Genomic DNA, 179,532 nt, shown 5'->3' on the forward strand with positions numbered 1-179,532 from the left:
GAATTGGTAGACGCACCAGATTTAGGTTCTGGCGCCGCAAGGTGTGAGAGTTCAAGTCTCTCCTTCCGCACCATTATCGGAAAACCCAGCATGACTTTGCTGGGTTTTTTCTTTTTTTGGTTCTGGACTCGGGAAATCATTAGATTTGCCGAATTAAAAAAGCGAGCTCATGGCTCGCTTTTTTTCTATCTGTGATTTGAGTAGCTTACTACATACCTAACGCGTATTTCAGTACTTGAGCCTTAATTGGCCCTGAGTTTTCAGCAAGCTTCAATGCAGCATTACGTACGAACTTCAATGGCCCTAGATCGTTGCTAAAACCTTTATAGAAAAAGTCCATGCCCGTCTGCATGAGTAAGTTGTCAGGTCGACGTGCGCGTTCGTATTTCGCGAGTAAGGTATCTTCCAGCTTTTCTTGTTGTTCTGTTACCGAAAGGAGAACGTCTACATCTTTGAAGCCTAAGTTTACCCCTTGCCCTGCAAGCGGGTTGATCGTATGGGCAGAGTCACCCACTAATACGCAATTTTTGCTTGAGTAGCTTTGCGCATGACGACGAGTGAGTGGGAATGAGCCAAACTGTAAAACTTCAATATCGCCTAATTCTGCAGGGAAATGACGTAAGATTTCTTCCCTTAGTTGAGGTTTACCCATCGCACACAGTTGTTTAATACGTTTAGGCGAGTCATACCAAACCAAAGAACCTTGGCCTACTATTTGACCATCGTCGTTACTCAAAGAGCACAGAGGTAAAAATGAACGTGGGCCTGAAGGTGTAAATTGTTGCCAAGTAATATCTTGCTGAGGCAATTCTGTTTTCACGTTAATCAACATGCAGTGTTGTCGGTAATCCCACGCAGTTACACCAATTCCAGCCAATTGACGAACTTTAGAGTTTGCACCATCAGCACCAATCACCCAGTTAGCTTCAAACTGCGCCCCACTTTCTAGTGTCACAAGATTTACATCTGCAAACTCAATGGCTTTTAATCGCTCAGGACACATCACGGTTAGATTTTCATACTTAGAGAAGACTTGCCAAAGACCTAATTGGATTAGGCGATTTTCAACGATGTAACCTAGCTGATCCAATGACAATTCATCAGAGTGAAAACGAGTACGGCACTCTGGGTGCTCCCAAGTTTCTAAGCGCCGATAAGGACAAACTCGCATGCTCTTGATCTCTGACCATGCTCCGAGTGAATCAAGTAACTCCACCGACTGGTGCGAGATTGCAGATACACGAATATCCATCGCCTGAGCGGCATCAAAAACTTTAGGTTTTGTACCTTCGACCAAGACAACGCTTCTGCCCTGCTTGGCAAATCCAACAGCGACGGCTGCCCCGACCATACCGCCACCGATCACGGCGATGTCATACTTGTTCATTTTTCACTCTTCATCGTGCTGATTAATTGGCGTTTTTTATTGTACTTTCCATGGCTACTTTTACAAAATTGTTTAACAAAAAACCTTGTTCAGCATAGGGCGAAAAACTAGATTTCATCAGGCTTTGCAGAGAATTAGCTAGATCACTAGTCAGGTGCTTTTTAAAGCAGTACAATACGCCGCTTACCGCCGTGATGGCGGCTATAATTTGAGCAATAGCTCTCCGATTTAAGTACAACTGAACGAGCGAAAGTGAGATGAGTAAGAAACTGCTAATTAAAACCTGGGGCTGCCAGATGAACGAATACGATTCATCAAAAATGGCCGACCTGCTTAATGCTGCAAACGGCTACGAGCTGACGGAAGAGCCAGAGGAAGCAGACGTACTTCTACTTAACACCTGTTCGATCCGTGAAAAAGCGCAAGAGAAAGTTTTCCACCAGCTAGGCCGCTGGAAAACACTAAAAGATAAAAAACCTGGCGTAGTTATCGGTGTAGGTGGTTGTGTAGCAACGCAAGAAGGTGACCATATTCGTGAACGTGCACCATACGTTGACGTTATTTTTGGCCCACAAACTTTGCACCGCCTACCTGAGATGATCAAACAATCTCAGTCCGATGATGCACCAGTTATGGACATTTCGTTCCCAGAGATCGAAAAATTCGACCGCCTACCTGAACCTCGCGCTGAAGGTGCGACAGCATTCGTTTCTATTATGGAAGGCTGCTCTAAGTACTGTACTTACTGTGTCGTACCGTACACTCGTGGTGAAGAAGTAAGCCGTCCAATGGATGACGTACTGTTCGAAATCGCCCAACTTGCTGAACAAGGCGTACGTGAAGTAAACCTTCTGGGTCAAAACGTAAACGCGTACCGTGGTCCTATGCACGATGGTGAGATCTGTTCATTTGCAGAACTGCTTCGTTTGGTTGCGTCTATCGATGGTATCGACCGTATTCGTTTCACGACGAGCCACCCGTTAGAATTCACAGACGACATCATCGCAGTATACGAAGATACGCCAGAACTTGTGAGCTTCCTGCACTTACCTGTGCAAAGTGGTAGTGACCGTATCCTAACGATGATGAAACGCCCTCACACCGCTATCGAATACAAATCGATCATCCGTAAACTGCGTAAAGCTCGTCCTGATATCCAAATCAGTTCAGACTTTATTGTTGGTTTCCCTGGTGAGACAGACAAAGACTTCCAAGACACCATGAAGCTAATCAAAGATGTAGACTTTGACATGAGCTTCAGCTTTATTTTCTCTCCACGTCCAGGTACGCCAGCAGCGGATTACCCTTGTGATGTGTCAGAACAAGTGAAGAAAGAGCGCCTTTACGAACTACAGCAAACTATCAATGCTCAAGCGATGCGTTACTCTCGCTTAATGCTTGGCACAGAACAACGTGTTCTAGTTGAAGGTCCTTCGAAGAAAAACCTAATGGAACTACGCGCTCGTACAGAAAACAACCGTGTAGTAAACTTTGAAGGTAGTGCAGACCTAATTGGTCAGTTCGTTGATGTGAAGATCGTAGACGTATTTGCAAACTCACTGCGTGGTGAGCTAGTACGTACTGAAAAAGACATGGATCTTCGTAGTGTGATTTCCCCAACGCAGATGATGGCGAAAACACGTCGCGAAGATGAGCTGGGTGTAGCTACTTTTACGCCGTAAGCTCGTATAAATAGCCATAGAGAGCCTGGTCGTTATCAGGCTCTCACTAAGTGGCAAAAAATGAGAGGCAACATTGAGCAATAAAATCGTAACTCTAGAAATTAACCTAGAACCTTCAGACAACCGCCGACTAGCTAGCCTGTGCGGTCCATTCGATGACAACATCAAGCATTTAGAACGTCGTCTAGGCGTTGAAATTAACCACCGTAGTGACCACTTTACGATTGTCGGTAAACCTCATACCGCATCAGCTGCGCTGGATATCCTGAAAACTCTATATGTTGATACCGCACCTGTACGAGGTGAGATCCCAGATATTGAGCCTGAGCAAATCCATCTAGCGATCAAAGAGTCTGGTGTTCTTGAGCAGAATACTGAGTCTAACATCGAGCATGGTAAAGAAGTCTTCGTCAAAACCAAGAAAGGTGTGATCAAACCACGTACGCCAAACCAAGCGCAGTACTTGGTTAACATGGTCACGCATGATATTTCTTTTGGTATTGGCCCGGCTGGTACAGGTAAAACCTACCTTGCTGTAGCAGCAGCTGTTGACGCACTAGAGCGCCAAGAGATCCGCCGTATTCTACTTACTCGTCCAGCGGTTGAAGCTGGTGAGAAATTGGGCTTCCTGCCTGGTGATTTAAGCCAGAAAGTCGACCCATACCTACGTCCGCTATACGACGCCCTATTTGAAATGCTGGGCTTTGAGCGCGTAGAGAAGCTGATTGAACGTAACGTGATTGAGGTTGCTCCTCTTGCTTACATGCGTGGTCGTACTCTAAACGACGCCTTCATCATTCTTGATGAGAGTCAGAACACCACTGTTGAGCAGATGAAGATGTTCCTAACGCGTATTGGTTTTAACTCTCGCGCGGTTATCACTGGTGATGTCACGCAGATTGACTTACCTCGTGGTGCGAAATCGGGTCTTCGTCATGCTATTGAAGTACTAAGCGAAGTTGACGACATCAGCTTTAACTTCTTCTTAGCCGACGACGTTGTACGTCACCCTGTGGTTGCTCGTATCGTTAACGCGTACGAGAAGTGGGAAGCACAAGACCAGAAAGAGCGTAAAGAGTTCGAGAAACGCCGTCGTGAAGAACGCGATGCGAAGTTACTAGAAGCAGCAAAAGCCGAACTGAATGCACAAGTTGCTTCAACTAAGGAATAATCATGGCGATTGAACTTGATCTGCAACTGGCAGTCGAAAATGAAGAAGGTCTGCCTTCGCAGCAAGATTTCCAATTGTGGCTAGATAAGACAATTCCTCTCTTCCAGCCACAAGCCGAAGTCACCATTCGTATTGTTGATGAACAAGAAAGTCATACGCTCAACCATGAGTATCGCGGCAAAGATAAACCAACTAATGTGTTGTCGTTTCCATTTGAAGCACCTCCTGGTATGGAAATAGATTTACTTGGTGATTTGATTATTTGCCGCCAAGTTGTTGAAAAAGAGGCGGTTGAACAGAGCAAGCCTCTGCTAGCACATTGGGCGCATATGGTTGTACATGGCAGCTTGCATCTGCTAGGTTATGATCATATAGAGGATGACGAAGCCGAAGAGATGGAGTCCCTCGAAACCGAAATCATGCAAGGTATGGGTTATGAAGATCCTTACATTGCTGAAAAAGAGTAGCTATTGGCCACTCGACAGGGAAAGGCGAACCACCTAAATGACTCTCGTGTTCGCCTCTCTATGTGTGCTATCACACTTCTGATAGCGTTACTTAATTGAGAAACAATGAACGAAGATAATTCTCCCTCTTCTAACGAAGATAAGAAAGAAAAGGCAGAAGGTCCGAGTAGAAAGTCCTTCTTTGAACGTCTAGGTCAACTATTTCAGGGCGAACCAAAAGATCGCCAAGAGCTTGTGGATGTTATCCGCGACTCTGAAGTTAACGACCTGATTGACCATGACACTCGCGATATGCTCGAAGGTGTTATGGAAATCTCCGAAATGCGTGTGCGTGACATTATGATCCCGCGTTCGCAAATGGTTACCGTTGAGCGTACTCACGACCTTGATACCTTGGTTGCTTTGATTACCGATGCTCAACACTCTCGCTACCCTGTGATCAGCGAAGATAAAGACCATGTGGAAGGCATACTTCTAGCGAAGGACTTACTTAAATACTTAGGCTCAGGCAGTAATCCATTTGATATCGAAGAAGTCATTCGACCAGCGGTTGTAGTACCGGAAAGTAAACGCGTTGATCGACTGCTGAAAGAATTCCGTGAAGAACGTTATCATATGGCCATTGTTGTCGATGAATTCGGTGGTGTTTCTGGTCTTGTGACCATTGAAGATATCCTTGAGGAAATCGTCGGGGATATTGAAGATGAATTCGATGAAAGTGAAGAGACGGACATTCGTAAGCTGAGCAAGCATACGTTTGCTGTCAGAGCGCTGACAACCATCGAAGAGTTTAATGAGACATTCGGAACCAACTTCAGCGATGAGGAAGTTGATACCGTTGGTGGTATGGTCATGACTGCCTTTGGTCACTTACCTTCTCGTGGTGAACTGGTTGAAATTGAAGGCTACAACTTCAAAGTCACCGCTGCCGATAACCGTCGTGTCATTCAACTCCAAGTGACGATCCCAGACGAAGAAACCCTGGTTGAAGCCACTCAAGAGTAACGCGATACCCATTGGGAATCTCAGAAAATTACAATGATGAATGAACTCTTTCATCGCCTTAAGCGGCCCTTAGTGGCCGCTTTTGTTGGCGCCTCTACTACACTCGCTTTCGCTCCTTACCAGCTGTGGCCTATTGCCATTCTTAGCCCAGCAATTCTACTGATTCTTCTTGCTAACCAAACTCCGAAACGCGCACTATGGATTGGTTATGCTTGGGGGTTAGGTCAATTTGCAACTGGCGTTAGCTGGGTTTACGTCAGTATCTCCGGTTTTGGCGGTATGCCGCTCATTGCCAATTTATTTTTAATGGGCTTGCTTGTTGCCTACTTGGCTGTTTATTCAGGCTTATTTGCTTGGCTCAACAACAAGCTGTTTCCTCAATTTACGCTCACAAAAGCACTTCTCGCTGCACCTGCTTTATGGCTGATCAGTGATTGGTTACGTGGTTGGGTGATGACTGGCTTCCCTTGGTTATGGCTAGGCTATAGCCAGATAGATGCTCCACTCGCAAGCTTTGCACCAGTTGGCGGCGTAGAACTGCTTACTCTATTTATCCTTATCAGCGCAGGGGCGTTAGCCTATGCATGGATTCATAAGCAGTGGCTGATGGTGATTATCCCTGCGGTGCTACTCAGTACTGGCTTTGGGATTCGCAACTACGATTGGGTAACACCCCGACCAGAAGACACGACTAAGCTCGCGCTGATTCAAGGTAACGTAGACCAAAACCTAAAGTGGCTACCAAGTCAACGCTGGCCAACCATCATGAAGTACGCTGACTTAACTCGTGAAAACTGGGATGCTGACATTATCGTTTGGCCAGAAGCAGCAATTCCCGCTTTTGAAATTGAAGTGCCTTCATTTTTGAGCAATATCGACAGCGCTGCAAAAATGAATAACAGCGCAATCATCACCGGTGTCGTCAACCAAGCTGAAGATCGACAGTTCTACAACAGTATTCTGTCCCTCGGCATCACACCATACGGTGACTACAGCTTCGATTTAAGCGAACGTTACCATAAGCATCACCTACTACCGTTTGGTGAGTTTGTACCATTTGAAGATATTTTGCGCCCATTAGCGCCATTCTTTAACCTACCGATGTCGTCGTTTAGCCGTGGGGCTTTTGTGCAGCCAAACATCGTTGCGAATGGCATGCACATGGCACCAGCGCTTTGCTATGAGATCATCTTTAATGAGCAAGTGCGTCAAAATGTGACTGACGAAACAGACTTCATTCTAACGCTTTCAAATGATGCATGGTTTGGTCACTCTATCGGTCCTCTTCAGCATATGGAGATCGCCCGTATGCGTGCCTTAGAGTTAGGTAAACCGCTCATCCGCTCGACTAACAACGGATTAACAGCGGTAACCGATCACAAAGGTAAAATCGTTGAGCAAGTACCGCAGTTTGAAACTGCAGTACTGCGCGCAGAGCTCACCCCAACCAATGGACAAACGCCATATCGAATCGTTGGTACTTGGCCATTGTATATTTGGGTTGGGTTAAGTTTAGCGCTGGCGCTCGGCTTAAGAAGAAAACAGAGCTGATAACAGCTTGAAAGTAGAAAAGACAAAAAAGAGGCGACTAAGCCTCTTTTTTATTCATAGCATTATACTGTCGTTACGCGCCATTTATGGCTTTAATGACTGACGAGTAAAGCCTTTGTGACCACATTTAATACACGGAATGATTACAGTTGGGTGGTTATACGTTGTCTTGTGACCACATTCATCACAGACTAAAGTGCCTAAGCCTATCACCTCTCCTGCTTCATATAGCCCTTGATGCTCTAAGTCATCGAACAACTCAACCCACTCAACTTTAGTTCGGTCAGTAATCTCTAACAGCCCTTGCCATATCGAGTCCGCAATCGTTAAGTAAAACGGGCCGCTTTTGCTATCCTCGTAACTCTCTGAAAACTCTTTTAAGTCTGCTTTAAGGTACGCTTTGATTAAAGCCAATTCATCTTTGGTCAAGTCATTAGCAGCATCCACCACTTTGCCCGACGTCTCAATCGCTTTGTTAACTTCTTCCGGACTGTGCTTCAAGGTTTCAATCACATCCTCGAGCATTTCCTCATAACCTGTTTTACGTTTAGGCATAACTGACCTCCATCTTTCTCCTACCTGCGTCACTTAAGGGCGCATGGGTACAGATTGGCTATTGTTGTGATCCCTAGCTTTAGGTATTCTATGACGATCTATTTAAGTCTGTTCTAACCGAACTCACAAATTCCAAGATAACGGATACCATCGATGCAAGAACAATACAACCCACAAGATATTGAACAAAAAGTTCAAAAGCACTGGGATGACAACAAAACCTTTGTTGTAAGTGAAGACCCAAATAAAGAAAAATTCTACTGTCTGTCCATGTTCCCATACCCAAGTGGTCGACTGCACATGGGTCACGTGCGCAACTACACTATCGGTGATGTAGTATCTCGTTTCCAACGCCTACAAGGCAAAAACGTGATGCAACCAATCGGTTGGGACGCATTCGGTCTACCTGCAGAAAACGCAGCAGTAAAAAACAAAACTGCGCCAGCACCTTGGACTTACGAAAACATCGAATACATGAAGAACCAACTTAAGCTTCTAGGCTTTGGTTACGATTGGAACCGTGAATTCGCAACATGTACACCGGAGTACTACCGCTGGGAACAAGAGTTCTTCACTAAACTTTACGAGAAAGGTTTAGTTTACAAAAAGACTTCTTCTGTTAACTGGTGTCCTAACGACCAAACTGTTCTTGCAAACGAGCAGGTTGAAGACGGTTGTTGCTGGCGTTGTGATACGCCTGTAGAGCAAAAAGAAATCCCTCAATGGTTCATCAAAATCACTGAGTACGCTCAAGAGCTACTAGACGACCTAGATAAGCTTGAAGGTTGGCCTGAAATGGTAAAAACCATGCAGCGCAACTGGATTGGTCGTTCTGAAGGTGTTGAACTGAAGTTTAAAGTTAAGGGTCAACAAGACCTAGAAGTTTACACAACACGTCCAGATACGCTAATGGGTGTGACTTACGTGGGTATCGCAGCCGGTCACCCTCTTGCAGCTCTTGCAGCAGAGAACAATCCAGAGCTTGCAGCGTTTATCGACGAATGTAAGAACAACAAGGTTGCAGAAGCTGAGCTAGCGACAATGGAGAAGAAAGGTATGGCAACAGGCCTTACTGCTATTCACCCATTGAACGGCCGTGAAGTTCCTGTTTACGTAGCAAACTTCGTATTGATGGACTACGGTACAGGCGCTGTAATGGCAGTACCTGCACACGACCAACGTGACTTCGAATTCGCAACTAAGTACGGTCTAGATATCGTGCCTGTTATCAAGCCAGTTGATGGCAGCGAGCTAGACGTTTCTGAAGCGGCATACACAGAGAAAGGTGTACTGTTCGATTCAGGTGAATTTGACGGTCTAGAATTCCAAGCGGCATTCGATGCAATCGCAGCGAAACTAGAAGCAGAAGGCAAAGGCACGAAGACAGTAAACTTCCGTCTACGTGACTGGGGTGTATCTCGTCAACGTTACTGGGGTGCACCAATCCCAATGGTAACCACTGAAGACGGTGAAGTTCACCCAGTACCCGCTGACCAACTACCAGTCATTCTTCCAGAAGACGTGGTAATGGATGGCGTAACAAGCCCAATCAAAGCAGACAAAGAATGGGCGAAGACAACCTTCAACGGCGAACCAGCTCTACGTGAGACAGATACGTTCGATACGTTCATGGAATCGTCTTGGTACTACGCACGTTACTGTTCACCACAAGCTGACGACATTCTAGATCCAGAAAAAGCAAACTACTGGCTACCAGTAGATCAGTACATCGGTGGTATCGAGCACGCTTGTATGCACCTATTGTACTCTCGCTTCTTCCACAAACTACTGCGCGATGCGGGTTACGTAACTTCTGACGAACCGTTCAAGCAACTACTGTGTCAAGGCATGGTACTGGCTGATGCGTTCTACTTCGAGAACGAGAAAGGCGGCAAAGAGTGGGTAGCTCCAACAGACGTAGCCGTTGAACGTGATGGTAAAGGCCGCATTACTTCTGCTAGAGACACTGAAGGTCGTGATGTAACGCACTCAGGCATGATCAAGATGTCTAAGTCTAAGAACAACGGTATCGACCCTCAAGAAATGGTAGACAAGTACGGCGCTGACACAGTACGTCTATTCATGATGTTCGCGTCTCCAGCGGACATGACACTTGAATGGCAAGAGTCTGGCGTAGAAGGTGCGAACCGCTTCCTAAAACGTGTTTGGAAACTAGTGAAAGAGCACACAGCGAAAGGCGCAGCAGAAGCAGTAGATACCGCAGCGCTTTCTGGTGTTCAAAAAGCACTTCGCCGTGACGTTCACAAGACTATCGCGAAAGTGACGGACGATATCGCTCGTCGTCAAACATTCAACACCGCGATCGCAGCGATCATGGAGCTGATGAACAAACTAGCGAAAGCGCCTCAAGAATCTGCGCAAGATCGTGCAATCCTTGACGAGGCACTGAAAGCTATTGTTGTCATGCTTTACCCTATCACTCCGCATATCTCATACGAGCTATGGGCAGCACTAGGTGAAACAGACATTGATAACGCGGCATGGCCGACGTTTGACGAAAAAGCGCTAGTTGAAGACGAAAAAACTATCGTTGTTCAAGTTAACGGTAAGCTACGTGCGAAGCTAACAGTCCCAGCTGATATCTCTAAAGACGATATCGAACAGCTTGGTCTAAACGACGAAAACGTGGTTAAGTTCACTGATGGCCTGACTATTCGTAAAGTTATTTACGTTCCAGGTAAACTGCTGAACATCGTTGCAAACTAATCGCAGCTGTCAATTTGTCTCTGTTTAGCGAACTTATTTGTTAACCAAGAGTCATTAAACAGGGTAGTTTTCTACCCTGTTTATTTACCTTAAACCATTCACATGAGTGGTTTAAGGTAAATAACCCCTTCAATTTAGGATGAATACAATCAATGCGCTTTTTCTCTTTGATTAAACTACCAGTGGTATTGGTATTAGCGGGGCTTCTTTCTGCCTGTGGTTTTCACCTTCGCGGCGAGTATTCCGTACCGGAAGAGCTGCACACTATGTCTTTCTCCAGCTACGATGAATACAGTGAATTAACTCGCTATGTTCGCTCTCAACTCGAACTGAACAAAGTTGAACTTGTTCAACCATCATCGACGGTACCCAACCTTCATTTGACGGAAGCGACAATCGATGAGCGTACACTATCGCTTTATCAAAATAGCCGTGCAGCAGAAAAAGAGCTGACATACGTAGTAAAATACCGTGTGACAATTCCTGGCTATGGTTCTAAAAACTTTACGACAACAGTAAACCGCAACTACCTAGACAACCCGTTGACCGCACTTGCAAAATCTGTTGAGCGTGACGTAATTGAAGACGAGATGCGCTTGCAAGCTGCAAAACAGATGATGCGCCAGTTGGGCCGTATTCGTGCCGAATATGAAGCAGGACAAATCTCTGAGCCAGCGAACAAAAACTCTTAGTCACTATGCGAATTTATGCCGATAAGCTAACGGATCATTTAACTAAACAAGTTAAACAGGTTTACTTAATCTTTGGTAATGAGCCGTTACTGATTCAAGAAAGCCGCCAAGCAATCCAAAAGGCAGCGTTTCAGCAAGGTTTTGAGGAAAAACACCGTTTTGCGGTGGATGCTAGCATCGACTGGAACCAAGTTTACGACTGTTTCCAAGCGATGAGCCTGTTTTCAAACCGTCAATTGATCGAGCTTGAAATTCCAGAAAGTGGCGTGACAACAGCCGTCAGCAAAGAGCTGCAAACACTGTGTGATATGCTTCATGATGACATCATGCTCGTCATTGTTGGTAGCAAACTGACCAAAGCCCAAGAAAATGCGAAATGGTTCAAAGCATTAAGCTCAAAAGGCGATTGGGTAAGCTGCTTGTCGCCAGACCTTCAACGCCTACCTATGTTCATTCAGACACGTTGCCGCACGTTGGGACTAAAGCCCGATCAGCAATCACTGCAAATGTTGGCTCAATGGCATGAAGGTAACCTATTTGCATTGTCACAAAGCTTAGAGAAATTGGCCCTACTCTACCCGGATGGTGAGCTGACTATCATACGTTTAGAGGAAGCCCTAAGTCGCCATAATCACTTTACTACGTTTAACTGGATCGACGCCTTACTGGCAGGTAAAGCAAACCGTGCACAACGTATTCTTCGCCAACTTGAGGCGGAAGGGGTCGAGACCGTGATCTTGATTCGAAGTGTACAAAAAGAGTTGAGCCAACTTTTAAATATGCATCAAGACTTAACTCAAATGGGAATGAACCAGGTATTTGAGAAATATCGAGTTTGGCAAAACAAGCGTCCACTCTATAACGCAGCACTGACCCGCTTATCGGCGAGTCGTATTTGTGCATTGCTCTCCTTGTTGGCTCAAGCAGAGATAAAAGCCAAAACTCAATATGACGAGTCTGTATGGCCAACTATTCATCAGTTGAGCTTAGAAACCTGCTCTCCTGATATTAAGCTGGCAATTTAAAAATCAAAGCGTGATATAGTGCGCGACCTGTTTTGCAAGCAAGAATGTAAAACACTGTAGAGATAAGAGACAAACCGAGGAAAACCGAGTGCTTCGCGAAGAACTGAAAGACTTTTTAGCTGATAAAGCCGACGACATGAAAGCGGAAGACATTATCGTCCTAAATGTGGAAGATAAATCAAGCGTGACAGATTACATGATCATCTGTACTGGTACATCCAAACGCCACGTTTCATCCATCGCTGACCATGTTGCAACAGAAGTGAAAAAAGCCGGTCTTGAGCCACTAGGAATGGAAGGTGAAAACGAAGGTGAATGGGTAGTCCTAGATATGGGCGACGCCATGCTTCACGTGATGCAAGAAGAGCACCGCGAACTCTACCAGCTAGAAAAACTCTGGGGTTAATCTTTTGAAAATTCAACTAATTGCTGTTGGCACAAAAATGCCAAAATGGGTTGAGGAAGGCTTTCAAGAATATCGTCGCCGTTTCCCGCATGATATGCCGTTGGAGTTGATTGAAATCTCTGCTGGCAAGCGTGGTAAGAATGCCGATATCGCTCGCATCCTGCAAAAAGAAGGAGAAGCGATGCTCGCGGCGGTACCAAAAGGCAACCGTATCGTCACGTTAGATATCCCAGGTAAAAAATGGGACACTCCTCAACTCGCTGAGCAGTTAGAAGCTTGGAAATTAGATGGCCGTGATGTATCAATATTAATCGGCGGTCCCGAAGGACTCGCTCCTGCATGCAAAGCTGCTGCAGACCAAAGCTGGTCATTATCTGCCTTAACGCTACCCCACCCTCTAGTGCGTATCGTAATGGCAGAAAGCTTATACCGAGCGTGGAGCATCACCGCTAACCACCCTTATCATCGCGAATAATCGTTGTTTAACTTTAGAGCCAAGCGTTAATGATTCGTAAACGCCGCAGTCAAATCCGAGATTATCAAGCCGAAGCGCGTCTGTTTGCCAGCCGCGCTATTGTTGCTTTTATCGGCATTGTTGTCTTGATGGGAGCTCTGGTTGCCAACATGTACAACATTCAGGTGAACCAGTTTCAAGACTATCAAACCCGCTCGAACGATAACCGCATCAAAGTAGTGCCTATCGCGCCTAACCGAGGTCTAATTTATGACCGAAATGGCGTTTTACTGGCAGAGAACCGTCCCGTCTTTAACTTAGAACTGACCCCAGAAAAAATTAAAGACATTGATGCAACCATCCAAGAATTACAAACTATTCTGGAAATTACACCAGACCAGATTGAACGTTTCCACCACGAGCGTAAACGGACTCGTCGATTTAAATCGGTCCCACTGCTTACCCAACTGAACGAAAAACAAGTAGCGGTATTCTCCGTCAATCAGTACCGCTTTCCAGGTGTGGAAATAAGTGCGACCTTAAAGCGCTACTACCCTTTCAGCGAAGTCTTAACCCACGTGATTGGGTATGTTTCTCGAATTAATGATCGCGACATGCAACGCCTGATCCGAGAAGAAAAAGACGCAAACTATCAAGCCACTCGCGACATTGGTAAGCTGGGTATTGAAAAATACTACGAAGACCTCTTACACGGTACAGCCGGATATCAAGAAGTCGAGGTAAACAGCCGCGGCCGAGTAATTCGTACCTTAAAGTACGTTCCACCTGTACCCGGAAAAGACATCGTTTTAAACCTTGATATCAACTTGCAGTTGTACGTACACCAATTGTTGGACGGCCGCCGAGGCAGTGCTGTAGTAATCGATCCTAGAGACAACGGCGTACTGGCTATGGTTTCAAGCCCTAGCTACGATCCTAACTCGTTCGTGCACGGAATCTCAGGTAAAGATTATCGCGCCCTTTTGAACGATAAAAACCGTCCTTTGGTCAACCGCACTACACTTGGCATTTACCCTCCTGCGTCTACCATCAAACCATTTATGGCGGTAGCCGCGCTGCAAGAAGGTGTCGTCACACCTAACACCACACGAAATGACCCTGGTTATTGGCGCATACCAAACTCCAACACACGCCCGTTTCGTGACTGGTTGCGTTGGGGGCACGGGCGCGTCGATATCATTAAGTCGATCGAAGAGTCTGTTGATACCTTCTACTATCAAATCGCTTATGACATGGGTATTGACCGTATTTCGAATTGGATGATGATGTTCGGTTTTGGTGATTACACTGGCATTGATATCTACGAAGAAAGTAAGGCGAATATGCCGACTCGTGACTGGAAAATGTCTCGCCATAAAACCCCATGGTATAAAGGTGATACGATCCCTGTGGGTATCGGCCAAGGATATTGGACAGCAACACCAATGCAAATCGCCAAAGCAACCTCCGTATTAGTAAACGAGGGAGAAGTGATCGCACCTCACTTGCTCAAAGCGACGATAGAAAATGGTAACGACTTCGAAGAGCAGCAAACGACAGAATACGTGACTTACCCACCAATCAAGAATGTGCCTAAAAAGTACTGGGATATGGCGAAAGAAGGCATGCGTCGGGTAAACCATGGCACGCGCGGAACAGCTCGCCGCTCATTCTACAAAATGAATTATGAAACAGCGGGTAAATCAGGTACTGCACAGGTCTTCGGTCTGGGTGAAAACGAAGAATACAACGCCGATGAGATCGCCGAGCACTTACGTGACCATGCGTTATTTACTGGCTTTGCACCATTTGATGATCCTAAAGTGGTCGTCACTGTAGTACTAGAAAATGCCGGTGGTGGTTCTAGTAACGGTGCCCCAGTAGTAAGGAAAATTTTTGACCGAGTCGTTCTTGGTCCAGAAGAAATTGAGCCTGAAAACAATGCGAAGAAAGAGGTAAAACAGTAATGAAGATGGATCCCTCTACAGGTAAAAATCGCGCCCTGTTTGAACGCTTCCATATCGACTTACCACTCCTACTTGGCATACTGGCCCTGATGGGGTTTGGCCTGGTGATCATGTACAGCGCCAGTGGCCAAAGTTTACTGATGATGGATCGCCAAGCCATGCGAATGGTGCTTTCACTCGTTGTGATGCTCGTCCTTGCACAGCTTTCTCCACGAACTTACGAAAGCTTGGCACCTTTGATGTTCGTTGGTGGCGTTATACTGCTTTTCGGCGTGCTGTTTTTCGGTGAAGCATCGAAAGGCGCGCAGCGTTGGCTTAACCTCGGTTTTGTGCGCTTTCAACCGTCAGAGCTATTGAAGCTCGCGGTGCCATTAATGGTGGCTCGCTATGTCGGTAGACAGCCCCTTCCACCAACGCTAAAAACACTCATTGTTGCACTGATTATGGTCTGCTTACCAACCATTCTCATTGCAAAGCAGCCTGACTTAGGTACCTCTATCCTGATCGCCGCTTCCGGTATTTTTGTTATCTTCCTCGCCGGCATTAGCTGGAAAATCATCGCTGGTGCTGCGATTGCATTAGGTGGTTTCATTCCAATTCTGTGGTTTTTCTTGATGCGAGAGTATCAAAAAGTGCGAGTTCGTACTCTATTTAACCCGGAATCTGATCCGCTAGGAGCGGGCTACCACATTATTCAGAGTAAAATTGCGATTGGCTCCGGTGGTATTTCCGGCAAAGGTTGGTTGCAAGGTACGCAGTCACAACTAGAATTTCTTCCAGAACGACACACTGACTTTATCTTTGCAGTAATTGCTGAAGAATGGGGTATGATTGGCTTCCTTTGCCTTTTAGCCATCTATCTATTTATTATTGGACGAGGTTTATATCTCGCCAGCCAAGCGCAAACCGCATTTGGACGAATGATGGCAGGCAGTATTGTACTCAGCTTCTTCGTGTATATTTTTGTAAATATTGGCATGGTAAGTGGCATCCTACCTGTTGTAGGTGTACCGTTGCCACTCATCAGTTATGGCGGCACATCAATGGTAACCTTGATGGCTGGTTTTGGTATTCTGATGTCGATTCATACGCACCGAAAAGCATTCTCTAAGGCGACCTAGACATGCAAAAACGCGCTTTATATTCCTTGGTTTTCTCTGCTCTTATTTTGGCAGGCTGTTCATCAACTAGCCAAAAAGAACAAGAAGGCCGTTACGAACTCGAATCCGATGTTGCACCGGATACACCGCTTTCAGTCGAACACATCGAGGATGCGCATCCTAAATATGAACCGTACAGCCTAGGTGGGAACAAAGATTACCACTTGCGTGGCAAAGACTACAAAATAGTTCGCAATGCGAAAGGCTTTAAAGAAAAAGGCCGCGCATCTTGGTATGGGAAAAAATTCCAAGGTCATTTGACTTCTAATGGCGAAATCTATGACATGTATTCAATGACGGCAGCGCATAAAACGCTACCGTTACCAAGTTACGTAAAAGTTACCAATACTGACAACGGCAAAACCACCGTAGTACGAGTTAATGACCGAGGTCCTTTTCACGATGGTCGTATCATTGATTTAAGCTATGCCGCCGCGCACAAGTTAGATGTCATAAAAACAGGCACCGCGAACGTGGAAATTGAAGTGATCAGTATCAATCAGCCCACGGACAAAAAGTCATTAGAAGCGCACCCTAGGTACGTTATTCAAGTGGCATCATCAAAAAATGAAGAACGCGCGCGAACTTTAGGTACCGAGCTTGGTCAAAAATTGGATACAGAAACTTTCCTAGAGAGTGCGAAAGAGTCTTATCGCTTGTTGTTAGGGCCATTTACTGACTATTCCCTGACGCAAGCCACATTAGATAAAGTAAAGTTGCTCGGCTATTCGTCTGCATTTATTAAAAAACACAACACTGCCAAATGACCTCGTGTCATGAATTTCTCTTTGATCCCCCTCTTACATAACTAGGGATTCTGATAAGATGTCTGCAGTTAACCCAAAAATTTGAATTACCATGAATAAAAATAAGTTTGTGAAATCTATTCTCGTTTCTTCGGTTGCCCTTTCTGCAACTTTCGCTCAATCTGCTCTTGCATCACCTATCGTTGTTCCAGATGCCCCTCAAATCGCGGCGAAGGGCTACGTGCTGATGGATTACCATTCAGGTAAAGTACTGGCAGAGAAAGAGATGAACACAAAATTGTCTCCAGCTAGTCTGACTAAGATGATGACCAGCTATGTAATCGGCCAAGAGCTAGCGCGTGGTAATATCTCAGAAGATGATGATGTCACCATCAGTAAAAATGCGTGGGCGAAAAACTTCCCTGATTCATCAAAGATGTTCATTGAAGTAGGCACAACAGTTAAAGTACGTGACCTGAACCGAGGTATCATCGTCCAGTCAGGTAACGATGCCTGTGTTGCGATGGCAGAACATATTGCAGGTTCAGAAGATGCGTTTGTTGACCTAATGAACGCTTGGGCCAACACATTGGGTATGACTAACTCGCACTTTGCCAACGTTCATGGCTTAGATAACGCAGAGTTGTACTCAACACCATACGACATGGCTCTGCTGGGTAAAGCACTTATCCGTGACGTACCAAATGAGTACCGAGTGTACTCAGAGAAGAAATTTACTTACAACGGCATCACCCAATACAACCGTAACGGTCTACTTTGGGATAAGAGCATGAACGTTGACGGTATCAAAACGGGTCACACAAGTAATGCGGGTTACAGCCTAGTAAGTTCAGCAACTGAAGGTCAAATGCGCTTGGTTGCGGTCGTTATGGGTACTAAAGATGCCAATGCTCGTAAGTCAGAAAGTAAAAAGCTGCTAAGCTACGGCTTCCGTTTCTTCGAAACAGTGGCACCGCACAAAGCAGGTGAAACGTTCGTAGAAGAAAAAGTGTGGATGGGTAACAAAGACACCGTAGCACTGGGTCTTGACCAAGATACTTACGTAACACTACCGCGTGGTGAAGCGAAAAACCTAAAAGCAAGCTTCGTCCTTGAAAAAGAGCTAGAAGCCCCAATTAATAAAGGTGATGTAGTTGGTAAGCTATACTATCAGATCGATGGTGAAGATATTGCCGAATACCCACTAATGGCACTAGAAACCGTAGAGCAAGGTAGTCTATTTAGCCGCATGTGGGATTACATCGTATTGTTATTCAAGAGCTTCTTCTAAAAAGAACATTAGAGTAGCAAACTTATTCGCAAAGCCGCCTGAATGGGCGGCTTTTTAAGTTTGAGCTCCTCGTCTTGAGTTCCCCCTAATTTGACTGTACTATTTCGCACCGCAACGAATATCTACTGGAGTTATCGATATGCTAACCATCAACTCTGATGCAAAATTAAAAGACCTGCTTGAGTTCCCTTGTTCATTTACTTACAAGGTAATGGGTCATGCAAAGCCTGAACTTCCAGAGCTTGTTCTTGAAGTTATTCAGCGCCATGCTCCAGGTGACTACAGCCCGACCGTTAAACCAAGTGCTAAGGGCAACTACCACTCTGTGTCAATCAACATTACTGCAACCTCTATCGAGCAGGTTGAGACACTGTACAAAGAGTTAGGTGAAATTGACATCGTACGCATGGTTCTATAATTTTTTGATATATTAAATTTTTTTTGAAAGCAGCCTTGGCTGCTTTCTTTTTATTTATCAAAGAGATAACGAGGCTTTACATCACTTTCAGTTAAAAATCTGTTACGCAGCGGTAGAGCATCAGGGTTATCCGGTTTATAATCCAAAAACTTTATATATTAGCAACAGGAATTCCCATGCAACACCAACTTGTTGTAAAACGACTTGGCCGCCAAGACTATGAGCCTGTATGGAAGGCGATGCATGAGTTCACCGACCAACGCACAGAAGAAACCCGTGATGAAGTCTGGTTGGTAGAACATAACCCAGTATTTACGCAAGGACAGGCAGGTAAAGCTGAGCACTTGATTAACACTGGCGATATTCCTGTTGTACAAAGTGATCGCGGAGGCCAGGTTACGTATCATGGCCCTGGTCAGTTGGTCGCCTACTTCTTGATCAACCTACGCCGTAAAAAATTAGGTGTACGAGATCTCGTTACCACAATCGAGAACCTCGTGATCAACACGCTAAAAGCATACAATATTGACTCAGCCGCACGACCTGACGCACCAGGTGTCTACGTTGCCGGTAAGAAAATATGCTCTCTCGGTTTACGCATTCGTAAAGGATGCTCGTTTCATGGTTTAGCCTTGAACGTAAATATGGATTTAACACCGTTTCTGCGTATTAACCCTTGTGGTTATGAAGGTATGGAAATGGTTCAGGTCAGCCAATTTGGCGGCCCAGACAATGTAGAAGCCGTAGAAAAACAATTAATAGAAGAACTCGTTACTTTGCTCGATTATGAGCAAGTAGAATTCAGCACAGAAGCACCTTCTCAAGGTAATAAAGCATGAGCAAACCAATCCAGATGGAAAAAGGCGTTAAATATCGTGACGCCGATAAAATGGCATTGATTCCCGTAAAGAACATGCCTACAGAGCAGAAAGAAGTGCTACGTAAGCCTGATTGGATGAAGATCAAGCTACCAGCCGACAGCCAACGAATTCAAGACATCAAAGCGGCGATGCGTAAGAATAAACTTCACTCCGTATGTGAAGAAGCATCTTGCCCGAACCTAGCGGAATGTTTTAACCACGGTACAGCAACCTTCATGATCTTAGGTGCTATTTGTACTCGTCGTTGTCCTTTCTGTGACGTTGCTCATGGCCGCCCATTACCACCGGAAGCAGAAGAGCCTCAAAAACTGGCGAAAACCATTGCCGATATGAAGCTGAAATACGTAGTAATCACTTCTGTTGACCGTGACGATCTGCGTGACGGCGGTGCACAACACTTTGCCGATTGTAACCGCGAGATCCGTGCGTTAAACCCGCATATTAAGATTGAAACACTGGTTCCTGACTTCCGTGGTCGCATGGATGTAGCGCTTGATCTAATGAAAGACAATCCGCCAGATGTCTTCAACCACAACTTAGAAACAGCGCCACGTCTTTACCGTAAAGCTCGCCCAGGTGCGAACTATAAATGGTCACTTGAGCTTCTTAAGAAGTTCAAAGAGCAGCATCCCGATGTACCGACCAAGTCTGGTTTGATGATGGGTCTTGGTGAAACCAAAGAAGAAATCATCGAAGTACTGAAAGATCTACGCGCACACGGCGTAACGATGCTGACTCTAGGCCAGTATTTAGCGCCAAGCCGTCACCACTTGCCAGTAGAACGTTACGTTCCACCATCTGAGTTTGACGAGCTAAAAGAAGTTGCACTAGAACTTGGCTTCACGCATGCAGCGTGTGGTCCATTTGTGCGCTCTTCTTACCATGCCGATATGCAAGCTCAAGGTATCGAGATTAAATAAGCTCTCGCTTGTTTTGAAAAGCTTGTTTTGAAGAGAAAAGGTTGGCTCAGTGCCAACCTTTTTTGTATCTGGCAAATGATGATAAAAAGCCATTCTACCACTGTCATTCTGAACAGCGAGGAACGAGCGTGATTCAGAATCAGTTTTCAGAGTACTGATGATTTTTAGGGAAACTCTGAGTAAAAGAGTGTGCCTCAACAAGATTCCTGATCTCGCCTCGGCTCGTCGGAATGACGTGGTTTGGATATATTGAAAAGGGACAGTGTTGGTAGCCATCCCCTTATCACACACTCTCGCTATATCTCATTCCAAACGCCAGACAAACAAAAAGGCCCTCAAATGAGGGCCTTTAGTATATCAATGTTCAAAATAGACGAGTCGAGTTCTAGGAGAACACACGGAGTTTGCGCGAGCAAATGAGTATGTTCGACACCGAAATCGACTCATTCTATGAAGACCGGTTAGGCATAAACCGGTAGACGCTTACAAATTTCTAGCACTTTCTGTTTTGTCGCTTCGATAACTTCTTCGTTGCCGATGTTATCTAGAACGTCACACATCCAGTTTGCTAGCTCTTTTGCATCTTCTTCAGTGAAGCCACGGCGAGTGATCGCTGGCGTACCTACACGAATACCAGACGTTACGAATGGGCTGCGTGGGTCATTTGGTACTGAGTTCTTGTTTACAGTGATGTTTGCTGCACCTAGTGCCGCGTCTGCGTCTTTACCAGTGATATCTTTGTCGATTAGGTCAACAAGGAACAAGTGGTTTTCTGTACCGTTAGATACGATTTTGTAGCCACGCTCTTGGAACTGACCAACCATTGCTTTTGCGTTTTTCACTACGCGAGCTTGATAAGCTTTGAACTCTGGCTCCATCGCTTCTTTGAACGCTACTGCTTTACCAGCGATAACGTGCATTAGAGGGCCACCTTGACCACCAGGGAACACTGCTGAGTTCAATTTCTTGTACATATCTTCGCCAGCATTTGACAAGATAAGACCACCGCGAGGACCTGCTAGTGTTTTGTGCGTCGTTGTTGTTACCACGTGAGCATGCGGTACTGGTGTTGGGTATTCACCGGCAGCGATAAGACCAGCTACGTGCGCCATATCAACAAATAAGTAAGCACCTGCTTTGTCAGCGATTTCACGCATGCGTTTCCAATCAACGATTTGCGAGTAAGCAGAGAAACCACCGATGATCATCTTAGGTTTGTGTTCAAGTGCTAGCTGTTCCATCTCATCGTAGTTGATTTGACCAGCTTCATCGATACCGTAAGGGATAACGTTGTAGTGCTTACCAGAGAAGTTTACTGGTGAACCGTGAGTTAGGTGACCACCGTGTGCTAGGCTCATGCCTAAAACTGTATCGCCTGGGTTAAGAAGCGCCATGTAAACTGCGCTGTTTGCTTGAGAACCTGAGTGAGGCTGTACGTTAGCGTACTCACAACCAAATAGTTGGCATGCACGCTCAATTGCTAGTGCTTCAGCTTTATCTACGTACTCACAACCGCCGTAGTAACGCTTACCTGGGTAGCCTTCAGCGTATTTGTTCGTTAGCTGAGAACCTTGCGCTTCCATTACACGTGGGCTTGTGTAGTTTTCAGAAGCGATAAGTTCAATGTGTTCTTCCTGGCGAAGAGTTTCTTCCTGGATAGCTGCGAACAGTTCCGCATCGTAATCTGCGATGTTCATATCACGCTTAAGCATCTGTATCTCCTGACTCAGATTAGTACTGAAAGTTGCAAAAAAACTGTTGAATGACCCGACGCAAACGTTTTCGTCACCCTAATGGCGCGCATTCTACATAATTTGATTTAGGTCATAAAGAGAAATTTACAATTTTCTCATGCAGTTTTTTCATGATGACAAGCAATGTTTATCATGCCAGCATTGCAATCGCATAACGACAATCTATTGCCTGTCAAATTTGTGCTTTACACCCTGTAAAACAGCAATTACATAGGTTTACCGTAAATTTTACCCTCTAGCTACCGAAAAGATCATCTTTTTACTACTATGCACGCCTTATTTATCACTAATGACTGCAACATTGATGGAAAAACACTCATTAAAAGAAGACTGGATAGCGATTCTCACGGGTACCTTTTTAGTAGCTCAAGGCGTTTTCTTTCTCCAATCCGCTAACCTTCTAACGGGAGGCACGACTGGATTGGCTCTGCTTATTAGCCAATTTACACCTTTTACCTTTGGTGTGCTGTACTTTTTAGCAAACAGTCCTTTTTACTTACTAGCATGGAAACGCTTCGGCCGTCATTTCGCCATTAATAGTGCCATTTCTGGCGCGTTGGTTTCTATCTTTGCCGATCATCTTTATTTGCTAATCTCGCTCGAATCGGTAAATGAAGTTTATTGCGCCGTCGCAGGCGGGCTTTTAATGGGGCTCGGTATGCTGATCCTATTCCGACATCGCTCCAGCTTAGGTGGCTTTAACGTGCTGTGTTTGTTTATCCAAGACAAATTTGGCATTTCAGTTGGCAAAAGCCAAATGGCAATCGATGCATGTATCCTGTTTTCTTCATTCTTCTTTGTTACACCAGAAGTGATTGGCCTTTCAATTTTGGGGGCGTTTGCACTCAATGTCGTGTTAGCGATGAACCACAAACCGCACCGCTATTCCGTGACCTACGGTTCATAAATTTTTGATAGTGATTGAAGCGCGATTTATAAGATTTCGCGCTCCAATCGCTATATAATACTTCGCGATTTCCAAATAGATCGGTACGGTATGCGCGACTTTCTGCAACAAGCTAAACAGACTCACAGTTGTATTGCGATTGGAGAGCTGATCTATAACCCGAAGACACAGACCCTTCATCAAGATGCTATCGCGATTGATCTTGAACCTCGCACCATTGAATTATTAGAACTGCTGTTAACAAGCGTTGGCCACCCACTCTCTGCTGACACCATTATTGAAACCATTTGGCAGAGCAAGTTCATCTCTAAGAATGTGCTCACGAACCGCATTAGCACCTTACGTGCCCTGCTACAGCAGTACTTACCCGAATACGATGCCGCTAAGCTCTTGGTCACTTACCCCCGCAAAGGCTACTTTCTTAACCCTGCCAATATTCGTTTAGTGCCACCAGCGAAAAACCATCGGCGCGTTATCTCAACCCAGGTGGCGAGTAATAAGAACTTCAAGCTGATTTTTGCTTACAGCTTATGTGCCATACTTGCGGTATGTAGCATGACACTCGCAAGCTTGTTATGGCAACGCCAAGAAATCTCAACACAACAAACACGTCATCAACTACTGATTCCCAAAGTCGAGCTACTACTCAACCGTGTCGATTCAATCGGCTCCCAGGCGCGAAAATACCGCATACTGGTCAAAGCCATCTTGCTGCAACAACAGGTCGAATATCCATACACCGACATCGCCAACCAAGATGCTCCTAGTTACTTTCTTGATCCTATCGGTCAAACGCCATATTTCCCTGGCGCACGAAACATGCAGACCAGCGACTACGAGCTCAATATCGAGTTAAAAGACGGCACAAAACAGGGCATCTTGAAAGCGCAGATGAACCTTATTTATCCTGCGACGGGCAAGCTGGCGTTTCGCAATGAGTACACACTGCGTTTATCTGCCTTACAATCGGATATTTTCCAAATGCACTCGGATGTCGCGCAATACTTCAATCTGCCTGCACCTTCGGCAAGTTCGTGGCAGCTTTCGGATATTCACAAAAAAATGTTATTCGAGAATGCCTTTTCTAGCCAACCTCTCCGACAATCTGATGAATTTGCGGCTATAACAACGGCAAGACATCTCGCCTTATACGAGCACGAACATCAAAAGCTGGAAGCGTATTTAACTCAAGTACAATCGTCGTTTGATGTTTTGCCAGATGAGCTGAGCCTCTGGTTAGGTCTATTGCATTTCAAATTAGGTAACTTAGACAGGGCAAAAGCTCTGTTAACGACACCAGATGGCGACTCACGTATCCAAAACGCACTGATTTATACCTTTGTGTCTCACATTGCTTATAAGCAGAACAAACTTGAACAGTTCCGTCTCAACTACATGGAATCACTGGTGGCGCTGCTGCGCGTTTTACCTTCCGAAACCTTGTTTGAGCGTCTTTCTCAATCTGAATCAAAAGAGACTTGCCTCCAACCGTGGAAAACGTTGCATGTTAGTGTGACCGATCAAGAAATCATAAGCCGATGGAAAGCGCTCATTAACGAGTATTGCACTAACGTAGCCAACGAAATAACCCCAAACAAAACAAAGACTTAAATATAAAATTAAGCTTTCATTAACCCCTGTTAGCTTTTGTTTTTTGCCCTTTTTCTCTCACTGAACTTAGCATGCTCGCATTCAAGCAACGGCCCAACATGAAACGGCCTTATCAATCAGGAATGTAAACCATGCTAAACAAAATGACGCTTATCGCAGCAGCAACTCTGGCTCTTTACGGCTGTGGCGGAGGTTCGTCTTCTGGCAGTGCGAATCCAAACAAAATGCCTCAAGAAAGTTTCGACGTCTCGATTCACAACTCAATCTTCGCTCCTGTACCAAACACACAATTGAGCTATTCGTTTAGCTTGGATGGCCAACCAGAGGGCGACATGAAACTGAGCTTCCAAGCGATGGATAGCGAGCAAATATTGGCAGCATTGGCACAAATCCCAAACAGCGAGGCAATGGTCCAGTTGGTTAATGACTTGGTGAACTACGGCGCCGAACAGTTCTACTATTCAGACGAGCAGTACAACGACGACGAAGAGAGCAATACGCTTTACTTTGCAGGATCAGATGGTGCACTCCATGAAATCACTGACGCTTATTTCATTGGTCATCAGTTTATTGCCATGCTTATGCACAGCAGTCCGATTTTCCGCCTAAACGGTGACGACGTAAAAGAGAAAAGCCCGAATATTGACATCGGTGAAGAAACTATGTCTCTGCAAACCACTCTTACAGGCTACGCAGTTCACAACCTTCTAGACCGTTTTGAAGATCATGAGTGGGTACAAAACCTTCCTATGACAGCATCTTGCCAAGTGGTTTGGCAACAGCAAATCCGAGAGACTGGTGTGCGTAAAGCGTTCTCGATCTCAGGCAAGAAAATTGAAGCGGCATACCTGATGGAAGAGAACATCTACAACCTAAACTGTGATGATATGGACTCAATGGAGTTCGCCACTTCGGCAGAACGTTGGTTTAATCCGAGCTTAGGTCTGATTGAACAAATTGAACTGCTGAAAGTACAACAAGTACAAATCAACGAAGAGAAAGTGCAGCTAACAGCGATTGAAACAAAATAAGCTCGCATTTTTTAGAGATATCTCAATAAAAGAAGGCTTTGGGGAGCACACCAAAGCCTTCATCTCGAACATCAATCTTAGGGGTGATGACACCCGAGTTTATTCTTCTATCAATAAAATACGAGTTTCGTAAGGTCGTAACACTTGATGGTTTGACGCGACTGCGCTCGCTGAGTTTTGATAGTTAGATAGCAAGTTTTTCGCTTTACTCATATCAAAACGTTCTGGCAGAACGCATTCCACCTCTTCAGCATAGTAGTTATTGATACACAGCAGCGTTTGCTTATCGTTCTGACGAGCGTAAGCGAAAATACGTTTGTGCTCTGGCAGCAGGTCCTCGTAACGACCATCGGTGATCACTGGAACCTGTTTACGCAGTTCAATCAGACGCTTGTAAAAGTAGAACACCGAGTTTAAATCGGCAACCGCAGCTTCAGCATTGATTTCAGTGTAATTCTTCGCCACTTCAAGCCAAGGCGTGCCCTCAGTAAAGCCCGCGTGTTTTGCACTGTTCCATTGCATTGGTGTACGTGAGTTATCACGCGACTTCTGTGCCAAGATCGCCATCATATCGTCATGAGATACACCATCACGGTTGACCATGATGTCGTACATGTTAGTACTTTCAACATCACGATATTGGCTGATTTCGGTATAACCCGGGTTGGTCATGCCGATCTCTTCCCCCTGGTAAACATAAGGTGTGCCTTGCATCATGTGCACTGATGCCGCAAGCATCTTGGCAGATTCAACACGGTATTGCTCTTCGTTACCTAATCGGCTCACAACGCGTGGCTGGTCGTGGTTACACCAGAACAACGCCCCCCACCCTTTGCCATTTAAGCCCGTTTGCCAATGATTGAAGATCTGTTTTAACTGAATGAAATCAAACGGCGCTTTGGTCCATTTTTCACCATTTGGATAATCGACTTTCAGATGATGGAAGTTGAACACCATGGATAGCTCTTTGCCGTCTAGCGAAGAATATTGCTGGCAGTGCTCTAGCGTAGTGGAAGACATTTCACCCACCGTCACGCTGCCGTATTTTTGAAACACAGATTCGCTAATCTCTTGAAGGTATTCGTGCACACGTGGACCATCCGTGTAGAAACGACGACCATCACCAATATCGTCACTTGGAAAATCTTGCTGCTTGGAAATCAGGTTGATAACGTCGAGACGGAAACCATCCACTCCTTTTTCTGCCCAGAAGCTGATGACTTCTTTCACTTCTTCACGCACTACTGGGTTTTCCCAGTTTAAGTCCGCTTGCTCTTTAGCAAAAAGGTGCAAATAGTACTGGCCTGTTTTTTCATCCAGCGCCCAAGCGTTACCACCAAACTTAGATTGCCAGTTGTTTGGTTCTACACCATCTACCGGATCTTTCCAAATGTAGTAATCACGGTATGGGCTGTTTTTATCACCCAGTGCGGATTGGAACCACTTGTGTTCTGTCGACGTGTGGTTCACTACAATGTCCATGATAATACGAATGCCCAACTGATGCGCTTCTGCTAGCAAAGTATCGAAATCTTCCATAGTGCCGAACTCAGGGTTGATCGAGTAGTAATCGGATATGTCATAACCGTTGTCGATCATTGGTGATTGGTAAACCGGCGTCAGCCAAATCGCATCCACACCAAGATGCTTAAGATAATCCAGCTTAGAAATGATCCCTTTGATGTCGCCCGTGCCTTTACTGCCACTGTCACAAAAGCTTTTTGGGTAAATTTGATAGATGGTTGCGGTTTTCCACCAGCTCTCATCATGCTTGGTCATAGCCATTTCTAACACTCACTTACCAGTAATCGGAAACTTAAAATTTGAAAAGAAAAATAGGAGGAGGCAGCCAAGTCACTGCCTCAAATAGAATTACGCGTTTGCAGGCTCAAGCTCACCTTTGGCTTGTGCACGCTTATAAAGAATTAACGTTAATGCAGCAGGTACTAGCATTGCGACTAACATAGCCAAAGCAAAAATGCCCCAGAACTGCGGTTGGATAGACAAGATGCCCGGCAAACCGCCCACACCGATACCGTTCGCCATTACGCCCGCACTACCACAAATAGCAGCAGCACACGCACTACCGATCATCGCGCTCAGCATTGGGAACTTGTATTTCAAGTTGATGCCGTACATCGCCGGCTCGGTCACACCAAGGTAAGCAGAGATAGCCGCAGGTACTGAGATATCACGCTCGCCATGTTTTTTACTGATGATAATGATGCCGACGACCGCAGACGCTTGAGCAATATTTGAAAGCGCAATCAGAGGCCAAATTGGCGTGCCGCCTAGCTCTTGCATTAATTGAAGGTCAACCGCGTTGGTGGTGTGGTGAATACCAGTAATGACCAATGGCGCGTATAGGAAGCCGAAGATGGTTGAGCCAATCATTGCGAAGTCACCTGTCATGGCTGCTTTTGCTGCGAAAGCAACACCATCACCCAACATACGACCGAATGGGCCAATGATAGAGTGCGCAAGAATCACAGACACAATGATAGAGACAAACGGCACAACCACTAGGTAAAGGTAAGACGGAATGATGCGTTTTAAGTTGGTTTCAATAAACGCCAGTGCCATACCAGCGAGCATTGCCGGAATCACTTGCGCTTGGTAGCCCACTTTCTCGATGGCGAATAAGCCAAAATCCCACACTTCGGGTACTTGCTTACCAATTAGGTAGGCGTTCATTAACTGTGGCGAAACCAGCGTGACACCCAATGTGATACCCAAAATCGGAGTACCGCCGAGTTTTTTCACTGTCGACCAACACACGCCAACTGGTAGGAAGAAGAAGATTGCTTCACCAATTAGCCATAGGAAAGAGTGTACCGTTGCCCAAAACTGGCTGATTTCCGTTAGCGTTTGACCATCAAACATCTTGATGTCGCCAATCACGTTACGGAAGCCAAGAATCAGACCACCGGTGATGATCGCAGGTAGCAGTGGTACAAAGATTTCAGCAAGGTGGGAAATACCACGCTCAACGATGTTCATGTTTTGACGAGCAGCGTTCTTAGATTCATCTTTGCTCGATTCACTTTTGCCGCTTAGCTCGATCAGTACTTTGTAAACTTCATCAACTTCAGTGCCGATGACGACCTGAAATTGACCTGCGTTGGTAAAGCAGCCCTTCACCATAGGCAGTGCATCTAACTGTTTTGTATCGGCTTTGTCAGTGTCATTCAACACGAAACGCAAGCGAGTTAAGCAGTGGCTTACACTGGCAATATTGTCCGATCCCCCGACCAGCTCAATAAGACGCTGTACATCTTGACGCGCAATCTTACTCATAACTTTGTCCACCCTGTATTGGATACATTCGATTCATCATTTTGTTTTTATAAATGGGAACATTCCCATTTCTTAATTTTAATATTGCCATTCGAAGACAAAAAACAAAATGGGAACAGTCCCATTAATTGAGAATGATCACAGTATAATTTTAGAGCAGATCGTTTTAGTGTGGATTAACAAACGATAGGCTGTTGAGTAAAGTGAACCACTTCCTCATCGCCATTTAATTGATTGATCAGCATGTTAGCGGACTTCTCACCTGCAAGGGTATAACCTGGGTCGACACTAAATACTTTAGGGAAAAGGAAAGAGAGCAATTCATTACCACCAACACCTGTCACAACCACGTCTTCACGTCCTAACTCTTGAAGACGCTTAATCACGCCCAACGCGATAGTGTCACTGGCGCACACGATGGCCTGAGTATCAGATTGAAGGACTTTGTCTACCAACTGATAAGCACTTTCATGGCTCAACTTACCCGTTTGGAAACAAGGTGCAATTTGCTTGCGTTGACACCAAGCTTTATAAGCATTTAGACGAGCTAAGCCAGTGGTTTTGTCTTCAGGATCAACACCAATATAAGCAATGCGAGATAAAGATTGCTGCTCAAGGTGAGACAAAGCCATGTCTATCACACCTTGGTTATCGTAGTTGATCGAGGAAACCATTTGCGTGTCCATCGCGATCACGACGATACGATTCCCCCACTCCGCCAATGCTCGCTCATCACATCCAGTAAAGCCAAACACGATCACCCCATCGACGTTGCGACGTTTAAGCACATCCAAATGCTCATTGGTTTTATCGCGATCGAATTGGCTTTCCATGATCACCGCATCATAACCAGCGGAATACAAAGCATTGAGCATGGTACCAACGGCGCGATTTTCTGATGGTGAGTCTAAACGGGAGATGATAACCCCAATGACTTTTTGGCTGCCACCACGCATCGACTGCGCCGACTTTGATGGGACGTAGCCTGATTCACGAATGATTTGCTCTACCTTCTCACGCGTTTGCGGTTTTACCTTGGGATCGTTAGTAAGCACACGGCTTACTGTTGATTTGCCCACGCCTGCCAATTTTGCGATATCAAGAATGGTGAGTTTTTTGCTCATAAGTGTTCAGATTAAAAGAAGGAATCAAACAAAAGGGAAGCAGTGGCTTCCCTTATCTCAGTCAGTAATGAAGATTACTTGTTTAAGTACGCAGGCACATCTGCAATGCTATCTAATACTACCGTTGCAATGGCTTCGCCCTGTTCCGTTACTGGCTTACCAGTGCGAACCAAAATCTTAGTGCCAACGCCTGCCGCTTCTGCTGCCATCATGTCTTCAGCTTTATCGCCGATCATCACAGATTTCTCCATGTCGATCTTCAAGAAGTCACGCGCAGAAATGAACATGCCTGGTTTTGGCTTACGGCACTCACAATCTTGCTTGTACTCGCCAATGCCATGTTCTGGATGATGTGGACAGTAATAGATACCATCGAACTCAACACCTTTATCAGCAAAGTTCCAATCCATCCATTGAGTCAGAGACAAGAAACGGTCTTCACTGAATTTACCGCGTGCGATGCCCGATTGATTCGTCACTAACACTAGAAGGTAGCCTTTATCTTTTAGCGCTTTCGTCGCTTCAAATACACCATCAATGTACTCAAAATCATGTTCGTCATGAACGTAGCCGTGGTCAACGTTTATCACGCCATCACGATCGATAAAAACAGCAGGTTTTGCCAAAACGTATTTCTCTATTAACTCGGTTTAATCAGATTATTACATACCTTATAAACTTCAACACTATCTAATTCATTCTAGGCCTCGACAAAACGGTTGATTTGTTGGGCAAGAATCGGTAAATCTGAGGGTGCCCCGCCGTCTACCTCCTGCTTGTTATCTATACATCTTCGTTTCAAAACAGAACATCCATACATTTAGACGTCTAGACGTAAAAATATCTATTGACTTCATTCTGCTTAACCCATAGCATCAACTGAAAATTGAGATAAAGCTCAACATTAAGTTCTGTCAAAGGCCGTTTTTGACAGCGAAGTTCCCCGTATCTTTGGGCAGGTTGAAACATGATAGAAATAAAAAACGTCAATAAAGTGTTCTACCAAGGCAGTAAGGAAATCCTTGCCCTGAAAGACATTAACCTACACATCGACAAAGGCACCATCTTTGGTGTTATCGGTTCATCAGGTGCTGGTAAAAGTACGCTGATCCGCTGTGTCAACATGCTAGAAGCACCGACCTCTGGTTCCATCATCGTTGATGGTGTGGATCTAACCAAACTCAGTAAAAAACAACTAGTCGAAACACGCCGTAACATTGGCATGATCTTCCAGCACTTTAACCTGCTTTCGTCTCGTACTGTGTTTGATAATGTGGCATTACCCCTAGAACTGGCAGGTAAAGACAAATCGCAAATCACAACAAAAGTAACTGAGTTGCTAAAGCTTGTAGGCTTAGCCGACAAACACGAGAGCTACCCATCTAACTTAAGTGGCGGACAAAAACAGCGTGTGGCAATTGCTCGTGCATTGGCATCCGATCCTAGCGTGCTGCTTTGTGATGAGGCCACTAGCGCACTAGATCCAGCAACAACTCAATCTATCCTTGAGTTATTGAAAGAGATCAACCGCAAACTCAACATCACGATTTTACTTATCACTCACGAAATGGAAGTCGTAAAAAGCATCTGTCACGAAGTAGCAATCATCGGTGGTGGTGAGCTGGTGGAAAAAGGCACCGTTGGCGATATTTTTGCGCACCCTAAAACAGAGCTAGCACACCAATTCATTCGCTCAACGCTGGATCTTTCCATTCCTGAAGATTACCAAGCACGTCTGCAAGCAGAGCGTGTTGATGGCAGCTACCCGTTGGTTCGCTTAGAGTTTACTGGCGCAACCGTCGATGCACCGTTAATGTCGCAAATTTCTCGTAAATACAATATTGATGTGAGTATTTTGAGTTCCGACCTTGATTACGCTGGTGGCGTGAAATTCGGCATGATGGTCGCAGAGCTATTTGGTAACGAAGAAGATGACAACGCAGCTCTTGAATACCTGCGTAAGCACAACGTAAAAGTAGAGGTACTTGGTTATGTCCTTTAATACGATTTCTGAATGGCTGAGTTTAAACAGCAAACTACTTTTAGGTGCAACGTGGGAAACGCTTTACATGGTTGCGGTTGCCGGATTAGTCGGCTTTGCTGTGGGTATTCCATTAGGCGTAATCCTCCATATTACTAAGAAAGGCGGCCTACTTGAAAACACCAGCCTAAATAGCGGCTTAGGCGCTATCGTTAACATTGGTCGTTCTGTGCCATTCCTCGTACTGATGGTTGCGATTATTCCAGTGACAAAAATGCTGGTTGGAACCTTTATCGGTACAACCGCAGCAATCGTCCCACTGACTATTGGCGCCATTCCTTTTGTCGCTCGTCTTATTGAAGGTGCTTTATTAGAAGTACCGACAGGCTTGGTGGAAGCAGCGCAGTCAATGGGGGCGACACCAACACAGATCATCACAAAAGTTCTACTACCTGAAGCAATGCCGACTATTGTTAACTCAGTAACGATTACCTTGGTCACTCTCGTTAGCTACTCAGCTATGGCGGGTACGGTAGGCGGCGGCGGCCTAGGCGACGTAGCCATCCGTTACGGTTTCCACCGCTACGATGTAACTATCATGGCCGTGACTGTCGTGATGTTGATTGTTCTAGTACAGATTATTCAGTCTATCGGCGACGCAGTGGTGCGCCGTGTAGACCACAGATAAGCATCAAAAATACAAATTATAAGGAGATAAAGATGAAATTTAGCCTTAAAGGTCTTTTGACTGTAGCAACGGCCGCCTCTGCTCTTGCTCTAGCGGGTTGCGGCGACAAAGAAGTAGACGTAAACAAAGTAAAAGTTGGCGTTATTGCTGGTGCTGAAGCACAAGTAGCCGAAGTTGCCGCTAAAGTAGCAAAAGAGAAATACAACCTAGACGTTGAGCTAGTAACATTTACCGATTACGTAACACCAAACGCCGCTCTGGATGATGGTTCAGTAGACGCGAATGCGTTCCAGCACAAACCATACCTAGACCAACAAGTGAAAGACCGCGGCTACAAACTGGCTATCGCGGGTAACTCATTCGTTTACCCTATTGCTGGTTACTCAAAGCAAGTAAAATCAATTGATGAAATTCAAGATGGCGCACGCATCGCAGTACCAAACGACCCAACGAACCTAGGTCGCTCACTACTGCTTCTTGAGCAACAAGGTTTGATTACGCTACGTGATGGCGTTGGTCTACTCGCTACAGTACGTGACATCGTAGGCAACCCTAAAAATATCGAAATCATTGAACTAGAAGCCCCACAGCTTCCACGTTCACTGGATGACGTAACGCTATCTATCATCAACACCACTTACGCAAGCTCTATCGACCTATCGCCAGAGCGTGACGGCGTGTTCGTTGAAGATAAAGACTCACCATACGTAAACCTAATTGTCGCTCGCGAAGAAAATGTTAATGCGCAAAACGTACAAAACTTCGTAAAAGCTTACCAAACGGAAGAAGTTTACGAAGCGGCAAAAGAGCTGTTCAAAGGCGGTGTTGTGAAAGGTTGGTAATCCCACTTTTCAAAACATGACCGAAAACAACGTTCTAAACATAAACGTTCTAAACCTAAAAGGGCTGATGTGAAAACATCAGCCCTTTCTATTTGTCTATCCGCCCATTTAAGTAACTTCAATTCGCTACTTAAGGTGGTCCCAAGAGATGTTGGAAACGATTCGGCAGTCATCACACTTAAAATGAAATATGTCATGTAGTGGCTCATCGAGTAGCCACTCGCCATCGCATTTTGGACACTTGCGCGCTTTCTCGCTCTCCAGCGACTGACCTCCGACACGATACTGGTAATAGTACGTAGGGATCTTCGTGATGTATTCGATACGGCCACGTAAGTCCCAACCTCGGCGAAACAGCACACTATCCACATCGCAAATTTCGTGCAGCGCCGCATGTTCCGCTCGGCAACCCCCTGCCATTTGGATTTCATCACACGCTTGCCACTCAGTCTGCCACTTAATGACGGCTTTATGGTCTCCATTAAGTGTTGGCTCATTACGATACAAAGGAATTGGCAACAGGGTTTCACCACTTCGCAAAGGCGAACACGTATGAACATAAGTCGTGTACAACACTTGCCAGCTAGGTGTCTCTTCTTCGGCTGCTTGTTCTGAATTCAAATCACGCCCCAGCATACGCATTTTCGGAGCAAGCAAAGACGCATCCGACAAACGGTTCATGCACACTTTGACGAAATCTGAGTGATAACGTGGATGCAAGCTGTCTTGTTCTGGGCAAACAACACGAACGAAAAATTCACCTTCTCCCATCACTATCGGGAATTCACGACCTAATACTTGGCCGTTGTAACGCAGAGCATCCATCAAGCCATTAATGGCTTTGTCTACCGCGCTGACGGTGGTGTTATCAAAACACTCAAACTGCAACTCAACAACATACATACTTAGACGGCAGCCTCTAACTTATTCAAGAACTCAACCAATGAATCTGCCAATACATCACGTTTAGAGGTGCCCAAACGCTCTAGAATCACATTGCCAGTGAGGTTACAAATAGAAATCACATCCATTTCCTCATCTGTCGCTGCGATAAATACTGTTGGTTTAAGTTTCAAGCGGCGCTGAGTCACCAAATGACCAAGAATATTTTCTTGTAGACGCACGAAATCGTCATCGCTCCACACTTGCAGCAGCGTCAACGAATTACCTTGCCAAGTTGCCTCCATATCGGCGCAGTATTGAGAACCATAAAAGGCTTTAACATCATCTTGTAGTGACAACTCAATCGCATTTTCCACATTGGTGAAATCGGCCATTTCATCACGTGCGACCGCTTTCCAAAGCACCTCTCCATCACGCTTCTCTTCGACACAAGGAGAAACAAGATCTGCAAGCTCTTCACTGCTTGGCAACTCATTGTGCTTAGCTTGCCAAGCTTGTTGGTAGCGCAGGCTGAACTCTTGTAGCGCCTGAGTAACGTTTTGGGTCATGAAGGTCTCCTCATTCCTTATTTATCAGATAGCCGTACTTGCCGGATGGCAATTGACCAGCGGATTCAGTAAAATTCTCGCCATTCTAATCGAAAACGACCACAAAGTATGAGCAAATATTCTGACGCTAAAGAGCTTGCTGGCCTAACACTAGGTAAAACGACCGAGTATGCGAACCAGTATGACCCAAGCTTGCTGCAACCAGTCCCTCGCAGCCTGAACCGAGATGACCTTCAGTTAGGCGATACTCTGCCTTTCATGGGGCACGACATTTGGACGCTGTATGAACTGTCTTGGTTAAATAGTAAAGGTTTACCACAAGTGGCCGTTGGCGAAGTATACATTCCAGCCACCAGCGCAAACTTGATTGAATCGAAGTCTTTCAAACTGTACTTAAACAGCTACAACCAAACCCGCTTTGCAAGCTGGGAAGAAGTGACTGAGCGTTTAACACAAGACCTTTCTGAATGCGCAGGTGAAAAGGTGCTGGTTGAGGTGAATCCAGTGACCCACTATACCAATCAACCTATCGTAACAATGGACGGTGAATGTATTGATGACCAAGACATTAACATCACCAGTTACGATTTCGATGCCGATTTGCTTGAAGGTGCAGCAGGTGAAGTACAAGTTGAAGAGGTGCTACATAGCCACCTATTGAAATCAAACTGTTTGATCACTAACCAACCCGACTGGGGCAGTGTAGAAATTCGCTACCAAGGCGCAAAAATAGATCGTGAGAAGCTGTTACGTTACTTAGTGTCTTTCCGCGAGCACAATGAGTTCCACGAACAGTGTGTAGAGCGTATTTTTACGGATCTAATGAAATACTGCCAACCAAGCAAACTGACCGTATTTGCCCGCTATACGCGCCGTGGAGGCTTGGATATCAACCCTTACCGCTCAACGGAACAAGATAAGCCAGCTCACAATCACCGTATGGCTCGTCAGTAAGCGCATAGGCAACAGAAATAAGTTCGGCAATCTAAAGGGTTGCCGGACGTTTTTATTGTCCAAGCATGTTACTATATCAAATGGCTTCAACCCGCATTTAAACGGCTAATTGAGGCTTTTCGCCGTTATCGCCATATCTAAAAACAGTTCGAGGGAACGAAAGGATGTTTTGGGACAGTTCGCGTCTATTCAAGTTGATTGGCTTTCTTTGCTTGCTGTTTGTACAGCCACTTCATGCAACCATTTTATCGTCCGCGTTACTCAACGAAGCACAACAATTGGCGGAAATAGAGCCATCACAAGCAAAACAAGCGGCAACCAACTATTTGTCACAGCGTGAGCTAACAGAACGCAAAGAAAGTGACAGCCCTTCAGCCATGTCTCGCGACGAAACAGATCGTAGCGTTCGCACACCAAGCAGCACCATCGAAGCGCACAAGATTATCGCTCAGGCAGATTACGCCATGGGTAATGTTCGTTCGGCTATCGAGCACCTAAATAAAGCGGAACGCTTAGCGCAAGAATATCAATTGCCGTACATGGACTTAGATCTACAGCTGATGCGCAACCAAATGATTTGGATGTACGACGAAAACTACTCAAAAGCGGAAGACACGCTTAACCAAATTGAACAACAGCTCGATGAAGCCGATGCCGTATTACAACGCACCGACAGCGTTCGCTACCGACTAGTGATGCAAAGAGCACTCCTCGCTTCACATAGTGGCGATATCATTAAAGCGGAAAACTTGTACTCTGAAGCAAAGACCATGCTTGACGATAGCCGCTCTGAGTTAGCCTTGATCGACTACTACACTGCCGTCGGCGAGTTTTACCTCAATAGCAAGAAGTACAATTTGGCTTTGTCAGAACTGCTATACGGTTATTGGCAATCTATTGAAAGTAACAGTGGTGCAAGATTAGCAAAAGTGAATCGCCTTTTGGCTAGGCTCTTCCAGGAGCGACGAGTGTACGACAAAGCGATCGAATACTTATCTCAAGCCGCAGATTTTTATGACTCCTACCCTAGCTCTCCGATCCTAGCGGACGTCCTAGAGCAAATGGGCGACATCTACTTTTATCAGGGTAAGTTTAACCTTGCGTTAGTGCATTACTTCAACGTGCTTGACCATGAAAGTACCAGTAAGAACATCAATAGAATCATTAAGATTCGCTTAAGCTTGGCGGCTACCTACCTACAACTCTATAACTACGCGCTAGCAGAGCAGTACTTAGACCGCTCTAAAGAGCTTTTAGAATACACCAATATTCCTAAGCTTGAAGCAAAGGCTGCCCTGCTTCAGTCAGGTCTGGCTTATCATCAAAATGACAGTAAAGACGTCATTACTAATGCAAAGCTGGCGTTAGCGCTTGCTGAAAAGTCACCTGAAAATAACAACTTCATTAAGCAGCAGTCATACCGTTTACTTGGGTTGGGTTACGAGCAGGCAGGCGAATACAAACTTTCTCTGCAAGCTTATAAAAAATACACCAACCTCGTTCGTCTAGAACAAAAGCAGCTTAACCAAATCAGTGAAGATGCGTTCCGTCAGCAAAAAGAATTTGCCGAACAAACCATCCATTACATCGGTCAATCAGAACGCTTAGAGCAAGTGGAAAGAGAGCATCGTAAATTCCAGAAAATCTCATTTGCATTGTTTATTACTGTATTGGTCATGTTTTTGTTCATTATGCGCCGCGGTGTCATTATGCAGCGCCAAGCAAGTGAAATCGAAAAACTGCGTAACGACCTCTTCACCCACTCTCGCTCTCGTTTACGTAACTTGCGTATGCTGAACGTTAAGCTGTCTCGCTCATTGAAAAAGTCGAGCGAAACTTTCGAGCAATGGCAAATGGGTGAATTGATCCACGAACCACTTAATGATCGCCTACGCTTTGTTATGATCGATTTGCCATTCTTACGAAGCATGTACGTCCATAACGGCTATAAGGCAGGTCTAGAACTAGAACGTGCATTTGGCGACTTCCTTGCGGAAAAAATAGAAAAACCGTCGCGTCTTTACCATTTCTCAGATGCGAACTTACTCTACATAGAACCGAACGCTGACCGTGATGCTTCTGCCGAAGTCATGTTCGAAAAATTCCAGACTTGGGTGGATGAGTTCGCACAGCAGCACAACGTCAATCGTATTATTCGTATGGGCATCAGTGATTATCCGTTCTTACCCCGAGCCTACACTGCAATTAACGATGAGGAATTACTCGATCTGTTGTTGCTTGCGACTCACATAGCACGAGAAGTCAGCTTGAAGGATAAGCAAAGCCACTGGGTGTTCTTAAAAGCCATCGATAATGCGCCTGCTGCTAGCTTTGCAACAGGTAACATAAGAACTGCCTGTCAACATGCCATTAGCCAAGGCCTGATCAAGATCCATTCGTCCTACAAGAATGAGGACGACATCAAGAAAATATTAAAAAATGGATAATTAAACGCCTGTTGAACGTAATAACTAATGACGCTATAAAGTTTTTTGTTATTATCAGATAATTGTCAGTAGTACATGGACTTAACCGTAGTCACTTCATGGGAATCTTGGAATCCGATATTCAGTCGCAGCTGCATCAGCTGAGTTGTCAACTTGACCAACTCAGACTGACTCATCGTGATACTTCACTCAAATTCAAACGTGAACAACAAGTTCTTAAACGCGTTGTGGCATCATTGTCTTCAGCTTGCCAGGGTTCGAATACTCAGGTATCCAACTACCTATTTGAAATCCAACAAGAGCTGCAACATCAAAAAGATATCAGCACTCTTATCCCGCGTTTAGCGGTATTAGAGAGGATGCTCAAACAGCAGTCGAAGACGATGGATAAACAGAACGGTTACCTTGACGAACAAATCAAGCACAGTGGTGAAACACTGCAACGTGTCACGGGCTTACCTGCGCAGTTAAAACGTGAACTACGGAACCTGATGAGTTTCTCTGAAGTTCACGCCAGCAATAAAGCTGATCAAGCCACTAAGCTACTGAGTATTTACGAACGCGCTCTGAAAATCATCACGTCTAATTCACGTCTACATCTTAGTGAATTTGAAAACAATCCCGACAGATCTCAGCTTGAGTGCTTAGCCAGCGACCTCCAACATACTATTACAGAGCTGGATTTCGAGGGAGAATCAGGCGATAGATTGCTGGATATTCGCGCTAAGTTGCTCCTTGGCGTGAGTGCCGAGTCTCTCATTGAGCTTACGCTCTCAACGCTGAAATTGGTTGTCGAAGCAACAAAGTTCGAGCGCGAGGCGTCTAGCCAATTCCTTGATCAGCTGAACACTTCTCTCGCAAGTAACCTAAAAACCGTTCATCAGAACGTCGACCAGCATCATACCTACTTTGAACACCGCCAAGAGCTCAACACAGAAATGAACAGCTTGGTTGAATTAAGCCAAAAGTCACTTAATCAAGCTCAAGATATCGCGGTTGTGAAAAAAGAAATCACGCCTCTTCTCGAAAAAATGGCGTCGCTGACAGAGCGACTGAAAATGACGGAAGAGCGAGAGCAAGCGCTGCAAGAACGGTTAAGTTACAGTAAGAACCAACTCGAAGCGGTATTTGAAACTACGCAAGATTATCGTCGACGCTTAGATGACCAAGCTCAGCGTATGTTGCTCGACCCGCTGACTAAAGTTTATAACCGCACTGCATTTAACGATCGACTAGAGCTAGAGTATCGCCGTTGGATTCGCTCTCAGCAAAACCTTCGTGTTGTGCTGTTTGATGTAGACAATTTCAAAGCGGTGAATGATAGCTATGGTTATACGGCTGGCGATAAAGCGCTGAAGATTATCGCTCGTACTATTAACAAGCGCGTATCAGAAACGGAAACAGTGGCTCGCTTTGGTGGCGAGGAGTTCATTCTACTCGTCCCGGAACAATCTGAAGAATACACACTGGATCTGATTAAGCATATCCAGCGTGATATTAGCCAATTACCCTTTAAGTTCCGTGAGCAAAATATCATGATTACCTTAGCTGCTGTATCGACGTCTTTCAAAGAGTCCGATACGCCAGAGTATGTGCTCGATCGTCTTGGCAAGATGCTTGCGGACGCTAAAAAACGTGGAACAAACCAGCTTAACTGGAGCTAGAATTCGTACAAAAAGCGAGCAAACAAACCAAATTTGGTGCAATCTACGCTTTATAACCACCCATTTTCAACGAGTTATCACATTTCTTCCCTTTTAGTCTGCTAAGCTGTAAAAACCCAAGTCACTTCAAGATGATGTATTTATAAAAGGCAAATGTATCATCTTGAGGTTGCTTGGGAGTTGATAACCATAAAACCAAATCGGCCAACTACCTTTCATCAAACCATACGTATAACACCAAAAAGGTAAGTTGGTACTTTCCCTCAAATTAATGCAACACAAGGAGGCGTTATGATTACCCATATAAGCCCCGCTGGTAGCATGGACTTGCTATCTCAACTAGAAGTAGAGCGCTTAAAGAACACAGCCTCGAGTGAACTTTATCAGCTGTACCGTAATTGCACATTAGCGGTGTTGAACTCCGGTAGCCATACCGATAACTCGAAAGAACTGCTCGATAAATACCAATCGTTTGATGTCAACGTCGTGCGTCGTGAGCGTGGTATTAAGCTTGAGCTGACTAATCCGCCAGAGCACGCTTTTGTTGACGGCGAAATAATTAAAGGTATCCAAGAGCATCTGTTCTCCGTATTGCGTGATATCGTTTACGTAAACATGCATTTGGCAGACGCCCAACGGCTCAACCTTACTAACCCAATTCACATTACGAACCTCGTATTCGGCATTCTTCGTAATGCAAGAGCATTAACTCCAGGTATCGCACCGAATCTTGTCGTATGTTGGGGTGGTCACTCTATCAATGGAGTGGAGTATCAGTACACACGTGAAGTGGGTAACGAACTGGGCCTGCGTGAACTTAACATCTGTACAGGTTGCGGCCCTGGCGCAATGGAAGGGCCGATGAAAGGTGCAGCGATTGGGCACGCAAAGCAACGTTATACTCAGCAACGTTATCTTGGTTTAACCGAGCCCTCGATTATTGCGGCCGAGCCACCAAACCCAATAGTAAATGAACTGGTCATCATGCCCGACATCGAAAAGCGCTTGGAAGCCTTCGTCCGTATGGCTCATGGTATCGTTATTTTCCCAGGTGGCCCGGGCACAGCGGAAGAGCTACTGTACATTCTTGGCATCATGATGCACCCGGATAACGCCGATCAGCCAATGCCTATCGTATTAACAGGACCAAAAGAGAGTGAAGAGTACTTCCGCTCTATTGATGAGTTCATTCGCGACACACTTGGTGAGGAAGGGCAAAAGCACTACGAGATCATCATTGACGACCCGGCAGAAGTCGCTCGTATTATGAAACGCTCCATGGACTCGGTACGCCTTCACCGAAAAGAGAAAGGCGATGCGTACAGCTTTAACTGGTCATTGAAAATTGAGCCAAACTTCCAACTGCCATTCGAGCCTACTCATGAGTCGATGGAACAATTGGATTTAAGCCTAGATCAAGAACCGCAAGTTTTAGCGGCCAACTTGCGTCAAGCCTTCTCTGGCATAGTGGCAGGTAACGTAAAGGCTGAAGGTATTCGAGAAATAGAACGTAGAGGGCCTTTCACCATTCATGGAGACGCAGTCCTCATGAAAAAACTCGATAAGTTGCTAAAAGACTTTGTCGAACAGCACCGAATGAAATTACCTGGCGGTTCAGACTACGAACCGTGTTATCGAATCGCTCACCCGGAAATTGGTGGTCGATAGTCAGGCTAGCATTCGTTACACTAGGGGCATTACGCCCCTTTTTTATTGCTAAGTCATTATGTCTATTCATCTTGTTATCATTGATGCCCTAAACCTGATCCGCCGAGTGCACTCAGCACAACCAGATCCAACCGACATAGCAAGAACCATAACCACAACGCAAAGAACCCTCACTCGCATTCTGTCAGAGGCCAACCCGACACACATCATCGCAGTTTTTGATCACCACGAACAAGACAGAGGTTGGCGCGCTGAAATTCTCCCTGACTATAAGCAAAACCGAAAACCAATGCCTCTGCCACTACTGCAAGGGTTAGATGCGATTCAACAAGCGTGGTGGGAGCAAGGTATTGATTCATTGCTGTCTGAAGGCGATGAAGCAGATGATTTGGTTGCTACACTCGCAACGAAAGTGGCCAGCCATGGTGAAAAAGTCACCATCGTTTCGACTGACAAAGGTTACTGCCAGCTACTTTCCCCTACCCTACAAATCCGTGATTATTTCCAACATCGTTGGTTAGATGAACCATTTATCGAAAAAGAGTTCGGCGTAAAACCAAGTCAACTAGCGGATTACTGGGGATTGACAGGGATAAGCTCTAGCCAGGTTCCGGGCGTACCTGGAATTGGCCCGAAAGCAGCGAAAGAGATTCTCACTCAGTTTGAGAGTATTGAAGCTGCCTACGCTAGTGAAGATCTCGTACCGAAATACCGTAAAAAATTGGATGAGCACATTGAGTCTGCTCGTTTATGTAAACGCGTCGCCGCTTTAAAGTGCGATATCGAACTAGGCTTTAACTTGCAAGATATTCGCTTTTTAGGGCCAAACAAAGCGGAGTAGTGCCCGATGGTAGTTTCACACCATGAAACCCTCAGATATTAAAAAAGCGCCATTTGAAGGCGCTTTTTCTATTCTAATCACTATCCCCAAAAGACTCAGGGAATAAAGTTAGTAAGGTGAAATATTCGACAGACATTGGATATGAATCGTGATTTCTTCACGATCATGATACAAATGTTTAGCTTGTAGCTTGAACTTTACCTTATTATCAATGAGGAACTGCTTCAGATTTTCAAGGTCTTGCAGCACTTCGTCATAACGCCCTTTCATTGGCAGCTTAAGGTTAAAGATAGCCTCTTTTGCCCAACCTTTTAACAGCCACTGTCCCATCAGGTGAGCAACACGAGCTGGCTTTTCCACCATGTCACAAACAATCCATGTTACGTTCTTGCGGTCTGGTTCGAACTTAAAGCCATCCACCATATGGTGTTTGATCTGGCCAGTTTCCATCAAACTGTCTGCCATCATGCCGTTATCAACGCAGTGAACGAACATTGAGCGCTTCACTAATTGGTACGTCCAACCGCCTGGACATGCACCTAAATCCACACCCCACATACCTGGTGCTAAACGCTCATCCCACTCTTCACGTGGAATAAAGACATGAAATGCTTCTTCCAGTTTAAGTGTTGAACGACTTGGAGCGTCTGCTGGGAATTTAAGGCGAGGGATACCCATGAAGAACTGTGAGTTGTTGTCAGTGTAAGAGTAACCAACGTAACAGTGGCCAGGCTCAACAAAGCAAATGTGCAGTACTGGTTTTTTCGCGTTATCTTTGTTCAGCATTAAGCCTTTGCCGCGCAACGCTTGACGCATTGGGACGGTAAACTTACGGCAGAATTTCAGTAGCTCTTTCGCTTCATTTGTATCTGGCGTTTCAATTCTCAAATCACCACAACGAGGGAATGCTTCGATGTCTGCTAGTTCATTCAAAATTGGACTAATTCGGTCATCACTTGGCAACGATTGAAACTCAGCTGCTACCGCAAACATTTGTCGAGCAAAAATTAAAGACTTAAAGTCTAAACCTCTCGCAAGTTTGTCGGCATCTCCATCTTGGTAACACTCGAAGACAACATAACCTGAGTTTCTCTTCACACGAGGGAAGCCATACACTTCCAACTGTGTCGCTTTGTCCTGAATTTCACCAGCACACTCTTTCTCAAAGCCAGAACGGCAATAGAGCATTAGTTGTTTCACTTGGAGACCTCTTTGATATTGAACGCAGCAAAAAAGAACAGACACCAACCAATCATGAACAGTAATCCTCCCACAGGAGTAATTGGCCCAAACCACTTAATGCCCGTCAGCGCCAGCGCGTAAAGACTGCCGCTAAAACAAAAGATGCCGATAATAAAGCAAATCGCCGCAATGAAAAAATATTTTTGTGCTTTTTGTCCCAAATTGAGCAGAAGCAGAATGGCACAAAACACAATCGCCAACGTGTGAATAAATTGATACAGAACTCCGGTCTCAAATACACCGAGCAAATAAGGGGCCAGTGTCGCTTTTAGCCCATGAGCAGCAAATGCTCCAAGAGCGACCGAAAGCAGCCCAGACAGACCAGAGAATGAGAGTAACCACTTACTTTTCACTGTACACCTCTTTTATAAACGCCGATAACTGCTCTATCGCGAGTGCAATGTTACCCACTTCAGTATGACCTGAGCTCTTGCGCGGTTTGAAGCTGTGATCACCATCAGGTAAAAAGCTCACCGTTACTTGTGACGAAAGGACGAAATCATCGAATTCCTCACGCTTACCAAAGGTGTCTCGTTCCCCTTGCAGAATCAGCGTAGGTTTCTCAATGGTTGCTAAGTGCTCGCCTTTGTATTTCTCTGGCTTTCCTGGCGGGTGAAATGGAAACCCTAAACAGGCAATGCCCGACACCAGCTCATTTTCAGCCAACAAGCTCGACATACGACCGCCCATTGACTTACCACCAATAACCACGGGAGAAGAAGTAAAGTGAGCGATCACTTCGCTGTATGCTTCGAGCAACTTTGGCGCGCGATCGGGCGGACGCTTTTTGCCATCTTCCGAACGTTTCACCATGTAAGGGAAATTAAAACGCACTACACGAATACCTTGCTCCACTAATCCTTTGGCGACCGCTGTCATGAAATCATGCTCCATCCCCGCACCTGCGCCGTGAGCAAAAATAAACAGCGGTCCGTTTTCAGGTCCCTCAGCTATCCAGTGATTCATCCAATACTTCCTCTTGTTCTTTTCTCGCGGTTGCTAACATCCAGTCTCTAAACGTTGCGATTCGGCCCATATCTGCCTGCTGTTCATGACACACCACATAGAATGCATTCTTAGATATCAACACCTCGTCGAATGGTGCAATGAGTCGTCCGGCTTCCATTTCAGGTTTGGCGAGTACGTTGTTACCGAGCGCGACCCCCTGACCGTGCGCAGCAGCCTGTAGCACCATCGTTGAGTGACTAAAAATAGGACCGTGGTTTACGTTGATGCCTTCAATGTTGTAATGACGAGCAAACTGCTTCCAGTCTTTACGCGAAGTATCGTGTAACAAAGTATGTAATTTGAGGTCACTTAAAGATTCTAATGGTTTGTTACCCAAAAGTAATGAAGGTGAACAAAGTGGGATCAAAAACTCTTGGTACAATTTATCTGCTCGCAAACCTGGCCAGTTCCCACGGCCATAGTAGATCGCCACATCAACATCATCAGTCAGTGAGCCTTCATCCATATCTACGGCTTTAATACGTACATCGATATCGGGCTCTTGAGCATTAAAATCGGCCAAACGAGGTACAAGCCATTGGATAGCAAAACTCGGCGGTAGGCTAATCGTCAATGCCCCTTTTTCGCTACGTTCCAACACCTTATCTGTCGCTTCCGCAATCGAGGTGAAAATATCTTTGATATCGAGAAAGTAACTTTGGCCTTCTTCTGTTAACAACAAAGAACGATTACGTCGACGGAAGAGCTTCAATGATAAGAACTCTTCAAGCGCTTTAATCTGGTGACTGACCGCGGCTTGAGTAACAAATAACTCTTCTGCTGCTCGTGTAAAACTGAGATGACGAGCAGCCGCTTCGAAGACTCGAAGCGAATTTAATGGAGGCAATCTGCGAGACATATGGGACCTCTAATAGGATTAGTTTTTTTAATCTGAAACATTATAAAATGTCCGTTGTCGAACAGCCAGATAAATTCTATATTTCACCCCGCAACACGGGCCTGAACGGCTTGATTTCTTTGGAAATCAATTGGCTTCGTTGTTGCGATGTTGTGTTTGCAAACTCGTATTTCGAGTTAGGTAGATTTCTACCATAATGTTTTGTCCACACTCCCTGTGACAAAACATATACTTCCTGTATTTATTTTTGACCTGTCTGTCAAATTTGTTACACCGCCTAAGTTAGGCGGTGTTTTTTTATCTATCAAAAATCTCATCCGCATATCTGGCAGCAATATCACTTTATTACTCTTCTTTCGGATTAATTATCGTTATATCAACACAAAGTGTATGGCTTTGCGATAAGCCTCAACATTATGCTAAGTAATGGTTGTCTGTAACGCGATCAAAAACAAAAAAGGCGCAAATTGATGTCTCAATTTGCGCCTTTTAACGTATTTTAACAGTCAGCTATGGACGGTAAACTTTTACGTTGCTGAAGCCTTGCTCTTGCAAGTAAAGCGCTTGCAGACGGCTCATCACACCGCGGTCACAGTAAAGTAGGTATGTCTTAGACTGGTCTAAGTCACCAAACTGTGTACCCAGCTTGTAGAAAGGGATATGTTTCACATCCACACCTTCGATTTCAAGTGGGTTATCGTCTTCCTCTTCAGGACTACGAATATCTAGCACAACCGCGTGCTCTTCTATCGCTTGAACTTGCTCTACTTCTGGTGCGGCTTGCTCAGACTCTTTCGCAATATCACGAATGTCCATCATGCGAGCTTCTTGAACCACTTGCTCAAGGATACTAAAGTCGAATTTCTCTTCTTCAGCTTCTAGCTTGCCTTTCACCGCTTTCACGGTTGGCTTCTTAGAGATAACACCACAATATTCTGGCATTGTCTTCGCGAAATCTTCTGTGCCGATTTCACGTGCTAGATTGATGATGTCTTCTTTATCCCAGTTGATAAGTGGACGCAGAATCAGCGTGTCAGTTACGTTATCGATGTGGCGTAGATTGGTTAGCGTTTGGCTCGATACTTGACCTAGCGCTTCACCTGTTACCAATGCTTCGATCTTCATCTTCTGAGCGATCATGCCTGCTGCACGCATAAACATACGCTTCAAGATCACGCCCATTTGGCCGTCATCGACTTTCTCTAGGATTTCCGCAACCACAGGCTCGAAATCAACTGAGATAAAACGTACTTTTGCTGAAGAACCGTATTTGTTCCATAGGTAGTGAGAAACCTGCTTAACGCCGATTTCGTGTGCTGGACCACCTAAGTTAAAGAAGCAGTAATGTACTTTTGAACCACGCTTGATATGAAGATAGCTTGAAACACCAGAGTCGAAACCACCCGAGATCAGGCTTAACACGTCTTCTTGCGTACCCAGTGGGAAACCACCTAGGCCTTTATGACGAGACAATACTTGGTTTAGCTTGTCGTTCGAGACTTCTACCTTGATCGTCACGTCTGGGTTTCGTAGCTTAACACTAGCGCTTTCAATCGCTTGATTTAAACCACCGCCTACATAACGCTCTAGTTCAATAGAGGTAAAGTCATGCTTGCCACGACGCTTCGCACGTACAACAAAGGTTTTATTTTCGAGTGCAGCACGGTTGAGTTCTAGTACTTGCTCGAAGATATCGTGCAAGTCTTTAAATTCAGTTTGCTTCACTTCCAGTACGTGGTGAATGCCTGGTGTATGAGTCAAAACCTCAAGAACTTCAGCGTGGAATTCGTTACTCTCAGAGGTCACTTCAATGTGATCACGACGGTTAAATACCGCGACAGACTCCGTGCGGCTCTTAATGATGTTACGAATGTTGCACTCTAAAATCTTTGTGAAGCGCTTACGCACAGATTCACTTTTTACAAAAATTTCTGGATGGGGCTTTACAATAAATTTCATAGTCTAATTCGCAGGTTAGTTTCGCAATCAACAAAGAGTGACACTCAACTTCAATACTTCATACGCAGTAAAACCGCGTTTCAGTCACAAAAAGTAGTCTGAGCTCACTTTTAAGGCGCAAGATTATACACCCAAGCGGATTGGAAAAACAAAAAAAGCGAGCAATCTGCTCGCTTTCTTATCTCTTTACTGACTTAAAACTAAAGCCTAGTTATTGAATTACCGGCACTTCTTCACTGTAGAGAGGCTCGCCTTGCATAATGCTGATTTCAACCCGTCGGTTAAGCGCGCGATTTTCATCAGAATCATTCGGTAACAAGGGTTCCGTATCCGCCATGCCTCGTACTCTTAAACGTTGATGAGAGAAGCCTCTCACTTTCTCCATCTCTTGCGCGACTGATACTGCACGCTGAGAAGAGAGATCCCAGTTAGAACGATAAAGTTCCGAGTCTAGCGGTCGATTGTCTGTATGGCCAGATACTCGCACAATGCCTGGCACGTCTTTTACTAGCTCTGCAATCTGACGAACTAAAGGACGAAACTTAGGCTGCAAGAAGGCCGAACCTTCTGGGAATGCACCTTTTTCACGCATACGTATAACAATCTGCTGACCGAGGTTTTCAACTTCAATGGCGCCTTGTTCAATCTCTCGCTCTAAGGCTTTCTTGATGCTTTCCATCAAGGTTTCCATCTCTTGCGACATCTCTTTAGATTGCTGTTGTTGCATGTCCGCTTCGGCAGAATCATTGTTTTGAGTTGACGTTTCTGGCGATTGCCCACCCGTTAACTTGCCTTCATCACGTTTTGTGCCACCAGCTCGATCAGACTCCCCTTCATGAAATTCGAGCGTCTGCTGAGTGATGTCCATGGTTTGCTGCATGATGACATCAATCGGAGTTGGTTCCGGCCGACCCGGTCGAAACTCTTGGGCAATAATGCTAGTACCTTTGGGAATGTCTTTCACTTCAAGCTGATTTTGCACACCGAAGGCAAATTTCATTGATCCTGCAATTTGTTTGAACTTCAGTACATCCATCTCAGAAAACGAGAGCAGAAGAACAAAGAAACACATCAGTAGCGACATCAAATCTGCGAATGTCCCCATCCATAACGGGAGGCCAGGTGGCGGACAATCGCATTTGTTATCTTCATCATCCATCACGACTCTCCAAGTTACTCGTCAATCTCAAGGGCACGTTTACCTTCATTGAGGTAGTTCTTCAAGTAACTATCGATCACTCGCGGGTTTTGGCCATCTTGAATCGCTAATACGCCATCCATGATCAAACGGCGATTTAGCGTTTCTTGGTCACGGCGAAGAGAAAGCTTATCCGCAATAGGGAAAAACACCATATTGGACAGGATCGCGCCATACAATGTGGTCAAGAGTGCAACGGCCATTGCTGGTCCAATCGCTTTAGGGTCATCCATGTTTGAAAGCATCGCAACAAGACCAACCAAGGTGCCAATCATTCCCATCGCAGGAGCAACGTCGCCAAAGGCGCGAAATACGCCAGTACCTTGCGTATGTCGTTCATCCGTAAGCGCGATGTCTTTTTTGAGTGCCGCTCTCACAACGTCGGCATCATGGCCATCAACCAGTAGATCAATGCCTTTCTGCATGAATGTGTTGTTTATTTCCATCTCTTCAAGAGCAAGAAAACCACCTTTACGCGCCGCATCGGCCATTTCCACAATTTTTGCGATCAGGTCTTCGGGTTCATCCGCTTTAAACATGAAAGCTTTGCCTGCAATCTTTGTCGCACCAAAAAACTGTCCCATTGTGAACTTCATCAACACGACGAATATTGAGCCACCAACGACAATAAGGATCGACGTGACATCGACAAACATGCCGATGCTGCCACCAAGCACCATCGCCATAATGACGAATGCAAAACCACCAATCAAACCTAATAGGGTTGCTAAATCCACAAAGCACTCCTCACGCTATACTCAAATACTGCCATTGGGCGGATTATTACCTGTATCGACAACTCGCGCAGAATTTTTAGAAAAATCTTAGCTAATGGATCACAAATTACACCTAACAACCTCAACCAAAATATGGGGTTTCACCGCTTAGACTCGTTGAACGCTAATTTTGTGACAATTATATAAGGTTAAATTTGACCAAGTTACTAGGCTAAGGTAACTTTCGTGCATCTTACCCGAGGCTTGATTAAGGCAGAAAAAAGATGGCGGTCAAGAAACCAGAAAACATGACCTTTGAAGCAACCATTGAAGAGCTTGATAGCTTGGTTGATCAATTAGAAAATGGCGATCTTGCTCTAGATGATGCCCTGCGTAAGTTTGAACGAGGCATTGCCTTAGCTCGTGCAGGCCAAACTAAATTAAGCGACGCCGAACAGCGCGTGAGCATTCTTCTTAATAAAGATGATGAAGCACCACTGAGTGACTTCAAACCAGATTCAGAATAACAATCAGTAGTGAGCAATGTGATGCAACAGACATTGACGTCTTTTCAACAAAGAAACAATCAGCAATTGAATTTGTGGCTCGATCAGCTTCCATATCAAGAGCAGCCATTGATTCAAGCAATGAAATACGGCCTTTTGCTAGGTGGAAAACGCGTTCGCCCTTTTCTTGTTTACATCACAGGTCAAATGCTCGGCTGTAAACCTGAAGACTTAGACACCCCCGCCGCTGCTATCGAATGTATACATGCCTACTCACTCATTCATGATGATCTGCCAGCCATGGACGATGATGAACTGCGTCGAGGTCAACCAACTTGTCATATTAAGTTTGATGAAGCAACCGCAATACTGACAGGTGACGCACTACAAACTCTTGCCTTCACTATTATTGCTGATGGTCAATTAAGCCCGGCGGCTGAAGCTCAACGCATCAGCATGATCAAAGCCTTAGCGCATTCCTCTGGTGCCAGCGGCATGTGTGTAGGGCAAGCCTTAGATTTAGGCGCGGAAAATCGCCAAGTTTCTCTTGAAGAAATGGAAGAGATACACCGTAAAAAAACCGGAGCTCTGATTGATTGTGCGGTAAAATTAGGTGCATTAGCTGCTGGTGAGAAAGGTATCGAGGTTCTACCTCAATTGGAGCGCTACTCAAAAGCAATTGGTTTGGCGTTTCAGGTTCAAGACGATATTCTTGATATCATCAGTGACACAGAAACACTGGGTAAGCCTCAAGGTTCCGACCAAGGTCTGAATAAGAGCACTTATCCTTCCCTGCTGGGTTTAGAGGGAGCCATAGAGAAAGCTCACACTCTGTTACAGGAAGCACTTCAAGCATTGGAAGCTATCCCATACAATACTCAGTTACTCGAAGAGTTCGCCCGATATGTCATCGAGCGCAAAAATTAACACTATAAGCGCGCATTTATATGACTCTTGATATTTCAAAGTACCCAACACTGGCGTTAGCAAATACACCGGAAGAATTACGTCTTCTTCCGAAAGAAACATTACCAAATCTGTGTGATGAACTGCGAACGTATCTGCTAAATTCAGTGAGCCAATCTAGCGGACACTTAGCGTCTGGCTTAGGCACCGTAGAGCTAACTGTCGCTCTGCATTATGTTTACAACACCCCTATCGACAAATTGATTTGGGATGTTGGTCATCAGGCTTACCCGCACAAAATCCTCACCGGACGTCGCGATAAAATGCCAACAATTCGCCAAAAGGATGGTCTACACCCTTTCCCCTGGCGTGAAGAAAGTGAATATGACACGTTGTCTGTCGGTCACTCTTCGACATCTATCAGTGCAGGTCTTGGCTTGGCCATCAGCGCACAAAAAGAAGGCAAAGGCCGTAAAATTGTCAGTGTGATTGGCGATGGCGCAATTACAGCAGGCATGGCATTCGAAGCCATGAACCACGCTGGCGACGTTCATCCTGATATGTTGGTGATTTTGAACGACAACGAAATGTCGATTTCAGAAAACGTCGGCGCCCTGAATAACCACCTTGCAAAGGTACTTTCTGGTAGCTTATACACTTCTATCCGTGAAGGCGGCAAGAAAGTGCTGTCTGGTGTTCCACCTATTAAAGAGTTGGTTCGCCGTACGGAAGAGCACCTAAAAGGCATGGTAGTGCCTGGTACTCTATTCGAAGAATTCGGCTTTAATTACATTGGCCCGATTGATGGGCACGACGTCAATGAACTCGTCAAAACGCTAAAAAACATGCGTGAGCTCAAAGGTCCTCAGTTCTTACACATCATGACCAAGAAAGGCAAAGGTTATGAGCCTGCCGAGAAAGATCCTATCGGCTACCATGGTGTTCCTAAATTCGATCCAACGCATAACTGTCTACCGAAAAGCAGTGGCGGTAAGCCAACTTACTCAAAGATCTTTGGTGACTTTTTATGTGACATGGCGGCCCAAGATCCTAAGCTAATGGCAATTACGCCAGCAATGCGCGAAGGATCAGGTATGGTGCGTTTCTCAAAAGAGTACCCAGACCAATACTTTGATGTGGCGATTGCTGAGCAGCACGCGGTGACACTGGCAACAGGCATGGCAATTGCGGGCGATCATCCAATCGTTGCTATCTATTCGACTTTCTTGCAACGTGGTTATGACCAATTGATCCACGACATCGCGATCATGGACTTACCAGTGATGTTTGCGATCGACCGCGCAGGTCTCGTTGGCGCAGATGGTCAAACTCACCAAGGTGCGTTCGATTTGAGCTTTATGCGCTGTATTCCGAACATGGTGATCATGGCGCCAAGCGACGAAAACGAGTGCCGACAAATGCTTTACACTGGCCATAAGCATTCTGGCCCGAGTGCGGTTCGATACCCTCGTGGTAGCGGCATGGGCGTAGAAATCGAAACTGAGTTTACGGCGTTAGAAATCGGTAAAGGGCGCATGGTTCGCCAAGGTGAAAAAGTTGCTATTCTGAACTTTGGTACTTTCTTGGGCAACGCGCTAGAAGCGGCAGAATACCTTAACGCCACTGTTGCTGATATGCGCTTTGTGAAGCCGCTCGATGAGGCATTGATTCGTCAACTAGCCGCAGATCATGACGTGCTCGTGACGTTAGAAGAAAATGTTATCGCGGGTGGTGCTGGCGCTGGTGTCGTTGAGTTCATGATGAAAGATAAAATCATTAAACCTGTGTTGAACCTAGGTTTACCAGATGAGTTTATTCATCAGGGAACACAAGATGAACTGCATGAAGAGCTTGGTCTCGATGCAAAAGGAATTGAAAAATCCATCTTGGATTATTTAGCAAAATAGAATGTAAAAAGGGATGTTCATAGCATCCCTTTTTTACGTTCAGTGTTTAGTTCATCCAGCCCGCATATTTTGCGACTAGAAACAGGGCAACACCGGCCATAACTCCCGCCACGATATCATCAACCATAATACCCAGCCCACCGTGAACTCGCTTATCTAGCCACCCAATTGGCCAAGGTTTTACCATATCGAAAAAACGAAATAAGATGAAGCCAGTGATCAACCACTTCCATTCAGTGAGTGGAATATTCAGTGCAGGTACAATGCTCATCGTAATCCAAAAGCCTGCAAACTCATCCCATACGATTGAACCATGATCATGCACCTTCATGTCTGCAGACGTCACTTGGCATATTTGAATGCCGATCACACACGAAATCAGAACAACAATGACATACGCCGTAAATGGTAATTGTGCCAACAACAAAAAGAAAGGCACGGCCGCCAGTGTGCCCATTGTTCCAGGGATAAACGGGGATAATCCACTGCCAAAACCCGTCGCCAATAGATGCCACGGGTTCTTTAATGAAATCAGAGAAAGAGGGTTGGTCATATCCTTAAACCTATACTGCTAGTTTGGTTTCAATCGTCATGCCTGTGAGTTGCTCAATAGTAACAGGCTCTTGGCTAGAGCTTAGCTCAGATCATTTAAAGTGGTCGAAGCCACTTAAGTCCCAATCAAGTGGTTGATTGTTATCATGCAGCTCGAAGGTTCCATTTGGTCGGATTTGACCAATACATGTGACCTTACAGCCAGTATGAGATAAAGCGCTTTGTAACGAGCCTCGATTTTGCTCCGGCACGGTAAAACACAACTCGTATTCTTCGCCACTTGCTAAAGCATACTGCTGCGCGCTGATCTTATCATCTAAAAACTGGACTAATTCTGAAGAGATCGGTAGCTGAGAGACATCAATACTCACTCCAACCTGAGATCGCTGTAAAATGTGCTTAATATCAGAGATTAAACCATCTGAAATATCTATCGCCGAAGAGGCTAAGCCAACAAGAGCTTGTCCAGCAAGCACACGCGGAGAACTAAGGTAATGAGCTCGCTCTAGTGCTTCCGCGCCGGCTCTACTGCGCAGAGAGTCATCTAGAATCACATCCAAGCCAGCTTTTGCATCGCCAAGGTTTCCCGTTACGTATACCCAATCCCCAGGCTTGGCGCCGGATCGCGTGAGCGCTTTGTCTTCAGGTACAAAACCTTGCACCGTCAGTGTCAGACACAATGGGCCTTTGGTGGTATCACCGCCTATTAACTGAATACCATAGTAATCAGCCAGTTCGAAAAATGCATCACAGAAAGGTGCAAGCCATTCTTCATCTGGCTCAGGCATCGTTAATGCAAAGCTCACCCACGCAGGCGTTGCGCCCATCGCCGCCAAATCACTGATGTTAGAAGCCAATGCTTTGTGTGCGACCCATGCTGGGTTCGCGTCGGCTAAGAAATGCGTTCCAGCTACCAATGTATCCGTGCTAATCGCAATCTGAACATTAGCTGGCGCTTTGACCAAAGCGCAATCATCACCAGCGGCTAGATGGACATCTTTACGTTGGCTCTGACGACCGACGAAGTATTTGTCTATCAGATTAAATTCACCAGACATAATTCACTTACTTTTTGATGTAAAAGCTTTTGATACAAAAAAGGTCAGCATGTGCTGACCTTTTCATTGAAGAAATCGTTATTTCTTACGAATGTGAGGTGCTGCTTTATCAAGTACACCATTCACAAACTTGTGGCTATCTTCTGCTGCGAAAACTTTTGCAAGTTCAATCGCTTCATTGATAACAACTTTGTAAGGAACATCTTCGCGACGAGTCATCTCGTACATAGCAAGGCGAAGAAGAGCAAGTTCCATCATATCTAAATCCTGCATAGGACGAGAGATGTATGGACGAATTTTGCTATCTAGCTCAGCGTGGCTAAGTACAACACCGCTTAATAGTTCACGGAAGTAAGCTACGTCTGTCTCTGGAGCAGCAAGCGCTGGCTCAGATGCATGAAGTTCTTCTTCATCGTATTTGTCGCCAGACAAAAACTGTTCTTCAATCTTGGCAACATTCTCTTTAGTAATTTGCCATGAGTAGATCGCCTGTAGAGCGAATTGACGTGCGTTACGACGTGCGGCTGGTTTCACACTGGCCCCCATTAGGAATCAATTTCAGATAGTACATTAATCATTTCAAGTGCGCTTAGTGCAGCCTCTGCACCTTTATTACCAGCCTTGGTTCCTGCGCGTTCAATCGCTTGATCGATCGTATCAACAGTCAAAACACCAAATGCTACTGGAATGCTGAATTCCATAGACACTTGTGCTAGACCTTTGTTCATTTCACTACAAACATAGTCAAAGTGAGGCGTTCCACCGCGAATAACAGACCCTAGAGAAACAATAGCGTCGAATTTGCCAGTTTTAGCAACACGCTGAGCTACTAGAGGTAGTTCTACGGCACCTGGACAACGCACAACCGTGATGTTGTCTTCGCTTACTTGTCCGTGACGCTTTAGTGTATCGATCGCACCAGAAAGTAGGCTTTCGTTAATAAAACTGTTGAAACGAGAAATAACGATAGCAATTTTTGCATTTGGCGCTGGGAAGCCACCCTCGATCACTTTCATAAGCTTTCCTTTAACTCTATTTATAAGTGAAATATGTTCATCAAGTGAGAATCGCCGGATTCTAGCACAAATTTGTGAGCAATATCTAATGGAAATTGGAGGCAAATCACTGGCTCCTAGCCATTGACGAGTTAAGCACGTCAAAGACTAGGAACTTATTGTTCGGTTGTTACTCGCAGACGTACTCAACAACGTTCAGACCAAAACCACCTAACGCGTGGTACTTTTTGTTGGTCGATGACAGAAGACGCATATCATGTACACCGAGATCCGCAAGAATCTGTGAACCAACGCCAACACGGCGAGACGTGCCTTGTTTTTTAGCAAGCGTTGGTGCTTCACCTTTGTCTTGCGCTTCGAACATCTTCACGCGATGAATAAGTAGATCGGGCGATTCTTCATGGCCAAGAACAACCAGTACACCGCCCTCTTCACCAATGCGTTTCATTGCCTTATCTAGTGTCCAGCTGCGTTCTGCATTACGATCGCTACGTAGTAAGTCGGTAAAAACGTCTTGAAGATGAACGCGAACCAGTGGCGCTTTTTCTTTCAAATCGCCCTTGCACATTGCGTAGTGCACTTGGTTATCAATGGTGTCTTTGTACGTGACTAACGTGAACTCGCCAAACTCTGTCGGTAACTTGCACTCTGCCACACGTTCAATCGTTGTCTCAGTGTTATTGCGGTACTCAATTAGGTCGGCAATAGTGCCCAATTTAATACCGTGCTTCTCTGCAAAGATCTCTAGATCTGGGCGACGAGCCATCGTGCCGTCGTCATTTAAGATCTCAACAATCACCGATGCTGGCTCTAAACCAGCAAGACGAGCCAAATCACAGCCAGCTTCAGTGTGACCTGCGCGAGTCAGTACACCGCCGTCTTGAGCTGCGAGAGGGAAGATGTGACCAGGCTGCACCAAATCCGCAGCTTTAGCGTTTGGCGCGACTGCTGCTTGAACGGTACGTGCGCGATCTGCGGCTGAAATACCAGTCGTTACCCCTTCTGCTGCCTCAATCGAAACAGTAAAGTTGGTGGTGTATTGCGCATTATTGTCTTGCACCATTGGTGGCAGACCTAGACTTTCGCAACGATCTTTGGTCATGGTTAAACAAATCAGGCCACGGCCATAGGTTGCCATAAAGTTGATGGCTTCCGGCGTAATATGCTCGGCAGCCATGATCAAGTCACCTTCATTCTCGCGGTCTTCATCATCCATTAGGATGACCATTTTGCCTGCGCGAATATCATCAATAATTTCTTGTGGCGTACTGATTGGCATAGTCTGTTATCCCGTTATTCTAAATTTGTTATTGCGACAGCAATGAAAAATTACGTTGCAGTGAATGCTAGTTAGGTCAATAGTTTGAGCTTTGCATTAAGCAAGTCAATGAATCTCGCGGTGTTCTGTGAGTCTGCTCTTTATCGCATGCCTCACGCAGCCACTCCCAAGACTTATGCAAAACCGTTTTGCTGTAAAAAGTCCATCGTGATACGAGACTCGGCCTTATCTTCTTGTTGTCCTTGCAGTAAACGCTCCATATAACGCGCAAGTACATCAACTTCTAAGTTGACTTTGCGCCCCACTTGAAACTGGTCAATCGTAGTTTCTTCACTCGTATGAGGAACGATCGTCAGCTTAAAAGCATTTTTACGTAAGTCGTTGACGGTTAGGCTAATACCATCAACAGTAATCGAGCCTTTCTCTGCAACGTACTTGCTAATTTCCGCAGGCATTGCAACCCAAAACTCTATCGCACGGCCAACTGAATTGCGTTCGACAATTTCACCAACCCCATCGACATGGCCAGAAACGATATGTCCACCCAATCGCGTTGTTGGCAACATGGCTTTTTCTAGATTCACCTTATCGCCTACTTGGTATTCAGCAAACCCAGTTTTCTTCAAGGTTTCTAATGACAGATCAGCACTGTAATAGTGGCTTCCGAAGTCAACTACCGTTAAGCAAACACCATTGGTCGCAATGCTATCGCCTAACTTAACGTCTGACATATCAAGCGTACCAGTTTCAACCGTGACGGTGATATCTTCGCCCTTCGGCGTAATCGCAGCTAACTTGCCAACTGCTTCTACTATTCCTGTAAACATACTATTTCTTATCTAAGTTCATTACGTTTGATGGTGGCGGTGATGCGAATGTCTACCCCGACCATACGAACGTCTGTAATGTTTAAATCAATGACGTCAGCCATAGCGCTTAACCCTAAATCACCGATAAGCCCCCGACCATCGCTGCCCATGAGTTTTGGCGCAAGGTAAACAATGAGCTCATCTACAAGATTAGCCTTTATCATCGCACTCGCTAGCGTAGCTCCAGCTTCAACCCATAAGTGATTGATGTGGTGCTCATCCGAGATACGTTTTAATGTCGTTGATAAGTCAATTTGGTCAGCGCTGTCCAATAGAGGGATACAGTCTCCATCAGAGCGAACAATAACTCGTTCTCCATCGGTATGGAACAGCTTGAGCGCATCAGTTAAATGGTTCTGACGGTCTAAGATTACACGTACTGGTTGACGAAGCTCTTCTTGTAAATACTGCGCTTGAACACTATTAGGTAAGTCATCCCAGCGCACATTGAGTGATGCATTATCATCAATCACCGTTTTGCTAGTAGAAAGAATGCCACCACTTATCGCTCGATAACGCTGCACATCTTGGCGGGCCGCTGGGGAGGTGATCCATTGGCTCTGACCATTACTGAGTGCGCTTTGCCCATCCAAACTGGCTGCCATTTTTAATTGAACAAACGGCATGCCTGTACGCATGTACTTTATAAAACCAGGGTTAAGGGCAAGGGCATCTTGCTCTAACAAGCCGATTTGTACTTCAATTCCGGCATCACGTAACATCTGGATGCCGCGACCTGCAACTTTCGGGTTTGGGTCTACCATGGCGCAAACCACACGTGCCACTTTGGCTTTAATCAGCCCTTCGGCACATGGCGGTGTACGGCCGTAATGAGAGCAAGGTTCTAGCGTCACATAAGCGGTTGCACCAACTGCTTTTTCACCCGCCATGCGCATCGCGTGCACCTCGGCATGCGGCTCACCAGCACGATGGTGATAACCTTCACCGACAATTTCTTCATCACGAACGATGACACACCCTACATTTGGATTAGGGGCGGTGGTATAAATGCCACGTTTCGCTAACTTAATAGCTCGTGACATCATGGCGAAATCTAAATCAGAAAACGCTCTTTCAAGAGTGTGTTGAGTCATGAGCTACTCAGTCTTCTAGGCGGGCAATCTCTTCGCCAAACTCGCGAATATCTTCAAAGCTGCGGTAAACGGAAGCGAAACGAATGTAAGCCACCTTATCGAGCTCTTTGAGCTGGTCCATGACTAAATTACCAATCATTTCACTCGGAACCTCTCGCTCACCCGTCGCACGCAGTTGTGATTTGATCATACTGATCGCTAACTCTATAGAATCGGCACTCACTGGGCGTTTCTCTAAAGCGCGTTGAATACCGCCAACCATTTTATCTTCATCAAATGGTTCACGGTTGCCATTCGATTTGATCACTTTAGGCATCACTAACTCTGCGCTTTCAAACGTAGTGAAACGCTCGCTACACGCCAAGCACTGACGGCGACGTCGAACTTGATGGCCATCAGCCACTAAGCGGGAATCAATAACTTTGGTATCGTTCTCGGAACAAAAAGGACAATGCATATCACCTCCATATCTATACCAAAATAACCTCATGAGCAATCACGGATAACCACGCGTTCATGGTTATACGGACTCTATTAAAGCTATTTGGGTATAACGCTTTCAAACCGAAATAAAAGCTCATGTAGTGTAGCGGAATTGGTATGTTAGACAAAACAAAAAGGGGCGCAAAGGCCCCTTTTTCACTCAAGATCTCGTCGAATGTGTTAACTGCGTGCTAAGTAGTTCGCTTTACCAACCCACTTGTAGCTAGTTAGCTCTTCTAAGCCCATCGGACCGCGTGCATGTAGCTTTTGCGTAGATACTGCGACTTCTGCGCCAAGGCCAAATTGCGCACCGTCTGTAAAGCGCGTTGAAGCATTCACATAAACCGCCGCCGAACCGACAGAATTGATGAACAGCTCTGAGTTTTCCAAGCTATTGGTCATGATCGCATCTGAGTGGCTCGCGTTATGGACACGCATATGATCAATGGCATCTTTCACATCAGACACAACTTTTACACCAAGAGTGTAGCTCAACCATTCCGTATCAAAGTCACCTTCAACAGCATCGCGAATTTGTGTTGCTTGAGGCATCAGTGCTTTTGCCTTAGGCTCTGTCACGAAGGTCACTTTATCGTTCATGCGCTCTACGATCATTGGTAGGAATTGCGCTGCAATTTTTTCATGCACGAGCAGCGTATCTAATGAGTTACACGCAGATGGACGTTGAACTTTAGAGTTCTCAACCACATTCAGGGATTTCTCTAGATCAGCGGATTCGTCGACAAAGATATGGCTGATACCAAAGCCACCAATAATCACCGGAATCGTGCTGTTTTCTTTACACATTTTGTGTAGGCCAGCACCACCGCGTGGAATGATCATGTCGACGTAATCGTCCAACTTAAGCAATTGAGAAACAAGCTCACGATCTGGTTTTTCAATGTACTGCACAGAAGCGGCTGGAAGGTTCGCCTTTGCGAGCGCAGACTGAATAACCTTCACTAATTCCATATTCGAGAAAAAGGTCTCTTTGCCACCACGTAAAATGCTTGCGTTGCCGGTTTTCAAGCACAACGCTGCGATATCAATGGTTACGTTTGGACGCGCTTCATAAATTACGCCCACGACACCAAGCGGCACGCGACGACGAGACAGTGACATCCCATTTTCCAGTACCTTACTGTCTATTTCGCTGCCTACAGGATCGTTCAAGCTAATGACGTTGCGAACATCATTCGCAATTGCAGTCAATCGTTCTTCATTAAGCAAAAGGCGATCGAGCAGCGCATCGGTTAAACCCGCTTCACGGCCAAGTTCGATGTCTTTAGCGTTTGCCGCCAAAATAGCAGCAGAGTTTGCTTCTAGCTCATCAGCAATGATGGCTAATGCTTGGTTTTTTTGCGCAGTTGACGCTGTCGCTAATTCGAAAGCTGCATCTTTAGCAGCTTTACCCATATTCGTTAAATCCACTTTGCTTCCCTCTAATTCTATTCCTGAATGACGACCAAATCATCGCGGTGAATCACCTCAGAGCCATAATCATGACCCAAAATAGAGATGATATCTTTACTGTGCTTACCCGTAATTTTAGTTAGGTCATCACTTGAGTAGGCGCTGATGCCACGAGCCACCAACTTACCGTGAGCGTTTGTTACACGCGCCACTTCGCCTCGTGCGAAGTCACCACTAACTTTGATGACCCCTTTAGCAAGTAGGCTACTGCCCTTGCCGACCACAGCATTGACTGCACCATCATCAATAACGATGTCGCCCGATGCCGCAGGTCCCGCTAGAATCCAGCGTTTACGGTTCTCTAAGGCTTCAGCGCAAGGTAGGAAGCGCGTGCCCTGAGGTTCAGCACTTAAAGAGTCAAAGATAACATTCGGCGCACTACCAGCAGCAATAATAACCTCGATACCTGCGCGGCGAGCGATGTCTGCGGCTTGCAGCTTCGTTGCCATACCACCAGTACCCAATGTTGTACCGCTTCCACCTGCGATTTTACGCAGCGTATCGTCGATGGTTTTTACTTCCTTGATAAGCTCTGCGTTCGGATCTTTACGAGGGTCAGCAGTAAACAGACCTTTTTGGTCCGTTAAAAGCAAGAGCTTATCTGCACCACATAAAATGCCTACCAAAGCGGAAAGGTTGTCGTTATCGCCAACTTTAATCTCGCTAGTCGCAACGGCATCATTTTCGTTTACGATAGGAACAATATCGTTCGCAACGAGCGCATTAATAGTGTCACGCGCGTTAAGGAATCGCTCACGATCTTCTAAATCGGCACGGGTTAGTAGCATTTGGCCGATCTTGATACCATAAATACCAAACAAAGACTCCCATGTTTGAATCAAGCGACTCTGCCCCACCGCGGCAAGTAACTGCTTACTCGCCATCTCGTTGGGCAATGCGGGGTAACCAAGATGCTCACGGCCTGCTGCAATCGCACCAGACGAAACCATTACGATTGAATGGCCTTGTTTTTTAAGCTCAGCACACTGGCGTGCTAACTCAACCATGTGTGCACGGTCGAGTGCCAAAGTGCCGCCTGTCAGCACACTTGTACCCAGTTTCACAACGACAGTTTGTGGTTGTGAAACAACTGCATTTTGTTGATTCGTTGTCATGATGTCTTCTGAAGTGAAAAACAAATAAAGAGAGGATGTTTTAACAATCAAATAGGGAATTAACAAGAGAAAAGGTGCGTTTTCGCACCTTTTTGTTTGGTATTAAATGAAAACAACCAAATTAAGCGAAATCGAAAGACTCCGTGTGATATTCGACTTCTAATTTGAAGTGTTCTTCTAAAGTATCAACCAGCTTTTGATGGAATGTGCTCTGCGTGAGATACACTTCCTCTACCACTTTTTTGGGAAGGGCTTCAGATACCCATTGCCCTTCTTTGTTGTACTTGCCAATATGATATTTAGCAGTAAAGCCTCCCTCGATGGATTCCAAATCCATCCACCAGCCCCAAAATTCACGCTTCTCAGGCGATTTTTTGTCGTCTACACATACAGATAAACAATCAAAATAATAGCGCCCTTCTTGCGATTGTGGTTCGCGCAGGTAAGGCCCTATCGCCTTCAACTTAGACATCAAGCGAAAGTGAGTCGGGCCCTGAGTCGTCTCTGACATATGAATCTCCGTTTTCATAGTTAAAAGTAAACACCCAAGAATGATTATTATTTTTAATTATCATGAGCTTATTTTTTGCTCAGATATATCACTCTTAACTAATTTAGGAGAATTGTCACCCTAATAATTCATCTTCTAGCCACTTTATGGCTAAATCGAGGGATTGCTCATATCCTTTTGTAATTGTTTTGGAACTGATTTTTTTCGCTCTACCATACTGGCTAAATAGAGCAACAAGTTGATTATCACTGTGTGGCGACACTGGATCGCCTTCAAGACTCAAAGCCAAAATAGGCACTTTGGTTTTTCGACTGCTCAGGAAGCCCTGAACCTTCAATGACCACGCCATCATCTGACCAGCCATGCTATTAATATCAACCGCATTTTTCCCCAAACGGGAAGCCAAAAGATCTAAGTACATCTTCGGCATTTTTTGCAACTTCTGAGGGGAAGTAAAAATATCATGTACGGGTGCGCCTAGAGCGACACAAGCTTTGATCTTTTCTTGCTCGACAAAAGAGAGTCTGATCATGGCATTACCACCAAAACGAAACCCAACTAACCCCACTTTGTGATGATCAACCCAAGGTAGCGAGTAAAGCTCATTCAATACCGCTTGATGTAGGCAACTTGAATTCTCGGTCAAGGGCCAATGAGAGCTATGCCCTACCGAAGGCATGTCCACGGTTAACATCGCAATATCTCGCGGTGCAAGACGATTACGGAACAAACGCCACATGTCGGTTTGTAGGGTATCCAAACCAGCGCTCACCATTACCACAGGCAACTGTTTATCCGTTCTTGGTAAATGGAGGTTCGCGATGATTTTGCGATTTTGGTAAGGCACTTCAATTTGCTTGATGGTGTACTTAGTTTTTTCTGCGCCGTCAGAATACGCTTTGTTTGCCAGAACTTGAGCTTGCGATGCCAAGTTGTCATTTTTTAAATGTGGGTAGCCTGCAATACTAAAACACAAAGAAGCAGTGAAGAGTTCATCCGCTGCCTCTTCTCCTTGCATTTCATTTGCTCGCTTCTGATGATCCATACCAAGCTTGATCCACTCAAATGTCCAGTTACCACTGTGATAACCCATTACAGTGTCTAACCAATCATCATTGGTTCGCGAGTGAGAAGATGAAGCAATTTTGGACAGTACGCCTTCCATTTCGATCGGAGACAATCCTTGCCAAGCCCATTGCAAGCGACGCAAATGACGATACCAAGCACGCTCACCTTGCGCTTCTCGTTCATCAAGTATTTTTTTACTGGTCGGCATGTACTGGGTAAGCGCGGAGGTTTCTTTTGCTTGCTTATGTTTCACGAACAAAGTTTCGGAAAGATTTTTACTGACGTCTTCAGACATAGGAAGAACCCTAGGCTATTAGCATGATTTAATATCATAATAAAAAAAATGCCCCTATAAAGGGGCATTTCTCAATATTCTTTAACCGCGCTTATTTTTGCTTGCGGTTTACTGGCTCAGCATACTGGATTGACATATCCCAAGGCTGCTCGATCCAAGTGTCTTGAGCAATATCTACAACGTAATCATCCAGCAGCTCTTTGCCTGATGGTTTCGCACACACAGCGATCATTTTCGCTTTTGGATACATCTCACGTAGTTTGCGCGCTGTATCACCACTGTCTACTAGGTCTTCAACGATTAGGTAACCTTCGCCATCACCTTCAGGTGCTTTTAGTACCGTCATATCGCGCTGATGATCATGGTCGTAGCTTGAAATACAGATTGTATCAACGTAACGAATACCCAGTTCACGAGCCAAAATAGCGCCAGGAACCAAACCGCCGCGGCTTACCGCCCAAATTCCTTTCCATTGCTCAGCTGGCATTTGTTTCTCAGCCAGTTCACGGCAGTAAGTCTGCATTGCATCCCAAGTGATAATGAATTTTTTACTCATTGTAATAACCTAATAATTTGAAAATATGCATCCTCAAAATCTAGCGAAGTCACTCAAAAGCGGAATGCTCACTAACTTCTCCAAAATGTTTGGAGACGAGGATTTCAAGCTGCGCAAACGATTATTCTACCGAAACACACCGCTAATACCAACGGTGATATCAAAATTCTCTGCCTATTCCGCAGAAAAACCGTCTTCTGTGAACAACGTAAAAAAAGAAAAAGCCAGCGTGAATAAATCCACACTGGCTTTTTGCTCGAGAAATTAACCGACGAGGTATTTAACGATGAAGATGGCTGACATCACCCATACACTCATCGACACTTCACGGCCCTTACCGCTGAATAACTTGATCGCCGCGTATGCGATAAAGCCTAACGTGATACCTTCTGCAATCGAGAATGTTAGCGGCATAACTAAACAAGTCACAACAACTGGGGACGCTTCAGTTAGGTCACGCCAATCAATGCTTACTAGCCCAGACAGCATCAAGATCGCCACATAGAATAGCGCACCTGACGTTGCATAAGCAGGGATCATACCCGCAAGTGGTGAGAACAATAGAGCAAGTAGGAAGAGTACACCAACAACCACGGCTGTTAGACCAGTACGCCCACCCGCAGCCACACCAGAAACGCTTTCAATATAAGATGTCGTGTTGGAGGTACCAAGTAATGCACCTACTGACGTTGCTGTTGAGTCTGCAAGTAACGCTTTGTTTAAACGAGGGATGTTGCCATTCTCATCAGTTAGACCTGCTTTTTGAGAAACGCCAACGAGCGTACCTGCGGTGTCAAATAAATCGACAAATAGGAAAGCAAATACGACGGAAATCATGCCTACTTCAAACAAACCAGAGAAATCCAGTTGCATGAAAGTTGGCGCAATGCTTGGTGGCGTTGACATAATACCGCCCCACTGCACATCACCAAATAGAAGACCGAGCGCTGTAACGCCAAGAATGGCGATCATCACCGCACCTTTCACACCACGGTGAACCAGTGCAATCGTAAGAAAGAAGCCAATCGCGGCCAATACAGATGGCAATGATGTGATCTCTCCCATAGAAACTAATGTTGCTGGGTTATCAACGACGATACCTGCATTTTTTAATGCGATAAACGCTAAGAAAAGACCAATACCAGCTGAAATACCTGTTCGTAGAGAATGCGGGATCGAGTTAATAATCCACTCACGGATCTTAAATACGCTTAAAAGAATGAACAGAAGGCCAGAAACAAATACAGCCGCTAACGCAACTTGCCACGTATAACCCATTCCCAATACAACAGAGTAAGTGAAAAATGCGTTCAGGCCCATTCCTGGTGCCTGTGCGATTGGGTAATTCGCAACAAATCCCATAATAAAACAGCCGATTGCGGCAGCAAGACAAGTCGCGACAAAAATGGCACCACGGTCCATACCGGTATCCGACAGGATCGCTGGGTTTACAAAAATAATGTAAGCCATAGTTAGGAAGGTCGTAACACCTGCAATGATCTCAGTACGCACATTTGTGCCATTTTCACTGAGTTTAAAAAGCCTCTCGAGCATGATCGAATCCTGTAAAGGTAAAAAAGTAAACGGTTGCGTAATCGATTGGCAGGAATTATAAAGTTATCAAATAGCAAATTCTAGATAGAATCTTCACTCTAATGCGTTTTTTTTCTTTGGATATGAAACACATTCTCTAACCTATCAAAGTAGGCAAAGGAATATATTCTTACAAAACAATAGGTAACCTAGATAACACAGTTCCCTAAAAGAGAATAAAAACTGAGCAATGTACTAAACTTTCAGGTGAAAAAGACCCATTTTTAACATGGTATCTAACAGATTTGATGGAAAAGTCGATAAAACCGAAGAATGGGGAATAGAAGAAGGCTTTGATGGCAATAAGTGAGTCAGGAAGAGAAAATAGAGATAAAAAAACGCCACCCAATTTGGGTGGCGGTGAATCATGTCAGCACTATCACTGAAAAAAAATTCCAATTTATAGGGGTGAACAAACTGTTCGAGTCACATGCGTTGACTTCACTTAGTAGCCAAAGCTTGTTGGGTATACAAAGTTACCGGTGTAAACAGACTTGCTATTCCAGAACATTGTACTTGGTAAACCTTTCATAACTATCACCTTTTAAATCAATTAAACATTCGTTGATTTCTCGGTTCCTTGGAGGCGATAAAACGGACTCATCCTTTGAGCATTTCATTCTTCTCTCAGAAGCTGGTTACAAATATACCACCAAGAAATTTAATTACAAGCATTTTAGTGATTGGAATCACAAAAAATACATAAATTGACCTTTATCAAAGTTTATATGTAATTAAATTACAATTTTATGAATTAAAAAATAAAGCCACTTTCAGAATGTATGATAGAGAACACATAGTGCTTGTTATTGTATTCACAAACTGTGACAGTTCTGAGAGAAATCCTTGTGATCGCGACTACTCGTACTCCTTATCTGGTGGTATGCTAACGGCAATTTGAAGGCCAAATCGTCTAGCATTTAATGCTACCTTGACAACATTTTTACGGTATATATTTGGCAAAGCACATCAAAAGGAGTCCTCCGTGTCTGAGTTCCATTCTGAGATCAGTACCTTATCACCTGCTCCACTTTGGCAGTTTTTCGATAAGATTTGTTCTATCCCTCATCCATCGAAACATGAAGAAGCATTAGCACAGTACATTATCAACTGGGCAACAGAGCAAGGCTTTGACGTTCGCCGTGATCCAACCGGTAACGTGTTCATCAAAAAGCCCGCGACACCAGGAATGGAAAATAAGAAGGCTGTTGTACTTCAAGCACACATCGACATGGTGCCGCAGAAAAACGAAGACACTGAACACGACTTCACCAAAGATCCAATCCAACCTTACATCGATGGCGAATGGGTAACTGCGAAAGGCACGACGCTTGGTGCAGATAACGGTATTGGTATGGCTTCTTGCCTTGCTGTATTGGCATCTAAAGATATTAAGCACGGTCCACTCGAAGTTCTGCTGACGATTGATGAAGAAGCAGGCATGACTGGCGCATTTGGCCTTGAAGCTGGTTGGTTAGAGGGTGAGATTCTTCTAAATACAGACTCTGAGCAAGAAGGCGAAGTCTACATGGGTTGTGCAGGTGGCGTTGATGGCACCATGACTTTCGATATTTCTCGAGAATCAACGCCTGCAGGTTTTGTAACACGCCAACTGACGCTGAAAGGCCTAAAAGGTGGTCACTCAGGTTGTGACATTCACACAGGTCGCGGTAATGCCAACAAATTACTTGGTCGTTTCCTTGCCGGTCATGCTCAAGAGCTTGATTTACGTTTAGTCGAATTCCGTGGCGGTAGCTTACGTAATGCAATCCCTCGCGAAGCGTTTGTTACTGTCGCGCTTCCTGTCGAAAACCAAGACAAGCTTGCTGAGCTGTTCAACCGCTACACTGAGCTGCTTAAAACTGAATTGGGTAAAATCGAAACAGGTATCGTAACCTTTAATGAAGTGATCACGACTGACGCGCAAGTATTTTCAATCGCCGATCAGCAACGATTCATTGCGGCACTTAACGCTTGTCCAAACGGCGTAATCCGTATGAGTGATGAGGTGGAAGGCGTTGTTGAAACTTCTCTAAACGTTGGTGTGATCAGCACAGAAGAAAATAAAGTCACCGTGCTTTGCTTGATTCGTTCTCTCATTGACTCTGGCCGTAGCCAAGTGGAAAGCATGCTGCGCTCGATTACTGAGCTAGCAGGCGCACAAATTCAGTTCTCAGGCGCTTACCCTGGCTGGAAGCCAGATGCAGATTCCGAGATCATGGCAATTTTCCGTGATATGTATGAAGGCATTTACGGTCATAAGCCGAACATCATGGTCATCCATGCTGGTCTTGAGTGTGGCCTATTTAAAGAACCATACCCACATATGGATATGGTTTCTTTCGGTCCAACAATAAAATTCCCTCACTCACCAGATGAGAAAGTGAAGATTGATACTGTTCAGTTGTACTGGGAGCAGATGGTCGCGCTTTTAGAAGCGATTCCAGAGAAAGCATAATTCAATCACGAAAAACGACAAAGGGTGCCATACGGCACCCTTTTTTTGGTTTAGTTGAACCCAACTACACACGGTTTTGCGCGTAAGCGGCTAATTCATCCATCGAGGTTTGTGCAACAACTTCACCATCAATGTAGTAAGTAACAAACTCACCATCGCGTACACCCATGAGTGTCGCCTTTTCACCGTTACTGTAAGTAATATCCATTTGAACAGTGTTCTCATCGATTTGCTGCATTCGCCCCCGCTCAATGACACGGTTATCCGCTAATGGTGCGATTGGTGCCGTCGTTAACGACTTATCTAACTGGTGATTGACATCAATGTAAGTATCTACCTTTGTATCGAAGATATGTGGCTTACCATTTAACGGGTTCTTACCCGTCCAAAATTCTAGAGAGTTAAACACGATATAATCCGCTGCGATCGCGACACCATAAACAGGCGCCAAAAGCATATTTAGGCCACCTCGAGCGTAACGGTTGTCAACAGCTTTCAAGTTAAATCCCATGACATAACCTGTCACGGCATTACTACCTACGCAACCTGAAAGTGAAACTGCTACCGCAGTCAATGCACCAATTTTAGCAATTGCCTTTTTCATCAAAACCTCTAGTTATAAAGTGTGAAACCTCAAATTCGGCGCGGATATTATCGGATAAAAAGTAGGGTTAAAAGTCCGTTTTTTTGTCCTCCATGAACAGTATTATTTTTAATACTGTCACATTTTTTAAGGCTATTATTGCGCTCTCTTCTCTATGGCTTGTTATGTATTAAACTGATAGAAAAGATCATATTGAAAACAAAAACTTCACACATAACAAAATTTCACGCATGACGATTAAAGTAATTTGTCGTGTCCTTAATGAGAATGATTAGTGCGATTTTGCAGCAATTGTTACATTGCTGATGACGCATTTGACAGAGATGGTTTATGGCCAGAAGTAAAAAAAGCAAAGTGTTTGAGCTCTTAGGACATCAAATACAACCAGGACAACGATTAGAGATCGAATTTGAAGCAGCGAAGCTATATACACATTCGCCTTTATCTATTCCTGTGGAAATCATCCATGGGAAACAAGAAGGACCAGTGTTAATGGTGAATGCGGCTATCCATGGTGATGAGCTTAATGGCGTAGAAATCGTTCGTCAGATCATTAACCAACTGGATCCACAAAAACTGAAAGGCACTGTCATTGCAGTACCTATCGTTAACGTTTTTGGTTTCATCCATAAATCTCGTTACTTGCCCGACCGACGAGATCTCAACCGTTGCTTTCCTGGCAGTGAAAAAGGCGCACTTGCATCTCGTATGGCACACGGGTTCTTTAACAACATTGCCAAGCGTTGTGACTACATTTTGGATCTACACACAGGGGCCATTCATCGCACGAACTTGCCACAGATCCGCGCAAACTTAAGCAACCCAGAAACTCTACGTATTGCTCAAGCATTTGCGACGCCAGTGATTGTTGATTCAGCATTGCGTGATGGCTCTTTACGCAGTGAAGCAGAAAAATGTGATATCCCCGTGCTAACCTACGAAGCTGGCGAAGCATTGCGTTTTGATCCACTTTCGATCAGCGCTGGTGTACTCGGGGTTCGGCGCGTAATGCAAGCCATTGGTATGTTGCGTGCGAGCAGGAAAAAGCTGCCTGAGCCTATCATAGCGAAGTCCACCAGCTGGGTTCGCGCGTCAGGTAACGGCATTTTGCGTACTGTCGTTAATCTGGGAGACAAAGTAGAACAGGGGGAAACGCTCGCTTATATTAGCTCTCCTCTTGGTCATGATGAGATAGAACTAAAAGCCCCGAAGCGTGGTTTAGTTATCGGTCAACAAACATTACCATTGGTGAACGAAGGCGATGCAATTTTCCACCTTGCCTATTTTAACCAAGGTGATAATGCTTTAGAGCAAGCAGTCGAAAGCTATATTGAAGGCCTCACTGAATTCGATGCCGAGCCGCTGACAACCGGACAGATACCGTTAGAAACTCAGTAATTCCTATCAAGTAGGCGCCTGATTAGCTCAAAAGGAGCAACAGTGCTCGCACTATCTTGTTTAAAGCCAATAAGCTCAGCGTCCATGATGTTGGGCTTTTTGTTTTATGTACGCTAACGATACTTATCGTAGTTTCCACGAATGGATAAAAAACTTTACAATCCGTCGCAAAAACACATTTGATAATTAATCTCATTATCATTTATTAATCGTAATAATGTTCTTATAATCCCAGCTTCATAAAAACACTATAAATCATCAATATGAAACGATTAAAAAGTCATCCATTCAAAGTAAATCTCATTTCACTGGCTTTGCTCTTCCCTCTTTATTCATATGCCGAGACAGCGCCAAATGAAGAGCTTGAAGTCATAGGCGTTCGTTATGCCAAACCTATTACCATTGCTGAGCCTGCGCAAACCACCATTAATTGGTCAGAGATTGAAGAGCAACAGTACTCTAATTTTGCCTCAATGATCGATGCCGTTCCCGGTGCATCAATAGATGGTGGCGGTCGTTCTGGTGGCGAACGTATTAACATTCGTGGTTTTGATGATCCAAGCGATATCGCCGTCTTTGTCGATGGCGCTCCAATTGGCTTTCAACAATACCGCTACGGTACCTTCTTTTTTGATCCGTTCTTAATTGGCGAAGCAGAAATTATCAAGGGCGCGCACGACTATCGAGCACTCAACGGGAAGTTTGGTGGCTCCATTCGCATTAAAACCAAAAGTGTCGATGATCTCCTGTACGGCGAAAGAAACTTTGGTGCTCGCATCTCAAGTGCATACAACACCAACGGCGATGAGAACGCCTACACGCTAACACTCTATGGTAAAAACGATACTGGTTTTTATTTTCTAGCGAATGGCTCGGTAAAAGATTCTGATGACATTAAAGTCGGAGGTGGTGAAACGCTAGATTACTCAGGTTATGAGCAAGAAAACATGCTCGTAAAGGTCGGTTATGAAAATAACGATCACGAGTTTGAAATTAGCCATACTCGCTACAAAGATGAAGGTCGTAAACCTTGGGCTAACCGCCGCGGAAAAATGCCTAACATCACCGAATACAATATCAAGAAATACGGCTCATTAGAAAAAGCCCAATACGCTTACACCGTCGATAACAAATACACGGACAACACCACAACCATCTCTTACCACTACATGCCGACTAACCCGTATATTGATTTCAATATCAAAATGGCACGTTCCGAAAACGATCGTCATTGGGTTCGCCCTGACGTAGCATTCGAGAAAATGTTCGTTTCTGTTGGCAGTTACGGTCATGAGTCATGGCTGAGTTACGAGCGTGACTACGTTGATGTGTTTAACCAAGCGCAATTCGGAGACCACACTCTAGTCACTGGGCTTCAATATCAAAAAACCGATAGAGACTCGTTGGTATTCAACGCATCATACGACAGTAATGAAGCGAAAAACTACGGTTGGTACACCCCTTACTACGAACCATCTGGCACGCAGTCAATTTATGCCGCTTACATTGCTGATCACTATCAAGCAACAGACCGCCTAACAATCACACCTTCTCTGCGTTACGAATACATCAAGAGTGAAGGAAAAGGGAACGCAGCGCCGGATTATAATGATCCAGCTGCCGGACATAACTACGGTGAAACGACGCATAAAGGCTTTAGCCCACGTTTGGATATCGACTTTGATGCAAGCAATAATACGCGTTTAAACGCCTCCTACGCCTACGCTTTAAAAGCACCAACCGTTGATAACATCTACTCAGTGCAATATGCGCGAGCTACCGCTACGGCTACTGCTTTGAATCTGGACGTGTCTCGTATCCATGCTTATCAAGCAAGCGTTATCAACTTAACGGAAGGGCTGGTGAACTCTCTCGATAACCTCGCAACAGAGTTAACTATGTTCTATAACGATGTTAGCGACACAGTTGATATACGAACGGGCGAAAACCTCGACAAAAATACTACTGAGTTACAAAGCTGGAATACAAACCTAGATGGCTTTAAAAACTATGGCTTTGAGCTAATTTCACAATACCGGATTGAAGATTTCTACAGTAATTTCTCAGCAAGTTACATTCGCGGCAAAAACAAAGGTAGCCTATCTGACTCTACAGGTTCAGATGATGATCATCCTGATGTACCGCCATTAAACATTAATCTGGGTTTAGGTTACGAATGGATTCCCGGTTTACGTACGGGCTGGGAAGTCCGTTGGTATGATGCGCAAACCAAAACCAAGGCAAGCGGTAATAATTTAAAAGTGAAATCGCCAAGTGAGCAATACACGCTACAAAACGCTTACGTGGTTTGGGAAATACAACAAGTCGAAGGCTTGAGCGTTGGCGCGGTTGTGAAAAACTTAACCGATCGTTACTACGAAGCATACCTATCTAATGGCGTGCCTTCGCCTGGTCGCGAAGTCAAACTGCACCTCACTTATCAATACTAACCATACCTAAAAGATGCAGGGCAGACATTAACTGCCCTGTTATATCGTATCCAATGGCCATAATTGCACGCCGTTTTATTTATCAGTATTATCATTTCCTTTTGCTTGCATACACATTATGAACAATCTAAAAACACGGCTTCTTCTGATTTGCTTCTTCCCTGTAGGTAGCCTAGCGCAAGCTTCTGAGAACATTGCAGACTACTTACAAGAACAAAGCAAGCACCAAGTTTCAGAAGATTTTTACGCACAGCCAACAGCAAATAACCTGAATCTAGATGCAAAAACTAACTCTTTAACTTGGCACGAAGATGGTAAGCCGGATCACTGTCGTTACGCCAAGCAGCCCAAAGACGTCGCAACACATTTCGACTACGGTGAAGCAAACGATCTATCTGACGGCTTACAACACTTTGATTTACCGGAAAGACATTCTGCAAAGGTCAAATCGACACATCGCACTTATGCTAATAACCCTCACCTTCTTCCTGGCAATAAACAATTTGCAGCCCCTGAAGACGGCACGTTTAGCCTGTCCGTATCATCGGATTGTTTTTAGCCGATATAAATAAAAAATGCCCTGAGACAAAACTCAGGGCATTTTCACTATTTGTTTGATGGGTAACGTCACCATCTCACCGATTTAAACTTATTCTTCGTCAGTGTCTACTTCGGTTTCACGTGCTTTGCGGGCTTCTTCTTTACGAACTTTTGCCGCTAGTTGTTCTGCTTCACGCTCTTGACGTTGCGCTGCTTTACGCTCGTTACGAACCACTTGGTTTTGGATAAATCCAGCCAGTTCTTGTTCAGCCCAAGCTTGTGCTTTCTCTTCGCTGTCAAAGCCTGTTTCACGCTTTGATACTACAGTCTTACGAGATGTCACTTGGCGAGTGATTTCTGCGCTCCAGCCGTTACGTTTTTCAGTGACGCGGATAGCAAATTTTGGATTCTTAGACATTTCTTTCATTTCCTAAGGGATTTAGGGATCAATCAGGGATTCGGTCAACTTGATAACTCCATCTAAGCTGAGCTGTTTAACACCATCCCTTGGTAAGCGCGGTATTAGAGCATAAAAGTAATCTAAACGCTGCAAGTTTTTTACGCTAGATAATAGATGACAAAGAAGAGGCAGAACAAAGCAACGTTTCGCCAAGTCACTAGAAAGAGCGACGAAGAAAAAAGAGTGATAAGAAAAAAGAAAGCGCTGGTCTCTCAACCAACGCTTCACTTAAGCTAGATTAACTTTTGGTTAATTAACCGATATTCTTACGAGCATTTTGGAACATACGCATCCAAGCGCCATTTTCACCCCAACCTTCCGGAGCCCAAGAATTTGCAACTGTGCGGAATACGCGCTCTGGGTGAGGCATCATGATAGTTACGCGACCATCTGCTGTTGTTAAACCGGTAATCGCGTTTGGCGAACCATTCGGGTTGTTCGGGTATTGTTGTGTTGGGTTACCGAGGTTATCCACGTAACGAACCGCAACCGTACCTGATGCTTCAATCGCTGCTAGGTGCTCTGCATCACGTACTTCTACACGCCCTTCTCCGTGGGAAACCGCGATTGGCATACGCGAACCAACCATGCCGTCGAAGAATACAGAATCAGATTTCTGAACTTCAACTAGACTAAAGCGCGCTTCAAAACGCTCAGATTCGTTGCGCACAAAACGTGGCCACAAGTCTGCACCTGGGATCAGCTCTTTCAGGTTTGATAGCATCTGACAACCGTTACATACACCTAAAGAGAACGTCTCTTCACGGTTGAAGAAGGCTTGGAACTGTTCACGAGCTTGTGCGTTAAACAGGATAGACTTAGCCCAACCTTCACCCGCACCTAGTACGTCGCCGTAAGAGAAGCCACCACAAGCTACTAGGCCATGGTATTCATCCAGTACCGCTTGGCCTGTTAGGATATCGCTCATATGGATGTCGGTTGCTTCAAAACCAGCTCGGTCAAACGCTGCTGCCATTTCGACGTGGGAGTTAACGCCCTGCTCACGTAGAATTGCCATCTTAGGTTTAGCACCTTTCGCAATGTACGGTGCTGCTACGTCTTCATTTACGTCGAAGCTGAGCTTAACGTTTAGACCAGGGTCAGAGTTGTCTTTCTTAGCTTCGTGCTCTTGGTCTGCACACGCTGGGTTATCACGTAGACCTTGCATCTTATGCGTTGTTTCAGCCCAGATAACGCGTAGTTCGGTACGTGAACGTTCAAGTACAACTGCATCACCAGAAGTGATAACAAAGTCGTCTGAAGCTTCAACAGAACCAATCACATGTGAGCATGCCTCTAAGCCGTTTGCCGCCAGAGTAGATAGAACTGAATCTAGATCATCATTCTTAACTTGAACAACCGCACCTAGCTCTTCGTTAAATAGAACGGCTAGCGCATCATCACCCAGCTCTGCGATGTTCGCTTTTACGCCACAGTGACCCGCGAACGCCATCTCAGCCAGTGTAACAAAAAGACCGCCGTCGCCTTTATCGTGGTAAGCCACTAGCTTGTCATCACGTACTAACGCTTGCATTGCATCAAAGAAGCCTTTTAGCTGCTCTGCATTATCTACGTCAGCAGGTTTGTCACCCAGCTGTTTGTATACTTGTGCCAATGCTGTCGCACCTAAGCGGTTTTTGCCGTTACCCAAGTCAACAAGAACTAGAGAAGTCTTTCCTTTGTCAGTGCGTAGTTGTGGAGTCACGGTCTTACGTACGTCTTCCACACGACCAAATGCCGTGATAACTAACGACAGTGGAGAAGTGACTTCTTTGCTCTCGCCGTTTTCTTCCCACTTGGTTTTCATCGACATGGAGTCTTTACCAACTGGGATAGTCAAACCTAACGCAGGACACAATTCTTCACCAACCGCTTTCACTGCTTCGTAAAGACCCGCATCTTCACCTGGGTGACCCGCTGGAGACATCCAGTTCGCAGACAGTTTAATGTGTTTAATATCACCGATGTCTGTTGCCGCAATGTTCGTTAGTGACTCACCAACGGCTAGGCGAGCCGATGCTCCAAAGTCTAGTAATGCCACTGGCGTGCGCTCACCCATCGACATTGCTTCGCCATGGTAAGTGTCGTAGCTTGCCGCTGTTACTGCGCAGTTTGCTACTGGTACCTGCCAAGGACCAACCATTTGATCACGAGCAACCAGACCCGTTACTGTTCGGTCACCGATAGTAATTAGGAATGTTTTTTCTGCAACAGCAGGAAGACGAAGTACGCGATCCACCGCTTCATTAAGCTCAATACCATCACGAACAATGGCAGGGCTTTCCACTTTTAGTGTGGTTGCGTCACGGTGCATCTTCGGTGGCTTACCAAGCAGGATATCCATTGGCATATCGATTGGCGTATTGTCGAAGTGAGAATCTTCTAGCGTTAGATGACGCTCTTCTGTCGCCACACCCACCACTGCATACGGTGCGCGTTCACGCTTACAGATGGCGTCGAATGCTTCCATGTTTTCTGGCGCTACCGCTAGAACGTAACGTTCCTGTGATTCGTTACACCAGATTTCCAGTGGGCTCATGCCCGGCTCATCGTTTGGTACATAGCGTAATTGGAACTTACCGCCACGCTCACCGTCGTCGACAAGTTCAGGCAATGCGTTAGAGATACCGCCTGCACCCACATCGTGGATAAATGCGATTGGGTTATCGTCGCCTAACTGCCAACAACGGTCGATCACTTCCTGACAGCGACGTTCCATCTCTGGGTTTTCACGCTGTACCGAAGCGAAGTCCAGATCTTCTGCTGACTGACCAGATGCCATGGAAGATGCCGCACCACCACCAAGACCGATGTTCATTGCCGGACCACCAAGTACGATTAGGCTCGCACCTACAGGGATCTCTTTCTTCTGTACGTGTTCATCGCGGATGTTACCCATACCACCAGCAATCATGATTGGTTTGTGGTAACCACGAATTTCTTCACCCGCATGAGAAGTGACTTTTTCTTCGTAAGTACGGAAGTAACCCAATAGATTTGGACGACCAAATTCGTTGTTGAATGCCGCGCCGCCAAGAGGGCCTTCAAGCATGATGTCTAACGCATTCACAATACGACCCGGCTTGCCGAAGTCGGTTTCCCATGGCTGTTCAAAACCAGGAATACGTAAGTTAGAGGTTGTAAAGCCAACCAGACCCGCTTTTGGCTTACCGCCGATACCCGTCGCGCCTTCGTCACGGATTTCACCGCCTGAGCCAGTCGATGCGCCCGGCCATGGAGAGATTGCCGTTGGGTGGTTGTGCGTTTCTACCTTCATCAAGATGTGCGTATCTTCATGGTGGTACGTGTATTGACGAGATTTAGGGTCAGGGAAGAAACGCCCCGCTTTAGAACCTGTCATAACGGCTGCGTTGTCTTTGTATGCAGACAGTACATAGTCAGGTGTCGTTTCAAAAGTGTTTTTGATCATTTTGAACAAAGACTTAGGTTGATCTACCCCGTCGATAGTCCAATCTGCGTTAAAAATTTTGTGGCGACAATGCTCTGAGTTCGCCTGAGCAAACATCATCAATTCAATGTCGTTTGGGTTACGCCCAAGCTTAGTAAAGTTCTCGACCAAGTAATCAATTTCATCTTCTGCGAGTGCCAAGCCAAGGGAAACGTTTGCCTCTTCAAGCGCAAGACGACCGCCAGCTAAGATATCAACATGTGCGACAGGCTTAGGCTCTGCAACAGTAAATAATGCTGATGCGGCTTCAAATTCTGTGAATACTGTTTCCATCATACGGTCGTGAATTAACGCTTTAACAGCGTCAGCTTGAGCTTCTGATAGAACAACTGAAGATTCGACATAATAAGCCGTACCACGCTCTAGACGTTTCACTTTATCCAGACCACAGTTAACAGCGATATCGGTAGATTTAGAAGACCAAGGCGAGATAGTGCCAGGACGAGGCGTGACAAGAAGTAGAAGACCTTCAGGCTCATGCTCTTCGATGGTTGGGCCGTAAGTTAGTAACTTTTCAAGTTTTTCTAACTCTTGGTCATCAAGGTCTGACTTTAGATCGGCAAAGTGCATAAACTCGGCATAAATGCCAGTTACAGGCAGATCTTGTTCACGACAAAGTTCCAGTAGTTTATTAACACGAAACTCAGAAAGAGCTGGGGAGCCACGCAAAATTCTCATGTGCTTAGGTCTCTTATGCAATTGATTAAGGTGATATTGGAATAAATTCAGACACTTAAAATAAGCCCTGTCGAACCTATGCCGATTCCACCTCGTCATTGCGAGCGCATTATATAGTAATTGTTTTTGTGATGTAACACCAAAAGCAACCGTTTGCGTCATTTTTTTTGTCAAATTTGAATTACAACTAAAATGTCGATAAAACACACAATGTCACGTTATAAGTGTGTGATTCACTTTGCCCCATGAGCTCGCTTTGATATAAAGGCAAATAGAAATTTTCCAAGATGTACCTATTAATGCAAATAAGTCACTTCAACCGGCTCAAGCGCAGTGCTCTAATTTTAGTTTCTGTTCTTTTACTCTCTGCTTGCCAGATTGAGTCGGAGCCCAAAAGTGAATTTGAAAAAATTCAAGAACGTGGTGTGCTTCGTGTTGGCACGCTAAACAATCAGCTTTCCTACTACATAGGTCCCGATGGTCCCGCAGGGTTGGATTACGAATTGGCGCGTCAGTTTGCGGAGCAGCTCGGCGTCAAACTCGAGATTAAACCAGCCTTTCGCCAGGCTGAGCTTTTTCCTGCTCTTAAGAAAGGAGATATCGATATCATCGCTACGGGTTTAAATCAAACGTCACAAGCAGTCAAACGATTTAGACCAGGCCCTGCCTATTATTATGTAAGCCAACAAGTGGTATATAAAAAAGGGCAACTTCGACCACGTGATATCGAACAACTCATTGAATACCAAGCCTCGAAAGACGACGAGTCCGACGAAGATACAAATGCAGGCGCTCAAACATTAAAGATCGTTGAACAATCGCAATATGTTCCGACCCTAACAGCGTTAAAGAAGCAGTATCCAGAACTTCAGTTTGAAATTGTTGGTGATGCTGACACGAGAGACTTACTCAAATACGTATCGACGGGTGAGTTACGTTTTACTGTGACTGATTCGGTGGAACTTTCCCTTGCTCAACGCCTTTACCCCGATCTTGCGCTCGCGTTTGAACTTACAGAAGATCAACCAGTATCTTGGTTTACTCGACGCTCTGAAGACGAAAGTTTGTATGCGATGCTGATAGAGTTTTTCGGTAACATCAAACAATCAGGAGAACTGTCCACCCTCGAAGAAAAGTACATTGGTCATATTGAAGCATTTGACTACGTTGATACTCGCGCATTCATTCGAGCTCTGGATGACAAATTGCCTAAATGGGCACCTTTATTCCAAAAATACAGCGAAGAGTTCGACTGGCGCTTAATTGCAGCATTGGCTTATCAAGAGTCACATTGGAAACCAACAGCAAAATCGCCAACGGGTGTTAGGGGGATGATGATGCTTACTCTGCCAACAGCGAAAAGCGTCGGGGTAACAAACCGTTTAGACCCTGAGCAATCTGTTCGTGGTGGTGTCGAGTACTTACGTCGCATTGTAGGTCGCGTGCCTGATAGCATCAACGAGCATGAAAAAATATGGTTTGCGTTAGCTTCATACAATATTGGTTACGGCCACATGATGGACGCACGACGACTCACCAAAGCACAAGGTGGCGATCCGAACGCTTGGGCCGATGTAAAAGATAGGCTGCCTTTACTGCGTCAGAAGCGCTATTACAGCCAAACTCGCTATGGGTACGCCAGAGGCGATGAAGCGCGTAATTACGTAGAAAATATTCGACGTTACTACCAATCCATCATTGGTCATGTCAGCCAACAGCCAGCGATTGATGAGAATAGCGATGACTTGCAAGTGATTCCGCCGCTCAACCCCGACATTTTGATATCGGGCGCAGTAGAGACCGTCGTAGAACAAGTCTCTGGCGCTTCTGACGTCACGGTTGAAGAAGACACCGAACAAGAAAGCATTGAAGAATAAACCCGCGGTAAACTAAAAAATGACGAGCCTATGAAGCTCGTCATTTTTGTTGAGTCCTAACGAAAACTTATCTAGACTCCAATATTCTGAGTGACACCAACCACACTCAACCATTCCTTTGGTTGGTCGCCTTTTCTTCATCGTTAGTAAAACTGATTGCTTTGTAACAGATTACTTTACAACCACATGGTTTAGCTCACTTGATGAAGCGGCGCTTTCGGCTACACTCTGCCGAAATAACGTCACTCCTATTATTAAGCATCGTATTGAAATTGTTTGCTGGCTCTGTGCAATGCAGAAGTCAAATGAAGAACGTTTAAACCATACAATGTTTAGTGCGATTATCGAGCCTATTGCCAAGCATCGATGAGCCGCACTTTACTGGTAAAAGTCTTGTCTGCAGGAGGTTTTGAATATGAGAAGACGTAGAGTGCAGTCAAAGCGTTTAAATAACACAGTAGCTGCTATCCGACGTAAACGTAAACTGACATGTATGAAAAAGAAAGTAAGTTCACGTAATCGTGTTTTTGTACATTTAGTCAATCACTAGTGCGTCCAAGCAAACATCTACCACGTTGTAGGTGTTTGCTAGCCCTCACTACTCCTACTACCTTGTTCGCTCTCTCCATTTTCTAATGCTTTTTGTGCTTGCTTCTTCGCTTTAATTTCCTTTCGGCGGCGCTTAAAAAACGCTTGTAGCTGAGTACGGCACTCATCTTCTAGCAGCCCCTTTTCAATTAAGGCGTAATGGTAAGCGGCTTGACTTTCAAACAAATTAAGCACTGTTCCTGCTGCTCCAGCTTTTAAATCTGGCGCTCCAAAAACAACCCGCTTAACGCGGCTATGCAATAAGGCTCCGGCACACATTGGGCATGGCTCAAGTGTTACATATAACGTCGTATCCAGAAGGCGGTAATTTTCTAGCTTTTGGCCTGCTTTACGCAGCGTTTGGATCTCAGCATGTGCGGTAGCGTCATTAGTACCAATAGAGCGATTCCACCCCTCAGCGATAATTTCACCATCTTTGACAAGCACTGCGCCAACAGGTACTTCCCCCTCAGCTTCTGCTTGCTCAGCAAGCTCCATCGCTCTGCGCATAAACAATTCATCTTGAGGGGAAAACGGATGGTTAGACAAAGGAGGCTCCAAAGAAACAAAAAACGATTGAAGTCAGGAATTTTATCACCAACTTCGGTTTCACTACAGCAACACATCACGGGACAAAGTCTGCAACTCCAAAAAACTAGTTACAAGACCTATCGATGTTCGTTTTACGAGAACAAAAAAACGCAGATCGAAGACCTGCGCTTTTTGGCTGCCAATTAGCGGCTTTCACACCCTACACGTTTTTACATTGTGTAAGTGTAAGGAGCTTGAATGCCTAGCGGGATACCTACCATCCAATAAGCAACTAGGAAGATAGACCAACCGATCAGCATTGCGATCGAGAATGGCATCATTAGTGACGCAAGCGTACCGATACCAGCCGACTTCACATAACGCTGACAGTAAACCACAACAAGAGGGAAAAATACCATTAGAGGCGAAATGATGTTCGATACAGAGTCACCCACACGGTAAGCCGCCTGAGACAGCTCAGGCGAGATACCAACCGCCATTAGCATTGGCACTAGGATTGGACCAATTAAAGCCCATTTTGCCGATGCCGAACCAATAAGTAGGTTTACAGACGCGGTTAGAAGGATCATACCGATGATGGTCACTTCACCTGGTAGGTTCATCGCTTTTAAGCCTTCTGCGCCATACAACGCTAGCATCGTACCGATGTTTGACTGAGCAAATGCAGATAGGAACTGAGCACAGAAGAACGACATAACAATGTATGCGCCCATGGTTGACATAGTATCAGCCATCGCTTTGATAATGTCGTTGCTGGTCTTGAACGTTCCAGACACTTTACCGTAAACGTAACCAGGAATGATAAACAGAATAAAGATCAACGGCACGATAGACTTCATTATCGGTGCTGAGAAGGCAGTAATTTCACCTTCAGGCGAGCGAAGTGCTGATGTTTCTGGAATTAACGCTGCAACAAGTAAAGCAATACCCGCCATCATTGCCCAACCTGCATAACGGAATGCTTTTGATTCCAGTTCAGTAAATGAACCTAGGTTTGGCGCGGTTTCCGCATCATCATCAATTGGCATTTTTGATAAACGAGGCTCGATGATTTTCTCTGTCACGTACCAACCAATCCCCACAATAATGATAGAGGATAGGCCAGTGAAGAAGATGTTCGCTAATGGGTTAACCACATATTCAGGATCAAGAACCTGCGCCGCAGTTTGCGTAAAGCCAGCCAATAGCGGATCGATACCTGAAGGGATAAAGTTTGCAGAGAAGCCACCAGATACACCTGCAAATGCTGCCGCAATACCTGCTAAAGGGTGACGACCTGCCGCATGGAAGATAATACCGCCAAGAGGAATAACCAGAACATAGCCTGCATCTGCCGCAGTATGCGATACAATGGCAACCAAAATAAGCATTGGAGTAAGAAGCTTAGCTGGCGTGAAGTTCAGCATCTTCTTAAGACCCGTCGTAATAAAGCCCGAAGAATCTGCAACACCCACACCTAGCATTGCGACAAGTACGATACCCAGTGGCGCAAAGCCAGTAAACGTCGTCACCATGTTAGCAAGGAAACTTGCTAGCGCTTCGCCCGTAAGTAAGTTGGTGATACTAAGAGCTTCGCCCGTTCGAGGGTTTGGAAGATCGAATGATACATTCGACAAAAGTGCTGACGCCGCCCAAGTAATGATCAATGCCCAGAAGAACAAAATCGCAGGATCAGGAATTTTGTTACCTGTCCTCTCGATAAAGTTTAAAAAGCGCTCCATCCCGCTCGGCTTCGATGATGGTGCCTTATTTACAGCTTGGTTACTCATGGTAACTCCATAGTGAATGATGTTGGTGCCAAGGCCTATTTGAATAATTATAACGACCTACTATCCAACGAGTATTCTAGTAAACACTAATGGAGAAAGCACAAGGTTCTAGATTTTTTTTCATAATTGGAGACATATTTTGCAAAAACACCACTTCAATTAAACATAATAAAAACAGTAGCACATCAACTCAATTAACAGTTCAAAAACTATTTATTAACCGTGACAAATCCGGTATTAAACAGGAATTACACCCGCATTTGTCCCAGCCCATGTATGCAATTGAACTTAGTTTTCGAATTCACTGTATTGTGAGATCATCGTTTTAAGCTGCACTGATCGCGTCTCGCCAATTCTATCCTTCCAGCTAGAGGTAATGGTGATAGTTTTCAGTGTTCCTGAAACCGTGGCAGCTGGAACTTCCCACTCGACGACATAAGATCCAGTAACAGAAGAGCCTGTTGCAATAGAAGCAAAATTTGCAGGTGTGATGGTAGACATCGCCGCAGAAGCACCACGCGTCCGGAACCATTCGAGCTGGTTTTCTGCTAGACGAAGTGCTTCAATACTTTTTATGGCATATTCGGATTCGCGTTCTAAATACACGTTTAGCTTAGTTAAACCTAGTGCCCCAACACCTATAAGTAGAAAAGAAATTAGAACTTCAAGAAGGTTAAAACCTTTTTGTTTAGAGATCATTCCAGGAGCCTTTTTTCCATCTAGGAATTGCATGCGCATTCCTTGAATTGTCTATCACATCTTTATTGTATCTAAAGTCCAAAGAATCGAAGAAAACCGCTGCCTGATCTTCACTATCAAAATATTGACCACCAGATACCGTAAAAGAACCATGCTGATAATAAGAAGCTATTGTCCTGTATGAGTCTTCAACAACACTTGGCACATGATTTAGGTGAGCATTGGCTTCGAACCCAACCCAATCCGCTGTTGTCGGGGTATAATCATGATTGAAATGAAACAAGACCCCTTTAAACTTATTTGATGTAGCGCCGGAGCTCGGTGGTCCCATCACGGAGAAAAGACCATCATGAATGAGCACTGTTACGCCATTGGTCGATGATGTAGCATTCACTAAATCATTGTATTCCGATTGCTTGATTTCACAGCTCCCTTCCACCCATAAATGATGCTTCCCTGACTGAATTTCTGCTGTTAAAGCAGCACCACAATTAGGTATACCATCAGCCACTGAGCCCGTCATAACATGAAATACACCATTATCTCGGACATCGTTATGCTCTTCAGCCTTTACTCCAAAGAAGGATTCAAATGGCTTTAAATCTGTATCTTGAGTAAAATCATCACCAGCATCAACCCCGCCAACACTAGATGAGAGATGACGGTTTGCCGTCGTGTTTGCACAATCTTTATTTGTAGGGTTGTTAAAATCGGCATAGGGAGACTCTCCATGAATTACGCCTTTATTATCAACTGAAGAGGAGTAAAAGCGCTTTTTATACCTTAACGCAATACACTCCCACCCATCGCTGCTCAATTCCCCTGGGTCTGGAGTAGAGAACGTTGCACTAGAATGAAAATAAATGTCTGCACTAGACTGCATTGCACCATAACTCAAGTTACCTCCCAAAATAATCTCCTTACTAATGCTTGTAAATCCAACATTAGAAGTAACCAAATACCCATTGGAAGTACTCGTAAAACTCGGAATCGTCCAAAGCCCTGAGCCACAATCTGTTATTACGGCTGGTACAATATTATTAACTCTAAATTGCGCCCATGCACATTCAACACCTCCTTCCGCTAACCAATGTGCTTGTCGAGATTTTATTTCGTTTTGCGCAACTTTTATTTGAAAAAATACACCTTTGGATGATGCTAATGATGCAATTAAAGCAAGTAATAAAAGTATAGAAGTCACAAGCAAAGTGGTATAACCGGAATAGCTATATTTAGATGTCATTGCCAATTCCTTTGTTTGATAGAAAACTCCGCAACTTCACTAAAGGCTCCATCAATCGTTTTCAAACCTAACTTAACGCTCGTGACCGAACTTACATTTCCTCCATTAGTCACTGTTTCTGAACTAACGGTGAATTGGGTAACTTGGAAAATATCATCATCAAATAGAGAACGACAAAAATCTATACCATCAAAAGATAATATTTGTGTTTGAGACACAACACCTTTTTCACATATAAAAAACCGAGTATCTCTCTTCTCATACTTAATATTTCGATAGTCTTCATTGGCAGCTGAGTCCTCTTTAAAATACACAAGCCCTACAGAAGAGGCGCCGCTCAGCATTATGGTTCCTGTAGCTCCGGATAATTTGAGTGAACTACCGTTCCCACCATCATAACCTGCTCTTTGAATATCTTCTTTCATAACAGATAAAGTGATATTCAGACCTTGCAATAAATTTAGCCCTAAGCTTTTTTCCTTTGCTGTTTTTTGTAAACTCAAGAATATAGAGCCCACTACACTAAGGACAATTAACCCAATTAAAGAACTAATCATCAATTCGATTAAAGAGCTACCTATTTGATAGCGTTTGTTAGCACTGACGGTAATCATATAACTTAGCTCCAGAGTTACTACAAATTTTTATCCTTCCGGGAGGGTTGGAGAGCTTTGCTTGTAGTTTTATGTTTTGAGCATTAGTTGGGAAAAACTCTATATTTCCTCCTTGGGGTCGTCCACGGACCTCATCGAAGCTTATTTTTTGATTCTCGTAGCTGTGCTTCAAAGATAATTCAGAGTAGGCAGAGCCGGAAAGGCTTAAAATTACGCCCCCAGAGCCGCTAGACGAGTTAGTTAACTGTAGAGACCATGCACCTTGACTGACAACGACGTTTTTAGCCATAGAGAAATGAATATATAATTTTTGATTTCTCATTACCGCCTCGGACTTACTTTGGCTTAGAAAACCAGCTAATTCAGTTGCTAATCGCTGCATTTGCACAGTTTGTGAAACACGGCTAAAGCTTGGAGCTGCAAACGCCAATATAATACTCAGTACAGCAACAGTAATAAGAAGCTCCAACAACGTAAACCCGCGAGGCATTTCCCAAATTCCTATGTAAACGGCAAAAGGGCCGTAATTCATCTTGCACAGATGCTATCACCTGCCAAAAATAGGCGGAAAAGTGAAAAGGAAACTACTCGTGATGATTCGAATTTCTCGTTGTAACGGCTACAAAAAAGGATTGAGAGGGATGACATTGATCGAATTACTGGTAGCTGTAGTGATTGTCGGGATCATTGCTGCAGTCGCATACCCCTCTTACACTAATCATGTAATCAAGTCTCATAGGACGGTTGCCTTGAGCGATCTTAGTCGAATTCAGCTAGAGCTAGAGACATCTTATGATGGTGGGTACGACTGGAGTCATATTCTCTCTGGAGGCACATGCACTCTATGTGACTCAGACACAAATAGATTTTCTTTCGATATTGCGAGCTCTGCAAGTACGGCCTATACCATTACAGCAACAGCAAAATCGGCTCTGGGACAAGACGACGACGAGTGCTTGACTGGTTCTAAAACGATTACTTTAACGTCAACAAATGTCGAAGAACCAAGTGATTGCTGGAATTAGGAAGAACACCGAGATGCAAAAAGGCCTGCATTTTAGCAGGCCTTTGTATTTGTGCTTTTCACTAACGTCTTAGCTGGTTAAATCATCAAAGAACTTTTTCACACCGTTGAAAAAGCCTTCTGATTTAGGCTTGTGCTTTGTCGCCGCTTCACCACCACAAGACTCTTCAAACTCTTTGAGCAGTTCTTTTTGGCGTGAGCTTAGGTTTACTGGTGTTTCAACAACCAACTTAACAATAAGATCACCAACACCGCCACCGCGAACGCCTTTCACACCTTTACCACGCATACGGAACATACGACCTGTTTGCGTTTCTGAAGGCACTTTTAGGCTTACGCGACCATCTAGGGTTGGTACTTCAACTTCACCACCTAGAGCTGCCATCGCAAAGCTTACTGGCACTTCACAGTATAGGTTGTTGCCATCACGCTCGAAGATATGGTGCTCTTTCACGTGCACTTGTACATACAAGTCACCCGCTGGTGCTCCCATTTCTCCCGCTTCACCTTCGCCAGATAGACGAATACGGTCGCCAGTATCAACACCTGCTGGGATCTTAACGTTAAGTGTTTTTGTTTTCTGCTTACGACCTTGACCATGACACTCATTACAAGGGTCTTTAATGATTTTACCTTTGCCGTGACAGGTAGGACAGGTTTGTTGCACTGCGAAGAAGCCCTGGCGCATCTGTACTTGACCATGACCATGACAGGTACCACATGTTTCAGCAGATGAACCTTTCTTCGCGCCACTACCATCACAGGTATCACAGTGTACTAGTGTCGGTACTTCGATCTCTTTCGTTACACCACGAACCGCTTCTTCTAGCGTCAATTCCATGTTGTAACGTAGGTCAGCACCTCGCTGGGCACGGTGGCCACCACCGCCACGACGACCACCACCAAAGATGTCACCGAATACATCGCCAAAGATGTCGCCGAAATCAGCACCGCCGCCGCCAAAGCCGCCGCCACCGAAACCACCGCCGCCTTGTTCAAAAGCTGCATGACCGTATTGGTCGTACGCCGCTTTCTTTTGAGGGTCGGTCAGAACTTCGTACGCTTCTTTTACTTCTTTAAACTTGTCCGCCGCAGAATCATCACCCTGGTTTCGGTCTGGGTGGAATTTCATCGCTAGACGCTTATACGCCTTTTTGATATCGCGCTCTGAGGCATCACGGCTTACGCCTAATACTTCGTAAAAATCACGTTTTGACATGTTCTTCGTCACCAGTTAATTACTACAAACGGCATCGATTCACCGCTTGGTGTTTGTATCGTTCTAGGTAAGTGCACTTGTCTGCAACATACTTAACTAGAAAGACAGCGTTTACAAACAGACGGGCGTAAGAGTTGCCCCAAACGCCCGCACACGAAGTCTTATCGACCCCAGATGGCTATGCAGCCATCTGGTTAAGAAATATTATTTCTTGTCGTCTTTAACTTCTTCGAACTCAGCATCTACAACGTCGTCTTCTTTAGACTGTGCACCTGCGTCAGCACCTTGTGCTTGCTGCGCTTGAGCTTGTTGTTGAGCGATTTCCATCAGCTTTTGAGAAGCAGTCATTAGTGCTTGAACTTTAGCATCGATAGCTTCTTTGTCTTCGCCTTTACGTGCTGTTTCTAGCTCAGAAATTGCTGCTTCAATCTTCTCTTTCTCTTCTGCAGGTAGCGCTTCACCAGCTTCTTCTACTTGCTTACGAGTACCGTGAATCATTTGGTCAGCTTGGTTACGTGCAGTCGCTAGCTCTTCGAACTTCTTGTCCGCTTCTTTGTTAGCTTCTGCTTCTTGAACCATTTTCTCGATGTCTTCATCGCTTAGACCGCCAGAAGCTTGAATAGTGATCTTCTGCTCTTTACCAGTCTGCTTGTCTTTCGCAGACACGTGTAGGATACCATCCGCATCAAGGTCAAACGTAACCTCGATTTGTGGCATACCACGTGGTGCAGGCTGGATGCCTTCTAGGTTAAATTGGCCTAGAGACTTGTTGTACATCGCTTGCTTACGCTCACCTTGTAGAACGTGGATAGTTACCGCGCTCTGGTTGTCTTCCGCTGTAGAGAAAACTTGGTTCGCTTTAGTTGGGATAGTTGTGTTCTTCTCAACTAACTTAGTCATCACGCCACCCATTGTCTCGATACCTAGAGACAGTGGAGTTACGTCTAGTAGTAGTACGTCTTTAACGTCACCAGCAAGTACACCACCTTGAACTGCAGCACCCATTGCTACTGCTTCGTCAGGGTTTACGTCACGGCGCGCTTCTTTACCAAAGAACTCAGCAACTTTCGCTTGAACCATTGGCATACGAGTCTGACCACCAACTAGGATTACGTCAGTGATGTCGTTTACTGATAGGTCAGCGTCAGCTAGAGCTACTTTTAATGGCTCAAGAGAGCGTTGTACTAGGTCTTCAACTAGAGATTCTAGTTTTGCACGAGTCACTTTAATGTTCATGTGCTTAGGACCAGTTGCATCTGCAGTAACGTAAGGTAGGTTTACGTCTGTTTGAGAAGTAGAAGAAAGCTCGATTTTCGCTTTCTCTGCTGCTTCTTTAACACGCTGCATTGCTAGTGGGTCGTTTTTAAGGTTGATGCCTTGCTCTTTGTTGAACTCATCAACCAAGTAGTTGATTAGACGGTTATCAAAGTCTTCACCACCTAGGTGAGTATCACCGTTAGTTGCTAGAACTTCGAATGTTTTCTCGCCTTCAACTTCATCGATTTCGATGATTGAAATATCGAATGTACCACCACCAAGGTCGTATACCGCGATAGTGCGATCGCCGCCTTTCTTATCAAGACCGTAAGCTAGCGCAGCTGCTGTTGGTTCGTTGATGATACGTTTAACTTCTAGACCTGCGATACGGCCAGCATCTTTTGTCGCTTGACGCTGAGCATCGTTAAAGTAAGCAGGTACTGTGATAACTGCGCCAGTTACTTCCTCACCAAGGAAGTCTTCAGCAGTTTTCTTCATTTTCTTAAGAACTTCAGCAGAAACCTGAGGAGCTGCCATTTTTTGGCCTTTCGCTTCTACCCAAGCATCACCGTTGTCAGCCTTAACGATTTTGTAAGGCATGATTTCGATGTCACGCTGAACTTCTTCGTCTTCAAAACGACGACCGATTAGACGCTTAATTGCAAATAGCGTGTTTTCTGGGTTAGTTACTGCTTGACGTTTCGCTGGTTGACCTACTAGCGTCTCACCGTCAGTGTAAGCAATAACCGATGCAGTAGTACGTTCGCCCTCTGCGTTTTCAATTACACGTGGTTTGTCGCCGTCTAATACAGCAACACATGAGTTAGTAGTACCTAAGTCAATACCAATGATTTTACCCATCTGGCTATCTCCGAATAAATTCTATTTTCGTTTGGTTATAACCCCAATGTGGGGGGAGGAGAATCGGGTTTCAACCCTTGCTCACAAACAAAAATAATCAATGTTTGCTTCTCTATGCCACATAGATAAGGGCGGCAAAATGCTTTTCAAGGGCAGAATTAAAAAAAAGCGTCTTTTTTCGAAATTTATGTGTTTCTTTCTGATTAGTTGGGAACTCGTCACACTGCTGTAGCGCAACAAAACGTCATTTCCCAGATAAATTTATTTATGTCCGACTCTTCCTAAATAAAAAACGAGCTCATAAGAGCTCGCTTCAATATTAGGGTTAAAATAAATGATTCAAGGTATTAGGCGTTCGCTTGAGCAGGCTCAGCATCAACACCTTCTTCTTTACCTATCTCACCTTCTGTTTTTGCAACAATGGTGTTCACTGCCGTGTCGCCGACAACGTTAGATGATGTACAGAACATATCATTAATACGGTCGACCGCTGCAATGATTGCTAAACCTTCAGGTGGTAAACCCAGTTGGTGAAGCAAAACGCCTACCATTACCACGCCGCCCCCAGGAACGCCGCCAGCACCAATAGATAACAGAAGAATAGTTAAGCCAAGTGTGAAGATGTCTGCGGTGTTAATTGGCTGGCCAAAAGCGTTCGCAACAAACATCGTTGCTAGAGCAATATAGATAGACACACCAGACATATTCATCGTTGCGCCCAGTGGTACACCGAAGCCAGCAACCGATTTAGAGACCTGAAGCTTTTCTGTCAGTGTGCGCATCGTTACCGGGATAGTCGCGTTTGAGCTCGCGGTAGATAGAGAAAAAAGAATCTGCTCACGAGTTGCACGTAGGAAAGTCTTTGGAGAAGTTCCTGTCGCAATACTCACTGCCATTGGGTAGAAGAAGAAGATCCAAAACACCAACATCGCAACCACCAAAGCCACGTAACCGGCAACGGACATTAATGTATTGGCGTTTAGCGTTGCACCTAGTTGAATCATTAGTGCGAACACACCATATGGTGCAAGACTCATCACTAATCCAACCAATTTCATCATGATTTCATTTGCCATTTTGAATGTGCGAATAGCTGGGCCACCACGAGAATCCAAAGCTTGAATTGCAAGCCCCGTCAAAATTGCCATAAAGATGATTTGCAGCATGTCGCCGCTAGCAAACGCTTGTACAGGATTGCTAGGAACAATGTTAACAACTAAAGAGAAAATGTCCGGCGTCTCTGTCGTTGTCAGCTGTACAGCCTCAGATACCGTTCCTGCTAGATTAGCGCCCGCTCCTGGCTGGAAGATCAAGCCGACAGTCAAAGCCGCCGTAATCGCAATGATGGTGTTAAGAATGTAAAGGGTAAAAGTTTTTCCACCAAGACGACCAAATGCACTGATATCTTTCAAGTCAACAATGCCGCATACGATTGAAACGTAAACTAAAGGAACAACAAGCAATTTGATCAGTGAGACGAACATGCCGCCAACACCTTCTGCTGCTCCAAGTAGGTATGTATCAAAAATCGCAATACCGCTAAATAAGTACTGAATTGCTGTCCCCAGCACAAGGCCGGCAAACAAGCCTATAAAAATCTTACTAGAAAGCGATTTATCCATTATAAATCTCCGATATGCTGTGTTTACTATTTACATTTTTGTAGTTATATATGCTTACTTTTAAAGCATTAGTCGCAAATCATACACACCGAAGTTACAAAATAAAGTGATAATTTACATTTTTGTTAACGAAATTGTTTTAGAAAAAATGACTATATTTACATTCCTATGCAGAACAAACATTCACACAGCGAATGATTACAATCACTTATAGCCCTTTCCGTTAATAAACACGCAGCGAGATGAGAGAAAATCTCCTATAGGAAAATAATTAACCAATAGGAAAAAATATGAAGGGGATCAAATTTTCATTTATCGATATACAACGAAGTTCGATGCAGTCATTTATGTTTAAAACAAAAAAGCGCCCATCAAAAATGATGGGCGCTTTTATATTTAAAAAACAGGGAGTTAAAGTTACTTAGCAACCATTACCATTGCCGGACGAATCACACGACCGTTTAGTTCGTAACCTTTTTGCATAACAAACATAACAGTGTTTGATTCATGATCAGGGCTCTCCTGAATCGACATCGCTTGATGGAACTCTGGATTGAATGCTTCACCTTCAGGGTTGATTGCTTTCAAGCCAAATTTCGCGACAACGTCTACAAACGTTTTATGGGTTAGTTCAACGCCTTCTAGGAACGGCTTCACAGTTTCATTCTCTGTATCTGCCGCTTGAATTGCACGCTCTAGGTTATCAATAACAGGAAGCAGCTCTTCTGCAAACTTGTTCAACGCAAACTTACGTGCTTTATCGATCTCTTGCTCAGTGCGACGACGCATGTTTTCTACTTCAGCTTTAGAACGCAACACCGCATCTTGTTGCTCTTTTACTTTTGCCTCGCTAGACAATAGTGCCGCTTCTAGTTGAGCAATCTTAGCGTCTGTCTCATCACCAAGCTCTTCAAGCTCAGCTTCAACTTCTTGTGCTTCAGCTTCTACTTTTTCAGCCTCTTCGATGATTTGATCAAGCTCTTCTTCTGTAACTTTGTTTTCTTCGTTGCTCATGATATCTCCAGAATTCAACATAATGCCCTTAAAGCCATGCGCGTTTTTGCGGGCTTTAACCACATAAAAATTCGCATATTTAGGTGACTTGCCATTATTATGGGGATGAAGATTCCTGATTCAAGCCTCTTTAATGCGGAAATGCTATGAAAAATCCATGTAACGTGATCGCGATTATCGGAAAACCAAGAGATCAACAAGCAATTCAAACTCATAAAGAGTTGTACCAATGGTTGACCTCTGAGGGCTATAAAGTATTCATTGACGATCGCCTTGCCGCAATACTGGATGATATCCCACAGAGTCAGTTTGCTAGCTTAGTTGAACTAGGAAAAAATGCCGATCTAGCCATTGTGGTTGGTGGCGATGGCAACATGCTAGGTGCAGCAAGAATTTTATCCCGATTTGATGTACCAGTTATAGGCGTGAACCGCGGAAATTTGGGCTTCTTAACTGACTTGAACCCAGACGACTTCCAAGCGTCTCTGCAAGCGGTACTCGACGGTGAGTACATTGAAGAGGAGCGTTTTCTTTTAGAGGCGGAAGTACACCGCCACGGACAAATAAAGAGCCATAACGCTGCGCTAAACGAAGCCGTACTTCACCCAGGGCAAATTGCTCATATGATTGAATTTGAAGTGTATATTGATGAAAGCTTCGCCTTCTCTTTACGGGCCGACGGTTTGATTGTCTCCACTCCGACTGGCTCGACGGCATATTCACTTTCTGGCGGCGGCCCAATTCTTTCTCCTAGCTTGAATGCCATTTCACTCGTGCCAATGTTCCCTCATACATTGTCGAGTCGACCTTTGGTGGTTGATGGAAAACGTCGAATTAAATTGGTGGTATCACCAGAAAACCGTGGAACACAAGAAGTTAGCTGTGATGGACAAGTCTCACTTCCAGTTACCCCTGGCGACGAAATTCACATCTATCAAAGTCCAAATGTACTAAAGCTCATCCATCCAAAAGACTACAGCTACTATCACGTCTTACGGAATAAGCTTGGCTGGTCTAGTAAATTGTTCTAACACTTGTTACTCAGGGTAATAACTTCAATAAAAAAGCCAGCAGCTCAATTGCTACTGGCTTTTGGCTTTCTTAGACAAGAAATAGACACAAAGTAGTGAGGCGACACGATATTTGTCATCATTAAAGAGAAGCTTATAAATTTTGATCCTGTGGGCAAACTTTACACAAAAGATAGAAAAGCAAATTCAATGATCTATGTCCGGTGATATTCTCACCATGAATAGAGTATTAACTCTATTTCATACAATCAATAAAGGACATATTATGAAGAAAACCATCATTCTGTCTGTTCTCAGTACATTAGCACTTATTGGCTGCCAATCAGAGGAAACGCAAGTCAACAGTGTGTCCAACGCAAAAGCGGAAGATATCACTAAGACGAAACGGGCCCTAGCTCAACAATTGAGTGAGAATTATGCTGCCATTGAACCCATGCTGAGAAGAGATATTACTCCGCAACAGACTAACGTTTCTGTATCAGCATTTGTTAAGCAAAACCCTAACTCAGAGTTCAGCCGCCAGCTTGTACAAGCTGACACTCAAATTCGTAGCTGGAAAGGTATTTCTGAATACTCAGATCAGTTGTTAGAAGTTCGCTTGGCAAATGAAGCCATGATAACAGCATGGCAAAGTGGCGAGGTCGAGCCATTATTTGCATTTGAACCAAGTGGTGATGATGAGAATTGGCAATACATCGAAGCATTTGATGTTTATGGCAACATCCATCAACTCGATGTTTACCAGCTCCCTGAGGTACCTGTGCTTGTCGTTGATAACAATAGCTCTGCAGAGCTAAAAGCAGGCTTGCAAGCTATGCAAGCTGAGATGAAAAAACTCGGTCAACCAGCTTTAGTTCAACCATATATTGCTGATGAACAACGCCAAAATACACCGCTATTGTCAAATAGCGAAGCGGCTCCAATTCAAACCACGCAGTTGAAAAAGATCCGTCTAGCCGATGACAAAGAACCTTGGATCTCTGGCAAGGCAGAAATCTACGCTATCGTAACGGGCGTCAATCCAAGTCGTGATGAACCTACTCTCGATTTGGTGGAGCTTCCATACTTAGACTACGATAACCAAGATTACTATCCGAATCAGATCATTATTCACTGGTCTCGTTACCGCTGGGGTGCGGCAGACATTGTGCTCATGGAGCAAGATGACGGCACAGACTATAAACAATTGGCAAAACTCCTTGTTCAAGTTGCCGAAGAAGTATTGAAAGCGATTCCAGATCCAGAAGTTCAGGCTTACGCGATTATTCCGCAAATCACGAACAAGATCATCGACACTATCCCCGATGGTGTACTCACGAATGATGATGACTTCGTCGACGTTTACTACACTCTAATGCAAGATACTTCATACGTAGATCACCCAGGTGCAGGTGTGAATGCAGTCGTCACACTAGAACCACTAACGATTAACCCAACTCGTCCGTAACCTGTTCAATTTTAATGAGTCGTTGTAATCACATCGGCTCATTTTTCCCACTTCATCACAAAAAAACAGCCTACAAAGAAAATTTTCCTTACCTGACTTTACTGTATAAAGAAACAGTATATACTGTTCTCTTATACAGTATTGTTCAGTTATACAGGTAAATAAAATGCTGGCTCATCTAAGTGTTAATAATTTTGCGATTGTTAAGTCTTTACAACTCGAGCTTTCTAAGGGCATGACCACCATTACAGGTGAAACAGGCGCGGGTAAATCCATTGCTATCGATGCTTTAGGGCTCTGCTTAGGCGGACGAGCCGATGCCGGCATGGTGCGACAAGGTGAAGAGAAAACCGAAGTTAGCGCCGCTTTTTTATTGGACAACAACTTACATGCAACACGTTGGTTAGAAGATAACGATCTGCTAGATGGCAGTGAGTGTATTTTGCGTCGTATTATCACAAAAGAAGGCCGCTCAAGAGCCTTCATTAATGGCAGCCCTGTTCCACTATCACAACTCAAATCTCTAGGGCAGCTACTTATCAATATCCATGGGCAGCACGCTCATCATCAATTGATGAAAAGTGAGCACCAAATGGCCATGCTCGACCAATATGCTGGGCATTTAAACCTACTAAAAAGCACACGAAGTGCTTACCAGCATTGGCGTCAGGCGGATAATAACCTCAAGCAGCTAAAAGAAAATAGCCAGCAAAACCAGGCGCAAAAACAGTTGCTTGAATACCAAATCAAAGAACTGAATGAGTTATCGCTAGGTGAAGAAGAATTTGCAGAGCTCGAGCAAGAGCATAAACGACTATCCAACAGTGGTGAACTCGCCACTACCTGTCAGCAAGCCATCGAACTTATTTACGAAGGTGAAGAAGTCAATGCGCTTGGTATTTTGCAATCGGCCAATCACTCCCTAATTCAATTAGCCGAATTAGATGAAAAGCTATCTGAGCTACCTAACATGCTGTCAGAAGCGATGATTCAACTTGAAGAAACGAAGAATGAATTACGCAGCTACTTAGATGGCATCGATGTTGATCCTGCTCGTATGGCTTATGTAGAAGAACGTTTTTCTAAAGTGATGTCTGTAGCTCGTAAACACCACGTAATGCCAGAAGAACTATACCAACATCATCAAGATCTTCTGGCCCAAGTAGAAGCGTTAGATTGCTCCGATGAACGTTTAGATGAGCTTGCTCAAGAAGTAGAACACAAGTACCAAAGCTTTCTAACACAAGCAGAAAAACTGCACAAATCACGCAGCCGTTACGCAAAAGAACTGAACAAACTGATCACACAAAGCATGCACGAATTGAGCATGGAGAAAGCAGTATTCAGTATCGAAGTTAGCAATGACAACACGCACCCATCGCCGCTTGGCATGGACAGCGTGTGCTTCTTAGTATCGACCAACCCGGGACAACCATTGCAACCTATAGCAAAAGTTGCGTCAGGCGGTGAGCTATCACGTATCTCTCTAGCGATCCAAGTGATCACCGCTCAGAAAGTAGATACACCAAGTTTAATCTTCGATGAAGTGGATGTAGGTATTAGTGGCCCAACAGCTGCCGTAGTGGGCAAAATGCTACGCAAGCTTGGCGAATCTACTCAAGTATTGTGTGTCACTCACCTCCCTCAAGTTGCCGGATGCGGCCATCAACAAATGTTTGTTGCTAAGCAAACCAAAGCAGGCCAAACCGAAACCCAAATGCACGCATTAGATGAACAACAACGTGTGGCAGAATTAGCTCGCTTACTTGGTGGTAGTCAAATAACCGACTCAACGTTGGCAAACGCAAAAGAACTGCTTATCGCCGCTTAATAAATCGACAAGGGATGAGATATGGATATCAGAGCAATACACAAAACCAACTGCTTAGATCTCATCCCTATTTTTATTGAGTTAGAACATTACTACTTCAAAGAAAAAGCTTCATCAAAACACGATCTGGTCCATTATCTAAAGAGCCAAGTCTTCTCTGAACATTCTGGTGTTAATATCATTGCGGTTTACGATAATGATGACGTCGTAGGCTTTGCATCTTATACCGTCATGTTCCCTGCCCCAAAACTCTCAGGGCAGATGTACTTAAAAGATCTGTTCGTATCTTCGAAGGTTCGAGGAAAAGGGGTTGGTCTCAAGTTAATGAAGTATCTGGCATCTTTGGCGATCAAGTGTGGATGCCAAAGGTTGGACTGGACAGCTGAAAGTAGTAACCCTACCGCAGGTCAGTTTTACCGCTCAATTGGTGCAACACTAATTCATGAAAAAGAGTATTATCGTTTTTCAGGTGATACATTACGCGAATTCGCCAAAACCGACTAACGAGTCACTAGGCTTGGCTCACCGCTGAAAGCGTCCATCACCCTACCTCCGATTGAAATGTGCTCTTCGTCACCTAACTAATACGTCATGTGGTGACATTTACCGCCTAATATCGGTGAATAAATGCAACTCAACTCAAAATTCGTTGTCAGATTGTCTACCATACGACGCATAGCTTTTTACATCTGCGTCGAGCTTGTTTATTATCAGCGCAGTATTTTAAAGGTTACTAAGAAATTATTATGCAATTAAAGAAGTGGTTAGTTGCCGTACCATTAGCAATGACATTGCTGACAGGATGTTCGGTATTGGAAAGACTGGTTTATCGTATTGATATCAACCAAGGCAACTATGTAGAACAAAGTGCGGTTGATAAATTAAAGTTTGGGATGACTAAAGCACAGGTTCGCTTCGTATTAGGGTCGCCAATGCTTATTGAAAACGGCTATCCAAACACTTGGTATTACATCTATCATCATACTCCTGGCCATGGCGAACCAGTACAGAAAGATCTGATTGTAAACTTTAATGACCAAGGCACACTCGCAGACATCAGTGGTGACTTTCCAAAAAGTGACGCATTTTACGAGCAAATTCAGTAAACTGACTTTTGCAAAAAAACCTCCCGTTTGGGAGGTTTTTTATTATATAGAAATCACGTTAGTCAAACTTTGAGTAACTCACATGAGCTATTGGGTTTATATTAATCCTGCTTATTTTTACGTACAGAACTAGGCTTGCCACCGGTGACTGGGTCTGCACTTCCCTCGGCTTTAGCCTGCTCCGCCCTTTTACGGCGAATCTCTTTCGGATCGGCGAGTAACGGACGATAAATCTCTATTCGGTCTCGATCTCGAACGGTCGCATCCAACTTCACGTTACGACTAAACACACCCACTTTGTTCTTGGACAAATCAATTTCAGGGTACAACTCCAATACACCGGATTGTCGAATGATCTCTTCTACCGTTGCGTGATTATTTACCACTAAGTTAAATACACGCTGTTCATGAGGAAGAGCATAGACAACCTCAACGTGAATCATATCTGACTCAATACTCATAACACTCGTAGACCTGTTTTGCGCGTTTAGTAAATGCATTTACCATATTACTAGTAAGCTCGTTAAAAATCTTACCGAAGGCCATCTCAATCATTTTACTTGAGAATTCAAACTCAAGCTTTAGTTCAACCTTGCAAGCTTGCTCATCTAGCGCGGTAAAAATCCAACCACCACGCAACGTCTTAAACGGGCCATCCACCAAGTTCATCATAATTGCCTGACCTGGGATCAACTCATTTGAAGTCGTAAACGTTTTGCTGATTCCAGCCTTCGCCACATCGACAGAAGCCACCATACCATTCCCCGAAGACTCAATGATTCTAGAGCCCGAGCAACCAGGCAGAAATTCAGGGTATTTAGCAACATCATTAACCAGATTGAACATCTGTTCGGCGCTAAAAGACACAAGCGCAGAACGGCTGACTTGCTTCATACATACTCCTATCGATACATGTACAGATTTAAAGCTACTCGCCAATTTTACTTTTATTCCACGATTGCGCAAATAAAAGGATTTCCTATCCGATATCCAACCCGTATAATGACGCTATTATGGCAAAGAAAAAAACGAAACAAAAAGCGGGTAGCAATACTATCGCGCTGAATAAAAAAGCTCGCCACGAGTATTTCATCGATGATGAAATCGAAGCTGGCTTGGAGCTCCAAGGTTGGGAAGTGAAAGCCCTTCGCCAAGGTAAAGCCAATATTTCTGAAAGTTACGTATTTATGCGTGACGGTGAAGCCTTTGTGAGTGGCATGACAATCACTCCTTTAAATCAGGCATCGACACACGTTGTGGCGAATCCTACACGTGTGCGTAAACTACTAATGAGTCGTCGTGAGCTGGATAATCTATTCGGACGTGTAAACCGTGAAGGTATGACATTAACGGCCCTCTCACTGTACTGGTCTCGCTCTTGGGTGAAACTAAAAATTGGCGTAGCAAAAGGTAAAAAGCTGCACGATAAACGTACGGATCTAAAAGAAAAAGACTGGGCAAGAGAAAAAGCACGCGTAATGAAGAGCGCGCTGCGTTAATCTTGACCACTTAAACGCATAGTACTGGACAGCCAATGCTTTTCTGTTACTATGCGAATATTACCTGGGGCTGATTTAGGATTCGACGGGAATTCAGAAGTCTGAGGTGCATGCCGAGGTGCGGTAGGCCTCGTTAACAAACCGCAAAAAAATAGTCGCAAACGACGAAAACTACGCACTAGCAGCTTAATAACCTGCTAAGAGCTCTCTCGCCCTAGCTTCCGCACGTAAGACGGGGATCAACGAGGGATCAAACCCAAACGCGCTAGCCCGGATTCTCCCGCCTGAGAGATGAACGGCGAATTTTAATTCAGGCTAGTCATTCATTAGCGTGTCGGTTCGCAGGTGGGTGGCGAAATTAAAGATCGACTAAGCATGTAGTACCAATGATGAACGGTTTTCGGACGCGGGTTCAACTCCCGCCAGCTCCACCAAACATTTGGAAAAGGCCACCCTCGGGTGGCCTTTTTTGTATCAACAACCCACTATCCACTATCCACATTGTCTTCTTTTCTCACGCACTCATGCTACCTGATAACTTTTCACGAGCATTACTGCATAACTCTGAACGTACGCCGATTTAAAAACTCGTTGAGTATTAAGTAACAGACGATACGCTCATAAATACACCACCAAAACTACACGGAAGTTCAGAAGAACTCATCCAAGGAAAAAAGTGTGTCTATATGTTCTTCGATTTAAAGTGTTCTAAGTTTTTGAGTTATCAACAACTACGAGTGCTAAATCTAAGTTATAGAATTATGATGGGTTAAAGTAGAACAATTTGGGTTTATCACTAACCATCAAAAGATACTAAATAAGCCTTTTCTTTTGCTCTTGGTTATCACAATTGGCGGAAAAATAAATTATCAAGTCAATCTAGCATTACGATGTAAAGCAATAAAAATACCTCTTGACAAAGCGAATAATTAACTATTTTCAATACGATTTCATTGTCTGAAACCTAGTATTTATAGAGTTTTTATCATTCGGTAGCTCTCGTTTATTTTTCTTTCACATTACCTGATGAAAGCCTCAAAAATCCAATACAATATAACTACCTAAGATTAGCGCAGACTGAGTGTTCCAGATTTAAACTTTATTAATGCTAATAAAAATCGGTCAAATAGATAAACATAAATCTAAAAATGTAATTTTCAAATTCACAAGTTACAGAGCAATGCAATATGAATCACATAGTTAAAATTAAATATTGTAAAAACACACAATACATATAGATTTATAGATTTTTAAAATGAAAAAAGTCGATGTGAGAAATTACTTATTTGGATTTATTACAATCATATTGTTGAGCATTAATATGAGTTTTGGAGAGAGTATATTGAATAACGATAAAGTTAACCAATACACACCACAAATCAATGGTGTGATAACAAAAAAAGGGAAGCCGATTAATAACCAAAAGGTTAGTCTTAATATTGGTTTAAGCGCTTCAGGAAAATCAATAGACTTATCAACATTTACTGACAGCAATGGTCGGTTTGAATTTTCTCCTGTGTATGAGAACAAAGAGAGCGTTAAGATCCCGCTTATTGAACATTATGTAACTATTGTTTTAACCACAGAACTAGATATTGATGAAAGCGTTATTATTTGGGAAGGTTCGTTCGATGGCTATGAAATAGAGGATTACGTAAAAAACAATATGGCTAATCTAGTCTGTGATGCAGCAAACCCTCTTAAGTACTTTGCTTTTTCAATTGATGATGACGAAAACGATGACTACTACGTAAATAGTCAATGTGATTTATTTGGATATATTGACTCTGACTTATATGGAAATTAAAGAATGCAATCACTCTCACCAAAACTATCATCTAGAATCGCAGAAATTCCCTATTCTGTATTCGCAACTAATGTTCGTAACGTTAGTGGTTATATAGCAAAGTTTTTTACATTTGATCTAAGGAATGATGTCAAAAAAGGAACGACAAGTGGCTTTATGGGATTTGGTGGAATGACATCAGATTTTGTAGCGATAGGTCGAGGTAAGGGCGAGTTTGCCGATACTTTGGTATTTTCCTTCCGTGGCACTCAAGTAAACATCGGCGACATTATGACCGATGGAAACATTGGGATATCAGGTACCTCATCCGGTTACAGGGTACATGCAGGTTTTGTAAATCTCTTCAATACGATAAAGCCACAACTTGCAGCATACATCGCTGGTTATTCGAAAAAGAACATGAAAGCACCGAAGGCAATACACTGTGTAGGTCATAGTTTAGGTGGTGCTCTTGCTTCATTAGCGGCAGATTGGGTGAAGAGTCAGTACGGCTATAGCGTACACCTATATACTTTTGGCGCACCAAAAGTTGGCTTTAAACCATACGCAAGAAGGGAGTTAGATTCTTCCTATCGCTGCACTCATGGCGCAGATCCAGTTCCTATGTCTCCTCTTTGGCCATTTACTCACGGTGGTATTGAGTATCGGCTAGATGGAAGTTCTGGCATCTACTTCTGCGCTCATGGACTAGGAAAAAAATCTGTTCCGGGTTATGTCAATACCGCTACAAGTAATGAGTGGTCGGCACTACAACCCAAATCTCAAGCTTACCTAGAACGCAACGTATTTCTTGACTTCAACAATAGATATAATGCTCGGATGACTGATGGTTGGGTAAGTAAAATAGTCTCTTCAATTTTGACCTTATTAAGAATTTCAGGTCTGGGTCATATAATACAACAAATAGCAACTGTAGGCCTTACTGCTTGGGATCAACTAGCTAAAGCTATGGCGTACATCTCAAAACTAAAAAATGAGTATACAGAACACGTTCGCGGTATTTTAGGTCACATGAATGTAATGTCAGGTAGCGCAGCGATCGACCTATCGAGTATTACTTATAGAGTGATAAAACTTTGTTTTTCGAGACTAGTAAGAAGGTTAGATAGTCATGTTAGAAATGCTCTAAATATAGTAGAGTGACAGTAAAAGGCACGAACAATTATTCTAAAAAACGCTCTATTATCCTCAACTAGATTGAGTTCAGAAAAAGCGAAGCTATTTAGGCTTCGCTTTTTATTAGGGCTTAGAGTTGTTAACAATATTAAAATCTATATTCCACACCTAGTGATGCTTGGTTAAAGTCTGTTTCCGTGTTTGCACCGTTCGCGACATTCTCCGCATTGAGTTCTACGTCGTACCACATATATTCTGCGTTAACTAAGAAGTTATCAGTAACTTTAAAACCGACACCAGCACCAGCGAATACACCTTCATCATCTTTGTTGCCTTGGAAGCCCGCAACGTTGTAATCCGTCGAGTACCACATTTGACCGCCTTTTGCGTAAAGGTCGACACGATCAGCAATGGGAGCGGTAACTTTTATAGCCGCTGTATAGCCGTCTGTTTCGGCATTTGCTAGGTTATTACCATAGCTACCGAAATCAATGTAACCACCTTCCAACGCTAAGTAAGGATTAAAACGGTAACCAACTAAACCTTGAATAACATCGCTGTCATCATCAAAGTCATCTTGTCCATCAACTTTTAAGTAACCGTAGTTGGCGCCAACATATACACCATGATCGTTGGAGTCCGCAGCATGTGATAAAGTACTAAACGTTGCTAAAGAAAAAAGGCTAATCAAAGTAACAACATTGCTTTTCATTTCGTTCTCCTAATATAAGTTCCATTGAAGGTTCGAATAGTAAAGAGCAAATGCAATGCCAACTTTAAATTAATGAAAAATATATTTAATTTTATAGAATACTGACAATCCTCTAAAGATCGCCGAACAAAAATAGAAAAAAAGAGCTGTCTGTTTACTTTATATAAACAATACTAAATTGGGGTTAATCGCTGATGTGAAAAAGATTCTTGTTAATTTGTAGATTTTTCAAAGAAATTAAATAAACATCTAAAATACTCTTGTAGATTAATCCGTCAAAAAACGCTTAGCTAGTTTTTATAAGAAAGGAAGCTAATCACACATACGTTGCATCTTACTTTGCTTCAAGCCGTGAATATTCTACTCTTTGCCTAAGCAGAGTTTAATGGAACAGAAGTATGTTAAAAGGCAGTGAATACCCTTCTATTCGAGCATTAAGGACGTTTGTCGCGGTCTCTAATTACCTCAGTTTCTCTAAAGCAGCGGATGCCCTATGTATTACGCAAAGCGCAGTAAGCAAACAAATCGCATCGCTGGAGCAATTGGTGGGTTTACCTTTAATACAAAGAGGGGCGAGTGGTATTGAGTTAACCGAAGAGGGCAAGCGTTATCTGCCGCAAGTCACAGAAGCTTTGGAGCTTATTCAGCATGCAACTGCCAACTTAATCCAGTCAGATTCAAAGCAAGAATTACTCACCGTGGACGTAACCCCTTCTTTTGCCAGCCTTTGGTTGATACCTAATATTGATGACTTCCACCAGCAACATCCTAACATCCGAGTAAGAGTCTGTACCGGGGATGGGAACGTCAAAGATTCGAGCAACGAAAGTGACTTACATATTCGCTGCCTTCCATTATCCACACATTATGAATACAGCAACTTACTGTGCGAAGAAACATTGTTATTAGTCGGTTGCACAAATGCTCCTGCAATTGAGAGTGTGCACGCTGTTAGCAATTATCCTTTTATACCTCAAATCACTCGCCCTCAGCTATGGGAGCAATTTAAAGCTGTCTACACTGTAGAATCTCCCGTTACCTATCAACCTGTAGGCGTCGAACATTTTTACCTAGCTTGCGAAGCTGTCAGAATGGGAAAAGGGCTCGCCTTGCTTCCCGATTTTATGGCGCAGTATTCGATTTTAAGAGGGGACATTCAGCATGTTCTCAACCTCTCTTTACAGAGCGGTTATGGTTATTACGTGATGATTCCAAATTATCGACTTTCAGCTAAAAAAGTAGTGGCATTTCACGAATGGCTGAAGAGCAAGCTAAGTTAATGTTGTTTCTTTAAACTCGTTTAGGTAAACCAAAACAACTCAAAGACTTCGGTATCTGTCTGCTCAAATTTATGGCATTCTCATCCATACTATTTAAAAAGGATAAATGGATAGTAGGATATGGACAGCAACACGCCAAGACTCTCTTTACGCACCATTGAGCCGACCGATTACCCAGAGCTCGCGGAATTAATGGACCTTGTTTTTCCTGATGTTGGTGGCTCATGGCCACGCCTGACCATCATGGATCTTATTCATCAGTTTCCTGATGGACAAATCTGTATTGAGGATAACGGAAAAATTGTCGGCGCAGCGCTAACAATCAAAGTGGACTACAACCGATTTTCACTTCCTCACCTGTACACCGACATCATCACCGAGAACAACGTCATCCAAAACCAAGTGACCGGTGACGCCATGTATGGTCTCGATGTATTTGTCCACCCGGACTATCGAGGGCTACGTTTAGGTCGACGTTTGTATGATGCGCGTAAAGAGCTTTGCCGTAGTAAGAACTTCAAAGCAATTTTAGCCGGTGGTCGCATTCCTAATTACCACCAATACGCAGATGAACTGAGCGTTGCAGAGTACATCGACAAAATAAAACGCCGTGAGCTTCACGATCCTATTTTGTCTTTTCAGCTTGCAAACGACTTCGATGTAAAACGTATTATGCGCGGTTACTTGCCAGAGGATAGTGCTTCTAAAGGCTACGCAACTCTGCTGGAGTGGGATAACTTCTTCTACGAAGAGGATATTCAATCCGTACATGATGTAGAAAAAACGCTGATTCGTATTGGTGTTGTGCAGTGGCAAATGCGCGCCATGAATGACTTAGAGGACTTGCTCGATCAGGCTGAGTTCTTCATTTCTTCTCTTGCGAACTACAAAGCCGATTTCGCCCTATTCCCTGAATTCTTTAACGCGCCGCTGATGGGCTTGCAAAACGACCAAAATTCCGTCGAAGCAATTCGCTTTTTGGCTAGCTTTACAGAAGAGATCAAAAACCGCTTCTCGCAGATGGCAGTCACCTACAACATCAACATTATTGCTGGCAGTATGCCCGTCATCGAAGATGGCAAGTTGTATAATGTGGCCTACTTACTGCAACGAGATGGTGAAATAAACGCTCAATATAAGATTCACATCACGCCCCATGAGCAAAAAGACTGGGTGATCGACGGTGGTGACAATGTTCAGGTGTTCGAAACCGATGCAGGCAAAGTCGGCATACTGATTTGTTATGACAGCGAGTTCCCAGAGTTGGGAAGAATGCTCGCCGAGCAAGGCGCACAAATTGTGTTCGTTCCTTTCTGGACAGACACAAAAAATGGCTACCAACGAGTACGAATCTGTTCCCAATCACGAGCCATCGAAAACGAATGCTACGTTGCAATTGGGGGCAGTGTCGGCAACTTACCTCGTGTTGATAATGTCGATATCCAGTACGCACAATCTGCCGTATTCTCACCGTCGGATATCTATTTCCCACACGATGCGACCTTGACAGAAGCAAGCGCCAACACCGAAATGATAATCTTCGCTGATGTTGATTTGACTAAGTTGAAACAGCTTAATACCGAAGGCTCTGTCACCAACTTACGTCATCGCCGCCTTGATTTGTATGGCGCATTCACCAAAGCCAAAGAGTCATAAGGATCTCCCTAGTTCGCCGCTACCAAAGAGCGTGGCGGCGAGTAAAGCCAGCTGCAGGTTGATTCTGCGCAATTATCAGAGGCATGTCAGTTTTTCTCAACGGTGAGAAACAAGAATTGACCCAATAGGACATTCGGAGTATCACTCCAACTTCGTTCCGCTTTTATTAGGGGAAAGCTTTTGGAACATATTAACGAACTTCTCATGTCAATGAAGCCTTTGCTTGAGCAATACGGCTACGTTGCGCTGATTGTCAGTATATTTCTAGAAGGGATAGGTATCCCGATGCCTGGTCAATCACTGATGATCGCGGCATCTTTGCTCTCGTCAGAACAAGTCATGAACCTAAGTATGGTAATGATGGTATCGTGGCTGAGCTGCTTTTTTGGTAATACCTGTGGCTACTTAATCGGTTATTACTTTGAGGGGTGGTTAGATAAAAAAGGCTACATTTCCAGCCCGAAGATGCAAACGCTTCAATTGACTATCCAGAAATACGGCCCTACGTGCTTGGTGGTCAGCCGCTTTATTGAAGGAATGAAGCAATTTATGCCTCTTGCATGCGGTATCGCGAAAATGCCACGTAGAGAGTTTTTGCTCGGTAACGCCCTCGCGGCGACGGTTTGGGTATTGGTATTCAGCTTGTTAACTCACTTTGCATTTGAACATTTAAGCGTGTTGAGCAACCTGTACACCGAATACAAATATCTGGTATGGGCATTTGCTGCTGTCTTATTTACGTGGATGGTTTTAGGTATTGTTAAACGCAAAAAAGCCAAATCAATGCAATAACGACAGTCTCTTCATTAGCGCATAACTAAAGCTCGTGGTATCAGTGAGATACGCAACACGAGCTTTTATCTTTTTCTTTACGTGCAAAATTTAAACAGCCATTTAGACGTCTAGACGTTGACAATGTAGAAATGTGATATTAGTCTGCTCTTCTCTCTTATCATTAACATTGTCGTTTACATGTCCGGTTCCCAACAAACTACTAAAACAGTTGCACCGTCTGCGGTCGCACTGATCCCATTAATTGTATTCCTTGCACTATTTATTGGCGTAGGCACTTACTTATCTTTGCAAGGCGTGGAATTTGCCTTCTACCAGCTGCCTGCACCCATCGCGGTATTACCAGCCATCATCATTGCGTTTCTTTTAAGTAAAGAGAAACTTAACCGCTCAATCGAACACTTCATGCGTGGTGTTGGCCACCCAGACATCATCGCAATGTGTATGATCTATCTGCTTGCAGGTGCCTTTGCTGCGGTAGCAAAAGCCTCTGGTGGTGTTGATGCAACAGTGAACCTTGGTTTATCCGCTATTCCAACCAGCATGATTTTACCGGGCATTTTTCTGATTTCTGCTTTTATCGCAACAGCAATGGGGACTTCGATGGGTACCATCGCAGCCGTTGCCCCCGTAGCGTTGGGGATTGCTGAATCAGCAGGAATGAGCTTACCGTTAACCGCAGGCGTTGTGCTGAGCGGCGCTATGTTTGGTGATAACCTTTCTATCATCTCTGACACCACCATCGCGGCGACACGCTCTCAAGGTTGTGAGATGAAAGACAAGTTTAAAGAGAACATTCGTATTGCTTTACCTGCGGCGTTGATCGCGATTGCAGTGTTCGCTTTCAACAGTACCGCGACTCAAGTGCCTGAAACTGGCGATATTGAGTGGCTAAAAGTCTTGCCGTACATCACTATTTTGATCCTAGCGGTATCTGGTGTGAATGTGTTTGTGGTTCTGTCGATTGGCATTCTTTTGGCTGGCGGCGTGAGCTTGGCATCGATTGACAATTACGGACTAACTAATCTAGCCCAAGACGTATACAAAGGCTTTGGTAACATGCAAGAGATCTTCTTGTTATCCATGCTGATTGGTGGTTTGAGTGAACTGATGCGCCGCCAAGGTGGCCTTGCTTTTCTAACAAATTTCGTTAGTAGCCTTATCCACGCGTTTGGCTCTAGTCACTCTAAGCATGCGAACAGTCGTGCAAGCGAGCTAGGTATTGCAGGTTTGGTATCAATGGTCAATGGCTGTACGGCAAACAACACCGTAGCCATCATTGTATCGGGCAGCGTTGCTCGCCAACTGGCGGAAGAGAATAATGTCTCTCCTCGCCGCTCAGCAAGCTTGTTAGACATTTTCTCATGCGTGGTGCAAGGCGTGTTGCCTTACGGTGCTCAAGTATTGCTGCTAGGTTCCGTGTTCAACCTCTCGCCACTTGAAGTAGTTGCCAATTCTTACTACTGTTTTGCATTAGCGATAGCGGCTATTGTCGCGGTGTTTATCAAACATCCCGCTCGTCAACCTGTAGCGCAAACTGAGAACTAACGACAAATACCGAAAAGGCTCCGATGGAGCCTTTTTACTTTCCTTTCTTCTTTTTTTCTTTTCCGCGAGCAGATTTACTTCAAAGCTGAACGCAAACTTTGCGCACTGTGTAAAGGAATCGCAAAGCGATGCGCCACATCGCGTAGAGCTTCCACCTGAGCCGCGTTACTGATTGCTAATTCGCCTGCCACATCGACGTGGTTATTCTCAAACCCCACTCTCACATCGAATCCAAGTAACATCGCACTCGCTAAACAGTCTTGCTCTCGCGCGCCAAAAGCACAAATGGCACATCGAATTTCTTCCTCGACAAAATGCGCCAAATTCAAACCTCGTAAATCCCATGGCGAAGACTGTTGAGCTTGGTGATAACGCCCTAACACCACTAATGCATGCTGATACGTTTTAGGTAACACGCCCGCATCACGCAGTTGGAAATAACGTTCAATGTCGGTTGCATCGTAGAGAATAATTTGGCTCACGATGTTGTTTTCTGCCACCCAATGGAAAAAGGCATACCCTTCTTTCTCACTTGCTCGATCAGGGATTAACTCCCTCAATGCGAAAGAAGCCGCTTCTGGTTTCACAGCTTTAACTAACGCCATCTGTTGTGGCGGAGAATACAAGCCCACCGCCTCTGTGGTGAGCTGTACCATCATGTTTTGTCCCACCGCTTCTTTCACGGCATAGTAAATTGCCATGTTGTCGTCGATGTCTAATGAATGACGTCCGTTGGCGTCTCTAGCATGTAAATGGATCATGGCAGCCCCTGCCGTTTGACAAGCGATAGCCTCTGCAACCAGTTCGTCTTTTGTCATGGGTAAGCTGGCGTGATCGTGCTTAGTTTTTCTTGCACCGTTTGGGGCCACGATAATAGCGATAGGCTCTCGTATACATCGATTTTCTAATTCCATTCCTTCGCTACCTCTTTTAGCGTTAATGAGAGTTTGCCAACTAGCTCATCAATATGGTGAGGCTGAATAATGAATGGCGGTGCAAGCAAGATATGGTGCCCATTAACGCCATCAATCGTTCCGCCCATTGGGTAGCACATTAAGCCATTTTCCATTGCTTGCTGTTTGATGCGTTTGTCTGCCAATGTGGCTTTACTCAGAGGCGCCTTGCTTTCTTTATCCGCCACCAGCTCAATGCCAAAAAATAAGCCTTTACCACGAATGTCGCCAATGTACGGTAAATGGGCCAATTCAGAAGTAAGCTCATTACGCAGCAAAGCACTTTGCTGATTCACCGCCGTTAATAAATCATCTTGGAAGATGGTTTGAATGGTTGCCACGGCAGCAGCGCACGCCACAGGGTGCGCCATAAAGGTATGGCCATGTTGGAAAAAACCGCTTCCACCGGCAATAGCTTGGTAGACTCGATCATTCGCAACCACCGCGCCAATAGGTTGATAACCCGCACCAAGCCCTTTAGCCATACACACCAGATCGGGCTCTGCCTCTTCTTGCTCAAATGCAAAAAAACTACCACTGCGTCCAACGCCACACATGACTTCATCCAAGATCAATAACACATCGTATTGGTCGCATATTTCGCGAATACGTTTGAAGTAACCTTGAGTCGCAGGCACAGCTCCAGCGGTGGCTCCCACAATGGGCTCAGCGACAAAAGCCATGACATTCTCAGCCCCCAACTCAAGAATTTTTGCCTCTAGTTCATTCGCCGCTCGCAATGAGTAATCCAATTCCGACTCATGACTCTGCTGACAACGATAAGCATAGCAAGGGGCAATGTGATGACTCGGATGCAAGATAGGTTTGAACGGTTCACGTCGCCATTCATTACCACCGACCGCCAGAGCTCCCAACGTATTGCCGTGATAACTTTGCTGACGCGCAATGAATTGCTTCTTCTCTGGCTTACCTGATTCCACAAAATACTGCCGCGCCATTTTTAGTGCCGACTCCACCGCTTCTGATCCTCCACTGACTAAATACACATGGTTGAACTGTTCAGGCATGTGCTGACAAATCAATTCTGCTAGGCGCTCACTGTTGTCACTAGTAAAAAATCCAGTATGAGCAAATGACACTCGCTCGATCTGTTCCAACATGGCTTTTTTAACGGCGTGATGACTGTGGCCAAGGTTTGATACCGCAGCACCACCACAAGCATCGAGATACTGCTTTCCATGCTTATCGAATAGATAAACACCTTCACCTCTATCGATGATTGGTAGCGTGGCATGGCAATGACGGTGAAATACGTAAGACATTTGAGTCCCTTCCAATGTGTAATACTTGCACACATCATCAGGAACAAACCCAAACGTGACAAGAGAATAAATCTCACCCTCTATGAGCTTTTGGAATGCCACAAACCAAAAACACCAAAACCCTTGATATTTAAACAATAAAATAAAAATAGGCCAGCTTTTTTAAAGGCTGGCCTATGGGTAACCCAAAGCTAAAAACAGAATCGTTTACGCGTTTAGTGCCTGTTCTAAATCGGCTAGAATATCGTCAATATGTTCAATACCCACCGATAAACGAATCATCTCTGGAGACACACCAGCTTGTTTTTGTTCTGCTTCGCTCAATTGACGATGAGTCGTCGATGCAGGATGACAAGCCAATGATTTTGCATCGCCAATGTTCACCAAACGCTTAAAGATTTTCAAAGCATCATAAAAACGCACACCAGCGTCATAACCATCTTTTAAACCAAACGACAAAATCGCAGAAGGCTTACCTTTCATGTATTTTTCGGCGAGATGGAAGTGTTCAGAACTTGGCAATCCGGCATAACTTACCCAACTGACTTTGTCATTCTGTTCCAAGAATTCAGCCACTTTGAGTGTGTTCTCGGTATGGCGCTCCATACGCAGCGGTAACGTTTCTAGCCCTTGCATAAGCATAAATGCATTCATCGGTGATAATGCGGCTCCGGTATTACGCAGTGGTACGGTACGCGCACGCCCGATAAATGCCGCCTCACCAAACGCTTCGGTATACACCACGCCGTGGTAAGAAGGTTCTGGTTGGTTGAAAACAGGAAAGCGGTCTTTGTGCTGTGCCCAAGGGAATTTACCGGAATCCACAATCACGCCACCTAATGTGGTGCCATGCCCACCAACGTATTTAGTGAGAGAGTGAACTACGATATCCGCACCGAACTCGATGGGTTTGCACAGCACTGGCGTCGCGACGGTGTTATCCACAATCACAGGTACGCCTTGTGCATGAGCAAGCTCCGCCACACGTTCTAAATCGATGATATTACCCGCAGGGTTCCCAATGCTCTCGCAGTACACCGCTTTGGTATTTTCATCAATTAACTCGGCCAAACTTTCTGGCTTGTCATCTTTAGCAAACTTCACCTGAATACCTTGATTTGGGAGCATGTGCGCAAACAAGGTATAAGTACCGCCATAAAGTTGCGGCGTAGAAACGATGTTATCGCCCGCTTGCGCTAACGTCAGAATCGCATAGTTAATCGCTGCACTCCCCGCACTCACGACCAATCCAGCAATGCCGCCTTCTAACGCCGCCATGCGTTTTTCCAGAACATCGTTAGTCGGATTCATGATGCGAGTGTAGATATTCCCCGGCACTTCCAAGTTAAACAGATCAGCGCCGTGCTGCGCGTTGTCAAACTCGTACGCGACTGTTTGATAAATCGGCGTCGCGACAGATTTAGTGGTAGGGTCAGTTTCGTAACCAAAATGGATGGATAGCGTTTCGTCTTTCATGTTCTTCCCTGTCTTTCATCACTCAAATAGCGGCAAGCAAAGCACTTACCTTGCTTAAAACTTATATTGCCCAATTTTTCAACAAATAACGTAGGGATGAATCACAGAGATAAAACGCTAATTCAACTGTCCAAGTAACCAGTGACGAAACGTTTCTGTCGCATTCGTACGTGTGTTCATGATCAAGTAATACCCTGCATTGGCAGGAATCGGTTTGAATGGAGAAACCAAACGCTCTGTCGTCAATTCATCCTCAATCAGTGCCATTCGTGCCATCGCAATCCCAACGCCTGCTTCGGCTGCAGACATCGCCATATCCGTTCGATTAAAAAAGTGTCCGATATCGGTTTTAAAATCCAACCCCATCGCTGACGCCCAATATAGCCACTCATAGTCACGCGTCGCTTTTTCCCATGGCATCGCATCGTGTAGTAGCGTCGCCTCTTGCCATTGCTTCACTGGCATTGAGGTTTTTTGTTCACCAAACAACGTTTTTAGCCAGCCATGATCTTCAAGGTATTTTGGACTCATCACCGGCAGCAGATGCTCATCCAAAATCAGCTCCGCGTTAGCATTTCTATAAGGATGAAGACCATAGTCAATTGCGACGTCATAGTCTTTTATCTCACTATTTACCAGCGCACCTTCCGCAAAGATTTGTACTTGGATATCCGGATTATCATGATGGAAGCTTTCGAGCTTTGGGACTAACCATTTGAAAGCAAAAGAAGGCGTCAACTTCAAACGAATTTCATTGGTTTGCTTTTCTACTTTGAGCTCATCAAGCAATTTGCTCAGTTCCGAAAAGTGAAACTGCGTCGCTTGGTGTAACTGAGTGCCTTTTACGGTTAAACGAATACCGCGAGAGTGGCGTTCAAATAAAGTAAAACCTAATAACGCTTCCAAATGAATAATTTGTTGGCTTATGGCACCAGTGGTGAGGTGTAAATGTCTTGCAGCACCAGTAAAGCTGTTGTACTCCGCGACTTGGCTAAATAGACATAAGCCACTTATCAGATTACTTTTCATCCTTGAGCCTATAGTTTTTCTAAACGCTGTGTGTAATTTATATCGATTGTTAACAAAAGGTAAAGAAAAGAAACTGAGCACTCTGATAAATGTGTGGAGTGCATCAATGGAAGTCATCGTATTAGGCAGCGGCGTTATCGGCTTAACCTCTGCTTGGTATTTATCTCAAGCAGGCTATCAAGTTACCGTCATTGACCGCCAACCAAGCAGTGCCATGGAAACGAGCTTCGCCAATGCCGGGCAGATCTCGTATGGCTATTCTTCGCCTTGGGCTGCGCCTGGTGTTCCTGTTAAAGCCATTAAGTGGTTAATGGAGGAGCATGCTCCACTTAAAATCAAACCCACTCTGAATGCCGACATGATCCGCTGGGCGAGTAAAATGGTCGCGAACTGCACCCTACCTCGCTATCAAGTTAACAAGGCTCGCATGCTTTCGATCGCTAACCACAGCCGTATTTGCTTAGAACAGTTACGCCAAGAACACGCCATTGAGTATCAAGGGCGTCAGTTTGGTACCTTGCAAGTATTCCGAACACATCAACAGCTGCAAACTATTGAAAAGGACATGCAGCTCCTTGAACAAAGCGGAACCCGATTTAAGCTAATGGACGTCGAACAATGTATTGAACAAGAGCCAGGGCTTGCACTTGTGAAAGACAAACTGGTTGGTGGCTTGCATCTACCTGATGACGAAACGGGCGATTGCCATCAATTTTGCCAACAACTAACGGAGCTTGCTAAGGCACACGGTGTCCGATTTGAGTTCGATACTGAAGTAAGCAATTGGGTTACAGTAGGCAAAAAGATCATAGGTGTCCAAACGAACCGAGGACAATTTAAAGCAGACCAATATGTGGTAGCCTCTGGCAGCTACTCTACAGCGCTACTCAAGCAACTCGATATTGATATTCCGGTCTACCCTGTCAAAGGCTATTCACTCACCATCCCGATGGAAGATGAACACTTCTCTCCTCGATCTACTGTGATGGATGAAACCTATAAAGTCGCTATGACTCGATTTGATGACAGAATTCGCGTAGCTGGCACCGCAGAATTAGCAGGGTTTGATGCTTCCCTTCCACAAAAGCGCAAAAACACCATCGAAATGGTCATCCGTGATCTTTTTCCTCGTTGTGGTGACTTCAGCCAAGCTGAGTTTTGGAGCGGCTTTAGGCCAATGACGCCTGATGGCACACCAATTATCGGCGCGACTAAATACGATAACCTTTTTACTAACACCGGACACGGAACTCTGGGCTGGACGATGGCTTGTGGTTCAGGTCAATTGCTAGCAAGCGTAATGAAAGGTGAAAAAACAAAAGTGATGGATAATGCGGAGCTTAACCTTTGTCGTTACGCCTGAGGACATGACTGAACAAAAAACAGGCAGACACTTACTCCACAAAATGCATAACCACTGGCATTTTTAACTCATCAAAATCGCAGCACATTTAAATGACAATGTGCTGCATAATTAATCATCAAGCAAATCTTCTACCTAAAAGGAGCAAATAAGCAACAAGAACCAAATTTTAACAACTACTCTCCATTCTGTGTTCATCATCACGCTACAAAGGATTTGTAGCTAAAAAAGTTAACAATTGCATTACATAAAGGGTAATGTATTGTGTGAAAAACAACCACAAACACAACTAACAGGGAAAATACTCATGCAGTCATTAGTTGATTTTCTGAATGGAATTATTTGGAGCCCGGTACTGATCTATTTGTGCCTTGGCGCAGGTTTGTTCTATTCAATCATGACGCGTTTTGTACAAATTCGTCACTTCTTTGAGATGTGGCGCTTATTACTTTCAGGGAAGAGTTCAACAAAAGGGATATCATCATTTCAGGCACTTGCCGTTTCACTGTCTGGCCGTGTAGGTACAGGTAACATTGCTGGTGTTGCTGCTGCTATCGGTTTCGGTGGCCCAGGCGCCGTATTCTGGATGTGGGTCGTAGCCTTCTTTGGCGCTGCAACCGCATACGCAGAATCAACACTTGCACAAATTTATAAAGAAGAAGACGAAGGCGAGTTCCGTGGTGGCCCTGCTTACTATATTGAGAAAGCAATGGGACAAAAATGGTACGCTTGGATCTTTGCTATCGCGACCATCTTTGCTTGTGGTGTTCTACTTCCTGGCGTTCAATCGAACAGTATCGGTAACGCAGTAGAAGCCGCATTTGGCTCAGGTGACATGATTGAAACCGCTATTGGTACCTTCAGTTTTGCTAAAATTTTCACTGGTACGGTTGTTTGTGTCATTTTGGCTTTCATCATTTTTGGTGGCGTAAAGCGTATCGCGAACTTTACCCAAGTCGTTGTGCCATTTATGGCGTTAGCTTACATCATTACTGCGTTTGTCATCATCCTTCTAAACATTGGTGAGGTTCCACGCATTTTCGGCATGATCATTGGTGACGCATTCACACCAATGGCAGGCGTTGGTGCAGCAATCGGCTGGGGTGTAAAACGTGGTGTCTACTCCAACGAAGCAGGTCAAGGTACTGGTCCTCACGCAGCAGCAGCAGCGAGTGTTGATCACCCAGCTCAGCAAGGTCTTGTTCAATCTTTCTCTATTTACATCGATACACTACTTGTGTGTTCAGCAACCGCGTTCATGATTCTTATCACTGGCGCGTACAACGTAAATGGTGCGATTGAAGGTACATTCCTGGTTCAAAACCTACCAGCGGATATTGGTGCAAATGGTCCTGTGTTTACACAGATGGCGATCGAAAGCGCACTACCTGGCGTGGGTAAACCATTCATCGCAATCGCTCTATTCTTCTTCGCGTTTACGACCATTCTGGCTTACTACTACATTGCAGAAACGAACATTGCTTACATTCGTCGTACGTTCAAAGTAAATGGACTGATGTTTATTCTGAAAGTCATCATTATTTCATCCGTGTTCTACGGAACCGTGAAAACCGCCAACTTAGCATGGGCGATGGGTGATGTAGGCGTAGGACTGATGGCGTGGCTAAACATCATCGGTATTTTGATCATCTTCTTTATGTCGAAGCCTGCACTCAAAGCACTGAACGACTACGAAGAGCAACAAAAACGTGGTGTGACCGATTTTACATTTAACCCTGTTGCACTGGGCATTAAAGGCGCAGATTACTGGGAAGATAAGTACCGACGTAAAACGGGTAAAGCACCAACGGCAGACAGCAATAGCGCAGAAACTGTTGAGCAACCATCAACATAGCGTTATCACATAAATAAGAAAAAGCAGTGGTCCGATTGAGGACATAAAAAAGGGGGATTAACCAATGGTTAATCCCCCTTTCTTCATTATGAGTAGCAGCTTAGGCGATAACCGCTTCAACTTTACGAGCGATTTTTGCTTTACCTACAGGTAACACTTCACGACCAAATTCGTTGTTCAGTACTTGTGCCATTGCGAAGTAAATTGCACTTGCGCCACAGAAGATACCCTCGAAGCCAGCGATAGCACCGATCACTTCGCTACCAGTGAAATCACGAGCAGCAAGCAAGAAGAACAGGATAGTTAGAGAGCCAAATACCACTTGCTTCGCTGTTGGGTAACATAGAGAACCAATGAACATGAAACCAGTGAAGATGCCCCAAAGCGCTAGGTACCAACCCATAAAGCTTGCAGGGCTTGCAGGAAGACCCATGTGAGGCATTACGATTAGACCAACCAATGTTAGCCAAAATAGACCGTAAGAAGTAAACGCAGTTGTGCCGAATGTATCACCGCGTTTAAAGCACATGATGCCAACGATTACTTGGCTAAGGCCACCGTAAAAGATGCCCATCGCTAGGATCATAGAGTCAATTGGGAAAAATCCTGCATTATGAATATTGAGCAGAATAGTGGTCATACCGAAACCCATTAGACCTAGCGGTGCTGGGTTAGCCAGTTTTGTCGACATGTACAAATACCTTTTTTCAAAAATGTTGATAAAAAATGCGCGCGAATTTTAATGGGCTGCAGAACAAAAGAGAAAAGCTGTTATTGAAAACTTAGATTCCACAAATAAACCACTACATATATAAAAAAAGACCCTGCAAAAAAGCAGAGTCTTTATAGATAGTTAGGTTGTTTTTTACTCGATCACTGACAAGAAATCTCGTCCCAGAACCAGTTGCTTTGCGTTGGGCTTTCCCACACTCCTGGGCCATTTTTCGCAACAAAACATTTGTTTTGGTACGTCACTTTATCGCCGTTAGCGACTTGCGTTACACCCGGCTCCCACTGAATAAAATTGCCTGTCACTGGTGGTTCTGGCTCGGTTACTGGCGGCTCAGGTTCTGTGACGGGCGGCTCTGGCTCAGTCACCGGTGGTTCAGGTTCCGTTGTAGGCGGCTCTGTAGGAGTGCCTGAAACCAGCTTCCACGGGTCTCCTTTCGTTGGCTCATTACCTTGTGACCACCATTTCGCTTCGTAAACAGCACCTTGGTAAGAGACTTGATCACCCGTGTTATATACTTTGCCAGAATCCCAAGCTGCCACACCACCTACAGGCGGATCGACCGGATCCACTGGGTCTAACTTGTCAACTACACGAACTTCTGGCCAACCCGCATGAGATTGGTAGAAGTTAGTTACACATTTCTCATAATCACCTGCAACTAGCGCAGAGTAAGCTGTTTGGAAACCAACAAGTTCACATTCAAAAGAGTGGCCTCCAGGACGATCTGAGTAGTATTTCCAGTTACCATCCCAGTTGGTGTAAAGCACGTCTGTCGCACCATTTAGGTTCAGACTGCCGTAAGGCGTCTGCTGCCAACAGGTATTGGTCTCATCGGCTTCAATTGGAATTTGATAATGAGCGGCAAGTCCTTCCCAATAGCGAATACGGTTAACAGGTTGACCTTTATCCTTGTTTTGCTCACCACACTCAATACCACCATTGATCACGTTGATGGTGGTACCAAAGCCGTAACCAATGCCAGCATCAAGCTCACGCTGTGAAGGCACCCAAGTACGGTCAATCACATGTAGCATTGCAGGTTTCGGTGCTTGTGGAGTTAGGAAGAACCAGATAGCCGATGCCAAGTTCAGCCATGAATCCGCAACCAAGCCTGGATTTTTTAGCAATACAGATGCATCACCATCAAACATCACTTCAGAGAACGCGCCATAGTTAAAATGGTAAGAAAGCTGTTTAGCACCACGTCCAAAGTAACCTTGTCCTGGTTCACATGGCCAACGCTTATTTTGCCAGTTATTCTGACCACAACCGGTCGTGTAACCTTCTTGACCTTCTGACCAGCCCATTTCACGCACATGAACCAAAGCTTGCTGCCACTCTTCCAATCCAAGAGGGTTATCCGATACGTTATCAATCGAAATATGACCACCAGTTTCCTGCGCAAAGTGAGCAAAGGCTGTCACGATCGATTTTTTACAAATCGCATCCGAATCTCGACCATCCGTGTACTCACCACAGAATGCAGGGAACTTACCAATTGCACGTAGGAAACGCGTGTAAGTGTATTCAGGTGCCGCCATTTGAGTCAGGAAGTCCCACTCACTTTCAGGGAACACACGCTCTACACGCTTCACGTTTTCTGGATTGGTTGCCGCTCCTGGAACAATCGCCTCCACCACTGAGTTCGGGCGCGTCTCTAATGCTTGTGACCAAATGGCATACATAGGGTCAGAAGTTTTGCTTTGCTCTACGGCTTGAACGTCACCACGAGCAATAACATAACCATTCGGATTTTGCGGATCGGGCTGAATATTCATACTCGCATTCACTTGTGCTGCTAAGACACAACTCAATGCAAGAGGAAGATGTTTGAGTGCAAACATGTCTAGTCTCCGGATTTCAACAATACAATATACGAGGAATAACTAGACATATAGTGGATCATATATACGAAACACCGAGCCAAGTACGTTGATTCTGCGAGACAAAATGAATAAATAGGTCCTCACACACATTTTGTCACAAGAAAAATGTTACCTTGACTCAAAAGAAAAGCGGAGACCCTGTGAGCCTCCGCTTTGTGATGTTTCTCTCTTTATTGTTCTGCCGAAACCACCTCTAGCTTCGCGGTTGACTTTTGTTTAGACAGCACAAAATAAACCACACACTGAGAAATAATTGCGGCAAGCACAATCACTGGTGAGGCGTTGATTCCAGCTAAAAGAAAACACCCCAATGCGATCATTCCATTGAGTAATGCGTAAGGTAATTGTGTACGGAAGTGCTCATACTGTTCACACCCCGCTCCTGTCGACGACAAAATCGTAGTTTCAGAGATGGGAGAACAGTGATCGCCAAACAAGCCACCAGATAATACCGCACCAATACAAACCAACAGTGGTGCATCAATCGCAACGGCAGTTGGGATTACTAATGGCATCATGATGGCGAACGTCCCCCAAGATGATCCCGTAGCGAATGAGATAACACCAGCAAGCAAAAACGCAACCGCTGGCAATAACCAGTAAGGGAAACCGGCTTGAGCTTGTTCAGCAATGTATGCAGCTGCACCTAATTCTTTCCCAACCGAGCTAAGCGCCCAAGCCAATACCAGAATCACCGCCACTGACATCATGTTTGACATCCCTTTCAGATAAACCTGAATACCATCCGAAAGCTTTCTTACGCCATAAAACGCCATCAGCGCAATTAAAGTGAAGGCCGCGAAGAAATATGCAGAAGAAAGTGCAGCCCTAAACGTTGATCCTGCCACTTTTTGAAATGGAAAACCGTGTGGCACGAGGATGGTACATAGAACCACCAGCATAACGAGCAAAGGCGCCCATACAAAACTGGATTTTGCATTTTTATGCGTAAACACATTCATAGACTCCTGTACTTTCCCAAAGTCGGAGCCCTGTTCTGCTAACTGCTCAGCCTTCGCCATCGGTCCGAAATCTAATTTGAAGAAAGAGACAATCGGCACAATCGCGATCGCAAGAAAGGCGTAAAACTGATACGGGATCGCGCCAATGAAAGCATCCCAATCACTCATACTGACATTCAGGGCAGTAAACTCTTTTTGAATCAATCCCATGATGTAAACGCCCCATCCGATAAAAGGGATCAAGATTGCGACGGGAGAGGAAGTAGAGTCGATAATAAAAGCTAATTTTTGGCGTGATACTTTTAACTTATCAAATAAAGGGCGAAAAACAGGGCCAACAATCAGTGGTGTACCAAGGTCTGAGAAGAAAATAACCACACCACCGAACCATGCGGACAGTTGAGCTTGGCATTTACTCGCAACCCATTGAGTAACCTTTTTAGCAAACGCCACACCACCGCCAGATTTCTCCATCAAGGCAACAAAGCCACCAATAAAGACCAAGAGCAAAATGACGCCCGCATTGTAGCTGTCAGTTAATTGCGGCAGTAGATAGCTTTTCATCAATGCACTAAACGAGTCTAGTGGCCCTTTTTCGACAAATGTCCCTTCAAGCATAGCGACACCACTCACCACACCCGCGAATAAACCAACAACGACATTTCTTGTGGTCAGCGCGAGGAAAAGAGTAATAAGGATGGGAATGAGAGAGGTAACGTCAGCCTGTTCCATAGCAATACCATTTATGATAATTAAACAACCAAAATGAATATATATTTAATTTAACCGCATGTATATATCTCTCACAAAAAAGTTGAACCACCTCTTCACAAACTTGAAGTACAAAAAAACCAGCCCGAAGGCTGGTTCTTATAAACTCAACTGTCTAGAGGAAAATTATTCCCACTCGATAGTCGCTGGTGGCTTACCTGAAATGTCGTAAACAACACGAGAAATGCCATCAACTTCGTTGATAATACGGTTAGATACCTTACCTAGGAAGTCGTATGGTAGGTGCGCCCAGTGTGCCGTCATAAAGTCGATGGTTTCTACCGCACGTAGAGACACAACCCAATCGTACTTACGGCCATCGCCCATTACACCAACAGAACGTACTGGTAGGAATACCGTGAACGCTTGAGATACTTTGTTGTATAGATCAGCTGCGTGAAGCTCTTCAATAAAGATAGCATCAGCACGGCGTAGCAAGTCACAGTACTCTTTCTTGATTTCACCAAGAACACGAACACCTAGACCAGGACCCGGGAATGGGTGGCGGTAAAGCATGTTGTAAGGCAGGCCTAATTCTAGACCAATCTTACGAACTTCATCTTTGAACAACTCACGTAGTGGCTCAACAAGACCCATTTCCATGTCATCTGGAAGACCGCCCACGTTGTGGTGCGATTTGATCACGTGCGCTTTACCAGTCTTAGATGCAGCTGACTCGATTACATCAGGATAAATCGTACCTTGAGCTAGCCATTTCGCGTTTTTCAGCTTCTTAGACTCTTCATCGAATACATCTACGAATACGTGACCGATAGTCTTACGCTTCTCTTCTGGGTCAGACTTGCCTTCAAGTGCTTTTAGGAAGCGTTCTTCAGCGTCAACCTTGATGATGTTCAAACCAAATTGGTCGCCGAACATATCCATTACTTGTTGACCTTCGTTTAGACGAAGTAGACCGTTATCAACAAATACACACGTTAGCTTGTCGCCGATTGCGCGGTGAACCAGCATCGCAACTACCGATGAATCAACACCACCAGATAGACCTAGGATAACTTCGTCGTCACCCACTTGCTCTTTAATGCGAGCAACCGCGTCTTCGATGATAGATTCCGAAGTCCATAGACGCTCACAGCCACATACGCCAAGAACAAAGTTCTCAAGCATTTGTAGGCCACCTTTTGTGTGTGTCACTTCTGGGTGGAACTGAACACCGTAGTATTTCTTCTCTTCGTTCGCCATCGCAGCGTAAGGACAAGTGTCTGTCTCACCAACTTTTACGAAATCGGCTGGGATCTCTACTACTTTGTCGCCATGGCTCATCCAAACGTCTTGAGTTGCTTCAAGGTCTTTAAATAGAGCACATTCACCAGAAACTTTAACCTGAGCGTAGCCAAACTCACGTTCGTTAGAGCCCGCTACTTTGCCTCCTAACTGTTCCGCCATGGTTTGCATGCCGTAACATACGCCAAGCAAAGGAACACCAGAATCAAACACATATTGAGGCGCGCGTGGAGAGTTCTCTTCCGTTACGCTTTCTGGACCGCCAGATAGGATAATGCCATCTGGGTTGAATTCGCGAATATCCGCTTCTTCTACATCCCAGCTCCATAGTTCACAGTAAACGCCGATTTCACGTACGCGGCGTGCTACTAATTGAGTGTACTGAGAACCGAAGTCCAAGATCAGAATACGTTGGTCATGGATATTTTTAGTCATTTTGAGCAGTCTTTTTAAGGCTAAGTGATTAAAACCGAGGCGAGTGTACTCGCCTCTTCTTAATGCTTCAAGGAAAAAGCAAACGTTTCCGTTAGGTAATTAGTTCCCTAGACGGTAGTTCGGCGCTTCCTTAGTAATTTGAACATCGTGTACATGAGACTCTTGCATACCTGCACCAGAGATACGTACAAATTCAGCTTTCGTACGCATATCTTCGATAGTTGCAGAACCAGTTAGACCCATGCTTGAACGTAGACCACCCATTTGTTGGTGTACGATCTCTTTTAGACGGCCTTTGTATGCGATACGACCTTCAATGCCTTCTGGTACTAGCTTGTCCGCTGCGTTGTCAGACTGGAAGTAACGATCAGAAGAACCTTGAGACATAGCACCAAGAGAACCCATGCCGCGGTAAGACTTGTAAGAACGGCCATTGTATAGAATCACTTCACCCGGCGCTTCTTCAGTACCAGCAAACATAGAACCAACCATCACACATGATGCGCCAGCTACGATTGCTTTACAGATATCACCTGAGAAACGGATACCACCATCAGCAATAACCGGAATACCATAATCATTAGCCACTTCTGCCGCATCTGCGATTGCAGTGATTTGTGGAACTCCCACACCCGTTACAATACGAGTTGTACAGATAGAACCAGGGCCGATACCAACTTTCACTGCGCTTACGCCAGCTTCGATTAGTGCTTTAGCACCAGCACCTGTTGCTACGTTACCACCGATGATGTCTAGATCTGGGTAAGCAGCGCGAGTTTCGCGGATGCGGTTTAGTACACCTTCAGAATGTCCGTGTGAAGAGTCGATAAGTAGAATGTCAACGCCTGCTTCAACTAGAGCAGCAACACGCTCTTCGTTACCAGCGCCAGCACCAACGGCTGCGCCAACACGTAGGCGACCACGCTCATCTTTACATGCGTTTGGTTTACGTTCTGCTTTGTGGAAGTCTTTCGCAGTAATCATACCGGTTAGTTGGAACTCATCATTCACAACCAATACTTTCTCTACACGAGCTTCGTGCATTTTCTCTTGCACTTCTTCTCGTGTTGCACCTTCTTTAACTGCTGCCAACTTCTCTTTTGGCGTCATTACTGAAGATACTTTCTTAGAAAGGTCCGTCACAAAACGAACGTCACGACCAGTGATAATACCAACAAGCTCATTGCTCTCAGTGACAACAGGGAAACCTGCAAAACCATGTTTTTCAGTGAGTGCAACAACATCAGCGATGGTCGCGTCAGGGTTTACAGTAACCGCGTCAGTCACCATACCAGCTTCGAACTTCTTAACTTTACGAACTTCGGCTGCCTGCTGATCAATAGACATGTTCTTGTGGATAAAGCCAATGCCACCCTCTTGCGCTAGCGCAATCGCTAGACGAGCTTCAGTAACAGTGTCCATAGACGCTGAAATCATTGGGATGTTTAGGGTGATGTTCTTAGTTAGCTGAGTGCGAAGATCAGCTGTGTTTGGGAGAACGGTGGAGTGTGCTGGCACAAGTAGTACGTCATCGAATGTCAGCGCTTCTTTGGCAATTCTTAGCATTTGCAATATCTCACAATTAGAGGAGTAAAAAGAACAATCCAATCTCATCGTTTCGCATAATGAGGGTAACCTGTGTTAGCAACAAGCTACATTTGGATTAGATATTGCGGAGGGATTATACGGTTAACGCAATCGCTTGACCACAAATTTTTTAATTTTTTTCTTGCAATTACCCCCTTGCTATGTATTATATTGCCGCTAATTTCCATACTCACGTCTAAGAGATTAGCTGTGCTCTCCAAGACCAATCAAAACATCTTTACTGTTTCTCGTCTCAACGCAGAAGTTCGTTTACTCCTTGAAAACGAAATGGGGATCGTTTGGCTCGTCGGAGAGATATCCAACTTTTCAGCTCCTGTCTCTGGTCACTGGTACCTCACTCTTAAAGACTCTCGCGCTCAAGTTAAATGTGCCATGTTTCGTGGTAACAATCGCCGCGTTACTTTCAAGCCCGCTAACGGTAATCAAGTCCTAGTAAAAGCTCGTCTTTCTCTTTATGAGCCTCGCGGTGACTACCAATTGATCATCGAAAGCATGCAACCGGAAGGTGACGGCCGACTTCAGCAAGAGTTTGAAGAGCTGAAAATGAAGCTTGCAGCAGAAGGGTTGTTCGCGCAAATCAATAAGCAATCTTTGCCTGAGCACCCTAAACGTGTTGGCGTCATCACATCGAAAACTGGTGCCGCGCTTTACGATATCTTAGACGTATTGAAACGTCGTGATCCTTCCCTACCTGTTGTGATTTATCCGACAGTGGTACAAGGTGAGGACGCAGCCATTCAAATTGCACAAGCCATTGGTCGCGCTAACAGCCGTGATGAATGTGATGTGCTAATTGTGGGCCGAGGTGGTGGTTCATTAGAAGACTTATGGTGCTTTAACAACGAGATATTAGCTCGCACGATTGCAGCAAGCCAAATTCCTATTATTAGCGCCGTTGGACATGAAGTTGACGTGACAATAGCTGATTTTGTCGCCGACGTACGCGCGCCTACTCCATCAGCAGCCGCTGAGCTAGTAAGCCGTGATAACAGCCACAAAGATCAAGCTTTAGTTACCCGCCAGCATAAGTTAGCGAGCGCGATGCGTTACTACCTAGCACAACAAAAGCAGCAATCTGCTCAATTAGTGCACCGTCTAGAGAGACAGCACCCAAGCTATCGCTTGCAACGTCAGACGCAACAGTTAGATGAGTTGGACATGCGCTTACAGCGAGCGATGAGTCGTTTTATTGCCTTGCGTCAACAGCGAATCGAGCGTCAACATTATCGGCTGCAATTAAATTCTCCTGTAACACGCCTTGCCGAGCAGAAGTCGAAGCTAGAACGTGTTGAGCAAAAGCTCATGGATGCAATGGATCGCAAATTACTGACTATGCGCCATCAACTCGCGATTGCTGCAGAGAAGTTAGACACCGTCAGCCCACTAGCGACATTGAAACGAGGTTACTCAATTACTCAAACTGAGCAAGGTAAAGTAATTACGCAATCTTCAGATGTAAAGTCGGGAGATGTATTGATTACCCGGTTAGCCGAAGGCGACGTTCGTTCTACCGTTAACTGAATACAAACTCTGGTTAACTGACTTTCTGGAACTCAAATCGGACACGTGATTTTGATTTGAGTTCATTACACACATTACAAAAGTAACTCGCAGCACCGCATGCTTGCAGCTTCTCCAGCTCCGCCTCACAATCAGGGCAAAAACCTACTTTTTTAAAATCCGATTCACACTGTGCACAATGGTATTGTCCTGTCCATTCCAGTTCGACATTGCAAGTCGGGCAAATGTTCTGCTGCATATCCCGTTCCTCTCTCTAAACTAAGCAATTTCGAGTAACGCATGCTACTCAAAATAACGAACAAGTATGTTGATCTTCATCACCGCCCCAACAAGTTTCACGAGGCGTTAACCATACTTGATACGTAGGATCTTATACTGATCGTCTGATATTTACTCCTTGATCAGCGATCACCCCTTAAAAGAATATTTATATAACCACACACCGAAAGCATAAGTTACATATTCTGCATTCCAATTTAAAAGAGAATAAAAAACCTTAAAGAGATTTAATTAAACGAAAAATCAGAGTTTAATAAAAAGATCTTATTCAAAAAGCAGTGTTTACATTGGTGTGCATTTCGATAGTTTGAGCGTCGAGCTTAACGAGTTTAACTTGGATAAAAGCAAACTCATTTAAATGGCTCGCATGCGTTCCACCACAAGGGATTACCGCTAATTGACCTTCCCCTAAATCGCACTTCCAATAGCGAGAATCCGTTAATCTGTCACCGTGGCATTCCATGGTGATCATCGCATCTCGTCGAAGCCATTCCACAAGTTGGCTATTCACTTTTTTTGCAATCGCCTGGAGGTCATTCAGCATATCTGCACTGTTTAATCCTCTTTTACGGAGTGTTTTGCCTAAACGGTACGTATCGAGGCACTTGTCTGGAGTAACATAACTCGTAACTTGTGCATAGCTATTAAAGTCATAATAACCATGTGGGTCTTTGCGGTCTGCGTCTTTTCGCCAATAGTCTTCCGCTAGTACTTTATTCAACGCCAAATACGCTAAGTGTCCTGCAGTGTGGCCTCGACTCAAAGCGCGTTGGTAATCCTTATCTACCGCCAATGTCACCAAATCATCAGTAACAAGTGATTCCGTACGTGATAAAACATGCACGACGACAAACACCCAACCTTCAGCATCACGCTTTACAGGGATGTCACTACCCACATACAGAGCACCACTTTCCTGCTCCACTGCCCCAACTTGGCAATCTACTACGTCATGCTCAGCCCCATTCACCTTCAACGTTCCTTTGTCTGCAGGGTGATCCGGCCATATGTGACTAACAGGATGGAACGGCGTGACATCTGTAATAACGTAAGTCACTTCTTCCGTATATTGAACGAGCTGTATTTGTGCTTCTAATTGCCATGTTTGATGACAAAAACGAGTCTTTGTTGCTGTGATAGTCATTTTTACGATTACTTTTGATAAAAAAATACCCAAGTAGAAACTTGGGTATTCGAATTTCATTATTTATTGCGGTTTTTCACCATCGACATCATACGCTTACGTTTACGCTCTTGTGATAGCGTAAGCTTATTCGTACGGTTCTCGTATGGGTTATCACTGTTGTGGAAGTTAATGCGAATCGGTGTTCCCATAATTTCCAGAGACTTACGGAAGTAGTTCATCAGATAACGTTTATACGAATCTGGCAATTCACGAACCATGTTACCGTGGATAACAACGATCGGTGGGTTGTAACCACCTGCGTGTGCGTATTTGAGTTTGATACGACGACCACGAACCATTGGCGGTTGGTGATCATCCACAGCCATCTTCATGATACGCGTCAGTACTGACGTACCCACACGCGTTGTCGCCGAGTTATATGCTTCTTGGATAGATTCAAACAAGTGACCAACGCCAGTACCGTGCAGCGCAGAGATAAAGTGGATACGCGCGAAGTCGACGAATCCTAGACGGCGGTCCAGTTCTTTCTTCACGCTTTCTTTCACGTCACTGTCTAGACCATCCCACTTGTTAACGGCGATGACAATTGAGCGGCCAGCATTCAGTGCAAAACCAAGCAAGCTTAGGTCTTGGTCTGAAATATTTTCACGAGCATCAATCACCAGTAGAACGACGTTTGCATCTTCTACCGCTTTCAGCGTCTTAACAACAGAGAACTTTTCAACCGTTTCATTGATACGACCACGACGACGAACACCTGCGGTGTCAATTAGTACGTATTCGCGTCCATCACGCTCCATCGGGATGTAGATAGAATCGCGCGTTGTACCAGGCATATCGTATACAACCACACGTTCTTCACCCAGAATACGGTTAGTCAGTGTCGATTTGCCTACGTTAGGACGACCGATGATCGCCAACTTAATCGGCTGCTCTTGAAGGCGTTTGAATTCAGCTTCTGCGTCTTCTTCAGTGTAATCTTCAACAAGAGGCTCTTCGTCTTCGAATCCAGTCAGGTCTTCAATCTCACCTTCTTCAGATTCACTTGTTAGTAGATCATCAAAGAATGGAGATAAAGCACGCTCAAGCAAAGCGGTCACACCACGGCCATGAGCAGCCGCAATCTGGTACATATCATCCACGCCGAGCTGCCAAAAATCAGCACACGCCGCATCGGCATCAATACCATCGATTTTGTTTACTACCAGCATCGCTGGCTTTTCAATTTTACGCAGATGCGCAGCAATTGCTTCATCTGAAGGTGTCAGACCAGCACGACCGTCAACAAGGAACAATACAACATCAGCCTCATCAATCGCGGCTAATGACTGTTCTGCCATCTTTGTTTCCACGCCTTCTTCTGTGCCATCGATACCACCAGTATCAATCACAATGAATTCGTGCTCTTCACCAAGTCTCGCCTGGCCATATTTACGGTCTCGCGTTAGGCCTGGAAAGTCCGCAACCAACGCGTCACGAGTGCGAGTCAATCGGTTAAATAGTGTAGATTTACCTACGTTCGGACGCCCTACTAGAGCTACAACAGGTACCATAACAACCTCTACAATAATCTTTCTTCTGTAGTTATAGGTAACGACTTGCTCGATGCCAAATCAAACCAGCTTTTTACCTATAACCACGTCAGGGTTAATAAATTCAAACAACAAAACGGCTCCTAGCTGTCACCAGCCAGGAGCCGAATGTGAATTATATCACGATATTATTCGTTAATGGTTAGTTTCTTTACATCGCCGTTGCGAGTTGTAATCACATAACCATCCGACAATAACGTCGGGCCAACTGCCAAGCCACTATCATCGACAAACTGCTGCGCAACAAATTCGCCCGTTGAACGATCCATCCAGTGAAGGTAACCAAGCGTGTCACCGACAACGAGATAATTGCCAACAATAACTGGCGCTGTAAGTTGTCGGTGCTCAAGCAAGCTGTTTTCCCACAACTCAGTCCCGCTTCGTGAATCAACGGCAACAACATGATCTTTTTCCGTTATCACAAAGATGCGACTACCATCTGTAGAAATGTCTGTCGCAGATGAGTAATTACGCTTCCAAATCGGGTTCGCTGAACGCAAGTCAATGGCGATAAGTTGACCATTGTATCCAATGGTGAAAAGAGTACCGCCTAGCACAATTGGCGATGAATCAACGTCAACCAAACGATCAATTTCTGTCGCGCCTTTTGGCGTACCAACAGGCTGTTGCCAAATCAACTGACCACGCTCAACGATAGCAGCTGCGAGTCGGCCATTTGCCGTTCCCCAAAACACACCGCCGCCAATTGCAGTCGGAGTACTGTCGCCACGTAAAGTTAAGTTCGGCACTTCTGTACTCAATGCCCAGCGTTGCTCACCTGTACTCTCATTAAGGGCAATCAACATGCCTCGGCTAGTATTGATGATAATAAGGCCTGAATCTGCAACTGGCTTCGCCAGTACCTCACCACCAACTTTTACACGCCAAACAATTTCACCTGTTTCTTGGTCAAGAGAGATGACTTCACCATTCTCAGAGCCAATGTAAAGGTTTCCGTATGCCGCTGTGATACCACCAGAGAGACGAGCAATGACATCTTCTTCTAGGTCCGTTTGCCAACGTTGTTTACCGTTTTCAGGATCCAGCGCTTTTACTAAGCCATCACGACTTGCCACGAACAATGTATCATTCGCAAATACAGGGGATAGTTTTGAAAAGTAATGACCAACACCATCGCCAACCGATGTGCTCCACTCACTACTGGTTGTAAACTGACTGTCTACCTGAGGTAGTGGCGCCATTACAATGGTGTCTTTCTCACCTGCACAACCGGCAAGTACTCCCATTGTTAACGCCCCTAGCAAGGCTTTCTTAAAGACTCTTTTCATCCAATGCGGTCCTTATTTCGCCAGATCGTCCAATTTCATTTGTAGTGTCGGGCTTGCATCTGCCGCTTGCTGAGCTTCAGTATACGCAGCGTACGCAGCATCTTTGTCACCTTGGCGAATCGCAATATCGCCACGAAGTTCAGCAATACGACCTGTCCATGCTGTATCAGTGACGTTACTTAGCTCTGCCGTTGCAGCGTCGAAGTTACCCATTTCCGTCTCAATACGCGCAATGCGGTAACTAATCAATGGTAACAACGCAGCATCTTGAGTGTTGCTTTGCGCCCACTTCAGTTGCTCCAATGCAGCAGAAAGGTCTTGAGCTTCAACTTGTGCTTTAGCAAGTTGTAGCGCAGCCAATACTGAATATTCTTTTACTTCATTTGACTCAATGAAAGCTTTCACGTCAGCTTGAGCATCAGTGCCTTTGTCTTGCAAAGCATTCATTGCTGTCGTGTAGCTTTGAGAAGCTGCTTCACTCGCCTGAATCACAGAATCCTGGTAGTAACGCCAGCCGAATAGACCACCTAAACCAACAACCGCACCGATGATGACGGCTTTGCCGTTTTCCTTCCACCAGTCTTTAATGGCTTCAACTTGTTGTTCTTCAGTATCGTAAAGTTCCACTTCCTGTCCTCTTAAAACATGTAAATGGCAGCTTAGCTGCCATTGTTCCTATTTCGTTTAAAGGCTCCACATTTGGGAGCCTTAGCTTACGAACTAGGATGTAATTTTGTTAGATTACTAAAAGACTTAAATCAGTGCTGCGATCTTTTCTGCAACTTCTGCTTGGTTGTAAGTCTCTTGCTCACCACCAGCTAAGTCTTTCAGTACTACGGTATTATCCGCAACTTCGTTTTCGCCCAGAACCAATGCTACAACAGCACCAACTTTGTCTGCGCGTTTAAACTGTTTCTTGAAGTTACCGCCACCGAAGTGATTCATCACACGAACGCCTGGAACAGACTCGCGAAGCTGTTCTGCTAGCTTCATTCCTGCCATCATGGTGCCTTCACCCGCTGTGACTACGTACACGTCAACACTGCGACGAACGTCGGTCAGTTCCAACGTTTCTAGCATCAGTACTAGACGCTCTAGGCCCATTGCAAAGCCAACCGCTGGTGTTGGTTTACCACCTAATTGCTCTACAAGGCCATCGTAACGACCACCGCCACATACAGTGCCTTGAGCACCTAGGCTCTCAGTGATCCACTCAAATACCGTGCGATTGTAGTAATCCAGACCACGAACTAGACGTTCGTTAACTGTGTATTTGATACCTGCGGCGTCTAAAAGTTCACATAGACCTGCGAAGTGTGCTTTAGATTCTTCACCCAAGTAATCTGAAAGGCGAGGCGCATCACCTAAAATAGCTTGAACGTCTGGGTTCTTCGTATCCAGAACACGCAATGGGTTCGTGTGCATGCGACGCTTACAATCTTCATCTAGCACATCAATATGTTGCTCAAGGAATGCAACCAGTGCAGTACGGTAGTCTGCGCGGTCTTCTTGAGAACCGATAGAGTTCAGCTCAAGACGGACATGCTCATTGATACCTAGCTCACGCCATAGACGCGCCGTCATCATGATAAGCTCTGCATCAACATCTGGACCATTTAGACCAAACACCTCAACACCACACTGGTGGAATTGACGGTAACGACCTTTCTGCGGACGTTCATGGCGGAACATAGGCCCCATGTACCACAGACGCTGTTCATCACGGTTGATCAGGCTGTTTTGGATACATGAACGTACACAACCCGCCGTACCTTCTGGGCGAAGTGTTAGGCTGTCGCCGTTACGGTCATCAAAAGTGTACATTTCTTTTGAAACTACGTCTGTTTCTTCACCAACAGCGCGGCTGAATAGGTTTGTTTCTTCAACGATTGGCATGCGCACTTCGTTATAACCGTATGCGCTAATTACATTTTTCACTGTGTTTTCTAATTTTTGCCACAGTGGCGACTGAGTTGGGAGGCAATCGTTCATGCCTCGAATTGCTTGAATTGTTTTTGCCACAATACTTACCGTAATTCTCGTTGAGATTAATCTTGTACTTTAACTTCGATGCGGTTTTCGCCATTCATCATAGCTGCTTTCGCACGGATCTTAGCTTCTAGCTTATTCACAAGGTCATCGTTATCAAAGCGCTCTTTCTGGCGTTTACCATCTTCGTAGAATGCGCTCTTCTTGTTACTACCTGCTAGACCTAAGTGAGAAACTTCTGCTTCACCAGGGCCGTTTACCACACAACCGATGATAGACACATCCATTGGCGTGATGATGTCTTCTAAACGTTGCTCCAGTGCATTCACCGTACCAATCACATCGAATTCTTGGCGTGAGCAGCTTGGGCACGCAATAAAGTTGATGCCTCGAGAGCGAATGCGCAGAGATTTAAGGATGTCAAAACCGACTTTGATTTCTTCAACTGGATCGGCAGCCAAAGAGATACGCAGCGTATCGCCTATCCCTTCAGATAACAGCATACCTAAGCCAACAGATGACTTAACAGCGCCAGCTCGAGCACCACCCGCCTCTGTGATACCTAAATGAAGAGGCTGATCGATTTTCTTCGCCAGCAGACGATATGAATCCACCGCAAGAAAAACGTCTGAAGCTTTCACGCTAACTTTAAATTGGTCAAAGTTAAGACGATCGAGATGGTCTACGTGACGCATCGCCGATTCAACCAAGGCTTCTGGCGTTGGCTCACCGTATTTCATCTGTAGGTCTTTTTCCAAAGATCCACCATTGACACCAATACGGATCGGGATGTTTTTATCGCGAGCGCAATCGACAACAGCGCGAATGCGTTCTTCATTGCCGATGTTACCTGGGTTGATACGTAAACAGTCAACTCCGTACTCCGCAACTTTCAGCGCGATACGATAGTCGAAATGAATATCAGCCACTAATGGTACAGAAACTTGCTGTTTAATCAGTTTGAAAGCTTCTGCTGCGTCCATCGTAGGTACAGAAACTCGAACGATATCTGCGCCGACTTTTTCTAGTGCTCGGATTTGAGCGACTGTCGCTTCTACGTCAGTCGTGCGAGTGTTAGTCATTGACTGTACTGCAATTGGCGCACCATCACCAATTGGCACATCACCCACATAGATACGCGTCGATTTACGACGAATAATTGGAGATTCGTGTTGCATAATTTTTTATAACGGTAGAGTGAATCTAGCTACTTTGCCTGAAGTATACCCAGAAAGGTCGACAGGTTCACTTGCAAATGTCATTGTAACCCCTTCCGGTGCGCCTAATATCACTTTAAATGGCGCTTTTCCGGTAAGTTCTACATCTTGTCCTGGCTTATGAGTACCACTTACCAGCGTTTTACCATTGGTGTCTTTTACTTGAATCCAACAGTCCGCTTTAAACTTCATAGTAAGAAGTGTCATGCCTTCAGGTACTACTGGCGCAGGCTGTTCCTCTTCCGCCGCTTCAATCACGGCAACAGGTTCTTCAGAATCTACGCTTGTTGTATTTTCAGTTTCAGTCAGCAAAGGATCCGCCCCTTGCTCAACGGATGCTTCAGTCGATTCAGCAACGCCTTCATTAGTTGAAGCAACTTCTTCAGGAGTGCTTGCGATTAACTCTTCAGCCGTCATCAAATCGATATCAGCTAATTCTTGAGCAGTGGGCTGCGGCGCTTCAACACTTGAATCCGTTACTTCCTTAGTTAGGCTATTCTCTTGTTGGTTTTGCCACCACCATGCAGCTGAAATGCCAATAATGACTAGCCCGATAACCCAAGTAAGGAGCATAATACGGCTATTGTGCTTCTCGTCTTTTGTTTTACGAGAGAAGCTTTGCATTTCAATTTCTTGCTCTTGAGGCTGAGCATCGGCAGTCTGCTCTAACGCCGTCAAAACCACCTTCTCATCAAGACCTACGAATTTAGCGTAAGAGCGTAAGTAACCACGCGTAAATGTCGCGACTTGTTGAGATTCAAATCGGTTATTTTCAATATCTTCAATCACAGAAATGCGAAGCCTCAGGCGGTCGGCAACTTGCTTTTGGCTCATTCCCAAGGATTCACGTTTGTTTTTCAGTAATGTGCCAGCTTCAATAGAGAGTGGCACTTCATTCGTATTTTCGTGTTCTGTCATAATGGCGGTATTTAATCTGTTTTAGTGGCTAACGTGGTCATGTATTTTCGTTATTGTTCTTAAGCCTCTTTAAAGATAGCTAGCCTAAACGCGTTAACCAAAAATAATAATTTTAAGAAACTCTCAGCGATCTGAGTGCGAATACCCGTTTTGCAAAAATCAGCAAAACGTATGTGAGAAAGTGCTGAGAATTATCGGTGTCATCGTTAGTGTTACATATCATGATAAGCGAATGCGCAACGAAGACAAAAACTCTTTACACTCAAACTAACAGATAGCTCAAGCTTTTGTCCAAACTTTGACAAAGGAATTCGAAATTATACCCAAATAACCTTAGGTTGAAGAGTGATAGTCCCAAATCTTGGCGAAAATGTCCTAAACAATAAACAAAATAGCCAGAGCGAATGGCTCTGGCTATTTTTGAATTCCGGTCGTTTATACAGCTTTCACTTCAATGGTATCGGCACCGCGTGACGCTTTCAGCATTGCCGTACGTTTAGTTCGGTCAATTACATCACCGACCAACTGACCACATGCGGCATCAATGTCATCACCACGTGTTTTACGAACCGTAACTGTGTGCTCGTATTGCATCAATGTTTTTTGGAAGCGATCAATACGTGAGTTACTTGGTTTCTTGTAAGGTGAACCTGGGTACGGGTTAAACGGAATCAAGTTAATCTTACATGGTGTGTCTTTCATCAATTCAGCCAGTTCACGAGCATGGTCCATGTCATCGTTCACATGATCAAGCAACACGTACTCGACTGTTACCTTGCCACGGTTTGCATTCGATGAAGCAATGTAACGACGAACGGATGCTAGGAAATCTTGAATATCCCAACGATCGTTAATTGGCATGATTTCACTACGCAGCTTATCGTTTGGCGCATGAAGAGAGATCGCTAACGCAACGTCGATTTTGCCCGTCATCTGATCAAGACCAGAAACGACACCTGATGTTGATACGGTTACGCGACGCTTCGACAAACCAAAGCCAAGGTCATCCAGCATTAACTCCAATGCAGGAATCAAGTTCTTCATATTAAGAAGCGGCTCACCCATGCCCATCATCACGACGTTCGTAATTGGGCGACGGCCTGTTTCTTTCTCAAGACCAATTTCACGTGCAGCACGCCACACCTGACCGATGATCTCTGAAACTTTCAAGTTACGGTTAAAGCCCTGCTGTGCTGTTGAGCAGAACTTACATTCCAATGCACAACCTACTTGAGAAGATACACAAAGCGTTGCGCGATCATCTTCTGGAATGTAAACCGTTTCTACATCCTGATCACCAACCTTCATTGCCCACTTGATCGTGCCGTCTGAAGAATGCTGAGCTTCTGCTACAGTTGGTGCTTTAATTTCACACTTGTGTAAAAGCTTTTCGCGCAGCTTCTTGTTGATGTTTGTCATTTTTTCGAAGTCATCTACACCGAAATGGTAGATCCACTTCATAACCTGATCGGCACGAAACGCTTTCTCGCCAAGTTCTTCCGCGAAAAACTGACGCATGCCTTTGCGATCAAAGTCGAGTAGATTGATTTTTTCAGTGGTCATGTTGCCTCTCAATGACTGAAACAAGAATAAGGGCGCGAATTGTACAGCCTTTATGCAGCTACAACAAGGGGTGTAAGACCCTGAGTTTGCTAAGGCATTAAAATAAAAACGATTAAATTTTAATCAGACTTTACGGTGAGAATAATGATTAGACAACCGACAACAAAAGCGTAGAAGTGGTACAGAGAAAACAGTGAGAACAAACACACGTAACTAAGCTTTCACCCCTGTAAGATGCTCAGATTAGCCAACATCTTCGCGAATAATTACGAATGAACTCGCAGGTGAAATGGAGAACGCGGAATAAAAAACCTCGGACAATTCCGAGGTTATTACGAACTAGATCATCACGCAAAAGTGATGCATGAACGAGTTAGCGAGAGAAAACTTCTGATTCAGGGAAGAAAAACTCAATTTCACGAGCGGCAGACTCAGGGCTATCTGAACCATGAACTGAATTGTGACGCATGCTGAGTGCGTAATCAGCACGCAAAGTGCCACATGCCGCGTCCTCTGGGTTGGTTTTACCCATTAGCTCGCGGTAACGTGCAATCGCATTTTCGCCTTCCAATACCTGAACCATAATAGGACCAGATGTCATGAACTCTTTTAGAGGAGGGAAAAACTCTTTACCTTCATGCTCTGCATAAAAGCCGCTTGCCTGATCTTCTGTCAGGTGAACCATTTTGGCAGCGATGATACGTAGGCCAGCCTTTTCAATACGATTGTAGATTTCACCAATTAGGTTTCGCTCTACAGCATCAGGCTTAATGATTGAAAATGTTCTTTCTAGAGCCATAAAATTTCCTTTCTGTACTTGTAATAATAGTTGTGCTTTTAAAGTGACTTACTGGGTAAGAGCAGCACTCAAACAAGAGAGTGCTGCAATCAATCTTATTTTCCAGCTTGCTCATTGAGGAAACGAGCAAGTGTACGAACACCCATACCCGTTGCTCCCGCAGCCCATTTATCAGAAGCGGCTTTACGATACGTACCCGCACAGTCGAAATGTAACCAGCCTTTTTTGTAGTCCTCAACGAAGTAAGACAAGAATGCAGCTGCAGTACTTGCACCCGGAGAATAATCACCAGAGCTGATATTCGATAAATCGGCAAAATTAGATGGCAGCATTTCTCGATGGAAATCAGCAAGTGGTAGCGGCCACAAGCCTTCTTTTTCCTGGTTTGCCGCCGTAAGCGCTTGATGCGATAGCTCATCATCAAAGCTCATTAGCGCATGGTAATCGTTACCTAACGCATTCTTCGCTGCGCCTGTTAGCGTCGCGCAGTCAATGATTAACTCAGGCTTTTGCTCACTGGCGTAGATAAGACCGTCTGCAAGCACCAAGCGACCTTCCGCGTCGGTATTCATAATCTCAACGGTTTTGCCGTTTTTGTAAGTGATGATGTCGCCAAGCTTAAGGGCACGGCCAGAAACCATGTTCTCAGCACAACACAAGATCAGCTTTACGCGCTTGTTTAAACCGCGCAAGATAGCTAATCCTAGGCCACCAGTTATAGTACCCGAGCCACCCATATCTGCTTTCATTGCACTCATGAAGGTAGAAGGCTTCAAGCTGTAACCACCGGAATCAAAGGTGATGCCTTTACCCACAAGACATGCGAATACAGGTGCGTTTTCGTCACCAGTTGGGTTGTAGTCTAACTGAAGCATCGCAGAAGTACGCTCAGAACCACGGCCTACTGCGTAAATACCTTCCCAACCTTCTGCCAACAAGTCTTTGTCTTTGACGATACGAGCTGTCACCGTGCCTTTCGGCGCAACAGATTTGATGAATTCAGCAGCCATTGTCGCTAGCTGACGAGGAGCAACTTCTTCTGCCGTTTTGTTGATAATATCGCGGGTAAAATCAGTCGAAGTAATACGAGCTTGAAGCTCTGCTTGCTCTTCATCAGACAATGCTGCCCACTCAACTGAGCCATGTTTTTTAGGGTTACGGAACCCTTGGTGGAAAGCCCATACGCTCTCTAGATCCCAGTTATCACCAGAAAGAAAAATAGAACGAATTCCTTGGCCATCTAGCTGACGAGCTGCACGTTGAATTGCGCCGAGATCATGACCTTCACCTAAGTGAATAGTTGCGCCGTTTTCAGCGAATGAAAGCAGTGCTTTTTCACCCCAATGTGGTGCTGCCGACTCTTGACTTAAAAATACAGACATCTGTGTAGACATGGTTTCTCCTTGTCTTATAGCAGCGTTGCCTACGCTGCTTCTTTTTAATAACTCACGGATGTTAGCATTATGTAGGGCAAAAATGTCAATTGGATAAAAAAACGGACCTAAAGGTCCGCTTTTTTTAGTAAGAATTGTTAACTAGGCTGTGTTTTACAGACTTAGTCTGCTTCGTCCATCCAGCACATGATAACGGCTTCTAGAATCTTTTCATTAGAACGGTTTGGCTCATCGTCAAACTCATCTAACTCCATGATCCATTGATGAAGATCGGTAAAACGCACTGTTTTTGGATCGACATCTGGAAACTTGTCACAAAGTTCAATCGCGATATCGCGAGAATCTGTCCATTTCATTGCTCATCTTCCTTTTGCTTCTTCCCTATATTGGGAAGATAGTTTTAGTGATCTTCTGAAGCGTGGTTGAGTGTGTATTTAGGAATTTCTACTACCAAGTCTTCATCAGCAATTCTCGCCTGACACCCTAGGCGTGACTCAGGCTCTAGACCCCACGCTTTATCTAGCATGTCGTCTTCTAGTTCTTCACTTTCTTCTAGTGAATCAAAACCTTCACGGATGATTACGTGGCAGGTAGTACACGCACATGACTTCTCACACGCATGTTCAATACCGATACCGTTTTTTAGCGCTACGTCTAGAACGGTGTCACCAGAGTTTGCTTCCAACACTGCACCTTCTGGGCACAAATCGTCGTGTGGTAATACAATAATCTTAGGCATAACTACTTATCTCTTATATATCGTCTACTGATTGACCTGACAACGCAGCTCGAATCGATTTATCCATACGGCGTGATGCGAAATCTTGGCTCGCTTTATCGGTATCTTTAATGCCCTGCTCTATCGCATCTGCATCATCACCATTACGCAGCTCAATCAAGGCTTCGATGGCTTTAATCAAGTTTTGTTTCTCTTGTTCTGATAGTAAGTCATCACCATCAGCTTGCATCGCTGCAATCAAACCTTCTATCACTCGGTCGGCTTCAACACGCTGTTCAGCTAAGGCACGAGCTTGCATGTCTTCTTTTGCGTGCGTCATTGAATCACGCAACATATCCGCCACTTCATTGTCACTTAAGCCGTAAGAAGGTTTTACTTGAATCTCTGATTGAACACCAGTGCTCTTCTCCATTGCCGTAACAGAAAGAAGGCCATCAGCGTCAACTTGGTAAGTCACGCGAATATGTGCCGCACCCGCTGCCATCGGAGGAATACCTTTTAACGAGAAGCGAGCAAGTGAACGACAGTCATCAACCATTTCACGTTCACCTTGTACCACATGAACACTCATCGCCGTTTGGCCATCTTTGAATGTGGTAAATTCTTGCGCACGCGCAACGGGAATCGTAGTGTTGCGGGGGATGATCTTCTCGACCAAACCACCCATGGTTTCAATACCGAGCGACAGTGGAATCACATCAAGAAGCAACATTTCAGAGTCAGGTTTGTTACCCGCGAGAATATCAGCTTGAATACCCGCACCGATTGCGACGACTTCATCTGGGTTAATGCTTGTCAGTGGTGTACGGCCAAAGAATTCGCCAACCATTTCTCGTACAAGCAATGTGCGTGTTGAGCCACCGACCATGACTACTTCAAGTACATCTTCCGCATCTACATCCGCATCTTTCAGCGCACGGCGGCAAGACATCAGGGTTTTCTTCACTAGCGGACGAATCAGATCTTCGAACTGCTCGCGAGTCACGGTGCCTTTCCAACCAAAAACGTCAACGTCAACACTGTCTTGCTCAGAGAAAGCAATCTTAGCTTCAGTAGCAATGTTCAACAGTGTACGGTTCTTTTCTGCAGAAAGCGGCGCTTCTAGACCCGCTTGCTCCATTAAATAATCGGCAAATAGATGGTCGAAGTCGTCACCGCCTAATGCAGAATCGCCACCTGTTGCTAATACTTCAAATACGCCTTTCGATAAACGTAGGATAGAGATATCAAAAGTACCGCCACCTAGATCGTAAACCGCAATCACACCTTCTTGACCAGAGTCTAGGCCATAAGCAATTGCCGCAGCGGTTGGTTCGTTAAGTAGACGGAGAACATGAAGACCAGCTAATTTCGCCGCATCTTTTGTACCTGCACGTTGCGCGTCATCAAAGTAAGCAGGAACGGTAATAACTACACCAGCTAACTCACCACCTAACGTATCTTCAGCTCGCTTACCCAATACTTTTAGGATGTCCGCAGATACTTCAATCGGGTTTTTGTCACCTTGAGGTGTTTGCAGAATTGGCAGGCCGTTTTCACTCTCTTTAAAACGATAAGGAAGTGAAGAGTAACGGGACTGAATGTCCTTTAATGAACGACCGATCAAACGTTTTACAGAGATAATCGTGTTCTCTGGTTCAAACTCTGCTTTGGCTTTGGCTTCGTGGCCGACCGTTAACGTTTCCTCAGCGTAATTAACGACTGAAGGTAAAATAGTACGGCCCTGCTCGTCCGCAAGTGGAGTTGCATCGCCGCTACGTACAGAAGCAACCAAAGAGTTGGTAGTACCTAAGTCGATACCCGCTGCTAACTTATGCTCATGAGGTGCCGAGCTTTGGCCCGGTTCTGCGATTTGAAGTAGTGCCATGATAGGTCCTTGTCACGCTTACTAGCCGAGGAGTTTGTCTTCGACTAGCTCAATTTCGTTCTTTAGTTTGGCAATGAATTTTAGCTTACGAACTCGGTCTGCGGCTTCAGTCCATAGACCATCATCAAGCTCTTGCTCGACGCTTGCCAGATGCTGTTTGTACATTTTGCTGACCTTAGAGTCGAAGTCAAAAAGCGCCGATTCAGGATCGGACTTGTCAGCAATCTCTTCCAGTTCTTCGCGCAGTTCCATTTGCTCCATTAAGAACATCGGATCTTGCATTGTTTGCTGTTCACCTCGGATCTCAACACCTTGCTCTGCGAGGATATACTCGGCGCGAGAAATAGGATTTTTCAGAACTTGATAGGCATCGTTGATTTGCGCCGCCTTTTGCACCGCCATCAAACGGTCACGTTCTGAGCCCGTTGCAAAGTTATCCGGGTGGAAGCGTTTTTGTAGTTCTCGGAACTGAGAAGAAAGAAGGCTACCATCCAGCTTAAACTGACTTGGTAGCCCAAATAATTCAAAGTGATTCATTAAGTTCGGGTCCTAGTAAAGCCTTCCGGACTCGTTTGCCCAGAAGGACAATCAATTAGACGTTGAAGCTTTCACCACAACCACATTCACTTTTCGCGTTAGGGTTGTTGAATTCAAAACCTTCATTCAACCCTTCTTTCACGTAATCCAATTCAGTACCATCTAGGTACACTAAGCTCTTTTGATCGATGATAATTTTCACTCCAGAGAGTTCAAATACTTCGTCTTCTTCATTGAGCTCATCAACAAACTCAAGTACGTATGCCATGCCGGAACAGCCAGTCGTCTTCACTCCAAGACGTAAACCGATACCTTTGCCTCGGTTATCTAGGAATGCTCTTACGCGACTTGCCGCTGATTCTGTCATTGTGATGGCCATACTGCACCTTAGTCTGTCTAAATTTCGATTGGAATGGGAGCGTCAAAGCTCCCATTATATTACGGAATAATTATTCTTGGTGTTTTTTCTTGTAGTCAGCAACCGCTGCTTTGATTGCATCTTCAGCAAGAATAGAACAGTGAACTTTAACTGGTGGAAGCTCTAGCTCTTCAGCAATCTCAGAGTTTTTAATTGCTGCCGCTTCATCAACTGACTTACCTTTTACCCACTCAGTTACTAGTGAGCTTGATGCGATTGCACTACCACAACCGTATGTTTTGAACTTCGCATCTTCGATGATACCTTCAGGTGTCACTTTGATTTGAAGCTTCATTACGTCACCACACGCAGGAGCGCCAACCATGCCGCTACCTACTGATGGATCTTCTTTATCGAATGAACCAACGTTACGTGGGTTCTCGTAGTGATCAATTACTTTTTCGCTGTATGCCATGATAAATTACCTCGAATCCTCTATTTCAATCCCTGAGATTAATGGTGAGCCCATTCAACAGTGCTCAAATCAATCCCTTCTTTGTACATATCCCATAGAGGAGACATGTCGCGTAGCTTAGTCACTGCAACGCGGATTTGTTCAATTGCGTAATCAATTTCTTCTTCAGTCGTGAAACGACCAAACGAGAAACGAACCGAGCTGTGAGCCAATTCGTCATCCATGCCTAGGGCACGAAGAACGTAAGAAGGCTCAAGGCTTGCAGACGTACAAGCACTACCAGAAGATACCGCTAGATCTTTAAGCGACATTAGTAGTGATTCGCCTTCTACGAATGCGAAACTGATGTTTAGGTTGTGTGGTACACGCTGCTCAAAGTCACCGTTTACCGTCACTGCTTCTAAGTCTTTCACGCCATCAAAAAGACGGTTACGAAGCGCTAAAGCATGATCGTAATCTTTTTGCATGTCTTCTTTTGCAATGCGGAATGCTTCACCCATGCCTACGATTTGGTGAGTAGGTAGTGTACCAGAGCGGAAACCACGCTCATGACCGCCACCGTGCATTTGCGCTTCAAGACGAATACGAGGCTTACGACGTACGTAAAGTGCACCGATACCTTTAGGACCGTAAACTTTGTGAGCAGAAAGTGAAATTAGATCAACTTTCATCTCTTGAACGTCGATTGGTAATTTACCTGCAGATTGCGCAGCGTCCACGTGGAAAACAATTTTACGCTCACGGCACAGTTCGCCGATCGCTGTAATGTCTTGAACCACACCAATCTCGTTGTTTACATGCATAATAGACACAAGCACGGTGTCATCACGCATGGCTGCTCTAAGCTTCTCTAGATCGATCAAGCCATTTGATTCTGGCTCAAGGTAAGTCACTTCAAAGCCTTCACGCTCAAGTTGACGACATGGGTCAAGAACGGCTTTGTGCTCTGTTTTACAAGTGATTACGTGCTTGCCTTTCTTCGAGTAAAAGTGCGCTGCACCTTTAATCGCAAGGTTGTCTGATTCTGTCGCACCAGATGTAAATACGATTTCGCGAGGATCTGCATTTAGAAGGTCAGCAATTTGCTCACGAGCAGTATCGACCGCTTCTTCTGCCTGCCAGCCGTAACGGTGCGAACGTGACGCTGGGTTGCCAAATGTGCCATCCATTGTCATGTACTGAACCATTTTTTCAGCAACACGTGGATCAACTGGACATGTAGCGGAATAATCAAGATAAATCGGCAGTTTCATTCTCTACTCCAATGTAAAAAGCTGACCGCTAAGAGCGGACGTTTACACCGATGGGCGCGGCGGTTGTATTTTTGTTTGATAGCCCATGGGTTACCGCCAGATCAATGTCCTGACGATCAGAAATTTCGAGTACTTCATTGTCTGTCATCAACTCACCAAGAGTGATGTTATTCAAAAAGTCACTAATGCGAGAGCTTAGGTCACGCCACAGCGTGTGAGTAAGGCAACGTGTTCCACCTTGGCAATCTCCTTTACCTTGGCATTTGGTTGCATCTACTGACTCATCAACGGCAGCAATCACGGTACCAATAGCGATACTGTGAGCGTCGGCACCAAGTCGGTAACCACCACCAGGACCACGAACGCTGGCAACGAGACCTGCTTTACGCAATTTTGAAAATAGCTGCTCTAAGTAAGAGAGCGAGATCCCTTGACGCTCTGAAATATCAGCCAGAGGTACAGGGTTTTGTTGCGAATGCAGTGCCACATCCAGCATGGCTGTCACCGCATATCTTCCTTTAGATGTAAGTTTCATACCACACCGTATCCACATGGTTTGTAATGGTTAAGATTTTTCCATACCTGAGTAATTTGGTCAAGTATTTATTTGACCATTTTACTCAGGTATTCATCCTCACATCTAAAGTGGTTATTATTCACTCAGAACTTCTTTTCTATCGAAGTCAAAACGCCTCGTAGAATATTAAGTTCTTGGGTTTCTGGTCGAGCACGAGAGAACAAACGGCGCAACTTATTCATCACCTGTCCAGGTTGCTCTTTGTTAATAAACTGGGTCTCAACCATCACCTTTTCAAGATGCTCGAAGAACATTTCGAGTTCTCGATGACGCGGGTATTCTTCCGATTCATTTGGGGAAAACTGGCTTTGCTCTAAGTTCAAGTGTGCAACTCGCACTTCGTAACTGAGAGTTTGTACAGCCATCGCTAGGTTAAGCGAGCTGTACTCAGGATTAGCGGGAATACAAACATGGTAGTGGCACTTTTGTAGCTCTTCGTTTGTCAAACCAGTTCTTTCTCGGCCAAACACGAGCGCAACCGGATGCTTTCGGCCTTCAACTGCAAATTTCTCACCGCATTCACGTGGCTCGAGCATTGGCCATTCTAATGTACGAGAGCGGGCGCTAGAACCCACAACAAGGCCACAATCTTCAACCGCTTCTTCTAATGTGCCGACAATCTTTGCATTTTGAGCAATATCACCAGCACCCGCAGCTAAAGCAAGAGTTTGTTCATCCACTTCACATTGTGGATCGACTAATACTAGTTGGTTTAAACCCATCACTTTCATTGCTCGAGCTGCTGAGCCAATATTGCCTGAATGAGAGGTACCTACGAGTACAATTTTTACTTGATCCAACATCTGTGTTTGCTACCTAAATTAAAACCGCAGAATGTTATCATAGTTTTTTAAGACACCCTAGAGGCAAGCAGACCTCTCTTCTCATTCTTGGTTATTGTTCTCGTCCGCAGTATGATCTGTACACTCAGTCGGCCGCAATTAGAGTAAAAAATAACCACTTCCCTTTTTGATTATCTCTGGTATACTCGCCGCCGCTTTCATTTGTTCTTTAACATCCGTTGGGAAATTCGTATGCATCCAATGCTAAACATTGCTATTCGCGCTGCGCGAAAGGCAGGCAATCATATTGCTAAATCATTAGAAAACACTGATAAAGTAGAATCTACTCTTAAAGGCACTAATGACTTTGTCACTAACGTAGACAAAGAAGCAGAATACATCATCATCGATACTATCAAGCAGTCTTACCCTGAGCACTGTATCGTTGCTGAAGAACAAGGTCTTATCGAAGGTAAAGATAAAGACGTACAATGGATCATCGACCCACTGGATGGCACCACTAACTTTGTAAAAGGTTACCCAACTTTCGCGGTTTCTATCGCTGTTCGTATTAAGGGCAAAACTGAAGTTGCTTGTGTTTACGATCCAATGCAAAACGAGCTATTCACTGCACAACGCGGTGCCGGCGCTCAACTAAACAGTGCACGTATTCGTGTTGCTCAACTAAAAGACCTTCAAGGTACTGTTCTAGCAACAGGCTTCCCATTCAAGCAGAAACAACACGCTGAGTCTTACATCAAGATCGTTGGTGCGCTATTCACTGAATGTGCTGATTTCCGTCGTAGCGGCTCTGCTGCTCTTGACCTTTGTTACGTGGCTGCTGGCCGTGTTGATGGTTACTTCGAGCTAGGCCTAAAACCTTGGGATATGGCAGCAGGTGAGCTTATTGCTCGTGAAGCTGGCGCAATCCTAACAGACTTTGCTGGCGGCACTGACTACATGAAGTCTGGTAACATCGTTGCTTCAAGCGCTCGTGGCGTAAAATCTATCCTTAAGCACATCCGCGAAAACGGTAACAGCGCGATCCTTAAGTAAGATTTGAAAGTCATATATAGCCCGTCACGCTGATGACTTTAGAAAGCCCCGCTCATTGAGCGGGGCTTTTTGATTTCGAACAATCAGCCTGTTTGTAGAAACGGTCGTAGTCAGATAAGTGGTCTATTTTTACGTGCTTAACCTTCCATATTTGTTCCTTCATTAAAAACTGCAGCGAAACCGTGACTGGCTGGTATACATCACCAAAGCCGTTTACAGAAAGACATCCAACTCCTCCATCCTCACTGTACTCTTCAAAGTAAGACAGCTCTGTAACCAAACTTGATGGGATAGATGATAAAAATGGAAATTGATGACCAAATTTTATTGGGTGAGACTTAATACTGTTCAGCTCTTCAATCGATAGATTTGGTCCTGCCATAGCTTCTACCACCTCTATATACTGCATCTTGTATAAATTATTACGTATATCAAGGTAAGTATCGTGGAGTGGACTTGCGATGCAGGGCGTTGAAACACTTAGTAAAACCGGAATAGGTAGAATTCTATTTAGCATAACCAACTAAACCCCAGCTTCACGGAGCGCTTGATCAATTTTACTCGGCTTAAATCTGTACTTACAAAGCCCCCACTCGCACTGCTCTAAAAGCTCACGGACATTTACCTGCCCAGTAACTCCAAAGGAAACAACACCAAAAAGAGAAACACTCCCACTGTATGTCAAAACACCATCACGAGTAGTTTTAAAAGTAACAGAAACGGCTTTTAATTTTATGCCCAGCTCTTCAACCATTTCTTTTGAAACTTCAAACTTAGTAAATCCAAGCTCACCAGATAAAGTTACTTTACCTGACTCATCAACTGCTAACTTGAACCTTTTCCCTCCAGTAACTAGCTTGGTGGTAACACCTTTATTGTGCTTGTAAGAAATCTCTACAAACTTCAGTAACTGTACTTTTATTTCAGCTTGCCTTGACATTATTTCCTCCCGAAATTGTTGAACATACTTCCGATATTCAACTCAATCAAAAAACTACAATTCAAGCTGGAAGTACCTCAAAAAAAAATGAAACTTTCAAATCTATCAGGCATAAAAAAACCGCTGATTGCTCAGCGGTTTTTGTTTTCGGTTCTCAATCTGCCTTATGGCATTTCGTCGAACTCTGCACCTTCTTTTTCTACTTGAGGTGGCATCAAGTGCTCTTTCTGGATACCCAGTTTTAGAGCCAGTGCTGATGCTACGTAGATAGAAGAGTAAGTACCAACAGTGATACCTAGTAGTAGTGCAGTTGCGAAGCCGTGAATCATCGCACCACCCTGCATGAACAGTGCAATTACCACGAACAGCGTCGTACCAGATGTAATCAATGTACGGCTCAACGTTTGAGTGATTGAGGCGTCCATAATGTCTGAAGGTTCACCCTTACGCATCTTACGGAAGTTTTCACGAATCCGGTCAAATACAACTATGGTATCGTTGAGTGAGTAGCCCACAACCGTCAGTAGCGCAGCTACGATGGTCAGGTCAACTTCAATTTGTAGAAACGAGAAGACACCTAGCGTGATAATTATATCGTGAGCCAATGCCATTACCGCACCAGCCGCTAGACGCCATTCAAATCGCATCGATACATAAAGCAGGATACAGATCAGCGATACCAAGATCGCTAGACCACCAGCTTCTGTTAGCTCATCACCAACGTTGGGACCTACGAACTCAATACGACGCATTTCTACGCTTTCGCCAGTACCATCTTTGATAGCACCAATGATTTGGTTACCTAGCGTTTCACCAGAAACGTCATCACGTGGACGAAGACGAACCATGACTTCACGAGCACTACCGAAGTTTTGTACTGTTGCATCGCCAAAGCCTTTTGAATCTAGTGCTGCACGAATCTCTTCAAGGTTTGCTGGCTGTTCAAAACCGACCTCGATAAGCGTACCGCCAGTGAAATCTAGGCCCCAATTAAGCCACTTGGTTGACAAAGTGAAGATGGAAGCAGCAATCATTATAATTGAAAAAACGAATGCTACTTTCGACCAACGCATAAAGCCGATCGTCTTCTCTGCTTTTAGAATTTGAAACATATTAATTCCCAGCCTTAGATCGACAATTTATCAACGCGTTTGCCACCGTAGATCAGGTTCACGATACAACGTGTACCAATAATGGCGGTGAACATTGAAGTTAAGATACCGATAGATAGAGTAACTGCGAAACCTTTCACCGCACCTGTACCGACCGCAAATAGAATGATTGCAGTAATTAGTGTTGTGATGTTCGCATCAGCAATCGTGCTGAATGCATTCGCGTAACCTTGGTGAATCGCTTGTTGTGGACTACGTCCATCACGAATTTCTTCACGGATACGCTCGAAGATCAGTACGTTCGCATCAACCGCCATACCGACTGTTAACACGATACCGGCTATCCCCGGAAGCGTCATGGTAGCGCCTGGAATCATCGACATAACACCAATGATAAGCACCAAGTTTGCCATTAGAGCGATGTTTGCAATCAAACCAAAGCCGCGGTAGTAAAGCAGCGTAAATAGCATTACGGCAACCATACCCCAGATACATGCTTGGATACCCATATCGATGTTTTGCTGGCCCATTGATGGACCAATGGTACGTTCTTCAACGATAGAGATAGGTGCAATCAGTGCACCAGCACGTAGTAGAAGTGCTAGGTTGTGTGCTTCTGCAGCAGAGTCGATACCTGTAATACGGAAGTTACGACCAAGAGCCGATTGAATCGTTGCTTGGTTGATGACTTCTTCATGCTTATCCAGAATAACTTTGCCTTCAGGCGTACGACGGCCACTGTCTTTGTATTCTGCAAACACGGTAGCCATTAGCTTACCAATGTTCTTCTTAGAGAACGCAGACATCTTATTACCACCTTCGCTGTCTAGCGAGATGTTAACTTGTGGACGACCATATTCATCAACACTTGAGCTTGCATCTGTGATGCTTTGACCGCCAAGAATAACGCGCTTCTTAAGCACAACTGGGCGACCATCACGGTCCATCTTGATTTCACTACCTGCTGGCGCACGACCATTTGCCGCTGCCGATAGGTCAGCTTTATCATCAACTTCACGGAATTCAAGCGTTGCCGTAGCTCCGAGAATTTCTTTTGCACGAGCAGTGTCTTGAACACCAGGCAGTTCAACTACAATGCGACTAGCACCTTGACGTTGAACCAATGGTTCCGCAACACCTAGTTCGTTGACACGATTACGTAAAATCGTAATGTTTTGCTCAACAGCATAGTTACGGATCTCTTGTAAACGTTGCTCAGTAAAGGTTGCAGTAAGAGCGTAACGGCCATTTGAATCAGAATCGACAAAAATCATGTCCGGGTGATTCTTTTCTAGCGTTGCTTTCGCTTCTGCTAATTGCTCTTCGTTACGCAACAACACTTCTACCGCTTCTTTTCCAGAAGGGCGGATTGCACGGTAACGAATCTTGGCGTCACGAAGTTCGCTACGGAAAGCTTCTTCTTGTTGACCAACAAGCTTTTCCATCGCTGCATCCATATCCACTTCCATTAAGAAGTGAACACCACCGCGAAGGTCAAGACCTAGCTTCAATGGTGACGCGCCAATCGCTTCTAGCCAATCGGGTGTAGAAGGTGCAAGGTTAAGTGCAACAATTGTGTCTTTGCCTAGCGCTTCGCTGATGACATCACGAGCACTGATTTGTGTGTCAGTGTCGTTAAAACGAACAAGAATTGATCCATCTTCGAGAGCAATGGATTTATGAGAAAGTTGCTCTTTGTTAAGAGCAGTAGTGACAGCATCCAGCGTTGACATATCTACAGAGGCGCCACGCGCCCCTGTAACTTGAATAGCCGGATCTTCACCGTAGATATTTGGAAGTGCGTATAACGCAGCGGTGATGATGGCAAAAAGCACCATCAAGTACTTCCATAATGGATAACGGTTTAGCACAGCGAGGATCCTTTAGCTGTTTTATAGAGACTTAAGCGTACCTTTTGGTAGCACTGCAGTGATGAAGTCTTTCTTGATTACTACTTCATTGTTCGCGTTAAGCTCAATTGAAATGTAGTCATTGTCTTCAGCAATCTTAGTGATTTTACCCACTAGGCCACCGCTAGTTAAAACTTCGTCGCCTTTGCCCATAGAAGCCATTAGGTTTTTGTGTTCTTTTACGCGTTTCGCTTGTGGGCGGTAAATCATGAAGTAAAAGATCACTGCGAACATGCCAAGCATGATTAGCATTTCAAAACCACCGCCTGCTGGCGCGCCTTCTGCTGCTGCGTGAGCCTGAGAAATAAACATTAAAACATCCTCATTATATTTTATTGATAATCAAACAAATTGGGCTTTCGCATTTTAGATTCAAGTCTGAGAGTAACTAATAGAGATCGCTCTCTCAAAAATAACGTGCGTTAGCCTACTTTATTAGCAAAAGCCTCTGGCGACATGCCAAAGGCTTTAATTCTTTTAGTTTTTCAATTACTGCTCTTTTGCTAGTGGTGGCACTTCACGACCACGACGCTCATAGAACTCAGTAACAAATTCATCGAAGCGATCTTCATCAATTGCTTTACGAATGCTTTCCATCAGACGCTGGTAGTAACGCAGGTTATGGATTGTATTCAAGCGAGCGCCTAAGATTTCATTACAACGCTCTAAATGGTGAAGGTACGACTTGCTGTAGTTTTGACAAGTGTAACAGTCACAATGCGGATCCAATGGTGTTGTATCCGTTTTATGTTTCGCATTACGGATCTTGATCACACCACCAGTCACAAATAAGTGACCATTACGTGCGTTACGCGTTGGCATTACACAGTCAAACATGTCGATACCACGACGAACACCTTCAACCAAGTCTTCTGGCTTACCTACGCCCATCAAGTAGCGAGGTTTGTCTTCAGGAAGTTGAGGACAAGTATGCTCAAGAATACGGTGCATGTCTTCTTTAGGCTCACCTACTGCCAAACCACCAACCGCATAACCGTCAAAACCGATTTCCGTTAGACCTTTTACCGACACATCACGTAAATCTTCGTAAACACCACCTTGAACAATACCAAATAGGTTGTTTGGGTTTTCTAGCTTCTCGAAGTGGTCACGTGAACGCTGTGCCCAGCGTAATGACATTTCCATCGATTTCTTCGCTTCATCATGTGTCGCTGGGTATGGCGTGCACTCGTCAAAAATCATAACAATATCAGAGCCCAGGTCTTTTTGAATTTCCATCGACTTTTCTGCGTCCATGAAAATCTTGTCACCGTTTACTGGGTTACGAAAATGTACACCTTCTTCAGTGATCGTACGCATCTTACCAAGGCTGAATACTTGAAAGCCGCCTGAATCAGTAAGAATAGGACCGTGCCAGTTCATAAAATCGTGCAGGTCACCGTGCATTTTCATCACTTCTTGACCAGGACGTAGCCACAGGTGGAACGTATTACCTAGCAGAATTTCTGCACCAGTACCTTTTACTTCTTCTGGTGTCATACCTTTAACGGTACCGTAAGTACCTACTGGCATGAACGCAGGAGTTTGAACAGTGCCGCGTTCGAAAGTCAGTTGACCACGACGTGCATTGCCGTTTTTCTTCTTAAGATCGAATTTTAATTTCACGATGCCTCCGGGTGTCAGAGAAACAGTCTGACTGAGTGTTTAGGGCTCTACCCTACTTTAAGGAGCGGTCGCTTTTCCTTGCGAGAGACAAAGCAATGGATGCTTTATTTCCTAGCTTACTGCTAGCACTCGTAAATCTATTTTTAACTACGCCGTTTTCTTCTTGATGAACATTGAATCGCCATACGAGAAGAAACGGTATTTGTTTTCCACCGCATGTTTGTAAGCATTCATGGTGTTCTCGTATCCAGCAAATGCACTCACCAACATGATCAATGTTGATTCAGGCAAGTGGAAGTTTGTGATCAAGCAATCCACTAGCTGATATTCGTAACCAGGGAAAATAAAGATTTCAGTATCGCCAAAGAATGGGGCCAGCTCAGTCCCTTTTTGCAATGCGTCTTGCGCTGCACTTTCAAGTGAACGCACAGATGTGGTACCAACAGCAATAATTCGTCCGCCACGCGCTTTCGTCGCTTTAATTGCGTCGACGACTTCTTGTGGTACTTCTACGTACTCGGCATGCATGTGGTGATCGTTGATATTTTCCACTTTTACTGGCTGGAATGTACCCGCCCCAACGTGCAAAGTAACGTAAGCAAACTCTGCACCTTTCGCTTTGATTTTCTCCAAGAGAACATCATCAAAGTGAAGGCCCGCCGTCGGTGCCGCAACCGCACCTGGCTTTTGATTATATACCGTTTGGTAACGCTCTTTATCTGCATCTTCGTCTGGACGGTCGATGTAAGGAGGAAGCGGCATATGGCCGATTTCTTCCAGAATTTCTAGTACCGTCTTATCAGAACTAAATTTCAGTTCAAATAAAGCATCATGGCGTGCAACCATTTCTGCTGAATATTCATCATTCTCGCCAACAATAATGGTTGTACCTGGTTTTGGTGATTTAGAGCAACGAACGTGCGCGAGGATGCTTTTCTCATCCAACATGCGCTCCACCAGCACTTCTAATTTACCGCCCGATTCCTTGCGGCCAAAAAGACGAGCAGGAATAACACGAGTATTATTAAACACCACTAAGTCACCGGGTTGAACTTGGCCCAATACATCAGTAAATGTGCCATCAATGAGCTCTCCGGTATTGCCGTCCATTTGCAGCAGTCGGCTAGCGGTACGCTCTGGTTGAGGGTAGCGAGCGATGAGTTCATCTGGAAGGTCGAAATGGAAATCTGATACTTGCATGTTACTTGTCTTATCTATTGGTCAAATCACGTCTAGGCGACGATAAAATTGCGACGAGTTTTTCGCAGCAGACTAGTATATGTTTACATGCTGCAATAGCAAGCAAATCACCAGAATATAGCAGTAAAAGCCATGGTGAAGAGTGTAATAAAACGTGAAAAGCCTCGATTACTTGGCACTATTTTTAATTTGAGCCCAAAAGAGAGAACATGAAAAAAGCAAAGCAGCGTATACCGCTGCTTATTAGTTTGGCATTCCAATCGCCCTATCAAACCTCACGCTTTCGCCACAAGAATAACGGCACGAATAAACCCAATAACCAAAACCCTAGACTGCCACCTTCATCATCTGAGCCTTTGAAATCACAGTTATTGGTCGCAATGCCATCGTGACACTCTTTATTGTCACCACTTTCATTGTTAGCACTTTTGATAAAATTCGGCGCAATGATGTAACGACTTGGTGGCGCATCGGCAGTGATGTAAGACTGTACCCAGTCGTAATAGTGGCTCACCTTGGTGTAGAAACTTGGGATCGTCAAAGAGCCACACGTTGGTAGAATAAGGGGGCCGCCACTAACAATACCAATTTGTTTGCCGGTCGCCACATCGACCAACGGGCCACCACTGTCACCTTTACATGCAGAGTTGCCATATTGAGTATGGCTATCTGGCTCCAATACATGGTTTTGTGTTGGTAGCGTACAAATTTTGGTTTGGTTGTCTCTTGAATCAATGATCCCCGGAAAACTGCTGCCAATTTCTAAACGCTCATAACATTTGTCGATGGGTAAAAATGTGCTAATGGTGGTTTTGAGCGTATTAGAAGGTTCAGAAGCATCCGGCTGAGTAGCCCCCCATCCAAACACTTGCACATTTTCGACACGTTGATTGGTCAGGTAATTATCGTTCCAATCCGCCACCAAACGTGCTTCGATACTCTCCATGTCAACTTTACTCGCTAGGTCAGCAAAGTTCGCGTTTGCCACTGGGCGCGTGAGATACAGCAACGCGATGTCTGAATCTAAACCGGTTTGGATAGGTTTCACGTTGCCATTACTGTCGGTCTCAGCTTTTGAAATCCGGGTGTAATCCGGATGAACCACAACGTGAGACACCGGATAGAAGTTATCAAGCCCTGCAGAATTAAGTTCATACACATTCGCATTCACCGACAGCTCACCCGGCGGGGTCACATAGTAGGTTGCTTCATTGGTTCCTTGTCCCATCACCACACAGTGCGCCGCAGTCAGTACCCATTGCTCTGTCAGCATCGTTCCACCACACAGCGGAAACTCTGCCATATTACTTGCTCGCAAAGTAACGCGGTCAACAGGATCGGTTTGTTCATCTCCTAACACAATCGCCTGTGTTGATGGCACACTGAATGCCGCCACTGCCAGCGCAATAAGTTTGTTACACGTTGTTCGTTTCATCTAGGTTGCTGTCTTCAATTTGGTAAGCCTGGACGTATCTTCTTCGAGAGAAGAATCTTGGAAAATCCAGCGAATAAAAATGTGCGATTCAATTCATTGGATTACCTTGGGGACACATTCAATATCAACTAAAAATGCCAACTGACTCGCACACAAACCGACTTATTCAAATTAATAAAAACACCAATAAAACACAGATTACGCAGCCCATCAGCATTGTGCTATTTAATTGATGAAAAACGAGTTAGCTCCCAGATATACAGAAAAATATTCTCTATATTTAAGAGAAGGACAATGCCGCTGGAGGTCTCTATGATCAAGGTTGAAGACATGATGACTCGTAATCCTCATACATTACTGCGCACGCACACCTTGCGTGATGCAAAAAGCATGATGGATGCGCTTGATATTCGACACATTCCGGTTGTTGATGCCAATAACCACTTACAAGGCTTGGTGACTCAACGCGACATTCTTGCTGCTCAAGAATCGAGCTTGCACCCAGATGAGGCTGAACAATCTTTTACTTTAGACACACCGCTCTACGAAATGATGCACACCAACATCATGACGGCAGAGCCTATCGCGGGGCTCAAAGAGAGCGCTATCTATATGCAAAAGCATAAAGTTGGCTGTCTACCTGTTGTCACCAAAGGTCGATTGGTCGGCATTATTACTGATAGTGACTTCGTGACGATTGCGATTAACTTATTGGAACTGCAAGAAGAAGTGGAACCTGAAGAAATCGAGCAGGAAGAGTAGTACGCAAGCGTATTCTCTTTGTTGTAAGTTTCGTTTTTACACCGGTTAAACGAAAAAAAGAGCGGCAGGGTTGCCGCTCAAAATGCCATTACTGACGCTGATTAAGGAAGTGTTTCTCTGCCAATTAGAATTGGTCTTCTTCGGTCGAACCTGTCAATGCTGTCACTGAAGAGTTACCACCTTGGATAGTATTGGTCATTCTATCGAAGTAACCTGTACCTACTTCTTGTTGGTGCGCAACAAACGTATAGCCTTTTTCAGCTGCTTGGAATTCAGGACGCTGAACTTTCTCAACATAATGACGCATACCTTCACCTTGAGCGTAAGCGTGCGCCAGTTCAAACATGTTGAACCACATGTTGTGAATGCCTGCTAGCGTGATGAATTGGTACTTGTAGCCCATGTCTGCAAGCTCTTGTTGGAACTTAGCAATAGTTTCTGCATCTAGGTTTTTCTCCCAGTTGAATGAAGGCGAGCAGTTGTACGCCAACAATTGATCTGGGTATTCAGCGTGAATTGCTTCTGCAAACTTACGTGCTTCTTCCAAACATGGCGTAGCCGTTTCACACCAAATCAAGTCTGCATATGGTGCGTAAGCCAGGCCGCGAGAGATAGCTTGGTCGATACCCGCGCGAACGCGGTAGAAACCTTCTTGAGTACGCTCACCTTCGATGAAGTCTTTATCATATGGGTCGCAATCTGAAGTAATGAGATCCGCCGCATTCGCATCAGTACGAGCAATAACTAATGTTGTTGTACCCGCTACGTCAGCAGCCAAACGAGCTGCAACGAGCTTTTGTACCGCTTCTTGCGTAGGAACTAATACCTTACCACCCATATGGCCACACTTTTTCACCGATGCTAACTGGTCTTCAAAGTGAACGCCCGCGGCACCGGCTTCGATCATCGATTTCATTAGTTCGTAAGCGTTAAGCACACCACCAAAGCCCGCTTCAGCATCCGCTACGATAGGTAGGAAGTAATCAATACCACCTTCATCTTCAGGCGTCTTACCAGCAGCCCACTGAATTTGGTCTGCACGACGGAATGAGTTGTTGATGCGTTTTACTACTGACGGTACAGAATCTACTGGGTAAAGAGATTGGTCTGGATACATCGTCGAGGCGGTGTTGTTATCCGCCGCTACCTGCCAGCCTGACAAGTAAATCGCTTCAATACCTGCTTTAGCTTGTTGAACCGCTTGACCACCCGTTAGCGCACCAAGACAGTTTACGTAACCTTTTTTCGCACTACCGTTGACCAGTGACCAAAGTTTGTCTGCACCACGTTGTGCAATTGTGTTTGCAGGCACCATAGAGCCACGCAGTTCCACCACTTCCTCGGCAGTGTAAGTACGCTTCACATTTTTCCAGCGTGGGTTAGTTGCCCAGTCTTTTTCCAGAGCTTCAATTTGTTGGCGGCGAGTTAAGTTAGTCATTGGTCTATCCCTCTTTATAATTTGCACTTTATGCGTGTGCGTTGAGTTTCCGTTCTCAGGCAGTACTTCCCTATCTGCCTTGAAAATCCTTCACGTTATTGGTGTTACAGTTATTCTTTATTAATCCAGGTAGTCATAACCAGGAACTGTCAAAAAGTTGGTCAGTTCATCGCTCGTCGTGAGCCTTGCCATTAGGTCTGCTGCTTCTTCAAATCGACCCGCATGGTAGCGCTGCTCGCCAATTTCTTGCTTCACGACTTCAATCTCCTCTTTGAGATAGAGCTCGAACAGCTCTTTAGTGACCTTTAATCCGTTGTCGAGCGACTTGCCGTGTTGAATCCATTGCCAGATCGAAGCTCGGGAGATTTCTGCCGTTGCAGCGTCTTCCATCAGTCCGTAAATCGGCACACAACCATTGCCAGAAATCCAAGCTTCGATGTATTGCAGCGCAACGCGAATATTGTGGCGCATTCCGCCTTCAGTGCGCTCGCCTTCACAAGGCTCAAGCAGTTCAGCTGCTGTAATAGGCGCATCCTCTGCACGGCTCACATCCAACTGGTTGGTGCGTTCACCCAGCACAGCACTAAAGACTTCCATAGCAGTGTCAGCCAAACCTGGATGAGCCACCCAAGTACCGTCGTGGCCGTTGTTAGCTTCTAACGATTTGTCAGTCTGGATCTTGTCTAATACTTTTTGATTCTCTTTCGGGTCTTTAGCTGGGATAAATGCGGCCATTCCTCCCATCGCGAAAGCACCTCGTTTATGGCAAGTACGTACCAATAATCGCGAGTAAGCGTTTAAGAATGGCTTGTCCATCGTTACCACTTGGCGATCTGGCAGTACTCGGTCTGAGTGTTTTTTCAATGTTTTGATGTAGCTAAAGATGTAATCCCAGCGACCACAGTTCAAACCAACGATGTGTTCTTTAAGCGAGAACAGAATCTCGTCCATTTCAAATACCGCTGGTAAGGTTTCAATCAGCACAGTCGCTTTGATCGTGCCTGTATCCAAACCGAAATAGTCTTCCGTGAAATGGAACACTTCGCTCCACCACTTCGCTTCGTGATGCGATTGCAGTTTTGGAAGGTAGAAATAAGGGCCGCTGCCTTTTTGAAGTAACGCTTTGTAGTTGTTATAGAAATACAGAGCGAAATCGAATAGCGCACCTGGAATGATCTGACCGTGCCACGTAACGTGTTTTTCTTTTAAATGAAGGCCGCGAACACGGCAGATCAACACCGCTGGGTCATCTTCCAGCTGATAATATTTGCCATTGCCAGGATTGGTGTAACTGATGGTGCCATTAACAGCATCGCGCAAGTTAATTTGACCATCTAGCACTTTACTCCATGCAGGAGACATTGAATCTTCGAAGTCTGCCATGAACACTTTTACATTCGCATTCAGTGCGTTAATCACCATCTTGCGGTCAGTTGGTCCGGTAATCTCCACACGGCGATCTTGCAGATCTTGTGGGATTCCTAGGATCTTCCAACTTCCTTCACGGATGTCTTGTGTCTCTGGTAGAAAATCTGGTAGCTCACCAGCATCAATACGTGCTTGCTTCTCTTCTCTTGCTTCCAGCAACTGTTCAACACGTCCGGCAAATTTTTCACACAGTAGAGATAAAAAGGTTTGGGCTTCAACAGGGAAAATTGCTTGATGTTCTGGAGCAACGACTCCATTCACCTCAAGCATGCCTTGGGTTTGCTTTAGTTGTTGTGTTTTTTGTTCTGTCTGAGCAAGCATAATCATTCATCCTTAACGTGCTTTATCAATCTTGGGCAGTCAGCGTAAAGCTACATTTGTAAGTTATGAACAACAAATTACATCCTTTAACTTTGTGTTCAACTCGTCTAGCTATGCCGATAGATTGCGTAATGCTACGTGTATTTTCAATCTAGACATAAGTCGTATCGGCCTTTAAATAAGCTATATCAACAAAGGGTTTAGTGAAACCCCTAATATAAACAAAACAGAAAATTCAAAGTTTTATTCCGCAAGGTAAAAACCATCTATCAAGCGCCTTATTTTGTAAGTTATTACGTAATAAAATTACATTAAATTTAAAGTCGCTTTATAATTTCAAACAAGCGTATGAATATTGACAGGTAAACAAACACCTTGTATTCACAAGGGCTGAAGAGATGGATTTAAACAGGGGTCAAACAAGACATGCAGGGCTTTGTGTAAAATTAACATTGTGAAATTTCACTATTTTATGAAAGCTTCATCAAAGAAGAGCTGTAAAATTTTACAAGTCAAAGTTTACCAGCAGAATAAAATACTAGAAAGCGCACTGTTTCCAGTGCGCTTTTAGATAAATAATGGAGAAGTAAGGGCTAATACTAATAGCTAAAGCAGCTCTGAAACGACTTCTGCAAGTTGATTAAATGTTTTCGTTCTTGACGAGCTCGGACGCCAAACTAAGCCGATTTCGCGATAAGCTTGTTTACCTGGAGGATCGATCACGACTAAATTCTGGTTATGCAGCAAGCCATGGTCGATAGCCATTTGAGGAATGAACGTTGTTCCCAAACCATTCGCAACCATTTGCACCAGTGTATGGAGGCTGGTTGCCGTAAACGGATTGATTTTTTCTTTGTCTGTTAATTTACACGCTGATACCGCATGTTCCGTTAAGCAATGTTCTTTCTCTAGTAGAAAGACGGATTCGTCAGGTAAATCCGCGTAACGAATCGGCACAGGGACCGATTGGGCTTGATTAGCGCTTATAACCATTCGAAACGGATCCTTACCCACTACTCGGCTTTCCATGCCATCAATTTCGACTGGTAACGCTAAAATAAGCACATCCAGCTCACCATGTCTGAGCGCTTGAAGTAAGTTTGTCGTCGTGTCTTCTCTTAATAAAAGATTCAGTTGTGGAAAACGGTAGTTCACCTCTTGTACCAAATCACACAGTAAAAACGGAGCAATTGTTGGTATACATCCTACTTTTAGCTGGCCTTGCATATCGTCGCCTTGGCACATACGTCCAAGCTCGACCAAATCTTGCCCTTTTGCTAACAGCTCTCGCCCCTGCTTTACTACCATTTCTCCTGTTTGGGTAAAAACCAGTGGACTTTTCTTGTCTTTCTTTTCATATAATGGACAGCCAATCAACTCCTCTAAGTTTTGAATACCCTTACTTAAAGTCGACTGACTGACAAAACAACGCTCTGCAGCGTCACTAAAATGTCTTGTTTCATGCAGTGTGACTAAATAGTGTAACTGCTTCAAACTGGGCCATTTATTCATAATTGTATTTGTATCTACCGCCGTTCCAGTGATCGAGTTAAGAGTTTTGTTATTATCGTTTTTTTCGATTAACTCAATCTATTTATTTCGCTTTTTTCAATACTACAATCTGTACTATAGTTTGTCTCGTACAAACACGAACCAAACCGACACAACTGAATTCGGTTTGGAGCTAACCATACTTTTTAGGAGCAAAAAAATGGTACTAGTAGGTCGTCAAGCCCCTGATTTTACTGCAGCAGCTGTTCTAGGTAACGGTGAAATCGTTGAAAACTTCAACTTTGCAGAGTTCACTAAAGGTAAGAAAGCAGTAGTATTCTTCTACCCACTAGATTTCACTTTCGTTTGCCCATCTGAGCTAATCGCATTCGACAACCGTCTAGCTGACTTCCAAGCTAAAGGTGTTGAAGTAATCGGTGTTTCTATCGATTCTCAGTTCTCTCACAACGCATGGCGTAACACTGCTATCGAAGATGGCGGTATCGGTCAAGTTAAGTACCCACTAGTTGCTGACGTTAAGCACGAAATCTGTAAAGCTTACGACGTTGAGCACCCAGAAGCAGGCGTTGCTTTCCGTGGTTCTTTCCTAATCGACGAAGAAGGCGTTGTACGTCACCAAGTAGTTAACGACCTACCACTAGGCCGTAACATCGACGAAATGCTACGCATGGTTGACGCTCTTAACTTCCACCAGAAGCACGGCGAAGTATGTCCTGCACAATGGGAAGAAGGTAAAGCAGGTATGGACGCATCTCCAAAAGGTGTTGCAGCGTTCCTATCTGAGCACGCAGCTGACCTAGGCAAAAAATAATAGACCTTCACCCTAGCTCAACGGGTGTGATGGTTGGATGTATATAAAGCAATAAGCTAATGCGGAAAACCGCAAACGCCAATCAGTCTAAGTAAAGTCCTATCAAAGCCCAGAGCCTCTGCTCTGGGCTTTCTTTTTCCTTCAGATAAACCGCCAAAATGAGGTAACGCTTTAGCGTAAACTTTACCTCTATTTATCATCCCCTCCATACAGATTCTGCTTACTGGCCCTGTTAATATCTTAGCCACAACACTTATTTGTAACGTTAGCAGGATGAATGAACGTGGTTACTCACCTAGAAGTCTGTATTGATAATATTGAATCTCTGCACTACGCCATTGCTGGCGGCGCCACTCGGATTGAACTTTGCTCCTCTTTGGCTTTAGGCGGACTAACACCCAGTTATGGCTTTATGCAGCAAGCGGCTAAGCTTTCGAGTGTTCCAGTTTATGCCATGATCCGCCCACGCCAAGGTGACTTCTTCTACAATGAAGAAGAGATCGAAATGATGCGTTGGGATATTGAAGCAGCTCACCAATCAGGCTTGAGCGGTGTCGTGTTCGGCGTGCTCACTCAAGACGGTGATATTCATATGCCTTACGCGGCTGCGCTGTGTGAATTTGCTCAAGCGCTTGGCTTAGGCGTGACCTTCCATCGTTCCTTTGACCAGTGTCGTGACGCTGAAAAAGCTTTGGAAGAAGTGATCAGCTTAGGTTGTGAACGTATTTTAACCTCCGGTCTTGCGCCTTCAGCACCACAAGGGATCGATGTGCTTAGAGCTTTGGTTAAGCAAGCCCAAGGACGCATAGCAATCATGGCGGGTGCTGGCGTTAATGCGAGTAACGTACGTGAGCTAGTAGAAGACACTCAAGTTCCTGAAATCCATCTGTCAGGCAAAACCACACGCCCTAGCCAAATGACCTTTGTTGCTGAACAAAGCAAAATGGGCGCATCCGATGTCGATGATTTTTTAATCCCCATCACAAGTACACAAGCCATTACCGATGTCGTAGCAGCTCTCAAATAGACCACCGTAACCTCACGCGCATAGCTTTTGAGTGCTAACATATTGTTTATCAAGGAGTGAGGAAAGGTGTATGTCTAAATTGAAGAAAAAGGAATACGAAAAGGAGCTCAAAAACCTTCAAGTTGAGCTCGTAAAACTTCAAGAGTGGGTCAAACACAAAGGGTTAAAAGTGGTGGTTCTGTTTGAAGGCCGTGATGCTGCGGGCAAAGGCGGAGTGATAAAGCGAATTACAGAAAAGCTAAACCCGCGTGTTTGTCGCGTAGTGGCTCTGCCTGCACCGACCGAAAAAGAAAAAACGCAATGGTACTTCCAACGTTACGTCGCTCATTTACCATCTGCTGGTGAAATCGTTTTATTTGACCGAAGTTGGTATAACCGAGCAGGTGTCGAAAAAGTCATGGGGTTCTGTACTCCAGACGAATACGAGGAGTTTTTACGCTCTTGCCCTGAATTCGAGAGAATGTTGCAACGCTCTGGGATTATTCTGATTAAGTATTGGTTTTCGGTTTCAGACGAAGAGCAGGAAAAACGTTTTCTAGGTCGAATTAATACGCCGATCAAACGTTGGAAGTTCAGCCCCATGGATTTGGAGTCACGTCATCGCTGGGCGGAGTATTCGGAAGCAAAAGATAAGATGTTTGCCTATACAGACACGAAAAGCTGCCCTTGGTGGGTCGTCCCTTCAGATGACAAAAAGAAAGCGCGCTTGAACTGTATCAGTCATTTACTAAGCCAGATTGATTACAAAGCACTTGAGTACTCACCCATCGAATTACCTGAACTCAATAAAGAAGGTTACGTCAGAGCGCCCATTGATGATCAGACCTTCGTTCCTGATAAATATTGACGTGCTTTCCTTCTCTCTAATAAATAGACCAGCCTAAAAGCTGGTCTATTTATTGAAGTCAGTTACTTCAGTACGTCATCAATACTTTGATCACCTAGATGGCGTACATCTTTCCCTTTCACGAAGTAAATAATGTATTCACAGATGTTCTGGCAGCGGTCCCCCACGCGTTCAATCGCGCGTGCCGACCACATCACTTGCAGAATATTAGGGATATTTTTTGGATCTTCCATCATGTATGTCATCAACTGACGAATCACCGCTTCATACTCGGCGTCTAGTTTGTCATCTTGTTTGTGCACCTCTGCTGCCGCTTCTACATCCATGCGGGCAAACGCATCTAAAACCTGATGCAGCATATTAATTGCCTGACGGCAGAGAGGCTCTAACGACACTTGGAATTGTCGTTCTTTTGATGATGGGCTTTCGATGGCAACGTAAGCAATGCGTGTCGCCACATCACCGATGCGTTCTAAATCAGTGATCGTTTTGATGATAGCCATGATTAAGCGCAAGTCTTTTGCCGTTGGCTGACGCTTAGCAATAATGCGTGTACAGGCGTCATCGATCGAGACTTCCATCGCATTCACTTTATGATCGTCACGCACAACCTTACGCGCCAGTTCGATGTCTTCTTTATGCAAGGCTTGAATAGCATACGAAAGCTGCTGTTCTACCAAGCCCCCCATGGTTAATACATGAGTACGAATCGATTCTAGCTCTACGTTAAATTGTCCTGAAATATGACGTCCAAAGTGCATGATGTTCCTTATTCCGTATAGAGTCGCGACTTAACCGTAGCGACCCGTAATGTAATCTTCGGTCTGTTTCTTCATTGGCGAAGTGAAGATCGAGTCCGCGTCAGAGTATTCAATTAACTTACCCATATGAATGAATGCAGTATGATCGCTCACTCTCGCCGCTTGTTGCATGTTATGGGTAACGATAACGACAGTATATTGAGTCTTCAGCTCATTGATAAGCTCTTCAATAGTTAAAGTTGAGATTGGATCCAACGCTGATGTTGGCTCGTCCAATAACAGGACTTCCGGCTCAATCGCCACCGCGCGCGCAATGACCAAGCGCTGTTGCTGACCACCAGATAAGCCAAATGCGTTCTCATGCAAGCGGTCTTTTACCTCATCCCACAACGCCGCCGAGCGCAAGGATCGCTCCACTGCGTCATCTAAACTGCGGCTGTTTTTTACACCTTGTAAGCGTAAGCCATAAACTACGTTTTCATAAATAGACTTAGGAAATGGATTGGGTCTTTGAAACACCATTCCCACTCGGCGTCGAAGTGTCGCAACATCGACATTAGGATGATAAACATTCTTGCCATGGAGACGCACTTTGCCTGTGACTCGACATCCTTCCACTAAGTCGTTCATGCGATTGATGCAACGTAATAACGTCGACTTTCCACACCCTGAAGGACCGATAAAAGCGGTGACTCGCCCTTTGGGAATTCGCATCGAAATATCATGCAGCGCCTGAGTTTGACCATAGAACAGATTAAGGTTCTCGATTGAGATGGCTGTTTGTTCATTCGTTAAATTATGAACGTCCAATGGTGGCTCATAACCTAATGTACTATCAAAATTAAACATACTTAATCTTGTCCTAACGTTCTGTATTTTTCTCGTAAATTATTGCGAATACTGATTGCTGTTAAGTTTAGCCCGACAATCACTGTCACGAGTAAGAAAGAGGTAGCATAAACTAATGGTCGCGCCGCTTCGATGTTGGAGGTTTGAAAGCCAACATCGTAAATGTGAAAACCTAAATGCATGAACTTTCTATCCAAATGCACATAAGGGAATTGCCCGTCAACCGGTAAACTGGATGCCAATTTCACGACCCCCACCAGCATCAGTGGCGCTACTTCGCCAGCTGCACGCGCAATCGCAAGGATCAAACCTGTGATAATAGCTGGCGTCGCCATAGGCAAAACCACGCGCCATAGCGTTTCGAACTGAGTTGCACCAAGTGCCAGAGAGCCATGTCGTACGGAGCTCGGAATTCGAGTTAAACCTTCTTCTGTCGTCACAATCACAACCGGAAGCGTCAGCACGGCAAGAGTTAGTGCTGACCATAACAAACCCGGCGTACCAAAGGTTGGTGCCGGTAGCTTCTCCGCATAGAATACGTTGTCGATAGAGGCACCAATCGTATAAACGAAGAAACCTAAACCAAACACGCCATAAACAATCGATGGAACACCCGCTAGGTTTATAACCGCAATACGAATAACTCTGGTTAGAGCGTTATTCTTAGCGTATTCATGTAGATAGATAGCGGCGATCACCCCAAGTGGCATCACAATGATCGACATAATGAGTACTAAGAATACCGTACCAAATATCGCAGGGAACACGCCTCCTTCGGAGTTAGACTCTCTTGGATCTTCAGATAAAAACTTCCAAACCTGTTTTCCCCAATGCATGACTTTATCAGGCAGTGACATTTGGTTTGGATACCAGTAGTCCAAAATGTCTTCGAGCGGAATCGATACTTGTGACCCGGTCATATCCTCGACAATCAAGGCATAGTCAGAGAGCTGAAGTCGTAAACCATCAAGTTGTAAATCTAACGTCGCAAGCGCTTTTTCTATCTGCTCTTTTTTCGTCTGATTTTCCTTTAAGAAGCTTTCTGTCAGCGTGTCATTCAATTCATGCTTGCGCTTTTCTAATCGCAACTGCTCTAGCTTCCAACCAAGCTCTTTAAGCTGATCGACCACCAAAGAATCAATCTCATGGCGCAGAGTTTCTGCATCATCAAGCTTTTTATTTAGTATCGATTGAATATCACTGGTGTATATATTATCGCCATCTTGAAACGCCACCAGCTTACCAAAGAAATAACCACCGCTACTGCGCTCTATCACCGCCCACTCTTCTGGCGTCGTGGGCTCATCCAACTGCATTTGCAATACGGAGATAAAATCGGCGGGATACAACTCTCGGTTGGCGATTTTGATACTGAGTCGCGTGGCAAAATCTTCATCGTCTTCTAACTGTTGTGCTGCGCTTTCAGGCAAATAACTCTTCGGTACAAAGCTGCGCTCATACACTTGACCAATCAGAATAGTATTTTCATGTAGCACTTCGCCTTGTACAGGTGTCAGCGCTGCAACATTCCACTGATACAAGGGCGCTGGCCAAAAGTAAGTCAGGCCTTTCCAGCCGATAAGGAGTAACAACCCTAATACCGACAACAAACTGATGCTGACTGCACCGCCTGTTAGCCATATCCACGGTGCGCCAGAACGAATCCAATTTAACACGTTATTACTCGCTCTTTATTCAAACCATTATTACAACGCACGGTACTTATCTCTCAGTCTCTGACGAACCCACTCCGCAAGCGCGTTTACTGCAAACGTAAACACAAATAAAATCAATGCAGCTAGGAACAGCAGGCGATAATGCGAACTTCCAACTTCCGACTCTGGCAACTCAACGGCGATGGTCGCCGACAGGCTGCGCAATCCTTCCAAAATATTCCAATCCATTAATGGCGTATTGCCCGTTGCCATTAATACAATCATGGTTTCGCCAACAGCGCGTCCCAGGCCCATCATAATGGCAGAAAAAATACCTGGGCTTGCAGTAAGCAAGACAACATAGATTAAAGTTTGCCAAGGCGTGGCCCCTAATGCCAAAGAGCCATCCGATAAATGCTTCGGTACAGAGAAAATGGCATCTTCGGCAATGGTAAAAATCGTCGGGATAACAGCAAACCCCATCGCTAACCCCACCACCAATGCATTGCGTTGATCGTAACCAATACCATGCTCGGTTAAGAATAAGCGCATATCGCCACCAAAGAACGTCTGCTCAATCGTAGGCGAAATCCACACTCCAAGCCCAATCAGTACCAATATGACAGGCATGAGCACTAAAGCATGCCAACCATTAGGCAGACGATTCCGCAAAGGTTGCGGTATTAATGCCCATAGCCCGCCCATAATCATGGTGCTCAAGGGCAAAACAAACAGCATAACGACGATCGTAATCAAATGATCTTCGACAATAGGCGCGAACCACAATCCCGCGAGGAAACCTATGATCACCGTCGGCAGTGCTTCCATTAGCTCAATCGACGGTTTTACTACACGACGCATGCGTGGCGACATAAAGTAAGCCGTATAAATAGCACCTAGCACTGCGAGCGGTACTGAAAACAGCATCGCAAACATCGCCGCTTTTATCGTTCCAAACGCAATAGGTACTAGGCTGAACTTAGCCTCAAAGTTATCGCTCGCCGAAGTCGATTGCCACACAAATTCAGGCTCAGGATACCCTTCGTACCACACTTCTTGCCATAATGAAGACAATGAAACTTCCGGATAGGCATTGTCCACTTCCGCAACATTTAACGCATTATTTTGCCAAGTGATTAAGTAGCGTTCATTGTTAGACATTGCTGCGATTGCGGGCGCTTGATTGTACGCACGCTTAAACAACACCAGTTTTTCACTGGTTGTATAATGGCTTTGCAACGTGCCGTTGGTGTAAAAGCTATAAAATCCTTTTCGATGAGAATCCGGCAACAAATACTTAAGCTCTGATGCCAATTTAAAATCACGAATATGCGTTAACGTGCGTTTTTCTTCTTGCAGCGTATCAAACCATTGCGACACCCGACCATCGTTGTGCGTCACCAAAAGCGAGTAAGCACCAGCCAATAAGTCTATCGTACGAACGGAATGCTTCTTATCACCTTGAGTGAGATCGACCACCTCTCGCACAGCAAATTTACGTGCGGTTTTCTTTAACACGATCAACTCAGAGCCATCGCGCAAATAAAGCGTTTCACCGTCAGGTGTCAACAACATTTGCTGAGGCGTATTAAAGCCTGAAGAGAACGTAAAATCGATCGTTGTAGGAGACGTACCCAAAGACGAAGCCACTTGCCAGCGAGCTTTCACTTCACCACTTTGCGTCTGCCAAACAACCGTTGGTAAGGGCGTCGAAGCTGCAAATACAAACTGAGTCACAGGATCTTGAGGCGTACTTAGTGTCAGATCCATGCTGGTGTCTAGCTCAATCACTTCCGGAGGACGTGTATTTTCTCTCAATGTAGCATTAAATTCTGGCTTGAAAAGGTTCGCTTTACCCTGCCCATCAACAAATCCATACCAACCTAGCCCAGGAGCAGATTGAGAGAAAGCGACGGGTTTCTGGACGATTTGCTGTTTATACACCGCAGGTTTCGTAGGCTCGTCCATCGACAAATATTGAATCTCACCACTTTGGGTTAGGACGAACGCAAGCTGAGCGTAATCATCCACTGAAATCGCAAGTGGTGTTTCAATATGAGTGGCTCGAATAGCTTGGTTGGTTTTGATCTCCGCATCAGAAAAAAGCGGAATGATCACCATGGCGAGGTAGACAAAGATCAAAATAAGCGCCGCGAGTACGCCGACACCACCGGATGTCACTGCAAGTCGAACTAAACGATCTTTTATCAGTCGTTTCTTATCTTTTTCCTGCAATGAAAACTCGGCTTGTGCCATTTAAATCTCTACCTTTTTTGACTTAGTACTAGAATATGTCGTTAAGATGACAATTATATTACAGATCACATTAAACACCTGAAAAGAATACAACTCTTATGCAATGCGTGGTATGAAATAAATCTGTAATGAAAATCTCATAATGTTCTCACTCATCCATTTTTCCAAGATGAGTACGTAATACTTCACTTTTGGCTAGGTAAGGTTATGAGCGCAGAAAAACTATATATAGAAAAAGAACTGAGTTGGTTGTCTTTCAACGAACGAGTATTACAAGAAGCTGCCGATAAAACCGTCCCTTTGATCGAACGTATTCGCTTTCTTGGGATCTTTTCCAACAATTTAGATGAATTTTACAAAGTACGCTTTGCGGACGTGAAGCGCAGAATCCTAATCAGCCAAGAGCGCGGTGGCAGTGATAGCCCTAAACGACTGTTAACCAAAATGCAGTCGAAAGCACTAAAGCTTAACGAACAATTTGATGAGCTTTACAGCGAGTTGATTCGAGAAATGGCGCGACGTCGCATTTTCTTGGTCAACGAGCAACAACTGGATGAATCGCAACAAAAGTGGATCGCGAAATACTTCCGTAGAGAGGTAATGCCGCATATCACTCCCCTCCTAATGAAAGACGAGATCGATGTTCTGCAATTTCTCAAAGACGAGTACGCTTACATCGCCGTAGAACTGCGTAAAGAAGAACATTACCAGTACGCTCTGATCGAAATTCCGACCGATCACCTTCCCCGCTTTGTGATGGTACCAGAACAGAAAGGAAAGCGTCGAAAAACCATCATCTTACTTGATAATATTATCCGCCACTGTTTGGACGAGCTGTTCAAAGGCTTTTTTGATTATGATGAGCTTAGCGGCTATGCGATGAAAATGACGCGTGACGCTGAATACGATTTACGCAATGAAATCGAGTACAGCTTGCTTGAACAAATGTCAGAGGGTGTCAATCAGCGACTGACAGCAAAGCCCGTTCGCTTCGTCTACGAACGCGATATGCCGCCTCAAATGTTAGAGTTTCTGTGTAACAAACTTAATATCTCTAACTACGATAACCTTATCCCCGGCGGACGCTATCACAACTTTAAAGACTTCATCGGCTTTCCAAATGTTGGACGAGAATATCTTGAAAATAAACCTCTCCCGCCAATGAAATGTGCCGATTTCGAAGGTTATGCCAACAACTTTGACGCGATTAAAGCGAAAGATATTCTGCTCTATTATCCCTACCACACTTTTGACCACATTAGTGAGTTAGTGCGCCAAGCCTCCTTCGATCCCAAAGTACTTAGTATCAAGATTAACATTTATCGCGTCGCGAAAGATTCTCGCTTGATGAACTCTTTAATTGATGCGGTGCACAACGGCAAAAATGTCACTGTGGTCGTCGAACTGCAAGCTCGCTTTGATGAAGAAGCCAATATCGAATGGTCAAAAGTATTAACCGAAGCGGGTGTGCACGTCATCTTTGGTGCGCCTGGTCTTAAGATTCACTCAAAGCTACTGATGATTAGCCGCCGCGAAGGTGAAGAAATTATTCGCTACGCACACATCGGCACAGGCAACTTCCATGAGAAGACGGCACGAATTTATACCGACTTCTCCCTGCTTACGGCAGATCAAGAAATCACTAATGAAGTCCGTAATGTCTTCGGTTACATTGAGAATCCATACCGACCAGTGAAGTTCAATCACCTTATGGTATCTCCTCGTAATTCTCGAACCCAAATCTACCGCTTAATTGATAATGAAATTGCGAATGCCAAGCTAGGGAAAAAAGCCGCTCTTACGATCAAGGTCAATAACCTAGTCGATAAAGGCATCGTCAATAAGCTTTATGGAGCAAGTACTTCCGGTGTAAAAATAAACATGATCATTCGAGGTATGTGCTCATTAGTACCGGGCATTGAGGGGATCAGCGACAATATTCGCATCATCAGTATTGTTGACCGCTTTCTTGAGCACCCTCGCGTGGTGATCACCCACAATGATGGCGATCCGCAAGTTTATATCTCCTCCGCAGACTGGATGACAAGAAATATTGATCACCGTATCGAGGTAGCAGTACCAGTCCGTGATCCACGTTTGAAACAGAGAATTATTGATATAACGAATATCCATTTTACCGATACAGTAAAGGCTCGTTTGATAGATAAAGAAATGAGTAACGCTTACGTACCACGAGGTAATCGCAAAAAAGTTCGCTCTCAAATCGCTATCTATGACTATCTTAAAAATATAGAAAAGCAAACTAGAAAACAAAATTCAGATGCCTCAAATTCTTGAACAAGATACTCGCTACATTGCCGCGATAGACCTCGGCTCAAACAGTTTCCATATGGTGGTGGCCAAAGTTGTCGGCAGTGACCTACAACTGGTTAGTCGTCATAAACAACGTGTTCGCTTAGCATCAGGACTCGACAGTGAATTGAACTTAAGTCACGCCGCAATGGAGCGTGCGCTAGAATGCTTAGCCATGTTCGCTGAGAGGCTGCAAGGGCTTGATGAGTCAAATGTACGTATCGCCGCCACACACACACTAAGACGCGCTAAAAATGCCCACCTTTTCATTGAGCGTGCGAAAGAAGTGATGCCTTTCCCGATAGAAATTATCCCTGGAGAAGAAGAAGCCCGCCTGATTTACTTAGGCGTCGCGCACACTCAAGTAGAATCCAACTCCAAACTAGTCATCGATATCGGAGGCGGCAGTACCGAGATGATTATTGGACAAGAATTTGAGCCTGAGCTTCTCAACAGTAAACAGATGGGATGCGTCAGTTTTACAGAGCAATACTTTAAAAACGGCAAACTGTCAGGAAAAAACTTCAGCAAGGCGATGTTAGCGGCCGAACAAAAACTCGAGTGCATCGCTTCAACATATCGTAAAAAGGGCTGGGATATTGCTCTCGGCTCATCAGGAACCATCAAAGCGATTCAAGAAGTGCTAGTAGGATTAGGTTTTGAAGATGGCCTGATCACAGCGAGTCGACTGGATACACTTATCGAAACTCTGTGTAAATTTGATTCCATTGAAGATATTGAACTGGCGGGTCTAACAGAAGAACGTAAACCCGTATTCGCAGCAGGCGTAGCGATTTTGTCCGCGATTTTCAAAGCGCTTCGCATTGAGCAAATGTTTTTCTCCGATGGTGCTCTACGCGAAGGCCTGTTGTACGAAATGGAAGAGCGTTTTGCGCGCTCCGATATTCGTATGCGCACCACAGAAAATTTAGCCAACAAGCACCGGGTCGACTTAGAGCATGCCGCTCGTGTGAAGGGGCATGCACGTGAGATGTTATGTCAGGTACGCTCTGAACTAGGCATTAAGAAAAAGAGTGAGTTATTTGACTTACTAGAGTGGGCAGCGTTGCTTCATGAAGTCGGATTAAGTATCAACTTGCGTAGTTTCCATCGCCACTCTTTTTATATTCTGTTGCACTCCACCCTACAAGGCTTCAACCGTGAGCAGCAATTAGTGCTCGCAACATTAGCTCGCTTCCAGCGTAAAGCGCTCAAATTGCAAGAACTACCAGATTTCAACCTCTATAAACAGAGTGACGTTATAAGCCTCATCAAAATATTACGACTTTCTATCGTATTAAATGGGCAGCGTAATGAAGATCCATTGCCTGATATCACCTTATCTATCAAAAATGACGAATGGATTCTCACATGCACAGATGAAGCATGGCTAGAAAACAATAAATTACTTCACGCGGATTTACAGGAAGAACAAGAACGTTGGGACAGCGCGAAGTGGACACTCACTTTCTGATCTCGTACAGTCCATACCTAAATAAAAAGTCGGCTTACAGGCCGACTTTTTTTAACTCTTCTTCTGCAAAGTCTGCCGTAATGGGCACATAACCATCTTTCTCAACCAACGCTTGTCCCTGAGCAGAAAAGATAAAGCGAATAAACTCAGCTTCAATTGGTGTTAATGGGTAATCAGGGTGCTTATTCACGTAAACATATAAGTAACGTGATAGTGGGTACTTACCACTAACAATATGTTCTCGCGTTGGAGTCACGTAGTAATTTCCCATTTTAGCCACAGGGACTAAGCGCACGCCTGCCACTCGATAACCGACACCGGAATAACCAATTCCACTGATGGTTGACGCTACAGCTTGCACAACTGACGCGGAGCCTGGCTGCTCGTTAACTCGAGTCTTGAAATCGCCGCCACACAAGGCATTGCTTTTGAAGTAACCATAAGTTCCAGAAACGGAGTTACGACCAAACAACTGTACGTTTCGCTTTGCCCACTGTGATTCAAGACCGAGTTGCTGCCAGTTTGTGACAAATTGACTTTCACCACAGCGCAGAGTTGCAGAAAACAAAGCATCTAACTGACTAAAGTTGAGCCCTTGAATTGGATTGTCTTGATGGACAAAAATACCGATAGCATCGATGGCTACCCTAAGCGCCGTTGGCTTGTAACCATGTTCACGTTCAAACGCTTCAACCTCTCTTAAACGCATAGGACGGCTCATGGGACCAAACTGAGCTGTTTGTTCGGTCAATGCTGGGGGAGCAGTGGAAGAGCCAGACGCTTGGACTTGCGCATTAATATTCGGGTAAATGGATTTAAACTCTTCCACCCAAAGTGTTGTCATGCCTGCAAGTGTATCGGATCCAACAGAGAGCAAATTCCCGACAATCCCAGTCGTTTTATGATAATTCGGCAATGGTTTATCTTGAGCGATAGCCATACCGGAACAAGCAAGAGCCAGGAGACTGAACACTTTTGCGACTCTTAATGCCATTATTTCACCACCAAACGTTCAGGCAATACAAAAGAAAACTTACTGCCCACGCCCACTTCACTGTGAATTTCCAAATGAGAATCATGGTGGCTCAGCGCATGTTTCACAATAGCCAACCCTAACCCACTCCCTCCGGTATCGCGTGATCTTGCTTTATCGACGCGATAAAAACGCTCAGTAAGTCGATGGAGGTGCTGAGGCTCTATACCATCACCACTATCCTCCACCTCTAAGCATGCGCCTTGAGAGGTCTGGAACCAACGAACATTAATGTTCGCGCCAGGCGGTGTGTATTTGACAGCATTATAAACGAGGTTAGAGATAGCACTACGTAACTGGTCATCATCGCCCAGTACGCGTAGGCTAGCATCAACATCAAATTTCAATTTATGTTGATTGTCCCCACTAAGGCTAACTGCCTCTTTTTCTAACACTTCAAGCATCGCAGGCACATTCACGACTTCCTCAAGTTCATGCATAGGTGCCGCTTCAATTTTAGATAGTGTCAGTAGTTGGTTCACCAAACTGTTCATGCGGTTGAGCTGCTCCGTCATGACACCATGAGCTTTGCTCCACATTGGACCCACGACCATATCAGGGTCTTCTGTCATCTCAAGATAACCTTGTAGCACCGTCATTGGTGTACGCAGTTCATGAGATACGTTGGCAAAGAAGTTGCGACGCATTCCCTCAAGTTGTTTTAACTGGCTAACATCACGCACCACCATCAAATGTTCACCTTCGGTATACGGTACGATACGTAGTTCTAGCATGCGTTCGACATTGAGTGGTGAACGCATTTCTAATGGCTCTGAGAAGTCTTTCTTGTTGAGGTACTTGATAAAATCAGGTGTACGAATGAGATTGGAGATAGGTTGACCTGAATCTTCTGGCCAATGGAAGCCCAGTAAGTGCTGAGCCAGCTTGTTGCACCAAACAATATTGCCTTCAGCACGGAATACCACTACCGCATCGGGTAGCGACTCTGCACCATTTCGGAATCGACGAATAAGATTAGTAAGCTCTTTTCGTTTGCGGCGTTGGCGCTGTTGTAAGCGATACAACCCATTGAACAAAGATTCCCAGTTACCGCTACCAGACGGTGGCGTGAGGCGTTTTTCATCCCATAACCAAGAAGATAAACGTACTTGGTTATGCAAATGCCACACAAGCTGCAATGCCGTAGCTGCCAAAAGCAACCACGGCATATAACCGAATATCCAACCTACTATCACCCATGGGGTGTAAAAAAAAGCCAGCTCCCAGGCCAGCTTTTTCCACGTTAATCTTTCAACCACTCATAACTCCAGAAATGGTACCGATAAGCTGCGTGTTAATTTATGCCTTCGTGGAGAAGCGATATCCAGCACCACGAACAGTTTGGATCAGCTTATCATGCCCTGCAGCTTCCAATGCTTTACGCAGGCGGCGAATGTGAACATCGACCGTACGGTCTTCGACATACACGTTAGTGCCCCAAACATTGTTTAATAGCTGCTCACGGCTGTATACGCGTTCTTGATGCGTCATGAAAAAATGAAGCATCTTAAATTCTGTTGGGCCCATGTCTAATGGCGCATCATTAGCCGTAACACGGTGCGATACAGGGTCAAGCTTCAATCCCTGTACATCAATTACATCTTCTAGTGCAGTCGGGGTAACGCGACGAATCACCGCTTTTAAGCGTGCAACCAACTCTTTAGGAGAGAATGGCTTAGTAATATAGTCATCCGCACCGACTTCTAAACCGCGCACTTTATCTTCTTCTTCACCACGAGCGGTAAGCATCACAACTGGAATGTTGCGCGTTAATTCCTCTCGCTTCATATGTTTGATGAAGTTAATGCCACTACCGCCTGGTAACATCCAATCCAGTAAAACTAAATCAGGGAAGGGTTCAGCCAGTTTGGTTACTGCAGTATCATAATCTTCCGCTTCTACCGCTTGGTAACCTTTCTGCTCAAGTACGAAGCACAGCATTTCGCGAATAGGAGCTTCGTCTTCAACAACCAGAATCCTTCTAGACATAATTGAGTAACCTTATGTTCGTTGAGCTAATGAATTTAAGAGACAAAGCGCCTCTCTATGCATAAGCATTATCACTACCAATTATGACACTTTTGTGACCTTTGAAAACAAATTTTCATATAACTTTCTTTTGAGGTTCATTCGGATATTTTTCATTTCTATTAAGACATCAGCACAAAAATTCCCTATGATTAGTCCCTTGTCATCAAGCCTAGAGAAGATTTATGTGGTTTAAAAACTGTCTGGTATACCGCGTTAACCGCGAGGTTACTTTTAACGCCGAACAACTAGAAACTCAGCTGTCTGAATTCCGATTCACCCCGTGTGGCAGTCAAGACAAACAGAAATTTGGCTGGGTCAGTGCAATGGGTAGACATGGCGATATGATGACTCACGTGTCAGAAAACCGCATTCTGATTTGCGCCAAGAAAGAAGAGAAAATGCTACCTGCCTCTGTGATCAAAGAATCATTGAATGCAAAAGTAGAAGCAATGGAAGCGCAAGAAGGTCGTCCTCTGAAGAAGAAAGAGAAAGACAACCTGAAAGATGACATCGTAATGGATTTACTGCCGCGCGCATTCAGCCGCAGCAGCCACACTCACGTGCTCATCATGCCAAAAGAAGGTTTTATCCTTGTTGATGCAAGCAGCTATAAAAAAGCAGAAGATGTATTAGCATTGCTTCGTAAAACCATGGGTAGTCTACCTGTTGTTCCTGCTATTCCAGAAGTGGCGATTGAAACTACGCTAACCGAGTGGGTGAAAAGCGGTGACACACCTCAAGGTATCAGCATGATGGACGAAGCTGAGCTAAAATCCGTACTTGAAGAAGGTGGTGTGATTCGCTGTAAGAAGCAAGAGCTAACCACTGATGAAATCCGCAACCACATCGCTGCGGATAAAGTCGTGACGAAACTTGCGCTTAATTGGCAAGATCGTATTGAGTTCATTATGACGGAAGATGCAGGCATCAAACGTCTAAAATTCTCTGATGAATTGAAAGATCAAAACGATGATATTCCACGTGAAGATCAAGCAGCTCGATTTGATGCAGACTTCTCTCTAATGTGTGGAGAGTTCAGTGCTTTCCTTCCCAACCTATACGATGCGCTAGGCGGCTTACCGAATCCTAACGCTTAATTTTGTATAAAGGTTAACCATAACGCCCTCACTTTTTTTGAGGGCGTTTTTCTATCTGAAGCACAATTACCCTAGTCACAGTTCACATTTTGACGTAAAATTTGCGCCCCATTTCCATTAGGTGGAATTGGCCTGACTTGTGATCAGATAAAAGAGAATTGAGCAATGACAACTGAGAAAGCATTCGTGCCTGAGCTACTATCTCCAGCGGGCAGCCTGAAAAACATGCGTTACGCATTCGCCTACGGGGCAGATGCAGTTTACGCTGGCCAACCTCGCTACAGCCTTCGCGTACGTAACAACGAGTTTAACCACGAGAACCTAAAAATCGGTATCGATGAAGCCCACGCCCTAGGCAAAAAGCTTTATGTGGTATGTAACATTCAACCACACAACTCGAAGCTAAAAACGTTCATCCGTGATCTTAAGCCAATCGTAGAGATGGGTCCTGACGCATTGATCATGTCAGATCCAGGCCTAATTATGATGGTTCGTGAAGCTTTCCCAGAAATGCCAATTCACCTTTCTGTACAAGCGAACGCTGTAAACTGGGCGACCGTTAAGTTCTGGGCAGCGAATGGCGTGGAACGTGTGATCGTTTCTCGCGAGCTATCTCTAGAAGAAATCGAAGAAATTCGTGAGCATTGCCCTGAAACTGAACTTGAAGTATTCGTTCACGGTGCATTATGCATGGCTTATTCTGGTCGTTGCCTACTTTCTGGCTATATCAACAAACGTGACCCTAACCAAGGCACTTGCACTAACGCATGCCGCTGGGAATACAAAGTTGAAGAGGGTAAAGAAAACGACGCTGGTGACATCGTAGAGAAATTCGACCCGACGGAAGCACAGCCTGTCGAAGTACAAGACGAGCGTCCTGAAACCACAATTGGTAGCGGCAAACCAACAGATGAAGTCGTTCTACTTTCTGAAGCACACCGTCCAGAAGAAAAAATGGCAGCTTACGAAGACGAGCATGGTACTTACATCATGAACTCTAAAGACCTACGAGCGGTTCAGCACGTTGAACGCTTAACTAAGATGGGTGTTCACTCATTGAAAATTGAAGGTCGTACTAAATCGTTCTACTACTGCGCACGTACCGCTCAAGTTTATCGTAAAGCAATTGATGATGCTGTAGCAGGTCGACCATTCGATGAAAGCCTAATGGGTACACTAGAAAGCCTAGCTCACCGTGGCTACACTGAAGGCTTCCTACGCCGTCATACACACGATACTTACCAAAACTACGATTACGGTTACTCAGTCTCTGATGCTCAACAGTTTGTTGGTGAATTCACTGGCAAACGTCGTGGTGACATGGCTGAAGTAGAAGTAAAAAATAAGTTTCTTGTCGGTGATAGCCTTGAACTAATGACGCCAAAAGGCAATATTGTTTTCACGCTAGAGGCAATGGAAAACCGCAAGTCAGAGTCTATTGAAGACGCGAAAGGAAACGGTCACTTTGTATTCATTCCAGTACCAGCAGAGCTAGATTTAGAATATGGCCTATTAATGCGTAATCTAAACTCAGGGCAGGACACCCGTAACCCGACTGGTAAGTAACCATGGCCTTGCTCATTACTGATAAATGCATTAACTGCGACATGTGTGATCCCGAATGCCCCAATGGGGCAATCAGTATGGGAGAGAGCATTTTCGAAATTGATCCAGCGCTATGTACAGAGTGTAAGGGGCATTACGAAAAGCCGACCTGTCAGTCAGTGTGTCCAATTACAAAATGCATAATCACTGATCCGAACCATGTCGAAACTGAAGAGCAGTTGCTTGAAAAATTCGTGATTATTCAAGGGTTAGCATAAGAGCAATTAGGTTCAACTTTGGCATCAAAGTTGAACCTTTTCTCAACCTGATTTTTCAATAGGGATAATATTGCAGAACAGCTCTTTTTCAAAATGATACTCTAGTCTCTCACGCCAATTTTCCGCTTGAGAAACAGGTATTAAATAAAAGTTTTCTCGGCTCGTATCAGTAACGAAAGCCATCCCATATTGCATCAGCTCATAATGCACATCATTAACAAAACCCGGATCAAGGCGTTGACGCCCAGTCAGGTGATTCACATCCTCTCGAGTCAAAGAGACTCCTTTAGTATCACTGCTAAATCTGTGTCTTAACCACTCTGCAAATTCTTTTGCACAAATCATAGTCATGGTTTTGTCCTTGATTTACTCTTCTAACAGGAAAAGGGCATATCCCTGCCTAACACACTTGTCTGCGTTGTTATCGCTTTTTAGCCAACTGACAGACATATTGCTAAGAAACCAGAGTATCGTGACGAAAGATCTTTTTCTAAACAAAGAAGTTACAACTTACCCATACTACAACTCTTTGTTTAATTTAGATTTCTATAATATGTCCCCAAAACTAATTGGGTTAGTTTTTGTATTGGTATTATTCAATGTAGACAAAAGTATGATGTTTCTCCAGTTTCATAAAAGAGATCACCAAGTACAGATAAACCTGGAGAGTAACACTAATTAGGATTGATAAGCGGCAAGCATTGAGGTGGAACGACTTTTTTTCGTTTGGGCTTAGAGGTTGTTTTTACCCGTGGAGGGGTATCAATAGGTTTCGCTTTCGGGGCCCAACTTGCGAGCTCAACACCGCAGCCATCGCCTACTGGAGGTGGTGCTTGATCAACACAATAGTCGCTCGAATCAGGACAAGACAACCTGACGTGAAAGTGGTAATGATGCCCCCACCATGGACGTACTTTACGTAACCAAGAACGATTTTTGCCGTTTTCTTGCAAGCAAAGTTGCTCCTTAATAACAGGATGTACAAAAATTCGTGCAACATCCTTACTTTTTGAAGCGTACCGAATTAGCTTAAAGTGCCGTTCTTCCCAGCGATGATTAAGTATGGAATAACCTTTTAAATCCACCACACTCATGGGCTTAGGAAGTTGTAATTCGTTATAAGAAAGCGGTTGGTCAGCAAGCCTTAACCAGATATCGATATCTAACCCGGTTTGATGACTAGAATGACCAGAGGAGAACCTTCCACCTCTAGGTAAAGACAAATCACCAATCAACAGAGTGGTGTTGAGATTTTGATGAGCTTTAAGCGCCAGATTTTCAATAAACTCTATCGTTTTAGGGTGCCCATAGTAGCGCTTCGTTTTACTACGTAAGACTTGATAACCAACGCCATCGAGAGGCAAGGGTAATGCACCATCTAAACAACCGTTAGCATAACTACCAATAGAGGAGGAAGAGTTTCGGGTAGGATTAACCGCAGACTCCCAAGGAGTAGAACATACTGAAGCTGAGAAACATAAACCCAAAGTTACAATGAAACTCAGCCTCATAGCCTTTAACCTTTAGTAGTGTTCGCCATTATCGTAATAAGCTTTAGGAGATAAGGCGGAAAAGATAACTGCAACATCAATATCGGCACCAGCGATAGCGCGCACTTGTTGCGTAATAAGCTTGGCAACTTCATCTTGCACTACCTGGCCACGGTCGAACCAAAGCACTTCGACAAAAGGATATGCAGCACTCACCTCACCCTCATTGAAAAACGTAGTGTAGATATACTCAAAAGTAAAATCCTCACGCGGACAGTCCATTAGAGGCTGAAGTTCATCCGTAAGGGGTTTTGATAATGCCTGAACAGCTTGTGGCTCTACAGCACGGAATCGAAAATGTGGCATAAACTTACTTCCTAATTATTAGCATCAATGCATGATGATAACAGGAACCAAGTCAGTAATCATCCAAGCCAATGTAACCACTGACCTTTCAATAGATTGTGAATCAGATGTGCTCGATAACGAAGAAAAAGCGTTATGAAAATTCGAAGGTAAAACAGAAAGAGCAAAGCGATACATCAACATTTAATAATTACATTACTAGAAAATAAAACTATCTGAAGCAAAGGTATGCAATATTCGTTGGATAAACATACACCTGACGTCGAAACTATACGTTAGGAATAAAAGAGCCCCTGACCTAAGCCAGAGCTTATGAACATGGGGGATAGGTGAAGTGGACCAATATCCCGGAGATATGAGCTTTCAATCCCCCCGATACTTTGGTACCAGAGGAATCGACAACTCTTCCAACTAGTCAGCTTCTCTTTTCTTCAGATGCAAAAAAGCCCCAGCATTACTGCTGAGGCTTTAGAGTATGGCAGGGGTGGAGAGATTCGAACTCCCAACACGCGGATTTGGAATCCGCTGCTCTGCCAATTGGAGCTACACCCCTGTAATTCGTGTTTATTGAGACGACGCTCAAATAAGTGGCGGAGTGGACGGGACTCGAACCCGCGACCCCCGGCGTGACAGGCCGGTATTCTAACCAACTGAACTACCACTCCGCAGTGGTATCACTCGCTTTAATAAGCAAGCGTCCGCTTTTGTCTTCACTTTTCGAAAAAGTGAAAATAAAACTAAAGCCTGGCGATGTCCTACTCTCACATGGGGAAGCCCCACACTACCATCGGCGCTATTTCGTTTCACTTCTGAGT

The 179,532-nt window shown here is 44.7% G+C and carries 158 protein-coding genes, 2 tRNA genes, 1 other RNA gene and 2 pseudogenes; 64 read left to right on the plus strand and 99 right to left on the minus strand.

The genetic code is table 11. The features are described 5' to 3' along the window. On the plus strand, positions 1–195 hold a 195-nt coding region (locus R7Q41_RS15740), incomplete at its 5' end, for a hypothetical protein (protein ID WP_206949545.1). Positions 196–208: 13 nt separating this feature from the next. On the opposite strand, the gene R7Q41_RS15745 is transcribed toward R7Q41_RS15740, so the two are convergent. Continuing rightward, positions 209–1,387: a 2-octaprenyl-3-methyl-6-methoxy-1,4-benzoquinol hydroxylase gene (locus tag R7Q41_RS15745; protein WP_064369039.1), complete on the minus strand. Its 1,179-nt coding sequence runs from the start codon at positions 1,385–1,387 to the stop codon at positions 209–211. 257 nt (positions 1,388–1,644) lie between these two features. Here R7Q41_RS15745 and miaB point away from each other — a divergent pair, with 257 nt between their 5' ends. The 5 genes from miaB (at position 1,645) to lnt (ending at position 7,263) form a co-directional block, all read left to right on the plus strand. Then, positions 1,645–3,069, plus strand: a complete 1,425-nt coding sequence (gene miaB, locus R7Q41_RS15750) for a tRNA (N6-isopentenyl adenosine(37)-C2)-methylthiotransferase MiaB (RefSeq protein ID WP_005373038.1) — start codon at positions 1,645–1,647, stop codon at positions 3,067–3,069. Positions 3,070–3,142: 73 nt separating this feature from the next. Further along, a complete protein-coding gene (locus R7Q41_RS15755) occupies positions 3,143–4,240 on the plus strand; it encodes a PhoH family protein (protein ID WP_005373033.1) in 1,098 nt (365 codons plus the stop codon). A 2-nt stretch (positions 4,241–4,242) separates the two neighbouring features. Further along, the gene (gene ybeY, locus R7Q41_RS15760) at positions 4,243–4,707 is read left to right on the plus strand and encodes an rRNA maturation RNase YbeY (protein WP_005373030.1); all 465 of its coding nucleotides are present in this window, start codon (positions 4,243–4,245) and stop codon (positions 4,705–4,707) included. Positions 4,708–4,812: 105 nt separating this feature from the next. Continuing rightward, positions 4,813–5,712, plus strand: a complete 900-nt coding sequence (gene corC, locus R7Q41_RS15765) for a CNNM family magnesium/cobalt transport protein CorC (protein ID WP_005384118.1) — start codon at positions 4,813–4,815, stop codon at positions 5,710–5,712. Between the two features lie 33 nt (positions 5,713–5,745). Continuing rightward, positions 5,746–7,263 carry an apolipoprotein N-acyltransferase gene (lnt, locus tag R7Q41_RS15770; protein ID WP_203345953.1) on the plus strand — a complete coding sequence of 506 codons (1,518 nt, stop codon included), beginning with the start codon at positions 5,746–5,748 and terminating at the stop codon, positions 7,261–7,263. 84 nt (positions 7,264–7,347) lie between these two features. Here the strand turns inward: lnt and R7Q41_RS15775 are convergent, their stop codons facing one another. Continuing rightward, positions 7,348–7,818, minus strand: coding sequence for a zinc ribbon-containing protein (locus R7Q41_RS15775; protein WP_005373024.1), 471 nt, complete (start codon positions 7,816–7,818; stop codon positions 7,348–7,350). Between the two features lie 153 nt (positions 7,819–7,971). Between R7Q41_RS15775 and leuS the strand changes: the two genes are divergently transcribed. From leuS to lipA, 12 genes are all read left to right on the plus strand, one after another. Beyond that, positions 7,972–10,545, plus strand: coding sequence for a leucine--tRNA ligase (gene leuS / locus R7Q41_RS15780; protein ID WP_238966649.1), 2,574 nt, complete (start codon positions 7,972–7,974; stop codon positions 10,543–10,545). A gap of 152 nt (positions 10,546–10,697) precedes the next feature. Then, the gene (gene lptE / locus R7Q41_RS15785) at positions 10,698–11,237 is read left to right on the plus strand and encodes an LPS assembly lipoprotein LptE (RefSeq protein WP_005384122.1); all 540 of its coding nucleotides are present in this window, start codon (positions 10,698–10,700) and stop codon (positions 11,235–11,237) included. A gap of 5 nt (positions 11,238–11,242) precedes the next feature. Further along, a complete protein-coding gene (gene holA, locus R7Q41_RS15790; RefSeq protein ID WP_222712417.1) occupies positions 11,243–12,262 on the plus strand; it encodes a DNA polymerase III subunit delta in 1,020 nt (339 codons plus the stop codon). Positions 12,263–12,350: 88 nt separating this feature from the next. Continuing rightward, positions 12,351–12,668 (plus strand): ribosome silencing factor, encoded by a 318-nt coding sequence (gene rsfS, locus R7Q41_RS15795; RefSeq protein WP_005373015.1) that lies wholly within the window; start codon positions 12,351–12,353, stop codon positions 12,666–12,668. A gap of 4 nt (positions 12,669–12,672) precedes the next feature. Continuing rightward, positions 12,673–13,143, plus strand: a complete 471-nt coding sequence (gene rlmH / locus R7Q41_RS15800; protein WP_017821762.1) for a 23S rRNA (pseudouridine(1915)-N(3))-methyltransferase RlmH — start codon at positions 12,673–12,675, stop codon at positions 13,141–13,143. 29 nt (positions 13,144–13,172) lie between these two features. Next, complete coding sequence (gene mrdA, locus R7Q41_RS15805) at positions 13,173–15,089, plus strand: penicillin-binding protein 2 (RefSeq protein WP_005384126.1); 1,917 nt, start codon at positions 13,173–13,175, stop codon at positions 15,087–15,089. Next, positions 15,089–16,210, plus strand: coding sequence for a rod shape-determining protein RodA (rodA, locus tag R7Q41_RS15810; protein ID WP_005373004.1), 1,122 nt, complete (start codon positions 15,089–15,091; stop codon positions 16,208–16,210). Before mrdA ends, rodA begins: the two co-directional genes overlap by 1 nt. A gap of 2 nt (positions 16,211–16,212) precedes the next feature. Then, entirely contained in the window at positions 16,213–17,016 is an 804-nt protein-coding gene (locus tag R7Q41_RS15815) for a septal ring lytic transglycosylase RlpA family protein (RefSeq protein ID WP_005384131.1), read from the plus strand. Between the two features lie 91 nt (positions 17,017–17,107). Beyond that, positions 17,108–18,286 carry a serine hydrolase gene (locus R7Q41_RS15820; RefSeq protein ID WP_005384132.1) on the plus strand — a complete coding sequence of 393 codons (1,179 nt, stop codon included), beginning with the start codon at positions 17,108–17,110 and terminating at the stop codon, positions 18,284–18,286. Between the two features lie 139 nt (positions 18,287–18,425). After that, a complete protein-coding gene (ybeD, locus tag R7Q41_RS15825; RefSeq protein ID WP_005384135.1) occupies positions 18,426–18,704 on the plus strand; it encodes a DUF493 family protein YbeD in 279 nt (92 codons plus the stop codon). A gap of 176 nt (positions 18,705–18,880) precedes the next feature. After that, the gene (gene lipB / locus R7Q41_RS15830) at positions 18,881–19,543 is read left to right on the plus strand and encodes a lipoyl(octanoyl) transferase LipB (protein WP_005384137.1); all 663 of its coding nucleotides are present in this window, start codon (positions 18,881–18,883) and stop codon (positions 19,541–19,543) included. Then, the gene (gene lipA / locus R7Q41_RS15835; RefSeq protein ID WP_005391329.1) at positions 19,540–20,505 is read left to right on the plus strand and encodes a lipoyl synthase; all 966 of its coding nucleotides are present in this window, start codon (positions 19,540–19,542) and stop codon (positions 20,503–20,505) included. The genes lipB and lipA overlap by 4 nt, the downstream gene beginning before the upstream one ends. A gap of 461 nt (positions 20,506–20,966) precedes the next feature. On the opposite strand, the gene glyA is transcribed toward lipA, so the two are convergent. Continuing rightward, entirely contained in the window at positions 20,967–22,217 is a 1,251-nt protein-coding gene (glyA, locus tag R7Q41_RS15840; protein WP_005381985.1) for a serine hydroxymethyltransferase, read from the minus strand. Positions 22,218–22,563: 346 nt separating this feature from the next. Here glyA and R7Q41_RS15845 point away from each other — a divergent pair, with 346 nt between their 5' ends. The 3 genes from R7Q41_RS15845 to R7Q41_RS15855 all read left to right on the plus strand — a co-directional run bounded on the left by R7Q41_RS15845 (position 22,564) and on the right by R7Q41_RS15855 (position 25,808). Then, on the plus strand, positions 22,564–23,166 hold the full coding sequence (locus R7Q41_RS15845) for a YitT family protein (protein WP_213964612.1): 603 nt from the start codon (positions 22,564–22,566) through the stop codon (positions 23,164–23,166). 90 nt (positions 23,167–23,256) lie between these two features. Next, positions 23,257–24,777 carry a transcriptional regulator gene (locus R7Q41_RS15850; RefSeq protein WP_258669040.1) on the plus strand — a complete coding sequence of 507 codons (1,521 nt, stop codon included), beginning with the start codon at positions 23,257–23,259 and terminating at the stop codon, positions 24,775–24,777. Positions 24,778–24,908: 131 nt separating this feature from the next. Beyond that, complete coding sequence (locus tag R7Q41_RS15855; RefSeq protein WP_258669043.1) at positions 24,909–25,808, plus strand: hypothetical protein; 900 nt, start codon at positions 24,909–24,911, stop codon at positions 25,806–25,808. Positions 25,809–25,907: 99 nt separating this feature from the next. Here R7Q41_RS15855 and treC read toward each other — a convergent pair whose 3' ends face one another. From treC to gmhB, 4 genes are all read right to left on the minus strand, one after another. Further along, entirely contained in the window at positions 25,908–27,593 is a 1,686-nt protein-coding gene (treC, locus tag R7Q41_RS15860; protein ID WP_213903842.1) for an alpha,alpha-phosphotrehalase, read from the minus strand. 87 nt (positions 27,594–27,680) lie between these two features. Then, positions 27,681–29,105: a PTS trehalose transporter subunit IIBC gene (gene treB / locus R7Q41_RS15865; RefSeq protein WP_054729996.1), complete on the minus strand. Its 1,425-nt coding sequence runs from the start codon at positions 29,103–29,105 to the stop codon at positions 27,681–27,683. A 176-nt stretch (positions 29,106–29,281) separates the two neighbouring features. Beyond that, positions 29,282–30,229, minus strand: a complete 948-nt coding sequence (gene treR / locus R7Q41_RS15870) for a trehalose operon repressor TreR (RefSeq protein WP_005381960.1) — start codon at positions 30,227–30,229, stop codon at positions 29,282–29,284. A 74-nt stretch (positions 30,230–30,303) separates the two neighbouring features. After that, positions 30,304–30,855, minus strand: a complete 552-nt coding sequence (gene gmhB / locus R7Q41_RS15875; RefSeq protein WP_054729997.1) for a D-glycero-beta-D-manno-heptose 1,7-bisphosphate 7-phosphatase — start codon at positions 30,853–30,855, stop codon at positions 30,304–30,306. A 341-nt stretch (positions 30,856–31,196) separates the two neighbouring features. On the opposite strand from gmhB, the gene metN reads away from it, so the two are divergent. From metN to R7Q41_RS15890, 3 genes are read left to right on the plus strand one after another with little or no spacing between them, the layout of a single operon-like run. Next, complete coding sequence (gene metN / locus R7Q41_RS15880) at positions 31,197–32,231, plus strand: methionine ABC transporter ATP-binding protein MetN (protein WP_005381962.1); 1,035 nt, start codon at positions 31,197–31,199, stop codon at positions 32,229–32,231. Continuing rightward, positions 32,221–32,898 (plus strand): methionine ABC transporter permease, encoded by a 678-nt coding sequence (locus R7Q41_RS15885; RefSeq protein ID WP_005381964.1) that lies wholly within the window; start codon positions 32,221–32,223, stop codon positions 32,896–32,898. Before metN ends, R7Q41_RS15885 begins: the two co-directional genes overlap by 11 nt. Positions 32,899–32,930: 32 nt before the next feature. Further along, entirely contained in the window at positions 32,931–33,740 is an 810-nt protein-coding gene (locus R7Q41_RS15890) for a MetQ/NlpA family lipoprotein (protein WP_005381966.1), read from the plus strand. Positions 33,741–33,866: 126 nt separating this feature from the next. Here R7Q41_RS15890 and R7Q41_RS15895 read toward each other — a convergent pair whose 3' ends face one another. Together R7Q41_RS15895 and syd are read right to left on the minus strand one after the other, a co-directional pair. Further along, a complete protein-coding gene (locus R7Q41_RS15895; RefSeq protein WP_005383605.1) occupies positions 33,867–34,643 on the minus strand; it encodes a Zn-ribbon-containing protein in 777 nt (258 codons plus the stop codon). Positions 34,644–34,645: 2 nt separating this feature from the next. Continuing rightward, positions 34,646–35,191, minus strand: coding sequence for a SecY-interacting protein (gene syd, locus R7Q41_RS15900; protein WP_213874897.1), 546 nt, complete (start codon positions 35,189–35,191; stop codon positions 34,646–34,648). Positions 35,192–35,299: 108 nt separating this feature from the next. Between syd and queF the strand changes: the two genes are divergently transcribed. The 5 genes from queF to xni all read left to right on the plus strand — a co-directional run bounded on the left by queF (position 35,300) and on the right by xni (position 42,765). Next, positions 35,300–36,145 carry an NADPH-dependent 7-cyano-7-deazaguanine reductase QueF gene (gene queF, locus R7Q41_RS15905; protein WP_005383608.1) on the plus strand — a complete coding sequence of 282 codons (846 nt, stop codon included), beginning with the start codon at positions 35,300–35,302 and terminating at the stop codon, positions 36,143–36,145. 164 nt (positions 36,146–36,309) lie between these two features. Next, positions 36,310–38,592: a tetratricopeptide repeat protein gene (locus R7Q41_RS15910; RefSeq protein ID WP_017635678.1), complete on the plus strand. Its 2,283-nt coding sequence runs from the start codon at positions 36,310–36,312 to the stop codon at positions 38,590–38,592. Between the two features lie 98 nt (positions 38,593–38,690). Further along, positions 38,691–40,256: a sensor domain-containing diguanylate cyclase gene (locus tag R7Q41_RS15915; protein ID WP_005381978.1), complete on the plus strand. Its 1,566-nt coding sequence runs from the start codon at positions 38,691–38,693 to the stop codon at positions 40,254–40,256. A 291-nt stretch (positions 40,257–40,547) separates the two neighbouring features. Continuing rightward, positions 40,548–41,924, plus strand: coding sequence for a nucleotide 5'-monophosphate nucleosidase PpnN (gene ppnN / locus R7Q41_RS15920; protein ID WP_005383611.1), 1,377 nt, complete (start codon positions 40,548–40,550; stop codon positions 41,922–41,924). A 58-nt stretch (positions 41,925–41,982) separates the two neighbouring features. Continuing rightward, positions 41,983–42,765 (plus strand): flap endonuclease Xni, encoded by a 783-nt coding sequence (gene xni / locus R7Q41_RS15925; RefSeq protein ID WP_005381982.1) that lies wholly within the window; start codon positions 41,983–41,985, stop codon positions 42,763–42,765. A 108-nt stretch (positions 42,766–42,873) separates the two neighbouring features. Here the strand turns inward: xni and rlmM are convergent, their stop codons facing one another. The 7 genes from rlmM to pomA all read right to left on the minus strand — a co-directional run bounded on the left by rlmM (position 42,874) and on the right by pomA (position 49,768). Then, positions 42,874–43,965, minus strand: coding sequence for a 23S rRNA (cytidine(2498)-2'-O)-methyltransferase RlmM (rlmM, locus tag R7Q41_RS15930; protein ID WP_017820611.1), 1,092 nt, complete (start codon positions 43,963–43,965; stop codon positions 42,874–42,876). After that, on the minus strand, positions 43,962–44,360 hold the full coding sequence (locus tag R7Q41_RS15935) for a DUF423 domain-containing protein (RefSeq protein WP_047010151.1): 399 nt from the start codon (positions 44,358–44,360) through the stop codon (positions 43,962–43,964). Before R7Q41_RS15935 ends, rlmM begins: the two co-directional genes overlap by 4 nt. Further along, complete coding sequence (locus R7Q41_RS15940; protein ID WP_318144574.1) at positions 44,350–44,973, minus strand: alpha/beta fold hydrolase; 624 nt, start codon at positions 44,971–44,973, stop codon at positions 44,350–44,352. Before R7Q41_RS15940 ends, R7Q41_RS15935 begins: the two co-directional genes overlap by 11 nt. Next, a complete protein-coding gene (locus R7Q41_RS15945) occupies positions 44,954–45,874 on the minus strand; it encodes a transcriptional regulator GcvA (RefSeq protein ID WP_005383616.1) in 921 nt (306 codons plus the stop codon). The genes R7Q41_RS15940 and R7Q41_RS15945 overlap by 20 nt, the downstream gene beginning before the upstream one ends. 510 nt (positions 45,875–46,384) lie before the next feature. Then, the gene (thiI, locus tag R7Q41_RS15950) at positions 46,385–47,833 is read right to left on the minus strand and encodes a tRNA uracil 4-sulfurtransferase ThiI (protein WP_042521212.1); all 1,449 of its coding nucleotides are present in this window, start codon (positions 47,831–47,833) and stop codon (positions 46,385–46,387) included. A 211-nt stretch (positions 47,834–48,044) separates the two neighbouring features. Continuing rightward, positions 48,045–48,992: a flagellar motor protein MotB gene (locus tag R7Q41_RS15955; RefSeq protein WP_318144575.1), complete on the minus strand. Its 948-nt coding sequence runs from the start codon at positions 48,990–48,992 to the stop codon at positions 48,045–48,047. Positions 48,993–49,006: 14 nt separating this feature from the next. After that, the gene (pomA, locus tag R7Q41_RS15960; protein ID WP_005381564.1) at positions 49,007–49,768 is read right to left on the minus strand and encodes a flagellar motor protein PomA; all 762 of its coding nucleotides are present in this window, start codon (positions 49,766–49,768) and stop codon (positions 49,007–49,009) included. Between the two features lie 263 nt (positions 49,769–50,031). Between pomA and xseB the strand changes: the two genes are divergently transcribed. The 3 genes from xseB to dxs are packed head-to-tail and all read left to right on the plus strand — an operon-like array spanning position 50,032 to position 53,066. After that, positions 50,032–50,274: an exodeoxyribonuclease VII small subunit gene (gene xseB, locus R7Q41_RS15965; protein ID WP_318144576.1), complete on the plus strand. Its 243-nt coding sequence runs from the start codon at positions 50,032–50,034 to the stop codon at positions 50,272–50,274. 21 nt (positions 50,275–50,295) lie between these two features. Next, positions 50,296–51,180 (plus strand): (2E,6E)-farnesyl diphosphate synthase, encoded by an 885-nt coding sequence (gene ispA / locus R7Q41_RS15970; RefSeq protein WP_017635683.1) that lies wholly within the window; start codon positions 50,296–50,298, stop codon positions 51,178–51,180. Positions 51,181–51,200: 20 nt separating this feature from the next. Then, positions 51,201–53,066, plus strand: coding sequence for a 1-deoxy-D-xylulose-5-phosphate synthase (gene dxs / locus R7Q41_RS15975; protein ID WP_206958413.1), 1,866 nt, complete (start codon positions 51,201–51,203; stop codon positions 53,064–53,066). A 46-nt stretch (positions 53,067–53,112) separates the two neighbouring features. On the opposite strand, the gene pgpA is transcribed toward dxs, so the two are convergent. The 14 genes from pgpA to R7Q41_RS16045 form a co-directional block, all read right to left on the minus strand. Continuing rightward, positions 53,113–53,619, minus strand: coding sequence for a phosphatidylglycerophosphatase A (pgpA, locus tag R7Q41_RS15980; protein ID WP_031780838.1), 507 nt, complete (start codon positions 53,617–53,619; stop codon positions 53,113–53,115). Positions 53,620–53,710: 91 nt separating this feature from the next. Continuing rightward, positions 53,711–54,676, minus strand: coding sequence for a thiamine-phosphate kinase (gene thiL / locus R7Q41_RS15985; RefSeq protein WP_005381570.1), 966 nt, complete (start codon positions 54,674–54,676; stop codon positions 53,711–53,713). Between the two features lie 78 nt (positions 54,677–54,754). Continuing rightward, positions 54,755–55,222 carry a transcription antitermination factor NusB gene (nusB, locus tag R7Q41_RS15990; protein WP_005381571.1) on the minus strand — a complete coding sequence of 156 codons (468 nt, stop codon included), beginning with the start codon at positions 55,220–55,222 and terminating at the stop codon, positions 54,755–54,757. Continuing rightward, the gene (ribE, locus tag R7Q41_RS15995; protein ID WP_005381572.1) at positions 55,222–55,692 is read right to left on the minus strand and encodes a 6,7-dimethyl-8-ribityllumazine synthase; all 471 of its coding nucleotides are present in this window, start codon (positions 55,690–55,692) and stop codon (positions 55,222–55,224) included. Before ribE ends, nusB begins: the two co-directional genes overlap by 1 nt. Before the next feature lie 169 nt (positions 55,693–55,861). Continuing rightward, the gene (ribBA, locus tag R7Q41_RS16000) at positions 55,862–56,971 is read right to left on the minus strand and encodes a bifunctional 3,4-dihydroxy-2-butanone-4-phosphate synthase/GTP cyclohydrolase II (protein WP_318109056.1); all 1,110 of its coding nucleotides are present in this window, start codon (positions 56,969–56,971) and stop codon (positions 55,862–55,864) included. 173 nt (positions 56,972–57,144) lie between these two features. Further along, positions 57,145–57,798, minus strand: coding sequence for a riboflavin synthase (locus tag R7Q41_RS16005; RefSeq protein WP_005381574.1), 654 nt, complete (start codon positions 57,796–57,798; stop codon positions 57,145–57,147). An 8-nt stretch (positions 57,799–57,806) separates the two neighbouring features. Beyond that, on the minus strand, positions 57,807–58,934 hold the full coding sequence (ribD, locus tag R7Q41_RS16010; RefSeq protein ID WP_318144577.1) for a bifunctional diaminohydroxyphosphoribosylaminopyrimidine deaminase/5-amino-6-(5-phosphoribosylamino)uracil reductase RibD: 1,128 nt from the start codon (positions 58,932–58,934) through the stop codon (positions 57,807–57,809). A 7-nt stretch (positions 58,935–58,941) separates the two neighbouring features. Beyond that, positions 58,942–59,391 (minus strand): transcriptional regulator NrdR, encoded by a 450-nt coding sequence (gene nrdR / locus R7Q41_RS16015; RefSeq protein ID WP_005381578.1) that lies wholly within the window; start codon positions 59,389–59,391, stop codon positions 58,942–58,944. 206 nt (positions 59,392–59,597) lie between these two features. Beyond that, positions 59,598–60,848, minus strand: a complete 1,251-nt coding sequence (locus tag R7Q41_RS16020; protein WP_017635685.1) for a glutamate-5-semialdehyde dehydrogenase — start codon at positions 60,846–60,848, stop codon at positions 59,598–59,600. A gap of 17 nt (positions 60,849–60,865) precedes the next feature. Then, a complete protein-coding gene (proB, locus tag R7Q41_RS16025) occupies positions 60,866–62,005 on the minus strand; it encodes a glutamate 5-kinase (protein ID WP_005383771.1) in 1,140 nt (379 codons plus the stop codon). Between the two features lie 121 nt (positions 62,006–62,126). After that, positions 62,127–62,516, minus strand: a complete 390-nt coding sequence (gene crl, locus R7Q41_RS16030; protein WP_005381584.1) for a sigma factor-binding protein Crl — start codon at positions 62,514–62,516, stop codon at positions 62,127–62,129. Positions 62,517–62,631: 115 nt separating this feature from the next. Beyond that, positions 62,632–63,879 carry an esterase FrsA gene (gene frsA, locus R7Q41_RS16035; protein ID WP_213906073.1) on the minus strand — a complete coding sequence of 416 codons (1,248 nt, stop codon included), beginning with the start codon at positions 63,877–63,879 and terminating at the stop codon, positions 62,632–62,634. A 91-nt stretch (positions 63,880–63,970) separates the two neighbouring features. Beyond that, entirely contained in the window at positions 63,971–64,435 is a 465-nt protein-coding gene (gene tet(34), locus R7Q41_RS16040; RefSeq protein ID WP_005381590.1) for an oxytetracycline resistance phosphoribosyltransferase domain-containing protein Tet(34), read from the minus strand. Between the two features lie 264 nt (positions 64,436–64,699). After that, a complete protein-coding gene (locus R7Q41_RS16045; RefSeq protein ID WP_005381592.1) occupies positions 64,700–65,989 on the minus strand; it encodes an NCS2 family permease in 1,290 nt (429 codons plus the stop codon). Between the two features lie 1,024 nt (positions 65,990–67,013). On the opposite strand from R7Q41_RS16045, the gene R7Q41_RS16050 reads away from it, so the two are divergent. Beyond that, a complete protein-coding gene (locus R7Q41_RS16050; protein WP_238966659.1) occupies positions 67,014–68,486 on the plus strand; it encodes an aminoacyl-histidine dipeptidase in 1,473 nt (490 codons plus the stop codon). A 64-nt stretch (positions 68,487–68,550) separates the two neighbouring features. On the opposite strand, the gene R7Q41_RS16055 is transcribed toward R7Q41_RS16050, so the two are convergent. Next, positions 68,551–69,090 carry a DUF3332 domain-containing protein gene (locus R7Q41_RS16055; RefSeq protein WP_161441362.1) on the minus strand — a complete coding sequence of 180 codons (540 nt, stop codon included), beginning with the start codon at positions 69,088–69,090 and terminating at the stop codon, positions 68,551–68,553. A 330-nt stretch (positions 69,091–69,420) separates the two neighbouring features. Here R7Q41_RS16055 and R7Q41_RS16060 point away from each other — a divergent pair, with 330 nt between their 5' ends. The 3 genes from R7Q41_RS16060 to R7Q41_RS16070 all read left to right on the plus strand — a co-directional run bounded on the left by R7Q41_RS16060 (position 69,421) and on the right by R7Q41_RS16070 (position 73,497). Then, positions 69,421–70,488: a succinylglutamate desuccinylase/aspartoacylase family protein gene (locus tag R7Q41_RS16060; protein WP_017820600.1), complete on the plus strand. Its 1,068-nt coding sequence runs from the start codon at positions 69,421–69,423 to the stop codon at positions 70,486–70,488. Between the two features lie 263 nt (positions 70,489–70,751). After that, positions 70,752–72,938, plus strand: a complete 2,187-nt coding sequence (locus tag R7Q41_RS16065) for a TonB-dependent receptor domain-containing protein (RefSeq protein WP_318144578.1) — start codon at positions 70,752–70,754, stop codon at positions 72,936–72,938. Between the two features lie 118 nt (positions 72,939–73,056). Next, positions 73,057–73,497 (plus strand): hypothetical protein, encoded by a 441-nt coding sequence (locus R7Q41_RS16070; RefSeq protein ID WP_005381599.1) that lies wholly within the window; start codon positions 73,057–73,059, stop codon positions 73,495–73,497. 90 nt (positions 73,498–73,587) lie between these two features. Here R7Q41_RS16070 and R7Q41_RS16075 read toward each other — a convergent pair whose 3' ends face one another. Both R7Q41_RS16075 and purL read right to left on the minus strand, forming a co-directional pair. Further along, positions 73,588–73,896: a DUF3622 domain-containing protein gene (locus tag R7Q41_RS16075; protein WP_025998700.1), complete on the minus strand. Its 309-nt coding sequence runs from the start codon at positions 73,894–73,896 to the stop codon at positions 73,588–73,590. A 295-nt stretch (positions 73,897–74,191) separates the two neighbouring features. Then, the gene (purL, locus tag R7Q41_RS16080) at positions 74,192–78,085 is read right to left on the minus strand and encodes a phosphoribosylformylglycinamidine synthase (protein ID WP_318144579.1); all 3,894 of its coding nucleotides are present in this window, start codon (positions 78,083–78,085) and stop codon (positions 74,192–74,194) included. A 299-nt stretch (positions 78,086–78,384) separates the two neighbouring features. Here purL and mltF point away from each other — a divergent pair, with 299 nt between their 5' ends. After that, positions 78,385–79,962, plus strand: coding sequence for a membrane-bound lytic murein transglycosylase MltF (gene mltF, locus R7Q41_RS16085; protein ID WP_031777268.1), 1,578 nt, complete (start codon positions 78,385–78,387; stop codon positions 79,960–79,962). Between the two features lie 588 nt (positions 79,963–80,550). Here the strand turns inward: mltF and tadA are convergent. The 6 genes from tadA to R7Q41_RS16115 form a co-directional block, all read right to left on the minus strand. Continuing rightward, positions 80,551–81,099: a tRNA adenosine(34) deaminase TadA gene (gene tadA, locus R7Q41_RS16090; protein ID WP_082240141.1), complete on the minus strand. Its 549-nt coding sequence runs from the start codon at positions 81,097–81,099 to the stop codon at positions 80,551–80,553. Positions 81,100–81,311: 212 nt separating this feature from the next. Further along, positions 81,312–82,871 (minus strand): AbgT family transporter, encoded by a 1,560-nt coding sequence (locus tag R7Q41_RS16095; protein ID WP_017820592.1) that lies wholly within the window; start codon positions 82,869–82,871, stop codon positions 81,312–81,314. A gap of 288 nt (positions 82,872–83,159) precedes the next feature. After that, complete coding sequence (locus R7Q41_RS16100) at positions 83,160–83,570, minus strand: prepilin-type N-terminal cleavage/methylation domain-containing protein (protein ID WP_005381606.1); 411 nt, start codon at positions 83,568–83,570, stop codon at positions 83,160–83,162. Next, positions 83,560–84,813 (minus strand): hypothetical protein, encoded by a 1,254-nt coding sequence (locus tag R7Q41_RS16105; protein ID WP_017820591.1) that lies wholly within the window; start codon positions 84,811–84,813, stop codon positions 83,560–83,562. Before R7Q41_RS16105 ends, R7Q41_RS16100 begins: the two co-directional genes overlap by 11 nt. After that, the gene (locus tag R7Q41_RS16110; RefSeq protein WP_017820590.1) at positions 84,810–85,427 is read right to left on the minus strand and encodes a PilW family protein; all 618 of its coding nucleotides are present in this window, start codon (positions 85,425–85,427) and stop codon (positions 84,810–84,812) included. The genes R7Q41_RS16105 and R7Q41_RS16110 overlap by 4 nt, the downstream gene beginning before the upstream one ends. Beyond that, positions 85,408–85,917 (minus strand): GspH/FimT family pseudopilin, encoded by a 510-nt coding sequence (locus R7Q41_RS16115; RefSeq protein WP_017820589.1) that lies wholly within the window; start codon positions 85,915–85,917, stop codon positions 85,408–85,410. The genes R7Q41_RS16110 and R7Q41_RS16115 overlap by 20 nt, the downstream gene beginning before the upstream one ends. Positions 85,918–86,020: 103 nt before the next feature. Here R7Q41_RS16115 and R7Q41_RS16120 point away from each other — a divergent pair, with 103 nt between their 5' ends. Next, the gene (locus R7Q41_RS16120) at positions 86,021–86,452 is read left to right on the plus strand and encodes a type IV pilin protein (RefSeq protein ID WP_017820588.1); all 432 of its coding nucleotides are present in this window, start codon (positions 86,021–86,023) and stop codon (positions 86,450–86,452) included. Between the two features lie 69 nt (positions 86,453–86,521). On the opposite strand, the gene dnaJ is transcribed toward R7Q41_RS16120, so the two are convergent. The 4 genes from dnaJ to grpE form a co-directional block, all read right to left on the minus strand. After that, the gene (dnaJ, locus tag R7Q41_RS16125; RefSeq protein WP_005381620.1) at positions 86,522–87,670 is read right to left on the minus strand and encodes a molecular chaperone DnaJ; all 1,149 of its coding nucleotides are present in this window, start codon (positions 87,668–87,670) and stop codon (positions 86,522–86,524) included. A gap of 204 nt (positions 87,671–87,874) precedes the next feature. Then, on the minus strand, positions 87,875–89,788 hold the full coding sequence (gene dnaK, locus R7Q41_RS16130; protein ID WP_005381623.1) for a molecular chaperone DnaK: 1,914 nt from the start codon (positions 89,786–89,788) through the stop codon (positions 87,875–87,877). A 347-nt stretch (positions 89,789–90,135) separates the two neighbouring features. Further along, entirely contained in the window at positions 90,136–91,410 is a 1,275-nt protein-coding gene (locus R7Q41_RS16135) for a dicarboxylate/amino acid:cation symporter (protein WP_005381625.1), read from the minus strand. A 417-nt stretch (positions 91,411–91,827) separates the two neighbouring features. Then, positions 91,828–92,424, minus strand: coding sequence for a nucleotide exchange factor GrpE (grpE, locus tag R7Q41_RS16140; protein ID WP_021034134.1), 597 nt, complete (start codon positions 92,422–92,424; stop codon positions 91,828–91,830). A gap of 146 nt (positions 92,425–92,570) precedes the next feature. Here grpE and nadK point away from each other — a divergent pair, with 146 nt between their 5' ends. From nadK to bamE, 5 genes are all read left to right on the plus strand, one after another. After that, positions 92,571–93,455 carry an NAD(+) kinase gene (gene nadK, locus R7Q41_RS16145; protein ID WP_005381631.1) on the plus strand — a complete coding sequence of 295 codons (885 nt, stop codon included), beginning with the start codon at positions 92,571–92,573 and terminating at the stop codon, positions 93,453–93,455. 265 nt (positions 93,456–93,720) lie between these two features. After that, positions 93,721–94,902: a DUF3103 domain-containing protein gene (locus R7Q41_RS16150; protein ID WP_017820586.1), complete on the plus strand. Its 1,182-nt coding sequence runs from the start codon at positions 93,721–93,723 to the stop codon at positions 94,900–94,902. A 166-nt stretch (positions 94,903–95,068) separates the two neighbouring features. After that, positions 95,069–96,733 (plus strand): DNA repair protein RecN, encoded by a 1,665-nt coding sequence (recN, locus tag R7Q41_RS16155; protein WP_005383750.1) that lies wholly within the window; start codon positions 95,069–95,071, stop codon positions 96,731–96,733. A 21-nt stretch (positions 96,734–96,754) separates the two neighbouring features. Next, positions 96,755–97,237 (plus strand): GNAT family N-acetyltransferase, encoded by a 483-nt coding sequence (locus R7Q41_RS16160; protein WP_318144580.1) that lies wholly within the window; start codon positions 96,755–96,757, stop codon positions 97,235–97,237. Positions 97,238–97,479: 242 nt separating this feature from the next. Further along, positions 97,480–97,839, plus strand: coding sequence for an outer membrane protein assembly factor BamE (gene bamE / locus R7Q41_RS16165; protein WP_017820585.1), 360 nt, complete (start codon positions 97,480–97,482; stop codon positions 97,837–97,839). 101 nt (positions 97,840–97,940) lie between these two features. Here bamE and R7Q41_RS16170 read toward each other — a convergent pair whose 3' ends face one another. Both R7Q41_RS16170 and R7Q41_RS16175 read right to left on the minus strand, forming a co-directional pair. After that, a complete protein-coding gene (locus R7Q41_RS16170) occupies positions 97,941–98,300 on the minus strand; it encodes an RnfH family protein (RefSeq protein ID WP_005381640.1) in 360 nt (119 codons plus the stop codon). Further along, positions 98,290–98,733, minus strand: a complete 444-nt coding sequence (locus R7Q41_RS16175; RefSeq protein WP_005381641.1) for an SRPBCC family protein — start codon at positions 98,731–98,733, stop codon at positions 98,290–98,292. The genes R7Q41_RS16170 and R7Q41_RS16175 overlap by 11 nt, the downstream gene beginning before the upstream one ends. Before the next feature lie 119 nt (positions 98,734–98,852). Between R7Q41_RS16175 and smpB the strand changes: the two genes are divergently transcribed. From smpB to R7Q41_RS16195, 4 genes are all read left to right on the plus strand, one after another. Beyond that, on the plus strand, positions 98,853–99,338 hold the full coding sequence (gene smpB, locus R7Q41_RS16180) for an SsrA-binding protein SmpB (protein ID WP_005381642.1): 486 nt from the start codon (positions 98,853–98,855) through the stop codon (positions 99,336–99,338). Between the two features lie 66 nt (positions 99,339–99,404). After that, positions 99,405–99,772, plus strand: a transfer-messenger RNA (tmRNA) gene (ssrA, locus tag R7Q41_RS16185). Positions 99,773–100,593: 821 nt separating this feature from the next. Next, positions 100,594–101,145, plus strand: coding sequence for a DUF6795 domain-containing protein (locus R7Q41_RS16190; RefSeq protein ID WP_017820578.1), 552 nt, complete (start codon positions 100,594–100,596; stop codon positions 101,143–101,145). Positions 101,146–101,148: 3 nt separating this feature from the next. Continuing rightward, on the plus strand, positions 101,149–102,288 hold the full coding sequence (locus R7Q41_RS16195) for a lipase family protein (RefSeq protein WP_005383744.1): 1,140 nt from the start codon (positions 101,149–101,151) through the stop codon (positions 102,286–102,288). A 121-nt stretch (positions 102,289–102,409) separates the two neighbouring features. Here R7Q41_RS16195 and R7Q41_RS16200 read toward each other — a convergent pair whose 3' ends face one another. Next, positions 102,410–102,973, minus strand: coding sequence for a porin family protein (locus tag R7Q41_RS16200; RefSeq protein WP_138940408.1), 564 nt, complete (start codon positions 102,971–102,973; stop codon positions 102,410–102,412). Positions 102,974–103,371: 398 nt separating this feature from the next. On the opposite strand from R7Q41_RS16200, the gene R7Q41_RS16205 reads away from it, so the two are divergent. From R7Q41_RS16205 to R7Q41_RS16220, 4 genes are all read left to right on the plus strand, one after another. Further along, on the plus strand, positions 103,372–104,253 hold the full coding sequence (locus tag R7Q41_RS16205) for a LysR family transcriptional regulator (protein ID WP_226083927.1): 882 nt from the start codon (positions 103,372–103,374) through the stop codon (positions 104,251–104,253). Positions 104,254–104,373: 120 nt separating this feature from the next. Next, positions 104,374–105,909, plus strand: a complete 1,536-nt coding sequence (locus tag R7Q41_RS16210; RefSeq protein WP_104978836.1) for a bifunctional GNAT family N-acetyltransferase/carbon-nitrogen hydrolase family protein — start codon at positions 104,374–104,376, stop codon at positions 105,907–105,909. 204 nt (positions 105,910–106,113) lie between these two features. Beyond that, on the plus strand, positions 106,114–106,701 hold the full coding sequence (locus R7Q41_RS16215) for a DedA family protein (RefSeq protein ID WP_226083973.1): 588 nt from the start codon (positions 106,114–106,116) through the stop codon (positions 106,699–106,701). Between the two features lie 180 nt (positions 106,702–106,881). Beyond that, positions 106,882–108,249, plus strand: a complete 1,368-nt coding sequence (locus R7Q41_RS16220) for a Na+/H+ antiporter NhaC family protein (RefSeq protein ID WP_262668171.1) — start codon at positions 106,882–106,884, stop codon at positions 108,247–108,249. A gap of 74 nt (positions 108,250–108,323) precedes the next feature. Here the strand turns inward: R7Q41_RS16220 and R7Q41_RS16225 are convergent, their stop codons facing one another. The 4 genes from R7Q41_RS16225 to R7Q41_RS16240 form a co-directional block, all read right to left on the minus strand. After that, the gene (locus R7Q41_RS16225) at positions 108,324–109,163 is read right to left on the minus strand and encodes a 3-keto-5-aminohexanoate cleavage protein (protein ID WP_053302975.1); all 840 of its coding nucleotides are present in this window, start codon (positions 109,161–109,163) and stop codon (positions 108,324–108,326) included. Next, positions 109,154–110,485 (minus strand): aspartate aminotransferase family protein, encoded by a 1,332-nt coding sequence (locus tag R7Q41_RS16230; RefSeq protein WP_318109027.1) that lies wholly within the window; start codon positions 110,483–110,485, stop codon positions 109,154–109,156. The genes R7Q41_RS16225 and R7Q41_RS16230 overlap by 10 nt, the downstream gene beginning before the upstream one ends. A gap of 207 nt (positions 110,486–110,692) precedes the next feature. Beyond that, the gene (locus tag R7Q41_RS16235; RefSeq protein WP_005381677.1) at positions 110,693–111,961 is read right to left on the minus strand and encodes an O-acetylhomoserine aminocarboxypropyltransferase/cysteine synthase family protein; all 1,269 of its coding nucleotides are present in this window, start codon (positions 111,959–111,961) and stop codon (positions 110,693–110,695) included. Positions 111,962–112,078: 117 nt separating this feature from the next. After that, positions 112,079–112,990 (minus strand): LysR substrate-binding domain-containing protein, encoded by a 912-nt coding sequence (locus R7Q41_RS16240; RefSeq protein ID WP_206958384.1) that lies wholly within the window; start codon positions 112,988–112,990, stop codon positions 112,079–112,081. Positions 112,991–113,096: 106 nt separating this feature from the next. Between R7Q41_RS16240 and R7Q41_RS16245 the strand changes: the two genes are divergently transcribed. Both R7Q41_RS16245 and R7Q41_RS16250 read left to right on the plus strand, forming a co-directional pair. After that, on the plus strand, positions 113,097–114,353 hold the full coding sequence (locus R7Q41_RS16245; protein ID WP_104975882.1) for a D-amino acid dehydrogenase: 1,257 nt from the start codon (positions 113,097–113,099) through the stop codon (positions 114,351–114,353). A gap of 307 nt (positions 114,354–114,660) precedes the next feature. Next, positions 114,661–116,208 carry an alanine/glycine:cation symporter family protein gene (locus R7Q41_RS16250; RefSeq protein ID WP_005381681.1) on the plus strand — a complete coding sequence of 516 codons (1,548 nt, stop codon included), beginning with the start codon at positions 114,661–114,663 and terminating at the stop codon, positions 116,206–116,208. A 100-nt stretch (positions 116,209–116,308) separates the two neighbouring features. Here the strand turns inward: R7Q41_RS16250 and R7Q41_RS16255 are convergent, their stop codons facing one another. From R7Q41_RS16255 to guaB, 5 genes are all read right to left on the minus strand, one after another. Further along, complete coding sequence (locus tag R7Q41_RS16255; protein ID WP_005381682.1) at positions 116,309–116,899, minus strand: acetate uptake transporter; 591 nt, start codon at positions 116,897–116,899, stop codon at positions 116,309–116,311. 182 nt (positions 116,900–117,081) lie between these two features. After that, positions 117,082–118,785, minus strand: coding sequence for a chitinase (locus tag R7Q41_RS16260; RefSeq protein ID WP_258647244.1), 1,704 nt, complete (start codon positions 118,783–118,785; stop codon positions 117,082–117,084). A 212-nt stretch (positions 118,786–118,997) separates the two neighbouring features. Beyond that, positions 118,998–120,521, minus strand: a complete 1,524-nt coding sequence (locus tag R7Q41_RS16265; protein WP_054730033.1) for a Na+/H+ antiporter NhaC family protein — start codon at positions 120,519–120,521, stop codon at positions 118,998–119,000. A gap of 165 nt (positions 120,522–120,686) precedes the next feature. Beyond that, on the minus strand, positions 120,687–122,240 hold the full coding sequence (gene guaA, locus R7Q41_RS16270; protein ID WP_005381685.1) for a glutamine-hydrolyzing GMP synthase: 1,554 nt from the start codon (positions 122,238–122,240) through the stop codon (positions 120,687–120,689). A 99-nt stretch (positions 122,241–122,339) separates the two neighbouring features. Beyond that, on the minus strand, positions 122,340–123,806 hold the full coding sequence (gene guaB, locus R7Q41_RS16275; protein WP_258616887.1) for an IMP dehydrogenase: 1,467 nt from the start codon (positions 123,804–123,806) through the stop codon (positions 122,340–122,342). Between the two features lie 231 nt (positions 123,807–124,037). Here guaB and xseA point away from each other — a divergent pair, with 231 nt between their 5' ends. Further along, positions 124,038–125,369 (plus strand): exodeoxyribonuclease VII large subunit, encoded by a 1,332-nt coding sequence (xseA, locus tag R7Q41_RS16280; RefSeq protein ID WP_017633909.1) that lies wholly within the window; start codon positions 124,038–124,040, stop codon positions 125,367–125,369. A gap of 13 nt (positions 125,370–125,382) precedes the next feature. Here the strand turns inward: xseA and R7Q41_RS16285 are convergent, their stop codons facing one another. The 20 genes from R7Q41_RS16285 to trmJ all read right to left on the minus strand — a co-directional run bounded on the left by R7Q41_RS16285 (position 125,383) and on the right by trmJ (position 144,165). After that, positions 125,383–125,607, minus strand: a complete 225-nt coding sequence (locus R7Q41_RS16285) for a zinc ribbon domain-containing protein (RefSeq protein WP_005381691.1) — start codon at positions 125,605–125,607, stop codon at positions 125,383–125,385. Positions 125,608–125,916: 309 nt separating this feature from the next. Next, a complete protein-coding gene (locus R7Q41_RS16290) occupies positions 125,917–126,792 on the minus strand; it encodes a metal-dependent hydrolase (protein ID WP_025768864.1) in 876 nt (291 codons plus the stop codon). Between the two features lie 59 nt (positions 126,793–126,851). Further along, a complete protein-coding gene (der, locus tag R7Q41_RS16295; protein WP_017820569.1) occupies positions 126,852–128,348 on the minus strand; it encodes a ribosome biogenesis GTPase Der in 1,497 nt (498 codons plus the stop codon). Positions 128,349–128,515: 167 nt separating this feature from the next. Continuing rightward, on the minus strand, positions 128,516–129,676 hold the full coding sequence (gene bamB / locus R7Q41_RS16300; protein WP_005381696.1) for an outer membrane protein assembly factor BamB: 1,161 nt from the start codon (positions 129,674–129,676) through the stop codon (positions 128,516–128,518). A gap of 12 nt (positions 129,677–129,688) precedes the next feature. After that, positions 129,689–130,303 (minus strand): YfgM family protein, encoded by a 615-nt coding sequence (locus tag R7Q41_RS16305; protein ID WP_005381697.1) that lies wholly within the window; start codon positions 130,301–130,303, stop codon positions 129,689–129,691. A 126-nt stretch (positions 130,304–130,429) separates the two neighbouring features. Next, on the minus strand, positions 130,430–131,698 hold the full coding sequence (gene hisS, locus R7Q41_RS16310) for a histidine--tRNA ligase (RefSeq protein WP_005381698.1): 1,269 nt from the start codon (positions 131,696–131,698) through the stop codon (positions 130,430–130,432). A 26-nt stretch (positions 131,699–131,724) separates the two neighbouring features. Further along, positions 131,725–132,843 (minus strand): flavodoxin-dependent (E)-4-hydroxy-3-methylbut-2-enyl-diphosphate synthase, encoded by a 1,119-nt coding sequence (ispG, locus tag R7Q41_RS16315; RefSeq protein WP_005381699.1) that lies wholly within the window; start codon positions 132,841–132,843, stop codon positions 131,725–131,727. A 6-nt stretch (positions 132,844–132,849) separates the two neighbouring features. Then, entirely contained in the window at positions 132,850–133,800 is a 951-nt protein-coding gene (gene rodZ / locus R7Q41_RS16320) for a cytoskeleton protein RodZ (RefSeq protein WP_005381700.1), read from the minus strand. A gap of 435 nt (positions 133,801–134,235) precedes the next feature. Next, positions 134,236–135,363, minus strand: a complete 1,128-nt coding sequence (locus tag R7Q41_RS16325) for a bifunctional tRNA (adenosine(37)-C2)-methyltransferase TrmG/ribosomal RNA large subunit methyltransferase RlmN (RefSeq protein WP_017633913.1) — start codon at positions 135,361–135,363, stop codon at positions 134,236–134,238. 373 nt (positions 135,364–135,736) lie between these two features. Next, the gene (ndk, locus tag R7Q41_RS16330; protein ID WP_005381702.1) at positions 135,737–136,162 is read right to left on the minus strand and encodes a nucleoside-diphosphate kinase; all 426 of its coding nucleotides are present in this window, start codon (positions 136,160–136,162) and stop codon (positions 135,737–135,739) included. 95 nt (positions 136,163–136,257) lie between these two features. Continuing rightward, positions 136,258–137,556, minus strand: coding sequence for an aminopeptidase PepB (gene pepB / locus R7Q41_RS16335; RefSeq protein WP_017633915.1), 1,299 nt, complete (start codon positions 137,554–137,556; stop codon positions 136,258–136,260). A gap of 161 nt (positions 137,557–137,717) precedes the next feature. Beyond that, positions 137,718–137,912 (minus strand): Fe-S cluster assembly protein IscX, encoded by a 195-nt coding sequence (iscX, locus tag R7Q41_RS16340; RefSeq protein WP_005381711.1) that lies wholly within the window; start codon positions 137,910–137,912, stop codon positions 137,718–137,720. Positions 137,913–137,956: 44 nt separating this feature from the next. Beyond that, the gene (fdx, locus tag R7Q41_RS16345; RefSeq protein WP_005381713.1) at positions 137,957–138,295 is read right to left on the minus strand and encodes an ISC system 2Fe-2S type ferredoxin; all 339 of its coding nucleotides are present in this window, start codon (positions 138,293–138,295) and stop codon (positions 137,957–137,959) included. Positions 138,296–138,308: 13 nt separating this feature from the next. Next, positions 138,309–140,162 carry a Fe-S protein assembly chaperone HscA gene (hscA, locus tag R7Q41_RS16350; protein ID WP_053302969.1) on the minus strand — a complete coding sequence of 618 codons (1,854 nt, stop codon included), beginning with the start codon at positions 140,160–140,162 and terminating at the stop codon, positions 138,309–138,311. A gap of 21 nt (positions 140,163–140,183) precedes the next feature. Beyond that, complete coding sequence (gene hscB / locus R7Q41_RS16355; protein WP_005381716.1) at positions 140,184–140,699, minus strand: co-chaperone HscB; 516 nt, start codon at positions 140,697–140,699, stop codon at positions 140,184–140,186. A 55-nt stretch (positions 140,700–140,754) separates the two neighbouring features. Beyond that, positions 140,755–141,078, minus strand: coding sequence for an iron-sulfur cluster assembly protein IscA (gene iscA / locus R7Q41_RS16360; RefSeq protein WP_005381717.1), 324 nt, complete (start codon positions 141,076–141,078; stop codon positions 140,755–140,757). A gap of 70 nt (positions 141,079–141,148) precedes the next feature. After that, on the minus strand, positions 141,149–141,532 hold the full coding sequence (gene iscU / locus R7Q41_RS16365) for a Fe-S cluster assembly scaffold IscU (RefSeq protein ID WP_005381718.1): 384 nt from the start codon (positions 141,530–141,532) through the stop codon (positions 141,149–141,151). A 38-nt stretch (positions 141,533–141,570) separates the two neighbouring features. Beyond that, the gene (locus R7Q41_RS16370) at positions 141,571–142,785 is read right to left on the minus strand and encodes an IscS subfamily cysteine desulfurase (RefSeq protein ID WP_005381719.1); all 1,215 of its coding nucleotides are present in this window, start codon (positions 142,783–142,785) and stop codon (positions 141,571–141,573) included. Between the two features lie 28 nt (positions 142,786–142,813). Further along, the gene (gene iscR / locus R7Q41_RS16375; protein ID WP_005381720.1) at positions 142,814–143,320 is read right to left on the minus strand and encodes a Fe-S cluster assembly transcriptional regulator IscR; all 507 of its coding nucleotides are present in this window, start codon (positions 143,318–143,320) and stop codon (positions 142,814–142,816) included. A gap of 125 nt (positions 143,321–143,445) precedes the next feature. After that, positions 143,446–144,165, minus strand: coding sequence for a tRNA (cytosine(32)/uridine(32)-2'-O)-methyltransferase TrmJ (gene trmJ, locus R7Q41_RS16380; RefSeq protein WP_005383693.1), 720 nt, complete (start codon positions 144,163–144,165; stop codon positions 143,446–143,448). A gap of 231 nt (positions 144,166–144,396) precedes the next feature. On the opposite strand from trmJ, the gene suhB reads away from it, so the two are divergent. Beyond that, positions 144,397–145,200 (plus strand): inositol-1-monophosphatase, encoded by an 804-nt coding sequence (suhB, locus tag R7Q41_RS16385; RefSeq protein ID WP_005381722.1) that lies wholly within the window; start codon positions 144,397–144,399, stop codon positions 145,198–145,200. Between the two features lie 52 nt (positions 145,201–145,252). Here suhB and R7Q41_RS16390 read toward each other — a convergent pair whose 3' ends face one another. The 8 genes from R7Q41_RS16390 to R7Q41_RS16425 all read right to left on the minus strand — a co-directional run bounded on the left by R7Q41_RS16390 (position 145,253) and on the right by R7Q41_RS16425 (position 153,423). Further along, on the minus strand, positions 145,253–145,582 hold the full coding sequence (locus R7Q41_RS16390) for a hypothetical protein (RefSeq protein WP_206954195.1): 330 nt from the start codon (positions 145,580–145,582) through the stop codon (positions 145,253–145,255). Positions 145,583–145,723: 141 nt separating this feature from the next. Next, positions 145,724–146,140: a hypothetical protein gene (locus R7Q41_RS16395; protein ID WP_017633921.1), complete on the minus strand. Its 417-nt coding sequence runs from the start codon at positions 146,138–146,140 to the stop codon at positions 145,724–145,726. 164 nt (positions 146,141–146,304) lie between these two features. Then, the gene (gene secF / locus R7Q41_RS16400) at positions 146,305–147,252 is read right to left on the minus strand and encodes a protein translocase subunit SecF (protein WP_005383689.1); all 948 of its coding nucleotides are present in this window, start codon (positions 147,250–147,252) and stop codon (positions 146,305–146,307) included. 14 nt (positions 147,253–147,266) lie between these two features. Continuing rightward, complete coding sequence (secD, locus tag R7Q41_RS16405; RefSeq protein ID WP_005381724.1) at positions 147,267–149,123, minus strand: protein translocase subunit SecD; 1,857 nt, start codon at positions 149,121–149,123, stop codon at positions 147,267–147,269. 21 nt (positions 149,124–149,144) lie between these two features. After that, entirely contained in the window at positions 149,145–149,474 is a 330-nt protein-coding gene (yajC, locus tag R7Q41_RS16410) for a preprotein translocase subunit YajC (RefSeq protein ID WP_005381725.1), read from the minus strand. Positions 149,475–149,651: 177 nt separating this feature from the next. Continuing rightward, entirely contained in the window at positions 149,652–150,788 is a 1,137-nt protein-coding gene (gene tgt / locus R7Q41_RS16415; protein WP_005381727.1) for a tRNA guanosine(34) transglycosylase Tgt, read from the minus strand. A gap of 147 nt (positions 150,789–150,935) precedes the next feature. Continuing rightward, the gene (gene queA, locus R7Q41_RS16420) at positions 150,936–151,988 is read right to left on the minus strand and encodes a tRNA preQ1(34) S-adenosylmethionine ribosyltransferase-isomerase QueA (RefSeq protein ID WP_025768859.1); all 1,053 of its coding nucleotides are present in this window, start codon (positions 151,986–151,988) and stop codon (positions 150,936–150,938) included. Between the two features lie 268 nt (positions 151,989–152,256). Then, the gene (locus tag R7Q41_RS16425; protein WP_053306540.1) at positions 152,257–153,423 is read right to left on the minus strand and encodes a trypsin-like serine protease; all 1,167 of its coding nucleotides are present in this window, start codon (positions 153,421–153,423) and stop codon (positions 152,257–152,259) included. Between the two features lie 312 nt (positions 153,424–153,735). On the opposite strand from R7Q41_RS16425, the gene R7Q41_RS16430 reads away from it, so the two are divergent. Next, positions 153,736–154,185 (plus strand): CBS domain-containing protein, encoded by a 450-nt coding sequence (locus R7Q41_RS16430; protein WP_017820562.1) that lies wholly within the window; start codon positions 153,736–153,738, stop codon positions 154,183–154,185. A 124-nt stretch (positions 154,186–154,309) separates the two neighbouring features. On the opposite strand, the gene aceA is transcribed toward R7Q41_RS16430, so the two are convergent. The 3 genes from aceA to R7Q41_RS16445 all read right to left on the minus strand — a co-directional run bounded on the left by aceA (position 154,310) and on the right by R7Q41_RS16445 (position 158,884). Further along, positions 154,310–155,623 (minus strand): isocitrate lyase, encoded by a 1,314-nt coding sequence (aceA, locus tag R7Q41_RS16435; protein ID WP_005381733.1) that lies wholly within the window; start codon positions 155,621–155,623, stop codon positions 154,310–154,312. A 120-nt stretch (positions 155,624–155,743) separates the two neighbouring features. Continuing rightward, the gene (gene aceB, locus R7Q41_RS16440; protein WP_042521158.1) at positions 155,744–157,372 is read right to left on the minus strand and encodes a malate synthase A; all 1,629 of its coding nucleotides are present in this window, start codon (positions 157,370–157,372) and stop codon (positions 155,744–155,746) included. A gap of 606 nt (positions 157,373–157,978) precedes the next feature. Then, entirely contained in the window at positions 157,979–158,884 is a 906-nt protein-coding gene (locus R7Q41_RS16445) for a hydrogen peroxide-inducible genes activator (protein WP_005383681.1), read from the minus strand. A gap of 199 nt (positions 158,885–159,083) precedes the next feature. Between R7Q41_RS16445 and R7Q41_RS16450 the strand changes: the two genes are divergently transcribed. The 3 genes from R7Q41_RS16450 (at position 159,084) to ppk2 (ending at position 161,569) form a co-directional block, all read left to right on the plus strand. Beyond that, a complete protein-coding gene (locus R7Q41_RS16450; RefSeq protein ID WP_005381738.1) occupies positions 159,084–159,695 on the plus strand; it encodes a peroxiredoxin C in 612 nt (203 codons plus the stop codon). A 283-nt stretch (positions 159,696–159,978) separates the two neighbouring features. After that, entirely contained in the window at positions 159,979–160,722 is a 744-nt protein-coding gene (locus tag R7Q41_RS16455) for a copper homeostasis protein CutC (RefSeq protein ID WP_148299889.1), read from the plus strand. 70 nt (positions 160,723–160,792) lie between these two features. Further along, positions 160,793–161,569 (plus strand): polyphosphate kinase 2, encoded by a 777-nt coding sequence (gene ppk2, locus R7Q41_RS16460; protein ID WP_047102160.1) that lies wholly within the window; start codon positions 160,793–160,795, stop codon positions 161,567–161,569. Between the two features lie 62 nt (positions 161,570–161,631). Here ppk2 and phoU read toward each other — a convergent pair whose 3' ends face one another. From phoU to R7Q41_RS16480, 5 genes and pseudogenes are all read right to left on the minus strand, one after another. Continuing rightward, positions 161,632–162,330 (minus strand): phosphate signaling complex protein PhoU, encoded by a 699-nt coding sequence (phoU, locus tag R7Q41_RS16465; RefSeq protein ID WP_005381744.1) that lies wholly within the window; start codon positions 162,328–162,330, stop codon positions 161,632–161,634. Between the two features lie 30 nt (positions 162,331–162,360). Then, positions 162,361–163,179, minus strand: a complete 819-nt coding sequence (pstB, locus tag R7Q41_RS16470) for a phosphate ABC transporter ATP-binding protein PstB (protein WP_054576947.1) — start codon at positions 163,177–163,179, stop codon at positions 162,361–162,363. Between the two features lie 2 nt (positions 163,180–163,181). Beyond that, a pseudogene (pstA, locus tag R7Q41_RS16475) lies at positions 163,182–164,558 on the minus strand (phosphate ABC transporter permease PstA); the annotation flags it as partial. Between the two features lie 65 nt (positions 164,559–164,623). Continuing rightward, a pseudogene (locus tag R7Q41_RS24515) lies at positions 164,624–164,855 on the minus strand (phosphate ABC transporter, permease protein PstA); the annotation flags it as partial. A 30-nt stretch (positions 164,856–164,885) separates the two neighbouring features. Then, a complete protein-coding gene (locus R7Q41_RS16480; RefSeq protein ID WP_318109013.1) occupies positions 164,886–167,090 on the minus strand; it encodes an ABC transporter permease subunit in 2,205 nt (734 codons plus the stop codon). A gap of 207 nt (positions 167,091–167,297) precedes the next feature. Here R7Q41_RS16480 and ppk1 point away from each other — a divergent pair, with 207 nt between their 5' ends. Both ppk1 and ppx read left to right on the plus strand, forming a co-directional pair. Further along, positions 167,298–169,388, plus strand: coding sequence for a polyphosphate kinase 1 (ppk1, locus tag R7Q41_RS16485; protein ID WP_318144581.1), 2,091 nt, complete (start codon positions 167,298–167,300; stop codon positions 169,386–169,388). Continuing rightward, on the plus strand, positions 169,372–170,877 hold the full coding sequence (gene ppx, locus R7Q41_RS16490; protein ID WP_054579025.1) for an exopolyphosphatase: 1,506 nt from the start codon (positions 169,372–169,374) through the stop codon (positions 170,875–170,877). Before ppk1 ends, ppx begins: the two co-directional genes overlap by 17 nt. 34 nt (positions 170,878–170,911) lie before the next feature. Here the strand turns inward: ppx and R7Q41_RS16495 are convergent, their stop codons facing one another. Genes R7Q41_RS16495 through phoB form a run of 3 tightly spaced genes read right to left on the minus strand, consistent with a single transcriptional unit; the run spans position 170,912 to position 173,899 of the window. After that, positions 170,912–171,871 (minus strand): phosphate ABC transporter substrate-binding protein PstS family protein, encoded by a 960-nt coding sequence (locus tag R7Q41_RS16495; RefSeq protein ID WP_318109010.1) that lies wholly within the window; start codon positions 171,869–171,871, stop codon positions 170,912–170,914. Continuing rightward, positions 171,871–173,169, minus strand: a complete 1,299-nt coding sequence (gene phoR / locus R7Q41_RS16500) for a phosphate regulon sensor histidine kinase PhoR (protein WP_005383667.1) — start codon at positions 173,167–173,169, stop codon at positions 171,871–171,873. Before phoR ends, R7Q41_RS16495 begins: the two co-directional genes overlap by 1 nt. Positions 173,170–173,209: 40 nt before the next feature. Then, positions 173,210–173,899: a phosphate regulon transcriptional regulator PhoB gene (gene phoB / locus R7Q41_RS16505; RefSeq protein WP_005381752.1), complete on the minus strand. Its 690-nt coding sequence runs from the start codon at positions 173,897–173,899 to the stop codon at positions 173,210–173,212. Between the two features lie 224 nt (positions 173,900–174,123). Between phoB and rdgC the strand changes: the two genes are divergently transcribed. The 3 genes from rdgC (at position 174,124) to R7Q41_RS16520 (ending at position 176,861) form a co-directional block, all read left to right on the plus strand. Beyond that, entirely contained in the window at positions 174,124–175,038 is a 915-nt protein-coding gene (gene rdgC / locus R7Q41_RS16510; protein WP_005381753.1) for a recombination-associated protein RdgC, read from the plus strand. A gap of 165 nt (positions 175,039–175,203) precedes the next feature. Further along, complete coding sequence (gene yegQ, locus R7Q41_RS16515; protein WP_318144582.1) at positions 175,204–176,604, plus strand: tRNA 5-hydroxyuridine modification protein YegQ; 1,401 nt, start codon at positions 175,204–175,206, stop codon at positions 176,602–176,604. 2 nt (positions 176,605–176,606) lie between these two features. Further along, positions 176,607–176,861 carry a YfhL family 4Fe-4S dicluster ferredoxin gene (locus tag R7Q41_RS16520; protein ID WP_005381763.1) on the plus strand — a complete coding sequence of 85 codons (255 nt, stop codon included), beginning with the start codon at positions 176,607–176,609 and terminating at the stop codon, positions 176,859–176,861. A 42-nt stretch (positions 176,862–176,903) separates the two neighbouring features. Here R7Q41_RS16520 and R7Q41_RS16525 read toward each other — a convergent pair whose 3' ends face one another. The 5 genes from R7Q41_RS16525 to R7Q41_RS16545 all read right to left on the minus strand — a co-directional run bounded on the left by R7Q41_RS16525 (position 176,904) and on the right by R7Q41_RS16545 (position 179,382). Then, positions 176,904–177,212, minus strand: coding sequence for a hypothetical protein (locus R7Q41_RS16525; protein WP_005381765.1), 309 nt, complete (start codon positions 177,210–177,212; stop codon positions 176,904–176,906). Between the two features lie 323 nt (positions 177,213–177,535). Beyond that, positions 177,536–178,372 (minus strand): penicillin-insensitive murein endopeptidase, encoded by an 837-nt coding sequence (mepA, locus tag R7Q41_RS16530; RefSeq protein ID WP_318144583.1) that lies wholly within the window; start codon positions 178,370–178,372, stop codon positions 177,536–177,538. A 12-nt stretch (positions 178,373–178,384) separates the two neighbouring features. Continuing rightward, positions 178,385–178,717 (minus strand): DUF1904 domain-containing protein, encoded by a 333-nt coding sequence (locus tag R7Q41_RS16535; RefSeq protein ID WP_104975873.1) that lies wholly within the window; start codon positions 178,715–178,717, stop codon positions 178,385–178,387. A 476-nt stretch (positions 178,718–179,193) separates the two neighbouring features. Then, a tRNA-Trp gene (locus R7Q41_RS16540) sits at positions 179,194–179,270 on the minus strand. A gap of 35 nt (positions 179,271–179,305) precedes the next feature. Further along, a tRNA-Asp gene (locus tag R7Q41_RS16545) sits at positions 179,306–179,382 on the minus strand. Between the last annotated feature and the right edge of the window lie 150 nt (positions 179,383–179,532).

This window comes from Vibrio sp. 2096 (assembly GCF_033339595.1).
GTDB lineage: Bacteria > Pseudomonadota > Gammaproteobacteria > Enterobacterales > Vibrionaceae > Vibrio > Vibrio alginolyticus.

Bases quoted from the DNA above. Each gene is read 5' to 3' on its own strand.
- R7Q41_RS16095 (WP_017820592.1), bottom strand. From the start codon at position 82,871: ATGAGTAACCAAGCTGTAAATAAGGCACCATCATCGAAGCCGAGCGGG.
- treC (WP_213903842.1), bottom strand. From the start codon at position 27,593: ATGGCTATGACCAAGCATGATGAGAGCTGGTGGAAAACCGCAACCATC.
- ispA (WP_017635683.1), top strand. From the start codon at position 50,296: ATGCAACAGACATTGACGTCTTTTCAACAAAGAAACAATCAGCAATTG.
- guaB (WP_258616887.1), bottom strand. From the start codon at position 123,806: ATGCTAAGAATTGCCAAAGAAGCGCTGACATTCGATGACGTACTACTT.
- R7Q41_RS16495 (WP_318109010.1), bottom strand. From the start codon at position 171,871: ATGGCATTAAGAGTCGCAAAAGTGTTCAGTCTCCTGGCTCTTGCTTGT.
- ppx (WP_054579025.1), top strand. From the start codon at position 169,372: ATGCCTCAAATTCTTGAACAAGATACTCGCTACATTGCCGCGATAGAC.
- R7Q41_RS16215 (WP_226083973.1), top strand. From the start codon at position 106,114: ATGTCAATGAAGCCTTTGCTTGAGCAATACGGCTACGTTGCGCTGATT.
- treR (WP_005381960.1), bottom strand. From the start codon at position 30,229: ATGAGCAAAAAACTCACCATTCTTGATATCGCAAAATTGGCAGGCGTG.
- ppk2 (WP_047102160.1), top strand. From the start codon at position 160,793: ATGTCTAAATTGAAGAAAAAGGAATACGAAAAGGAGCTCAAAAACCTT.
- thiL (WP_005381570.1), bottom strand. From the start codon at position 54,676: ATGTCTGGTGAATTTAATCTGATAGACAAATACTTCGTCGGTCGTCAG.
- recN (WP_005383750.1), top strand. From the start codon at position 95,069: ATGCTGGCTCATCTAAGTGTTAATAATTTTGCGATTGTTAAGTCTTTA.
- aceB (WP_042521158.1), bottom strand. From the start codon at position 157,372: ATGCTTGCTCAGACAGAACAAAAAACACAACAACTAAAGCAAACCCAA.
- xni (WP_005381982.1), top strand. From the start codon at position 41,983: ATGTCTATTCATCTTGTTATCATTGATGCCCTAAACCTGATCCGCCGA.
- iscU (WP_005381718.1), bottom strand. From the start codon at position 141,532: ATGGCATACAGCGAAAAAGTAATTGATCACTACGAGAACCCACGTAAC.
- R7Q41_RS16220 (WP_262668171.1), top strand. From the start codon at position 106,882: ATGTCCGGTTCCCAACAAACTACTAAAACAGTTGCACCGTCTGCGGTC.
- R7Q41_RS16430 (WP_017820562.1), top strand. From the start codon at position 153,736: ATGATCAAGGTTGAAGACATGATGACTCGTAATCCTCATACATTACTG.
- R7Q41_RS16005 (WP_005381574.1), bottom strand. From the start codon at position 57,798: ATGTTTACAGGAATAGTAGAAGCAGTTGGCAAGTTAGCTGCGATTACG.
- guaA (WP_005381685.1), bottom strand. From the start codon at position 122,240: ATGACTAAAAATATCCATGACCAACGTATTCTGATCTTGGACTTCGGT.
- lipB (WP_005384137.1), top strand. From the start codon at position 18,881: ATGCAACACCAACTTGTTGTAAAACGACTTGGCCGCCAAGACTATGAG.
- ribE (WP_005381572.1), bottom strand. From the start codon at position 55,692: ATGAAAGTGATCGAGGGTGGCTTCCCAGCGCCAAATGCAAAAATTGCT.
- R7Q41_RS16255 (WP_005381682.1), bottom strand. From the start codon at position 116,899: ATGTCGACAAAACTGGCTAACCCAGCACCGCTAGGTCTAATGGGTTTC.
- R7Q41_RS15845 (WP_213964612.1), top strand. From the start codon at position 22,564: ATGGAAAAACACTCATTAAAAGAAGACTGGATAGCGATTCTCACGGGT.
- iscX (WP_005381711.1), bottom strand. From the start codon at position 137,912: ATGAAATGGACAGATTCTCGCGATATCGCGATTGAACTTTGTGACAAG.
- R7Q41_RS15890 (WP_005381966.1), top strand. From the start codon at position 32,931: ATGAAATTTAGCCTTAAAGGTCTTTTGACTGTAGCAACGGCCGCCTCT.
- yajC (WP_005381725.1), bottom strand. From the start codon at position 149,474: ATGTTTATTTCTCAGGCTCACGCAGCAGCAGAAGGCGCGCCAGCAGGC.
- rodA (WP_005373004.1), top strand. From the start codon at position 15,089: ATGAAGATGGATCCCTCTACAGGTAAAAATCGCGCCCTGTTTGAACGC.
- metN (WP_005381962.1), top strand. From the start codon at position 31,197: ATGATAGAAATAAAAAACGTCAATAAAGTGTTCTACCAAGGCAGTAAG.
- R7Q41_RS15910 (WP_017635678.1), top strand. From the start codon at position 36,310: ATGTTTTGGGACAGTTCGCGTCTATTCAAGTTGATTGGCTTTCTTTGC.
- bamB (WP_005381696.1), bottom strand. From the start codon at position 129,676: ATGAAAAGAGTCTTTAAGAAAGCCTTGCTAGGGGCGTTAACAATGGGA.
- R7Q41_RS16370 (WP_005381719.1), bottom strand. From the start codon at position 142,785: ATGAAACTGCCGATTTATCTTGATTATTCCGCTACATGTCCAGTTGAT.
- pgpA (WP_031780838.1), bottom strand. From the start codon at position 53,619: ATGACCAACCCTCTTTCTCTGATTTCATTAAAGAACCCGTGGCATCTA.
- suhB (WP_005381722.1), top strand. From the start codon at position 144,397: ATGCATCCAATGCTAAACATTGCTATTCGCGCTGCGCGAAAGGCAGGC.
- R7Q41_RS15945 (WP_005383616.1), bottom strand. From the start codon at position 45,874: ATGTCTCGCAGATTGCCTCCATTAAATTCGCTTCGAGTCTTCGAAGCG.
- R7Q41_RS16535 (WP_104975873.1), bottom strand. From the start codon at position 178,717: ATGCCACATTTTCGATTCCGTGCTGTAGAGCCACAAGCTGTTCAGGCA.
- R7Q41_RS16235 (WP_005381677.1), bottom strand. From the start codon at position 111,961: ATGAAAGACGAAACGCTATCCATCCATTTTGGTTACGAAACTGACCCT.
- xseB (WP_318144576.1), top strand. From the start codon at position 50,032: ATGGCGGTCAAGAAACCAGAAAACATGACCTTTGAAGCAACCATTGAA.
- ppnN (WP_005383611.1), top strand. From the start codon at position 40,548: ATGATTACCCATATAAGCCCCGCTGGTAGCATGGACTTGCTATCTCAA.
- treB (WP_054729996.1), bottom strand. From the start codon at position 29,105: ATGAGTAAGATTGCGCGTCAAGATGTACAGCGTCTTATTGAGCTGGTC.
- queF (WP_005383608.1), top strand. From the start codon at position 35,300: ATGAGCAAATATTCTGACGCTAAAGAGCTTGCTGGCCTAACACTAGGT.
- ribD (WP_318144577.1), bottom strand. From the start codon at position 58,934: ATGACTCAACACACTCTTGAAAGAGCGTTTTCTGATTTAGATTTCGCC.
- R7Q41_RS16450 (WP_005381738.1), top strand. From the start codon at position 159,084: ATGGTACTAGTAGGTCGTCAAGCCCCTGATTTTACTGCAGCAGCTGTT.
- hscA (WP_053302969.1), bottom strand. From the start codon at position 140,162: ATGGCACTACTTCAAATCGCAGAACCGGGCCAAAGCTCGGCACCTCAT.
- R7Q41_RS16210 (WP_104978836.1), top strand. From the start codon at position 104,374: ATGGACAGCAACACGCCAAGACTCTCTTTACGCACCATTGAGCCGACC.
- trmJ (WP_005383693.1), bottom strand. From the start codon at position 144,165: ATGTTGGATCAAGTAAAAATTGTACTCGTAGGTACCTCTCATTCAGGC.
- R7Q41_RS16100 (WP_005381606.1), bottom strand. From the start codon at position 83,570: ATGATCTCTAAACAAAAAGGTTTTAACCTTCTTGAAGTTCTAATTTCT.
- R7Q41_RS16445 (WP_005383681.1), bottom strand. From the start codon at position 158,884: ATGAATAAATGGCCCAGTTTGAAGCAGTTACACTATTTAGTCACACTG.
- dnaJ (WP_005381620.1), bottom strand. From the start codon at position 87,670: ATGTCAAAACGTGATTTTTACGAAGTATTAGGCGTAAGCCGTGATGCC.
- R7Q41_RS16325 (WP_017633913.1), bottom strand. From the start codon at position 135,363: ATGACCACTGAAAAAATCAATCTACTCGACTTTGATCGCAAAGGCATG.
- R7Q41_RS16110 (WP_017820590.1), bottom strand. From the start codon at position 85,427: ATGATTACCGTCAGTGCTAACAAACGCTATCAAATAGGTAGCTCTTTA.
- R7Q41_RS16065 (WP_318144578.1), top strand. From the start codon at position 70,752: ATGAAACGATTAAAAAGTCATCCATTCAAAGTAAATCTCATTTCACTG.
- phoU (WP_005381744.1), bottom strand. From the start codon at position 162,330: ATGCACTTTGGACGTCATATTTCAGGACAATTTAACGTAGAGCTAGAA.
- nusB (WP_005381571.1), bottom strand. From the start codon at position 55,222: ATGGGGGCCAGTGTGAAACCAGCCGCACGTCGTAACGCACGTCAATTC.
- secF (WP_005383689.1), bottom strand. From the start codon at position 147,252: ATGTTTCAAATTCTAAAAGCAGAGAAGACGATCGGCTTTATGCGTTGG.
- aceA (WP_005381733.1), bottom strand. From the start codon at position 155,623: ATGACTAACTTAACTCGCCGCCAACAAATTGAAGCTCTGGAAAAAGAC.
- R7Q41_RS16390 (WP_206954195.1), bottom strand. From the start codon at position 145,582: ATGGCAGGACCAAATCTATCGATTGAAGAGCTGAACAGTATTAAGTCT.
- hscB (WP_005381716.1), bottom strand. From the start codon at position 140,699: ATGAATCACTTTGAATTATTTGGGCTACCAAGTCAGTTTAAGCTGGAT.
- mepA (WP_318144583.1), bottom strand. From the start codon at position 178,372: ATGAGGCTGAGTTTCATTGTAACTTTGGGTTTATGTTTCTCAGCTTCA.
- R7Q41_RS16075 (WP_025998700.1), bottom strand. From the start codon at position 73,896: ATGTCTAAGAATCCAAAATTTGCTATCCGCGTCACTGAAAAACGTAAC.
- mltF (WP_031777268.1), top strand. From the start codon at position 78,385: ATGCAAATAAGTCACTTCAACCGGCTCAAGCGCAGTGCTCTAATTTTA.
- R7Q41_RS15885 (WP_005381964.1), top strand. From the start codon at position 32,221: ATGTCCTTTAATACGATTTCTGAATGGCTGAGTTTAAACAGCAAACTA.
- R7Q41_RS16395 (WP_017633921.1), bottom strand. From the start codon at position 146,140: ATGTCAAGGCAAGCTGAAATAAAAGTACAGTTACTGAAGTTTGTAGAG.
- lnt (WP_203345953.1), top strand. From the start codon at position 5,746: ATGATGAATGAACTCTTTCATCGCCTTAAGCGGCCCTTAGTGGCCGCT.
- R7Q41_RS16425 (WP_053306540.1), bottom strand. From the start codon at position 153,423: ATGAAACGAACAACGTGTAACAAACTTATTGCGCTGGCAGTGGCGGCA.
- R7Q41_RS16245 (WP_104975882.1), top strand. From the start codon at position 113,097: ATGGAAGTCATCGTATTAGGCAGCGGCGTTATCGGCTTAACCTCTGCT.
- R7Q41_RS15745 (WP_064369039.1), bottom strand. From the start codon at position 1,387: ATGAACAAGTATGACATCGCCGTGATCGGTGGCGGTATGGTCGGGGCA.
- nrdR (WP_005381578.1), bottom strand. From the start codon at position 59,391: ATGCATTGTCCTTTTTGTTCCGAGAACGATACCAAAGTTATTGATTCC.
- R7Q41_RS16285 (WP_005381691.1), bottom strand. From the start codon at position 125,607: ATGCAGCAGAACATTTGCCCGACTTGCAATGTCGAACTGGAATGGACA.
- R7Q41_RS16480 (WP_318109013.1), bottom strand. From the start codon at position 167,090: ATGGCACAAGCCGAGTTTTCATTGCAGGAAAAAGATAAGAAACGACTG.
- R7Q41_RS16120 (WP_017820588.1), top strand. From the start codon at position 86,021: ATGATTCGAATTTCTCGTTGTAACGGCTACAAAAAAGGATTGAGAGGG.
- R7Q41_RS16160 (WP_318144580.1), top strand. From the start codon at position 96,755: ATGGATATCAGAGCAATACACAAAACCAACTGCTTAGATCTCATCCCT.
- R7Q41_RS15855 (WP_258669043.1), top strand. From the start codon at position 24,909: ATGCTAAACAAAATGACGCTTATCGCAGCAGCAACTCTGGCTCTTTAC.
- ppk1 (WP_318144581.1), top strand. From the start codon at position 167,298: ATGAGCGCAGAAAAACTATATATAGAAAAAGAACTGAGTTGGTTGTCT.
- phoB (WP_005381752.1), bottom strand. From the start codon at position 173,899: ATGTCTAGAAGGATTCTGGTTGTTGAAGACGAAGCTCCTATTCGCGAA.
- R7Q41_RS15850 (WP_258669040.1), top strand. From the start codon at position 23,257: ATGCGCGACTTTCTGCAACAAGCTAAACAGACTCACAGTTGTATTGCG.
- der (WP_017820569.1), bottom strand. From the start codon at position 128,348: ATGGTACCTGTTGTAGCTCTAGTAGGGCGTCCGAACGTAGGTAAATCT.
- rdgC (WP_005381753.1), top strand. From the start codon at position 174,124: ATGTGGTTTAAAAACTGTCTGGTATACCGCGTTAACCGCGAGGTTACT.
- R7Q41_RS16250 (WP_005381681.1), top strand. From the start codon at position 114,661: ATGCAGTCATTAGTTGATTTTCTGAATGGAATTATTTGGAGCCCGGTA.
- ybeD (WP_005384135.1), top strand. From the start codon at position 18,426: ATGCTAACCATCAACTCTGATGCAAAATTAAAAGACCTGCTTGAGTTC.
- corC (WP_005384118.1), top strand. From the start codon at position 4,813: ATGAACGAAGATAATTCTCCCTCTTCTAACGAAGATAAGAAAGAAAAG.
- syd (WP_213874897.1), bottom strand. From the start codon at position 35,191: ATGACCCAAAACGTTACTCAGGCGCTACAAGAGTTCAGCCTGCGCTAC.
- R7Q41_RS16520 (WP_005381763.1), top strand. From the start codon at position 176,607: ATGGCCTTGCTCATTACTGATAAATGCATTAACTGCGACATGTGTGAT.
- lptE (WP_005384122.1), top strand. From the start codon at position 10,698: ATGCGCTTTTTCTCTTTGATTAAACTACCAGTGGTATTGGTATTAGCG.
- holA (WP_222712417.1), top strand. From the start codon at position 11,243: ATGCGAATTTATGCCGATAAGCTAACGGATCATTTAACTAAACAAGTT.
- R7Q41_RS16265 (WP_054730033.1), bottom strand. From the start codon at position 120,521: ATGGAACAGGCTGACGTTACCTCTCTCATTCCCATCCTTATTACTCTT.
- R7Q41_RS16055 (WP_161441362.1), bottom strand. From the start codon at position 69,090: ATGAAAAAGGCAATTGCTAAAATTGGTGCATTGACTGCGGTAGCAGTT.
- R7Q41_RS16135 (WP_005381625.1), bottom strand. From the start codon at position 91,410: ATGGATAAATCGCTTTCTAGTAAGATTTTTATAGGCTTGTTTGCCGGC.
- pstB (WP_054576947.1), bottom strand. From the start codon at position 163,179: ATGTTTAATTTTGATAGTACATTAGGTTATGAGCCACCATTGGACGTT.
- R7Q41_RS16205 (WP_226083927.1), top strand. From the start codon at position 103,372: ATGTTAAAAGGCAGTGAATACCCTTCTATTCGAGCATTAAGGACGTTT.
- dxs (WP_206958413.1), top strand. From the start codon at position 51,201: ATGACTCTTGATATTTCAAAGTACCCAACACTGGCGTTAGCAAATACA.
- iscR (WP_005381720.1), bottom strand. From the start codon at position 143,320: ATGAAACTTACATCTAAAGGAAGATATGCGGTGACAGCCATGCTGGAT.
- R7Q41_RS15775 (WP_005373024.1), bottom strand. From the start codon at position 7,818: ATGCCTAAACGTAAAACAGGTTATGAGGAAATGCTCGAGGATGTGATT.
- frsA (WP_213906073.1), bottom strand. From the start codon at position 63,879: ATGTCTGAAGACGTCAGTAAAAATCTTTCCGAAACTTTGTTCGTGAAA.
- nadK (WP_005381631.1), top strand. From the start codon at position 92,571: ATGAAAAATCCATGTAACGTGATCGCGATTATCGGAAAACCAAGAGAT.
- rodZ (WP_005381700.1), bottom strand. From the start codon at position 133,800: ATGACAGAACACGAAAATACGAATGAAGTGCCACTCTCTATTGAAGCT.
- ndk (WP_005381702.1), bottom strand. From the start codon at position 136,162: ATGGCTCTAGAAAGAACATTTTCAATCATTAAGCCTGATGCTGTAGAG.
- dnaK (WP_005381623.1), bottom strand. From the start codon at position 89,788: ATGGGTAAAATCATTGGTATTGACTTAGGTACTACTAACTCATGTGTT.
- R7Q41_RS16190 (WP_017820578.1), top strand. From the start codon at position 100,594: ATGAAAAAAGTCGATGTGAGAAATTACTTATTTGGATTTATTACAATC.
- R7Q41_RS16225 (WP_053302975.1), bottom strand. From the start codon at position 109,163: ATGGAATTAGAAAATCGATGTATACGAGAGCCTATCGCTATTATCGTG.
- R7Q41_RS16060 (WP_017820600.1), top strand. From the start codon at position 69,421: ATGGCCAGAAGTAAAAAAAGCAAAGTGTTTGAGCTCTTAGGACATCAA.
- R7Q41_RS16105 (WP_017820591.1), bottom strand. From the start codon at position 84,813: ATGACATCTAAATATAGCTATTCCGGTTATACCACTTTGCTTGTGACT.
- bamE (WP_017820585.1), top strand. From the start codon at position 97,480: ATGCAATTAAAGAAGTGGTTAGTTGCCGTACCATTAGCAATGACATTG.
- iscA (WP_005381717.1), bottom strand. From the start codon at position 141,078: ATGGCCATCACAATGACAGAATCAGCGGCAAGTCGCGTAAGAGCATTC.
- glyA (WP_005381985.1), bottom strand. From the start codon at position 22,217: ATGCTTAAGCGTGATATGAACATCGCAGATTACGATGCGGAACTGTTC.
- R7Q41_RS16150 (WP_017820586.1), top strand. From the start codon at position 93,721: ATGAAGAAAACCATCATTCTGTCTGTTCTCAGTACATTAGCACTTATT.
- queA (WP_025768859.1), bottom strand. From the start codon at position 151,988: ATGCAAGTATCAGATTTCCATTTCGACCTTCCAGATGAACTCATCGCT.
- miaB (WP_005373038.1), top strand. From the start codon at position 1,645: ATGAGTAAGAAACTGCTAATTAAAACCTGGGGCTGCCAGATGAACGAA.
- R7Q41_RS16290 (WP_025768864.1), bottom strand. From the start codon at position 126,792: ATGACTATCACAGCAACAAAGACTCGTTTTTGTCATCAAACATGGCAA.
- R7Q41_RS16195 (WP_005383744.1), top strand. From the start codon at position 101,149: ATGCAATCACTCTCACCAAAACTATCATCTAGAATCGCAGAAATTCCC.
- R7Q41_RS16115 (WP_017820589.1), bottom strand. From the start codon at position 85,917: ATGCCTCGCGGGTTTACGTTGTTGGAGCTTCTTATTACTGTTGCTGTA.
- ybeY (WP_005373030.1), top strand. From the start codon at position 4,243: ATGGCGATTGAACTTGATCTGCAACTGGCAGTCGAAAATGAAGAAGGT.
- leuS (WP_238966649.1), top strand. From the start codon at position 7,972: ATGCAAGAACAATACAACCCACAAGATATTGAACAAAAAGTTCAAAAG.
- R7Q41_RS16175 (WP_005381641.1), bottom strand. From the start codon at position 98,733: ATGAAGCAAGTCAGCCGTTCTGCGCTTGTGTCTTTTAGCGCCGAACAG.
- mrdA (WP_005384126.1), top strand. From the start codon at position 13,173: ATGATTCGTAAACGCCGCAGTCAAATCCGAGATTATCAAGCCGAAGCG.
- R7Q41_RS16045 (WP_005381592.1), bottom strand. From the start codon at position 65,989: ATGCTCGAGAGGCTTTTTAAACTCAGTGAAAATGGCACAAATGTGCGT.
- R7Q41_RS16070 (WP_005381599.1), top strand. From the start codon at position 73,057: ATGAACAATCTAAAAACACGGCTTCTTCTGATTTGCTTCTTCCCTGTA.
- crl (WP_005381584.1), bottom strand. From the start codon at position 62,516: ATGTCAGAGACGACTCAGGGCCCGACTCACTTTCGCTTGATGTCTAAG.
- purL (WP_318144579.1), bottom strand. From the start codon at position 78,085: ATGAGAATTTTGCGTGGCTCCCCAGCTCTTTCTGAGTTTCGTGTTAAT.
- R7Q41_RS16260 (WP_258647244.1), bottom strand. From the start codon at position 118,785: ATGTTTGCACTCAAACATCTTCCTCTTGCATTGAGTTGTGTCTTAGCA.
- pepB (WP_017633915.1), bottom strand. From the start codon at position 137,556: ATGTCTACACAGATGTCTGTATTTTTAAGTCAAGAGTCGGCAGCACCA.
- R7Q41_RS15955 (WP_318144575.1), bottom strand. From the start codon at position 48,992: ATGGATGATGAAGATAACAAATGCGATTGTCCGCCACCTGGCCTCCCG.
- ispG (WP_005381699.1), bottom strand. From the start codon at position 132,843: ATGCAACACGAATCTCCAATTATTCGTCGTAAATCGACGCGTATCTAT.
- grpE (WP_021034134.1), bottom strand. From the start codon at position 92,424: ATGAGCAACGAAGAAAACAAAGTTACAGAAGAAGAGCTTGATCAAATC.
- lipA (WP_005391329.1), top strand. From the start codon at position 19,540: ATGAGCAAACCAATCCAGATGGAAAAAGGCGTTAAATATCGTGACGCC.
- R7Q41_RS15915 (WP_005381978.1), top strand. From the start codon at position 38,691: ATGGGAATCTTGGAATCCGATATTCAGTCGCAGCTGCATCAGCTGAGT.
- R7Q41_RS16170 (WP_005381640.1), bottom strand. From the start codon at position 98,300: ATGAGTATTGAGTCAGATATGATTCACGTTGAGGTTGTCTATGCTCTT.
- R7Q41_RS15815 (WP_005384131.1), top strand. From the start codon at position 16,213: ATGCAAAAACGCGCTTTATATTCCTTGGTTTTCTCTGCTCTTATTTTG.
- R7Q41_RS15940 (WP_318144574.1), bottom strand. From the start codon at position 44,973: ATGAATCACTGGATAGCTGAGGGACCTGAAAACGGACCGCTGTTTATT.
- R7Q41_RS16230 (WP_318109027.1), bottom strand. From the start codon at position 110,485: ATGTCTTACGTATTTCACCGTCATTGCCATGCCACGCTACCAATCATC.
- R7Q41_RS16240 (WP_206958384.1), bottom strand. From the start codon at position 112,990: ATGAAAAGTAATCTGATAAGTGGCTTATGTCTATTTAGCCAAGTCGCG.
- R7Q41_RS15895 (WP_005383605.1), bottom strand. From the start codon at position 34,643: ATGTATGTTGTTGAGTTGCAGTTTGAGTGTTTTGATAACACCACCGTC.
- R7Q41_RS15820 (WP_005384132.1), top strand. From the start codon at position 17,108: ATGAATAAAAATAAGTTTGTGAAATCTATTCTCGTTTCTTCGGTTGCC.
- fdx (WP_005381713.1), bottom strand. From the start codon at position 138,295: ATGCCTAAGATTATTGTATTACCACACGACGATTTGTGCCCAGAAGGT.
- yegQ (WP_318144582.1), top strand. From the start codon at position 175,204: ATGACAACTGAGAAAGCATTCGTGCCTGAGCTACTATCTCCAGCGGGC.
- proB (WP_005383771.1), bottom strand. From the start codon at position 62,005: ATGACAACGAATCAACAAAATGCAGTTGTTTCACAACCACAAACTGTC.
- ribBA (WP_318109056.1), bottom strand. From the start codon at position 56,971: ATGCCAATCAGTACGCCACAAGAAATTATTGATGATATTCGCGCAGGC.
- thiI (WP_042521212.1), bottom strand. From the start codon at position 47,833: ATGAAATTTATTGTAAAGCCCCATCCAGAAATTTTTGTAAAAAGTGAA.
- R7Q41_RS16200 (WP_138940408.1), bottom strand. From the start codon at position 102,973: ATGAAAAGCAATGTTGTTACTTTGATTAGCCTTTTTTCTTTAGCAACG.
- R7Q41_RS16525 (WP_005381765.1), bottom strand. From the start codon at position 177,212: ATGACTATGATTTGTGCAAAAGAATTTGCAGAGTGGTTAAGACACAGA.
- smpB (WP_005381642.1), top strand. From the start codon at position 98,853: ATGGCAAAGAAAAAAACGAAACAAAAAGCGGGTAGCAATACTATCGCG.